Below are 230686 nucleotides of genomic sequence, written 5' to 3' on the forward strand. Positions count from 1 at the left end.
AAGTAAACCCAGACTATTGAGCACCGTAAACACCGTGATGTAGTGCTCGCCAAAACCCATCCAGAAACGAATGTTGGGCACATCCAGGTTCTTGGACAGTGAATGAATTTCATCATGTCCGGTGAGGTAGCTGGTATGTTCACCCACCACAGGCAGATTATCTGTGCGCTTATTCTCGAACATCTTGTTTTTGGTCCACCGGCGATTCTGCCAGGACCAAACTCGCCCGGTAAATTCACGGAAGTTGATTTCGGGATCAAAATTGGTGGCAAAATAACGGTCATGATTCCCGGCATTGATGTCGATAATGTCGATGGAATCAACCGTGTCAAAATATTCATCAACCGCCAGCCTGGCGAAGGCATTAACGACACCCGGGTCAAAGCCCACACCTAGAATGGCCGTGGTCTTGGCCTTTGCAAATTCGTCCTTGCGCGTCCACTCATAGTTACCGTACCAGGGTGGCTCTTCGCAAATCTTATCCGGCTCTTCATGAATGGCGGTGTCCAGATAAGCGACACCGGTATTGATGCAGGCGGTCATCACCGACATATTGATAAAAGCCGAGCCAACATTGATGACAATCTGGGCTTCCGTTTTATAGATCAATTCTTCAGTGGCAGGAATATCCAGGGCATCCAGTGCAAAGGTTTGAATTTTGCCCGGCACCTTCATGCTGCCCTTTTCTTCCACGGTTTTAACAATGGCATCACACTTGGATTGGGTACGTGAAGCCAAAGTGATTTGGCCCAGAACGTCATTATTCTGAGCGCATTTATGGGCGACCACCTGAGCAACGCCCCCACCTCCGATAATCAAGACATTTTTTTTCATTTCCAGACATAACTCCAATTATAAACCGTGGTTGATTTGCTAAAAGCAAGACGTTGTCAGGTCATGCCGCCTACGGCAAGCCTTACGACAATGCCTGCACAAAATCGTCATAGTCGAATGACTTGACGAGTTCAATACGTCCATCCAGTTGTCTAACCGCAATAGACGGCATCCTTACGCCGTTAAACCAACTTTTTTTGACCATCGTATAGCCCGCCGCATCCTGAAAAGAGAGGCGGTCACCGATCTGCAAAGGCTTTTCAAACTGAAATTCGCCAAAAATATCACCAGCTAAGCAAGACGTTCCACAAACCTGGTACGCGTAATTCCCTCGGTTGGGCTTGAGTTTTGCGCTTTCCCGGTAGATCAATAGATCCGGCATATGGGCTTCAATAGACGAATCGACAATCGCCAGATTTTTATTGTTGTTGAGCAGATCAAGAACGGTCACTTCCAGGCTGGTAGAATGGGTGATGGCAGCCTCGCCGGGCTCCAGATAAACCTGCACTGCATAACACTCAGCAAAGGCCTTCAGTCTTTGGCAGAAGCGCTCCAGAGGGTAGTCTTCTCCGGTAAAGTGAATGCCACCACCCAGACTGACCCAGCTGACTTTTTCCAGCAGGTGCCCAAAACGTGTTTCGATTACCTGCAGAAGTTCATCAAAGCGCTCGAAGGAGGCATTTTCACAGTTGTTGTGAAACATGAAGCCTGAGACCTGATCCAGAACGTCCGCGATTTTTTCCGGGTCGTGCTCACCCAAACGGCTGTGCGGGCGGGCCGGATCGGCAAGGGTGAAATTCGAGGAGCTGACACCGGGGTTAACTCTGAGCCCCCGGGTTTGGTGTGCAGATACCTCAGAGAAGCGCTGTAACTGGCTGATGGAGTTAAAGATGATTTTATCGCTGTGAGCCAGAACTTCTTCAATCTCATCATCCGCGTAGGCGACACTGTAGGCGTGTGTTTCCCCTGAAAATTTCTGCTTACCCAGTTTGACTTCATTGAGAGAAGAAGACGTCGTGCCATCCATGTAGGCTTGCATCAAGTCAAAGACACCCCAGGTGGCAAAGCACTTGAGCGCCAGCAAGGATTTGGCACCAGACTCTTCCCGCACCCTGGCAATGATCTCCAGGTTACGCAGAAGTTTGCTTTTATCGATCAGATAATAGGGCGTTTTGAGCATTGTCTTTCCTCAAAAATACGCAACTATATACGATAAACACTCTTGGACATTACTTTTGACATCTGTCTCAACCAACACCCTGTATTCAAGGACTTTTATTTTGGAAACACTACTGATCATACTAGCGGTGCTGTTTGTGGCGCTGATTGTTATTCTGCCGCTGGTTGAGAAATATGCGCCGAAAGGTGAATCTCGTGATTACGGCAACATCACGCGGTTCATTTTTCCGCTGATGGCCGTGTTGATTTTGGCGCAAATGATTCGGCATTTCTTTTTCTGAGCCGGAGGGGGTGGAAGATCATTAGCGTTTTGAATAGGGATAGGTACTGCGTAGTTTGAAGTAGACATACGCACGGCGTTGTTTCACGGCTAGGGTGCTTGTACGGCAGGATGCGATTGATTTAGCCTTCCATATTCGCTTTATATTCCCCGGTGCTAGCAGCGCCGTTGAGCCTGGCCCGTTTGAACATGGCGGTCTGGGCAGCGGGTGTGTTGCCCGGTTCTCCGGCCCAAGCTTTCTGTGCCGGCTCTTGCAGGGCGCGTCCATAAGAAAAGCTCAGGCTCCAGGGTTGCTGGCCAAGGCTGTTCATCGCGTTCAGGTTGATAGTAGCTTCTTCGGGAGTCTGTCCGCCGGAGAGGAAGTTGATACCCGGAACGGCCGCCGGAACAACTTTGCGTAATACCCGCAAAGTAGCTTCTGCTACTGCTGCCGGAGATGCCTTCGCACACGCTTTGCCTGGCGTTACCATGCTGGGCTTTAGAATTATGGTTTCCAGTTGCACGCGGTGGCGGCGCAGGGCGTTGAAAACCTCCGCAATCACGGCTTCGTTCACTTCTGCAGACCGTTCAATGGTGTGGTTGCCATCAATCAGAACCTCTGGCTCTACAATGGGCACCATACCTTTGGACTGGCATAGTGCGGCATACCGGGCCAGCATTTCAGCATTGGCTTCCACCGCCTGGCGTGAGGGCAGTGTGTCGGAGACGTTGTACACCGCCCGCCACTTGGCAAAACGGGCGCCCTGGTTCTTGTAGATTTCCAGCCGGTCATCCAGGCCGTCGAGGCCGTAGGTTATTTCATCGCCCGGAGCGTTGATCAGGGGCTTTTTCCCCGTATCTACCTTGATGCCCGGCACAATTCCTTGGCTTTCCAGCAGCTTGGCGATTGGTACATTATCCAGGCTGTTCTGACTCAGGGTCTCCTCAAAAAGAATCACACCGCTGACAAATTCTCCAAGCCCGGGTGTGGAAAAGATCAGGCTGCGGTACTCCCGGCGTTTATCTTCTGTGGATTCAACACCCACCGCATCGAAGCGTTTCGCGATAGTCGGGAGGCTTTCGTCTGCAGCAAGAACCCCCTTGCCTGGCTGAACAAGAGCCTGAATCGTCGAAAGTAATTCGGCGTAAATATTCATGTCAGCACCTATGCCGTATTGAATGTTGTCATCTTTTTCGGCTCTTTCTGCTCTGCAGTATAGTCTACTCATTAGCCATGGGCGCTGAAGTGCCGTTCACATCCAAGGTAGGGGACAGATTTCAAATCTGTCCCCGGTTCCCAGCATTATGCTCAAGATGTGCCTGTCCATCACTCCCTCCCGTATTTACTCCTGCTTTTTCTTTTGACAGTCTCTGCATTGTCATATCTCCCGCTGACACTGTGTTCCAGACACCATCTTTTTTTTCGATGATTAAGAGCAACAAGGAGAGGCATAACATGGCGAAGCACAACGTTGATTCCAAGTATCTGGACCCCGATTATGAGCCGGTTGTAAATCATTCGGGTAACAAAGTATTCGATGATGTGCTTAATGCGCGCGTGCAGCGCCGTACCTTGATGAAAGGCGGCGTGGGTGCGGCGTTGGCCAGCATCATGGGTTTCGGCCTTGCGGGCTGCGGCAGCGATAGTAGTAGCGTCATTGCTAGTGCTAGTGCAGGTTCAGACCCTGATGGCGATAACGTTAGTAAAACGGCCCTTGGCTTTGACGCGGTCGCCGTATCCACCGCCAATAATGTTGTTGTGCCTGCGGGCTACTCGGCAAAAGCTTTCCTGCCATGGGGAACCCCAATTACCGGGTCTTATCCGGAGTTCAGGGCTGACGCGTCTAACTCTGGCGCCGAGCAGGAACAGCAAGTGGGCATGCACCACGATGGCATGCACTTTTTCCCGATTGATTTCAAAGCGGGCGGTAACCGCTCTGATGAGGGGCTGCTGGTAATGAACCATGAATACATCAACCAGAAAGCCCTGCACCCTGAAGGTCCCACCTATAACCAAAGTGGCATGCGCCCGGCCGATGAAGTGCGTAAGGAAATAGCCGCGCACGGCGTGTCGGTGGTGCATATAAAGCAAGACAGCGCGGGCACTTGGGACATCGTGTTTGAAAGCCCTTTCAATCGTCGGGTGACGGGCAATACAGAAATGGATATCCGCGGGCCGGTTCGTGGTTACCAGAAGCTGTCAACCCGCTTCAGTCCGAATGGCACCCAGACACGGGGCACGCTGAACAACTGCTCGATGGGCCCTACGCCCTGGGGAACCTACCTTGCGGCAGAGGAAAACTGGCACGGCTACTTTGCCAACGGCTCGCAAACGCAGCCACGGGAACAGACCCGTCACGGTGTTGGTAACGCTACCCGCTACGACTGGGAACAGGCAGACAGTGGCGAGGATCAGTACATTCGGTTCAACATCACCCCCGCGGCCGAAAGCGCTAAAGACGACTATCGGAACGAAGCAAACACCTTCGGTTATATGGTCGAAATTGATCCGTTTACGCCGGAAAGCAAACCTCAGAAACGCACAGCTTTGGGTCGATTCGGGCACGAGGGCGTCATTTTTGCGCCGGTTGAAGAAGGTAAACCCGTTGTCTGTTACTCCGGCGACGACTCCCGCTTTGAGTATATTTACAAGTTTGTTTCCTCGCGGCCTTATTATGCGGCAACTGCCAGCGGCTATCTGCTGGATGAAGGCACCTTGTATGTCGCACGTTTTAATGAAGATGGCTCGGGCGACTGGCTCGCGCTGTCGCTTGATAACCTGGATTTTGTGGCCCGCGTGCAGGCTGCACAAGGTTCATCGGTGGGCGCTGTTCTTTTCGAGGGTTTTGAAAACCAGGCGGATGTTCTTTTGAATACGCGTTTGGCCGCCGATATTGCCGGAGCTACGCCGATGGATCGCCCGGAATGGGGCGCGGTTGACCCGAACACGGGCGAAGTTTATTTCACCCTGACTAACAACTCACAACGCACGGAAGAACAGGTGAATGCGGCCAACCCCAATGCAGAAAATCGCACGGGCCACATTATTCGCTGGAGCGAAGCCAATAAAGACTTTGCTGCAGCTGAATTCCAATGGGATATCTTTTTGTTTGCCGGGGAGCAGGGCACAGAGACGATCGTAGATGGAAAAGTTGTTGTGTCGCTGACGGATGACAATATCTTCAACAGCCCGGACGGCCTGTGGTTCGACTACAATGGCCGCCTCTGGATTCAGACCGATGGCTCTGACGCTGCACCCTACCAGAACAACATGATGCTAGCGGCCAGCCCCGCAACCCGGGACATCAGGCGCTTTTTTGTGGGACCTCAGGGTTGTGAGGTAACCGGCGTTGTGACCACGCCGGACGTTAAATCCATGTTTGTGAACATTCAGCATCCGGCTCGCGATTGGCCCTTTGGCACCGAGGGCGATCATCCGCGGGATGCAACCGTCATCATTACCCGCGACGACAACGGCGTGATCGGCGCCTGAGCGCGCGGCCCGACATGGAGAAGCATAAGACAGCGTAAACAAGATAGGCGACAGATTTCAAATCTGTCGCCGGTGTTATGCCCAGAGTGTGCTTGCCCTTACTCCGTTGGTGTTTCATGGCCACCGTTATACGATTATGTAACCTCGCCGTTAGCGCTTTGTTGGTGTGTTAACTTCCGAGGATGGATTTCGGTCGGATGGACCGGGCGATGGTCCTGAAACGCAATTCCACCTGAAGGAGGCATAGCGATGTCAGATTCAAACCAGACAATCAATCCGGCAACGGAAGAAGTGATCGAAACCTATTCTTTGATATCCCGGGAAGAAGCAGAAGGCATTGTCGATCAGTGCCACGAGGCTTTTTCGGGCTGGCGGCAAACACGGTTTTTGGATCGCGCGAATGTGCTGCGAAAAACCGCTGAACTGATTCGCGAGCGCAAGAATGAGTACGCCGCGCTGATGACCCGTGAAATGGGTAAAACCCTGGCGCAGGGCAAGCAGGAATGCGATTTGTGTGCGGCCATTTGCGAGTACACCGCAGATCAGGGCGCGCAGGTATTGGCTGACGAACCCCGCAACATTGACGGTGGCCGCGGCTTGGTGACCTATCAGCCCCAGGGCGTCATTTACGGCATTCAGCCGTGGAATTTCCCGCTGTATCAGGTTATCCGTTACAGCGCCGCCAACCTGATGGCTGGTAATACCGTACTGTTGAAGCACGCAGCCAACGTGTGGGGTATGGCCGTTGAGGTTGAGCAGCTGTATCGCGATGCCGGCTTGCCCCAAAACGCCTTTCGTACGCTGCTGATCAGCCATGACGTTTCAGATGCGGTGATCGAACACAAGCGTGTTCGCGGCGTTACGCTAACGGGCAGCCCGGGTGCGGGCCGCATTGTTGCCGAAAAAGCGGGCAAAGCATTGAAGAAATCAGTGATGGAGTTGGGCAGTAACGATGCCTATTTGGTGCTGGCCGACGCCGACATTGAAAAGGCTGTGAAGTTTTCTGTGCAGGGCCGGGTGTACAACGCCGGTCAAACCTGTGTTGCCGCCAAACGTTTTATTATTGACGATGCGGTTTACGACCAGTTCCGTGATGCCTACGTTGCCGCGATGAAAAACGTGACATTTGGTGACCCGACTGACCCGCAAACCGATATCGGCCCCATGGCCCGAAAGGATCTGCGGGATGGACTGCACGATCAGGTGCGCAAGTCGATTGACGCCGGCGCCACCTGCTTGCTGGGCGGCGAGATTCCAGAGGGTAAGGGTTGCTATTACCCGCCGACGGTTCTGGAAAATGTCACCCCAGGCCAGCCCGCTTACGACGCCGAGCTGTTCGGCCCCGTGGCCGCGCTGATTCGGGTAAAAGATAAAGCCGAAGCGATCGCGGTTGCCAATGATTCTGTGTATGGCTTAGGTGGTGGTATTTTTTCTGCAGATGAAGCAGAAGCGATCCGCATTGCCCGTGACGAACTGGACACCGGTATGGTGAACATTAATGGCTACAACCTGGCGCTGCCAAACATGCCCTTTGGCGGGGTGAAAGAAAGCGGCTATGGCCGTGAGCATGGTGGTTTTGGCATGCTCGAGTTCGTGAATGTGAAAGGCGTTATGATCAGCGATGGTTGATGGAATTGAATCGCTGTGAGCCTTAGCAAAAAAAGGGGGGGTAGATTTTAAATCTGTCCCCCTTTTTTGCTCTCTCTGCATCTGAAGCCTCCCACTGTGTGACCTTGGTCACAGCAGGGCATGGCTCAATTAGCGTTGTTAGCACTTAAGTTGTACGTTGCGCTGAGCTACAGTTAAAGTGTAAAAGATTTCGACTTTTTAATATTTCAAAGTTTGGCTTAGCAGAAAAGTCGCCTGCGGATGGCTGCATGTTGCCAGCAGCGCAAAAGGCATAATTATGCTGGAAGTGGGAGGACAACAAGCTGTTGGGCTTGATTTCCCCTAAAGTTTTTCAGAAATTCTACGATAAGCGTATAGGTTTTCAATAAATTCAATTGCTAGGCGATCTGCGTCTATTTAGTCTGGGGAAAATCATGGAAAACATGAGATTGCGCACCAAATTATTCTTGGTAAACGGGCTAATCTTATTGTTTTTAATTGTTATATCGACAATCGCTTATGTGGGCATTAAGTCTTTGCTCTATAACTTTAACTCGGTAGACCACACTTATAAGGTGTTGGCCAAAGCTTCCTCGATTGAATCAGCGGCTGTTGATATGCAAACGGGTATGCGAGGGTTTTTGTTGACGGGACAAGAACCGTTTCTCGATCCTTACAAATTAGGTGAAAAACAGATAAATGCACTAATTGATGAGCTGTCAGTGACGGTTGAAAAAGACCCTCAGCAAGTACTGTTGTTGTCTGAAATCAGAGAGGCCGTTGCAACATGGAAGCGAGAAATTGGTGAACCGAACATTGCTCTGCGTCGGCAGGTGGGCGTTATAAGAACTCTCTATGACATTGCGAACGTCGTAGGGCAGGCGAAAGGCAAGGAGCATTTTGATAAATTTCGAAAACAAGTTGCTACATTTAAAGAAAGAGAAGAGTCGCTCATGGTGACACGAATGAACTCTTTGAATTCCGATTCGGCTTTTGTGATTAATATAACGGTGTTTGGCACACTGATTGCGATTATTTTCGGTTTTGCTTTGGCTGCATTTTTTTGCGAAAAGTATCATGCGCCAACTAGGCGGGGAGCCGGCATATATCGAAAAAATCGCAACGAATGTTGCGGGAGGTGATCTGCAAGCCAACGCTGAGGCAATGTCGCGAAAGAATTCAATTGGGATTTTTGCGACCTTACAGAATATGGCTGAAAACCTACAGGAAAAAGCCGAAGTACTAGAGCGCATTGCGCAAGGCGATTTAACCGTTGAGGTTTCCTTAGCGTCAGAGCGTGATGTGTTAGGCCGTTCGATGCAGAAAATGGTGGCTAACCTAAATGAGTTTTTTGGGAAGGTTCAGGAAGCGGGCAATGCGATTTCTGCGGGCAGTGGTCAGTTATCGGGGGCCAGTAAAAAAGTTGCTGAGGGTGCAAATAAACAAGCGACGAATTTAGAGAGTATTTCATCGTCGTTATTTGAACTAACGTCTCAAACCAATGAAAATGCCGATAGCGCTTTGCAAGCTCAGAAGTTAACAGCCGATGCTCAGCAAGCAGCGCAAGCAGGCAGTAAAGAAATGTCGCGTATGATGGTTGCGATGGAAGAAATTAACAGTTCAAGCAAAAATGTTGAGTCTTTCATTAAAACAATTGACGAAATTGCATCCCAAACAAATTTGTTGGCTTTAAACGCCGCGATTGAAGCGGCCCGGGCAGGAGAGCAAGGGCGTGGTTTTGCGGTGGTTGCTGACGAAGTAAGAAATTTGGCTAGACGAAGTGCGAATACGGCCCAAGAGACATCCGCATTGATTGAGAAATCGACTGAAAAAGCTAAAAACGGTATCGATATTGCGAGCAAAACAACGGAGTCATTAAAAAATATATTCGCTAACGTGAATGAAGCATCCAACCTTGTGGCCCAAATAGCGCACGCCTGCAGCGAACAAGCGAAAGCTGCCGAATACATTACCGAGAGCGTTACGGGGATCGAGACGATTACTCAAGCGAGTAACCATACCGCAAAAGAAACGGCCAATACGGCGTTAAAACTGAACGAGCAGGCGGAGTTGCTGGACACGATTCTGAAAAAGTTTCAAATTAAAGGGTGAACGGCGTTGTGTGGGCTGCCGGCCTTAAAAAGCGCCCGACTTGGGCCGTTCTAGGTTGAGCCTCAAAGGTGGGACGCTTTATGATTTCGAATCGGGAGTAGGTAGTCAAATTTTAATCGATTATTTCAATCGCCGCTGATCTGGCGAAATCGAAAGTGTCGTATATACTCTTATAGACAACAATAACAACGACAACAACAGGTGGTGCTCATGCTTCTTTCACACGCTTTTGGATTATTCACGAAACCGGACGCAGAATGGGCTGCCATTCGCAACGAGCACGAAACACCCCGCCGGCTGTATGTTGCCTACGTCTTGATTCTGGCGGCGATAGCCCCGATTTGTGCTTACATTTCAACAGCTATTTTTGGTTGGAAAGTGGGCAGCGAAAGGATTGTTAAGCTGACCGAAATCAGTGCGGCCCAACTCAGCGTGCTAACGTACATTGCTATGCTGGTGGGCGTTTTTGCGCTGGGTTATGCCGTGAACTGGATGGCTAAAACCTACGGGGCTAAAGAAGAGATAACGCCGTCTAACGGCATTGCACTGGCGGCTTATTCCTGCACACCGATGTTTCTGGCAGGCTTCGCTCTGCTGTACCCGGTGCCCTGGTTCAATGCGATGGTATTTTTGGCGGCTGCCTGTTACGGCGCCTGGCTGATGTATGACGGGCTTCCCATCGTGATGGGCATTGATCAAGACAGAGCCGTATTTTACGGCGGCGCACTGTTAACTGTGGCGCTTGTTATTCTGGTCGCCACCCGTGTGGGTTCGGTTATTGTCTGGAATTTTGTGGCGTCCCCTGTTTTCGTCGGGTAACACGATTCGCCAGTAAGGGTTTTTACGATGATCGCAGTGAGCCTCGAAGCTGGAAGTTTCGGGGCTCAGTGCGTTAAAGTTAAAAGAGGTTTTAAACATCACTAAAGGAGCTTTGTGATGCCCTCTTCTACGTCCGATTTCCGCCTTCTGCCCGCGCTGATTGCAATCGCCATCGGATTCTCTATCTGGTTTATTCCCACGCCGGAAGGCGTTTCTGCTCAAGGCTGGCTGATGTTGGCTATTTTTGTGGCCACTATTGCCGCGATTATTAGCAAGGCTATGCCCATCGGTGCCATTTCAATTGTCGCGATTACCGTAGTTGCCGTAAGCGGCGTTACCAGCGATAACCCTGGCACCGCCATTCGTGATGCACTGGGCAGTTTTGATAACTCGTTGATTTGGCTGATAGCCGTGGCCATTATGATTTCTCGCGGGCTTATAAAAACTGGACTGGGTGAGCGGATTGGCTATTATTTCATTTCCATTTTCGGCAAACGCACGATTGGCATCGGCTACGGCCTGGCAATTTCCGAGCTGGTGATTGCACCGGTTACGCCCAGCAATACCGCACGCGGCGGTGCGATTATTCACCCGATTATGTTGTCTATCGCCAAGAGTTTTGAGTGCACGCCAGACAACGGCAATACCAACAAAATTGGTAAGTACCTGGCCCTTGTGAACTATCATGCCAACCCCATTACCTCGGCGATGTTCATTACCGCGACGGCGCCCAACCCGCTGACGGTCAAGCTGATTGCCGACGCTACCGGGTCGGCCATTACTTTAAGCTGGACAACCTGGGCCCTGGCAATGTTGCTGCCGGGCCTGGTCGCCATCGCGCTGATGCCGCTGGTGATTTATCTGATGTATCCACCAGAGATCAAAGCCACTCCCCACGCGGTTGATTTTGCCCGTGAACGCCTGAAAAAACTGGGCAAATTGAGCCGCGATGAGGGCATTATGCTGGGCGTATTTGTCGTACTGTTGCTGTTGTGGGCCGATGTGCCGGCGTGGATTTTTGGGGACACGTTCAAACTGAACTCGACCACCACCGCTTTTGTCGGCTTGTCGATTCTTTTGGTCACCGGTGTACTGAACTGGAAAGACGTACTCGGCGAGAAAAGCGCCTGGGATACGCTGGTTTGGTTTGGCGCGCTGGTGATGATGGCGACCCAGCTTAACGAGTTGGGGGTGATTGAATGGTTTTCTGGCGCGATTCAGGATGGCATTGTTAGTACTGGCCTTTCTTGGCCGGCCTCCACCGCGATATTGGTGCTGGTGTTTCTGTATTCCCACTATTTCTTTGCCAGCACCACAGCGCACATTACGGCGATGATGGGTGCCTTTTTGGTGGTTGGTCTTAGCTTGGGCGCGCCACCCATGGCGTTTGTGCTGATGATGGCGGCGACGTCGTCCATCATGATGACGTTGACTCACTATGCCACCGGTACTTCCCCGGTTATCTTCGGTTCCGGTTATGTAGAGTTGGGTGAATGGTGGAAGGCCGGGTTTGTGATGAGCGTGGTTAACCTGGCCGTTTGGGTTGTGGTTGGCGGTGTGTGGTGGAAAATTTTGGGGTATTGGTAAAGAAAAAGCGCATCACGTTGAACCTTGGCAGCCGCTTGGCGATACAACATGGCTGATTGGCAACAATGGTGGCGCTGGGTAGTGTGTAGGCTGCTGACTTGGAATTTATCAAAAAGAAGGGAGATACCCGCAGTTATGACTTCGTTATGGACGACCGTTATTTTAGCAACGCTGGCTGGAGCCGCCATTCCAATCGGCGCAGTTCTGGCAAAGTTTGAGCATATTGGGCCAAGCTGGCTGGAAAGCGAATTCCGCCACGCGGTGATTGCCTTTGGTGGCGGTGCATTGCTGTCTGCGGTAGCGCTGGTGCTGGTGCCAGAAAGTGTTGACCTGCTAAGTGGCTGGTGGGTCGCGTTGGCCATGATTGTAGGCGGGCTGGGATTTGGTTTGCTGGATGTGGTGCTGGCGAAGGCTCAGGGCTCGGTGTCGCAGTTGATCGCGATGCTGGCGGATTTCATACCTGAAGCGCTGGCGCTGGGAGCTATGTTTGCGGTGGGCGGCCAGGGTGGCATGCTGCTGGCGCTGTTGATTGCGGTGCAAAATTTCCCAGAAGGTTTTAATGCCTACCGTGAAATGACCGCGGCGGATGATCCAGCCACCATTCACCGTGGCCGCAAAGCTCAAGATATGAAAGGTAAAAAAGTGCTGTTGATATTCTGCTGTCTGGTGCCTTTGGGGCCGGCGGCAGCTGTTGTCGGGCACGTCTGGCTGGCGCAATACGATGAGGTTCTGGACTTTATTATGCTGTTTGCATCTGGCGGTATTTTGTATCTGGTGTTTCAGGACATTGCTCCGCAGGCAAAGCTAGAAAAACACTGGTTGCCGCCTATGGGCGCAGTTCTAGGGTTTTTGTTCGGGGTGTTGGGCCAATTGGCGGTAGGTTGAAAAAAGCCCGGTCAGCAAACAAACTGACCAGGCTTTTTTAATCAGGTTTTAACCACTTGGCAGGCGCGATATCTTCATAGCTTACAGGTTGGCTTCCGCAAATTCCGCCAATGCCGAACGGGGCACGCCTTGTAGGTGTATGTGGCCACCGTGGCGAAACGTTTTGAAGCGTTCGGTCATGTAGGTCAGGCCGGAGCTCAGAGCGCTCAGGTAAGGGGTGTCAATCTGCGCCAGATTACCCAGGCAGATCACCTTGGAGCCGTTACCGGCGCGGGTGATGATGGTTTTAATCTGGTGCGGGGTCAGGTTCTGGGATTCGTCAATAATGATTAGGCTGTGCTGAAAGCTGCGGCCCCGAATGTAGTTCAAGGATTTAAAGTGCAGGGGGACTTTGCTGAGAATGTAATCCACGCTGGCGGTCATGTTTTCGTCGTCTTCGTGCAGCGCCTCCAGATTGTCCACAATGGCGCCGAGCCAGGGTTCCATTTTTTCCGCTTCGGTGCCGGGCAAAAAGCCGATGTCTTCGTCTAACCCCTGGGTACTGCGGGTAGCAATAATACGTTTGTAGAGTTTGCTGGCCACGGTCAGCTCAATGCAGGCCGCCAGCGCAAGAATGGTTTTTCCAGAGCCTGCGGCGCCGGTCAGGTTCACCAAGTGAATGTCTGGGTCTAGCAGCAGGTTCAGGGCAATGGCTTGATAGATATCGCGGGGAAGCAAACCCCAGACTTCTTCGTTCATCAGGTCGTGCTGGTGCAGGTCGCGAATGACCAGATAGTCGTCGCCCAGTTCGCACACTTTGCCCACAAAACCCTGTTGGTCCAGCACAAATTCGTTGATGTTCAGCCGCGCCAGTTCGCCTTCGCGCTTGAATCTGTGCTCGGTGACGCCATCCCGCTGCTTGGTTTCGACTTTGCTTATGGTGTCCCAGAACGAACCGGGGAACTCGGTATAGCCCCGGGGCAGCAGGCCGATGTCGTCTACTAGCTGGTCGTTGTGGTAAGCCTGGGCTTCTACGCCAAAGCCGCGGGCTTTCAACCGCATGTTGATGTCGTTGCTAACCAGAATGATGTCGTGGTCGGTGTGGTGTTTCTGCAGGGCGGCCAGGCTGTTGATAATTTTGTTATCGTTCAAGTGCTCGGGCAAGGCGTGGCCGCTTACCGATTCCGAACTCATCAGGATCGACAGAGTTCCCATGGGCTCAGCTTTTTCGCCCCGTGCTATAGGTACACCGCTTTCAATCTGCTTCGGGCTGGCGTCGCCTAACAGCCGGTCGATGGTGCGAATGGCTTGGCGACAATCGGCCGCTACCGTCTGCTTGCCGGATTTCAGGCTGTCGAGCTCTTCCAGCACGGTCATCGGAATGATGACCTGGTGCTCGTCAAAATTTAGCAGGGCGTTGGGGTCGTGAATCAGAACATTGGTGTCTAGTACGTACATCTTGAGGCGGTCTTGCGATGCTGCGGGCATAAGGGGCAGTACCTCTAAAACGGGCGAATCGGAGGGCGGATACGGGCTGGCCGGTTCAGTCTTGCTTCGCGCAGCGCTGGGTCATATCGCGGTCGGCAATGATCTTGAGTAGATCATACGTGGTTATGATTCCGGTGATTTTTCCATCAAGGGTGACAAATATACGGTGCACATGCTCGGCCATCATGGTTTTGGCAATTTTGCGCACCGGTGTGTCTTCGTCAACAGATAGCAGAATAGGGGTCATTATGTCTCTGACCTCCACCGGCAGTTTGCCCATACCCTCGTAAATGACCATGCGCAAGCGACGGGCCTCGCGGGCTTCGTCTTCCGTCAACTGGGCCTCGGTTTCCGGGCGGCTGGCGTTCCAGCGGAATTCGATAATATCTTTCAGGGTAACAATGCCGATGATGTCGCCGCTATCGTCGGTGACCGGGCTACCAGCGATTTCGTTATCGGTCAGAAAGCGTGCCAGCCTGTCCATAGTCCAGGACTGGGGCACCGCTTTGATACTCGGGGTCATTATCTCGCGTGCAAGCAACGGCATGATTCAGGCAGCCTATGTTTAAAAGAAGGTAAAAGCTTAGCCCGAACCCTTGCCGGCGTCACTTCTCGGGCAGCGTTACGTTCAGTTCAAGCACCGAACAAGTGTCGGTGCGGTCTATCTCTACTTGTACCATGTCATCGCTGATGTCCACATACTTGCGGATAACCGCCAGCAGTTCTTGCTGCAGCGCTGGCAGGTAATCCGGTTGTTTGCGGTGGCCCCGCTCGTGGGCCACAATGATTTGCAGTCGCTCCTTGGCAACACTGGCGGTATTGTTTTTTTTGCTCCTGAAATAGTCCAGAAAACTCATTTGCTAGTCTCCCTTGAACATCCGTGAAAAGAAGCCCTTCTTCTGGGCTGTCATAAAACGGTGTTCCCGTTCTTCTCCTAGCAGGCGCGCCACGGCATCATCATAAGCCTGGCCAGCGTCGCTTTCGGTCTCTAAAATAACCGGAAGGCCTTGGTTAGAGGAATTCAGCACTATTTGGCTTTCGGGAATAACACCCATCAGCGGTATCGCCAGAATTTCTTCTATGTCGGCCACCGACAGCATCTCGCCACGCTCTACCCGTACTGGGTTGTAACGGGTCACCAGCAGGTGTTCTTTTACCGGATCCTGGCCCTTTTCGGCGCGGCGCGACTTGCTTTGTAGAATGCCCAGAATGCGGTCAGAGTCGCGCACGGAAGACACTTCCGGGTTGGTGACTACAATAGCTTCATCAGCAAAGTAAAGAGCCATCTGGGCACCGTGCTCAATACCGGCTGGCGAGTCACAAATGATGTAATCAAAGGTTTGTGCCAGCTCGTTGATGACCCTTTCTACGCCTTCTTTGGTCAGCGCTTCTTTTTCCCGGGTTTGCGAGGCCGGCAGGATGAACAGGGTGTTTACCCGCTTGTCGCGGATCAGTGCCTGGCTCAGTGAAGCTTCGCCCTGAATAACGTTAACGAAGTCGTACACCACCCGACGCTCGCAGTTCATGATCAGGTCCAGATTACGCAGGCCAACGTCAAAATCTATGACCACGGTTTTGTGGCCACGTTTGGCTATGCCGGTGCTGATTGAAGCGCTGGTGGTGGTTTTGCCAACGCCGCCTTTTCCTGAGGTTACTACAATAATTCTAGCCAAAATTTAGTTCTCGCATTGCGATGTCGTGGTTGTCGAGGCCTAGTAAACCGGTTACTGCTGGCAAATTTAAGCTTGATCAGGCCTTTTCCAGTGGCGTTACCACCATCAGATCGTCCTTGAGCTGAAGTTGCACGGCGCTTTTCCAGCCGCTGCCCTGCAAGTCTTCAGATATCTTATAATGTCCGGCGATAGACACAAGCTCTGCTTCTAATAATTGACAAAAAATACGCGCATTTTTGTCGCCGTTTACACCCGCTAGTGCGCGACCGCGCAGCGGGCCATAGACATGAATACTGCCCGCTGCCATCACTTCAGCACCGGGCTGCACCGGCGCCAGAATCACTAGGTCACCCTCTGCCGCACAAACCTGCTGACCTGAACGTACTGGCTGGCTGATGATTCTGGCGGGCACCGCCACCGCTGGCGCAGGTATTGGTTTCGCAATGGGTTCGGGGGTAGGCGCCCCGGTGGCGGACTCGCTGGCGTGATCTTTATCGCGCGCGTTGGTGCCGGGTATTAATGCTAGCGACGCACCGCGGGCCATGCGGCGGTGGTCTTCACTTCCACCACGCACGCCCACGACATGAATATTGTGGCGCCGGCAGGTGCCAATAATGCTGAAAAAATCCAGATCACTGTCCATGCCTTCGTACTTTTCAAGACTTATAATCAGCGGAACGTCTTTGAAAAAGCCGGGTGCTTGGCTGATTTTTTCCCGCAGCGCGGCTTCAAACTCTTTGCTCTCGAAATAATAAAGTTCCAGAGCGGTCATCGACACACTGGCGCTTTTCAGCTGAAAGCCCTGTTTAGCGCCGGTGGTTGGGGTGTCGGTCATTAATGGTGATCCTGCTTTGGGCCGCTTTGGTAGCGTTGTTTCCACTCATCGTAAGGCATGCCGTAAATTGCTTCGCGCGCTTGGGGGTTGGTCATTTCTACACCCTGCTCCTGTGCTGCGGCAAGATACCATTTTGACAGACAGTTGCGACAAAAATCGGCCAGGTTCATCAGATCTATATTTTGCACCTCGGTATGTTCACGCAAGTGACTAATAAGGCGACGAAAAGCAGCCGCCTCCAATTCGGTGCGCTGGGCGTCTGAAATGGGTTGGATCATGATATAGATGGCCTTTTGCGATGTTAAAAAGATGGATAGAAATTCATGCAATACGGCTTTATAAGTGGCTTGCCGTGGACAGTCCTGACATTCTGAGCAACTGGAGGTAAGATACAAGGCTGTATGCATATACAGCACGTGTGGTTAAGTGGGGTTTTATGTCTCAACGCAAGATAATTCACGTAGATTGCGATTGTTTCTATGCCGCTGTAGAAATGCGTGATGACCCTTCCTTGAGGAATGTACCTCTGGCGGTGGGCGGACAGGGTGGACGCGGCGTAGTAACCACTTGCAACTACCAGGCCCGTGCTTACGGCGTGCGTTCGGCCATGCCGGGCGGCGAGGCTAGACGCCTGTGTCCGGACCTGGTGACCGTGCCGGTGGATATGCCGCGTTATCGGGCGGTGTCGCAGCAGGTGATGGCCATATTGCGCGAGGTGACCGATTTGGTAGAGCCGCTGTCGCTGGATGAAGCTTTTTTGGATGTGTCTGACGTTACTGAACACCAGGGCAGCGCCACGCTGATTGCCCGCCACTTGCGCGCGCGGGTAAGGCAGCAAACCGGCATTGTTATTTCTGCTGGGGTGGCGCCCAACAAATTTTTGGCCAAAATTGCCAGCGATTGGGAAAAACCCGACGGCTTGTTCGTGATTCGGCCGCAAGACATTGCCGGGTTTGTGGCCAAACTGCCGGTGCAAAAGTTGTTTGGTGTGGGCCAGGTAACAGCGGGCAAGCTCCACTCCATGGGAGCCCAAACCTGTGGCGACCTTCAGCAGTTAGGCGCGGAAATTCTGATAGAGCGTTTTGGCAAACAGGGTTACCGCCTGCACGAAATGGCCCACGGTCGCGACGAACGCCCGGTGGTGGTGTCGCGCACCGCTAAGTCCCTGAGCGTTGAGCGGACTTTTGCGCAGGATCTGCCAGACAAAGCCGCTTGTGACGCAGTGTTGGTGAATCTTCTAGATGACTTACACGCGCGCCTTGCCCGCAAGGCGGAACAAAAGCCCTTACACAAACTGTTTGTAAAAATCCGTTACAGCGATTTTTCTACGCACACTTTGGAACGGGTGCGTGAATCTGCGGCGCTGCCCGTTATAGCAGACTACCAACTATTGTTGAATGAACTGATGACCGACACTCGGCGGCCGGTGCGGTTGCTAGGAATGGGCGTAAGGTTTCGGAATGATGAGGCACCGATCACACAACTGCGGTTGTTTGACTGACCGGGTAATAAACGATGCGATAATGTGCGTTGAAACACAGCGCTGAGGCTGAAGTGTATTAGACTTAGTTTTATTCAGTTTGTATAATTTTTCGTTAGCTAACAATTGTTGCCCATTATGATTCTTCGACTATTTTTCACATTGCTCATTATCAATATTGTCATCTTTGCGGCCGGTGCAGATGCGTCTGAGCAAACAGACAGCAGTGATCGTGGCACGGTGAAAGAAGCTGTCACTATGGCCGATGTAAAACAGCTGCAAGATGTCATGGCGGGGCGGAGTTACGCCACTATTGACCAAACGGAAGGCAGTACCGATATTCTGGCCGAAGTGGGCTCACGTCTGCTGACCCTGTCGTTGGCAAGCCGCGACACTCCCCGCCGCTATGCCTACGAAACGATGAGGGCAGACCACGGCTTTTCCCTGATTGACGAAGGCGCCTGCCTGAATCTGAAGTGGACCTTTTGAAACCGCTGAATTAGCCTGGTGGGACACCCGATTACTGATCTGACGCATTGTTTGGCCGTGCTGCCCATGTGATGATTCTGCTAACAGAATTCATTATGGGCTAACGGGAAACGGAAAATGGCTGAAGATTGCACGATGCGAATGGACGACGCAGACGCCTGTGTCGAAGACGTAATCCGCCGTGTTGGCAACACTATTATTCTTGGTTTGCCTCTGGGTTTGGGCAAGCCCCTGCGCTTTGTAAATGCCCTCTATCAGCGCGCCAAGCGCGACCCCCAAATCGAACTGCACATTTTCACGGCCTTGTCGCTGGTGAAACCCAGTGGCCGTTCGGCCTTGGAAAAGCGCTTCCTCGAACCTTTTTCAGAGCGTTTATACGGCGCGATCCCAGACCTGGAATACGCTCTGGATGTGCGGGCCAACAAATTGCCGCCGAATGTGAAAGTGTCGGAGTTCTTTTTCAAGGCCGGCAGTTTTATGCACAATTCGTCGCAGCAGCGCCACTATATCAGCCTGAACTACACTCATGCGGTGCGCGATTTAATGGCGATGGGTATCAACGTGGTGGCTCAAATGGTGGCGCCAGGTGATCAAAACGGTGAGCCGGGTCAGGTGAGCCTGAGCTGCAATCCGGACCTGACTCTGGACATCATCCCGCTTTTGCGCGCGCGCCAGCGCGAAGAGGGTGTGCCCACCGTATTAGTGGGTGAACTGAACCGGCATTTGCCGTGGTTAGGCCGTGATGCCCAGATGGCCGAAGCCGATATAGACTTGGTGTTGGTGCAACCGCAAAGCGATTACCCGATGTTTCCGGCGCCACAAATGGCCATCAGCCCGCCGGACCATTTGATTGGTTTCTATGCCAGCACATTGGTAAAAGACGGTGGTACGTTGCAGGTGGGTATCGGTTCCCTAGGGGCTGCACTTATCAACAGCACTATTTTACGCCACCGCCATAACGACGCTTGGAAGCACTTATATCAGCACCTGAATATCGCCACCCGTTATCCTGCTGTCGATGGTATTGGTGGCACCGGCACGTTTGATCAGGGCCTTTACGGTTGCAGCGAAATGATTATTGACGGCTTTATGCACCTGTTGGAAGCCGGGGTGTTAAAGCGTGAAGTGTTTGCTCACCAAGGGCTGCAAGAGTTGCTGAACCGCGGTGACATTAGCCCGCAGATCAACCTGGATACACTGGATGTGTTGTTGCGTGAACACATTATTGCCTCGCCGCTGAGGCTGCAGGATCTGGAATTCCTGCAGCGATTCGGTATTGTGCATTCTGAACTGTGTTTGCAGGATGGTCAGCTTAGCCTGCAGAAACGCACTGTTCCTGCCGACATTAGCCACCCCGACACCCGCCGACTGCTGCAAGACGGCGGCTTGGGCGATAAGCTGAGCGAAGGCGTAGTGGTGCACGGCGGCTTCTACATCGGCCCCGAATCCTTCTATCAGGCACTGCGTGACCTGTCGCCGCAGCAGCGCCAACGCATCTGCATGACCAGCGTGAACTTCATCAATGACCTTTACGACCACCGCTTTGGTAATCAGGCGTTGAAAACCGCCCAGCGCCAGCACGGTCGCTTTGTAAACTCCACCATGATGTACACCTTGGCGGGCGCGGCGGTGTCTGACGGCCTGGAAGACGGCCGCGTGGTCAGCGGCGTAGGTGGTCAGTACAACTTTGTGGCCATGGGTATGGAGTTAGCGGGCGCTCGATCCATTTTGTGTTTACGCAGCACTCGCAAAGCGGCTGGCAAAGTATTGTCGAATATTGTGTTCAGCTACGGCCATTGCACCATACCTCGCCACCTGCGGGACATTGTGATCACCGAATATGGCATTGCCGATTTGCGGGGCCAGTCTGACGAGCAGGTATACCTGCGGCTGATCGCGATTGCCGACGCCCGCTTCCAGGCCGGCCTTTTGCAGCAGGCGAAAAAAGCAGGCAAGGTGGCGAAGAGTTTCAAACCGCCAAAAGCTTGGGCCGATAATACGCCGGCACATGTCCACAAAGCCTTAGCAGCCGTGCCGGGCAACAACCGTTTTCCAGCGTTTCCATTTGGCTGTGACTTTACCGCTGAAGAGTTAGTGATTGCTAAAGCGCTGAAACGGATACAGGCTGAAACGGCCACAGGTCGTGGTAAACTTCTGGCCTTGGTGCGGGCCGCCCGTACCCGTGACGATCGAAGCCGCTTCCAATCGCTGCTAGAACGTATGCAACTGGCCGCGCCGAAAGGGGTGCGCCAGAAGCTGGACCGGCGGTTATTGATTTATGGCCTGCAACTGACCAATACACCCCAATAAGAGTAATGACGCAACCTATGCAAGATTCTTCTTCTACAATTGACGTGTTCACCGTTCACTATGTACTTAAAAACGCCGTTGGTGAGCTGGTAGATACCTCTGAGGGCAGCGAGCCGTTGCATTTTGTGTACGGCAGCCCTGATATTGTTGAGGGCATTCAGCGTGCCGTGAAAGACCGCCGCGTGGGTGACTGCCTTGAGGTCACCGTGCCGCCAGCGATGGCCTACGGTGAACATCGGGCCGACCTGGTGCGTAAAGTACCGCGTTCGATGTTCGAAGGCGTAGAGAACTTACAAGCGGGCATGAAGTTTCAGACCAACACGGGCACCGAGGCGCAGATTGTCCAGGTGATGGGTTTTGACGGAAATTTGGTGCGTATTGATGCCAATCACCCGCTGGCTGGTCTAACCTTGTATTTTGATTTGGAAATTGTTGGTCGCCGCAGCGCTAGTGCAGAGGAAATTGCCCAAGGCCGGCCCTTGTCATAGCCTGAAGTTAGGAAAGACTGTTATGGAACTGACGACTGACAACTGGCGAATCCTGATTGTAGAAGACGACGAACGGTTGGCCAGTCTGACCCACGATTACCTGCAGAATAACGGGTTTTCGGTGTCTATTGAATCCCACGGTGGGGCCGCTGTAGAGCGTATTCTGAACGAACAGCCAGACCTTGTGGTGCTTGATTTGATGCTGCCCGGCGAAGACGGCCTGTCTATCTGCCGCCGGGTGCGGCCGCGATACAGCGGTCCGATACTGATGCTAACCGCCAGAACCGACGACATGGACCAGATACTGGGCCTGGAAATGGGCGCTGATGACTATATTAGCAAACCGGTTCAACCGCGGGTGTTACTCGCGCGTATTCGTGCGTTGATGCGCCGCGCTGCTGAAAAAAACCAGCCTTTGGTCAGCAGCGATGCCGTGAGCGAAGGCCCGGTGCGGGTGCAGTTCAACGAGTTGGTGATAGACAGCTCGATGCGCGAAGCCTGGCTGTCTGGCGTTACAGTGGATTTAACCAGCGCCGAGTTTGACTTGTTGTGGTTGCTGGCCAGCAACGCGGGCAGGGTGCTCAGCCGTGAAGAAATCTTTGCCGCTTTGCGTGGCATAGAATACGACGGTCAAGACCGCTCGATTGACGTGCGGGTGTCCCGTATACGGCCAAAAATTGGTGACGACCCCATTCATCCACGGCGCATAAAAACGGTGCGTAGCAAAGGCTATCTGTTTGTAAAAGAAGCCTGAGTAGTCGTAGAAACCTGAATAGCTGCTTAAGCCCGAGTTTTGTTTGAGCCAGAGTGCGCACCATGCCCCGGATTTACTTTCTAAAACTTTATGCCCGCTTAGCGGGTTTTGTACTGTTAGTCGCAGTGCTCTGTATGTTGCTGTTCCAAGGTTTGAACAGCATTCGCCAGCAAATGTGGCTGGAACATCACGGCACAGCGCTAATGCAATGGCTCGCGAAGTCTGCAAATCCTGTTGGTCATTACGCTTGGCTGGTGCCGGCTTATAATCTCGAAGTAGGCCCGGCCACGCAGTTGGCAGATACCGCGGTTATTCGCGAACGCCTGGGTTACGGCCAGGTGGTGGTGTTGCCGTCCAGCTTGGGCCGGCGCCTGTTAGTCGCCCGTGAAGACGGCCAGATCCTCGGCCTGAACCTGGCCACGCCTTATCGCGACATTGTGCGAGCCAGCGCGTTGGTTTTCCGCTGGCATCTAGACCGCTCAACGGTTGAACGTCGCCCCGAAACCCTGCGTTATTTGAGCGCATCACTAGGCCTTGGCGCTTATTTCATTGACACCGGCGAGCGCCTGCCACCCGCCGATGTTTTGCAGCAATTAGCCCGTGACGGCTTGGTTCTGTATACCGCGCCCTCCGGAGAGGCCCCCCGCGTGGCATTGCAGCTGGCTGACGGCGAGATGGTGCTGCTGGTGCCACCACCGCCATTCAAACCTTGGAGTTTGGTGATCATTTTGCCACTGTGCCTGCTGCTTGCAGCGGCTCTGGCATTGCTACTCGGCTTTGTGGCACGCGCTTGGGATGGGCGTTTGCTGAAGGTTGAATCCGCAGCGCTGCGGATTGCTCGAGGCGATTTGTCGGCGCGGGTAGAACTCGGTTCCAGCGTGCTGCAGCAGCGCTTGGCGAAAGCTTTCAATAGCATGGCCGAGCATATTCACCGCCTTGTGCAGGTGCAGCACGATATGATCCATGCGGTGTCGCACGAGCTACGCACCCCGGTGGCGCGCATTCGTTTTGGCGTGCAGATGTTGGCCGACAGCGAGAAGTCGCAGCGCAGCGAGGAGCAGTTGCAGGGCATAGACGACGACATTCAGGAACTGGACGACTTGATAGATGAAATATTGACCTACGCGCGGTTGGAGCAGAGCGAGGCTAAGTTCCTCCTGCAGCAGACATCTGTGCCTGATCTTCTGCGCCAAGTCATCGCCCAGCAGCAGCTCTTGCACCCAACCGTTGTTATGGAGCTGGATGTGGATGGCGCCAGTGAGGCATTACCCATGGCTGAGGTAGAACCGCGTTATTTACACCGTGCTATCCAGAATCTGGTTGGTAACGCCGCACGCTACGCCAGCCGCCAGATGCGCGTGCGCTGTCGGCTAGACAGCAACAATTGCCGCATTGATGTGGAAGACGACGGCCCAGGTATACCGCGCTCTGAATGGGACCGGGTATTTATTGCATTTTCACGGCTGGATGACAGCCGTACCCGCACATCGGGCGGGTACGGGCTAGGACTGTCGATTGTGCGGCGCATTATGTACTGGCACGGTGGCCAGGCCTTCGTTGGCATAAGCGCCACCCTCGGTGGCGCTTGCTTTAGCCTTGTCTGGCCTCGTGTTCAAACGCAATCAGGTGGTCTGCATCGACCCGCACAGGAACAAAATCACCCACATTGAAATCCAGGTGGCTGCGGAACAGAGCCTCGAACTCGGTGGACTCGGAGCAGCGAAAACGGTAGAGAGTGGACGTACCGGCAAAGGTTTTTTCAATCACCTCGGGCCGTAAAGGCGAATGTTCATCGTAAACAATGTCATCGGGCCGAATCAGCACATCTACCGGTGTGCCCGCTTCCCATCTGTAAGCCCGGTTACCGTGAATAACGCCGAGTTCTGACTGTATGGCGTCTGGCCCCAGCGTGTTGCCAAGTATAAAACTACCTTGGCCCACAAAACTGGCAACAAAACGATTGGTCGGCTCGTGATACAGGTTAAACGGCACGTCCCATTGCTGAATTCGGCCTTTTTGCAGCACCGCCACCTGGTCGCACATTGCAAAGGCTTCTTGCTGGTCGTGGGTAACCAAAATGGCGCTGATGCCCAAGGTTTTTAGGATGTCACGCACATCCAGACTTAGCCGCCGGCGCAAATCTGCGTCTAGATTTGAAAACGGTTCGTCTAGCAAAATCAGCGTAGGTTCTGGCGCCAGCGCACGAGCCAGCGCAACTCGCTGTTGCTGCCCACCCGACAATTCGTGAGGGTAGCAGTCGGCAAGATCCTGTAGTTGCACCAGTTCTAGTAGTTCAGTGACCTTGCGTTGGCGCTCGGCTTTGCTCAGGCGATTCAAACCGAAACCAACGTTGTCGGCAATGCTCAGGTGCGGAAAGAGCGCGTAATCTTGAAACACCATGCCAATACGGCGTTTTTCCGGCGGCAGAGCGCGACCGGGCAGGCTGATGGCTTGGCCCTGAAGGCTGATTTTGCCATCGCTAAGTGGCAAAAAACCGGCCAGCGCACGCAGCATAGTGCTTTTGCCACAGCCGCTTGGGCCCAGCAGACAGCCAATGTCGCCTTGGCGTAGGGCAAAACTGACGTTCTTCACAACAGCTTCGCCGCCATAGCCACAGCACAGGTTGTTGACTTCGAGCAACCAGTCAGATGCGATTGCGGGCTTGTTCATAATCAATCCAGACGTTTAAGAATCAGGAATTCCAGCAGGGCTTTTTGAGCATGTAAGCGGTTTTCCGCTTCCTGCCATACTACCGAGCCCGAATGCTCCATCATGTCTTGTGAGATCTCTTCGCCGCGATGTGCCGGCAGGCAGTGCATAAACAGAGCGCCTTTAGCGGCCAGTGACATCAGCTGCGGATTAATCTGGTAGCTCGAAAACGCCAGTTCACGAGCTTTCTGCTCGCTTTCTTGGCCCATAGAAGCCCACACATCGGTGACCAGCAGGTTGGCGTCGCGGGCAGCGTCTGCGGGCTCGCGCATTACCGTGACATGTTCTTTGTGTGCTTCAAATACGGCGGCGTCAGGTTCATAACCTTTCGGGCAGGCCACGTTCAAATGAAAGCCGAACATGACGGCAGCGTTGATGTAGGAATGGCACATGTTGTTGCCATCGCCGATCCAGGCCACCGTGGCGCCGCGAATACTGCCGCGGTTTTCGCGATAGGTTTGCATATCGGCCAACAGCTGGCAGGGGTGGAAGTCATCAGTCAGTGCGTTGATCACGGGTGCTGAGGAGGCCGCTGCAAAGCGCTCCACGGTATTGTGGGCGAAGGTCCGAATCATCACTGCGTCGACCATGCTGGAGATAACAATGGCCGAATCTTCAATCGGTTCGCCGCGGCCCAACTGGGTGTCGCGGGGCGACAAAAACAACGCCGAGCCGCCAAGCTGCATCATGCCTGCTTCGAAAGACACCCGGGTGCGAGTAGATGACTTTTCAAAAATCATCGCCAGAACACGATTTTTCAAGGTGTCGCGGGTCTTGCCCTGGTGCCATTCACGACGCAGGCGTGAGCCGTGGTCCAGCAGTGCTTCCAGTTCATCGGGAGTCAGGTCGTTCAGTGTTAAAAAATGTCGTACTGCCATGCAATGGCCCTTACCTCGCTGGAGGCCCGGGTTGCCGGGGCTTCTAGCCTGATGATTGTGGATGTAAAGTGAAAAAATAGGGGCAGCCAGTCTAGCCGCTCTGCGTTGGCATGACAACGATCAGGACCAGCCGGTGCCGCGTCTTTAGCGATAGAGGACAGATTTGAAATCTGCCCCCGGCGTACGGAAATCTGCCCCCGCATGTTCTGGGTCAAAGAGCGGGCGGTCGGCGACGGTTGGTAGGTCTGCCGGGGCCGTGTACAATGAGGAAAATTGATTGCCCCAAGGCAAGCTTTCCTTTTTCATTTTAGCTTCCAGCACAGAGGTAGATAACATGGATATGAACGACACCATTAAAAGCCAACTCGAAGAAAACTCGGTTATTCTGTACATGAAGGGTTCTCCTCAGGCACCGCAGTGCGGTTTCTCGTCAAAAACAGTTCAGGCCTTAATGGCGTGCGGCGAGAAATTTGCTTTCGTGAACATTCTGGATAACCCGGAACTGCGTGAAGCGTTGAAGGTGCACTCTAGTTGGCCTACTTACCCGCAGCTGTATATTAGTGGCGAATTAGTTGGCGGCTGCGACATCATTATGGAGATGTCGGAAAATGGCGAACTGGCCACAGCTGTAAAAGCTGCGTGTAAGCAGACAGAAGCCTGAAGGGCAATTTTTAGTGCCGAGAAAAATTGCGCGGTGCGAATGACGCCTACGCAGTAAGACTACAATTCACGCCATTTAAAAGATGTGCAGTGACAATAGAAAATGCCGGCTACATGCCGGCATTTTTCGTTCAAGGTGCTGGAGCCCTAACCTGCTTTGCTTCGAAGAGATCCCACCACAGCGTTCAGTGCGCGGTCAATCAGCGCTCCTTGTTCCAGCAGCGTTAGCCGGCCCCGGCACATTTCTTGGGCAAGCTCGGTACGTGTTTTTTCAATCACTTTCAGGCCCATGCGGTTAACGAATACAAAGCAGTCGGCTTCTTCAATAATAGCCGATAGTTTGCAACGGAAGCTGGCGCCGTTTACCAGGCTGAACTCTACCCAGCTACCGGTTTCAATCTGGTCAATCTGATCCATATATTCAGAAATGGCGTTGTCTTGCAGTTCTTCGCCGATGTCCGCTTTTTCAGAATCTGGCGCCACTACTAAAGGTTCTGTGCGAGTTTCTAGAGCGGCGTTGGTGCGGAAAGCGTCGGCCAGTTCATGTTTAAGCTGCGCCATCATTTCGTCGAGTTTGGACGAATTGAACGATACTTCCTCAAGCCCGGCGCGCAGGGTTTTCAGCAATCCCGGCACCACACGAACCCATTGGTCGCGCTCGGCATCTTCGTGATGGGGATGCAGGCACCAAATAAGGTCGTCCAGCACTTTTACCGACTCGTTCCAGCGGTGCTCCATCTCGTCCCTGAGGTAGGTGAGGAACATAACCCGGCTCCAACCATTAACAACGATGGTGTGAATGGTTTGCGGCAGCTTGTAACGGGCCAGCTTCTCTTTTAATATCGCGTCCACGGTTTGCTGCGCTTTCTGGGATTTTATGCGGCCACGCTCAGATTCGCGGGTGCGCTGTTCCACCAGAGTTGAACGTTTGTTTTCGCGCTCCAGAAAAGCGTCGAATTCGTCATTCAAGGCAACAAATAAAGACACGTCGCCGTCAAACTCTTCAAGAATGCGCTGTACGATGGCGTGAATCTGGTTATACAGTTTGTCTCGCGACTTTTCGTCGCTGTTGCTCCAGCCAATGCCGGCGCGGGCAAGGTTGTTGAGCAGGCGACGGGCGGGATGTCCACCATGACTGAAGAAGGTTTTATCGCGCATCACCACTTTTAGTATAGGTATTTGCAAGCGGCTGACCAGCACCTGAATGGGTGCTGACAAGTTATCGTCGTCGAGAATAAAATCGAACAGCATCGACACCAAATTAATGAGGTCTTCATCGGCCTCGGATATAGCGGCTTTGAGTCCGTCTTTGTGCTTTGTTTGCGCTAGAAGTTGGTGCATCAAATTTAGTAAATCTATGGTTAACGGCTCGCCTTGGCTCAGGTCTTCATCGAAGCCTGTGTAGCTAGCGGTGTCAAATGCGTTCTGTGTTGGTAAAGCGTTAAGAAGTTCGCCAAGCTCACCAGCAGACAGCGGGTGTACCGGGCGGCTACCGGAATGCCGCTGCGGCATATCGGCGTTGCTACGTTGGTGCGAAAGCATACTGCGTATTTGTTCGAATACTGCGCTTTCGCTTGCGGCATCCACCTGCGAAGTGCCCATTGAATCCGAGCTGTCGGTCGGTTTGCCGCCGCTGTCCTGATTTTTTGAGCTATCTTTAACTTGATGGCGGAAGTGAGGTACAACCCCGGCTTTCACCAAAATGCGGTTGGCTTCGTCTAATAACATACCAAGATTCGACATAACGAAGCGGTCAAACTGCTTTAGCAGAATCAGGCGCTCACGAATCTGGATTTCCATGGGCTGTATGGCGTGTATAAACGCCTTGCCTAAATGCTCTGGTGCCAAAGGATTAACGGTAACGCCGTCTGCTGCTTTGTACACATGGCTGAATCGCGCGTCCAGCTGAATTAACTGACCTTGAAAGTGCGCTTTGGCTTTTGCAGCCATGGCATTCAATGCAACCTGTTCTTCCAGGTCATCATTACTTACAAGCGCGAGGCTGTCTGGGTCTATCGCCTGGGGCCCGTTATCAGGACCGCTTTGGCTGGGGGGCAACACAAAAAATGAACTAATAGTCTCGTTAAACTGGCGCTCAACACCTTTGCGCTTGATGCGAATTTCCCGCATGGCTTCAAAGTAGCGGTTTTGTTCGTTATTGTTGCGGCAATTGTTGGCGAGTTCAAACAGCGAATCATCGACCGCGTCCAGTGCGCCCTGTAACAGGTCTCCCAAGCCGGCAACAACGGTTTCCAGAACGCATACCACTTCGGGTGGAACAGGCGCGGCTTCTCCGTTAGCGACCTTCTGGCGCTGGTGGATATGATGAATGCCGGGCTGTTCGTTCATGGCAGGCTCCTGTCTGTCTCGCGCCACCTAAGCCTTTGTATAGGGTGCTATAACAATTAGAATTATAATTATGTGTTAAAAATAACCCATGTTGAACTCTTTTTATACGTTTGCTTTTTAGTTTTCACGACGAACTCACAAAATTAGGCACTATACGGTCACAAATGCTGGCGTGATATTCAGCGGCCAAGCCCGCGTTTCTTGCGTTTTTTTGGATGCACAATGGCCGCTTTTACAACGTTATCTTTAATCTGTAGTACTTCAACTCGATGCCCGCCAACTCTCAGGCACACGTTGCTGTCGGGAATGTTCTCCAGAGTTTCGGTAATTAACCCGTTTAGAGTTTTAGGGCCATCTATTGGCAATTTCCAAGACAAACTTTTGTTAATTACCCGCAGCGAAGCTGTGCCGTCAATAATATAGGTGCCATTATCTTGGGGAATAATATCTGGGCTGGTGGATGCATAATCGGTGGTGAATTCGCCCACAATTTCTTCAAGAATGTCTTCCAGCGTGGCCAAGCCCAGCACTTCTCCGTATTCGTCTACGACAATGCCAAAGCGGCGACGGCCTTTCTGAAAATTAATCAGCTGGGTGTTCAATGGTGTGCTTTCCGGAACAAAGTAAGGCTCGGTACACAGCTGTGCAATCATATCTTTGTTCAAGTCGTCTTTTTGCAGCAATTTGGTGGTATTACGCAAATGCAGAATGCCTTGAATGTCATTTATATCGCCTTTGTAAACCGGTAAGCGGGTGTGCTGGCTGTTGCGTAACAAGCGCAGGATGCTGTCCAGGTCGTCATCCAGGTCAATCCCGACGACTTCGTTGCGGGGCACCATAATGTCCGTCACGGTCACTTTTTCCAGGTCCAGTATGCTCACCAGCATATCTTTGTGCTTGGCTGGAATCAGCGCGCCGGCTTCGTTCACCAGAGTGCGCAGCTCCTCGCGGCTGAGGTGGTCGTTGGCAATGTCTTCCGGCGATACCCGCAGCAGCTTCAAAATGCCGCCGGTAAACAGGTTCACTGCCCATACCACCGGGTAGAGTATTTTTAGCAGCGGAGCTAGAACATAACTGGCAGGAAAGGCGATTTTTTCCGGAAACAGTGCGGCCAACGTTTTAGGCGTCACCTCCGCAAAAATCAGGATGACAATGGTGAGTAGCACGGTGGCTATGGCAATACCGGCGTCGCCCCAGATGCGTATGGCGATGACGGTGGCAATGGCCGAGGCAAAGATGTTGACGAAGTTGTTGCCAATCAAGATAACGCCGATCAGTTGATCGGTTCGCTGCAGAAGCCTGTGGGCGCGCTTGGCACCTTTGTGACCGGTTTGCGCCATGTGCTTCAGGCGATACCGGTTCAGCGACATCATTCCGGTTTCGGAGCTGGAAAAGAAGGCCGATAGTAAAATCAGTCCGGCTAGCGTAATAAACAGCGCGGTCAGCGATGTTTCGTTCAAGCGAGGAGTCCTTGTATTTGTCGAGAGCGTGGAAAGCGCAGAAAGTAAAGCGGCATAGCCAGCTTTGGCGGTGAGCGCATTATCGTACCAGTTACCCTATCTAAGGCCGTGATGGAAAATCAGTTCCAGCACCAGCTTGCTGCCATAGAACGCTACCATTAATAGCGCGCAGCCTGCCAGTGTCCAGCGGCTAGCGGTTACTCCGCGCCAGCCTTTGGTGTGGCGGCCAATCAGCAAAGCCACAAACACCAGAAGCGAGAGTACCGAAAACAGAGTTTTGTGGGCAATGTCCTGGGCGAACAGGTCTTCCACAAAAAGAGCGCCGGTAACAATGGCTAGAATCAGTAGCACAACACCGGCCCACACCAGTTCGAACAGCACCGACTCCATGGTTTGCAGGGGGGGCAGGTTGCGCAACAGGCGGCTGTTGTAGTTGCTTTTAAGTTGGCGGTTCTGGACGGACAACAGCACAGCTTGAATGGCTGCCAGGCTGAACAGACTGTAAGCGGTTACTGACAGAGCGATGTGGGTAAGCATGCCGTAGCTGTGGTCTGGCACCAGCCGCGCCGGAGTGGGCGCTGTCAGCGCAACAATAATCGTCAAGCCGGCTAAAGGGTATACGCCCAATAGAAGGTTTTGCAGGGGTTTGGTAAGATTCAGGCCCAATAACAAAAATGTGATCAGCCAGGAGATAATCAGCGAGCTGCGCACAATACTGAAATCGAAGCCGCCATCATGATGCACAATCTGAGTGATTAGCAGTGCGTGGCCCACCAAAGCGAGCATGCCCACCAAAGTGGTCATTGCCAAGCTGCTTTGTACCCGGCCGCGGAAATGAAGAGCCTGCAGGGCCGTGCCAATGCTGTATAACAGAAGTGAGATAACCGCGAGAATCAGCGTTCCCATAAAGTGTTAATCCTGAGCTGCCCTATATGCCACTGTTCAGGCTGAGGTTTACGGCGCATTAAAGGTGATTTCACTGAGCTGGTCGTTTCGGGAAGATAGTTTGGTTATAATGTGCCAATTATGCAACCGGAATCAACAGGCCCCGGGGCCTGATTATTCCTGAATACTCTTATCCGGGTACGGAAGAACCGCATGTTTGAAAATCTACAGGACCGACTCTCCGGCAGTTTGCGCAAAATCACGGGTCAGGCGCGGCTTACCGAAGACAATATCAAAGATACGCTGCGTGAAGTTCGAATGGCGCTGCTTGAAGCCGACGTTGCTTTACCAGTGGTTAAGGACTTCGTAGAGAGTGTCCGCCAGCGTGCCGTTGGCCAGGAGGTTCAGCGTAGCCTGACACCCGGCCAAGTATTTACAAAAGTGGTGCAGCAGGAGCTGGAGCGAGTGATGGGCGAGGCCAACACCGGCCTGAACCTGTCGGTGACCCCGCCTGCAGTCATCATGATGGCGGGCCTGCAGGGTGCTGGTAAAACCACCACCGTTGCCAAGCTTGCGCGATTCCTGAAAGAGCGCCAGAAGAAAAGCGTGATGGTGGTCAGTGCCGACATCTATCGCCCGGCCGCGATCAAACAGCTGGAAACCCTGGCGAACGAGGTAGGCGTAGAGTTCTTCCCCAGCTCCGCCGATCAAGATCCGGTAGCCATTGCTGAAGGCGCCATCAGCGCAGCGCGTAAAAAACACATTGATGTGGTGATACTGGATACCGCCGGTCGTCTTGCCATTGATGAAATGATGATGGGCGAAATCAGCCGCCTGCACGCCGCGGTAAAACCGATAGAAACCCTGTTCGTGGTCGACGCCATGACCGGGCAAGACGCCGCCAACACCGCCAAGGCTTTTAATGAAGCCCTGCCGCTGACCGGCGTGGTTCTCACCAAAACCGACGGCGATGCCCGCGGTGGTGCGGCCCTGTCGGTACGCCACATTACCGGCAAACCAATCAAGTTCCTGGGTGTGGGTGAAAAATCTGACGCTTTAGAGCCGTTCCATCCAGATCGCGTGGCGTCACGCATTCTGGGTATGGGCGATGTGCTCTCCCTCATAGAGGAAGCCGAGCGTAAGCTGGATCAGAGCAAAGCCGAGAAACTCACCAAAAAGATCAAGAAAGGCAAAAGTTTTGATCTTGAAGACTTCCGCGACCAGCTCCAGCAAATGAAAAGCATGGGCGGCATTGGAGGCTTGATGGACAAGCTGCCGGGCATGGGCCAGCTGGCCAAAGTAGCCCAAGAGCAGGTGAACGATAAGTCTATGGGGCAAATGGAAGCGATCATCTGTTCCATGACGCCCAAAGAGCGTCGTTACCCGGACACCGTTAATAACTCCCGCAAGCGCCGTATTGCCAACGGTTCCGGTTCGCAGATTCAAGATGTGAACCGGCTGCTGAAGCAGCACAAGCAAATGCAGAAGATGATGAAAAAATTCAGTAAGAAAGGCGGAATGGCCAACATGATGCGCGGTTTGGGTGGTATGATGCCGCCCGGCGGTGGAGGCGGTCAGCCTCCGTTTGGTCGTATGTAAAATGCCTTACGCCGAAAACAGTGAAACAACCGGTTTCGCTGTTTTCTTTGGCGCTCTTTTAGCATAGAATAGCGCCCCTTTCGAGTATGGGTCTTCATATCAGCCGCTCCTGGCTGCATTGAATCGTACAAAGTTCGTACAACAGAACAGGATATTGGTTAAATGGTAAAAATCCGTTTGGCTCGCGGCGGCTCTAAAAAGCGCCCGTTCTACCATCTGACAGTGACCGACAGCCGCAAAGCACGCGACAGTCGTTTTATTGAACGCGTCGGCTTCTTCAACCCGATTGCCCGTGGACAAGAAGAGCGTCTGCGCGTAGATCGTGAGCGCGTTGCGCACTGGATCGGCCAAGGCGCACAGCCTAGCGATCGTGTTGCCCAACTGCTGAAAACCGCGGATTAATCTATCAGAGAAATCTGAAGGTTAGCCTGACACACACCGGGGTGACACACATGGCAGAATCCTCGCAGGAAACTGTTATCGGCCGTATTACCGCGGTGTTTGGGATCAAGGGTTGGCTTAAAGTCTACTCTTTCACCGATCCCAGAGACGGAGTACTGAACTACCGCAACTGGACACTGGTTCAGGACGGCAAGCGTATTCCTGCCAAGCTTGAAGAGGGTCGCCGCCAAGGGCAGGGGATCGTCATCAGGCTGAAAGGTGTTGATGATCGTGATGTTGCCCAGCGTTACTGCGGGGCTGACATTCTTGTGCCAACCGAACAGTTAGCAGAGTTGCCTAAGGGCGATTATTACTGGTATCAGTTGGAAGGCCTCGAAGTATTCACGGTTGAAGATGAATGCCTGGGAATAATGCACCATATGCTGGAAACCGGCGCCAACGACGTATTGGTAGTGCAGGCAAGCCCTGCTTCTATTGATCAGCGCGAACGGCTAATTCCTTACTTGCCTGACGAAATCGTTATGCAGGTTGATTTAGTCAACAAGCGCATGGTGGTTGACTGGGATCCGGATTTTTAGGGTGTGGATTGGCGCTGTCAGTCTGTTCCCGGAAATGTTTGCAGCGGTCACAGATTATGGGATCACCAGCAGGGCCGTACGTGACGGGTTAATAACCTTTCACAGCTGGAACCCGCGGGATTTTACCCATGATCGTCATCGCACGGTAGACGACCGCCCCTACGGTGGCGGCCCCGGTATGCTGATGAAAATTCAGCCGCTACGGGATGCTATTCACGCTGCACGGCAAGCGGCTCCGGGCCCGGCCTGTGTGGTATATTTATCGCCTCAGGGTGAAACCCTGAATCAGTCGGTTGTGGAATCTCTGGCAGCAGAGCAGCGACTAATACTGGTGGCGGGCCGTTATGAAGGCGTGGATGAACGCCTGATTACGGCAGAAGTAGATCGTGAAGTGTCGCTGGGAGACTTTGTGCTTTCTGGTGGCGAACTGGCAGCCATGGCTGTGATTGATGCGGTTACGCGCCTCATCCCCGGAGCGCTGGGTCATGCGCAGTCGGCAGAGCAGGATTCGTTCGCCGACGGTTTACTGGATTGTCCGCACTATACCCGGCCCGAAGTGTATGAAGGTCAGGCGGTGCCGGACGTTTTGTTGGGCGGTCACCATGATCAGATCCGGCGTTGGCGGCTTAAACAGTCGTTGAGGCGAACCAGCGAGCGACGCCCCGACCTGCTTGAAAAGCGGGAGTTTTCGGAAGAAGAGCGCAAGCTGCTGGCAGAGATTTTAAACGAACCGTGTGCCTCTGAATCTTCAGGGCATTAAAAGATTGGGAATCAGGAGCATAACGATGAGCGGTAAGAACAACATCATCAATCAAATTGAAATAGAACAGATGACTAAGGACATTCCGCCGTTCGCGCCGGGTGATACCGTGGTCGTTCAGGTTCGCGTAACTGAAGGCACCCGTGAGCGTTTGCAGGCGTTTGAAGGCGTTGTAATCGGCAAGCGTAACCGTGGCATGAACTCTTCTTTCATTGTACGTAAGATTTCTTACGGCGTGGGCGTAGAACGTACATTCCAGAGTTTCTCCAAGCTGATTGAAAGCGTAACAGTGAAGCGTCGTGGCGTTGTGCGTCAGGCCAAACTGTACTACCTGCGCGACCTGTCTGGTAAGGCGGCACGTATCAAGGAAAAGCTGGGCTGATTGGCCTCTCGCCATGCTTAGTGTTAAAAAAGGCAGCCACGGCTGCCTTTTTTGCGTTTCGGCAGAAGACGACGCAATCATCGCACGCTTCTGCGACGCCATCTGGCTGGAAGATGGCCTTAGCGAAAAAACCCGCGAAGCCTATCGTAGCGACCTGGGCGGCCTGGCGCAGTGGCTTCAGGGCCAGCCCGGCACACCGTTTCTGATAGCCGCCCAGCGTGTTGATTTGTTGGCTTGGCTATCCAGCGGATTGGCAGACGGCGTGAAAGCCTCTACGGCAGCACGACGGTTGTCTGGCATTCGCCGCTTTTACCGCTATTTGCTCCGCGAAGGTTTGATACAAGAAGACCCAACCCTACGCATAGACAGTCCTAAGCTAACGCGGCCGCTTCCAGACACCCTCACCGAAGAGGAAGTTGACGCGCTGCTGACCGAGCCAAACCCCGAAGTACTTATAGAGCTGCGCGACAAAGCCATGCTGGAAATTCTGTACGGCTGCGGCTTACGGGTGACCGAATTAACGTCATTGCGGTTGGACCAGGTGAACTTGCGCCAAGGCGTGGTGCGCATTACCGGTAAAGGCGATAAAGATCGCCTGGTGCCCTTAGGCGAAGAGGCTATAGACTGGCTTCTGCGCTATATAAAAGAGGCGCGGCCGGAATTGCTAAAAGGTCACGCCTGTGACGACCTGTTCCCTGGTAACCGACCAAAAGCCATGACGCGCCAAACGTTCTGGCATCGCATCAAGCATTACGCTGCGCGCATCGGTATTCAAAAGCACCTGTCGCCGCACACCTTACGTCACGCCTTCGCAACCCACTTGCTCAATCACGGTGCGGATTTACGGGTGGTGCAAATGCTGCTGGGCCACGCGGATTTATCCACTACCCAGATATACACCCACGTGGCGCGTCAGCGCCTGCAGGAACTGCATCGGCAACATCACCCTCGAGGGTGAGAGTGTAGGTGAGAGTTCGGGTGAGACAGAAAGCAAGGATGAGGATGCTTGTTTTGCTGCTCTTTTACGTCAATTTTTTGCTACCCTAAGTTTGTGTTGAATTAACTCGGTCTGTTTTTTATCCACGTTGCGGACACCCATATGTTTTTTTCTATGCCTGTTATTTCCCGCTTTATTGCCGTTGCTCTGTTCAGTGGCTTACTGTTGCCAGCATTTGTTGCTGCAGCGGATATTGAAGAACGTATTACCCAGCGCCTGCAAACCGCCGTACCGGGCCTGCAGATAGAAAGCATGGCGCCGGCAAATGCGCCGGGCATATACGAGGTGCGCACCAACAGCGGTCAGATTGTGTACGCCACCGAAGATGCGGAATATCTGTTTATTGGCGACCTGGTCAAACTTGAAAGCGCCGGCTACGTTAACCTCACCGAACAGGCACGTACCAGCCAGCGCCGGCAAACTATTAACGAGCAAGCCAAAAATGGTGGCTTGATCCAGTTCGCCGCCAAAGGTGAACAAAAAGCAGTGATTGACGTGTTTACCGACATCGATTGCGGTTATTGCCGCAAATTACACGGCGAAATGGATGAACTTAACAAACTGGGCATTACCGTGAATTACTTCGGTTTTCCCCGTTCCGGTCCGGGTACTGAATCCTTCCGCAAGTACGTGTCCGTGTGGTGCGCAAAAGATCCGCAAGCGGCTATGAACAAGGCCAAAAGCGGCGGCGCCGTCCCGTCCGCTAACTGCGCCAACCCGGTGGCTGAGCAATACAACCTGGGCCGACTGGTCGGCGTAACCGGTACCCCCGCTATCGTATTGGAAGATGGAACATTAATGCCGGGCTACGTGCCTGCCAAAACTCTGGCGCGCAGTTTGGGTATTCTTTAACTAATGTGCATTCTTTAGGGAATCAGCTGCCGCCAGGTCTTATTCCCCAAGCTGTGAGTGGGTATACTGTTTGGCCTTAATCATAAGCAGTCATCGTCATCAGAGGTAAAAGAGTGAAACAGGTCAGTGTCGGAATTTGCGGACTAGGAACCGTGGGCAGCGGAACCTTCAAGGTACTCACTCGCAACGCGGCGATCATTGCCGGCAGGTCAGGGTGCAACATCCAGATTACCCGCATCGCCAGCCGAACCCCCCGCACAGACATCGACCTGGGCGGGGTTCCCTTCAGCACTGATGTCTATGACGTGGTGAACGATCCTGCCATTGATATCGTGGTGGAAGTGATTGGCGGCTACGATGCCGCCAAAGAACTGGTGCTGACCGCGATCAAAAACGGCAAGCACGTAGTTACCGCCAACAAAGCATTGATAGCTGAGCACGGTACCGAAATTTTCGCTGCAGCTGAAAAAGCCGGCGTAATCGTGGCCTATGAGGCCGGCGTGGCCGGTGGTATTCCGGTTATCAAAGCCATTCGTGAAGGCCTGGCGGGCAACCGCATTGACTGGATTGCCGGCATTATGAATGGCACCGGTAACTTCATTCTGACCGAAATGCGCGCGGGTCGTGAATTCGCCGGCGTGTTGGAAGAGGCCAAGGCTTTGGGTTACGCCGAAGCCGACCCCACCTTTGACGTGGAAGGCATAGATGCGGCCCACAAGCTCACCATTCTGGCTTCGGCCGGTTTTGGTGTGCCGCTGCAGTTCAACAAAGCCTACACCGAAGGTATCTCCAAAATTACCCCTTACGACATCGCCCACGCCGAACAGCTGGGTTATCGCATCAAGCATCTGGGCATTGCCCGCCGCCGCGAAGAAGGCATAGAGCTGCGGGTTCACCCCACGCTGGTGCCCCAAGACCACTTGATTGCGCGGGTAGACGGCGTGCTCAACGCCATTTTGGTAGACGGCGATGCCGTAGGCCAAACCATGTACTACGGCCCTGGTGCCGGCGACGAAGCCACCGGTTCCGCCGTGGTTGCTGACATTATCGACGTTGCCCGCATCGTTGCGAGTGGCAGCAGCTTGCGCGTACCCTTCCTGGGCTTCGCACCGGAAGCGATGGAAAATCTGCCGGTACTGGAAATGGAAGACGTACAGTCGGCGTATTACCTGCGTATCTCCGCATTTGATCGCCCAGGTGTGCTGGCCGAAATCGCCACTATTTTGAGCGACAGCGGCATCAACATCGAATCCATCATGCAAAAAGAATTCGAAGTGAAAGACGGCCGCATCCCGGTCATTATCCTGACTCACACAGTGCAGGAACGGCAGATGAACGGTGCCATTGCAGAATTGGAAAACCTGCCAGACATAGACGGCAAGGTTGTTCGTATTCGCGCTGAAAACTTTAACTAATAGGGTGTCCACGTGAGATACATCAGCACGCGGGGTGACTCGCCCGCACTGGATTTTGAAGATGTTCTGCTGACCGGCCTGGCGCCAGACGGCGGTTTGTACGTGCCTGAAAGCCTGCCCCAGTTCAATCTGGAAGAAATCCGCAGCTGGCGTGGCCTAAGCTACAGCGAACTGGCGTTTAAGGTGATGTACCCGTTTGTCGAAGGCGCCATTCCCGCCGACGATTTCCGCACCATGCTGGATGACACCTACGGCGCGTTCGCTCACAAGGCCATTGCCCCGCTGGTTCAGATCGACAGCAACGAATGGGTGTTGGAGCTGTTTCACGGGCCGACCCTGGCGTTTAAAGACTTTGCACTGCAACTGCTGGGCCGCCTGCTGGATTACGTGCTGGAACGGCGTAAGCAGCACGTGGTGATTATGGGCGCTACCTCTGGTGATACCGGTTCGGCCGCCATCGAAGGCTGCCGCCGCTGCGAACACGTGGATATCTTTATTCTGCACCCCTACCAGCGCGTGTCCGAAGTACAGCGTCGGCAGATGACGACGGTGCAAGGTGATAATATTTACAACATTGCCGTGCGTGGTAATTTTGATGACTGCCAACGTATGGTGAAAGCCAGCTTTGGCGACCAGTCGTTTCTGGGTGGAAAAACCCAGCTGGCGGCGGTGAATTCCATCAACTGGGCCCGCATCATGGCCCAGATTGTGTATTATTTTCATGCTTCTCTGGCCCTCGGTGGGCCAGATCGCAGCATGGCGTTCTCGGTGCCCACCGGCAACTTTGGCGATATCTTTGCCGGTTACCTGGCGCGGAAAATGGGCCTACCCATTTCCCAGCTGGTGATTGCTACCAACCGTAACGACATACTGCATCGCTTTATGAGCGGCAACAAATACGAGCAGCAACATTTGGAGGCTACCCTTTCGCCAAGCATGGATATTATGGTGTCCAGCAACTTCGAGCGCCTGCTGTTTGATCTGCACGGCCGCGACGGTCACGCCGTGAAAACACTGCTGGAAGACGCCGCCAAAGGCCCGGTCAGCATCGACGACTTCCGTTGGAAGCAGGCCCGCAGTCTTTTTGACAGCAGTGCGATAGACGACAAAGACACCTGCGACACCATCCGCGACGTGTTCCAGCAGAACGCATATCTGTTAGACCCGCACACCGCCATTGGCGTGCGTGCCGCCCGCAACTGCCGCCGCGATGCCAGCATTCCGATGATTACCCTGGGCACCGCCCACCCGGCTAAATTTCCCGATGCGATAGCCGCATCTGGCGTGAGCGCTAAGCCCGAACTGCCGGCGCACATGGTCGATCTGTTCGAGCGCGAAGAGAAATACACCGTGCTGGACAACAACATCGCCGACGTTCAGGGCTTTATTGCCAAACATTGGAAAAACACCTGAGCGGCATGACTCCCAAAAAGATCCTGCGTCGGCCCCAGCCAGCCAATGTGCCCGGCTGGGGGCACGATTTGCCGCCCATATTACGCCGCCTGTACGCTGCCCGCGGTGTTACCTCCGACGACCAACTCAGCTACACGCTGCGCCACCTGGCTTCGCCGCTGAAAATGCGCGGTATGGATCGTGCCGTGGAATTGCTCGCCGACGCCATTGAAAAACAGCAGCGGGTGCTGATACTTGGGGATTTTGACGCCGACGGCGCCACCAGCACCGCCGTCGCTCTATTGGGCCTGGGCATGCTGGGCTTAAAGCACGTTGATTTTAAAGTGCCTAGCCGGTTTTCGGACGGCTACGGGTTAACCCCCGGCATTATTTATCGCTTGCAAGAAGACGGCCCGCTGCCAGATTTGATTGTAACGGTGGATAACGGCATAGCCGCCGTGGAAGGCGTTCGCGCCGCCCGCGAACTCGGCATGCTGGTGGTGGTCACCGATCACCACCTGGCGGGCGACGAACTGCCCCAGGCCGACGCCATTGTGAATCCCAACCAGCCTGGTTGTGAGTTCATCAGCAAAAACGCCGCCGGCGTAGGCGTGATGTTCTACGTGCTAACTGCCCTGCGCAAACACTTGCGCGAACAGGGCCGGTTGCCAGATCCCGAACCCAATCTGGGTACATTGCTGGACTTGGTAGCCTTGGGAACCGTGGCCGACGTCGTGCCGCTGGACCACAACAACCGCATATTTGTAGAACAGGGCCTGCGCCGCATACGCCAGGGCGAAACCCGCCCCGGTATACTGGCGTTGCTGGAAGTAGCAGGCCGTGACCATACCGCTATCAGCAGCAGCGATTTAGGCTTCGTAGTGGGCCCGCGCCTGAACGCCGCCGGCCGCCTGGACGACATGAGTGTGGGTATCGCCTGCCTGCTGTCGTCAAGCCCAGACGAAGCCCGCCGTTTGGCACAAGAGTTGGATACCTTTAACCGCGAACGCCGCACCATCGAAAAAGACATGAAAATCCAGGCCCAGGATTTGCTGGCGTCTATGTCGCTGGATTTGGAAGGCTTGCCCTGGGGCCTGGCGCTGTTCGACCCGGACTGGCACCAAGGCGTCATCGGCATACTGGCCGCCCGCATCCGTGAACAAACCAATCGCCCCACTGTTGCGTTCGCCTCAGATGAAAACGGCGAAGATATAAAAGGCTCCGCCCGCTCCATACCCGGCCTGCACATTCGCGATGCCTTGGCCGTAGTGGACGCCCGTCACCCAGGCCTGCTGAAGAAATACGGCGGCCACGCCATGGCCGCGGGCATGACTCTGGCCGCGGGCGATCTGGAAGCTTTTTCCAGCGCCTTCGACAAAGCCGTTCGCGACAAACTAACAGCAGGCGACCTGGAAGCCGCCATTACCACCGACGGCTCCCTAAGCGCCAGCGAACTAAACCTGGATACCGCCGCCCTGCTAAAACGCGCCGGCCCCTGGGGGCAGCACTTCCCCGAACCGCTATTTGATGGCGAATTCAGCGTCGTCAGCCAGCGCATCGTGGGTCAGAACCATCTAAAGCTGGTTCTGCAGCCTACCGAAGGTGGCAACATCATCGACGGCATAGCCTTCAACACTGGTTCCGAAGTGCCAGACTATACCCGCACGGGTGTGAGGGTAGTGTACAAACCAGACGCCAATACCTTCCGCGGCAGAACCAACTTGCAGCTGATGATCGATTATCTTGAGCCGTGCTGACCCGAAGGAAGGGGATAAAAAAAGGGGACAGATTTGAAATCTGTCCCCGCTCTGATCGCTCAATTCTGCGTACCCCCCCACGGGACAGATTTCAAATCTGTCCCGGCTTTACCTTTCCGTCTGCTTTGGGCGTTTAACCCTGCAGCAACTGAAGAACCTGCTGCGGCCGCGCATTAGCCTGGGCCAGAACCGACAGACCTGCTGACTGAAGTACCTGGGTGCGGGCCAGTTCCGCTGTTTCTGCTGCAAAATCCGCGTCGCGGATCCGGCTGTTAGCGGCTGACAGGTTCTCGGAGGTGGTACTCAGGTTGGCAATAGTGGACTCGAAGCGGTTCTGAAGGGCGCCCAGTTCGGCCCGGAAGCCGTTGATCTTGTCGAAGGCGTAATCGATAGCAACCAGGGTCTCTTCGGCGCCAGCTGCGGTGTCGATTGCCAGATCGTTCACGGAGACGGTGTTGTTTGCGGGTGTCGCATTCAGGACCTCGTTGATACGGGGTGTTATGCCATCCACGTCGAGAAGATTGGGGCTTGTAATCGAGACATCGTAGCTTTCACCAAACTGGGCGGAAAAAATAATACTTTCATTGGCAGCGTTCAGGTTGGCGCGAATGCCGGTCTCTACGGTCAGTGAGTTGATTTTCGCGACGATATCATTGAGTGACCGTGCCTCAATCTGAAACGCTGTTCCATCAACATCGACGTCAAACGTGACGCTGTTGCCGTTTTCAAAGCTTTCGGCGAGTGTCAGCTCTTCAGCGGCTGCCAGAGTGGTCACTGAACTGCCGACCGAGGCATCGGCTGTGCCGCCATCGCTGGCCGTGATACTGGCAAGATCGTAAGTAATGCTGGAATCGCTTTCGATCTGAATGAGAGTACCGTTATCTGCGGCGCCCAGATCCGTGCCCGCAGTGAAACCAGCGGCAGTTAATCCGGTCTGCACTGCAGCAGTAAGATCAGCTACCGTATTTCCCGCACCTGCGGCCAATGAGAAGCTTACGGTAGTTGTGGTGGCCGAATCATCAGTAACATCGAAGGACCCGGTTACTCCGGAGGCCAGGTCCAGAGCGCTTGGATCAAAGAGTGTGGCTGTAGACGTTGAACCTGAACCGTCAGCGGTGCTGACGTCCGATCCTGCAGCCGTGACTTGCGTCCCTGATGCATCCGAAATATCAATCGTTGCAGCAACTCCAGAGATGCCTGCATTCTTGAAAACAACAGAGTTGCCATCGTCAGAGACTTCGGCCGTCACGTCTGGCAAGTTGCCGTTCGAGGCAATTTCGCCGTTGATGGCTATCGCCAGCGCGCCGGCATCAGCGTAGGTCGCTGCAGCGACGTCAATGGTTTCGCCGCCAATAGTGGAGCTGACAGTGATGTTGCCAGAGAAATCAAGACCAGATACATCCAGCGATGTTTCGCCTGCATCCCCTGCACCCAGCGAAGACGAGGATAACCCAGCGGTCTGGGAGACAGTGGCCCCGATCTGGCTACCGCGGGCATCCAGCCCACTCACTCCAATGGTCTCGCCAGCATTGGCGCCAACCTGAAATGTTTGTGCGCCAAAGGTGCCATCGAGTATTTTGAGCCCGTTAAACGAGGTTTGGCCAGCAATGCGGTTAATCTCCGCAATTCGCTGTTGCACTTCCTGGTTCAGGGCCTGACGGTCTGACGTACTGTTAGTTGCGTTCGATGACTGGACTGACAACTCACGGATACGCTGCAGGTTGTTGGTTACTTCGTCCAGAGCACCTTCGGCCGTTTGCGCCAGGGAAATACCATCGTTGGCATTGCGCTGAGCCATGTTCAGGCCGGTAATCTGAGCCTGAAAACGGGTAGATATGGCGAGGCCCGCCGCGTCATCTTTGGCTGAGTTGATGCGTAGGCCGGAAGACAGCCGCTCCAGGGCAACGTTGCTGTCGCTCTGGGAGGTGTTCAAATTCCGCTGTGCGTTCAACGATGCGATGTTGGTATTAATGACTTGAGGCATTGTATGTCTCCCTGCTCTTGTGAAAGGCCGGAACAGGGTGAAACAAAAAAAAGAACCCCTGGCCAGCAAAATTCAGATAATTGCCGTTTGGTCTTAACTAATGCGAAAGCCATGCCAGAACGTGATTGCGGTTACCAGAGAGCTGTTTTTTAAGGGAAAGTGACAGAGGCGAGAGTTGTTACCCCGATTGTTGTGGCGAAATTTTGGCAAGAAGGCAGGCAGTGCCTTGCCGCTTTTTTGAGCAAGTTACATTCTTTTACAAAGTTTTTAGAAATCTGCCTAAAGGAACCGAGGGATGCGCCGTTAAGTGAAATAACAGGGCGGCGCTCCAAACCAAAAAAAGAACGCTAGTCCTCTTTCACGCAATAACGACTACACAGTCGTAGGAGATTCACCATGGCTCTCGGAATCAACACCAACGTCGCATCACTCAACGCCCAGAATCAGCTGAGCAAATCCCAAGGCATGAACGACCAGGCTCTGCAGCGTCTTTCTTCCGGCCTGCGCATTAACTCCGCTAAAGATGACGCGGCTGGTCTGGCGATCTCCACTCGTTTTCAATCCCAGATTTCTGGTTTGAACGTAGCAACCCGAAACGCGAACGACGGTATTTCTCTGGCGCAAACCGCTGAAGGCGCTCTGGACGAAATCACCAACAACCTGCAGCGTATTCGTGAGCTGTCGGTTCAGTCGGCCAACGCAACCAACAGTGATTCAGACCGCGATGCGCTGAACAACGAAGTGGATCAGCGTATTCAGGAAGTTAACCGCATTGCCAGCCAAACGTCTTTTAACGGCCTAAAAGTCCTTGATGGTACTTTCGGCACGCAGGCTTTTCAGGTGGGCGCTAACGCCGGTGAAACCATTTCAATTGATGGCCTGAACTCCAAGGGCAGTGAGTTGGGAGCCACAATTTCTCAGACCGCCGGGCTGTCCACATCTTCGCTGGGTGCAGGGGATGCAGGCGAAACATCGCTGGATGTATCTGGTCTTGATTTCTCTGGCAACATCACTGTCAGCTCCACTATTGGCGGCGAAACCATTGACGTCGCTGCAGCGACCTACGCTGATGCCGGCGCGCTGGCGATAGCCATCAACGGCGAAATTGCCTCGAACGGCAACTTGCCAGACGTGACGGCCGAAGTCTCTGACGATGGCAACTCTGTTGTTTTCAAGAATGCAGGCATCTCTGGAGTTGCTGCAACGATTGATATTTCGGATGCATCAGGGACGCAAGTCACGGCTGCAGGATCGGACGTCAGCACCGCTGACGGTTCAGGTTCAACGTCTACAGCCACACTCTTTGATCCAAGCGCTCTGGACCTGGCCTCCGGAGTAACCGGGTCCTTCGATGTTACTGATGATTCGGCCACCACAACTACCGTAAGCTTCTCATTGGCCGCAGGTGCGGGAAATACGGTAGCTGATCTTACTGCTGCAGTGCAGACCGGATTAACTGCCGCTGGTTTCACTGCGGGCACGGATCTGGGCGCCGCAGATAACGGTACTCTCATTCAGATCGAAAGCGATTCCAGCATTACTTACGATCTTGCCAGTATCACGGCCAGCGATGGCGGCACAGCCGATGCCTCGGTCGGCAGTTCAGTGACCACTCTGGCACCGGCTTTGGACCAAACCGTTGCCTCAAAATTTGAAGCAGGCGAGACCATTTCGTTCAGCCTCGATGTTGCGGGCACAGCTATCGAAGTAACTGACGCAAGTAATCTGCAGGATGTCGTTGCGCAGATTAACGGTGAAACGAAGAATACCGGTGTTTCAGGCTTTCTGAGCGCTGCCGGTGATGAGATTGTCTTTGCATCAGCAAAGGGTGAGAACTTTACGGCTTCTATTACTACTGATATAGACAATGATGCGACAACTGTTGAGGTTAACCAAAGCATCGATTCCTCCACCGACGTCAATGCGAACGTGTCGTTAAACAGCCTCGATATCAGTACTCGTGAAGGTTCTGACCAAGCGCTGGTGGCGATTGATTTTGCAATTGACCAAGTCAACCAGTTCCGTTCTGACCTGGGTGCGGTGCAAAACCGCTTTGAGTCCACCATCGCCAATTTGAGCACTTCAGTGGAAAACCTGTCAGCGGCCAACAGCCGTATTGTAGACGCTGATTTCGCCTCTGAAACTGCAGCTCTTGCCAAGTCTCAGGTACTGCAGCAGGCCGGTATCTCGGTTCTTGCTCAGGCTAACGCCCGTCCCCAGCAGGTTCTGTCGCTGCTTCAGTAAGCGACTAACGGATAAAGGCCGGAGCCCTACGGCTCCGGTTTGACGCCGTTTCAGTACAGTGAGGTAGGCTATGAATGACGTTACCCTGAACAGTACGGATCTGAAACTGGCTCGCTCCGGCGAGGCTGTTCCGGCTCGGGCACTGTCGTCATCTTCTGCTGACGGTATGCGTGCCGCGGGCTCTGTTGCTAGTGACTTCGCTGCAAGCCAGAATGTGTCCGCGAGCGTGAAGAGCCCTTCTGCGACGGGCAATGTTGTGCAGCAACAAGCTTTGACTCCAGCTGACCAAGCTGCGCAGGCCCGAGAGTCGGAGGAATCGCAGAAAGAGAAATTGACCAGTGCCGTATCGAAGCTGAACGACTATGTTCAGAGTGTGCAGCGGGACTTGCAGTTTGAGGTAGACAGCGAATTGGGCCAAGTCATCGTGAAAGTGGTGGATCAGAAAACCCAGCAGGTAATTCGTCAGATGCCTGACGAGTTGGCGCTAAGGTTGGCAGAGAAATTGCAGCAGGATGAACCGCTGACGTTTTTTAACATCAAGGTATAAAAGTTGCCGCTTTTGATTTGATGTTGGCAATGATTGTTCAGCACCGCCGCACTCTATAAGGAGTCGGCGGTGTTCTGGTTTTAGGTAGGGGCGGACTTAAGTCCGTCCCCGGTCTCGCGGCCTGCCGGTAAGGTAGGGCGGTGAGGTAAGGCGGTGAGGTAAGGCGGGGACAGACTTGAAGTCTGTCCCCTAGTTCCAGGTCCCGGGCCTCAGAAATATATTTGCCGAGAGGGGCAAAGTTTTGCCGCTTGCGGCCGTTAACCGAAGTACGAAGTGATTGGCGCCTTCGAGGAGGCATTGGTATGGCAAATATTTCATCACTGGGGATTGGCTCTGGCGTATTGACGTCAGACTTGGTTGACCAGTTAGTCAAGGCAGAGCGCGCACCGGCTGATAACCGGTTTACTCGGAAAACTGAGCAGTCTGAGGCGATGCTGTCTGCCTATGGCAAGCTGCGCAGTGCCATTACCGAGCTGCGCTTGCCCATGCGCCAGCTAAGCTCTGCTGACAACCTGAAGGCCTTCTCCGCGACCTCATCCAATGAAGACATCGGTGTATCGGTGAACAGCGCTAAAGCCAGTCGCGGCAGCTATAGCCTGGATGTCACCAGCCTGGCCACCGCTCAGGCATTGGCATCGCAAGACGTGTTTGCCGATCGCGACACCATCTCAGTGGGCGAAGGCAAGCTGACCATCGCTGTGGGCGATAAAACTGCCAACATCACTATCGACAGCAGCAACAATTCTTTGCAAGGCCTTGCCAACGCTATCAACGATGCTGGAGTAGGTGTGTCAGCGGGCGTGATTGATACCGGCAATGGCTTTCAGCTAGTGCTGTCTGCGGACGAAACCGGCACCGCCAATGCGATGAGCATCACGGCCGCCGACAGCGATAACGCCGATGGCGCCGACCTGTCCAGATTTGCCTTTGACGCCAGTATGGAAGCGGGAGCAGGAACGGGTTTTAGAGAAAGTATTGTCGCTACCGATGCGGTTATGAGCATCAACGGTATTGACGTTACCCGTTCCACCAACAGTTTCGAAAATGTGATTGATGGACTGTCGTTCGACATCAAGGACATCGGTACATCTACTGTTAAGGTCAGCCAGGACGTCGGCGCGGTTACCGACCGTGTGCAAAGCTTTGTCGACAAATTCAACGCGCTGCAATCTACCATTGACGGCCTGGCGGGTTTTAACTCCGAAGCCGGCGTAGGAAGTGTGTTGACAGGCGACAGTACCGTGCGTGCTTTGCAGAACGAGTTGCGTCAAGTGCTGACCAACGTGGTTCCCGGGCTTGAAAGCGCCAGTGTTCGCAGTTTAGCCGACGTAGGTATAAGTACTGACCCAGACACAGGTAAGCTAGAATTTGATCGCAGTGAGTTTGAAACCCAGCTCAAGAATAATCCAGATGACGTAACGGCGCTCTTCGCCGAGCAGGGCAGAACCACCGATGGCCAAGTAGAGTTTGTGCGCAGTGGCTTAAACACCGAGCCGGGCAGGTACAATATTAATGTTACCGTGGCGGCCACCCAAGGCCAGTTGATTGCCGGCGCTGCACTGGCATCGCCGGTAGACGTCACCGACACTAACGATGAGCTCTCGTTAAAGGTAAATGGCGAAACCACGGTAAATCTGAAGCTTACTCAGGGCACTGGGGTTTCGGCTCAGGCGCTGGTAGAGGATATTCAGGCTCAGTTAAACAGTAACGCAGCCCTGAAGGCCTCTGGCGAAACGGTGCAGGTGTCATTGGATAGCGACAACAAGCTAGTGTTTACATCTGGTAAATATGGCTCGGAATCTAATATTAGTGTTGATTCTGTCGAAGGCGCCGGTAGTTTTGGCTTGTCAGTAGCGACTGGCAGCGCGGGTAAAGATATAGCCGGCACCATCGGCGGTCAGGTTGCCCGGGGCGACGGCCAAGTTTTGTTTTTGAGTAGCGACAAGGGCCCTCCATCTGGGTTGCAAGTGCGTATTTTAGGCGATCAGACCGGTTCCCGCGGTTCTATCAATTTTGTCCAGGGCTTGGGTAAAAAAACCGTTGATCTGGTCAATAGCTTTGTAGGTGCAGAGGGTAGGCTGGAATCCCGCAGCAGCAGCTTGAATCGCGAGCTGGAACAAATTAAGGCAAATCAGGTAAAGCTGGAAGTGCGCATTGAATCCTACCGTGAGCGTCTGGTGAAGCAATTCAGCACCGCCGATTCGCTGATTTCCCAGCTCAACAGCACCCGCGATTTCGTAACCCAGCAGCTTGAAGCGCTGGCACCCCAGAATTTCAATAAATAGTCATTCCGGTTAACGCTTTGATAAGTCCGGCGTAGCCGGCGAGGAACGAGGTTACCAATGAAAGGTTTAAAGGCATACCAGCAGGTAAATACCCAAACCAGCATCACCGATGCCGACCCGCACCGGCTGATTCAGCTGCTGTATAACGGCGCGCTGGAGCGTATCAATATGGCCAAGGCCCGCATGCAAGCCAAAGATTTTGAGGGCAAAGGCAAGCTGATCAGTAAGGCCATCGAGATTATTGGCGGGCTGCGCAGCTTTCTGGACTTTGAAAAAGGCGGAGACCTGGCTCCGCGTCTGGAAGGGTTATACGACTACATGGAACGCACCTTGCTTGAAGCCAACGCCAAAAATGACGTCGCCAAGCTGGACGAAGTGGCCAAACTGCTACATGCGGTGAAAGAAGGCTGGGACGGCATTCGTGGAGAATCGGTGGCCCAAGCCCAAGCTGTATAAGGCCTAATAGCCAAGGCCACCTTGCTGCCGTACACTGTGTCGCTAAATTTCGATACATCCATAGTACCGTGTGTGGAGCAAGGGCATGTCTGATATTAATAAAGTAGTACTGGCTTATTCCGGTGGCCTGGATACCTCGGTCATCGTGCGGTGGCTGCAAGACACCTACGGCTGTGAAGTAGTTACTTTCACTGCCGACATCGGCCAGGGCGAAGAAGTAGAACCGGCGCGAGCAAAAGCCAAAGCGCTGGGCGTTAAGGAAATTTACGTCGAAGATCTGCGCGAAGAGTTCGTGCGCGATTATGTTTTCCCTATGTTCCGCGCTAACACCGTTTACGAAGGCGAGTATCTGCTGGGTACGTCTATCGCCCGCCCTTTGATTGCCAAGCGCCTGATTGAAATCGCCAATTCCACCGGCGCCGACGCCATTTCCCACGGCGCAACCGGTAAGGGTAATGACCAGGTTCGTTTCGAGCTGGGCGCTTATGCTCTTAAGCCCGGCGTGAAAGTGATTGCGCCCTGGCGTGAGTGGGATCTGAACTCCCGCGAAAAACTGCTGGCCTATTGCGCCGAACACAACATTCCGGTCGACATGAAAAAAGGCAAGTCGCCTTATTCCATGGACGCCAACCTGCTGCACATCTCTTACGAAGGCATGAACCTGGAAGACCCCTGGTGCGAAGCCGAGGACGACATGTGGCGTTGGAGCGTATCGCCGGAAGAAGCCCCGAATACCGCGACCTACATTGAAGTGACCTACGCCAAAGGCGACATTGTTGCTGTAGACGGCCAGGCCATGAAAGCCCACGAAGTGCTGGCGCACCTGAACAAGGTTGGCGGCGACAACGGCATTGGCCGCCTGGACATCGTAGAAAACCGGTATGTGGGCATGAAATCCCGCGGCTGCTACGAAACCCCGGGTGGCACGATTATGCTGCGCGCTCACCGCGCCATTGAGTCCCTGACTCTGGACCGCGAAGTAGCCCACCTGAAAGACAGCCTGATGCCGCGCTACGCCGAGGTAATCTACAATGGCTACTGGTGGTCGCCAGAGCGGGAAGCTCTGCAGGCGCTGATTGACCAGACCCAAACCTACGTGAACGGCACCGTGCGCCTGAAGCTGTATAAAGGTAACGTAGACGTGGTTGGCCGTAAGTCAGACGATTCGCTGTTTGACGAAAAAATTGCCACCTTTGAAGAAGACGAAGGCGCTTACAATCAGAAAGACGCTGAAGGCTTCATTAAGCTGAACGCTCTGCGCCTGCGCATTGCGGCCAGCAAGGGCCGCAAGCTTTAAGTCTGCGCTCTTTAACAGAGTGGCGCTGGTGCGCCGCCCTGTTTAGTCTTTAGACCACGCCCGCCATTATGTTTGCGGGCGTTTCATTTCCCGTAACAACACCAGAACAGGTTCCCCATGCCTTCTTTTGATATTGTTTCTGAAATCGACATGCACGAAGTGACCAACGCGGTTGACCAAACCAAGCGCGATCTTGGTAATCGTTGGGACTTCAAAAACGTAGACGCTGATGTAGAGCTGGACGACAAGGGCATTACCATCAGCGCCCCGCAAGAATTCCAACTGGAGCAGCTGTTGGATATGCTGCGTATGGCATTTGCCAAGCGCAACATTGACGGCCGCGCGCTGTCTGAAAACGGTGACAGCAAAGCCGGCAAGTTGGTGAAGCAGCACCTGGAGCTGAAGCAGGGCCTTGAAACCGATATGGCCAAAAAGATCGTAAAACTGATCAAAGACCAAAAGATGAAGGTTCAGTCCAGCATTCAGGGCGACAAGGTGCGGGTAACCGGCAAGAAGCGCGATGACCTGCAAGAAGCCATGGCCATGCTGCGTGAAGCCGAGCTGGACGTGCCCCTGCAATTTAACAATTTCCGCGATTAAGGCGGCTTATCATTTTTGCTGAACCCCGGCGGGCCGCCTGGCGGGAAACCCTGCGACTGTATTCCCGCTGGCAGGTGGTTGCCCTGTTGTTTCTGGGGTTTTCGGCTGGCCTGCCATTTCTGCTGGTTTTTTCCACGCTGAATGCTCGACTGGCAGATGTGGGCGTTGAAACCGCCACCATCGGTTTTTTTAGCTGGCTGGGCATTACCTATTCCATAAAAGTGATCTGGGCGCCGGTGGTCGACCGCCTGAAATTGCCCATTCTGGACAGGCTGCTGGGTAAGCGCCGCAGCTGGATGTTGCTGGCCCAGGTAGGCATAGCCGTTGGCTTGTATCTGATGGCCCACACCGATGCCACGAGCGCGCCTGAAATGATGGCCTTGTGTGGCCTGCTGGTAGCTTTCTCGTCGGCCACTCAAGACGTGGCCATAGACGCCTACCGTATTGAAATCGCCGAACAACGTTTGCAAGCCGCGCTGGCTGCCACCTATATATTTGGCTACCGGCTGGCGTTATTGGTAGCCGGCGCCGGTGCTTTGTATCTGGCGGAATTCTGGTCCTGGCAGGTGTCTTACGAGGTGATGGCGGCACTGGTGGGCGTGGGTATGGCGACGGTTCTGATCGTGCGTGAGCCGAGCGTCAATCACTTTAAAGCCGCGCAGGATATTGCCGAAAAAATGCAGCTGCAGGCCGCACATCATTCCCATCTTTCGCCACGCCTGGCCCGGTTCGCAAGCTGGTTTTACGTGGCGATTGCCGGGCCGTTTGTGGATTTTTTCCAACGTTATCGCGAACTGGCGGTGTCCATACTTCTGCTGGTGGCGGTATACCGCATTTCCGACATCGCCATGGGCGTGATGGCCAATCCGTTTTATTTGACCTTTATGGGCTTTAGCAAAACCGAGGTCGCCGACGTTACAAAGATCTTTGGGTTTTTCATGACCATAGGCGGTTCGCTGCTGGGTGGCCTGCTGGTAATACGTTACGGCGTGCGGCGTATATTGCTACTGGGCGCGGTTATGACGGCGCTGACCAACCTGCTGTTTGTGGTTCTGGCACAATATCCACCGAATCTTGCAACGCTTGCTGTTGTGGTCAGCGCCGATAACTTAAGCGGCGGCATCGCCAACGTGGCGCTGATCGCCTGGTTGTCCAGCATGACCAGCGCTTCCTTCACGGCGACCCAGTATGCACTCTTCAGTTCGCTGATGACCTTGCCGGGCAAATTCTTGGGTGGCTTCTCCGGCATGGTGGTGGCCAGCTACGGCTACGCGGAGTTTTTTCTGGTGGCAGGGCTGTTAGGCGTACCGGCCATTGTGCTGACCATCATAATGATGCGCCACGGCGAACGCCTGGATGCGCTGGCGCCAGACAACTCGGGCCGCGAGGATGCGCCTGCGAGCGAGACGGCAAGGGAGTAGGGCTATGAAAGATAGTTCTGTGGAAAGTAAAACAATAAAGCCTGACGGCGTTGTAGAGCCCAACAAGGATCAAAAAATCTGGTTGGTGGTGCTGGCAATACCGCGAGGCAAGGTGGCAAGTTACGGCCAGGTTGCTGCCATGGCAGGCTTGGGACGCCAGGCCCGTTACATCGGCCGAGCCCTGGGCAAGCTTCCACAAGGCCACAGCGTGCCCTGGTATCGCGTCATCTGCAGTAACGGCCAGATTGCCTTTGCGCCAGGTTCAGAGAGGTATCAAGAGCAGGTCAGCCACTTACAGGAAGAAGGCGTCGACGTGGTTAACGGCCGGGTTTCTATGTCTCGATTTGGCTTGAGCTAGAGATCCCGATCTGGCTAAATTACTTTATATTTCAGTGAAAAATCCATTTTCTGTTAAGTATTTTAGTCAGTCGGGCGTCGTATTCAGGCCAATTGACTACAGACGCATGGCGCCGTCGACTTCAATGACGCGGCCACTGACGTAATCGTTCTCGAAAATGAACGCTACGGTCTGGGCAATTTCGTAAGGCTGGCCCATACGCTTGGCCGGGATGCCTGCGCACAATTTTTCCAGAGCTTCCTGCTTCATAGACGCGGTCATATCGGTTTCAATAAAGCCCGGTGCAATGGCCATGCTGCGGATGTTGTAACGGGCCAATTCCTTCGCCCATACGGTGGCCAGTGCGGCTACGCCCGCTTTTGCAGCTGAGTAGTTGCTCTGGCCCATGTTGCCTGCGCGGGCAATGGATGAAATGTTGATGATCGCACCGCGGCTGTTGGTCTTGATCATTTGGGTGGCGGCTTCACGGCCACACAGGAACACGCCGGTCAGGTTGACGTCGATAACGGCTTGCCAGCTTGCGAGCTCCATGCGCTTGACGATTTCGCCGTCTTTTGCTTTAACCATCAGGCCATCGCGCAGAATGCCGGCGTTATTCACCAGTCCGTTAAGCTGACCAAAATCTTCAGCGATTTGCGCGAAGGTTTTCTCAACGTCTTCCTCTTTCGTTACGTTGCAAACGTAGGCTTTGGCTTCAACCCCGGCGACCTTGCAGGCGGCAACGGCTTCTTCCAGCTTTTCCGGCATCAGGTCAATCAGCGCCAGACGGGCGCCTTTGGACGCCAGAAATTCAGCCATGGCGCGCCCCAAACCCTGGCCACCGCCGGTAATTGCAATTACGGAATCTTGAAGTATCATAATTTGCCCTAAAATAGTGAGTGAACAGTACGGTTGCGGATACTGTGTGCCCGCTGAGCAGTTGTAGGTATTTTGCAGAGCAGTATAACAGATCGTTATATGTACGTTGCTACCGAAATTACGCGTGAAGGAGAGTCCGGTGCCATTTTTCTTGTTGCTATTTGTTGTTGTGCCCGCTGCAGAACTGGTTGTCCTTATAAAGGTAGGCGCTATGATAGGTGCTTTGCAGACGGTGGCATTGGTATTCCTGACGGCGATTCTGGGCGCCTGGCTGCTTAAGCAGCAGGGTCTGGCCACATTGCTAAGAGCCCGCCAGCGGATGAATTCAGGCGAACTGCCCGCCCAGGAAGTGGCTGAGGGGCTGATTCTGGCGGCCGGTGGCGCGATGCTGCTAACGCCGGGGTTCATTACGGATTTCTTCGGTTTTATGTGTTTGTTGCCGTTCACTCGCCAGTGGCTGGTGGGGCAAGCCATAAAGCGACTGACGGTTGTTGGCTCTGCCAGTAGCTTCTCGTTTAAAGGCCAGCCCGGTCAGTTTGGTGGTGGGCAGGGTCCGTTCGGAGGCCAAAATCCGTTTGACCGCGACGGCAACGGCGACATCATCGAAGGCGAATACCGTGACGAAACTGAAACCCACCACGATTGCATTGATAAAAAGTAAAATTTTTTTCTGGCGGGCGTTGAAAACCCCTACGCATTACCCCAAATACCCTTCACAAGTTCACCGCAGGCAGGCAGCCGCTGATACGTTAGCAGGCGAGCAGGTCGGGTAATCCCGGCAGGGCAGTGCACAAGCGGGTTCGCCCTCTTTTCTAGCAACTGTTTTTGCCACATTTAATCTGACTATTGGAGCATTCGAGCAATGAAAATTCGTCCGCTACACGACCGTGTTGTCGTGCGCCGTAAAGAAGAAGAAGAAAAAACCGCTGGCGGCATCGTGCTACCCGGTAATGCTAAAGAAAAGCCGTCCCAAGGCGAAGTCATTGCTGTGGGCAATGGCCGCGTTCAAGACAACGGCGAAGTTCGTGTTCTGGCCGTTAAGGTTGGTGACACCGTGGTATTTGGTCAGTATGCCGGTAACACCGTGAAAATCGACGGCGAAGACCTGCTTATCATGAGCGAAAGCGACATCTACGGCGTGCTTGAGTGATCTGAAAGCTCTGGCATATTGCGCACATTCTCATTAACCCGGTGATTTCATCATTTCGGTTTAACGGATAGGAACAGAAGACATGGCAGCTAAAGAAATTAAGTTTGGTGACAGCGCACGCAAGCGCATGGTTAAAGGCGTTAACGTTTTGGCCGACGCAGTACGAGTCACCTTGGGGCCCAAAGGCCGTAACGTGGTACTGGAAAAGTCATACGGCGCACCTGTAGTCACTAAAGATGGCGTATCTGTAGCCAAAGAAATCGAACTGAAAGACAAGTTCGAAAACATGGGCGCGCAGATGGTGAAGGAAGTTGCTTCACAGGCCAACGAAACAGCCGGTGACGGCACCACCACCGCTACCGTTCTGGCCCAAGCCATCGTTAACGAAGGTCTGAAAGCCGTTACTTCCGGCATGAACCCGATGGACCTGAAGCGCGGCATCGACAAAGCTACTATCGCTGCGGTTAAAGCGATTGGTGATATGTCCAAGCCCTGCGACGACAGCCGCAGCATTGCCCAGGTAGCGACCATTTCTGCCAACGGCGACGAAACCATTGGCCAGCTGATTGCTGACGCCATGCAACGCGTGGGTAAAGAAGGCGTTATCACCGTTGAAGAAGGCCGTGGCCTGGAAGACGAGCTGGACGTCGTTGAAGGTATGCAGTTCGATCGCGGCTATTTGTCGCCGTACTTCATCAACAACCAAGACAACATGAGCGTCGAGCTGGATGACCCGTACATCCTGCTGGTAGACAAGAAAATCTCTAACATCCGCGAATTGCTGCCGGTGCTGGAAGCTGTTGCCAAATCAGGCAAGCCGCTGATGATCATCGCTGAAGACATTGAGGGCGAAGCGCTGGCTACTCTGGTCGTCAACAACATGCGCGGCATTGTGAAAGTAGCCGCTGTGAAGGCGCCTGGTTTCGGCGATCGTCGTAAGGAAATGCTGCAGGACATCGCCATCTTGTCTGGCGGTACTGTGATTTCCGAAGAAGTGGGCCTGAGCCTGGAGAACGCTACTCTGGACGACCTGGGTACCGCCAAGCGTGTGAACCTGACCAAAGAAAACACCACCATTATCGACGGTGCCGGCGCACAGGCTGATATTCAGTCCCGCGTTGAGCAAATCCGTAAGCAGATCGAAGACAGCACCTCAGACTACGACAAAGAGAAGCTGCAGGAACGTGTAGCCAAGCTGGCTGGCGGCGTTGCCGTTATCAAGATTGGTGCCGGTTCTGAAGTAGAAATGAAAGAAAAGAAAGCCCGCGTTGAAGACGCACTGCACTCCACCCGCGCAGCGGTTGAAGAAGGCATTGTGCCTGGCGGCGGCGTAACCCTGATTCGCGCTTTGGCGGCTCTGGATAACGTAGACGTTGCCAACGACGAGCAAAGAGCCGGTGTGAACATTCTGCGCCGCGCAATGGAAGCCCCTCTGCGCCAGATCGTATACAACGCCGGCGGCGAAGCCTCTGTTGTTGTTGCGAAAGTACGTGAAGGCACCGGTGCTTACGGTTACAACGCAGCCACCGAAGAGTACGGCGACATGCTGGAGATGGGTATTCTTGACCCAGCCAAAGTCACCCGCTCTGCGCTGCAGGCAGCGGCTTCCGTAGCCAGCTTGATCATCACTACCGAAGCGATGATTGCCGACGAGCCAGAAGACGAGAAGTCTGGAGGCGGCGCACCCGATATGGGCGGCATGGGTGGAATGGGCGGCATGGGCGGCATGATGTAATGCCCCCGGCCGCTGCTTAATAGCGGCCAGCCTGCTTCAAAACCCCCCGAACGGTGCGTCGCATAAACTGCGGCCACCCTCGGGGGTTTTTTTATGGCGCCTGAAAACCTTTTTTCGCTCTGGTAACGTCTTTTAGTGCTAGTGCTGGTGCTGGTGCTATAGTTGCCTAGACTTATACTAACCAGGCCTAACAAACGGGATATATCTGCCAGATGCCTATTCACACGACCAACCTGATGCGGGCGCTTGCCCTGTTTGTGTTACTGCCGCTGATGTCTTCGGCACTGGCCCAGGAAGGTACTTGGCGGTTGAACATGAAAGACGCCGATATTCGCGCTTTTGTGGCTCAGGTAGCCGACATTACCGGTTACAGCTTTGTGATTGACCCACGAGTACAAGGCAAAGTGACGGTGCTGTCCAGCGCCCCGATGAACAAGGACCAGATTTACGATCTGTTTCTGGCGGTGCTGGGCGTCCACGGTTTTACCGCCATTCCCGGTGAAGAAGTCATCAAAGTGGTGCAGCAGGTAGACGCCAAACAGTCTGCGGAGTCCCTCGACCGTTTTTCCATAACGCCTTCGGAACAGTTGATTACCCGGGTGATTCAGGTTGATAACGCCAACGCACGGGAGCTGGAGCAAATATTGCGTCCGCTGGTCGCCAAGTACGGCCATCTAGCCGCGGTACCGACGGCCAACGCGCTCATAGTGAGTGACCACTACGCCAATATCCAACGCATTGAACAGATTGTGAAAGAGCTCGACAGCCCGGCCAAATACGAGGTGGAAGTGATTCAGCTGGACGAAGCCTGGGTCGGCGACATGGTGACCTTGTTGCAGGAACTGGCGCCGGATGAGCTGGCCCGTAATGGCACTGAAAACGCGGTTCGCAAATACAGTGTAACCGCCGACGAGCGCAGTAACCGGTTGATTCTACGGGGTGATCAAAACTTTCGCGCCAAAATGCGTGGCCTTATTAGCCAGCTGGACCAGCCCTCGGCCAGCGGCGGCACTACCAAAGTGCTGCGGTTGAAAAACGCCGACGCCAAATCCTTGGCGGACTTGCTTAAAGGCGTGATGGGTGAGCTGGTGCGAGAAACCGCAGGCGGCAATCGCCCCAGTGGTCAGTTCGCGGTGTTTGCCGATGAAGGCCTGAATGCTCTGGTCATTCGCGGAGAGCCATCATTAATGCAAGAAGCCGAGCAAATTGTTATGGCGCTGGATATACGCCGCGCCCAGGTCATGATTGAAGCGGCAATCGTGGAAATTAGCGAAGACATGGGCGAGCAACTGGGTGTTCAGTTAGCCGCCGGTGATGAGAGTTCTGGCGGCTTTCCGGTGTTAGGAACCAACCTGGCCAGTGGCGGTATGTTGGGCTTGAATCAGGTGATCAGTGCGGTATTGGGCGATGGCACGGTGCCGGCTCTGGCCGGTGGTTTAACCGCAGGCGCCGGTGACCGCAACCGCAATGGAGTAACCTGGGGGCTACTGATTCAGGCGCTTTCAACATCGTCGGCGGCGAATCTGTTGTCTACGCCCAGTATTATAACCCTCGACAATCAAGAGTCTGAAATCATTGTCGGCCAGAACGTACCGTTCCGTACCGGCCAGGCGGCGGTGAGCGGTGAAGGGCTCACCAATCCTTTTACCACCATCGAACGTCGCGACGTAGGCCTGACCCTAAAAGTAACGCCGACTATCAGTGCTGATGGTTTGGTGCGCCTGGTGGTGGAGCAAACCACCGAGAATGTGTCGCCCACCACCGTTGCCGGGGCTTCTGATCTGATCACCAACAAGCGTGAAATAAAAACCACCGTACTGGCAGACGACGGCGAAACCATCGTGTTGGGTGGTTTGATGAAAGATGACTACGAAGTGCAGAAGAGCAAAGTGCCGTTGCTGGGCGACATTCCTTATTTGGGCCGGCTGTTCTCGTCAGAATCAGAAAGCCGGGTTAAGCGAAACCTGCTGGTATTTCTGCGCCCGACCATCATGCTGGGCAAAGTCGACGCCGCGGCAGTCACCGACAGCAAATACCAGTCTTTGAAAGAAGTTGACCTGCACATCCGTGAAAAGCTGGGCCTTCCGGATAACGGCGAGGACCGCTCGATTGACAGCCTGTTCAGCCCAAGATAGGGGACAAATTTAAAATCTGTCCCTGGGCCGGTCGCAATGCCTAGTCAATAAGCGGTGGCATAGGGCAGTCCAGCTGGTCAGCGACCAGCCGCATCATCTCGTATTCCCGCACACTGATGTGGCCATTCTGGCTCACGCACTCTGCGCTAGCGTCTATAATCGCCGGTTTCAACAGCGGCGACAGTTTATTAAGCTCCGCCAGGGCCTGACTCAGCTCACGCAGGCTTACGCTCGTCAGCATTTTTGGTACGGCATCACCGCTCACACCAAAGCCGGCCATGGCCTGGCTGAACGACGCTTGAGCCTGTTGCGGGTTGTCTGCACTGGCTCTGGCCAGAAGGCTGAACAGCTGCCTTAATGCCGGCAACACCGGCTGAAATCTGCGGTACTTCACCGCCACAGCCCGTCCCGACCGGGGTGACAAATGACGGCTGAAAAAGCTGGTGAGGGCGAGTTCGAACAGTGAAATGTTCTGGTCGGCCACAGCCAGGGCTTTCACATTGTGAATTAACTGTTGCTGTTCGCTTGGGTCCAGCTTACGCAAAGCCGGCATCGCCAGCTCCAGCAGCGGGAAGCGGGCGGCTGCGCCCAGCGCTGTGACTGTAGGCAGCAATTTTTGTAGAATCGGTTCTTGGTGGCCCACCACCGAATGGGCAGGCAGCAGCGCCAGGTAACGTTGTTGCTGCTCTGCGGGCAAGTCGGCAATCAGCAGGCTGTAGCTGAGCTGCACCGCACCGGCGCGGGTATAGATCAACCCGCGGCAGGTGGCAGGTAGCTGGCCCAGTAGGTCCTTGGCATAGTTTTCACTACCCGGATAGACCTGCCCAACGCGCACCGACATAGGCGTATTTGCGGCTATTCGGTAGCGATTGTTGCCTGCCAGTGGCGAGCCGGAACCTTTGTTGGCAAGGGTGTTGAACGGAGCCGGGTCGGCAAAACCCAGGGCGCTGGCCGGTGTGCTGGTTTGAGTGCTTTCTGGTGCGTTGCCGGGCGCATGGCCTGAAGCGTTAGCTTGGCGTTGTGCGCTGTTTTCGGCTTGTGTGTTGCGCAGGGCCTCGCTACTGCGGGTATCCCGCAGGCGACTGCGCAAACGGGTGATCAGCCCTGGCTGCAAGGCGTTGATGCGGTCTTCAATGGGCGGGTGCGACGCCAGCAGCCCCATAAACTTCATGCGGGTGCTTTCGCCGAAACACATGTGGTTCATGTCGCTGGCGTGGCGGGTGGTGCCCAGATGGCTGCCTTGCAAGCCTATTTTGAGCAGCGCGCCGCCGATACCATCCGGGTTGCGAGTGAACTGCACCGATGAAGCATCGGCCAAGCGTTCGCGCTGGCGGGACACGGCGGCCTGAATTAGCCGGCCGCAAAACACGCCGGCGTAGCCAATCACGATAAGCACGAGGCCCAAGGTACCCAGGGCGAACTGGCCGCGGCTGTCGCGGCGTGTGCGCACGGCGCCGCTGTAGGAACCTGCGCGAGCCAGGAATAGCCCAATCTGGCCAATCATCAGAATGCCCGCCAATAAGGCAATCAGGCGCACGTTCAGGCGCATGTCGCCATTCAGGATGTGGCTGAATTCGTGGCCTACCACGCCCTGGAGCTCATCGCGGGTAAGCTGGGTGAGTGCTCCATGGGTCACCACCATCACCGCTTCAGCGGGGCTGTAACCGGCCACAAAGGCGTTAATGCCGGTTTCCTGATCCATCACGTAAAGTTCAGGCACTGCCACGCCGCTAGCGATGGCCATTTCCTCAACAATATTGCGCAGGCGCCGTTCCAGCGGGTCGTTGGTGTCTGGGTTTATCGGCTGGGCACCCACCATTTCGGCTACCCGCCGGCCGCCATCGGCCAGATCAATCCAGCGTATTAGCGAGCCCACGCCCATCAGCGCGATGCTGGCGCCGGCGGTAATTAAGCCGTGGCTGGTGAGCAGCCAGTGGTGAAACGGCAAGGCGCTGGTGGTGCTGCGAGTAACCATGTAGCCCACCACGCACACCGACAACGTAATCAGCATAACCGCGGTTGAAAACAGCGCCACCAACAGTAAGGTGTTACGCCGGGCTTTGGCCTGGCGCTGAAAGAAAGGCGAATGGGCCATGGGTGTCGGCACCGCTTAAAATGAGACTTTGGGTACGTAGCGAGCTTCCGGGGTTTCCAGCTGCAGCTGTGAGGTTTCTTGAAAAGCGAACAACCCGGCAATCACATTGTTGGGAAACTGCTCGCGGTAGGTGTTGTAGGTCATCACTGTGTCGTTATAGGCCTGGCGTGCAAATGACACGCGGTTTTCGGTGCTGGACAACTCTTCCATCAATTGCTGAATGGTTTCGTTGGCTTTCAGATCCGGGTAGTTTTCGGCCACGGCGTAAAAGTTGGCGAGGGCCTTGGTCAGCATGTTTTCGGCGCCGCCCAGGCGTTGAATACGCTTGCCGTCATCGGGATTTTTAGCCGCCTCCTGCTGTGCATCAACGGCGTTGTTACGGGCGTTCATCACTTGGGTGAGGGTGTTCTTTTCATGGCTTAGATAGGCTTTGGCGGATTCTACCAAATTAGGGATCAGGTCGTGGCGGCGCTGCAGTTGCACATCAATCTGGGCAAATCCGTTGCGGAATTGGTTGCGCAAAGCCACCAGTCGGTTGTAGATGATGACCAGGAATAGGGCAATGGCGGCAATTATAATCAGGCCGATCGTAGTTGTCATAGCGTGTCCATTCGGTGTTTTTAGAGCAGGGACAAAAACAGGGACAGATTTCAAATCTGTCCCCAGTAAACTTTATCGGGGACGAGTTTGAAACCGTCCCCGATAAAGTTTAGCGGCTTGATGGCTTAAAAACACTGACCTGTATGGCAACTCCACTCGGAAAAACAGGTGTTCGCTGTTTTTCGCTCACAAAAATACCCGCACTAGGCGGGCACTTTTGTGAGCAAAACTGGGAACGGTTACCGGGAACGGATTTGAAATCCGTACCTATTTTGGCTCGTCCCCGGTTTGACCTACTTAAGCCAAATTTTTGTTCACAAAGTCCCAGTTCACCAGCTTCCAGAAAGCAGCTAGGTAATCAGGACGTGAATTACGGTAATCCACGTAATAGGCATGTTCCCAAACGTCGACCGTCATTACTGGCTTGTCTGCGCCAGTCAGCGGCGTCTCTGCGTTACTGGTGTTTGCAATCGCAACGCTGCCGTCTGATTTTTTCACAAGCCAAGTCCAGCCAGAGCCGAAGTTGTTGGCGGCTTTGTCGTTGAATTCTTTTTTGAAGTCATCAAAAGAACCGAAGGCTTTTTCGATGGCGTCTTTCGCTGCGCCGGTTGGCTCGTTGCCACCGTTGGGGCTCAGGCAATGCCAGTAGAAGGTGTGGTTCCACACCTGGGCTGCGTTGTTGAACAGTGGGCCGCTGGCGCTTTTAATGATGTCTTCCAGCGACTTGTTAGCGTCGTCAGTACCCTCAACCAGGCCATTCAGCTTGGTGACATAGGTGTTGTGATGCTTGCCGTAGTGAAAATCCAGAGTTTCCGCGGAAATGTGCGGTTCCAGAGCATTTTTTGCGTACGGCAGTGCAGGTAGTTCAAAGGCCATGAGGTCGTTCTCCGTTTTCTCTCGATTTTATATAGATTGCTTCGCTATCAGAACTTCGCTATCAGTGCTTCGTTATCAAAACTTCGCTACAACTACTAATAATAGGGTCGCTTTGGGCCAGATCAACCCTTTGACATTAAGGTGCTGTTAAACTCCGGACAACCCGGCAAAAATTGAGCGCAATTCAGGACTCTCCATACCAGTTCTTGGTAATTGTCAGCCAGAATATTCACGTGGCCCAATTTACGACCAGGTCGTTCCTGCTTGTTGTACAGGTGAACATGGGCGTAGGGCAGTTGTAAAATCCGCTCGATTTCGCCGTGCTCGCCAATGATGTTAATCATGCAGCTGACTCCCCGCGGCTCTACATTCCCCAGAGGGTGTCCGCTGACAGCACGTACATGATTTTCGAACTGGCTGGTCATGGCACCTTCAATGGTCCAATGGCCGGAATTGTGCACTCGCGGAGCCATTTCATTCGCTATTAAGCCATTTGGTGTCTCAAATAACTCAAGGGTCAATACGCCCACATAGTCCAATTCGGTCAGTAAGCCGCGAATATAGTATTCTGCTTCGGTTCGCAGGTGGGCTTGTAGTTTTGGCGCCGGGGCAACGGAATAACGCAGAATACCCTGATGATGGTCATTGTCCGCCATAGGGTAAAACGCCACATCGCCGCATTCGGCGCGCACGGCAATAATCGACAGTTCGCGGCTGAAATCGACGAACTTTTCGACCATCAGGCGTGGGTGGCCAATGCTCTGCCAGGCAGCAGCGGCATCATCCGGGCTTCTCAATACGGCCTGGCCTTTGCCGTCGTAACCTTCGGTGTTGGTCTTGGCGACGACCGGGCAGCCGAGTTCTTCAGCGGCGGCCCGCAGCGTTTCAGCGCTGTCTGCGATTTTCCATTGCGGTGTAGGAATGCCTAGCTGGCCGAACAGTGTTTTTTCGGCTTCGCGGTTCTGGCATATCTGCAATGCGCGGGGGCAGGGGTGCACAATGGTTTTTGCTGCAATCTTTTCAGCGACTTCTACTGGTAGGTGCTCAAATTCGTAAGTGACGCGGTCAACCTTGTTCAGAAACTCGTCCAGCCTTTGGCCTTCAGGGTCGCTGATGGTTTCGCCTATGCCGGCACTGGGGCTGCCTGACATGTCGTAGAACACAAAGTCTTTGGCCAGTGGGTAACCTGCCAGGGCGAGCATTCTTCCCAGTTGGCCGGCGCCTAGTACGCCAATTCTCATGTGTTTTCTCCTGTCCATTTGTGGCATTGAGTTTTCGCACAGCTCGCTAGCGTTGGTGATGTCATCATTGATTCACGGAACTGACGGGTCCGGGCTGTCCAGAATTGTTTGGGTCTGCGTGCTGCGAAACTCGTCAACAGCTTGGCGCGTGGTTTGGTCAAACGTACCGATGATTTGGGCCGCCAGTAAACCTGCGTTGGTGGCGCCTGCCTTGCCGATGGCCAGGGTACCTACGGCGATGCCACCGGGCATTTGTACGATCGACAGCAGCGAGTCAAGACCGTTCAGGGCCTTCGACTGTATCGGCACGCCAAGCACCGGCAAAGACGTTTGCGAGGCTATCATGCCGGGTAGGTGGGCTGCACCGCCGGCGCCGGCTATGATAACTTTCAGGCCGCGGTCGGCCGCCGTTTTGGCGTATTCAAACAGCAGGTCGGGGGTGCGGTGAGCGGAAACGACTTTGGTTTCATAGGCCACGCCAAGCTTGTCGAGCATGTTGGCGGCGTTTTCCATGGTCGGCCAGTCGGATTTGGAACCCATGATGAGTCCTACCAGCGGTTGCATAAGCAACAATCCTTCGATGATTGGAAAGCCCACTATTGTATGATGTGGCCCAAAGCCATGCAATCGGCGCGGCGTAAGCACCGAACAGCGACTCAGTTAAGGACCCGATATGGAACCTATTCGACCAGATAAAGATGAATTAAGAGCCGAGCGGCCGGATAGCCCAATCGTCTCTGCCAAATCTGCGAGCAGCGCCAAACCCGCATCAACCAGTCGGAGCAAGCCGGCAAAGGCTCCTGAAACCCCGAAAGCCGCGGCCGGCAGCGGGTCGCAAGGTAATGGTAGTGGTGGCGCCGGAATTTTGTGGCTGCTGGTTATTGTGTTGGCGTGCGTGGCCGTTGGCGGCTGGTACATTCAGGGTCAGCGTATTCAGGCACTGGAAAGCCAGGTGGAAGAAGCCGACAGCTGGGTGCGCCAAAGCAAGCTGGCGCTGGCGCGATTTGAAGGCACCTTGTCTGAAACGGGCGAAAACCTCGAACAAGCCGGTGTGTCGTTGGATGAACAACTGGCGTCACAGAAGACGCGGCTGGATAACGCCGACAGTGAAATTCGCAAACTGTGGGTTATTGCCAATGAGCGCAACAAGCAGTTGCTAGAGCAGCAGGCGGCTGCGATTAGCGAACTTGAAACGGCACTTGGCAAAAACCGTAATGATTTGGCGAGCGTTCAGACCGCGGTGGCAAGCGCAGAAACGGCGTTGAGCGACGCCACCACACGGCAACAGGGCGAGCGCGCCGAGCTGGCAGCCAGAGTAAGTGCTGTTCAAACCAGTGCATTGTCGCTAAAAGCCGAACTGGCTGCGGCAAATCAGAAAACCAATACCTTAGCCAAGAGCACTGACGAGCGTATCACCACGTCTATTCGCCGTTTTGAGCAAGAACAGAAACTCACCACCAGCAGTATTGAAAGCCGTATTGCTGCGCTGGAAAAAGTGGTTATAAGCACAACCAATGTCAACGGGGCGGGCGCCATGCAGAGTGAAATCGCCGAGCTGAAAAAAACCGTTGAGGTGATTGATTCGTCGCGTTCGCAAATGACATCGCGCCTGGTGCGATTGTCGCAGGAAGTGAATGACCTGCAGGCGAAGCTCGCCGGCCAGTAGACGGATCGGTAAATAGGTTAGTGAATGAACAAATCTCCGGTGTGACGGCATTTTAAGGGGATTTTAAGGGGATTTTAGGCAAAACATTTGACATGGAGGCAGAAATGCTTAGAATGCGCCGCTCACTTGTTTGAGACACGTTTGCCAAGTGGCAGATGCAAACAGTGAATCTTTGAAAGGCCAAAGCGGGCGGTTAGCTCAGCTGGGAGAGCATCGCCCTTACAAGGCGAGGGTCACTGGTTCGATCCCAGTACCGCCCACCACTTAGTCTTCAAGGATCCGTCAGGCACAACACCTGACATTGCATTCGGGGAAATCCGGATGGCTGCGGAGCGGTAGTTCAGTTGGTTAGAATACCGGCCTGTCACGCCGGGGGGCGCGGGTTCGAGTCCCGTCCGCTCCGCCAACTATCCGGGTGGTTAGCTCAGCTGGGAGAGCATCGCCCTTACAAGGCGAGGGTCACTGGTTCGATCCCAGTACCACCCACCATATTTGAAAAACGGGCAGTCTCATTGAGGCTGCCCGTTTTTTTATGCGTGACGAAAACTGCCTGCATCAACCGCCCAGCACAAATTGCCCGCAAACCCGTACTCGTTTGTCGTGCAAGTCACCTTGAGCACGGCCAAACGTTCCACCGTAAACGCAGCTCCCTATACTTCGACTAGGTGTCAGAAAAATTTACACCTCCAAGAGCGCATTTTAGGCATATAAAAGCTACAAGCATGATATTCATACAGTTACAGTTTTAAGATACGTCGGTATTATTTACACATTTATCTTTTATGGCCTGCTGCGGCGAGAGAAATAACTTTTAAGTCAATGTATTATATGGATAGTTTTTATTCTGGTATTTATTTTTCAGATGTTATATAGCGATTATTTGGACAGGTAATGAGTTAAATCGATAAAACGTTCAGCCTGCTCAATTTAAATTTTTACCAGAAATGGAGTATTTTTATGCGGAAGATTATTGCCAGTGCATTGATCAGTGTATGTGCAACAACGTTTGCAGCCGGTGCCGCTCACGCGAGCTTGATAACAAATGGTGGCTTTGAGCTTCCGGGTGCGGGTCCGAATGCGACCACGCCCTCGTATCCTTCCGCAAGTGTTGATGGCTGGACTAGTAACACAAAAATCGAGATATGGGCCAATTGGGGTATCGCGAGTTATGAAGGCAAACAGCATGTGGAATTGAACGCACAAAATGACGGCGGTCCAACTTGGTCGATCTGGCAAGACTTTGACACCACCGCTGGTGATTTTTACACGCTGACCTTCGCCGCTGCTGAGCGAAAGGGTAATCCTGGCAACCAATCCTTTAATGTGAGTGCGGGGAGCTTAGATGAAGATGTGTTACTGACAACCACCGCCTGGACAAAATATAGTTTTGTTTTTCAAGCAATTGAAGAAACTACGCGTCTAATGTTCGAAACGATTTCGCCGGAGGGCACCGCGGGTAATTTTATAGATGATGTTCGGGTCGTTCCTGAGCCGTCATCGCTGGCCCTCATGGGTCTGGGCCTATTGGGTCTGGCTGGTGCCAGAAGGTTTAAAAAGTAATCGGTACACGCGCTATAGATGTTTTGAAAAGCGTTTGCGAGGGCATCGTAGTTGCGCCTTCACCAAAAAAGCCTACGTGTGTAGGCTTTTTTTGTGGGCTTAAAATGTGGCTGCTAGGCGCCCAATAACGACTGCCCGCAAACCCTTACCACATTGCCGTTCAAGCCACCCGACCCCGGGCTACACAGCCAGCTGACGGTTTCGGCCACATCCACCGGTTGCCCACCTTGGAGCAAGCTGTTTATCCGCCGCCCCGCTTCGCGAACGGCGATGGGCATGGCGTCTGTCATGTTAGTTTCAATAAATCCGGGCGCAACCGCATTTATAGTGGTGCCGTTTTTGAGCTGCCGCGCCTCCGCCTGCACATAGCCAATAAGCCCGCTTTTTGCCGCAGCGTAATTGCTTTGCCCGCGATTGCCGGCAATACCGCTAACCGATGACAGGCACACAATGCGCCCGTTAGCGTGCAATAACTCATGCCGTTGAATTCTTTCGGTAATGGCCATGGCCGCTGTCAAATTCACACTGATGGCCGCGTTCCAAGACTGCTCAGGCATATTGCCCAGGGTTTTGTCGAGGGTAAGGCCGGCATTGTGAATTAGCAGGTCCAAGCCACCGAGTTGCTCAATAAACGTGGCAATCACCTGGGGCGTATCAGCTTCGGTAATGTCCAGCGCGAGGGCATGGCCCTTCAGGCTTTGCATCTGTTGATGTAATTCCTGCCGTGCGGCGGGCAAGTCCACTCCGATCACGGTAGCGCCGTCGCGGCTCAGGGTTTGTGCGATGGCCAAGCCAATACCGCGGGCTGCGCCGGTCACCAGGGCCAGCTTGCCGGTGAGAGGTGCCACCGGGTTGGTCAAGGCTGCCTCGGTACTTTTATCGATCTGGGCAATCTGTCCGGACACATACGCTGATTTCGCAGATAGGAAAAAACGCAGGCTGGAGTTCAGGTTGTTTTGGGCGCCAGTGGCTACCCTTAACAGGTTCGCAGTGGCACCTTTGTTGCCAATTTCTTTCGCCACGCTGCGTATAAATCCTTCTAACGCCTGTTGTGCCGCCGCATGGGCCGGCTTACGGCAATTTTTTACGGGCTCGCCCAGCACCAGCACCCGCCCGTGCTGAGCCAAGCCTTTTAAACTGCTGTGAAAAAACTGATACATTGCGCTCAGCTCTTCGGGCGTTTTGATGCCGCTGGCGTCAAATACGAGTGCTGAAAAATGGCCAGGCTTGCTCAGCGGCAGAACCTTGGGTTTCGACCGGTTTTCAGCCCTGGCTGAATCCACCAGCCGTTTATCGCCGCTGGCGTGATAGAGCTTGGCAGCACTTGCGCCCAGCACCCGGCCCACCTCGGAAATCAACTTGCCGCCGACTGCAGCACCCAGCAGAACATCGCCTTCAATGAACGGCTGGTCTACCCGTTTCAGTCGTTGCAAAGGCACCGGCGCAGGCAAGCCCAAGGTATTGGCTGCGGTTTGCCCGAGTGAGGTGTTCATCAGCTTGAAATACAGATCCGACATGGCGTTTGTCCTTTGGCGATGAGCATGGCAAAAATTATAAGCAGGCACTGCAACACATCCTACCCCATAGTTTTAACAACAAAGAGGGTCATCAGGCCTGATTGTCGGCAGAAAAACGGTAACGGCACCGTGAATTGCTCATTGCCAATATTAGTCTTTGACACCAGCGCGTGCAGTCCGTAATATGCGTCTCACGTTGATTGAGGGGAGAAGGAGAAAGCCCTTAATTAACAAACAGTTTGATGCGGGGTGGAGCAGTCTGGTAGCTCGTCGGGCTCATAACCCGAAGGTCGTTGGTTCGAATCCAGCCCCCGCTACCATATAAAAGAAAGCCAGATCAGTGATTCACTGATCTGGCTTTTTTGTGTGTAAAAAGAAAAAACCTCGCTTTACCATTTGCCATAAAATTAGGGTGCAACCCTAACTACTTTTAGTAAGCGCAGCGTGTTTGCGACTAACTCGGAATCCCTTAAAGTCATAATAGATGAACGCATTGTAAGTCTGTTACAAAAAAGATTGCTGCAGGATTAGCCATGATATTTCCTTCCGGTTTTTTGGTCTGGCGGGGAAGAAACGGCTGCAACCGTCATCAAATCTGACGTTGGTCACTTTTCTCCGCTCTTTGAATTCTTATTGTGTGGTGGTTAATTCAGCCCTGAGCTCTGGGGAATTCTGAACGCTTGCTATCGATTTGTATCTTTTTGTAACACGACGCGATATAAACCATATTCATAACTTAACAATAAGTTAAGCAATTGGGGTCCAGAATGCCTGAACTTTTGTTCTATCAACGGCCTACGGTTCTAAACAAAGATGCCCACAAGAGCATCCGCTTTTCGCCGGTGAAAGACTTCGGGTTCACCCGCGATGTGAATTCGGTACCTCTTCTGGCCATCGAGTTCTTTGAGGCCAGTCGCGATCTTCCTGTGCTGTTCAGCCAGGATAAGGATGGGTCGTACTTCCCCATTGCCTTGCTCTCCTTGAAGAATCAGGGCCACGACCAAGTCGACGACAGTGGTCGATGGCAGGGCAACTACACGCCGGCCTTTATTCGCCGTTATCCGTTTGTGTTGAGCAACGACAAAAATGTCTGTTTTGATGCGGACTATGTTGGCCTGGCGGAAGCAGATTTGGAGGCGGCCGCTGAAGGTGAGGCCGAGGGCAATCTTCTGTTTGCCGATGACGGTGCCTATACCGACACCCTGAACAAGATCATCGAGTTTGTAACAAACTTTGATGCAGAGCACCTGCGCACCCGTGAGTTCTGTGAGGCGGCGTCCGAAGCGGATCTATTCAAACCTTTCGTCTTGCAGGTGGTAACGGCCGACCAGAAACCGTTGCGCCTGGACGGTTTGTTCGTAATAGACGAGAACAAACTCATGACGCTGGAAGACGACGTTGTTACACAGTGGTTCCGTAAAGGGTATCTCGCCTGGGCGTATGCCCACCTACATTCCCTCGGCGCTATCGCGCGCTTGAGCGACAAGCTCAATACCCGCTCCTGATCATCTGGTAAATGTTTTGTGGTAATTGGATGACGATCAGCTTTACCCGCCTCGGCTCTGCCGAATAACGCTGTACCATGACCATTACAGATTGGGCCACAAAATGAAGTTTCCTCACCATCCACTCGTATTGGCTATGGGTCGTTGCCGGCCATTTGCACGAACGCTGACGGCGCGAACCGCGGCGTGGGGAACTTTGCTTTCGGCCGTGTCGCTGGCGGCGCCGGCGCACAACATTGTGGTAGATGCCAATACGGCCAGTATCACCACCAATGGCTCGGTTCAGAACATCCAGAACGCCAATACCGTCAACGGGGTGCCGGTCAACGTGTTTCAACACTTCGTCGTGGGCGGAGTCAACACCGTTAACCTGACCGTGCCGGACAATGCCTCCAGGCTGGTTAACATCGTCAAGAACAGTACACCGGAAATTCACGGCGTTCTGAACAGCTATCAGAATGGCACTCTCGGCGGCAACGTTGTATTTGCCAGTTCCCACGGCTTTCTGGTCGGCCCGTCAGGCGTGGTCAACGTTGGCCAGCTGACTGTACGCACACCCACCAGCGGTGATATTGATGATCTCATCGCGGGCAACAAGAATCTCGATGACTCACTGACCACCTCACTCACAGGCCTGATAACCATCGAAGGCAAGATCAACGCCAAAGACGGTATTGATCTTCAGGGCGCCCAAGTCAATGTCACCAACAGTGGCAAGCTGATCGCCGGTCGTGCCTTTGGTGCCAGTTATGTGACAACGGCGGTGGTGAATACCGGTGACTACAAAGCGCCCACGGCGCTGGTTAAAGACGGCGGTACCATTCACATTGTAGCGGACGGCGCCCTGGGCACCGGGGATGCGATGATTGCCGGCGACCTGCTGGCCGATGGCGGTATCACCATCGAAGCCAGCAGCATTGAAATCACGAGCACCGGTGTGCTGGATGCCCGCGACAAGGTCACCACCAACACCAGTGGCAATGTCACGCTCACCGCCAGCAACACCCAGGAGATCGGTTTTGGCGTGGCGCTTGCCGAGTCGTCCGTTACGCTCGCCGGTAAAGTGCATGCCAATGATGTGACCGCTACAGCGCAAAGCAAGGCGATTGCGTCATTCTATGAAGACCCCGCTGCGGGTCTGACCATCATGGCGTTGGGCCCCTTCACCGGCGCAGGTTTTTACCTGATGGCGGCTGATGCGGAAGCGACGGTCAACGTGGAAGGCACGGCGGATGTGCAGGCCAGTGGTAATGTAAAGTTGGGCTCTGAATCCCATGCACTGAGCCAGGCCAGCCAGATCAACACCTCCGGCGGCAAGGGATCCCTCTCGGCCATCTATAACACCAGTGATGCGACCAGTACAACCAGAATCAAAAGCGGTGCAATTGTGCAGTCAGGCGGCGATCTGACGGTAACTGCCCACAACGAAGCCTTCATAGCGGCCAGCGCGCTGGATGTGATTGCAGCGGACGCCAACAAGGTGGTTGTAGCCATTGCCGTTGGTGAGTCAGATGTGGATGCAACCGCCGTGATTGAGAGCGGTGCTGTGCTCGGCGCAAGCAGCCTGGTGTTGGCAGCAGAGAATCAGAACTATTACTCGGTCTCGGCCAGCGCCATGGGTTTGAAGGATACCGAGTACGGCATTGCCGTTGCGGTTGGCGATTTCAATACCAATGCCACCGCAGAAATGGGCGCATCACTGGGCTCCGACACCGAGAAGACCGGTAATGTAAGCATCACTGCCCTGGATCGCACTGTGCACCAGCAAGTGAAGTCAGCTGTCACTGTGGGTAGTAATACGCTTTTCCGTACCGTCGGTGCCAAGCCGATTGCGGGCCTCGCGGCCATGCAAAATGGCGTGAACAACCTCATCGATACGAAAAAGCCGGCGGGTACAGAGGTACCCAAAGACGGTGATGGCAAGATCTCCTTCAAGGGCGGGCTGGCCTTCACCATGAACCTGTCCGATCACGAAGCCTATGCTTTTCTGGGTAACAACCTTGCTGGACAGGCCGCAGCGCCGAAGATCAAATCCACCGGCAATCTGTTGCTGGCCAGTGCCATTGATCTCGGTACGGATAACGCATCAATTGCCGGCGGCAACGACAATGCAGCCCATGGTGATGACGAGGGTGCATGGCGCACGTCGGCTGAGGCCGCAGTGGCTTCGCCGAGTAGCCGCACCGAGGGTAGTAATAAGACAGGCTCGTCGGAAAAGAGCCTGGCAGTCGCCTTGAATTTCGCTATCAACAGTGGCGATGCCGTGGCCGAAATCGGCGACTACGTGGAAATTTCAGCGGCCAATGTTGGTGTTCTAGCCCAGCAAAAAGTGCCGATCAGCAGCAGCTATGACACGTGGGACTCTTTCTCTGATGTGCTGAACAAGTTCAACGGCATCGGTGGAATGCAGAATAATATTCTTTCTTCCTTTGCCAATGCGGGCACGTCAGCAGATAACTCTGCTACGGGTGGTTCGCTTAATGTGGTCGTGAACGATCTGGATACCAAAGCCTGGATTGGCAATAACGTCAAACTCACGACCACGGGTACGACTGGCTGGTCTGCAGGCCGGGTGGTTGCCGGTAATCTCGAAGCCCCCGCTATTTTTGATACCACGATCCCTTTCAAAACCATTGATTACAGCTTCGACTTCATCAGTTCCGTAGATGTGCAAGCCTACAACCTCAATGAAAGCGTCCACCTTGCTGGTAACCTGGGCACCCTTGGGCTCTTGCCGAACGGTAATGGCACCAATGAAAAGGGTAAATCCGTCGGTGGTAGCGTCAGTTTTGTCCAGCAGACAGCGACCGCCGTTGCCGGGATCGGCGCTTCGGCGCTGGTAACACAGGGTGATGTGCGTATCGCGGCGCACACGGACGAGCGTCACTTTCTGATCACGCCGTCTTCCGGTTCGGGCAAAGGTCTAGGCTTCAACGGCGTGCTGGCGATTCTCAACAGCGAATCGCTCACCCATGCTTCCCTAAGCAATCAGGCAAGCGTCAATACCAGAGGTCTGGAAGTACTGGCCGATCATGACTTTGGCAACTGGGCCGCGTCGGGCGCATTTAACAAGTCTGATGAATCGGCCATGGGTCTGTCCGTGGCGATCAATATAGCCCAGGGCGATACCAAAGCGTTCATCGGCGACAACAGCGGCGAGCAGGCCAAAGTCAGTTTCAAAAATGGTTCGCAGCCTGCCCCCGGCGCGCCGACAACGCCTGCGCCGCTTGTGCCGCAGCCCGGTATTCAGGCCAACGAAGTTCGCGTACGGGCGCGCAGTGCAGGCACCAACGGCTCACTGGCCGTGGCAGGTGCCGTTAACACTGAGCCCAATAATAACCCAGGATTGGCGGAGAGATTTGAGAACTGGTATGGCGCGTTAGGCGCTAAGTCAGCGGCAGGCGCCATCGAGGCAGTCGATGGTGCAGGTCCTGCCTCCATTGGCAGTGCGGCTGGTGATGGCTCGAACGATCAGGCTAATCCTCCAGCAGGTGGTGGTGCGCCAGTCGATCCCAACAAGACAGGCCTTGCGGCTGCCGGTAGCTTGACAGTGTCGGTCAATAACCTGGATGCCAAGGCGTTTATCGATGGCGCCAAGATCACCGGTCGATCGCAAACGGGATTAGTAAATGTAACGGTACAGGCCTTGCAAAAAGTGATTTCAGCCTCGGCATCGGGTGGCGCAGCCATTGCCAAGCTGGGAGCTAATTCACCGTCCAATCAGAACACCATCGCCGGTGCAATTGCGTATCAGATCAGCTTCAATGACGCGCTGGCGCGTATCCAGAACAGCACTATTAGCAATGCCGGCGATGTAAAGGTGCAGGCACTGCATGGCGGCGAGCTCACGTCGGTGGCTTTGGCGCTGGCCGTCACCAGCTCGGCGCAGAATACCCAGAACAGCAACAACGGCGCACTGTCGATCTCCGGGGCGCAAATCTACGACGGTACCTCGGCGCGTATCGATGACAGTTCGATCATCAGCAAAACCGTCGGTGGTAGAAACCTTGAGGTATCTGCCTACAACAATGCCCAGATCGGCGTGGGTGGTGGCTCACTTTATTTGGGCGGTAAGAATGGTGGCGGGCTGGCGATTACCTTTGCTGAAATCAATGACCCCAGCGCCATGCTGCCGGGGATCAATCCCGACTCAAACAATGTCCTGAGCACGGCCTACAACGAAGATGTCTACAGCGGCTCTGCGGTTGAGGCGGTCATCAGCGGTGACGGAGCACGCAGCACGCTGACCGGCCTTGACACTATTATCGTTTCTGCCAGTGCGGTGAACCGGATTGGTATTGGCGCTGCGGGCGGTGGCTACAATGGCGGCGTGGAAAACTCCCAGGGTTTCACCGGCAGTTTTGCCGTGGGTTCGATTGGTGCCGACACCAAGGCCTTGATCAGCAAGACCGACGTCAATGGCGTGAGGACTCTTAAAGTCAATGCCAGTGGTGAAGACGATGCTGCGCTGGACACGCAGCTCAGTAACCTGGGTAGCAGCACCATCAATGATGATTACGATTTCAGTGGTGCGGACGTCATTGATAATACCCACATATTCACGGCCGAGGATGGCAGCGAGTCAAGCTACAACTACAGCTCGGCCGGCAAGCGCATCATTGCTGTGGCCGGTGTGGTGCAGGCAGGCAAGAGCAATGCGGGCCTTTCCTATGCCCATGCCGATGTGAAGAGTGATACCTCGGCACGCATGGCGGACGTCAACATCAATCAGGGCGTAGCCAGCACGGCCGATGTGGCCGTCAACGCGCGCGACAACTCCCTGTTATATACCGTGGCCATTGGCGTCGGCGTCAGTACCGGCAAATATGCAGGGGTGGGTTCGGTTGCGGTCAACCGCCTGAACAACCGCATCGTTGCAGAAATCGGCGACTGGGATGGCGCAGACAGCGGCAGCATCAATGCCGAGACGGTTACCGTCACCGCGACCAATGACATGGATATGATCAACGTCGCCGGTGCAGTGGCAGTGGGTACACCGGATTCTACTGGGCCAGCAGGCGGCCTGGCGGTCGCACTCAATTTGGTGGGCACCGACGAGCACTCAACCAAAGCCTATATTGCAAATACGGCGTTGCAGGCTTCGGGCAATGTACGGGTCAAGGCTACCAGTGGAGCCTCTGACGATCACAACCTGCTGGTTGGCAATGCTATTGCTATCGGCGCTACCGGTGGTTCCGGATTGGCCTTTGCCGGCGCATTCGGCGTTAACAATGTGGATCAGCTGGTCGAAGCGGGCATCAAGGATGTAGGGACCAATCGTAGTACCGATGCCAATTCCGACAGAGGCGGCAAGGTCACTGTGCAGGCGTATGATTTTACCGACAGCGTATCGACTGCCTGGATGGGTGCAGGTTCTGGCAGCGGTTCTGCCGGCGGTATCGCCGTGGCAACCAATCGGGTCGATTCGGATGTCAAAGCGGCCGTACTCGGCGACAACGTCTCGGTCGGTAGCACTTCGTTGAAGGTGCAGGATCTGATTGTCGATGCCGCACGTGACAACTGGCTGCTGAGCATCAGCGCCGGGGTCGCGGCCTCACCCGAGCAGAGCGCACTCGCCGGGTCAGTGAGTACCGGCATTGTTGATGGTGATGTCAGCGCACGCATCGCAGAAGGTGCCAGCGTTAAGGCCTGGAACAGTGTCTTGGTCAATGCCGACGCGTACAGCGAAAACCTGGTTGGCAGTGGCGCATTGGGTATTGGTCTGGGTAACGGGGCCGGGGCAGTGGCGATAGCGACTGCGCTGGAGTACGGCAACACCTCTGCGTCGATAGACAATGCCAACGTCATTGCCGAAGGCAAAGGTGCGAGCATGACCGTAGACAGCGGAGCGCTGGCCAATTACGGCACGCTGCCGGATCTATCGACCTCGGGTCAGGCCGAGGACGACGGTGACGATACCAATGCCAGTCCGGTCGACCGCGACGCACTCACGACCGGTTTTTCCTTGCTCAATCTGGACAAATCCACGCAAAGCGTCGACGGACTGGCGGTCAACGCCACCAGCCGCACCAAGCAGCAAGCTATTACCGTGGGTGGCGCGGGTGCCGAGTCGCTGGCAATCAGCGTCAATGTGGCTACCAATAGCTCATCCAACGAAACCACCGCAAGCATCAACAACAGTGTGATCAATACCGGTGTGAGCAACCAGGGCGGTGCTGATGTGCTGGTCCGTGCCAACGCCCACGAAGCGGGTCTCGCTGTTTCGGCGGGCATCGCCATCTCGGGCAAGAATTCAGGCGTCGGCGGCTTCGCCACCAACAGTCAGAAAAAGTCGGCCAAAGCCACTATCGCTAACAGCACAGTGATCGCTGATGCGGCCACAATCAGTGGCAATAGCTCGAAAGTAGCTCAGGCGGTTTCCGCCGGAGTGGGTGCCGGTGGCAGCGGTCTGGGCGGCGCGGCCTCGGTAGTGATTACCGAACAACTGGGCACCACACGAGCATGGTTACGTGGCGGAACCCTTACCGCCAACACTTTGAATGTCAGCTCGGACCGTCGCCAGGAAGCCAATGTGGCCGCCGGTGCCGTGGGCATCGGTGGCAAGGTTGGAGTTGGCTTTGGCCTTGCCGTGAATATTATCGGCGGCGACAGTAAGGCGCTGATCGGTAACGACCTTGATGACGCAGCGGATACGCGCACCACTCTGGTCAACGTCGGCAGCCTGACAGTAGATGCCCAGCGCTTGGAGAACGTCAACAGCCATGCTTTTGGCGCAGGCATCAGTGCAGGTTTTGGCGCAGCGGCAATGATCGATGTCACCGAATTTCGTGGTGAGACGCGAGCCGGCATTTTTGGCAAGCCTGTTGTCGGCGGTTACAGCACCCGAATTCGCGGCAAGGACGGCGTCGCTGATGCGACCAGTGTGGTCCTCAGTGCGCAGGAAATTCTCGATGCCAGACAGTTCGCCCTAGGGGTAGGTGTGGGTGCCAAGGTAGGTATTGGCGCCGTCGCTAACGTGGTGCTGGGACGCACTCAGGTGGTTAGTGAAGTGGTGGGCGCGGATATCAAGGCGGGTCTGCTGGATATCGATGCCACCTCGCAGCGTCAGACCGATCTGACCAGTATCGCCGGTGCAGCGGGCAAATTCAGCGCGGCGATCAGCATTGGTGTTGCGCTCTTTGGTCAAGGTGATACCACCGCAGATGATGGCACCAATGCCGAAGACGAATTTGACGTATCACGGGACGTGGCAAACTCTGTTTTGCAGGCGGACACTGCGAGCTTCAATACGCATTTGTCCAGCGATGATGTCGCCGCCATCGAGTCAGAGTCCGGCGCAACCCTCGAGCGCACTTCAGCACCGCCTACTACCACGGCCACCGATGCCGGCAAGTCACTGAAGTTGTCGGGTGAAAGTGTCACCGCCGCGCGGATCTCCGGTGGCGTGATCGACGTCGATACCCTGAATGTGAACAGCCGTGCCTTGCTGCATAACAATCAATTGTTGGGCGCGGCGCAAATCTCGGCGGCAGGTATTGCTGGCGTGATCGGCATTACACGTATGTATGACATGAGTATTGCCACCGTCGACAGCTCTCTGTCGGCTGACAATGTGGTGGTGGGTGCCACGATCGAGAACGTGTCCGATGAAGATGCTGCCGGGGAATCCAAGTCGGTCGTCATTGGCCTGGGCGGCATCAGTGTGGTGGTCAACTATGTTGATATCCGTGCGGCCAACCGGGTCGTCGCTGGCGTCTCCGCTGCGAGCGGTTCAGATACGGGTGATTTGATCGTTACGGCGATGGATACCACAGAGCTGCGCCTCGGTGATGTCGATCCTGGCCGGCCAGACTCGGCGACTGACGGTTCGCTGAACGTGAATCTGGGCACTGCTGCGATTGGCGTGAGCTACGGTTACGTAAAGAAGGCCAGCGAAGTGGATGCCTGGCTGGGCGAGACCGGCAAGCTGGTCGATGGATATGACAATATGACCGTCAGCGCCAACAGCTCTGGTCTGGTCAAGAGCACAGCGTTTTCCCTGGCCGGGGGTATTTCTGCGGGCATTCAGGGCGTGGTGACTGATGCCCACGACAACTCACATGCCAATGCCACGCTGTTCGGCACCATTGGCACCGGCAGCGGGCTGCTCAGCCTGTCTGCGCAGGTGGTGCCTGAGCTTTACTCCAGCGCCTACGGTGTGACGGTCTCCGGCGGCTACTCCATGGGCGGCTCCTTTGCCTACGCCATGACCGACGCCGAAGCACGGGCGACCGTGGCCGATGGTGTGACCTTCACCGGCAGCGGTGATGTAGTGGTTCGCAGTGAAGTCGGCGATGGATCCGATGCCGATTATGAGGCGGCGCATGCTGCTGCATTCGCGGCATCCGGTGGCTTGATGTTGGGTGTGGCCGGCGCCGAAGCTCGCGCGAGCAATAATGCGCAGTCAGTGGCCAGGGTTGGCAATTATGTTTCCATCCCGGATGCCGACTTCGAAGTGTACGCCCGGCATACCGGCGTACAGATCGCTGATGCCGATGGTTACTTTATTGGTGCCTTTGCCGGCGGCTATCAGGTTGGCCTGGCGGAATCTTTCAGCTCGACCCGAGTTGAGTTCGGCAAGGATCCGAATGCCACTCTTGAGCGCACCGGTAATCTGATTCTGAATGCCAGCAGCCAGAATGAAAACCAGTCGTTCACGACCGCCGGTGGTGGCGGTTTTGTTTCCGGGAGTGCGGCGGAAGCCGTGGTCGAGGCGGGCGATCACGCCAGTGGCAACTATGCGGCAGCGGTGCTGGTAGATGACTGGTTCAGCGGCTACCGCACAGTACCGATCGACGCCGGGAACGTGATCATCCGTGCCAGTAATGAAGTCAACTTTTTTGCCGGCACTGACTCGACCACGGTTTCTGTGGTGGGCGGCTCAGGCGCTGTTTCGGATGTAGAGGTCGATACCAACGTCAAGGTGGTGCTGGGTAAGAACGTCAGCCTGAATGCGCTGGATATAGATATTGATGCACTGAATCAGGCCCGGCAGATTCAAACGCCCTGGGACACCAGTTACACCACCAGCGTGTATGGCGCGGGTGGCGGCGGTGCTAATGGTACGGCCGCCCTGTCCAGCCAGAACATCAAGCATTTGCTGGCGGCGGTAGAGGTTGGCGAGAGTGCGGTACTGAAAATATCCGATCTGGCCTGGATGTACGATGGCTATCGTAACGGCATCACGCTGGATGCCGGCACCGAGTTCTTCGTATATGACAAAGCAGTGATCGAAGTGGGTGGTGCCTTGCAGGGCGCCGGTGCAGAGTCGGATGTCGATGTGGTGGCGCGTAACCAGGTTACCCTGGGTGACGGTGTGCAGTTGCGCAATGCCTGGGGCAAGATAGGCTTGGGTACCTATTCACGGGGCAGTGCGGCGGCCGAGGCCGATGTCAGCGTGTGGGCAGTGGCTGGCGTGGCTGGCGGTGTCAGCGATGTGCACCTGGATGTCGACAACACCCTGACGCTGGGCAACAACATCGTGATTGATGCCTATGACCAGATCAGCCTGTTTGCTGGCCGTGGCTCTGATGGGCTCAATCAGAATCAACTGGTGGCAGATGCGCGCAGCAATATTTACAACTGGACGGCGGTCCCGATTCCGGCCGGCAACAAGTCCGAGGGCGATATCGTTCTCGACAACACTGTGGTGTTCGGCAACAACTTCGTTATAGGCAGTGACGGCCATGTGGCTATTGGCGCCATCGAAGGGGCGCTAAGCGCCAAAGGCACCGGTGTCGAAAAGAACCCATACCTGGAGCTGTTCAGCACCGAGAATACCTTTGGCTCCAGCAACAAGGCCGCAACCAATGTTCTGACCTTCAATGGCGATGGCCGCGTGACTGCGGGGCAATATGCCTATCAGTCGGTGAGTATCAACCAGGCTGGAGGCATCACCCGTCAGTTGTATCGATTTGGCAGCGCGGAGCAGCAGGCTGACAAGTACTCATCGCGGGCTGAACTACAGATTTATATCAATGATCTGAATGCACAGATCGTGGCATTGCAAGCCTGGGACAACACACAGACGGTAACCGAAGGAACCACCCTTGGCGACGGTGATGGCACAAGCACAGGTGCCGGAAGCAGCAGTGGTACCGACAGCACAGACGTCATCAGTGTTGGCACCAACCCCTACGCCAACGAGATCAACGATCTGCAGACCCAGGTGGTGCTGCTGTCGGCCATCGTTAATGACTTGTCGCCGGTGGAAAACTTCGCCATCAAGGTTGCTGATGTTCGGGCTTCGGCCGGCAATGTCAGCCTTACCGCAGGCTCGATCAACATGGCCTCTGGCAGCACGCCCAGCTTTACGGCTAAGGGTAATGCCAACATTACCATCGACAACCTTTCCGACCGCCACCTGATGCTGGCGAATCTGGAGATAGCCAACCAGACAGGTGGCAATGTGTTCATCAACGGCGGCGCCAATCTTGGCAGTGTCTTTATCGATGAGCAGGCAGGCAACCAGTCCGGCGTTTACGTCAATCACGCACCCACTGGGGCGAACTTCAAGAGCGCCGACGTCATCGTCAATGGCGACATCACCAACCTGCTGTCGAGCGTGAATATCGCGGTAGCCGAAGGGGACCTGATTCAGCAATCGCTGATTCAGGCGAATGCGGTCAACCTCAATGTAGAGAACGGCAGCCTGCTGCTGAATAGCCCGAACATTGAGCAAGCCTATGGACGAGACCCCGGTGCGCTGGTCAATTACACTCGTCAGTGGAAGCCTACAGACGCCACGGACTTCGTGCAGTTTTATCTGAACGACAAGTATTCAACGGCGATAAGCGCCACGGGCGCTTCTGCATTCAACGACTGGTTTACCGGTCGCGCCCTGAGCATCGGTGGTGTTCAGAATCCCTACTACCAGTCGTCGTCCTACGGTTACGACGAGATGAACATCTATTTCAACTGGGGCTTCAGCGATGCTGCGGAATATAACGGGGCGAATCCTGTGGTGTTCCTCATGGCCACGAACGACAGCTCGCGCGGTGGGCAATACTGGAAGTTCCAGCCGGTGCTTGATTACCAGAATAGGCTAACGAAAACCGCAAGCTACGCTCAGGTGAAAAGTCAGCTCGGTTCGACCGGCACCTCGATCATCTCCAACAAGGTCATCATCAATGCCAAGCGGCTGGACATCAACGGCGCTATCGTGGTGGGTACGGACAACAGTTGGTCGGTCAACGTGGGCGCTGGCTTCGACGCTAAGATTCAGCAGTTTGTCAAAGATACAGGTCTGTCGGCAGGCGACACCATTAGCCTGACGCCCGGAGAAACCAAAACCCTGCGGGTGATCAATCCAGCTTATCAGCCCTATCCCTGGCTGGTGAACTTCAACCCGTATTTCTATGTGAACAAGACCTATACGTTCGATATTGCCAAAACCGCAGGTACTTCGGATATCAAACTCAAGTACGACGTTGGCTCAGGGACGCTGGGAATTGACGATGTGCCGGTCAGCGGTGGCGGTTATGTAGCCATTCGTGCGGCTATTTCCTCGACCGGGGCGGACGGCAAGATCATCGTCAAGGATGGACTGGGCCAGATCGCCATCAACAACGACTCCAATACTCAGCTGAATATTGGCAGGCTGAGCGCTGGGGATGATGCCACGGGTGTGATCCGCATTACCGATCTGAACAAGTCGAGCACGGTGTCGCAATGGTATATCCACAACCCGGGCAATCAGATCAGTCAGTATCAGACCGATGCCTGGGCGGTATCACATCTCGATCCGAAGTCGTCGATATTCAAGGGCAATTATGGCGGGACTGGCACCACCTCGAGCATGACCTACAACCCGCTGGCCGGGCAGCTGTTCTACATCCGCGAAGGTGCCACCGTCGGTCGATCCTATACCCGTCCGGCAGATGGCTATCTGTCGAAGTATCCGACCACGGTCGGCGACTGGGTTTACTCCACGGACTGGAATACCGAGACCAGCTACTTTACCAGCTGTGCCCTCAAGCCCGAGGCCTGCTCCGGCGGCGTCGCTGCGCAATATCTGAAGCAGACCTATGACTATGGCAGCCAGTCCGTCACCGGTTTCGGCTGGAATATCAGCTACAGCACCTATTATGGTACCGGGCTGACCAATGCTGACCCCACTGTACGCATCCCAACCCGAATGGATATGGATGCCCATACCTACGTCAAGGCGGATCACTCGATCCTCTTTCAATTCAACGGTGTGGCAGAGGGTAATATCAGCGTCGACTCCCGTGCTCCGATCCAACTGACCGGCAATATCTACAATCCAAGCGGTACCAGCAGCATCGTTACCGATGCCGGTTTCACCGCATCCAGTGCCTCATCGATCACCTCTGGTATCACCCGTATTCAGGCCAATAGCGATATCGGCAGCAGCGCAAATTCGTTGGCGATCACCACCAACGAGCTTTCCTTGCAGTCGGATAATGGCTCAGTGAATTTCAACGCTACGGCCATGGGCTCGGCTTTGGTCATCGATAAGCTCTCGGCCAGATACGGCATCGTAGGCACCGCAGACAGAAGCATTGTCGCCAAGAATAGCAACACGCTGATTTCGGCCAACACCATCGATCTCACCAGTCTGTCGGGCAGTATCGGTAGTCTGGGTGCCTTGGGTGACCCGGCAACCTACAACTTCGTCAATATCGCCTCTACTGGAGCGGTCTCTCTGCACGCAGCTAACGATATTGTGGTTTCCCAGGCTACGGGTGATCTGCAGGTTGAGCGCATCGAGGCCAATGACAATGTTGTTCTTCGATTGGGTAATGGCAGCCTGACCAATGCGCTTGGTCAGCAACAGAAGTCGGAGCAAGAATTGGCCTATGAGGCCTCGGTATGGGATTCCCTGAACCTGCTCAATGGCACTGCCGGCGAACGTGCCGTGACGGCCTATGAAAATCAATTCAACAGCAAGTACCACACGTACTGGATGCTCAAGCAGCGTCTGAGTGATGCCAGCAATAGCGGTTTTGCGATTGATGCGGTTTACCTGGATGCGATGAAAATCCGTTACAACACATCGGATTTTGCCGAGGTGACAGCGCGGGTGAAAGCTGAGTACCAGGCACTGGACGCCTGGTTCGTTGATCAGGTTGCCACGCCGGATACTTACACCAATGTGGCCGATGCAGTTGGTCAGGAGCAAAAAGGCACCTTGGTTGGCTACGACTATGGCGTTCTGTTGACCAGCGCCTACGATGACAGCTTCCGGCTGGAGATCGATGCGGCCAGCAGCTGGTATGCCAAGATGGTCGAAGGCTCGACCTGGAAGCAGAGCCAGCTTGATATCAGTATTTCCGCTGCGGCCTTGAGTGCCGATGCGGCGGGGCAGTTGACCGATCGTGAGGCCAACATCGTTTCCTCGAATATTCATCTGCTGGCCAACAGCGGGAGCGTTGGCAGGAACCTGGCAGATGTGGTTTTCAGTGTGCCGCGTGACAATACGGCAACCATTACCAATCAACAAAAGTCTGCGCTGCTGTCGGCTGGACCGGGTGATATTTCCACTGTCGTTACCGACAGCGAGGTCACTCTGAGGGTCAAACAGGTTGATCCGATCAAGGTTGATACCTCTGGCGCGCTCAATGTGGCCGCCCGTGATTCCATCTTTATCGAGTCGGCCTCCTCATTGACGGTCGGTGAAATAGCCTCTGCCAATGATGATGTCCGTCTGATCGTTGATGGCGCAATAGCGGCGCAAGCCGGGGTCAACAATATCAAGGCGCATGATCTGTACCTGGCCAATACCCAGGGTGATATAGGTTCGGCTACCCAGGCCATGGGTGTGCAGCTTTCGGGGGCCTTGCGTCAGGCCGGTGCGGCCAATGATCTGTACCTCAGCCACAGTGGCGCCGACTTGCGGGTTGGCTCCGTGGCGGCCGGCGGCATTCTGTCATTGTTCAATGATCAGAACATACTCGGCTACGACGCCAACCACTTCTTGCAGGGTTCAGACATCGCACTGGACGCGGGCTTGAGTGATCTCGGAAGTTCGGCCAACGGGTTGAATCTGACGCTGAACGGGTCTGGCGAGCTTACCGTAAACGCCGCCAATGCCTGGCTGGATGTGCGCAATACCACAGACTTCAGTCTGGGGGATGTGACCATAGCTCAGCGCTTCGATCTGACGTCCGTGGGCGACGTGGATCTGAGGGGCGATCTGAGTGCTACCAGTCTAAGCCTTGATCTGGCGGGTGCGCTTGGTGCCAACGGAGCACCGCAGGTCACGGTGTCAGACGATCTGGCGATTTCAGCCTCTGCCATTCAATTGGCGGCAGCGGCCATCCGTGCGGGCAGCGCAACGCTGGACGCGACGGCCGGTGCGCTCAGCGTCGGCGATCTGTCGACAACTACCGGTAATCTGGCCTTGCTGGCCACGGGTGCACTGACCACTTCAGGCGCCGTGGATGCCGAGGGTGAACTGACTGCCGATGCCCAGAGCATCAGCATGGACATCGGCTCGACTTGGCAGGGGCGTGGCAATGCCACGCTGACGGCAGTCGACGACCTGACCCTGCAGGCATTGAGCTTCGATGGTGACCTGGATATTGACTCGACTCAGGGCAGCATCAGCCTTGATGGCCCGGTCAATGCGGGCGCATCGGCGGCAATCAATGCGAAAACTCTGGCAATGGGCTCTGGCTCACGTCTTGACGCGGCGGGTCAGGTGAGTATTAACACTGCGGGTGACATGCAGTTAGCGGCACTGGAAACGTCGTGGAATGGCGATGATGCGGTCCGCCTGAACAGCGGCGGCACCATTACCGGGCGTAAGGACACGCCGGTGCACCTGCGTGCCACCGGACCCCGGGCCAAGGGCAGTATCAGCGCCGTCACCGGCATGGGTGACCCGCTGGTGGTGGATATGCCCTGGTTGTCGGCGGAAACCCAGAATGGCGATATCAATATTGTCGCAGAGCGAGGCCTTTATTCGCCATTTTTGCGGGCGCCCAATGGCAATGTGATATTGAGAGTGGCTGGCAGCCTGAGCTTTGGCGAACTGATTGGAAATCCTTATTTGTGGATAGACGGCGCTATCGACGGCGACTCGATCATCATGAAGCAAGGCAAGCTGGCCTCCAGCCAGGGCTTGAGGATTGGTCAGATTGAGTTAAATGGTGGTGGACCTCTGGCACTGGAAGCGCCCACGATTGATGTCGGCGTAGACAGTAAAGGGGCGGTCAGCACCTATATGTCGCTGCAAGGATTCGAGGGCGTTAGCGCAGATGAAATTAATGTGCAGGTGGTTAATACCCGTAAACTTTATATTGACAGGTTCAAATCGAAAGAAGGCTCGTTAAGCGTGGATGGTGATTTGAATCTGGACAAAGCCGTGGTGCTGGACAGTCTGGAAATGCAAACCGCTGACCTGACTCTGAGCCTGAACAATGATGACTTGCGTCCACGGGATGTGAGTGGGCAGCTGGTCGCTCCGGGCACAGAGTTCTGGCTTGACACCCGGGGCTTTGAGCTGCGTACCAATGCCCGCGTAAGCCGCTATAGTGACCCACTGGTGATGTTTTTCTACCGGCTGGAAGTGCCGCAGGCGCTGGAAGAGCTTTCAGCGCAGCGACTCAGCGCGGAGTACATCATGCAAACCCGGATGCGCGAGCCCCCGCTGTTAGAAACGAGCTTCAGTATTCCGGAGAGCTCGAGCTACTCGGAGCGCACAGTGAACTTTGGTTCACAGACCGTAAACACCGCAGAGCAAAACTTGAACGGGGAGGCTGACGTACCGCCGGCAGACGAGATTTTACTGGAAATTTCTTCCAGGTAGCCAATCGATCATGGACCCTCGTCTATCAATCAGGAATATTGAATGAATTATTGGCGTCTCGCTCCGCAGATTATCATCTTCAGCATGCTCGCCCCGATTGCGTATGCGGTAACTCTTCCACCGGCTGCCGACCCCGCCAGTCGTGAAAGGGAACTGCTGCAACGTGAACAGGACCTGCAACAACGTCGGGAGATTCAGGAGCGTGAACAGCCGTTGGTTGCTCCTGATGTAATAGAAACAACCGATGAGGGGCCCTCTTTTGAACTCAAAAGTGTGCGTTTTACCAAATCAGAGCTGTTTACTCCGGAGGAGCTGAAAACAATCGTGTTGCCTTACCTTGGCAAGGAATCGCGGTTATCCGACCTGAATCGGATGGTGGCACAGATCAACGCGGCCTATCAGGCAAAAGGCATCTATACGGCCACTGCGTTACTCCCCAAGCAGGCAATTGAAGGCGGTGTTGTGATCATCCGTCTGGTGAAGGAAAATTGGGCGAGATGCTTATTGAAGGCAACAGCTATCTGCCAGGCCCTTATGTGCGCGAATGGGCGCCCTTGCCTGAAGATACAATACTGCTCGATATGAAAGCGCTGGAAAGCGATATTCTCAAGTTCAATCGGGTCAACGACGCCCGGCTGCAGGCCGAGCTGCGAGCAGGCAAGGATTTTGGTCTCACCGATATCGTTGTGGTGGTGGATGAGCCGCTGCAGGATAACGTTGAGCTGTTTGTCGATAACTATGGCTACGCGAGCTCCGGTGAAGTTGAACTAGGCGCAATCTATCGCCGCCAGGACATATTTACCGGGAGTGACAGGGGCTTGCTCTATGCCCTGGTGTCGGATGGTAACCAGGCGTTCTCGTCCATCTATAGCGCACCGGTCAAAGCCAGTGGCTGGCGGCTTGGTGGAAGCCTCGCGGTGAACCAGTCAGAGGTGACTGAGGGGGATTTTAAGGACCTGTCGGTTGAGGGGGATTCGGTCAGCCTGACGCTGGATGCATCCTGGCTTGCTATTTCGACCAGTAATTTCTGGCTCAACGCGCTGGGCTCTGCGATGCACTCGGTTTCGAAAACGTCGGTGCTTGGCCAAGATATCAGTGACTATGACATTAACAAACTCAATACCGGCGCGCAGTTCACCTGGTTTGGCCCGAACTGGCAATTATCAGGCCGACAACTGGTTGGCTGGGTGAGCACCCACAACAAGTCAGCCAGCGGAACCGATCAGAGCTTTGCCGTGCTGACCGGAGACGCCAGCGGCTATTACCGGCCAGGTCAGTCCAACTGGTACGGTCTGGTGCAGATGGATTATCAGTACACCAATGAGAAAGCGATTCCCGGTGCTGTGGCCTACTCCATCGGCGGGCCGACATCGATTCGCGGGTATGTGCCAGGCCTGATCAGCGGCGACTATGGCATTCAGACCAGTCTTGAAGCCCATTACAGTGGGCTGAGCGTGCTGGGCGGAGCCCTTGACCCCTTTGTGTTCTATGACATAGGCACCGTGCTTTCCAGAAATCCCACGCAGACTCCCGAGGCTGCGGGCGTGGGCCTTGGTTGGAGCGGTGTTAAGGGCGTCTCGGTGAATATGACCTATGCAAATGCCCTGGCCGACATTGTGCCGGAACAGGATGACTGGGTGTTTTACACGCGTGTGAGCTGGGAGTGGGGGCGTTAGCCGGACACAACAGCTTGCACCATCGGCGTCACCTTTTCTTGCTGGCGCTCCTCAAGCATTTCGAATCGCCGGAATTCTGTAGCGGCAGCCAAACGTTGAAATCAGCGATACGCTAGAAAGGAGCTGGGAGTTTGTCAGGTCAGGCGCTGTTTTACGCAACGCGCCAGCACCCTTTGGCCCGGTATACCGAGGTGTTAACTGCAGAAGTATTGCGGGCCTACTCAGCCATCGTGGTGAAAGGTACGTCATTACACATCTCACCCCAGGACACCTAGTCGCTGTTGGGCCAGAAGGTCATTTACGCTCCGAAATTGGCTACGGCGATCAATATGTTTGAGGCCGGCGTGGGGATCGGTTATGTGCCCCATCACCGTATTCGCCAAGGGCTGGATGACGGTCGGGTATTGAAAAAGGCCATCGTTGAACACAAACAGCCCACACAACTTTTTTATGCCTGGCATGCCAATCAAAAAGATTGCTGCAGGATTAGCCGTGATATTTCCTTCCGGTTTTTTGGTCTGGCGGGGAAAAAACGGCTACAACCGTCATCAAATCTGACGTTGGTCACTTTTCTCCGCTCTTTGAATTCTTATTGTGTGGTGGTTAATTCAGCCCTGAGCTCTGGGGAATTCTGAACGCTTGCTATCGATTTGTATCTTTTTGTAACACGACGCGATATAAACTATATGCATAAATTAACAATAAGTTAATCAATTGGGGTCCAGAATGCCTGAACTTTTGTTCTATCAACGGCCTACGGTTCTAAACAAAGATGCCCACAAGAGCATCCGCTTTTCGCCGGTGAAAGACTTCGGGTTCACCCGCGATGTGAATTCGGTACCTCTTCTGGCCATCGAGTTCTTTGAGGCCAGTCGCGATCTTCCTGTGCTGTTCAGCCAGGATAAGGACGGGTCGTACTTTCCCATTGCCTTGCTCTCCTTGAAGAATCAGGGCCACGACCAAGTCGACGACAGTGGTCGATGGCAGGGCAACTACACGCCGGCCTTTATTCGCCGTTATCCGTTTGTGTTGAGCAACGACAAAAATGTCTGTTTTGATGCGGACTATGTTGGCCTGGCGGAAGCAGATTTGGAGGCGGCCGCTGAAGGTCAAGGCGAAGGCGATCTTTTGTTTGCGGATGACGGTGCCTATACCGACACCTTGAACAAGATCATCGAGTTTGTAACCAACTTTGATGCAGAGCACCTGCGTACCCGTGAGTTCTGTGAGGCGGCATCCGAAGCAGATGTATTCAAACCTTTCGTCTTGCAGGTGGTAACGGCCGACCAGAAACCGTTGCGCCTGGACGGTTTGTTCGTAATAGACGAGAACAAACTCATGACGCTGGAAGACGACGTTGTTACACAGTGGTTCCGTAAAGGGTATCTCGCCTGGGCGTATGCCCACCTACACTCCCTCGGCGCTATTGCGCGCTTGAGCGACAAGCTCAATACCCGCTCCTGATCATCTGGTAACTGTTTTGTGGTAATTGGATGACGATCAGCTTTACCCGCCTCGGCTCTGCCGAATGACGCTGTACCATGACCATCACAGGTTGGGCCACAAAATGAAGTTTCCTCACCATCCACTCGTATTGGCTATGGGTCGTTGCCGGCCATTTGCACGAACATTGGCGGCGCGAACCGCGGCGTGGGGAACTTTGCTTTCGGCCGTGTCGCTGCAGGCGCTGGCGGCGCCGGCGCACAACATTGTGGTAGACGCCAATACGGCCATTGTCAGTTCGCCTGGCCCAGTTCAGAGCATCCAGAACAACAACAATGTCGTTAATGGCGTGCCTGTCAACGTGTTCAAGCATTTTGTCGTGGGCGATGGCAACACCATCAACCTGATCGTGCCGGACAATGCCGCCAGGCTGGTAAACATCGTTAAAGACAGTATCCCGGAAATTCACGGCATTCTGAATAGCTATAAGGGTGTCGATGGGGGTGGTGCCCCCGCCCTTGGCGGTAACGTCGTTTTCGCCAGTTCCCACGGCTTTCTGGTCGGCCCGTCAGGTGTGGTCAATGTGGGCCAATTGACTGTACGCACACCCACCAGCGGTGATATCGCTGAGCTGATCTCGGGCGACAAGAGCTTCGACGATACGTTAGCAGTCTCGCCTACCGGGCTGATTACCATTGCCGGCAAGATCAACGCCAAAGACGGTATTGATCTTCAGGGCGCCCTGGTCAATGTCACCAACAGTGGCAAGCTGATCGCCGGTCGTGCCTTTAATGCCAGTTATGTGGGAACGGCGGCGGTAAATAAAGGTGACTACACAGCGCCCACAGCGCTATACGAGGATGGCGGTACCATTCACATCGGCACCGGTTATGCACAGATTGCCGGCGACCTGCTGGCCGATGGCGGTATCACCATAGAGGCCAATGGCATTGAGATCACCAGCACCGGTGTGCTGGATGCCCGCGACAAGATCACTACCGACCCCAGCGGTAATGTCACGCTCACCGCCAGAAGCACCCAAAAGCTCGGGTTTGGCGTTGCACTCGCCGATTCATCCGTTACCCTTGCCGGTAAGGTTTATGCCAACGATGTTACCGTTACGGCGCAGAGCCAGGCCATCGCATCTTTCTATGAAGACCCCGTTGTGGGCCTCACATCCATGGCCATTGGCAACTCCATCGGCGCTGGCTTCTACCTGATAGCGGCGGATGCGGAAGCGTCGGTCATTGTCCAAGGCACGGCCAATGTGCAGGCTACGGGCAATGTCACCATGGCCTCCGAGTCCCATGCAGTCAGTCAGGCCAGCCAGATTACGGTCGTTGGCGGCAAAGCCTCACTGGCGTCGATTTACGGCACCGCCGACGCTATGAGCAACACCTCGATCCAGAACGGTGCCACCGTGCACTCAGGTGGCGACCTGACAGTAACGGCGCACAACGAATCCTACGTGTCGGCCAGCGCGCTGGACATTATTGTCGCTGAAAGCAATAAGGTCGTGCTGGCCATCGCAGTAGGCGAGTCGGATGTGGATGCCACCGCGGTGATTGAAAGCGGTGCGATTCTTGTCGCTAACAACCTGGTGCTGGCGGCGGAAAACCAGAATTACTACTCGGTGTCGGCCACGGCCATGGGCCTGAAGGATACCGAATACGGGATTGCCGTCGCCGTAGGCGATTTCAATACCAATGCCACGGCCGAAATGGGTGCATCGCTCGGTACTGACGCCAATAAGACCGGCAATGTCAGCATCACGGCGCTTGATCGCACGGTGCAGCAGCAGGTCAAATCGAGCGTTACCGTGGGCAGCGGTGTCGGCTTTCGTATCCTGGGATCCCAGACTGCTGCAGGAATTGGTGCCATCAAGGGTGGCGTCGACAATCTGGCTAATACCCATAAGCCGCCCGAGGCGAACGTGCCGAAAGACCCCGATGGCAAAATCGCCTTCAAAGGTGGGCTGGCCTTTACCCTGAACCTGTCCGATCACGAGGCCTATGCCTATTTGGGCAACAACATTGCCGGGCAAGCCGAAGCGCCGAAGATCAACTCCACCGGCAATTTGTTGCTGGCCAGTGCCATCGATCTGGGTACGGATAACGAATCGATTTTAGGTGGCAATGACAATGCGGCCCACGGTGATGACCAGGGTGCCTGGCGCAGTTCGGCTGAGGCCGCCGTCGCCTCACCAAGCAGCCGCACCAACGGCAGCAACCAGACCGGCTCTTCGGAAAAAAGCCTCGCGGCTGCCCTGAACTTCGCCATCAACACCGGCGATGCGGTGGCCGAAATCGGCGACTACGTGGAAATTTCTGCAGTCAATGTTGGCGTGCTGGCCCGGCAAAAAGTGCCGATTGCTACCACCTATGATAAGTGGGATTCGTTCTCCGATGTGCTGAGTAAGTTGAATGGCGTCGGCGGCTTGCAGAATAATGTGCTGACCAGCTTTGCCAATGCCGGCGCCGCAGCAGACGCCTCGGCCACCGGCGGTTCGCTGAATGTGGTCGTGAACGATCTGGATACCAAGGCCTGGATTGGCGATAACGTCAAACTCACGACCACCGGCACCGGCAGCTGGAAGGCCGGCCGGATAGTGGCGGGCAACACCGAAACACAGGTTGTGCTTGATACCACCAAACCGTTTAAAACCATTGATTACAGCTTTGACTTTGACAGTTCCGTGGATGTGCAGGCCTACAACCTGAATGAAAGTGTGCATCTGGCCGGCAACATTGGCACCTTTGTGCTGATCCCCAATAGCATTGGCACCAGTGAAAACGGCAAGTCGATCGGGGCCAGTATCAGTTTTGTCCAGCAAACCGCTACCGCGGTTGCCGGCATTGGCGCCTCCACCTTGGCGGTGGATGGCAACGTCGGTATCAAGGCGCACACTGACGAACGGCACTTCCTGGTCACTCCTTCGTCAGGCATGGGCAAGGGTATGGGCTTCAACGGCGTGCTGGCGATTCTCAACAGCGAATCGCTCACCCATGCTTCGCTAAGCAATCAGGCAAGCGTCAGTACCTCTGGTCTGGACGTGTTGGCCGATCATGACTTTGGCAACTGGGCCGCGTCGGTCGCAATCAACGTGTCTGATGAGACGGCCCTGGGCTTTTCCGTCGCGATCAACATTGCCCAAGGCGATACCAAGGCCTTTATTGGCGACAACAGCGCCGAGTCAGCCAAGGTGGCGTTCAATAATGACAGCCAGCCAGCTCCGACCGCGCCCACCACGCCCGTGCCGAACCCGCACGCCATCATTGCCAACGAAGTCAAGGTGCGCGCGCGCAGCGTCGGCACCAACGGTTCGCTGGCAGTAGCTGGCGCAGTCACTAAAGAACCGAACAATAATCCCGGCCTTGGCGAGCGCTTCGAGAACTATTGGAGTAGGCCCAGTTCGAAAGCTGCAAGCAGTTACACCGCCGCATCATCCGGTTCGGGTGATGCCTCGATCGGCAAAGCCGCCGGTGATGGAGCCAGCAGTTCGTCCGCTCCGGCCGGCGACAGCACCCCAGCGGTGAGTAATGACAAAACCGGAATAACCGGTGCCGGCAGCTTCGCCGTTTCAGTCAACAATATTGATGTCAAGGCATTTATTGATGGCGCCACCATCAGCAGCAAGGGTACCGGGGATGTCGATGTCACGGTACAGGCACTGGAAAAAGTGATTTCAGCTGCCGCTTCCGGTGGTGGTGCCATTGCCAAGCTTGGAGCTAACTCACCGTCCAAGCAGAACACCATCGCCGGGGCGATTGCGTACCAGATCAGCTTTAACGATGCGCTGGCGCGTATCCGCAACAGTACGATTACGAATGCCGGAGATGTAAAAGTGCAGGCGCTGCATGGCGGTGAGCTCTACTCGGTGGCGCTGGCGCTGGCGATTACCAGCTCGGCGCAAAATACGCAGAACAGTAACAACGGTGCGTTGTCAGTCTCCGGTGCGCAGATCTATGACGGCACCTCTGCGCGTATCGATGACAGTTCGATCACTAGCAAAAACATCGCTGCCCCCAGCCTTGAGGTGTCTGCCTACAACAACGTTGATGTCGGTGTCGGCGGTGGCTCGCTTTATCTGGGTGGCAAGCAGGGCGGCGGTCTGGCGATTACCTTTGCCGAGATCAATGACCCGAGCGCCATGCTGCCGGGGATCAATCCCGACTCAAACAATGTCCTGAGCACGGCCTACAACGAAGATGTCTACAGCGGCTCTGCGGTTGAGGCGCTCATCAGCGGTGACGGAGCACGCAGCACGCTGACCGGCTTCGACACTATTATTGTTTCGGCCAGTGCGGTGAACCGGATTGGTATTGGCGCTGCGGGTGGTGGCTACAATGGCGGCGTGGAAAACTCTCAGGGTTTCGCCGGCAGCTTTGCCGTGGGTTCGATTGGTTCCGATACCAAGGCGCTGATCAGCAAAACCGACATCAGTGGTGTGCAGACTCTTAAAGTCAATGCCAGTGGTGACGACGTTGCTTTGCTGGAGAAGGTGCTCAGTGACCTGGGTAGCAGTACTAGCAACGAGGATTATGATTTCAGTGGTGCGGGCGTCATTGATAATACCTACATATTCACGGCCGAGGATGGCAAGAAGTCAAAGTACGACTTCACGGCCGAGGATGGCAGCGACTACAGCTCGGCCGGCAAGCGCATCATTGCCGTGGCCGGTGTGGTGCAGGCAGGCAAGAGCAATGTGGGTATTTCCTATGCCCATGCCGATGTGAAGAGCGATACCTCGGCGCGCATGGCGGATGTGAATATCAATGCGGGCGAGGCCAGCACGGCCGATGTGGCCGTCAACGCCCGCGACAACTCGCTGCTGTACACCGTGGCCATCGGTGTCGGCGTCAGTACCGGTAAATACTCGGGTGTGGGTTCTGTGGCGGTCAACCGGCTGAACAACCGCGTCGAGGCTGAGATTGGCGATTGGGACGGCGTCGACAGCGGCAGCATCAATGCCCAGACGGTTGCCGTTACTGCCACCAATGACATGGATATAATCAACGTTGCCGGTGCAGTCGCAGTCGGTACTTCGGGTTCTACCGGGCAGGCAGGTGGCCTGGCGGTCGCACTCAACCTGGTGGGCACCGACGAGCACTCGACCAAGGCGCATATTGCCAATACCGCGTTGCAGGCCTCCGGCGATGTGCTGGTCAAGGCCACCAGTGGCGCGTCCGACGATCACAATCTGCTGGTTGGCAATGCTATTGCCATCGGCGCAACCTTTGGCTCAGGATTGGCTTTTGCCGGGGCGATCGGCGTCAACAATGTGGATCAGCTAGTTGAAGCAGCAATTAAGGATGTAGGGACCAATCGCAGTGCCGATGCGAGTGCCACCCAGGGCGGTACAGTTACGGTACAAGCTTATGATTTTACCGACAGCGTATCGACTGCCTGGATGGGTGCAGGTTCTGGCGGCGGCTCTGCCGGTGGCATCGCTGTGGCGACCAACCGGGTCGATTCGGATGTCAACGCGGCCGTACTCGGCGACAACGTCTCGGACGGTAGCACTACCCTAAATGTGCAGGATTTGATTGTCGATGCCGCACGTGACAACTGGCTGCTGAGCATCAGCGCCGGGGTCGCGGCCTCACCCGAGCAGAGCGCAATCGCTGGGTCAGTGAGTACCGGCATCGTTGATGGTGATGTCAGCGCTCGCATCGCAGAAGGCGCAACCGTGAAGGCCTGGAATAATGTAGCGGTCAATGCCGACGCCCTTAGCGTTAATCTGGTTGGCAGCGGCGCGCTGGGTATTGGTCTGGGTGACAAGGCCGGGGCAGTGGCGATAGCGACTGCGCTGGAATACGGCAACACCTCCGCGTCTATCACCAGTGCGAACGTCATTGCCGAAGGCAAAGGCAATAGCATAACCGTGGACAGCGGTGCACTGGCCAATTACGGCACTCTGCCGGATCTGTCGACTTCGGGTCAGGCCGAGGACGACGGTGACGACAGCAATGCCGCGCCGGTCGACCGCGACACCTTGACCACCGGTTTTGCCTTGATCAATCTGGACAAGTCCACGGAGAGTGTCGATGGCCTGGCTGTCAACGCCACCAGCCGCACCAAACAGCGCGCGATCACCGTGGGTGGCGCGGGCAGCAAATCTCTGGCGATCAACGTCAACGTGGCGACCAACAGTTCGTCCAATGCAACCACTGCCGAAATCAAGAGCAGCACGATCAATGCCGGTGTCAGCAACCAGAGCGGCGCCGATGTACTGGTTCGGGCTAACGCCCATGAAGCCGGACTTGCGGTATCGGCGGGCGTTGCCATTTCGGGTGGCAACTCGGGCGTTGGTGGCTTCTCCACCAACAGCCAGAAGAAGGCGGCCAAAGCCACTGTCGACAACAGCACGGTGAATGCCGATAACGTCAGCATCGATGTCAATAGCTCGAAAGTCGCTCAAGCGGTTTCTGCGGGTGTGGCAGCGGGTGTGGGCGGCAGCGGTGGTCTGGGTGGCGCAGCTTCGATAGTGATTACCGAACAGCTGGGAGACACCCGGGCATGGTTGCGGGGCGGTGCGTTGACAGCCAACGGTCTGACGGTGTCCTCTGATCGTCGTCAGGAAGCCAACGTGGCTGCCGGTGCCGTGGGTATAGGCGCGAAAGCGGGCGTCGGCTTCGGCATGGCGGTGAACATCATCGGCGGTGACAGCAAGGCGCTGATCGGCAACGACTTGAGTGATGCATCCGATACCCGCACCACGCAAGTGAACGTCACCGAACTTACGGTAGACGCGCAGCGCTTGGAAAATGTAAACAGCCATGCCTTCGGTGCCGGTATTTCTGCCGGTTGGGGCGCGGCGGCAATGATTGATGTTACTGAGTTCAGGGGCGAGACCCGTGCGGGTGTTTTTGGCAAGGCAAATGGTGCTGGCGGTTTGCGCACCACTATTCGTGGCAAAGATGGCATCGCGGCGGCCAATAACGTGACCCTCAGTGCCCAGGAAATTCTTGATGCCCGGCAATTCGCCTTGGGTATTGGGGTCGGCGCCAAGGTCGGCGTTGGCGTGGTCGCCAACGTTGTGCTTGGTCGCAGCCAGGTGGTTAGTGAAGTGGTGGGTGCGGATATCAAGGCCGGCCTGCTGGATATCGATGCCACCTCCCAGCGTCAGAGTGATCTGACCAGTATCGCCGGCGCAGCGGGCAAGTTCAGTGCGGCGGTGAGCATTGGTGTCGCCCTGTTTGGCCAGGGTGATACCACGGCCGATGACGGCACCAATGCCGAAGACGAGTTCGATCCTTCGCGCACAGCCGCAAACACAGTGCTGCAGACCGACACAGCCAGTTACAACAGCCATTTGTCTGACGATGACATTAGCGCTATCGAGGCGCAGTCCGGCGCAAGTATCGACCGTACGGCAGCACCGACCACCACCACGACCACCGAAGCCGGCACATCACTCAAAATATCGGGTGAAAGTGTTACCGCAGCGCGGATTTCCGGTGGCGTGATCGACGTTGACACGTTGAATGTGAATAGCCGCGCGCTGCTGCACAACAATCAATTGCTTGGCGCTGCGCAAGTCTCGGCCGCCGGGATTGCCGGCGTGATCGGCATTACCCGCATGTATGACATGAGCATTGCCACTGTCGACAGCAATCTGTCAGCGGACAACGTGGTTGTTGGCGCGACCATCGAGAATGTTTCTGATGAAGATGCTGCCGGTGAATCCAAATCGGTTGTTATTGGTTTGGGCGGCGTTAGCGTAGTGGTCAACTATGTGGACATTCGTGCGGCGAATCGCGTGGTGGCAGGTGTAACATCGGCCAGCGGTTCAGATACCGGCAACCTGATCGTCACAGCAGCAGATACCACGGAACTGCGCCTGGGTGATGTCGACCCCGGCCGGCCAGACTCGGCGACTGACGGTTCGCTGAACGTGAATCTGGGCACTGCTGCGATTGGCGTGAGCTACGGTTACGTAAAGAAGGCCAGCGAAGTGGATGCCTGGCTGGGCGAGACCGGCAAGCTGGTTGATGGTTACGACAACATGACCGTCAGTGCAAACAGTTCAGGCCTGGTCAAGAGCACGGCATTTTCCCTGGCCGGGGGTATTTCTGCGGGTATTCAGGGCGTGGTGACTGATGCCCATGACAACTCCCATGCCAATGCCACTCTGTTCGGCACCATAGGCACCGGCAGCGGCTTGCTTAGCCTGTCTGCGCAGGTGGTGCCTGAGCTTTACTCCAGCGCCTACGGTGTGACGGTCTCCGGCGGCTACTCCATGGGCGGCTCCTTTGCCTACGCCATGACCGACGCCGAAGCACGGGCGACCGTGGCCGATGGTGTGACCTTCACCGGCAGCGGTGACGTGATTGTGCGCAGTGAAGTCGGTGATGGCGCGGATGCCGACTATGAAGCCGCCCATGCCGCTGCATTCGCCGCTTCTGGCGGCTTGATGCTGGGTGTGGCCGGTGCTGAAGCCCGGGCCAGCAACAATGCTCAGTCAGTGGCCAGCGTGGGTGACTACGTCACCATTCCGGATGCCGACTTCGAAGTTTACGCCCGGCACACCGGCGTGCAGATCGCCGATGCCGACGGTTACTTTATCGGTGCCTTTGCCGGCGGCTACCAGGTGGGTCTGGCGGAGTCCTTCAGCTCGACCCGGGTAGAATTTGGAAAAGACCCGATGGCAGCCCTGGAGCGCACGGGTGATTTGATCCTTGACGCCAGCAGCCAGAATGACAACCAGTCGTTCACCACCGCTGGTGGTGGTGGTTTTCTCTCCGGCAGTGCGGCGGAAGCGGTGGTCGAGGCGGGCGATCATGCCGACGACAATTATGCGGCTGCGGTACTGGTAGATGACTGGTCCAGCGGTTACCGCACAGTACCTATCGACGCTGGCAATGTGGTCATGCGTGCGACCAATGAGGTCAACTTCTTTGCCGGCACCGACTCGACCACGGTTTCCGTGGTGGGCGGTTCAGGCGCTGTTTCGGATGTCGAAATCAATACCAATGCCAAAGTGGTGCTGGGTGAAAATGTCAGTCTGAGTGCGCTGGATATTGATATCGACGCACTGAACCAGGCCAGTCAGATACAAACGCCGTGGGATGCCAGTTACACCACCAGCGTGTATGGCGCCGGGGGCGGTGGTTTCAACGGCACGGCGGCACTGTCCAACCAGAATATCAAACACCTGTTAGCGGCGGTGGAGGTTGGCAAAGATGCCGTGCTGAAGATTTCCGATCAGGCCGGGGATTACGAGGACTACCGCAACGGCATCAGTCTGGATGCCGCTACCGGGTTTTTCGTCAATGACAAGGTGGTGATCGAAGTCGGTGGCAACTTGCAGGGTGCCGGCGCGGAGTCGGATGTTGATGTGCGGGCGCGCAATCAGGTCACCCTGGCAGAGGGTGTGCAATTGCTCAATGCCTGGGGCGGGGTCGGGTTGGGTACCTATTCGTCCGGCAGTGCCGCGGCGGGGGCGAATGTCAGCGTATGGGCTGTGGCCGGCGTGGCCGGTGGTATCTCCGATGTCCGTGTCGATGTCGAGAATACCCTGAAACTGGGTAAAAACCTCGTGGTTGATGCCTACGGCCAGATCAGCCTGTATGCCGGTCGCGGCTCCGGTGGCGCGCGTCAGAACCAGCTGGTTGCCGACGCCCGCAGCAATATCTATAACTGGACTGCGATTCCGATCCCGGCCGGCAACAAGGCTGAAAGCGATATCGTGCTCGACAACAAGGTGCTGTTCGGCGACAACTTCACCATTGGCAGTGACGGTCATGTCGGTATTGGTGCGATCGAGGGATCCACCTACGCCCGCGCTGCCGGTGTCGAAAAGAACCCTTACCTGGAGCTGTTCAGCACCGAGACCACCTTCGGTGCCAGCGACAAGGATGTGACCAATGTCCTGACCTTCAATGGCAGCGGCTCTGTGACCGCCGGGCAATACGCCTATCAGTCGGTGACAGTTAACGAAGCAGGCACAATTACCCGCCAGCTCTATCGGGATGGCACGGCCGAGCAACAGGCCGACATGTATTCATCGCGTGCCGAACTGCAGGCCTTCATCAACGATTTGAATGCACAGATCGCGGAGCTGGAGAACTGGACCGGCGCTACGGTCACCGAAGGCGCCGAACTGGGCGCCGGTGACGAGGCTGGCGATGGGGCCGGCAGCAGCACCGGCACGAGCATCAGTAGCACGACCGGCACTAACCCTAACGTGGGTGAAATCGAAGACTTGCAGAGCCAGGTGAGGCTGTTGTCTGTGATCGTCAACGACCTCTCCCCACAGGAGAATGTCGTCATCAAGGTTGCCGATGTTCGGGCCTCGGCCGGCAATGTCAGTCTGACCGCTGACACGATCAATCTGGCTGCGGGCAGTACGTCCAACTTTACCGCTAAAGGCGATGCGAACATTATTATCGACAACCGGTCCGACCGTCATCTGATGCTGGCGGATCTGGCGATTGCCAACCAGACCGGCGGCAATGTGTTTGTCACCGGCGGCGCCAACCTGAGCGCGAGCTTTATTGATGAGCAGACCGGTGAAGCGCAGACCACCTTCGGTTCCGGTATTTACGTCACTCATTCGCCGAATCCGAACGGGGCGAATGTCAAGAACTCCGACGTGATTATCGATGGCGACATCACCAACCTGCTGTCCAGCGTCAATATTACGGTTGATGAAGGCGACTTGATTCAACAGGGGCAGATCCGGGCCAACGCGGTTAACCTGACTGTGGTAAACGGTAACCAGCTGGTTAACACCCCGAACGAAGTCAATTACCCCGGTCGCAACCCCACCGCACTTGTCAACTTCACCGATGGGTGGAGGCCGGCGAGCGCAACGGAGTTCGTGCAGTATTATCTGAATGACAAGTATTCGACGGAGATTAGCGACACGGGCTTTGATGCGTTCAATAGTTGGTTTACCGGTGAAGCCTTGGACTTCCCCAATAGCAGTTTTCCGCTCAATAATCCCTACTACTCGTCGTCGCCCTACGGCTACGACCAGCTGAACATCTATTTCAACTGGGGCTTCAGCGAGGCCAGAGATACCAGTGCATTCACTGGCATTAATCCTGTGGTGTTTGATTTGGTAAAAAACGACTCCTCACGAGGTGGTGGCACCTGGAAATTCCGGCGGATTGCCGATTACCAGGACGACCGGGGGCTGTTGCGGACGGCCAGCTACCAGGATGTTAACGACGAGCTGGGAGGCGCCAGCGCCTCGATTGTTGCGGGCAAAGTCATCATCAACGCCAGGCGCGTGGACATTAACGGCCTCATAGAATCGGGCACCGACAATAGTTCGTCGGTCAACATAGGGGCTGGTTTTGACGCCAAGATTAAGCAGTATGTAAAGGATGCAGGTCTGGCTCCAGGGGATATCATCAATCTGACGCCGGGCGAAGCCAAATTCCTGAGGGTTGTCAACCCGGACTATCAACCGTTTTATTTCTTGCCGGACTACGATCGGGATTATTATAAGACCACGGCCTACACCTTCGATATCGCTAGTGCAGCGGGGACGTCGGGGATCAAGCTGAAATACGATGTGGCCTCGGCAGCTCTGCGCATTGATGATATCCCGGCCAATAGCGGTGGTTATGTGGACATCGTCGCGCGCATCTCCTCGACCGGCCCTGACGGCAAGATCGTCGTTAAAGATGGTCTGGGTCAGATCGCCATTAACAACGATTCCAACAGCCGGCTGGAGGTTGGTACGCTCAGCGCGGGCGACGATGCCACGGGTATTATTCGCATCACGGACCTTGAAAAAAACAGCCGTGTGTCGCAATGGTACGTCCATAGCCCGGGCGGCCAGATCAGCCAGTATCAGACCAGTTACCTGGCGGGGTCGCATCTTGATCCGAAGACGTCAGTCCGAATCGGCAGCTTTGGTGGCACCGGCACCACCTCATTTACGACCTACCAGCCGCTTGCCGGGCAGCTGTTCTACCTCCGCGAAGATGCGACGGTCACGCGAGACTATACGCAGCCGGCGAACGGCTACCTGAGCAATTACCCGAACACGGTTACTGACTGGAACTATGGCCCCGATAACATCAATGACTGGAATACCACATCCAGCAGATATACTACCTGTGGCTCCAAACCCGAGGCCTGCTCCGGCGGCGTCGCCGCGCAATACCTCAAGCAGACATACGCTGCCGCCGGGAACCCGGTCACCAGCGCCTTTAAGTGGAACCTCAGTTACAGCGATTACTACGGTAACGGCCTGACCAATGCTGACCCTACCGTGCGCATTGCCACCCAGCTGAGTATGGTTGCCAACACCTACGTCAAGGCGGATCACTCGATCCGTTTGGAGTTCACCGGTTTGGCGCAAGGCAATATCACTCTGGACTCGCAGTCACCGATTCAGTTGACCGGCAACATCTACAACCCGAGGGGCACGACCAATATCCTCACCGACGCCGACTTGACGGCCTCCAGTGCCTCGTCGATCAACTCAGGTATCACTCGTATCCGGGCCAATGGCGATATCGGCAGTGTCGGTAACGCGCTGGGGATCACTACCAACGAACTGTCCTTGCAGTCTGATAACGGCTCGCTGAGCTTCAATGCCACCGCCATGGGCTCGGCACTGGCCATTGATAAGCTGTCGGCGAAGTACGGCATTCTGGGTTCGGCAGACAAGAGCATTGTTGCCAAAGATGCTAACTCGCTGATTTCGGCCAACACCATTAATCTCACCAGCCTGTCGGGCAGTATCGGTAGTCTCGGCACGCTGAGTGACCCGGCAAGCTACAACTACATCAATATCGCATCAACCGGCGCTGTGTCCCTGCATGCCGCCAACGACATTGTGGTTTCGCAAGCTAGCGGTGATCTGGCAATTAATCGTATTGAGGCCAACGACAATGTGGTTATCCGCCTGGGTAATGGCAGTTTAACCAATGCTCTTGGGCAGCAACAGAAGTCCGTGAAGGAACTGGCCTATGACGCTTCGGTATGGGATTCGCTGAGCCTGCTCGACGGTACCGCCGGTGAGCGAGCGGTGACGGCCTACCAGAACCAGTTCAACAGCAAATATCACAACTACTGGATGCTCAAGCAGCGCCTGAGTGATGATAGTGACAGCGGCTTCGCCATTGATGCTGTGTATCTGGATGCCATGAAAATCCGTTACGACACTGCGGATGTCGCGCAGCTGACCGCACGGGTGAAGGCAGAGTATCGGGCACTGGATGACTGGTTTGTTGATCAGGTGGCAACGCCTGATGTCTACGCCAATGCCGCCGATGCTATTGGCCAGGAACAGAAAGGCACGCTGGTCGGCTACGACTACGGCGCGCTGTTCACCAGCGCTTATAACGACAGCTTCCGGCTGGATATTGATGCTGCCAGCAGCTGGTATGCCAATATGGTTGAAGGCTCGACCTGGGCCCAGAGCCAGCTCGACATCAGTATCTCCGCCGCGGCTTTGAGTGCAGACGCAGCGGGCCAGTTGACGGATCGTGAGGCCAATATCGTTGCGCCGAATATCCATCTGATGGCTGGCAACGGCGGCGTCGGCAAGAATCTGGCTGACCTGGTGTTCAGCGTGCCCCGTGACAATACCGCAACCATCACCAATGAACAGAAATCGGCGTTGCTGTCGGCCGGGCCGGGAGACATCTCAACGAACCTGACCAGCAGCGCGGTAACCTTGACCGTCAAACAGGTTGATCCGATCAAGGTCGACACCACTGGGGCGCTCAATGTGGCCGCCCGTGATTCCATCTTTATCGAGTCGGCCTCCTCATTGACGGTCGGTGAAATAGCCTCTGCCAATGATGATGTCCGTCTGATCGTTGATGGCGCAATAGCGGCGCAAGCCGGGGTCAACAATATCAAGGCGCATGATCTGTACCTGGCCAATACCCAGGGTGATATAGGTTCGGCTACCCAGGCCATGGGTGTGCAGCTTTCGGGGGCCTTGCGTCAGGCCGGTGCGGCCAATGATCTGTACCTCAGCCACAGTGGCGCCGACTTGCGGGTTGGCTCCGTGGCGGCCGGCGGCATTCTGTCATTGTTCAATGATCAGAACATACTCGGCTACGACGCCAACCACTTCTTGCAGGGTTCAGACATCGCACTGGACGCGGGCTTGAGTGATCTCGGAAGTTCGGCCAACGGGTTGAATCTGACGCTGAACGGGTCTGGCGAGCTTACCGTAAACGCCGCCAATGCCTGGCTGGATGTGCGCAATACCACAGACTTCAGTCTGGGGGATGTGACCATAGCTCAGCGCTTCGATCTGACGTCCGTGGGCGACGTGGATCTGAGGGGCGATCTGAGTGCTACCAGTCTAAGCCTTGATCTGGCGGGTGCGCTTGGTGCCAACGGAGCACCGCAGGTCACGGTGTCAGACGATCTGGCGATTTCAGCCTCTGCCATTCAATTGGCGGCAGCGGCCATCCGTGCGGGCAGCGCAACGCTGGACGCGACGGCCGGTGCGCTCAGCGTCGGCGATCTGTCGACAACTACCGGTAATCTGGCCTTGCTGGCCACGGGTGCACTGACCACTTCAGGCGCCGTGGATGCCGAGGGTGAACTGACTGCCGATGCCCAGAGCATCAGCATGGACATCGGCTCGACTTGGCAGGGGCGTGGCAATGCCACGCTGACGGCAGTCGACGACCTGACCCTGCAGGCATTGAGCTTCGATGGTGACCTGGATATTGACTCGACTCAGGGCAGCATCAGCCTTGATGGCCCGGTCAATGCGGGCGCATCGGCGGCAATCAATGCGAAAACTCTGGCAATGGGCTCTGGCTCACGTCTTGACGCGGCGGGTCAGGTGAGTATTAACACTGCGGGTGACATGCAGTTAGCGGCACTGGAAACGTCGTGGAATGGCGATGATGCGGTCCGCCTGAACAGCGGCGGCACCATTACCGGGCGTAAGGACACGCCGGTGCACCTGCGTGCCACCGGACCCCGGGCCAAGGGCAGTATCAGCGCCGTCACCGGCATGGGTGACCCGCTGGTGGTGGATATGCCCTGGTTGTCGGCGGAAACCCAGAATGGCGATATCAATATTGTCGCAGAGCGAGGCCTTTATTCGCCATTTTTGCGGGCGCCCAATGGCAATGTGATATTGAGAGTGGCTGGCAGCCTGAGCTTTGGCGAACTGATTGGAAATCCTTATTTGTGGATAGACGGCGCTATCGACGGCGACTCGATCATCATGAAGCAAGGCAAGCTGGCCTCCAGCCAGGGCTTGAGGATTGGTCAGATTGAGTTAAATGGTGGTGGACCTCTGGCACTGGAAGCGCCCACGATTGATGTCGGCGTAGACAGTAAAGGGGCGGTCAGCACCTATATGTCGCTGCAAGGATTCGAGGGCGTTAGCGCAGATGAAATTAATGTGCAGGTGGTTAATACCCGTAAACTTTATATTGACAGGTTCAAATCGAAAGAAGGCTCGTTAAGCGTGGATGGTGATTTGAATCTGGACAAAGCCGTGGTGCTGGACAGTCTGGAAATGCAAACCGCTGACCTGACTCTGAGCCTGAACAATGATGACTTGCGTCCACGGGATGTGAGTGGGCAGCTGGTCGCTCCGGGCACAGAGTTCTGGCTTGACACCCGGGGCTTTGAGCTGCGTACCAATGCCCGCGTAAGCCGCTATAGTGACCCACTGGTGATGTTTTTCTACCGGCTGGAAGTGCCGCAGGCGCTGGAAGAGCTTTCAGCGCAGCGACTCAGCGCGGAGTACATCATGCAAACCCGGATGCGCGAGCCCCCGCTGTTAGAAACGAGCTTCAGTATTCCGGAGAGCTCGAGCTACTCGGAGCGCACAGTGAACTTTGGTTCACAGACCGTAAACACCGCAGAGCAAAACTTGAACGGGGAGGCTGACGTACCGCCGGCAGACGAGATTTTACTGGAAATTTCTTCCAGGTAGCCAATCGATCATGGACCCTCGTCTATCAATCAGGAATATTGAATGAATTATTGGCGTCTCGCTCCGCAGATTATCATCTTCAGCATGCTCGCCCCGATTGCGTATGCGGTAACTCTTCCACCGGCTGCCGACCCCGCCAGTCGTGAAAGGGAACTGCTGCAACGTGAACAGGACCTGCAACAACGTCGGGAGATTCAGGAGCGTGAACAGCCGTTGGTTGCTCCTGATGTAATAGAAACAACCGATGAGGGGCCCTCTTTTGAACTCAAAAGTGTGCGTTTTACCAAATCAGAGCTGTTTACTCCGGAGGAGCTGAAAACAATCGTGTTGCCTTACCTTGGCAAGGAATCGCGGTTATCCGACCTGAATCGGATGGTGGCACAGATCAACGCGGCCTATCAGGCAAAAGGCATCTATACGGCCACTGCGTTACTCCCCAAGCAGGCAATTGAAGGCGGTGTTGTGATCATCCGTCTGGTGAAGGAAAATTGGGCGAGATGCTTATTGAAGGCAACAGCTATCTGCCAGGCCCTTATGTGCGCGAATGGGCGCCCTTGCCTGAAGATACAATACTGCTCGATATGAAAGCGCTGGAAAGCGATATTCTCAAGTTCAATCGGGTCAACGACGCCCGGCTGCAGGCCGAGCTGCGAGCAGGCAAGGATTTTGGTCTCACCGATATCGTTGTGGTGGTGGATGAGCCGCTGCAGGATAACGTTGAGCTGTTTGTCGATAACTATGGCTACGCGAGCTCCGGTGAAGTTGAACTAGGCGCAATCTATCGCCGCCAGGACATATTTACCGGGAGTGACAGGGGCTTGCTCTATGCCCTGGTGTCGGATGGTAACCAGGCGTTCTCGTCCATCTATAGCGCACCGGTCAAAGCCAGTGGCTGGCGGCTTGGTGGAAGCCTCGCGGTGAACCAGTCAGAGGTGACTGAGGGGGATTTTAAGGACCTGTCGGTTGAGGGGGATTCGGTCAGCCTGACGCTGGATGCATCCTGGCTTGCTATTTCGACCAGTAATTTCTGGCTCAACGCGCTGGGCTCTGCGATGCACTCGGTTTCGAAAACGTCGGTGCTTGGCCAAGATATCAGTGACTATGACATTAACAAACTCAATACCGGCGCGCAGTTCACCTGGTTTGGCCCGAACTGGCAATTATCAGGCCGACAACTGGTTGGCTGGGTGAGCACCCACAACAAGTCAGCCAGCGGAACCGATCAGAGCTTTGCCGTGCTGACCGGAGACGCCAGCGGCTATTACCGGCCAGGTCAGTCCAACTGGTACGGTCTGGTGCAGATGGATTATCAGTACACCAATGAGAAAGCGATTCCCGGTGCTGTGGCCTACTCCATCGGCGGGCCGACATCGATTCGCGGGTATGTGCCAGGCCTGATCAGCGGCGACTATGGCATTCAGACCAGTCTTGAAGCCCATTACAGTGGGCTGAGCGTGCTGGGCGGAGCCCTTGACCCCTTTGTGTTCTATGACATAGGCACCGTGCTTTCCAGAAATCCCACGCAGACTCCCGAGGCTGCGGGCGTGGGCCTTGGTTGGAGCGGTGTTAAGGGCGTCTCGGTGAATATGACCTATGCAAATGCCCTGGCCGACATTGTGCCGGAACAGGATGACTGGGTGTTTTACACGCGTGTGAGCTGGGAGTGGGGGCGTTAGCCGGACACAACAGCTTGCACCATCGGCGTCACCTTTTCTTGCTGGAGCGCCTCAAGCATTTCGAATCGCCGGAATTCTGCAGTAGCGGCCGACCTCTCTACAAAGTGCCGAAACAACGCTCGTTGTATCTTTGCCTGCAACGTGAACCAGCATGGTCAATCTAGACTGTCGCTCTACAAGCGTTGCAAATAGGCCCCGTGAGATGCTCGCCAGTGTTGAGCACCCTGGCGGATCTGGAACGCCCAGGTGGAGCAATACCACCATGCATCGCAAGCATTCCAGTGATCGACCCTGCATGCTTTCCCAGGGCCCGCCCAATCTCACTGAGCGACTGACCTTTTTTCCACCTTTCCCATAGCTCCTGTTTCTGCTGCGGCGTTAGTCCTCTGATTTTTGAGACGTGCGGTTGCATCATGAAAACTCCGGAGAACACCAAAGTGCATTATGTTGCACTGACCGGTTGAATCTACCACCGCTCTCTTGATGTCGAACGAGTGGTTCTGCGAGCTGATGTAAACCGGATATTTCGCAAGAGTCGAAGCTCGGCAGGAAACCGGATGATCACCACCATGCTCAACAACGAAGACGTTTTGATTAGACGCTTCAAGGTTCGTCGACTGATGAGTGAACTGGGGCTGATCTGCAAACAGCCAGGGCCGCATGCATACAAACAGGCAACAGTAGAGATACCAGACATTCCCAATAGACTGAATCGTGAGTTCGGCGTCAGTCGCCCAGACCAGGCCTGGTGTGGCGATATCACATACATCTGGGCTGGCCAGAAATGGAGCTATCTGATGGACTACTTCAACCGACAGCGCCCCCACACGTTTAATGACGGTATGTCACCTGTGGTCGCCGAAGAAAAACTTAAAAGACTGTCTGGAATTAGTTGACCATTACTATCAGCCGCATGATGTCTACGTGCTGCTGACGAATAGGCGTAAGGTTAAGCTGACTCAAGATGTTGCTCCTTTATCCAACGGTATAGCTCTTTTGAAGCGGATGTCGATAGGCTCGGTTCTATTTTTTTAAGCATCTCTCTTAGCTTCTGCTGGTCCTCGTTCACCGGAAACCAATCATCCACTCGGTAAGAGTCCAACCCCTTGCCGTCATGCAGTCTCGCATAGACGAGATCGGTCATAGCTCGATAATGGCTAGCTGCAAAAACAGGATAGGACTGTTCCAAACCACAGCGCACCAGATCTGCTGAGCGATCCTCTACCTCTTCTAAACCTAAGATGGATGTTGTATCGGGCATATCAATACCTGCCACCTGGAACGGACCTGCTGTTCGGCCATGTGTGCCTTGAAACACCTCAATGAAATGCCAGTCACCGGTTCCCTCCTTTGAAGGGATATTCAATGCCGTTGCGCCAGTTAGATACCGATTTTTAGTGGTTTGAGGAATCCCCACTCCTGCACCATTGGGCTCGCCTGCTGACCTTAATTGACTCGCAAAATGCTTGACTGCTGCTCTACCCAAGCTAGAAAGCCGAATCTCCTTATGCTTTGCGTTCAAGGAACTCTTGCGTAGAGAGATCAAAGAACAGCGCTCAGACAGCTTGGAGATTGATCGACTAAAGGTTGATAACGATACCGGTACTTCATTTCTAATGCTTTCAAGCGCCACCCAGTAGCCAGGTTTAAAACGCGCAAGCAGGAGCAGCATCTTCAGCTCAGTGACCTTCAGATCATCCATTACAGGCTTGGCGCTTAACCCACGAACGCCTGCCTCAAAGAACGCTGCTTGCTTTGAAAGTGATTCCTGATGGACTGTTTGACCTTGCGTTTCCACGACCATGCCTCATTGATTCCGATATCGAGATTATATAGCATTTTCGCCCATTGAGCATTCCCCTCCCTTGATCCGCTTACCGAGCTGCTGAGATCTGGCGCCCGGCAACTGATCGCACAGGCGGTGGAGGCTGAGTTACAAAGGCTGCTAGATCAGCATGCTGACAGGCGCCTTATCGATGGCTGTCAGGCCGTCGTTCGTAACGGTCATTTTTCGAAGCGAACCGTGCAAGCCGGTATTGGTGACCTACGTGGATCGGAGGTCGGCTTCAACAGCGCTCTGCTGCCGCCTTACCCCAAACGGGCACGCCACGTGGAAGCGCGGCACAGAGTCCCGTGTCGCCGGCTGAAATTTATCTCGGGCGCCGCCGAACGACATATAAAGGCGCTGACCTCTATGATCGAGGATCGCGGATCAGAGGTGTTGGCCGCGAGCGCCGCGTTCGATATTTTAGAAGCGATCGTAGACCTTGAGTTGGAACTCATTTCATTTTCTTGTCTGTTAACTGCGGTAGTTTCGTCAGAGCGGGTATCCACTGCCTAATTGACTCCCTCGCTGTTAGTGGATGCCTGCTTTCTGGCATCTATTATCCATTGTTCTAGTTGGTCTAGTGTTCGGCGTTAACTATCTTGGCCGATCACCCTAATTGTCGCCGAACAGGAACAGGATGACTGGGTGTTTTACGCGCGTGTGAGCTGGGAGTGGGGACGATAGCCGGACACAACAGCTTGCACCATCGGCGTCACCTTTTTTTATGCTCAATCCTTAGCCCTTATCGCGGTCTATGATCCACTGCTCCAGTGTGCTGGCCTCCATGGGTTTTCCGAAATAGTAACCTTGGATAGTGTCGATGCCTTGTTCCACTAGGAACAGAAACTGTTCTTCGGTTTCCACCCCTTCGGCCAGCACCCTGAAACCAAGGCTGTGGCCCAAAGCCGAAACGGTTCGGATAATGGCCACGTCATAGGCGTCGTCTGGCAAGTCGTCTATAAACACCTTGTCAATTTTAAGGCAGGTTACCGGCAGGTGCTTGATGTGGGCGAGGGATGAATAGCCGGTGCCAAAATCGTCGATGGCCAACAGCACGCCCATGTCCCGCAATGCCTGTAACAACCCGATGATGCGGTCATCCCGCTCCAGAGCGCCTTCGGTAATCTCAAGTTCCAGCATACTTGCCGGTAATTGATGTTTGGCTAGCAGGTCGCGGACATGATCGGCGAAACCCGGCACCAGTTGCTGTGGCGCAATGTTCACTGCCACCTGCGGAACAGGGTGGCCCTGGTCGCGCCAGCGAGCCATTTGCACCATGGCTTTATCGAGTACCCAGTCGCCCAGCAAGCCGATTAGCCCCAGCTCTTCGGCCAGCGGAATAAACGTGACGGGCGACATCAAGCCGTTCACTGGATGCTGCCAACGCACCAGCGCTTCAACTCCGAGCAGTTCCGCAGTCTTGCAATCTATCTGGGGCTGATAATTCAGCGTCAGTTCGTCGTTCCGAATCGCCCGGCGAAGCTCACTGGCAACCTCGAATTTGCGTTGCAGGCGCTCGGCCAGCAAGGGTGTAAACAGCTCTATGCTGGATGGCCCGCGTTCCTTGGCAAGATACAACGCGGTTTCCGCGGCTTGCATCAGCCCTTGGGCGTCGGCGGCATCTTCGGGGTAGAAACTTATGCCCACGCAAGCGGAGGGGATCAGTTCATGGCCCGCCAGCTTCAACGGTTTGGCGAGCGCATTGAATAACGTCTGCACAATAACCGCAATGCCATCACGGTTTGTGACCTGCTCCAGCACCAGCACAAACTCATCGGCGCCCCAGCGGCACAGCAGTCCATTTTTTGGGCAAGCTTCGGCCAGGCGCTGGGCGACCGCTTGCAGAAAACGGTCACCGGTGTGATGGCCCTGGGCATCGTTGAGCAGTTTGAATCGGTCAATGTCGAGAAACACAACGGCAACTCCAGGCACAGCCTGAGCTTTTTCCGCAATCACATGGCGGACTTTGTCGAGGCAGTACTGACGGTTGGGCAAGCCGGTAAGTAGGTCGTGGTTCTGAGCAAAAAACAGATTGTTTTCGGCCTCTTTGGCTTTGGATACATCGGAAAAAACCGCCACATAGTTGCGGATACTGCCGTCGTTGTTACGAATGATGGAAATGCTGCCCAGCTGAGGATAAACCTCGCCATTTTTGCGGCTGTTCCATATTTCACCTTTCCAACGGCCTTTTTCGCTCAGGGAACGCCACAACGACTCATAAAAATGAGCCGTGTGAATTCCCGACTGTAAAATCGAAGGGTTACGGCCTATCGCTTCCTGCGAGGTGTAACCGGTAATTTCACAGAACGAGCGGTTAACGGACTGGATCCGTCCATCGGCACCGGCAATAACCACGGCTTCAGACGTCTGGTCTAGAAATGTTTGGCTGGTAACCGGTTGCTGATCATTGCCGTCTTGGTCTTGCTGTTGCAGGCTATTGTGTTGGTTTAGCTCCTCGATAAGCCGCTGATATTTCTGGCGTTGGCTCACATCGTGAGCGCTCAGAACCACGCCTTGGCCAGGGCCGGCGCTGCTTTCAGGCTGCCACATCGTGGCTTCTACCCACACTGAATGGCGGTCTGTATGCCGAAATTTGAGAGCGATTTTTTGCGTTACTCCGGCTTGCTCCAACGCTTGCTGGCCTCGTTCGAAGGCGTCGACGCCTTCATCGTTCAGCAAAAGGGTGAAGGGAGTTCCCTGCAGGCTTTCTACGGTGTGGCCCAGCAGGGATTTTACAATTGACGAAACATAACTAATCGTACCGTCGCCCTGTAAACGCACGGTCATGTCATTGGACAGCTCCGCCAGTCTGCGGAAGTCCTGTTCTGATTGCAGCAGTGGCTGCTCATTGCGCTGCAAATCTGGCAATTTGATGGAAATGGTTCGGCCGATAAATTCGTACAGCTTCCGTTCCCGCAGGGTTACATTTTTCGGGGTGTTGTGATGACACATCAGCAAGCCCCAGAGCCTGCCATTCTGGGTCAGCGAAATAGTCAGAGCAGCTGCTACACCCAGGCTGCCCAGATGTTCCAAGTCAACCAGTGGCAGCGAACGGTACGCCGAATAGGTCATATCCAGAGGCTGGTCGGTATCAATGTCCGGGGCGCCGTGCACAGGCACCGTGGCGCACTTTCTGTTCGCGGTCACCCAAGTCAGGTTTTGACTACGAAGCGCCTGGGTCTGGGCCAGAATATCCGACGCCGGAAAACGGTTTCCCAGACAGCTGTTCATTTGCGTTGAACGGCTTTCTGCGATCACTTCGCCATCGCTGTTGTGATCGAATTGATACATCATCACCCGATCGTAACCGGTTACTTGGCGCACCAGTTCTGCCACTTTGTGGGTGTAGCTGTGTAAATCCTGCTCGCGGTTAAGCTGCCATAGCAGAGCCCGTGTGGGTATGAACAGCTGGCCGAAAAGCGCATTCTGATCCTCATTCTGGGCCTGCAGTTCCAGTTCTACCAGCCAGCGGTGGTTGTCATAAGAGACCGCTGCGTTACAGTTCAACCAGTTGTCGCCCTGGCGGATTCGCAGGTTCAGCAATCCGAAAGAGCGCCAGTCACCCAGGCCTTTCAGGCTGTGTATCTGTTCGATGTCGGCGGTGTTGGTAAACTCATCAACATTGCGCCCGAGCACTGCGGTGTAAGGCAGTTGCAGCAATTCATCAACGTTTTCGCTGCAGTACTGGATGAAGAGCTGGCTATCCAGTACCAGTAACACACCCTGGGGTTGAATGGATTCGGTTTTCTGTAACCGCTTTTTTTCTGAGTCGGCGTGTTTCTGCGGTGACATGTCCATCCAGAAATTGTGAAATTAGAGAAACAGGGTGCAAGCGTAAATGCTAACCTACTGTTGATTAAACTTATTTACTATAACAGGGGCCTGCAGATTTGTTTCACAGAATTACTGAGTAGTGACACTAATGTTGGTCCAAAAGAACAGCAAGCGGGGCATTGCTGCCGCAACCTGGGCTTTGGTCCGCGTTATCACGGCAGGTTTTCGCGCCAGCGCTTGACCTTCACCTGCGTTTTTACGGCTTCCAGAATCTCCTGAATCATCTCGATCAGCGCCTGGTTAGCCTGCTGCTCCTTGTGCGCTGATTGGCTGTTTGGCAACACAGCGGCCACCAAGTCGTCAATAAATGCGTGATTGGCGCTTGAAGCCAGGTCTTCCAGAATTTGATGAACAATGTTGGCGACAATATCCCCCACCGAATCTTCCAGGGTGCGGGCGATAGTTCCACCAACTACAGGTAAAAGCTTCAAGCGCGATAGTTCGATGTTTTGCTGCAGAGCGTGGTCAACCCGAGCTTCCAGATAGTTGCGCAGGGCGCCACGGTTCGGCACGTAGCTTTCTGCGGCGGCCTTCGCAACTCGGGCAGACAGCCAGTTACTGATCATTTGCCGCCGCGGATAAAGCACCTGCTGCTGAATTTGGCTCACCAGCGGTGAACCCCGGCCAGCTTCGCTTTGAATGCCACTGATGACTTTTAAAACGATCCGGTCTGAAATCTCTTCCATGAACGCTTCGTAATAGAAGTTAACGAACTGATAAGCCCGATACTGGGTAATATCGATGATGCCGTAACGGTGTAACCGGTGCACAATCGAGATAACTCGCAGCAAGCGTAAAATACGGAAGCCACCGATCGGTATACAGCCCACCAAGTCGTACCAGTGAATGAATGGGTAGAAGTACCAGCGGCCGTATTCGCGGGTTTTCGCGGCGTGGCCCCAGCGGACAAAAAATTCTGCCAAAAAGACGGCTACAAACACTAAGTCGTAAAAAATAAAGTTTTCGTGAATTGGCTGATAAGCCGCTTGTAGTGCCGGTAAGATCTCTTTCAAGGTATTCTGAATGGCGACAAAGCTGTAAATAGAATCCCAGATGATAAAGGCCATATTCACCATCAACAGGCCCAGCATCAGAAAATCCAGTAGAAACCAGATAAACTCACGGCTGGATCTGAGTTTTTGACGGTTTATATTTGACATGATGAAAGAGGTCCGGCTGGTAACGTGTGAGCGTTTTAAAGAAGCTTGCTCGCCAAGGTTAGCGCATTTTAGGTAGCTGAACGACTCGTCAGCAGTGGGTAAGCTAACTGCGACATCTTATAAAAAATTTCAGGCGCGCCAGATTGCATAGACTGCTGGCGGTTTAGGAACAGAATTCACTCCATGGCATCACAAACAATTCTGGCCAGCCTGCGGCGCACCGTGCTTGTAATGCTCGCACTGGTTGGCGCGTCAATGCCAGCTCTGAGCCAGCAGGTGAAAGTACAGGTACAGGGCAATTATCCGCAATTACAGGATAACGCCGAAGCGTTTATTGGCGATGTAGAAGGGCGCAGCGCCAGTAATTTGCGACGTTATGCCTCTACCGCGGTAAGTCAGATCAGCGAAGCGCTGCAGGCACTGGGCTATTACAACCCGGATATCAGCTGGACGCTGGAGCCGGGCGATGCCGACGCTGACAATCAGCCGCGCCTGCTTTTAAGCGTAGTGCCCGGTGAACCTGTGAGGGTAAAAACACGGCAAGTCGATATTAGCGGGCTGGGGGCAGATGACCCCAAATTTAGTGGCAACTTGCCGGCCAAGCCGGCGTTGGGCGACATACTCAATCATGGCGATTACGACGCCCTGCGCGATACTTTGCCTACCCGCGCTCGCCGCCGCGGTTATTTTGATGGCAAACTGACCTCCCGTGCACTGACCGTAAACCCGCAAACCCTCGAAGCTGACATTACTCTGGCGTATGACAGCGGTGAGCGCTATCGCCTGGGCGAGGTTACCTTTGCCGAAGGCCATTGGTTTGAGTTAGAACTTCTGGACAAGTTTGTTAGCTTTCAGCCGGGCATCCCCTATCACGCCGATCAAATTGCCAAGCTAAGCAGCGACCTGTCTGCAAGCGGATATTTTGCCGGGGTTAATATTGACGCCGTTCCAGAAAGTGCGGAAGACGGCGTCATTCCGGTGCAGGTTGAGCTCACCCGTCGCGAACGCCGCTCCTTGTCTGCTGGCGTAGGATTTTCCACCGACGTAGGGCCGCGTTTTCGCGTTAACTGGCGTGAGCATTGGGTAAACCCGCAGGGCCACAGCCGCAGTGCCGACACCGAGCTCGCGCAGCTTCGGCAGAGCATCAGTGCCGGGTATGAAATCCCGCTGGACCCGCCAATGACCGACAGCTTGCGCTTCGGTGGCGGTTTGCAGCGTGAGGACATCGAAGACGTTGAATCGGAGCTGGCCACATTGGGTGTGCAGTGGCAACACCGATTTGAAACCGACTGGCTCCAAATTTTGTCGCTGCGCTGGGAAGGCGAGAGATACACGATCGGTGACGACGACGAAACCGGCACCAGTAGCCTGCTGTTGCCCGGTGCTAGTTATTCCAGGTTGGTGCAAGACTCGGCGCTGGACCCATCAAAGGGTTATAACTTGCGCATCGACGTCAGCGGTGCTCATCGGGCCTTGCTTTCTGCGGCCGACATTCTACATATCAAGGCCTCGGCTAAGGGCCTGGCCACCCTGGCGTACAAACACCGTTTTCTGGCGCGTTTCCAAATCGGCGGGCTAGGAACCAACAGCTTCACAGATGTGCCTCCGTCGTTACGGTTTTTTGCCGGTGGTGACCAGAGTGTGCGCGGCTACGGCTATGAAACCCTGTCACCACTAAATGATAGTGGTGCCACCGAAGGTGGGCGCTATCTGATTGCTGGCAGTGTTGAGTACCAATACGAGTTTGTTAATAATTGGCGTTCTGCGCTGTTTGTGGACCACGGCAATGCGATTAATCAGTTGCTTGATCCACTGGCCACCGGAGTCGGCGTTGGTGTGCGCTGGATAAGTCCGGTAGGGCCGCTGCGGCTGGATCTTGCCAAGGGCCTGAACCCGGAATTCGGCGGCGATTGGCGCATACACTTTTCCATGGGGCCGGAATTGTGAGCACAGAACAGACTCAAAAACAGCAACCGCAGCCGCCAGCCAAGTCCGCAGCCACGGGCAAACCGCGGCGCCGGCGCTGGTGGTTTTGGGTGCTGATGTTGACGGCCATCGTACTGCTGTTGCCGCTTTTGCTTTTGACATTTGTGCTGCTGGCGCTGCGCTCGGAAGCCGGCACGGCCTGGCTTATTGAGCAGGCCCCGGGGCTGGAAGTGCAAGCCGGGCAGGGCTCGTTGTTGGGCCGCTGGCAGGCGACATCTTTAAGCTGGCGTGGTTACGGCGTTGATTTGCAATTGCAGGCGCCGGATTTGCAGTGGTCGCCGCAGTGCTTACTGCAAAAGCGGCTGTGTGTGGACCATCTTCGGGCGCACTCCATAGAGCTGAATCTGCAGCCCTCTGCCGACGAAGACGATAGCCCCAGATCGGACATCCTGCTGCCCGACATCGGTCTTCCTTTAGCTATTCGTGCCGACCAGATTCGTTTGGGCGAGTTTTTTGTTAACGGCAACAAAGTCTGGGATACGGTGGAGCTGGATGCCGGCGGCGCCGGTGAAAGCTGGTTGATAGACCGGGCGTTTTATCAGCGTGACGACATTCGTGTAACCGCATCCGGGCGGGTTCAAACCCGCGGCGACTGGCCGGTTGCGCTGAACCTCAGTGCCGAATTGCCACCGCCCTCGGGGGATCACTGGAAAATAGATCTGGCTTTGGCGGGCAGCGTGCGCGACCTGCGCGTTAACGGCAGCAGTCAGGGTTACCTCGACGCAATTCTGGAAGGCACTGTCGAGCCACTGCAGGCAGATCTACCTGCGAGCCTGACTATTCGCTCTGATACTTTTTTGGCAGTCCCGTCTTTACCGCCAACGCTCACGCTGAACAGTCTGAAGCTGGCGTTGCAGGGTTCTCTAGCCGACGGTTTCGAAACCAGCGCCCAGGCTACTTTGCCAGGTACCACTGGCCCGGTTGAACTTAACCTGGCGGCAAAAGTGACCACCCAGGGTGCCGACAATATTGAGCTGACATTGGCTGCAGACAACGCCGGACGCGATGGAATCTTGGCGTTGACCGGCAGCGCAGCCTGGCTGCCCGAACTGACCGCCGATGCCAATCTGACCATGAACGCCTTTCCCTGGTACACGTTGCTGCCGGATATGAAGGAACCCCCGGTCAACATCGATACCTTGAAGCTGCGGGCAAACTGGCAAGACCAACGTTATACCGCCACGTTGGCGGTTACCGCCAGCGGCCCTGCCGGAGACACCAGCCTGGAGTCGGAACTTGAGGGTGATCTTCAGCTACTGACTATTTCCCGCTTACAGGTGCAAACCGGCGCTGGCTCATTAACGGGCAATGCCAACGTTGGTCTGGCACAGCCGCTATCGTGGCAGGCTGCGCTGGAGTTGCAGAAATTCAACCCAGGTTATTGGGTGCCGCAATTGCAGGCCAGTCTAAATGGCAGCATCCGTTCGAGTGGCCAGTGGCTAGAATCGGCGAGCATGCCAGAGATGTCCGCAGACGTAGATCTTGCCGGCCTGTGGCGTGGGCAAACCACCCGCATAAAGGTGAAAGCCAGTGCCGCAAACGGGCTTTGGCAGGTGCCTCAACTAGATGTGGCTATTGGCGACAATACTTTGGCCGGCAAAGGGCAGTGGGGCCAGCAGTTACAAGCCCAGCTGGACCTGGATTTGCCTGAGCCAGGAGCGATTCTGGAAAGTCTGCGCGGGCAGGCCAGCGCCCGTTTAACGGTAACAGGCACAGTGCAGCAGCCCCAGGCGGATATTCGTATTTCTGCAACGGCTTTGGCCTGGCAAAACCAGCTGCAACTCGCGGGCGTGGAACTCAGCGCTAACCTGGATGCGGCGGGCGCAATCCGCAGCCGGCTTCAAGCCCGAGGCATTGAGGCCAGTGGTCAGACCGTTGAGCAGCTGGACGTAACGCTGGATGGCACGCGCCAAAAACATGAGCTGGTTCTGGACATGATTCACCGCGAGGTTGAAGTTCGCCTGAAACTGGCGGGTGCGGCGGGTGAGCAGTGGCAACAATGGCAAGGCGAGCTCAGGCGCGGTGAGGTGCTGGTAACCGGGCAGGACCAACGCTGGCAGCTGCGCCAGCCAGCAGCCCTGTTTTTCAAGGCCGGGACAGGACGCACCGAGCCGCAACTGACCTTTGCCGAACATTGCTGGCAGTGGCAGCAAAGCGCTTTGTGTGCCGGCGACCAGACCCTGCTGCCGGCAGCAAATGTTGCATACCGCATCATTAATTTGCCGTCGAAGGCGTTGGCGCCATTATTGCCGGAAAATCTGCGCTGGCAGGCTAATATCAATGGCAGCATTGATTTTTCCATGGGCGCAGAGGGATCGAGCGGCGCGATAGAGCTGGATGCCGGCGCGGGTGACTTCGAAATTCTGCTCGATGGCGACTGGGAAACCTTGCGCCACAGCGCACTGTCTACCCGTTTGACGTTGCAGACGTCTGAGGCGCAATTAGTGTTGGTGCTGGCCGGGCCAAAACTGGGATCGCTAAAGGCAGGCCTGAGTATTGACCCGGCTGCGTCCGAACGCACTCTTAGCGGCGACTTTCAGCTCAGTGGCATGGACATTGCGCTGTTGGGCATTTTTACCGGACTGGAAGAGGTAGCCGGCCAGATTAACGGCCGGGGTGAGCTGTCTGGCCCGCTCATGCGGCCCGCGGTCAATGGCGAATTAACCCTGTCTGACGGCCGAGTGATTGACCCACGCCTGCCGCTGGCTATGGAGCAAATCAACGTCACCGTTGAAATGCTGGGCTACAACGCCAATATTAACGGTTTAATTCGAGCCAATGAACGCAGTGAGCTGGTGCTTCAGGGCGAGCTTGACTGGCAAAGCGACTTGCCCAGCGGCAGCGTGTCTTTGCGCGGCGAACGCCTGCCCATCAACATTGAGCCTTACGCCGAGCTGGAAGTCGCGCCGGACTTGACCATCGCCTTTTCCGGTGGGGAATTGTTGGTTAACGGCCGTATTGATGTGCCCCGTGGCGCTATAGAAATCCGCGGGCTGCCGCCGCGGGCGGTATCTGTGTCTGATGACGAAGTGATTGTGGGGGTTAAAAAACCCGAGCCGGTGATTCGCTCGTTAACGATGGACGTGGTGGTGAACGTAGGAAGCCCCGATGACAAGGTCACGTTTGCGGCGTTTGGCGCTACCGGCGACCTTAGCGGAACCCTGCGGATTGGCAACAATATGGATACCCGCGGCACTTTGCGACTCAACAAGGGCCGCTTCGAGGCCTATGGTCAGGATTTGACTCTGCGTAAAGCCCGGCTGCTGTTTGTAGGCAACCTGACCCAGCCTTATCTGGCGTTGGAAGCGGTGCGCACGGTCGGGTCGGTTGTCGCAGGGCTGCGCCTGACGGGCCCGGTGCAGTCGCCAGCGACCGAGGTGTTTTCCATCCCGGAGATGCCGCAAACGGATGCGCTGTCGTACCTGATTCTGGGCCGTGCCCCGCAAAGCCAGCAAGACGATGGTCAAATGAGTCGCGCAGCGCTGTCATTGGGTCTGAACCAAGCCAACAAGATAACAGGCGTGTTGGGCGCAGAGTTTGGCATTCGTGATTTGACCCTTGAAGCCGAGGGCAGCGGCGACCAGACCGCGGTAGTGGCCAGCGGTTATCTGACCGATGAACTCAGCATCCGTTACGGCGTGGGTATTTTTGAGCCGGTGACCACGGTGGCGTTGCGGTTCGATTTAGGGCGCTATTTCTATCTCGAGGCCGCCAGTGGTCTGGCGGCCTCGCTGGACATTTTTTATACCCGGGATTTTTAAAACTCGGTTAAAAAACCGTTAACACACGGCTAAGGCGCGGCGCTCAGTCTGGCCATTTTCAGGCGACGGGCCTGGTCTACAAAATGGCGGAATATACGGCGGTGGCCGCTGTGGTAAAGCAGATACTCTGGGTGCCATTGCACTCCCATTAGCCATTGGCCACGGGTATTTTCGATGGCCTGCACGAACAGATCGTTATCCACCGCCACGACCCGCAGGTCTTGCCCCAGTTTTTTTATGGTTTGGCTGTGAATACGATTTGCACCGATAACCGGCAACCGCATGATCTGGCTCAGGCGGGTGTTGTCCACCACCTTCACGGTTTGCAGGGGCAACAGCAGCGGGCGATGGCGGGTGTTCTGCCGCAGTGGGGTCACGTTCTGGCACAGCGAACCGCCGCGATACACATTAATCAACTGTGCGCCGCGGCATATTCCCAGCACCGGCAGGTTCAGGGTTTCCGCTTCTACCAGCAGGCGCTGATCGGTTTCATCACGGCGCTTATCGTAATCTGCCGTTACCATGGGGTACTGGCTATATAGCGACGGTTGCACGTGACTGCCGCCGGAAAGCACTAGGCCGTCCAGTAGGCTCACGTTCACCCTGCCTCCGGGGCGTATGTAATGGGTGCGCGCACCGTGCATGCGCAGCGCCAGGGCAATCAGCCGCTGGGCCGGTCCGCGTCGGCGCGGGCCACTGATGCCAATGGTCAGCCCGGGCGGAGATTCTTCTTTCATTCGTTCAGATATCGATTCAGACATAGCCTTTGTGTTCGATCCAGTGGTGAATAGTCTCCGCTTTGCTGTGGGTCAGATTGTGCAAGCTGATAGTGCCGAAATCGCGAAAATGAGCCCGAAGCTGCGCGAGGTCTTCGCTGTTGTTGGCAATGTCGTCCAGTATTACCCAATCATTCCATACCGAAGAGAAATTCCATTGCGGGTTGTCGACGTCGCAATCCGGTAGCCGGTAATGCAGGGTGGGCCGTTTTTTGATGCGTGAGTCTTCTACGTACCGGGCCAGCAACGGTGCATCCAGATGGGCAAACAGCGGCAGCAGGTCCAGTGCCCGGTTTCGGGTAGGGTTATGTTGCAGGTAGTTTTCCATTAGCTGTTCCAAAGATGGCGCGTAGTCATCTTTCATGAGCAGTTCTGTGTAGTGAGGCGCCCAGGGCTCTATATAGGGTGTAAAACGCCGGCTGATATCCAGTTGGTGGCGCTTTTTCAGCCACTCGTACAAGCCTGCAAACGCCTGTAAATATCGGGTAATGGTGGGCGCCTGTAAATCTGGCAGTTCCGGGTTCAGTTGCAGTCCGAAGGCATAATAAATGGAATCGCGGCTGCCCAGTGCGCCAAGTTGCCGCAGTTCTTTGACCAGCCGCTCAACCTCTTCCACCTGAGAAAAACCGATGGGCGGCCCGACAATTTCCAGCGGCACGATACGCTCGGCCGCGGCGTCGATTACGTCCATAGCCTGCCCACCAAGCTCGTGCAGGCTTTCCGGCACGCCGGCCCCGGTCAGGTCCAGATCTTTAATGGGATCAGAGTCCAGTTCGATCACGAACTCGCCCAGTGCCGTGTCTATTGCGGTTACGTAGCGCGACCGAATTTGCGGCGCGCCGTTCAGCAGATTGGCGACTTCGTGCACCAGCGCTTCATAGCTTAAACCCGAAAGCTCGATTTCTACACCAACCCGGCGTTCTGCTCCGCTGGCAGTGTGGGTTACTGAGGGCGCTTTGCAGACGTTCTTTTGCGTCATTATTACATCCTTAAATCAGTTTCCAGCGCTGCAAGCGCGGCCTGTAACGACGGAATCACCATAGCATATCAGGTGCCTGAGTCTGGTAATCGAGCAAGTGGGGAAAATGCCATAAACGGGGTTTACACTGGATAAAACACTGTATATAGTCAAATCACTGTATAAACAAACAGGGTATTTTATGACGCAGCGGACCCCGAATATGAAACTCACTGCCAGGCAGTCCCAAGTGCTGGATATTGTCCGCCGTTACCTGGATGAAACCGGGTATCCGCCCACCCGCGCCGAAATTGCAGCTGAGCTGGGTTTTCGCTCCGCCAATGCGGCAGAAGAGCATTTGCGGGCCTTGGCACGCAAAGGCGCTATTGAAATGGTGCCCGGCGCCAGCCGCGGTATTCGCCTGCCAGAAAGCGAGCAGGATCTGGGTTTGCCGGTGATTGGCCAAGTGGCAGCTGGTAGTCCGATTTTGGCTCAGGAACACGTGGAAGACCACTGCACGTTAAAGCCCGGTTTTTTTTCGCCGGCGGCGAATTACCTGCTGCGAGTGCGTGGTATGAGCATGAAAAATATCGGCATTCTAGACGGTGACTTGCTGGCAGTGCACAGCACTCAGGACGTTCACAACGGCCAGATTGTGGTGGCCAGGGTAGGTGATGAAGTGACTGTGAAGCGCTTTCGTAAAGAAGGTAACAAAGTGTATCTGGTGGCGGAAAACGAAGACTTCGCACCGATTGAAGTGGATCTGACCGAGCAGGATCTGTTCATTGAAGGGTTGGGCGTTGGTGTTATCCGCCGCTCAGACCTGCACTGATCCGTAGCGATAGTAAACCGACACAAAGAAGGGCGGGGAATCATGGAACAACTGAGCTTTAACGGCAATCTTGCATATCAGCAACAGATCGCAGCGCGAGTGGCAGAGCAGGCGCAGCCTGTGCGAGTTCAACCCCTGCCAGCCCCGGTGTTGGTTGGTAACGTCACTGAAATTATCTTGCCCCAAGGCCAGGTGGAAAATTTTCAACTGTTACTGCCAATGCTGACCCAGCTGAACCAAGAAAAGCGCTGGTTGGCATGGATTGACCCACCTCAAGAGCTGGTCAGCAAATGGCAAAAAATGCACGGCATTATTGCGGGTGAGCTGCTGGTTTTGCGTTCCAGCGCCGAGCATCCGGCGCTCAAGTTGGCGGAGCGAGCCCTCAGCGTGGGCACATGTCATGCGGTGGTGTTGTGGACCGAAAAACTGAACAAAGCGTGTTTCGAGGCACTCCAGGCGGCATCCGCCGCGGGCAATAGCCACGGCGTCGTTTTGCGTCAGCGTTAGTAAAAAGTAGTGCGCCAGCGCTACCAGAGTTCTACGTTAGCGTTAGTGCAGCGTTAGTGCAGCGTTAGTGCAGCGTTGGGCTGTGGGGCGCATCAAACCACTCAGCGTCGCTGCCGCTGTCGGTGATATCCTCGTCCAAGTCCTGGGCGCTATCGCCCGCTGCGTCAATGCCTGCGGCAATCATGGCTTTGGCCACTTGCATCTGGCGGTCGTCCATCATGTCTTTGGCTTCTTCGGAAAAACTGATACGCACCAATGGCGCGCCGTCGTCGTCAACGCGGCGCAAAGCGTAGTCGCCATTGCTGAGTTGAATAATTTCAAAAAACGATGGTGACATGATCCAAACCTTTATGTTCGCCAACGGAAAAGTGTACGCGGGGATGTCTCACCACTCGCTGTGTCTTGCTTCCACATCGGCTGAAAATTGCTTTATTGCGTTTAGGCTGGCTTGAACTGATGAGAGCGAACGGTCTGCGCCAACGGCCGCAGTGACGGCAATAATATTGTCGTTGCTGATGGTTTTTTTTGCCGCAGGTGGTCGGTTCTGCGCGTCTCCAAGTTGCTCCAGATGGTTCCACCAACTGTCAGCGTTAGCTTGCAGTGCCAGAAGTTGCTGAACTTCCGGCGCATCGGCTCCGATCAGTTTGCCCAGTTGGTCAATGTTCTGGGGTTGCCCTTTACGTTGCTGATAGCACTCTGCGAGGGTATATAGCAGGAGCCTTCGCGATCGCAGCATGAGCTCAATGACACCTTGCTTGCAGGCTTCCTGCTGTAAGGGTTGATTGCTGTTAACAGCAAGTCGTAACAATGTCTGCGCCAGTGCCAGTTTACCGGCAAGATGGGAATGCCACGCTGCTGCCATATACCCTCGAGACTGCTGTTGTTGCGATTAATATGAGCGTAATGGACGCTGTGAAATTCACGCGCACCAGAATCCGCTGAAACGAGACTTAATCAGCGTACCATAACAGTTTCAAAGCTGTGGTGCCCGCTGTCTACTGCAGTTTTGAGAAGTTTGCCTGAACAATCGAATGCCGCCGAAAAAATCGTAGCTGTGCGTTGAAATGTCCGTCCAAATCAAACAACAAATACCTGAGATGTTTGCCGGGGTTAGGCCGTGGTGACTCACCGCGGTTGCCTTAGGTTGTGCTGTTGTGCGTCGCTAAGGTGTAACATGATCAATTGTTAGCACACTGGGTTTCGCACCCGTTTGTAGATCATTGAACAGGAGCAATGAACAATGGCCGCAGACCATCCTGCAATGGTACATCTAGACCAGCTGCTTGAGCACATGCAGCAGGCTTTGAAAGATCAGAACTGGGAGCTAATCAGTCGCCTGAGCCCAGAGATAAAGCCCGCTATCGAGCCCCTGCTTGAAGCGTTGGAACAAGGGCAATTGCCAGCTGAAATCGTGCGCAGCCAATTACAGAAGGTGCAGCAGTTTGTCGACGCTGCTGACGGCTCTGCCCACCGGGCCAAGGCTGCCGCACAGCTCGAATTGAAAGAAGTTAACCGTAATAGCAGCGCAGCCAAAGCCTACGGTAAAGTGTCTTCGTCTCCGCCCTGAGCCAGATAGGGCAGTAGCTATTCAGCCAGATTGCGGGCAGCGCCAGATCGCTGGCGCGTATCAGCAAGATTTTTAGGGTTTGGCGTCATTAAATTGACTCCGAGGCAGTTAAGGTCTTAAATGTTGCTCAAAACCGACAAGAGATCGCCTGGAATGTTGAAATCCAACACAGTGCTGGTGTTCAGTGATGCTGCCGATCGCTGCCGCGATATTACGACCATTCTCGAGTTTCTCGGCGAAGAAAGCTGGTTGACGGGCAGTAAGGCACGCGAAGTGTTGTTAGGCGCCGCGGACAAAGACGCAGAGGCGGTCTCTGTGGTTATTGTGCAAGGCGACGATGCCAACGCCGAAGCCACGATCAGAGCCGTATGCCAATGGTCTCCCTGTATCCCCGTGCTGTGTATTGGTGGCTCTGATTTTTCCGGTCTGAATGAAGAGCAGCTTGGGCGAATTATTGCGCGCCTGGCGTGGCCATTTGGTTACACCAAATTTATTGATTCGCTATACCGTGCCCAGGTTTTCCACGACCACCATAGCCGGGCCCGCAAGCGCGGCCAGATACGCGGTGTTCAGTTGTTCCGCTCACTGGTCGGCACCAGCCGCAAAGTGCAGCAGGTACGCCAGTTGATGGAACAGGTAGCAGACAAAGAAGTCAGCGTGTTGGTGACGGGCGAATCCGGTACCGGCAAAGAAGTGGTCGCACGTAATTTGCATTACCATTCCAGCCGACGTGATAAACCCTTTGTGCCGGTAAACTGCGGCGCCATTCCAGCGGAACTGCTGGAGAGCGAGTTGTTTGGCCATGAAAAAGGCGCGTTCACTGGCGCGATTGCCGCTCGTGTGGGTCGTTTTGAATTGGCCGAAGGCGGCACCCTGTTTCTGGACGAAATAGGCGATATGCCGTTGAATATGCAAGTAAAGATTCTGCGGGTTTTGCAAGAGCGTACGTTTGAGCGGGTCGGGAGTAACCACACTAAGTTTGCTAATGTTCGTATCATCGCCGCCACCCACAAACACTTGGAAGACATGATTCAAGTTGGGAGCTTCCGCGAAGATTTGTATTACCGGCTGAATGTGTTTCCCATTGAGATGCCGGCTTTGCGTGATCGGGTTGAGGATATTCCACTGCTGATCAACGAACTGGTGGCGCGCATGGAAAAAGAAAACCGCGGATCGTTGCGCCTGAACTCCGCTGCCATTCTCAATTTGTGCCGTCACGACTGGCCCGGTAACGTGCGTGAGCTGGCCAATTTGGTAGAGCGGCTGGCCATCATGAACCCGTTTGGGGTGATTGGTGTGCAGGAACTGCCAAAAAAGTTCCGCTACGTTGACGACCATGACGAAGACCACGTCGATTTTGATGAGCCTGACCTTTCATCTTTTCCGTCTGGCTTGGTTGGGTTAGATTCACCGACGTTATTGCCGGCTAATGGGCTCGATTTGAAAGACTATTTGGGTAACCTGGAGCGCGAATTGATCCAGCAGGCGCTTGACGAAGCCGGCGGAGTTGTGGCCCGGGCTGCGGAAAAATTACGTATCCGCCGCACCACCTTGGTGGAAAAAGTCCGCAAGTACGGTCTTCGTGAAGAGGTTGGCGAAGTCTGAGGGCACGATGCCCTTGAGGTTTAATCAGGCAGCTAAAAACATCGGTGAAGCACTCTCGAAATGGCGTCAACGGTTTGTAACCGCTGGCGCTTTTGTCGTTTTAAAGTGACGGAAACCCGTCATCTGCCTTTTTGTGAAAATCCTTTACCATTGAAAAGATTAAGAAATATTGAGTTGGCATGAAGCTAGCTTGGTGAATCTTAACGAATCACCAGTGAGCGGTCTGCGCAGCAGCAATATCGATCACTTTGGGTAAGGGAAAGGGTTATGAATCATGCACAATTTGCAATCGGGCAGACCAATGCACCGGCTAACGCCGCCGCCGATGTGAATGGCAAGGTAACGGCGCTATTCCCACAGCAAAGTGATGAAGCGGTAGACTCCGCTTTGGACATGTTCAATCGCATGTCGCGCCAGATTACCGATTCTTACCGCACTCTGGAATCCCGGGTTAATCAGCTTTCCGGCGAATTATCGGAAGAGAGCCTGCAGCGTCAGCAAGAGCTGGAGAAAAAAGAACAGTTGGCAGACCAACTCACCACTCTGTTGAAGGCATTGCCAGCCGGTGTGGTGGTGCTGGACAGCCAGGGTGTGGTTACCCAAACCAACCCTGCGGCCACCAGCCTTTTGGGTGAGCCGCTGAATGGCGAGCACTGGATTGGCGTGATTCAGCGCTGCTTTGCGCCACGCCAGGACGACGGGCACGAAATTTCACTGAAAGACGGTCGCCGCGTCAGCATTGAAATTCGCACCATGGAAAATCAGCCCGGCCAGTTAATATTGCTGACAGATATGACCGAAACCCGACAGCTGCAGTCTCAGTTGGCTCATGCTCAGCGCTTATCTGCGATGGGCAAGATGGTCGCGTCATTGGCCCATCAGATTCGCACACCCCTGTCGGCGGCGATTCTGTACGGTGGTCACTTGACTGAAGCCGATTTGGATGAAGAAATGCGCCAGCGCTGCGCCAATCGACTGATGTCGCGCCTGTCGCATTTGGAACAGCAGGTGCGCGACATGCTGATTTTTGCCCGCGGTGAAACCCGTTTGGCAGAAGAACTGTCGGTAACCACTCTGGCGGTTGCACTGAAGTCTGCGGTAGACGCTATTGCTGAACGTAGTGGCACCCAGCTAATTCTGGACATCCGGGAGGCTGAGGGCCACCTGTTGTGTAACCGTGACGCCCTGGTAGGTGCCTGTACAAATTTGGTCAACAACAGCATTGAAGCCGGGGCAGCCAGCGTGCGCCTGAACCTTCGCGGCTGTGATCATGAGCTGGCCATCGAGGTAAGCGATAACGGTTCGGGGTTTGACCCGGTTATGGCTCCGCGCTTGCAAGAAGCGTTCTACACCACAAAATCCCACGGCACCGGCCTTGGTCTGGCGGTTGTACAAGCGGTAGTGAACGCACATCAAGGCCGCTTTGCGATGACATCAAACGGCCAAGGCGGAGCTCAGGCCACGATTCACCTGCCATTGTTGAATCGCACGAATTAATAACAGCACTTGATCAAATCTGGCGAGCCGCACCGGCACGCACTATCGAATACGCAGTGGAGAACAGCACCATGACCAAGCCCCGGATTCTGATTGTTGAGGACGACCGTGACCTGCGCGAAGCCTTGGTGATAACCCTGGAACTGGCCAAATTTCGCGTTCATGAGGCGGCAGACGGCCACGAAGCTCTGCGGCAGCTGTCCCAGGTGCCAGTCGATATGGTGGTTAGCGACGTTAATATGCCGGGGCTGTCTGGCCACGAATTGTTGGCTGAAGTACAGCGCCTGTACCCGGGACTGCCGATGATGCTGATGACGGCCTACGGCCAGATTAGCCATGCAGTATCGGCGATGCAGGCAGGTGCCATTGATTACTTGGTAAAGCCTTTTGAAGGCCATACCCTAGTCGATGCGGTTAGCAAAATTACCGGCGGCAAGCGCCAGGCTGATAGCGATCAACCGGTGGCAGAAGACCCTATCAGCAAGCGCATGTTCCAGCTGGCAGCCAAGGTAGCCAAAAGCGATTCAACGGTCATGATTTCAGGTGAAAGCGGCACCGGCAAGGAGGTGCTTGCGCGCTATATTCACCAGCATTCCCTCCGCGCCAACAAGCCTTTTATTGCCATAAACTGCGCGGCTATTCCTGAGAATATGCTCGAAGCTATGCTCTTTGGCCATGAAAAAGGTGCCTTCACCGGTGCCATCGCGTCATCACCCGGTAAATTTGAGCAAGCCAACGGCGGAACGATTTTGCTGGATGAAGTGTCGGAAATGGATCCGGGTTTGCAATCTAAATTGCTGCGAGTGCTGCAGGAGCGGGAAGTGGAGCGGGTAGGTGGGCGAAAAACCATTGCCCTGGACGTGCGGGTGATTGCCACCACAAACCGGGATCTGGCCGAACACGTGCGTGACAGCCGTTTTCGTGAAGACCTGTACTACCGACTGACGGTGTTTCCAATGCATTGGCAACCGCTGCGTGAGCGGCCGCTGGACATCATTCCTTTGGCCAATGCGGTGTTGAAAAATCACAGCCGCAAATTGAAGCTCAATGGCGTCAGGTTTGCGGCTGACGCCCGCGAGGCGATGCTGGCCCACCCTTGGCCGGGCAATGTACGTGAATTGGATAACGCTATACAAAGAGCGCTGGTGTTGCACCAGAGCAATGTGATTCACGTTGACGACCTGTGCCTGGACTTAGGTATCAGCGTGCGCTTGGCGGTACCCGCTGCCCCAACAGTGCCCATGGTATCAGCGGCCACAAAAGTAGAGGTAGAATCGGCTACCGCTGATGCGCACGCCGCGGATCTGGTTTCGCAGCCGGTCGTGCCCGACGCCATTGGCAGCGCGGGAGCCATGGCATACCAGCAAGGTTCTCTAGGGACACTTGAGGGCGATCTGCGCCAGCAGGAATTCCGACTGATTATTCAGACTCTGCGCCAGGAGCGTGGTCGCCGTAACCGCGCCGCCGAGCAGTTGGGCATTAGCCCCCGCACCTTGCGCTACAAGCTGGCGCAAATTCGTGACGCCGGTATTGATCTTGAGGCGGAAATGGCTTTGGCCTGATTTAGGGGTCGCCGGTTTGTCTAACCGCTTTCTTACGCAGTACTTCTTTTTATTCAGCACCATTTTTTATGTAGCACTCCTTCCTGGCACCCTTTTGGGTGCCTTTTTGGTTCAGCCGCAGGCTCCTCGATTCCTGTCAAAACTTCGACGCTTATCCATTCCCACCTTATAAAGTTGAGGTTTCGGTGCGTTAAGGAAAAGGTATATTACTGATTAAAAACACTTTAAAAAAGTTGGTCTGGGCTTTGCTAATTCTTCGGTAACGAGACAGATAACCCAATGTCATCTGGGTAGCCCGGGAGAAAGTTATGGTTCAGCGCGCCGATATCAACAGTGTTCTTGCCGACATCCGCAACCTGCGTTCGCAAATGACGCAGAACCAGCAGGTAGAGCAGACTCAATCTGTGCGCGGCCGTATGGATGGCCCGCGCGAAGTAGGCGAAACCAATGGAACGGCAAGTTTTAGCTCTATGCTGGGGGAGGCTGTTGGCAATGTGGCGGATGCGCAGAAAACCGCGGGTGATCTGCGTACAGCCTACGACATGGGCGAGCCCAACGTGGACATTACCCGGGTAATGATTGCCGCGCAGAAATCATCGGTGTCGTTTGAGGCGCTGACCCAGGTCCGTAACCGGGTCGTCAAAGCTTACGAAGACATCATGAACATGCCGGTATAACTGGCGCGTCTCATTTCAGCGCGTTTCAGGATTTTGTTAGTCCATCGGATCAAGGTTTAACCGGAGAGCAGCATCATGGCCAGCGTGCCTGCACAGACCACACAATCGAATTCGCCGGCGGCCCCCGCAGCAAACAGCCGCGCCTTCATGGGCTTCAACAGACTGGACCTGCTGCGTCAGGTTGGCCTGATGGTAGGGCTGGCAGCCAGCGTTGCTCTGGGCGTGGCGGTGGTGCTGTGGGCCCAGGAACCCAATTACCAGCCGGTCCTGGGTGACTTGTCATCGTACAACCCGCAGGACGTGACCAGCATTTTGGACAGCAGCGGAATCGACTATAAAATGGACCCGCGCAGCGGTGCACTGCTGGTGGTGGCCGATCAAGTGTATAACGCACGCTTGCGGCTTGCAGCTGAAGGCGTCACCGACCAAAAAACTCTGGGCTTTGAATTGTTGGACCAAGACCGTGGCCTGGGTACCTCCCAATATATGGAAACCATCAGCTATCGCCGTGGCCTGGAAGGCGAGCTGGCGCGCACCATTGCCAGCATGCGCGGCGTGCGCAGCGCCCGAGTGCACCTTGCCATTCCGGAGCGTTCGGTGTTTATCCGCGATGCCCACGAGCCGTCAGCCTCGGTGTTTCTGGAAGTGTTTGCAGGGCGCCACCCGGAGCAGGAGTACATTGCTGCCATTGTTAATCTGGTGGCTGGCAGCGTGCCGATGATGACCAAGTCCGGCGTGACCGTGGTTGATCAGAACGGCAATTTGCTGACCGGCGCCGACGCTGACACCGACACTGATCGTATGTCTGACCAGTACGACTACACCGATAGGGTGGAAGAACGCCTGAGCCGCCGGGTGTCTTCGCTGATTTCGCCGATTGTAGGGGACGGCCGCTACCGCACCGAGGTGTCCGCAGATCTTGACTTCTCTTCGGTGGAACGAGCTGAAGAATTGTTCAACCCGGAACAGCAGGCGGTGCGCAGCGAACGTCAGCTAACCGAAAGGCGCAGCGCTGGTGGCGGCCCGATTGGCATTCCCGGAGCGCTATCGAACCAGCCCCCCGCGAACGCCAGTGTGCCGCAACAGGCCAATGCCGGCGCTAATGCTGACGGTGCCGAACCTGCACCGGCGCCAGTCGATGTGCGCAGCGAATCCACCCGCAATTACGAAATGGATCGCACCGTTAGCTACGTCCGCCAAGAACTGGGCCGGATCAAACGCCTGACCGTCGCCTTGGCGGTGGATGACCTGAGAGTGGTAGATGCAGACACCGGTGTGGTTACCTTCGAGCCCTGGCCAGAGCAGGAGTTGCAGCGCCTGAGCATGCTGGTACGTGATGCAGTGGGCTATTCGGCGGCTCGCGGTGACAGCGTTACAGTGATGAATACCGCGTTTGCCCCGGAACAGGTGCTGGAATATGAGGCCCCCAGTTTTTGGCAGCAACCCTGGTTTTGGGACCTGATGAAACAGGTTCTGGCCGGCCTGGTGGTTCTGGTGCTGGTACTGGGCCTGCTGCGGCCCACCCTGAAAAATCTGGCGAGCGGCAATAAAGGCTTGGCCGGTGGCGGTAATGGAGGTTACGGCGATCTGGACGGCATCGAAGGCGGCGATTCTCTGCGCCAAGCTATGGCCAATCAAGACGACCTGCTTTTACCCGGCAGCACAGGGGGTTATGATAGACAGTTGAACGCCCTGAAAGGGCTGATTGCCGAAGATCCGGCACGGGTTGCACAGGTAATGCGCCAATGGGTGAATGTTGATGACTGATCAGGCAAATCAAGGCGTCGCCAGCGCGCCGCCGAAGGCCGCACGCAAAATTTCGCGGGTAGAGCAGGCGGCCATTCTGTTGATGTCGCTGGGCGAAGCCGACGCCGCGGAAGTGCTAAAGCACATGGGCCCGAAGGAAGTGCAGAGGGTTGGCGTGGCAATGGCACAAATGCGGGATATCAGCAAAGACGATGTCAGTGGCGTGCTCAACAATTTTATCGACGCCGTGGGCGGCCAAACCGGCCTGGGCGTGGGCAACGACGATTACATTCGTGCCATGCTGACCCAGGCTCTGGGTAACGACAAAGCCGCCAGCCTGATTGACCGTATTCTGATTGGTGGTAATACCACCGGTCTAGACACTCTGAAGTGGATGGAGCCCCGCGCGGTAGGCGATATCATCCGATACGAACACCCGCAAATTCAGGCCATCGTTATCTCCTATCTTGACCCGGACCAGTCCGCCGAAATCCTGGGTGCTCTGGACCCCAAAGTGCGATTAGATGTGATGATGCGCGTCGCGTCATTGGAAACCATACAGCCTCAGGCGTTGCAGGAACTGAACGACATTCTGGAAAAACAGTTCTCTGGCAGCTCCTCGACGCAAACCAGCCGGATTGGCGGCGTAAAGCGCGCCGCTGACATCATGAACTTTATGGATCGCAGCATTGAATCGAGTTTGTTGGAGTCGATCAAGGAAACCGATCCGGATTTGGCAACCACCATTGAAGACCTGATGTTTGTATTCGACAATCTGAAGGACGTGGACGACCGTGGCATTCAGGCTTTGCTGCGTGAAGTGTCGTCTGAAGTGCTGGTGATTGCACTCAAGGGCGCCGACGACGATGTCAAAGACAAAATTTTCAAGAACATGTCCAAGCGTGCCGCTGAACTCTTACAGGACGATCTGGAAACCAAGGGCCCGGTTAAAGTGAGTGAAGTAGAAGGCGCACAAAAAGACATTATAAGCATCGCCCGCCGCATGGCCGAAGCCGGTGAAATCGTCCTCGGTGGCGGCGGCGAAGAAATGATGTAATGGCCGACTCCCGCAACGACCGCAGCCGCATCCCGAAAGAACAGCTCACCGCTTACGAGCGTTGGGAGTTGCCCCTGCTTGACGCCCGTGGCAACGAAGTTCCCCGCGAAGAAGAACGTGATATCAAACCGCTGACCGCCGCGGAGCTTCAAGATATTCACCAACAGGCGGAAGCGGAAGGCCACGGGGCCGGGCTTGAAAAAGGCCATCGGGAAGGTTTTGCTAAAGGTCGCGAAGAAGGTTTTGCTCAAGGTGTGAAAGCCGGCACTGTCGAAGGTCGCGAGAAAGGCGAGCGCGCGGGACGCGAACACAGCAAACAGCAGATGCAGGCGTTGGAAAAGCGCATCGACTTAGTGATGGAATCACTGGTGTTACCCATTCGCCAGCAGCAAAATGAGCTGGAAGAGGCGTTGGTCCAGCTTGCGACTGCAGTGGCCAAAGCGGTTGTCCAGCGCGAGCTATCCCAAGACTCCAGCCATATTATGCAGGTGGTGCGTCAAGCGATGGCGGCGCTGCCATCCACCACTGAAACCGTGCGTATCAGCGCCAATCCTCAAGATATTGAACCGCTGCAAGCGTCTTTGGCGCGGCTTGATGCGTCCACGAAACTGGTGGAAGACGCCGCTATTAGTCCCGGCGGTTGCCGCGTGGAAACCCGCTATTCGCTGGTGGATTTCACTGTTGAAAAACGTTTTCAACAGGTGGTTTGCGCCTTGGTAAATGATGCCAGCAAAAACGAACCCCAGGAGCCCGGCGATGACAGCTCCGCTCTCTGACGCCTCGTCTGACAACTTGCCTGGTCATTCGTCTGGCGGTCTTGCCGAGCGCCTGAACCGCCGTAGCCGCAACGTACAGACACAACAAACACCGGAACTGGCTGGCCGCCTGACCCGTATGGTTGGGCTTACGCTGGAGTGCGTGGGCGTGCCTATGATGGTGGGCGACCGCTGCGTGATCCAGAGCCAGGGCCGTGGCGTGGTTGAAGCCGAAGTGGTCGGCTTTGAAGATGAAAAAGTGTATTTGATGCCGTTGACCGCCATTGAAGGCCTTCGCCCTGGCGCTTTGGTGGTGCCCTTGTCTTCGACCAGCCGGGTGCCGGTGGGCAATCAGTTGCTGGGGCGAGTCGTTGACGGCAGTGGCGAACCGCTGGATGGAAAAGGCCCGCTGCACGCCGAAGCCCGCGTGTCGCTCAGCGGCGACATCATCAACCCGCTGAACCGGGCGCCGGTGCGCCAACCTATGGACGTGGGCATTCGTGCCATTAATGCGCTGCTTACCGTGGGGCAGGGCCAGCGCCTTGGCCTGTTCGCCGGCAGCGGCGTGGGCAAAAGTGTGCTGTTAGGCATGATGACCCGATTTACCAACGCCGACGTCACCGTGGTCGGGTTGATTGGCGAGCGCGGCCGCGAAGTAAAAGAATTCATTGAAGACATTCTGGGTGAAGAAGGCCTGGCCCGTTCCGTGGTGGTGGCCTCGCCTGCCGACGACTCACCGCTGATGCGCCTGCGCGCGGCTATGTTGACCACACGCATTGCCGAATTCTACCGCGATCAGGGCAAGCGTGTGCTGCTGCTGATGGATTCGTTGACACGCTACGCCCAGGCCCAGCGTGAAATTGCCTTGGCGGTGGGTGAGCCCCCGGCGACCAAGGGTTACCCTCCATCGGTATTTGCCAAGTTGCCACAGTTGGTGGAACGCACTGGCAACGGTCGCCCTGGCGGCGGCTCCATTACAGCTTTTTACACGGTACTGACCGAAGGCGACGATCAGCAAGACCCGATTGCTGATGCCGCTCGGGCCATTCTGGACGGCCATATTGTGTTGTCGCGGCGGCTGGCGGAAGAAGGTCACTACCCGGCGATTGATGTTGAAGCGTCCATCAGCCGGGTTATGCCCCAGGTGACCGATCCCGAGCACTTCGCACGGGCGCAGCGCTTTAAACAGGTGTACTCACGCTACCAGCAAGCGCGGGATTTGATCAGCGTGGGCGCTTATGTCAAAGGCAGCGACCCGGAAACCGACTTTGCCGTTGCGCACATTGCCAATATGCGGCAATTCCTGAAACAGGGGCTCAGTGAAAAAACCTCGCTGAACGAAAGCGTTGAGCAACTGCTTGCGGTGGTGCCTGAGCGGCGTTCGCCCGACCGCATGCAGGTGGCTACGCCAAATCCAACCGCCGCCGGGAGTAATTCATAATGCAGCGTTCGCAACGCCTTGGGGTGGTGCTGGCGGTGGAACAGCGCAAGGAGAAAAAGGCGCTGGAACGCATGGGCGAGGCTCGCACCCTGATGGCGCAACGAGAGCAGCAAATTCAGGAACTTCAGAGCTATCATCAGGAATATCGCCAGCAAATCCGTGACGGCCAGCAGGGCGTGGTTGCGGTTAGCCGATTGCAAGCCTGGCAGGCTTTTATGGGCCAGCTTGACCAGTTAATCGGGCAGCAGCAGGTTCAGCTTGAACAGGCAAATCAGGTGTTCGAAGTTCGTCGCAACGAGTGGTTGAAAGCTTGGGAAAAACGCCGTGGTATGGAAAATTTCATCACTACCTGTCGCCAGCAAGAGCAACGTGAGCAAGATTCTCGCGAACAGAAACAAGCCGACGAAGCTGCAGGTCGGGCGTTTCTGCGCCGACCCCGCTGACGCGCTCTGGCACCGATCTTGCTACATCTATTTTAGTGTTGTTACTTACGCGGAATAACGGCCATTGAACGCCGTTTTCCGGTTTTCAGGTTACTTTCAAACTACTTTCAAACTACTTTCAAGCTACTACGCGGCCACACGCGGCAAGAGGTTGCCATGTCCCAAATGCTTCTCCCCCAAGGCTCTGCCAGCGCAATCAGCGAACAGGCAGCCAGTCGCCCGGCAAAAAGTCGTGACGGCGGTTACGCCGACAGTGGCAACGGCGGCAACAGCCGTTACCAAGACGTTTCCCGTGAACACACGCAAAGCCTGGCACGTCAGGATCAGGTTAAAAACCGCTCTGCCGCTCAGCAAGCGGCTGCCAAAGACTCAAAAGCCGACGCTCAGAAGGCCAATGCAGCGGACAAAAACGCGGCTAAGCCCCAGGCAGCGGATAGCGCCAAAAAACCGGCCGATGCGGACCGTAATAGTCAGGCCGAAGCGGACGACGTTGGTAAGGTCGATGAAGCCCGAAGCGAGAACAATGTGCCTGAGGCCATAACAGACCCGCAGAAAAACGTGGCCGAAAATACCGACACCGCAGACCTGCCCGATACAGAACCGGTGGCACTCACCTTTATGGAATTGCAGGCCATGCTGGCGCCAGCGGCGCCGGCCCCCGGTGCCGCTGGCGGCGCGGTGGTTGTTAATAGTGCCGCTGGCGTTGCCTCGGCCAGCGCCGGCGCCATGCCGGCTGCAGGTATTCCAGGACAGTCACTGAATCCGCTGGCGGCGCCTGGCGTTACAAAAGCCGGCACAGAGGGCGTCGCAACAGGCTTGAGCACCAGCCAAGCCGCGGGCCTGGCACTCACCGACACCTTACGTAAAGCGGAAAGCCTGCGCCCGGCAGACGGCGCCAATTTAGTGGCCGACAGCCGTCTCCAAAGCAGCGCCGACAGTCTGTTGCAGCAACCCAACAGCACCGCCCGGGTGCAGACCGATCCGGCATTGGCTCTGCGCGGTTACACAACCTCTGTAGACGTGCCGGTGGGCCAGGCCGATTGGGGCGACAAAGTGATGGGTAAGCTGAGCTGGCTTACCGCGCGCAACATGTCGGTGGCTGAAATTCATCTGTCCCCGGCAGACCTGGGCCCGATGGAAGTAAAGGTGCGTATGCACAACGATCAGGCCAGCATAACGGTGCACGCGGCCAACCCAATGGTGCGTGATCAGTTAGAACAGAATTCCCACCGTTTACGTGAGATGCTGAGTGAGCAGGGCGTTTCGCTGGAGCGTTTTGATGTGTCTGACCAGCCCCGCCAGCAATCCGGTGATCAAGGTAATGCGGAGACCGGCAGTAACGATGGCCAAGACCGCCATGGAGGTGATGGCCGGGCGTCTGCCATGGGTGGGCAGGACGTCATTTTGGCAGGCGGGCAGCTGGATTTGAGCTGGCGTGGTGAGGTTGACCTGTTTGCCTAGGCAAACTGTTTTGCCCAAGGCTGGGCTGAACGGTAAACTGCGCGCAACGGCTTATTTGAGTTTTACAGGATCGATGACTTATGGCAGAGAACACGAGCGCTGATGAACCCGTAGCGAAAAAAAGCAAACTCAAGCTCTTTGTATTGCTGGGTTTTCTGATTTTACTGGCCGTTGGTTTGGCGGTGGCCGGTGCGCTTTGGTTTATGAATGGCAGCTTGCTCGGCATGGGTGGCGCCGAAACCGCTGATGAACAGGCCAAAGAACCGGAATTTCTACCCAGCGTTTATCTGGACTTGGAAGAACCCTTGCTGACCACCGTGCAAGCTGAAGGCCGTCAGCGCTACGCCCAGATACATATGTCACTGGAAGCAGAGAGCCAGGCGGTGCTGGATGCCGCCGAAGTGCATTTGCCATTGCTGCGCAGCCAATTGATTCAGCTACTGGGCAGTCGCAGCTTTGACAGCTTGCGCGCCCCGGGAGGCCGCGAGGAACTGGCGCAAGCGATGACTGACAAGGTCAATGAGCTATTGGCCAACGAGAACGCAGCCGCTATTCGCCAGGTATTGTTCAGCAACTTTGTTGTTCAGTAATTTTGTTGTTCAGTAAGGTGAACGTTTGATATAGCCGTCATGCGGCTGGAATCTACACAGCGGAATCGACTATGCAGGACTTGCTGTCTCAGGACGAAATCGATGCGCTCCTTCACGGAGTGGACGACGGTGACATCGACACCGACGACGACACCGACGACGACGGCGTAAAAAACTACGATTTGGCCAGCCAGGACCGCATCGTCCGCGGGCGCATGCCAACACTGGAAATGATTAACGAGCGTTTTGCCCGGTATACCCGCATCAGTCTGTTCAACATGCTGCGGCGCACCGCCGATGTGTCAACCAGCGGCGTTCAGATCATGAAGTTCGGCGAGTACGTGCACACCCTTTATGTACCAACCAGTTTAAACTTGTGCAAAATCCGTCCGCTGCGCGGCACATCGCTGTTTGTGCTGGATGCAAAGTTGGTCTTCAAACTGGTGGACAACTTCTTCGGTGGCCAGGGCCGCCACGCCAAAATTGAAGGCCGTGAGTTTACGCCTACCGAAAACCGCATTGTGCAGATGATGTTGAATCAGGTATTTCACGACATGCAGGAAGCCTGGCAGACGGTGTTAAAAGTGAATTTCGAGTATCTGAGCTCGGAAGTGAACCCGTCCATGGCCAATATTGTCAGCCCTAGCGAAGTGGTCGTGGTGAGCACTTTTCATATAGAACTGGATGGCGGTGGCGGCGAACTGCACTTTGCGCTGCCATACTCGATGATTGAGCCGATTCGGGATGTGTTAGACGCTGGCGTGCAAAGCGACATCGACGATACCGACGAACGTTGGGTAAGCGCGCTTCAGGAAGACATTAAGGCAGTCAGTGTTGCGGTGAACTCTACAATCTGCCGGCGCCACATTTCACTGCGTGAAGTGGCCAAGTTCAAAGCCGGTGACATCATTCCCATTGAAATGGCGGAGCATTTAACCGTCACCGCTAACGGTATTCCGATATATACCGCAACGTTGGGCACCCGCGATGACAAATTGGCATTGAGAATTCACGGGCGGGCGACGTTGCCCAAGGCTAAGAAACAACTGAAGATAGGACGTACCTAATGGCTGACGACAATAAAACAGACGACCAGAATATGAGTGAAGATGAAAAGCTGGCGGCGGAATGGGAGGCCGCGATGGGTGAGTCTGGCGCGGAAGCTGACAGCACCGAAGACAACTGGGACGAGGCGATGGCCGAGGCGGCTGGCGCTGAGAATCGTGGTAAAGAAAGTGACAAAAAAAACAATGTGCGCGCAGCGCCGATGGAAGAGTTTGGCTCAGACAGCGTGAGTACCTCAAAAGACTCGCCGGATCTCGACGTGATCATGGACATACCGGTGACCATCTCGATGGAAGTCGGCAATACCATGATTCCTATCCGCAATTTGTTACAGCTGAATCAGGGGTCGGTGATCGAGCTTGACCGTCTGGCCGGTGAACCGCTGGACGTGCTGGTGAATGGCACCTTGATTGCCCACGGTGAGGTGGTGATGGTTAACGATAAATTTGGCATTCGCCTGACGGACGTCATGAGCCCGGGCGAGCGCATTAAGCGCTTGCAGAAATAGTATGACTGCAAAGGTCTGGCCGGCAGTTCCTGTATTCTGGATGATGGCGGCGTTTCCGGCCATGGCAGAGCCCGTTGCGCCGCAATCGCAAGCGCAACTGATTGGGGCGACGCGCACTCCGGATACCCTGTCTACTCTGGTGAGCCTGGGTTTGGGCTTGCTGGCGGTGATTGCGATTATCTATGGCTGTGCCTGGCTGATCCGCCGCATGACCGGCATGACCGGCATGAACAACAGCGCCATTAAAGTGGTGTCGGTGATGGCCCTAGGCGCTCGCGAGCGCATTGCGGTGGTGGATGTGGCGGGCCAGCAGTTGCTGCTGGGTATTACGCCCAGCACCATAAGCACTCTGCACGTGTTCGATAAGCCAGTCGTGAGTGTAGGCGGCAGCGCGCCCAGCGGTGAATTTGCCCGCAAACTCCAGTCCCTGATGAATAAAACCCAGGCTCCGAATGTCGCGGCCGACAGTTCTGGTAGATCGACCAATGACCGCAAGATTTGAACCTGCGCGCCTGCTAGAGGCGCTATTTCCGTTACTGATTGTCATCGCTGCCATGGTTTGGGCGCCGCTGGCCCAGGCGGACTTGCCCGGCATACCCGCGTTCACCGTAGAGCCCGGCGCCGGCGAGGGCCAGCAGGAATATTCGGTGACCCTGCAGATTCTGGCGCTGATGACTGCGCTGACGTTTTTGCCGGCGATGCTGATGATGATGACGTCGTTCACCCGCATCATTATCGTATTTTCGATACTGCGCCAGGCCCTGGGCCTGCAATCAGCGCCGTCTAACCAAATTCTGTTGGGGCTGGCGTTGTTTCTGACCATATTCATTATGAAACCGGTGTTGGAAGAAGCCAACCGAGTAGGGTTGCAACCCTATCTGCAGGAAGAAATGACCTCGCTGGAAGCCGTCGAAGCCGCGTCGGAGCCGTTCAAAAAGTTCATGCTGGCCCAAACCCGCGAAAGCGATCTCGGACTGTTCATGCGCATGGCTGACGAGCAGTTTGTCAGCCCTGAAGACGTCACGTTCTGGGTGCTGCTACCGGCGTTTGTTACCAGCGAGCTGAAAACTGCGTTCCAGATTGGTTTTATACTGTTCATACCTTTTCTGATTATCGACATGGTGGTGGCCAGCGTGCTGATGGCCATGGGTATGATGATGCTGTCGCCGATTATTATTTCGCTACCGTTTAAAATCATGCTGTTTGTGCTGGTGGACGGTTGGGCGTTGATAATGGGCACCCTGGCGGCCAGCTATGGCCTTTAGTGTGCGCGGCGCCGAATGCTATGAAGCGCTTAATGGAGGCTACCTATGACCCCTGAAACCGTCATCGATATTTTGCGCGAAGCGCTGTGGATGATTGTGCTGCTGGCGTCGGTGATTATTACCCCGGGCCTGATTATTGGCTTGGTGGTTAGTACCTTTCAAGCGGCCACTCAAATCAACGAACAAACCCTGAGCTTTCTGCCGCGCCTGCTGATCACACTGATCGTGATCATTGTGTGGGGGCCGTGGATGCTGACAAAACTGCTGGACCACGCTAACGCGCTCTTCTCCAGCATTCCCTTTTTGATCGGCTGACCCATGCTGCCTACCGAACTCGGTGCCGATCTGATAGGCCAGTGGGTTGGTCAACATTTATGGCCGCTGTTCCGCATTGCCAGCTTTTTGATGGTGATTCCCATTTTTGGTACCCAATTGGTGCCTGCCCGGGTGCGCCTGGGCCTGGCTCTGTTGATGACCATTATCGTGGTGCCGATGATTCCTCCGGTGCCCCAGATAGACGCCTTAAGCGCCGATGCGGTGGTGATTACCCTGCAGCAGATATTGATTGGCGTAGGGTTAGGTTTCGCGCTAACGGCGCTGTGGCAGCTGTTTGTGATTGCTGGCCAGATGATTGCCATGCAAATGGGCTTGGGCTTTGCGTCTATGGTGGATCCCGCGAACGGCGTGAACGTTGCGGTGCTGGCGCAAATCTACACCATCACCATTACTCTGTTGTTTTTGGCGATGAATGGCCACCTGGTGGCGTTTGAAGTGTTTATCGAGAGTTTTCGCACCTTGCCTATCGGCCTTGAAGGTTTAGGGCAGGCCGGTGTGTGGCAGTTGGCGCACCGTATTAGCTGGATGTTTGTATCAGCTATGCTGATGGCGCTGCCTGCGGTAACGGCGGTGTTGATTGTCAGTATTTCTTTTGGGGTGATGACCCGCGCCGCGCCGCAGATGAATATTTTCGCCCTTGGCTTCCCCATTGGCCTGATTTTTGGATTGTTTGCTATCTGGGTGTTGCACGCCAATTTTTTGCCGCATTTCGAGGTTTACGCCCGGCAGACGTTCGATTTCATGCGCGAGTTGCAACGGTAGTCATAACAGCATCAGGGTATAGCGATAATGGCCGACGACGATGGCAGTCAGGAGAAAACCGAAGAGGCCACCCCCCGAAGGCTGGAAAAGGCCAAGGAGGATGGCGAGACTGCGCGTTCTAAAGAGCTGGCGACGACCGCTGTGTTGATGGCAGGTGCTGGCGGTCTACTGATTTTTGGTACCCATCTTGGCGCGGCCCTGGAAGCCATCATGCGCGATGCCTTCACCCTCGAGCGCAGCGCCATTTTTGATATGCGCCATATGAGCGTGCAGCTGATTGCCTCCGCCAAAGCCGCAGCCTGGGCGTTGTCGCCCATTCTGGCCATGCTGCTGGTGGCCGCTATAGCCGGCTCCATCGGTATTGGTGGCTTGCTGTTCAGCGGCAAATCCATTGCACCCAAGCTTAGTCGTATGAACCCTATAAAGGGCATTGGTCGCATGTTTTCTTCACGCTCGCTGATTGAGCTGTTTAAAGCCATCGCCAAAGTGGGTCTGGTACTCACCATTGCTATTCTCATTTTGCAAGTGCGAACGGTGGACTTGCTGAGCATCTCCGCCGAACCGACGGTTCCGGCTATGGAGCATGTACTCTGGACCTTGGGTTGGAGCTTTTTTCTGTTGTCCTGTGCCACCATCATTATTGCTGTGATCGATGTGCCTTTCCAGATTTACGACCACCAGAAAAAGCTCAAAATGACCATGCAGGAAGTAAAAGACGAACACAAAGACAGCGAAGGTAAACCCGAGGTAAAAGGCCGTATTCGCCAGTTGCAGCGGGAGATGTCGCAGAGACGGATGATGCAGGACGTTCCAACCGCTGACGTGGTTATCACCAACCCGACCCATTACGCGGTGGCACTGAAGTACGACCCGAGCCGCATGGCCGCGCCTATGGTGGTGGCAAAGGGTGGTGACGAACTGGCCTTCAAGATTATGGAAATTGCCCGCGAAAACAAGGTAGAAATTCTGCGCACACCACCGCTGGCGCGGGCGGTGTATCACAACAGTGATATTGGTCAGGAAATACCAGACGGCCTTTACATGGCCATCGCCCAAGTGCTGGCCTACGTATTCCAGCTGCGTCAGTTCCGCAAAGGCCACGTCGACAAGCCCACCATGCCAAATTTCCCCATACCGTCGGACTTGCGACGTGACACTTGATGAGATAAAGGAAATTTATTGTGTTATTTGAAACCCTGATTTACACCTTCAAAGACGGCTATGCCGAGATTCGCTTCAATCGTCCCCATCGTTTAAACGCCGTTATTGAGCCATTTTACAAAGATTTATTGGCGGCGTTGAGCCAGGCAGAAGCCGACCCTGAGGTCAGAGCCGTTTTATTAACCGGTGAAGGGCGCGCCTTTTGTGTGGGCGCCGATATGAAAGAGCACGGTTCGGGCGATCGCAGCCAGTATCAGCGTCGGCAGTATCTGCAATTGGGTAATGACGTTTGCGAGGCGATGTTTCGACTGAGTAAGCCGGTGGTTGCGGCCATTAACGGTTATGCATTAGGTGCGGGGGCCGAAATGGCCTGCTCCTGTGACTTCATATTTATGGGCGAGACGGCAAAAATCGGCTTTCCCGAAGTCAGCATTGGTACCTGTGTCGGCGGCGGTGTGACCAGTTTTCTGCCGCGTTTGGTAGGGCTGGCGAAAGCTCGTGAGCTGATCTTCACCGGCGTTAAAATTGACGGCCCCGAGGCTGAGCGTATTGGCTTGGCGACTCGTTCGGTAGCTGACGACGCACTGCTTGATGAGGCAGAGGCGTTTATCAAACAGCTGGCCACCAAAGCGCCAATCTCCATGTCATTGGTCAAGAAGCTATTGAACAACGCCTCTCACGCGGATCTGGATGCGCAGCTTCAGCATGAGTTGGACGGCGTGTTTATGTGCACCACAACCCAGGACTGGCAGGAAGGTGTTGATGCCTTTGCTCAAAAACGCCCACCCGTCTTCAAGGGCTGTTAATTATGAAAAGTTCATTGCACGAATTTCTGGCACCCGATTCAATCGCGATTCTGGGAGCCTCATCCGACCCCACCAAGCGCGGTTACAAGGCGATGGTCGGACTTATTAACGACGGCTATGAAGGGGCGATTTATCCGATCAATCCTAAAGTCGATACGATTCTGGGTTACAAAGCCTACCCGTCGATGGAATCACTGCCGGGACCGGCGGCTTTGGTGCTGATATGTACGCCAGCGAAGACCATTCCCGACCTGCTGGGCCAATGTGGCCGCAATGGAACGAAAGGGGCGATTATCCTGGCAAGCGGTTTTGGCGAAGTGGACGAAGCCGGTGCAAAGCTGGGGCAGGAAGTATTAGAGGCCGCTCAAAAAGCCAACGTGCGTATTGTTGGCCCCAACACATCCGGGGTTTTCAATCTTCATAAAAAAGTGAATTTGCTGGCTCTCGACAACGTGAAGCCTGGCGATATCGGCATTATATCTCAGTCAGGGAATATGCTGTTGGCTCTGGCGCTTGAAGCGGAAAGTAACGGACATGTGGGTTTTAGCACCTATGTGGGGCCAGGAAATCAAATTGATTTAGGCTTTGCAGACTACCTTCAATATTTGGGAGAAGACGATAACACGCGTGTAGCAACACTTTATGTAGAGGGTTTCAAAGACGGCCGCGTGTTTTTGAATGTTGCCAAAGAAATCGCGAAAACCAAGCCTGTGGTGGTTTATAAGTCGGGCTCAACCGAGGCAGGCCAGAAAGCCGCCAAATCGCACACTGGAGCTTTAGCCGGCAGCTATGTGATGACCGTAGACCTGCTTCGTCAGGTGGGCGTAACCGTGGTCAGCCAGTCTGACGAGATTCTGCCGGTTGCCGAAGGCTTGAGTCTTTTGCAGCAGGCGAATGGAAACCGGGTTGCGATTTTGGCTGACGGTGGTGGTCAGGCAACAATCGCTTCTGATCGCTTGTGTGAAGCAGGGTTGGAACTGGCCGAGCTGTCTGATGCGACCCAATCAGCGCTGCGGGGCATCCTCTTTCCACAGGCGTCGTTGGTAAACCCTGTTGATGTGGCTGGCAGTACCGACGCGAACCCGGGCCTGCTTGTAGACTGCATGACTGTCCTGGTTGAGGATGCGAACGTTGACATGGTGCTCCTGGTGGGCATGTTTGGTGGCTACGGCATTCGCTTTGCAGAGGAACTCAAGGCGGAAGAACTGCGGACGGCAGATGCGATTGCGAAACTGTCTGGCCAGACCGATAAACCGTTAGTGGTTTACAGCCTTTACAGTCATGTTCGGCCGGAACCATTGGTTAGACTGCGCGAATCAGGAGTGCCTGTTTACAATTCGATTGAGCACGCGGTTCAGGTCTTGAAAGCGCTGAACGAACGAGGTGCCTATATCGCCAGTAACCAGCGGGCGGAGCTGGCGCAGCCACTGAGCCCCGATGCTGGCGTTGTTGCAACCTTTGAACAGGCTCAAAGAAGCGGTCGGGATTTGTTTGAGTTCGAGGCTAAGTCATTGTTGCGCACTTACGGTGTGGACGTGCCGAAAGAGCTGATGGTCCGAAATGAGGCCGAGTTTTTAGAGGCGGTTGCTGAGTTTGGTCACACGTCGTTGGCTATGAAAGTTGTTTCCAAGGATATTTTACACAAATCGGACGCCGGCGGAGTCAAACTCAATCTCAGTGGCGAAGCGGATTTGCGCCGTGGCCATGCTGAAATTCTCGCCGCGTGTAAGCTGTACAAAGCCGATGCCGAAATAGAGGGCATTTTGTTAGCGCCCATGGCTCGAAAGGGCACCGAGGTTATAATCGGGGTCAGTCGTGACCCGGTGTTCGGACCGGTGTTGATGTTCGGCTTGGGCGGTATTTTTGTGGAAGTCTTGGAGGACGTAGCTTTTCGCGCCATTCCACTGAGCCGCGATGACGCCCACGCTATGGTCAACCAGATCAAAGCCCGTAAGATATTGGATGGAGTCCGTGGCGAACCAGCGGTGAGTAAAGACGCGTTGGTCGAGCTGCTGTTGAAAGTGTCCAGTATTGTTGATGCTCACGCCGAGATCCTTGAACTGGATCTTAATCCCGTGATTGCCTATCACGACGGTTACGCGGTGGTTGATGCCCGGGTGATCGTTTGCCAGGAGACACCGCTATGAGTCAATCAAACACGAGTCTGTCAAATATGAGCAACTTGCCACAGTTAGTCGATGCACTGATTACTCTTGAGAACCGCGTTGCGACGCTAACTCTAAACCGCCACGACTTACGCAACGCCCTTACTGGGTCCCATTTAATCGACGATATTGTTACCACCGCCGAATGGGTCAATGGCTGTGATGATGTCTCGGTACTGGTTATTACCGGTGCCGGTTCAGCCTTCAGTGCGGGTGGAAACGTTCGCGACATGGCCGAGCGCGGCGGCGATTTTGCTGGTGATGCAGCGGAATGCGCCGAACGCTATCGCAAGGGCATTCAGCGTATTCCGTTGGTCATGCAGGCTGTCGAGGTGCCGATTATTGCCGCTGTGAATGGGCCTGCCATCGGTGCGGGCTTCGATCTGGCCAATATGGCCGATGTCCGTATAGCGTCAGAGAAAGCCAAGTTCGGCGAAACTTTCCTTAATCTTGGAATCATTCCGGGGGACGGTGGCGCCTGGTTGATGCAACGCCTGATCGGCTACCAACGGGCTTTCGAGCTAACCTTGTCTGGCAGGATTGTTGATGCGCACGAAGCAAAAGAATTGGGCATTGTTTTGGACGTGGTGCCGGCAGATGAGCTGATGCCTACGGTTATGACGTTAGCCGGACGGATGGCCAGTCAGCCGCCTAAAGCGACTCGGATGACCAAGCGCTTGATGAAGATGGCGCAGCGGATGGAACTGAAGGACTTTCTGGATCTTTGCGCCTGCTTTCAAGGCATGTGCCATAACGAGCCAGAGCACTTGGATGCGGTGAACCGAATGCTGGAATCCATGGCACGCCGCTAAGTCGCTCAGGAAGGTGAATGGGCCGGACAGGGCGGGGTTTACTTGCGCTTTTGAACCAATGACAATGAGATGAGTATTAAAACAAGCTTGTCACTTGTTCTTTCATATCATTAACCGGGGTGCCAACGTAGAAAAATCCCCGTACTCGACTCTGCGTATCGATAATAAATATTTTGGCACTATGGGAATAGAGACATCCTTTTTCTTCTTGTTGTTCATCATCCACAGAAAGTTTTTTAAATTCCGTGGTTACTTTCTCATTGGCAAGTTTGCTATATTCCGCATGATAGAGCTTTGCCACGTGGTCAATTTTTTCTCTTTCGTCCACCAGTCCAATGAAGCTAGGGTCAAAGTACTCTAAATACTTATTCAGATGTTCCGGGGTATCATAGTCAGTATCTATGCTGATGAATAAAACTTGTACTCTTTTTCGTTGCTCTGGGGTGAGTGTCTTAATCATCTGGCTAATATGAGCAATGGTTGTGGGACAAATGTCAGGGCAATTGGTATAGCCAAAAAAGAGCATGACGACCTTGTCTTGGTAGTCTGACAGGCTGACTTCATAACCTTTACTACTCTGCAACGTAAAATCACCCCCCATACCTTTAAGAATAGGCATTTTTGCCATTGCGGTATTACTTAAAAGGATCATCGTCAGGCAGAGTAAACTCGCTGATATCAGTGTTCTGTTTTTCATAATAGTTAAATCCTTACAATGTCTCTCGGGGGAGTGCCTGGTAACTTAGCAGCGAACTTCTGCACCGAGATCGGTTTTTGGCGCAAGATATTGCTCAGTGTAAACTTGGATTAATACCTTGCCGTCTATGACGCTCAAGCCTATAGAAACGCCAATATTGGCTACCTCATTTTCACCTTGGGCGTTGAGCGCGCTCCATTGATACTCAAAATCCACTTGGTATCGCTGTTTGTCTAGTGGGCTTATTCTAAGATTTTTTATAACTCGCCGAATTTGAGTTAACCCTAGCGCCTTGATTTGGGCTTTATAGTTACTTAGGCCGATTATCTGATCTTCCGCCAATGTCACCTGCGCGTCACTCGCAAGCCAATGCGATAACGATGCTGAGCTGGGCTCGTCGAGCCCTTGGGTCCAACTATAAAGAAATGCGCGTATTAAATTTGTGCTGGCGCTAGCAATGTAGCGAGATTCGAAATCATCTTTTTCGTTAAGTTCGGTTTCTACCTTGAGCACCTGTTGTAAGTTACGGTCAAAGGTGACTAATTGCTGCACATACTGACCTATTACGTGATCGGCTCCCGCTGTAGCGGGGTAAAACTCTAAGGTCACGCGCACTCGATGGCTTGCAGGTGGCGTATCTGAGGCTGTGATATCAGCTAATGGGGCTATATCTAAAATCCGATGCGCTCCTTTTTCCCAGTTATTCTGGGGGTACTCTTTTAAGTCGAGTACGACTTGAGGATGGTCTTTACGCCAATTTTCATTGCTGTCTAATTCGCCATACCATTGATAGACACTGGCGTAGATTGAATAATCCTTTGTGTTTTTATCGACTTGTTGGGCTGTGGCAGTTTGGCAGGCTATAATCAGAAAAAATATAGACATTACTTTTAGCATGGCACTTTCCTTCGTTACCTCGCGCTAGTGGCCCAGAAATAGTTATTCTGAGCCACATTTTAGTACGATATCTTTAAGTTATTATCTGACCGAATAGCTTAGGACTCTTGTTTAGGATTTGATGGGGGAAGGCTTGCTGACCTGAGTCATCAAATCATCATTCCACTCGCCGTCAACCTTGATGTGGCCTGCAGCACCTTTCATAATGGCTTCAATTAAATTATGATTCACATAGACATACAGCCCTGGTTGCTTGAAGGTATATAAAGCTGCGCCAGCACTGCCACCGGCAATGTGCCAGGTCTCCAAGTTTTGAGATGGCCTGTCACTGAATGAACCTGTGTTCCAAACATAATCCCCGTGACCACCAATAATATGTGGGCGAGTATCACGGTTCGCTTGAGAGTGAACAAACAGTACAGTTTCACCAAGCTTGGCTGTCATGGAATTCTGACCTGTTAAAGCCCCAACTGCGCCGTTAAAGACAACATGGGATGGGGTGAGAGTTTTCATCACTTCCAATGTTTCATTCATGCTGCCTAAAACTGTGTCATAAGCCTTATATTGCCCTTGCTCATTCTGGGGTATATAGAAATCTTGTTCGCCAATGTAATAGGCCTTGTCGTAGGTTAGGTTGTTACCATCGCCATCGCTCAAGCCTTCACGTGGTAATACCATGATGGCGCCATTCATGCCCATCACTACATGCCAAGGGATCATGACGCCACCTGGCGCGCAGTGATATACAAAAGTGCCTACTTTAATGGCTTTAAATCTGAAGGTGACTTCTTCACCTGGAGAAACAAGCGTTAACTCTCCGCCTCCCAAGGCACCCGTTGCCGCGTGAAGATCTATGTTATGGGCTAGCGTGTTGGTTTTAGGATTAACCAAGGTTAATTCAACATAGTCGTGTTGGTGGCAAACAATTAACGGCCCGGGCACGCTGCCATTAAATGCGCATACCCATGCCTTAGTGCCATTTTCCAGCTCTATTTGCTTCTCTTCGACATGGAGGCGTACTTCAACGACTTTAGGCTTGCCTTTGGCGACCTGGTCATGCGCAGGTACCATAGGCGGGACGACGAGTACTTGTTTGACTCGCTCTAGTTGGTCGGCGGTATAGCTAGCCATACGGTCCACTGGTTTACCGCTTTCAGCGTGAGCCAATGCAGGCACTAACCCTGCTGCAATGCCTGCGCCCAAGAAGCCGGCACTGATTGAGCCACTGATAAAGTTACGACGCTGTTCATTGACTGCTGGTGTTTCTAAAGTCTTGTTTTCCATACCTAGCTCCATGATTCAGTAGCGTTTTTCTGCGTGTTGACAGCACAAAATCATTAAGTGAGTCATCTGAAACTGAGCATAGATAAGATGCCAAAATGACAATTGACTGAAATCAAATCGATATAATTAGCGTTATCCTAATTGACTGAGATCAGATAAATAATCATTTTGTCAGAATTTATAGTAGGGAATAGCGGGCTGAGTGCGTTCCAGAATAGTGTTAGCGGGCGTTGTTGAGCCGGTGAATGGATGCGGCGGCGCTTGAGGTAGCCGACCCCCGGGGCGGGGGCCGGGTGCTGATCAGTCTTTCTTTTCGTAAATGGTTTTGCCCCAGGCTTCGCGTGAGCCCGGCAGAATCAGGTTCAGGGCGACGGCTACGATCGCACATAGTGCAATGCCTGCCAGATGCCCCAGCACCATGCCGCCAATCCCGAATACCAAGGTAATACCGACAATCACCAGATTGCGTGGCAAGCCCAGATCCACTTGGTGGCGTATCAGCGTGCTCATTCCCACCACCGCAATAGAGCCAAACAGCAGGCATAGAATGCCGCCCATGACCGGTACCGGAATGGTCTGCAGAACCGCGCCGAATTTACCCACAAAGGCCAGTACAATGGCGATAATTGCGGCCCACCACATGATTTTCGGATTGAAGTTGCGGGTCAGCATGACTGCGCCGGTCACTTCCGAGTAAGTGGTGTTGGGCGGGCCGCCCAGTAGCGAGGCGACGCTGGTGGCCAGGCCGTCGCCCAGCAGGGTGCGGTGCAGGCCGGGTTTGTCCAGGTAGTTTTTACGGGTTACGTTGCCGATGGCCAGTACGTCGCCGATGTGCTCTATTGCTGGGGCAATGGCTACCGGGATCATGAACAGAATGGCTCCCCAGCTGAATTGTGGCGCGGTAAAGTTGGGAATGGCCAGCCAAGGTGCCTGTTGCACCGGCGTCGTGTCTACCAAGCCCAATATGGCCGACAAACCATAGCCCACCAGTACGCCAAACAAAATTGGAATCAGACGAAAAATACCTTTTGCCCAGACTGAAGCCCCCACGGTACACACCAACGAAATCATCGCAATCCACAGCGCGGTGTTTTCGGTAATAAGCTGAACGCTGCCGTCACCGGTGCGGCCAGACGCCATGTGCACCGCTACAGGTGCCAGCCCCAAGCCAATCACCATAATGACCGGGCCAATCACCACCGGTGGCAGCAAGCGGGTAATAAAACCGGTACCGCGAACTTTTACCAGGGCGCTCAGAATGATGTACAAAATACCCGCCGCCATCAAACCGCCCATGGTTTCTTCCATACCGAATTTGCCTTTGGAGGCAATCACCGGGGCAATAAAGGCGAATGACGACGCCAGAAAAATCGGAATCTGACCACCGGTCACAATGTGAAAAATGATGGTGCCAAGGCCCGCAGTGAAGAGCGCGACATTTGGGTCCATGCCGGTAATCAGTGGCATCAGCACCAGTGCGCCAAAGGCCACCAGCAACATCTGGGAGCCGGCTAACGCTTGCTTCCACACCGGCTCATGAAAAGATTCGTCGACAGGCTCTTGGTTAGCATCGTTGACAGACTCGTTAGGGTGTTGGGACATAAATCAAACGTCCTTCTGCTTGGTGCCGAAAATCTTGTCGCCGGCGTCGCCCAAGCCAGGCAGGATATAGCCTTTTTCATTCAGGCCGTCGTCGATAGAGGCGGTGTAGATAGACACATCCGGATGCGCAGCCAGAACTCGTTTCACGCCTTCAGGGGCGGCCACCAGAATCAGCGCGCGAATGTCGGTGCTGCCGGCTTTTTTCAGTAAATTAATGGTCGAGATAATCGAGCCACCGGTGGCCAGCATGGGGTCGATAATCAGCGCCATGCGTTGGTCCAGTTCACCCACCAGCTTTTCCATGTAGGTGGTGGCTTCCAGGGTTTCTTCGTTGCGGATCTGACCTACTACGCTCACCCGAGCTGCGGGCAAGAGCGCCAGTACGCCGTCCAGCATGCCAATGCCAGCGCGTAGAATCGGTACGATGGTGACTTTTTTACCCTGAATCTGTTCCACAGTGACCGGCCCGGCCCAGCCGTCAATCTCCTGTTTTTTAAGGGTCATGTCTTTGGTGGCCTCGTAAGTCAGCAGCGTACCCAGTTCCTGCGCCAGTTCACGAAAATTCTTGGTGCTGATATCGGCACGGCGCATCAGGCCAATTTTGTGCTGTATCAAAGGGTGTTTTACTTCGTGGATGGGCATGGCTGTTACCTGTTTGTCGTGATAATTGAGGGCGCTGGGTTGTGCATAGAGGCAGTGACACAAAATAGCGAAATGATACCGTATCTGGTGGTTTGCGTCAGGCTGCCGGCAACAGAAAGTTGTAGGGGATTTCCTAAAGATTGGTATGGTTTTTGCGATGTACCTGATCAAACGCGTCAATGCGCCAGAAATCAGGTCAGATCCGATCAATCCAGATTAAATCAGGCCCAATTAGGCAATCATTAGAGAGAAATCCGGCATGGACTTAGCTTTAGTCTTCAGGAACGTCAAATCCTTGGCGCAGGGGAACCTCGGGGTTCCACTGATGCTGATGGGATTGCTGGGCATGATGATCTTGCCTGTGCCGGCGTTTTTGCTGGACGTGTTTTTTACCTTCAATATAACCCTGTCCATCGTGATCCTGTTGGTGTGCGTGTACGCCCTGAGGCCGATGGATTTTGCTGCGTTCCCCACCGTTTTGCTGCTGGCGACGTTGCTGCGCCTGGCGCTGAACGTCGCGTCTACCCGTATTGTGCTGCTGGAAGGCCATAATGGCGGGGATGCGGCGGGTAAAGTGATCGAGTCTTTCGGTGCGGTGTTGATTGGCGGTAACTACGCTGTTGGCCTGGTGGTATTTGCCATCCTTATGATCATCAACTTTTTGGTGGTTACTAAAGGTGCTGGTCGAGTGTCGGAGGTGAGCGCCCGATTTACCTTGGACGCTATGCCCGGCAAGCAAATGGCCATCGACGCCGACTTGAACGCTGGATTGATTAATCAGGAAGATGCCAAATTTCGCCGTAGGGAAGTTGCCGAAGAAGCCGATTTCTACGGTTCCATGGACGGTGCTTCGAAATTTGTAAAAGGCGACGCGGTTGCGGGCCTGCTCATTCTGGCGATCAACATCATTGGCGGGATTGCTATTGGTATGGCCCAGCACGGGCTGAATTTTAGCTTGGCGGTGGAGCGCTACGCGCTGTTGACCATTGGTGACGGCCTTGTGGCCCAAATCCCGTCGCTGTTGTTGTCTACGGCGGCGGCGATTATGGTCACTCGAACCACCTCCAGCCAAGATATGGGCAGCCAGATTCTGCAGCAAATGTTCGATGTGCCCAAAGCTCTTGCTATTGCTGCCGGTATTCTGATTTTGCTAGGCCTGATTCCTGGTATGCCCCACGTAGCCTTTCTAGGCTTGGGTTCGCTGGCAGCGGCAGCGGCTTGGCTTACCTGGAAGAAAAATCAACAAATGGTTGAAGAAGGTGACAAATTCCCGGTACGTGGCGGTGCAGGAACGGCTGGCCGTACCAGCGGTGGTGAACTGGTCAGTGGCGACAGTGGTAGCCAGGCTTTACCGGCACCGGCAGAGAATCGCGAGCTGGGCTGGGACGACGTTGCCACCGTGGACATTGTGGGCCTGGAAGTCGGCTACCGTCTTATTCCGTTGGTGGATAAAAGCCAGGGCGGGCAGTTGCTTAGCCGTATTAAAGGTGTGCGTAAAAAGTTGTCCCAGGATTTGGGCTTTTTGATGCCCTCGGTGCATATCCGCGACAACCTGGATTTAATGCCCAACGTTTATCGCATCACCCTGATGGGCGTCACCATTGCCGAAGCGGATATTCACCCGGAGCGTGAGCTGGCCATCGACCCCGGCCAGGTGTTTGGCAAAGTGGAGGGTATAGAAGGCAAAGATCCGGCTTTTGGCCTTGATGCTATCTGGATAGAGCCAGAGAAAAAAGACCAGGCCCAAAGTCTGGGCTACACCGTGGTAGACGCCAGCACCGTAGTGGCTACTCACCTGAATCAGATTCTGCAGACCCACGCCTATGAGTTGCTGGGCCATGAAGAAGTGCAGAAGTGGCTGGACCAGTTGGAAAAGGTATCGCCGAAACTGGCGGAAGAGCTGGTGCCTTCAGCGGTGAACATCAGCGTGTTGCTGCGAGTGCTGCAGAATTTGCTAAAAGAAGAAGTGCCTATTCGTGATATGCGCTCTATTGCCGAATCCATAGTGAATATGCACCCGCGCAGTCAGGACCCGAAAGTCTTGACCACGGCAACCCGTCAAGCCCTGCGGCGGATGATTGTGCAAAGCATCGTTGGTAACGAATCCGAAATACCGGTGATTACCCTGGATCCAGATCTGGAACAGTTATTGCTTAAGTCTGTACAGCAGAGTCAACAATCCGGCGCGCAGGACGATATCGGGCTAGTGCTAGAGCCGAACATGGTGGAAAAACTCCAGCGCTCACTGCAAGACAGCGTGCAGCGCCAGGAAGTGCTCGGTAAACCAGCGATTCTGCTGGTGTCTGGCCCGCTGCGGCCGGTGCTTGCAAAGTTCGCCAGTTACGGCATAGAACGCCTGCACGTTCTGTCTTATCAGGAAGTGCCGGATAACAAACAGATTACCATCGTAGCGTCGGTAGGCCAGTAACGGCGCAGACGACACTCGGATAACGTCAGCCGCGTTCCCGGCAAAGGATGAGAAAGCATGAAAGTAAAACGTTTTTTTGCACCTACAATGGCCGCAGCCCTGAAGCAGGTCAGCGAACACATGGGGCCGGATGCGATGATACTTTCCAACCGCCGGGTAGATGGCGGCGTTGAAATTGTGACGGCCCTCGATTACGACGAAAACATGGCGCGCCAACGCCTGGGTGACAAAGCGGTGGCAGCCACCAGCGGCACTCACCTGGCAGAGCTGCAGGCAGACCAGCAGCGCCACCTGGAAGACGAGCTTGGCCGCTCCCGTGAGCGCATCCGTGGTGTGCGCGATCAGCGCGCCGACAGCCAGGCCGGTTACGGTTCCATTGCTGAAACTGTCAATGGCTTTGCTGACATGACCAGTGCAGATCCGTTTGCAGAGGGCGGCATAACTTTGCCGTCCGGCGCTGACGAGCGTAACCAAGATGCGGCAGCGCAAAGCGGTCAGCCTGCGGGTTATGCCGGGGAGCTTGCGGCCATGCGTTCTGAAATGAGCAGTCTGCGCGAGCTGGTGAGCGGTCAGACCGCGCCTGCCTCGTTAAAAGACACCAGTGCTGGCGCCAATGTTACGGCGCTTCAGCAGCGCTTGGCAGAACGTTTGGGTGAGTTCGGCCTTAGCCGCGAGCTGTCTGACGATCTCGCTCGCCGTCACCAAGCCGTGCGCCTGGAGGATGGCTGGAAGCAGTCTCTCAAAATGCTGGTTAACGGTGTGCGTACCCCACGCCAGGAATGGCTGGATGAAGGCGGCGTATTTGCTCTGGTTGGACCTACTGGAGCGGGTAAAACCACCACCATCGGCAAACTGGCGGCACGCTACGTGCTGCGCCACGGAGCCGACTCGCTGGCGTTGATTACCACCGATCGTTATCGGGTTGCGGCGCACGAGCAATTGTTTGTGTTTGGCCGTATTCTTAACGTGCCGGTTCGGGTGGTTGATGAAAGCCACCCGCTGGATGAAATTCTGGATGAGTTGTCTGATCGTCGCCTGGTATTGATTGATACCGCCGGGCTGACCAGCACCGATCGGGGCTATCAGGAACAATTGGCCGAGCTGGTCCGCAGTCATCACAAAATCCGTACACATTTGGTGGTGTCTGCCACCAGCCAGCCGCGGATTATGAAATCCGTATGGCATTGCTATAAGATGGCAAACCTTGCCGGTTGTGTGATTACCAAGATCGACGAGGCTCTGACTCTGGGCGAAGCGCTGGGATTTGTTATGGAAACCAGTCTGCCGGTGGCTTGGTACACCGACGGCCAGAAAATACCCCAAGACTTGCACCCGGCGAAAGCGCTTGCGCTGGTGCAACTCGGTGTAGAACGTCTGAAGGGTTTGCGGCAGGAGCAGGCAGTTGCCAGCGGGTCTTGAAAATGCCGGTTGTAAAAGCATCACAGCAAGCGGGCAGTGTAGAACAGTGGGGTAACGGCTACATCCGTTCCCGGTTAAACATGGCAAGAGGCCATCATCAGTATGAGTAAAGCACATCCGGTTCAGGTAATTGCGGTCACTGGCGGTAAAGGTGGCGTTGGCAAAAGTAATGTGTCGGTCAACCTGAGCATTGCTCTGGCGCAAAAGGGCCGTCGGGTGGTGCTGTTAGACGCCGACCTGGGGCTTGCCAATATCGATGTGCTGTTAGGCTTGAAAACCAAGCGCAATCTGCAAGACGTACTCAATGGCGACTGTGACTTGCGTGACGTGCTGGTAGACGGCCCCGGCGGCATCAAGATTGTGCCGGCCTCATCAGGTACCCAGCGCATGACCCAGCTCAGTGCTATGGAGCATGCCGGGCTGATTCACGCCTTCAGTGACATCGCCGACCAGATCGACATACTGATTGTGGATACGGCCGCTGGCATCTCCGAATCGGTGGTCAGCTTTTTGCGGGCATCCCAGGAACTGCTGCTGGTGGTGTGCGACGAGCCTACTTCGATTACCGATGCCTACGCCTTAATCAAGTTGATGAATCGCGATTACCACACCAACCGCTTCCGGATTCTGGCCAATCAGGTGAACACCGAACAAGAAGGCCGTCTTTTGTATGAAAAACTGACCCGGGTTACAGAACGTTTTCTGGATGTAGCGTTACAATATGTAGGTATAGTGCCTTTTGACGAGGCCGTTAAAAAAGCGGTGCGGCGTCAGCAAGCGGTGTTGGAAGCTTATCCGCAAGCAAAAGCCTCGCTGGCCATAAGGGCTCTCGCTGAAAAAGTGGACAGTTGGCCGCTGCCATCATCGCCGCGGGGCCATCTCGAATTCTTTATAGAGCGGCTCGTCCAAGTTTAAAACACATCCCGTACAAAAAGCGGATTTATGACACTGGTGAAAGATCTCGGAGTCTATCAACGGTCGGGTGCTTCAGACGCTTGCTGGCTGATTGAAGAGCATGCGCCTCTGGTCAAGAAAATTGCCCTCCATCTGCTGGCACGATTGCCCGCCAGTGTCCAGCTGGAAGATCTTATGCAGGCTGGCATGATTGGTTTGCTTGAGGCGTCGCAGCGCTACGCCACGGGTAAAGGTGCGACCTTTGAAACCTACGCCGGTATTCGAATCCGTGGCGCCATGGTGGATGAAATCCGCAAAGGCGACTGGGTTCCGCGTTCGGTGCACCGAAACTCCCGGCGCATTTCCAACGCTATCAAAGCTGTAGAGGGCCGCGAAGGCCGCGAAGCCCACGATGTCGAAGTGGCTGCTGAGCTGGATATGACGCTGTCGGAATACCACAGTTGCCTGGCCGACTCCAACAGCGGTCGGCTTTTCAGTTTGGACGAGCTCAATGATTCCGGCGAACTGCCGATAGAACAATCAAAGACGGATGATAATCCGCTGCACGGGGTGTCAGAGTCCGCCTTCCGTAACAGTTTGGCGGCGGCCATTGAAACCCTGCCAGAACGTGAAAAACTGGTGCTGAGCCTCTATTATCAGGAAGAGTTGAACCTGAGGGAAATCGGTGCTGTGCTGGACGTCAGCGAAAGCCGGGTCAGCCAGATTCACAGCCAGGCTGCCTTGCGCTTACGAAGCCGGTTAGCCGACTGGAAAACAGACCATACATAATTCTAGCGCCTGCAGCCCGCGAGTTGCGGGCAGAGATGCAACGAGATCCGACTAGATTTCAACGATTGGAGGTCCTCATTGGACAAAAATATGAAGATCCTTATTGTGGACGATTTTTCCACAATGCGGCGCATTATCAAAAACCTGCTGCGTGACTTGGGCTTTACCAACACCGACGAAGCTGACGATGGCAATACAGCATTGCCGATGCTGAAAACCGGTAAGTACGATTTTCTGGTGACTGATTGGAATATGCCCGGCATGTCTGGTTTTGACCTGCTCAAGCATGTTCGCGCCGATGATCAGCTCAAAGCCCTGCCGATCCTGATGGTGACGGCTGAAGCCAAGCGCGACCAGATTGTCGCTGCGGCGCAGGCCGGTGTGAACGGCTACATTATAAAGCCGTTCACTGCCGCTGTTCTCAAAGAAAAAATCGAAAAAATCTTTGAGCGAATTCAGTAACCGGGGAGTGGATACAAGCCATGAACAAGTCAAAAGGTGAGCGCCATGCCCTGGAACCAGAGCTGACGGAAAAATTAAAGCAACAGTCCGAACAGCTGGTTGACAGCGTGCACGCGGGCGACTATCCCCGCGCTATGGCGATGATCAGCGAGCTTGCAGAAGTGCGAAATCAAGGTCTGTATCACGAAGTAGGGCGGCTAACCCGCAGCCTGCACGAAGCCATGCGTAATTTTCAGATTGATCCGCGCAACCCCGAACAGCGAGAAGCTCTGTCAAAAATGACCGATGCCTCCGATCGCCTGGAATACGTAGTGAAAATGACTGGCCAAGCGGCGAATCGGACCATGGATCTGGTTGAAGAAAGCATGCCAGTTACCCGTCATTTGCAAAGCGAAGCCCAAGATCTGCATCAGCAGTGGCAGCGCCTGCGGCGGCGGGAGATGGCACCGACCGAATTCCGCGAGTTGCACGCCCGCATGGATCAGTTTTTGGCGGCGTTGAGTACTGACGCCGGCAAACTGTACGGTAATCTCTCAGAAATTTTGCTGGCTCAGGATTATCAAGATCTGACAGGTCAGGTGATTCAAAATGTAATCACCCTTGTGCGTGAAGTGGAAGAAAACCTGGTAAGCCTGGTGGTGATGGCCGGCCACGTAGACCAGTTGACCGGTACCGTGCACCAGATGGAGGACAATCAGCCTTCGGCTGAGCAGGGTGTGGGTCCGCAAATGATGCCAGAACAACGCAAAGATGTGTTGTCTGGTCAGGTTGACGTGGATGACCTTTTGTCCAGTCTTGGTTTCTGAGCAATGAGGAACAAACATGTCGTTTGATGGCGATGAAGAAATCCTGCAGGACTTTCTGGTTGAAGCCGGCGAGATTCTTGAGCTGCTGTCTGAGCAGCTCGTGGACCTGGAACAGAATCCTGACGACAGCAATTTACTGAATGCGATCTTTCGTGGTTTTCACACGGTCAAAGGCGGAGCAGGCTTCTTGCAGTTAGATGCCTTGGTAAACTGCTGTCACTCGGCGGAAAACGTATTCGACACCCTGCGCAACCATAAGCGCAAAGTAACCTCTGAGCTGATGGACGTCGTGCTGGAAACTCTGGACAACGTGAATGCCATGTTTGAAGAGGTGCGTCAGCGTGAAGCGCCCACGCCGGCGCCGCAGGAACTGATTGAGCGGCTGGATCAGCTGGCATTGCCTGAAGGCGAAGCTGCGATTCATTCAGCTGCGCCCGTCAGCGCTGACCAGGGAGACATTACCGATGACGAATTCGAACAGCTGCTCGACGCCCTGAACGGCGACGAAACAGCGTCTGCGCCTGCTAGCGAAACCGGTGTAGTTAGCCCGGTTGCGAGCGGCAATGACGACATCAACGACGACGAATTCGAAGCTCTTCTCGATCAACTTCACGGCAAGGGCCAGTTTGCCGGCGTCCCGGCCGCGCTGGCAGCCAACAAAGAAACCGTGGCCGAGACGAGCAGTGCCCAGCCAACCGATATCTCTGACGACGAATTCGAAGCACTGCTGGACCAGCTTCACGGCAAGGGCGGTAGCCCGACAGGAGCCGTTGCGGCCGAGTCTACCGCGCCAGCGTCCGCGAAAAAGCCGGAACCAGCCAAGGTTCCAATAGCGGCCAAAGCTCCAGCTGAACCGGCACAAGTCAAAGCCAAAGCGCCGACCCGCGAGGCTGCCCATGCCGCTGCGGAAACCAGCGTGCGGGTAGACACTAAACGCCTGGACGACATCATGAATATGGTGGGCGAGCTGGTGCTGGTGCGAAACCGCCTGCAACGCCTGGGTGATCAAAGCGCAGACGAGCAGATGCATAAAGCAGTAGCCAATCTGGATCTGGTTACCACCGACCTACAGGCCGCTGTCATGCAAACCCGCATGCAGCCCATCAAGAAAGTGTTTGGTCGTTTCCCGCGGGTGGTACGTGACCTCGCTCGCAGCCTGAAAAAAGAAATCAATCTGGTGATGCACGGTGAAGACACCGATCTTGACAAGAATCTAGTGGAAGCATTGTCGGATCCGTTAGTGCACCTGGTACGCAACTCGGTGGACCACGGCATTGAAATCCCGGCAGAGCGGGAACGGGCCGGTAAGCCTAGAGTGGGCACCATTACTTTATCGGCGGAACAAGAGGGTGATCACATCCTGCTGTTGATCACCGACGATGGCGCTGGCATGAACGCCGACGTGTTGCGCCGGAAAGCCGTCGAGAAGGGCATGTACGACCAAGACGGCGCCGACCGGCTGACCGATCAAGAATGCTACAACCTGATTTTTGCTGCCGGTTTTTCCACCAAAGATCAGATTTCCGACGTGTCTGGCCGTGGTGTGGGTATGGATGTGGTGAAAACAAAGATCAGCCAACTCAATGGCCAGCTTAGTGTGGTGTCAAAGTTGGGTGAAGGCTCAAGCATTGTGATCAAAGTGCCACTGACTCTGGCCATCATGCCGACGCTGATGATTATGCTTGCTGACCAGTCGTTCGCATTGCCGTTGGTTAACGTAGTGGAAATATTCCACCTTAATTTGAGCAAGACCAACGTGGTAGATGGTCGCGAGTGTGTAGTGGTGCGCGACAAGGTATTCCCGCTGTTTCACATCAAGCGTTGGCTCATTCGTGGCGGTGCTGGAAGCGTTGAGCCGGAAAATAGTCATGTGGTGATTGTGTCTATGGGGACCCGCCAGGTCGGATTCGTAGTTGACCAGCTTGTAGGCCAGGAAGAAGTGGTTATTAAGCCTCTTGGGCGCGGGCTGCTGGGTACGCCGGGTATGGCGGGTGCTACTATTACCGGCGATGGCCGGATTGCGCTGATTATCGATGTGCCCAGTTTGCTACAACATTACAGTTAACGCCGACACATCGCCGATCTATTGTTGATACATCGTCGATTAATTGTCGAACGGCCGCTGGTTTGGCGGGAGACAGGCATTGCCCGGAGAAGTGAATGACGGTTTCTGTGCTGATTGTTGATGATTCCAGTTTCTTTCGTAAACGCCTGAGTGAAATCCTCGGTGCGTCTAGCCAGATTACTGTGGTTGGCACCGCCAGCAATGGCCGCGAAGCCGTAGAGCAAGCAGAGAAACTACGCCCTGACGTGATTACCATGGATTACGAAATGCCGGTCATGGACGGTATTACGGCTGTGCGGGAAATACTGCGCAGACACCCGATTCCGGTACTGATGTTTTCTTCGCTTACTTACGATGGCGCGCGGGTCACCCTGGATGCGCTGGAAGCAGGCGCCGTGGATTTCCTACCCAAGAATTTTGAGGAAATTGCCGGTAACAGCAGTCAGTTACAAAAAATATTGGTAGAACGCGTTGTTAGTATCGCCCGTAGCCGCCCCAGCAGTGGTGGGAGCACTCGCACCCCTGAGCCATCAGGGGCATCGGCTGCGGCTGACCGCGCTGCGACGCCAGCGGTACAGCGGCGCCCTGTAGTTGAGCGCCCCGCGGCTGCAGCAGCGGTTGCCAGTCCGGAGCGCCATCACCGGCGCACACCTTCCAGGCACTATACAGTCGTGGCGATCGGCACCTCTACCGGTGGCCCGGTGGCCCTGCAGAACGTGCTCATCGGCCTGCCCGCCAGCTTTCCCGCACCCCTGATTCTGGTACAGCACATGCCCGCCAGTTTTACCCCGGCTTTTGCCGAGCGGCTGAACCGGTCATGCCAAATACAGGTGCGCCAGGCCGAAGACGGTGACTTGCTGCGCCCCGGCCTGGCTTTGTTGGCACCGGGCGGCAAACAGATGATGGTGGAAAACCGCGGCGGCCAGGGCCGGATACGTATATTGCCCGGCGATGATCGGCTCAATTACAAACCTTCGGTAGATGTCACCTTTGGTTCGCTGGCGCGCAGCTTTCCCGGTAAAACCTTGGGTATTGTACTAACGGGCATGGGCGCAGATGGCCGCGAAGGCTGCCGCATGATGAAACAGAGCGGCTCGATTGTGTGGTCGCAGGATGAAAAAAGCTCGGTGATTTACGGCATGCCTATGGCCGTGGCTAAGGCCGGCCTGAGTGACGAAGTTCTGGCGCTGAACGACGTTTGCCAGCGGCTTAAAGATGGAGTCTGCTGATGGATGTGCTTAGTCTTCTTGGCGTTATCCTGGCGTTTGTAGCCATTTTGGGGGGTAATTTACTGGAGGGCGGTGCGCTTGCGTCGTTGTTCAACGCGCCGGCGGCGCTGATTGTTATTGGCGGTACCCTGGCAGCCACCATACTTCAGACCTCCTGGCCGGTGCTGAAGCATGCGTTCAGCCAATCCCGCTGGGTATTTGTACGGCCGTTTGTTAGCCTGGAAGACGGCCTCGACAAAGTGGTGAACTGGAGTGTTATTGCCCGCAAAAACGGCCTTCTGGGTCTGGAGGGGCTAGCAGAAAGCGAGCCGGAGCGGTTTGTCCAGAAAGGCTTGTTGTTGTTGGTTGACGGTGCCGAAAGCAGCACCATTCGCAGCATCATGGAAGTAGATCTGGACACCCGAGAACAGCGGGATCTGGATTCAGCGCGAGTGTTTGAAGCCATGGGTGGCTATTCGCCTACCATCGGCATTATTGGCGCGGTGATGGGGCTGATTCAGGTAATGACCAATCTGGAAGACCCGGAGTCACTGGGCAGCGGCATAGCCACTGCTTTTGTGGCCACTATCTATGGGGTGGCGTTGGCTAACCTGCTCTTTTTCCCGGTGGCCAATAAACTGCGCGGGCTGGTGCGCGAGCGCACCCGCTACGAAGACATGATGATCGAAGGCCTTATTGCCATCGCTGAAGGTGAAAACCCGAAATCCATCGAAATCCGTTTGCGTGGATTTCTTCCCTGGTAGCGAGTGTTAATTGTTTATGCGACGCCGCAAACCCCCCCAAGATGAGTTTCATAATAAAGAGCGTTGGCTAATTTCATACGCCGACTTCATTACGCTGTTGTTCGCGTTTTTTGTGGTGATGTATTCGGTGTCTTCGGTTAACGAGGGCAAATATAAGGTGCTGTCGAATACCTTGACCGGTGTTTTCAACGCTCCGGAACGCTCGGTCGTGCCCATTACCATTGGCGATCAGCCGGTTGCTGGTGGGCGCAGTGACACCGATTCCGTCATTGCGCCGGTGGTTACCGAAACACCTCTCAGTTTGCCAGCACCAGACAACGCCAGCCGGTCGCTTGCGCTTGAGGCGCTGGCTGGCCAGCTCGGGCAGGAGTTTAGTGCATTGATTAAAGAGGGCGTGATATCCCTGAGCGCAGATGATGAGTGGTTGCAGCTGAATTTGCCCAACAGCCTGTTGTTTGGCAATGCCGACGCTGAACCCCATTACGATTCCTTCGCAGTGATGGAAAAAATTGCGGACGTGCTGCGCGACACCGACAACGCCATTCGTATTGAAGGTTTTACCGATAATCAGACCATTCGCAGTGGTCGCTTTCCATCAAATTGGGAGCTTTCGGCGACCCGCGCGTCGGTTTTGGTGCGCATGCTGGTGATGGATGGCATAGACCCGGCGCGGCTGGCTGCGGTGGGGTACGGCGAACATCAGCCAGTGGCACGCAACGATACCGACGAAGGTCGTCGCCGTAATCGTCGTGTGGTGCTGCTGATTTCCCGCGATGCCAGCATTCGCGGTGCCATACGCTGAACCTGGCACGATTTCTGTAGTCTTTCTTTTAAAAAAGAGTGAACGGCGCTTTTTCAATAGCGAACTACAACGTAACGGCAATACATTGCCGTGTGAAATGCCGAGGGCAGGCAGGAGAGTCAAACGTGCGAATTTGGGCAGTGGCCAATCAAAAAGGCGGGGTGGGTAAAACCACCACCGTGGTTGCCTTGGGCGATCTGTTGGCCAGCCGTGGCAAGCGTGTGCTGATGTTGGATATGGATCCGCATGGTTCGCTTACCAGCTGGTTTGGCTATGATCCGGACAGCCTCAAACACAGCCTGTTTGACTTGTTTCAACATCAGGGAAAAGTGCCCGAAGGACTGCCCGCACAACTGATTACTGACACCGGCGTGGCCAACCTTTCGTTACTGCCGGCCAGCACTGCCATGGCAACTCTGGAAAGGCGGATGACCGGTGTGGAAGGTATGGGTCTGTTGATTTCCCGCGCGCTGGCGCAGTTATGGGATGATTTTGATTATGTGCTGCTGGATAACACTCCAACATTGGGCGTGCTGATGGTTAACAGCCTGGCGGCGGCAAGCCATTTGATTATTCCAGTGCAAACCGAGTTTTTGGCCATTAAGGGTCTTGAGCGCATGTTGCATACCTTGCACATGATTAGCCGTTCGCAGAAAAATCCCTTGAGCTATACCATTGTGCCAACTCTATTTGACCGCCGAACTCAAGCCTCGAATAAAAGTCTGAATCTGCTGCGTGATACCTATCCGCATCAGCTTTGGCGTTTTGCCATACCGGTAGACACAAAGTTCCGTGATGCCAGCGAGTCCGGATTAGTGCCCTCAGCGGTAGACGCCAAAACCCACGGCGTGCGCGCTTATCACCGCCTGCTCGACGACTTATTGGCGCAAACCGGCACTTGGCTGGAGCCGTCTGGTGGCTGACAAAAAAATGACACAGCTGGCGGACCCGCAAGCCGCCATCGCCAGTTATCTGGACGACCTGTTGCACACGGCTACCGAACAGGCGAATCAGCAGGACACCCAGGCTGTTGCCAAACCGGTGGTGGCAATAGCGTCGCAGCCGCTGCCGGCCAAGCCAGAGCCGGCAATTGCTGCGCCATTATTGCAAGCCGTGACCGCTCCGCAACGGTCGCCAATAGCTGGGCTGCAGGCAAGGCCTGAGTGGGCCGAAAAGCCATTTGAATGTCTGATTTTTACCGTGGCAGGTTTGCAGCTGGCGGTGCCCTTGGTGCTGCTAGGGGGCGTTCACCGCATTGACGACAATGTAAGGTCGATGCCGGGAAGTCCGTCCTGGTATATGGGTATTCGCTCGGGCCGGGACAAAAACCTGCGAGTGGTCGACAGTGCCGAGTGGATTATGGCGGGTCGGGCGCCGGCAAACGCACGTGCCAGTTATCGGTTTGTGATACACCTTAACAACAGCGATTGGGGGCTGGCTTGTGATAATGTAGCCCAATCCTTTACTTTGAACCCTCAGCAGGTGCGCTGGCGCACGTCACGGAGCCAGCGGCCATGGCTGGCTGGCACTGTGATTGAACAGATGTGCGCCCTGCTCGACGTTCAGAGCATGGCAAATCTGCTGGCTCGCGCCGAGCGCGAACAGCATCTGGATTTAAGTTGAGAAAGCCCTGGCGAGTGGTTACTGCTAACAAAGGGTAGTGCTGGCACGATTTATGCCCCATAAATTTGTATAGGGGCGCTAATGATGATTTTTTGACGGTCAGGCTGCCCGCAGGGCAGCCGCATATGGAGATCTAACACAATGGCAGCCCCAAGCGGACAGCAAAAGCAGACCAAAGATGACGAGGTACTGCAGTACGTGACCTTTCGTCTGGACGATGAAACTTACGGCATCAACGTAATGCAGATTCAGGAAGTACTGCGTTACAGCGAGATTGCGCCGGTACCGGGTTCACCAGATTACGTTCTGGGCATCATCAACCTGCGCGGCAACGTGGTAACGGTGATTGATACCCGCCGGCGTTTTGGCTTGAACGATGCCGACATCACTGACTCCAGCCGGATTGTGGTGATGGAGTCTGCCGATCAGGTAATGGGTATTCTGGTAGATTCGGTGGCCGAGGTGGTTTACCTCAAGTCCAGTGAAATTGAAGCCGCGCCCAATGTGGGCAGCGAAGAAAGTGCCCGCTTTATTCAGGGCGTGTGTAACAGAAATGGCGAGCTGATCATTCTGGTCGAGTTCGACAAGATGCTGACAGATCACGAATGGGCGGACATCTCAACGCTGTAAGGTCTTAGGCCGGCAGTGAACGCAGATCGACGCCCTGACGCATACCAAGGAGACGTTGCTATGTTTGCTGATATATTTGCCGAGATTCCCCAATGGGTGCCCTGGATTCTGGTCGCTGCAGCACTATCTTTGCTGGTGGCGCAAATCGTTTTGCAAGGGCGGCAGCTGCGGGGGCTGCAGGCGGCGCTAAAAAGCCGCTGTGACATTCTTGGACGCGAACTGCATGCCACTGCCAGCACCGGCATGGGTGTAGGCCAGCGCTTGGTAACCTGCGAGCGCCAACTGTACGAACTGCGAACCACTATCGAGGAAATGCGCCAGAACGATCCGTTGCGGGTGTCTTATGACGAAGCCGCAAGGCTGGTTGATCTTGGCGCCGATATCGACGACCTGATGAACACCTGTGGAATTTCCCGGCCCGAGGCAGAGCTGGTGTCGGCCCTGAAGAAACGCCAGGCAGCCTGAACCTCGGTCCTTGGCGTTATTGAGTGGCGTCTTCCGGTGTCAGACCCTGTATATGAAAAGCGAAGGCCAGAATTTCTGCCACCAGCTGGTACAGCTGTTCGGGGATTTCGTCATTCAGCGACAGTCGTGCCAGGGTGCTGGCCAACTCAGCGTTTTCGTACAATGGCACCCCGTGTTCGCGGGCAATGCGAATAATTTCGTCCGCAAGTTCGTGATTGCCAACAGCGCTGATGGTGGGCGCCCGCACACCGTCGTATTTTAACGCGACTGCCGCTGACGCCTGTTGCGACTCGGTATTTTTGCTCATGCTTTGGTATCCACCAGTCGATGTTGCAGCTTTGTCGCTACCGGGCCCGGATTGCCCTGGCGACACTCCAGATCCGCCACTTCGAGCCCCAGATCCGTCAGGCTGCTGCGCAGTAGCGGCAGTTGTTGGTGCACCTTGCGCAAGGTGGCCAGTTTCTCTGCCCACACCAGAGCGCTCACAGCCTGTTGGCGTAGGCTCACTTCGAATTGCAACGGGCCGGCTTGGTCCAGATCCATCGCCAGTACCAGGCGCCACTCGCCAACGCTTGCCCGTGATGGCCCGCTGCCGCTGCCGTCTTTGCCCGGATGCTGTTCAATCCGCAGTTGTGCCAGCTTGGGTTGCTGTTGCGGGTTCATCCAGGGCAGTTCCAGTAACAGCGTGTTAATGGGCGCGCCGGCATCTGTGCTACCGCGAGCGTTCAACACCTGAGTGTGCAGCTGGTTTACGGTAATGCGGTTGAGCATACCGGCCAGAATTCGCAGCAATTGCCCCACGTTGGGCGGTTCTTCTCTAGCGCTGCTAACGGCGCTGGCCTGAGCCATCGCGAATGCGCCGGGAAACTGTAACGGGGCCTGAATCAGTGCTGGGCTAGCCAGCGGTGTCAGCCGGTTGAACTGCTCTGGCCCGTGTCCCTGCTGTACCAGAAGCGCGGTGATTACCCGGCCAATGGCCAGTTTCAGATCGGGTAGGGTTGCCGACGGTGTTGCTGCCAGTCGCGCTTCTGCAAACAACCCGCTTTCGCTCAGCCATTGCTGTACCTGCTGCACCGCCGCGGTCTGCTGGCCGGCTCCTGGCGCAAGCTGATTGCTGGCGGGTAAACGCGCAAATAATTGTTCGAGAGCTTGGCGCGCTGCTTGCGGCAGAGGCAGCGCGGCGGCTCCCGAGACAGCCTGCGAGGGCAGTTGGCCGAGTGGTGTGTCGGCTTTCACACCTTGCTGCAAGCCTGCCATCAGTCGTGCCAGTCCGCTGTCCAGGCTTTGCTGCCAGGGCAGGCGTTGCACCAGAGCCTGTGCCAGGCTGACTTCCGGGGCAGCTGCCAGTTTGCCCATCAGCTGCAATTCGTTGCCTGCACGCAGCACTTTTATCCAGTCGCCGGCCTGAAGTTTGGTTTCGCCAATACTGGCCTGAACTTGAAGCGGTTTGCCGCGTAAATCCAACAGCAGCTCGGCGCCACCATCCCGGCGTTGAATAACCTCGGTAACCCGTGCCAGCAGGCTTTCGTTACGACCCACCTGCAATTGATCCAGTACCCGCTGGGCGCTTAGCGCGGGCGATGTAGGCGGGGCTGGGGCAGGCGCGTTGGCGCTGCCTTGCGCTGGCCGGCTGTCCGCGCTGGCGGGTGGATTGGGTTGGGGCGGATTGGCGGGAAGTTTCATCGCTACCAAATTGATCTGAAGATGGGTAATCACTGGCTGGGTTCGCTATAATGCACCGCGCCAATATTGAATACACCCGATGCCAGCCTACGCTGCATCGACACGGATACGGGGCCCGGATGTCTGAACCGCTGCTACAGGCGATCAATTTACAGTGTGAACGCGACAAGCGGGAACTGTTCCGTGATTTATCGTTTTCTATACTGCCCGCAACTGTGACTCGTGTCGAGGGTGCTAACGGCTCTGGCAAAACCACTTTGTTGCGTATCTTGGCCGGTCTTAGCGATGCCTGGGCTGGCCATTTGTTGTGGTGCGGCGAGCCGCGTTCCCGCGTGCGCGAGTCATTTTTGCGCAATGTGCTGTATTTGGGTCACCGGCCGGGCATAAAGCCCTTGCTGTCGCCGTTGGAAAACCTGCGGGCGCTGATGGCTGGTCGCCGCCCGATGGGCGACAAAGTCCTTACGCAGGCGCTTGCAAGAACCGGTCTGGAGGGCTACGAACAGGTGCCGTGCCGGCATCTTTCAGCCGGTCAGCAACGGCGGGTGGCGCTGGCGCGCCTGTTGGTTGCCGACGAGCCCCTTTGGTTGCTGGATGAGGTCTTCACCGCCATCGATGCGAGCGGCGTGGCGGCTATCGAAAACCTGCTGCAAGAGCGTGCGGCCGAGGGCGGTGCCGTGGTGTTTACCACCCACCACAACGTACAGATCGCAGGTACGAAGCGATTGGTACTCACACCGGGGGCTGTTGGATATGATGATTAAACCCCTGGATCAGGCCGTCGGTTCGATTGATGCAATGAAAGCAGTGTTCGCTCGCGACATGAAAGTGGCTTTTCGCCAGCGTCAGGATTTGCTCAACCCTTTGCTGTTTTTCATGATGGTGGTGACTCTGTTTCCGCTCGGCGTGAGCCCGGAAATCTCATTTTTGCAGGAAGCCGGGGCCGGCATTTTGTGGGTGGCGGCACTGTTGTCGGTGCTGCTGTCACTGGACCATCTGTTTCGTCACGATTTTGACGACGGCACATTGGAGCAGTTGGTGCTGCAGCCACAGCCTCTGTTTTTGCTGGTGTTGGCCAAAACCATGGCGCACTGGGTGCTAACCGGACTGCCGCTGGTGTTATTAACGCCGGTTTTGGGTGTAATGGTGCATTTGGACGGGAACTCTATCGCTATTTTATGTCTAACGCTGCTAATTGGTACACCTGTTCTTAGTTTGATCGGTGCGATTGGTGCGGCGTTAACTCTGGGTTTGCGATCAGCGGGTGTACTCTTGTCCCTACTGATTATTCCGTTGTACATACCGGTGCTGATTTTTGGTACCGGCACGGTTGCCGCCGCCGCCGAAGGGGCCCCGGTTGGCGCTTATCTGGCGTTGCTAGGTGCGTTTCTGGTGTTAGCTTTGACTCTGGCGCCTTTCGCCAGCGCAGCGGCTCTGAAGGTCAGCCTGTCAAACAGCTAATAGACCAATTCAAACAGAGGCAAGGTATTTAACTGATGTGGCAATTTTTTCACAAGCTGGGATCACCAAAATGGTTTTATGGGATTGCCGCCCGGCTAATGCCCTGGTTGCTGGTGTTTGGATTGCTGTGTCTCGGCGCTGGTTTGGTGTGGGGCTTGGCGTTTGCGCCTAAGGATTACTTACAGGGCAACAGTTACCGCATCATTTTTATTCATGTGCCGTCGGCGTTTTTGGCCCAGTCAGCTTACATGATGATGGCCTCGGCCGCGGTGGTTACACTGGTATGGCGCATGAAGCTGGCCGATGTGTTTGTCAAAGCCGCAGCGCCGGTGGGTTTGATGCTCACTTTTATATCGCTGTTCACGGGCGCGGTTTGGGGCAAACCCACTTGGGGCACTTGGTGGATCTGGGACGCACGGCTTACATCGATGCTGATCCTGTTGTTTTTGTACGGTGGGGTAATCGCTCTTGACCGTGCCATTAATGATGAAAAATCAGCGGCCCGCGCCGTAGCCATATTGGTGCTGGTAGGCGTGGTGAACATTCCGATTATCAAATACTCTGTGGATTGGTGGAATACTCTGCATCAGCCGGCCACCTTCAAGCTGACAGAGAAACCCAGCATGCCGGCAGAAATGTGGGTGCCCCTGCTGCTGTCGGTTATTGGCTTGTATCTATTGTTTGGCTGGCTGGCGTGTCTGCGTATGCAGACGGAAATTTTGATACGCGAACAGCGCACCCGCTGGGTACAGGATCTGTTTCATGTGAATGGAGGTGCCAGATAATGGCGTTTGATTCCTTCGGTGCGTTTTTGGCAATGGAAGGCCATGGCCCCTATGTATGGGCCAGCTACGGTGTATTTTTTGTATTGATGGCGGTGCTGATGGTGGGTTCTTATCGGCGCCGCAATGCGGTGCTGCAAAGTTGCCGTCAGCTCGCCGGTGCCCGTTCGTCGCGGGCGCCAAAACCAGATTCGGACACGGCGCCAGCGGCTGCGGCCAGCTTCACCCGTGTTGATGTTTCCCAAGACTGAGTGGCTGAAAAACCATGCACCCGATCCGTAAAAAACGTTTGACCATTGTGCTGTTCCTGCTGGCTGGCCTTGCTGTGGCGGTAGGCTTGACCACCTACGCCCTGCGCCAAAATATCAATCTGTTTTATGACCCTACCCAGATCGCTGCAGGAGAAGCTCCGGCAGATGTGCGCATTCGCGCCGGTGGTATGGTAGAAGAAGGTTCTGTGCTGCGCGATACGGAAAGCCTGAAAGTAGCATTCAGGGTGACTGACTTTACTGAATCCGTCACCGTTGAGTACGTGGGTATCCTGCCCGACCTGTTTGCTGAAGGGCAGGGTATTGTGGCCATGGGTAGATTAGACAGCGAAGGCGTGTTTGTAGCCGACCAAGTGCTGGCCAAACACGATGAAAACTACATGCCACCGGAAGTGGCCTACGCTCTGGAAAAAGCCTCCGAAAGCCGCGACGTTGTCGCTGAAGCTACCGAAACCCTGACCAACTGATGTCCGTTAAGCGCCCGATACGCAGGGGTGTGTGGCAAATGTGTGGTGTATGGCAAATATGTGGAGTATGGAAAGTATGATGTACCCGGAACTCGGACAGTTTGCACTCATTCTGGCGCTGCTGCTGGCGGTGTTGCTGTCGGTGGTGCCCTTGGTGGGGTCGGTCACTGGCCGCGATAGCTTGCAGGCGTTTGCCCGGCCGCTGACGGCAGGCATGTTTGTATTTGTCGCCTTGGCCTTTGGTATTCTGGCCTACGCTTTTATGACAGATGACTTCTCGGTGGCTTATGTCGCCAACAACAGTAACAGTCTATTGCCCTGGTACTACAAATTCAGTGCGGTGTGGGGCGGCCACGAAGGCTCGCTACTGCTTTGGATCCTGATGCTGGCGGGTTGGACCCTGGCGGTAGCGGTTTTTTCCCAGCGCCTGCCTACGGTGATGGTATCCCAAGTGCTGTCGGTGCTGGGCATCGTGTGCGTTGGTTTTTTGTTGTTCATTGTTATGACCTCGAATCCGTTTGAGCGAATACTGCCAAACATTCCCGCAGACGGCGCAGACCTGAATCCGTTGTTGCAGGATTTTGGCCTGATTATTCACCCGCCTATGCTGTACATGGGCTATGTGGGCTTTTCAGTAGCTTTTGCCTTTGCCATTGCGGCACTCATTAACGGTCGCCTGGACGCCGCCTGGGCGCGTTGGTCGCGGCCCTGGACCACTGTTGCCTGGGCCTTTTTGACCATCGGCATTGCCTTGGGCAGCTGGTGGGCCTATTACGAGCTTGGCTGGGGCGGCTGGTGGTTCTGGGATCCGGTTGAGAACGCGTCGCTGCTACCCTGGTTGTCAGGTACGGCACTGATTCACTCGCTGGCGGTGACGGAAAAACGCGGCGTGTTCAAAAGCTGGACTGTTTTGTTGGCCATTGTGACCTTTGCCTTGAGCCTGCTCGGTACCTTCCTGGTGCGCTCTGGCGTACTGACCTCGGTGCATGCTTTCGCCTCGGACCCCGAGCGCGGCACCTTCCTGTTGGTTTTGTTGGCCATCACGGTGATTGGAAGCCTGATTCTGTACGCGGTTCGTGCACCTACTGTGCACGTGCGCGCCCGTTACGGTTCCATGTCGCGGGAAATTTTCCTGCTGCTGAATAACGTCATGCTGGTATCGGCTACTCTTCTGGTGGCGGTGGGCACGCTTTATCCGCTGGTGCTGGACTCACTGGATATGGGCAAACTGTCTATTGGCGAGCCGTTTTTCAATTTGACCTTTGCTCCGCTGGCCATCGCCGCCGGGCTGTTAATGGGTGTGGGTGTTTTTTCACGCTGGAAGAAAACCGACGCTGGCTGGTTGGCGCGTAAACTGCTGTGGCCGCTGGCCCTCAGCATTCTGATCAGCGCTGCGGCTATTGTCGGTTACGGCGAGTTCAAAACGATGGCTTTTCTTGGCATTTTCACAGCGGTGTGGGTGGCTGTGGCCACGTGCTGGGACCTGTGGGACAAGTCGAACTCACGTAAGGGCCGGATGCATGGGCTCAAGCGCCAGTCGCGCAGCTATTACGGCATGGTGCTGGGGCATCTGGGCCTGGCGATGATCATCGCAGGCGCAACAGTGGTATCTAATTACGGCATTGAGCGCGACGTTCGTATGGAGCTGGGCGATGTTGCCACCGTGGGCGACTATCAGTTTGTGTTCACTGACATTGGCCAGCGCCGGGGTGCAAACTTTACCGCCGAGTACGGTGGTTTTGACGTGTTGTTGGACGGCCGTAAAGTGGCTGAGTTGCACCCGGAAAAACGCCAGTATTCGGTGGGCATGAGCGTGATGACCGAAGCAGACATAGATGCGGGTTTTACTCGCGACATTTTTGTCGCTATTGGTGAGCGCATCTCAGACAACGCCTGGGCCATTCGCCTGCAGTACAAACCTCTGATTCGCTGGTTGTGGTTGGGTGCTTTCATAACGGCGCTTGGTGGCTTCCTGGCGGTGAGTGACAAACGCTACCGTATCCGCGAACGGGCAACCGAGCCAAAAGCAAAACTTGCCGACAGCGGCTCTCTTGTCGCGAACCCGGTGATGACTTCTGTTACAACACCGGTGACAACGTCGGAGGCTCGGTCTTGATGAAGCGGGTCTTGTTGTTTTTGCCGTTGTTAGTGGCTCTTGTTTTAGGCGTATTGCTGTTTTCGGGCATCGGTAAAGATCCGACAAAGCTGGATTCAGCCCTGGTCGGTAAAGCCATGCCGGAGTTCGCTCTTGAGGACCTGCACCAGCCAGAGGTGCAAGTCAGTCAGCAGGTGTTTCAGGGCGAGCCCAGCTTATTGAATGTGTGGGGCACCTGGTGCCCGTCGTGTCGCGACGAGCATGCTGACTTGATGTGGCTGGCCAAAAACGAAGGCGTGCCCATTGTGGGGCTGAACTACAAAGACCAGCGTGCCGAGGCCAAAGCATGGTTAGAACGCCTGGGCGACCCCTACAGCGCCAGTGTTTATGATCCCAAAGGCAGCTTGGGCTTCGATCTGGGTGTGTATGGCGCTCCGGAAACGTTTGTAATTGGTGCTGACGGCACGGTGCTGCATCGCCACGTGGGCGTGGTGAATAAGCAGGTGTGGGAAGAGACATTACGGCCTATTTTGAACCAGGCGGGAGGTCAGTACTGATGACCATTTTCAAGCTTTTTAGCCGCTTTGCACCGGCGTGGGTGTCGGCCCTGCTGATTGTTCTGGCACTGCCGGTTCATGCGGTAGTGCGCGACGTTTATAATTTTGATACTGAGGAAAAACAGCAGCGGTACCAGGTCATGATCACCGAGCTGCGCTGCCCCAAGTGCCAGAACCAGAACATTGCCGACTCTAACTCGCCGATTTCCGAAGACATGCGTGACGAGGTCTATCGGATGATGACAGGCGGCGCCAGCGACGTAGAAATTATGGATTCGCTGGTGGGCCGGTTTGGCGAGTTTATCCGCTACAAGCCCTTAGTAGAAAAACGTACCCTGCTGTTATGGGCAACACCGGCCATTTCAGTGTTAGGCGGTCTTTTAATTGTGGGTGGTATTGTTTTACGTTCGCGCCGCACCAACGAGATTGACAGTGAGCTGAGCGCCGAGGAACGGGCGCGGGTGGAGAAAATTATGGATGGGCACAACGGCAAATCAGATTCACAGGCGTAACGCCCAGAACAAACCGCAATCACATTTAACGATTTTCTCTCATCGGTAACGGGATTTTCATGAGCAATATGTTTTGGATTGCCGCATCTTTATTAATCATGTTGGCATTGGCCTTTGTGCTGTATCCAGTTTTTTTCCACCGCTCTGGCCGGAGCCAACAGCTAGACCAGCGCAATCAGAATCTGCTGGCTTACCGCTCACGCATGCAGGAATTAGACGCCGAATACGAAGCCGGCGTGCTTGACAAAGAAAACTATGAGCAGCTAAAAACCGAGCTTGGTGGTTCCATGCTCGATGACATTCCTGAAAATGAAGCGCCTGTAGCCTCAACCCCCGGCCGTAAAACCGGCATGGCGGTGGCGCTATTGTCCATTCTGGCGATTCCCGCTTTGACCCTCGTGTTGTATGAGCGTTGGGGTGCTATGGATGAGGTAGAGCAGTTCATCACCATGGAGCAGCTGGGGGGCGGTGATGACGCCGGCCGCGAGCAACAGATGGCATCGCTTGCCGCGCAGTTGCAGGCTAAGCTGGAAGCCAGCCCGGACAACCCTGATGGCTGGGCCATGCTGGGGCAAACTTACATGCGCATGGAGAAATATCTGCAGGCGGCACAGGCGTTTCAGCAGTTGGAGCAAAGCGTAGGGCGTGCCGGCGGTGACGACCCATCTCGTGCTCTGGCTTTAGGCCTGGCTGGCCAGGCGATGTTTTTCCAATACCAGGGTGCTATGAACGCAGAGGTGCAGCAGGTCATTACCAGCGCGTTGGAGCTTGACCCAAACGAGGTTAATGCCCTTGGTCTGCTGGGCATCAGCGCTTTTGGCCAGGAAAACTACCGCGAGGCGATTGGCTTCTGGCAGCGTATTGTGCAGGTGGCACCCGATCATCCGCAGCGTGACTCCATCGAAGGCGGTATTCTTGAAGCCTACAACCGCTTGGGCGAAACGCCGCCTGAGAGTCTCCAGGCATCGATTCAGGCTTCCAGCCAGCCACCTGCTCAGGCCATGAAGAGTGATGGCCCCGCTGTCACCGTAAGCGTTAGCCTGGACGAGACTTTCTGGAACGACGTACCTGCCGATACCACACTGTTCGTGTTTGCCCGCCAGGCCAACGTCAACAGCGGCGCACCGCTGGCGGTTGCGCGCTTCACAGCCGCTGACATGCCGCTGGAGATCCGCCTGGATGACTCCATGGCAATGTCTCCGCAGAATACGATTTCCTCGGTTGAAACGGTGATGGTTACGGCGCGTTTAAGCCCCAGTAGCAGTGTTATGGCCAGCGCCGGCGACTGGCAGGGCAGCTTGGCGGCGCCGGCTACAGTAGCCGCTGGTGAGCAAACACCTCTGACGCTGGTGATTGATAGCTTATTGATCGAATGAGCATGGCCTTGCCGCGGTAGCGACGAACACGTTGGCGCTGCCGCGGTGGCTTGTAATGACCTGTACCTGAGTGGCGCTAACGCTGCGATGCGTCAATGGCAGGCGGGTACAGTGGCGATAGACCGTTATTTGCCGCCTGACTGGCAGGCCTGCGCGCTAACTCACGAATCGCCTGTTGCAGCTGTGCCGAGATATTCGACGCATTGTCCTCCAACGGTTGCTCGGTGCCATAACGGTGCCGTTCAAGCGTGGTCAGAGCGTCAGTGAGCGGCGGTAAATGACAGAACTCCGCCACTTGGCGCCAACTTTGAAATCTTTTGGCCGGATACTGCAGATTCATCCAGCGCAGCAGCAGTCGCGGGGTGTCCGGATTGTTGTTGCCGGCAGCGGCCAGCAGTTCCTTGTAGAGCTCTGAACCGTCTGCGCCGGTGTTACTCTTGGTTGCCTTGTTGGCTCGATAACGGGAGCGCTTTGCGCGCCAGACAGAACCTGCTGTAATACTCCAGCCAACGGCCATAAACAGCGCCAGCCAAGGCCAGAAAGCACCGCTGCCAGTATTGATTTGGTCGTTTACATCCAATTCTGGATCTGTGTCGTCACCGTATTCATTCAGCTTTCTATCGACAGCGGCGACCGCCGGAGCTTGGGCCTGAACCTGAGCCTGAGCATTGAAGTCTGAACCGGGTGCAACCACCAGCACGCGCTCGGGGATAATCGCGACTTTTTCTGAATCGCTTGCGGTATCCCACCAGGGAACGCGTACCTCGGGCAGGCGTAGTTCACCGGCTTGCACCGGCACCAGGGCGCTGGCCTGTTGCAATATAGACGTCAGGCCCTCGGCGCTGATGTCGGTGGCACGCTTGGCTGGTTCTGGATAGCTGCGCAGCCCGGGCGTTGTCTGAGCCGGAAAGGGCGCCAGTGTGGCATCTGGCAAACCTTTGGCGCGCAGGGTTAGTTGGCGGGTCAGATTTGCACCGCTGGTGACGCGATTATCGTTGGGCAGCCCGCTTTCTTCCAGCGTTAACCCTGTGGCGGGTAGCCAGACGCTGCCGCTGAATTGCGGCGGTATGTCTTTCACAGGCAGGTCAAACAGTTGTTCGCTGCTGCGGAGGATCTTCAGGCGGCCGCTGGCGCCGCGAAAGCTGCCTTCAAATTCGAGGGGCGCCAGGCTGAGTTGGCCCGGTATCTGCGGGTAAACCGCGTAGCGGCGCTCAATCATACGGTAGCGTTGATCACCCCGAACCCGGGCGTATTCCTGCTGTGGGCCCAAAGATTCAATCACCGCGTTATTGCTGACAGGTTCCGACAGTTCGCCGCTGACGAGCTCATTGCTGAAGTACAGTTGTACCGTTAGCAGTAGCTGCTCCTGCACATAAAGTTCGGCTTTGTCAGTGGAGAGCTCTATAAAAACTTTTCGCGCGTCGACAGACGAACGTTGCGCCCATGCCGGCAACGCCAGCAGGCACAACGCGATGATCAGGAACCGACGAAAGCCACGGCAATCGCTGTAACCGTTATGATCATAACGCCGCAACGGCGCTGAAAATGTGCTGTTTCGTTCTACCATGGCGTATCGCCTCTGTCTTCTGGTGTCTGCCGTTGCCGGTATTGCTGAAGGAATTTCTGCTGCAACAGACCGCCCGGGTCATCGGGCACCCGCCTTAAAAACTGCTCTTGGCTTTGGTTCAGCGGGGCCTCACGGGTATCTGCCAGGGCCTGTTCCGGGCCAGGCTTTTTAGCAGGTTCATTCTCGGGCTCATTTCCTGATTTTTCACCAAGTTCGGCATCGAGCTCTGCGCTATCGCCGTTGTTGTCAGATTGCTGATCGCGCCCGTTTTCATTTTTTTCCGGGTTTTTGGAGCTCTCGGAATTTTCAGAGTTCTCTGAATTCTCGGAACCTTCGCTGTTCTGCGGCTGCCCGTTCTGGCTGTCCGAGCCGGGTTCCTGCTTGGATGATGGATCTTGCTCTTGCTGTTGGAGCAAGCTGGAAACCAACGCACGGTTGGCAAGCGCATCCGCGTGCTGAGGCTGCAGGGAGAGTGCTTGGTCGTAGGCGGAAATAGCGGATTCCAGTTTGCCCGCTTGAGCCAGGGCGTTGCCCCGGTTGTAGGCACCGTCAGCTCCGGGCACCTCGGCGAAGCGCTCACCGGCGGCCTCGAACTCGCCGCCGCGATAAAGTGCTGTACCTTGCCATTCGGGCGTTTGTAGCTGCTTTGCGGCCTGCTTTGGGTCCTGCTCTATCAGAGCTGGCGCGCGCTGGTCTTCACGTTGCCACAGTTCGCCCCAGCTAAGGGCTTGCGCAGGTTGTGGCAGGGTAGGTAGCAAGGCCAGGGCGAACAGCGCTAAAGCGCCGCGGCGCCAGATCAGCAGTAACAAGGGAAGGGCCAGCCACAGTAGCCAGTAGCCGTCTTCTTGCCACTGTGAACGTTGGCGTGTCTTTGCAGGATCAAACCGTGCCGCGTCAGTTTCGGCAAAAGCTGCGTTTAGGCCGCTGACCGCCAGCGTGCTGAGGTCACGGCCATCCAGCGTCAGGGTCGCGCTTCTGCCGCCATTGGTCGCCGCCAGTTGCGCTAATGCCTCGGGCGCTGCCTGGCTGATTACAATGCGGTCGCCGTCGCGTATAAACCCGCGGTCGGCCAGGGGGATTGGGCCGCCGGCGCGGGTGCCAACGGTGAGTGTGTCCAGTTGAAAACGGCTGCCGGTCAACAGCCCGGTAATGGCCTGACGGTAACGGGGTTGCACGTCGTCTGTGATTAACAAAATACGACCGTTGCCGGGTGCTCCGCGTTCGAGCAGCTCCATGGCCTTGCGCACTGCTAGATCGGCGCGGTTGCCTGCAGCTGGCATCATCAGCGGGTCCAGAACCGCGAGCATGGATTCGGTCGTGGCGCTGTCGTCACTGAGGGGCGTTACGCTGTGGGCGTCTGCGGCGAACACCACCAGAGCTGTAAGGCTGCCTTGGCGCGCGGCAAGAATGTCGCGAACCTTGCGTTTGGCCAATGTCAGGCGGTTGGGCTGCACGTCGGTGGCCAGCATCGACAGCGACAAGTCCAGCACTATCACCAGGCTGTTGGCGGGCGGTGCCGCGGGGCTTGGCGCCTGGCGCCACACCGGGCCTGCCAAGGCCAGACTGATCAGCGAAAACGCCAGCACAGCTGCTAGCGGGCTGGCGATCCGTGGCATTTTTGTGAGCACTTTTCGCTGGTCGGCAGCGCTGTGTTGCGGCTCCGGCAGCAGCGGTGTCAGAAGATGCCGGGGTATCAGTGCTGACCAGCCGCTGTCGCCGTCACCGCGATGGCGGGTAAGCCAGTACACCAGCGGTGCGGCCAGCAGCAGCAAAAGCCACCAGGGCCGCAGCCATTGTAACTGCGAAATCATCAGCTCAGACATGGGGCTGTTTCTCTGTTTTAGGGCCGTGGTGAAACGGCTGCCGGCGTCGCTTTTGGTGGCGGCGGAACAAGAGCGCAAACAGCCATAGCGTTACGGCCAGCGCTGCCGGCCAGACATAATATTCTCGCACCGGTCGGTAAAACTGACCTTCTTGGAGGGCCGGTTCGAGCTGGTTAATGCTGGCGTAAATACCGCCAAGCTCGGCCAGATTACGGGCGCGAAAATATTGGCCGCCGGTTTGCTGTGCCATGCGTGTTAGCAGGGCTTCGTCTAGATCCCGCGACGGATTGCGCTGCCGTAGTCCGGTTATGGCGCTGTCCGCGCCGGCGCCAATACCGATGGTGTAAAGCCTCACGGCACTGGCCTGTGCCAGCTCACTGGCTTTGTCAGGCGTTATTTCGCCGGCGGTGTTGGCACCGTCGGTCAGCACAATGGCAACTCGTTGCTCCAGGGGCCGCTCGCGCAGGCGCTTCACCGCTAGCCCGACGGCGTCGCCAATGGCGGTTGCGCTCCCGGCCATGCCGAGGCCGGCCTCTTGCAGCAGAATGTTTACCGTTGTTCGGTCAAAGGTCAGGGGTGCTTGTACATAGGCACGGCTGCCAAACAGAATAAGGCCCAGTCGATCGCCCTGGCGCTGATCAATAAACTCGGCCAGCACCTGTTTTACCGCCTGTAACCGGTTAATTCTTCGGCCCTGACGCACCATATCCGGTTCGTCCATGCTGGGTGAAATGTCTACTACCAGCATCAGGTCGCGTCCTGTTGTCGGCAGTTGTCGAGCCTCGCCTACCACTTGCGGTCGCGCCAGCGCCAGCACCAACAGCAACCAGCCCGACAGTGTGAGCAACCGCAGCCATGCAGGGTTCCTGATGCCATGGCTGAAAACCCCGGGCGTGTCCGTTAACCAATGCCCCAAGGGCATTACTGGTGCCTGCACGGGTTGAGCTGCGCGGCGCCGCCAAAGCAGCGCCAGCGGTAGCAATGCAAGCAACAGCACCCAAGGATAAGCCAGTGTCATGGCGCACCCCGCAGTTGTTTTTTATGGTCTTGCAGCCAGCGCCCGGCGAACGCTAGCGCGTGCTGCGGGTCGCAGCTGCTGTGGGGTTGCCAACAGGCATTCACCATTGTGGCAACCAGGTCTTCTGCTTCAACGGCGTTAGCGCTACTGTGCTGCAAAAACGCGACCCAATCGTCGCCGCTCAGGGCGACTACCGGCTGCAGTGGATAGATGTCACGGGCCACACGCTTCAGCAATGCGTTAAGCCGGCTGAACCAGGCGGAGCTATTTTGCAATGGCGTTTTTGATTGCGCCTGCAACGCCGCCAGTTCCCGTTGGGCAGTTTGCCAGCGCCGGTTGCGCTGCTGCCAGCGCTGCCATGCGCGCACGGCCAGCACCAGGCAAAGTAAGCCTGCAGTGGCGAGTAACCACCAACCGGGAGCTGGCGGCCACCAGCCTGTGCTTCCGGGTAAGCGGATATCGCGCAGTTGTTGCAGCGCGTTGGCGGCGTTGTTGGCGGTGCTAGGGTTGTTCATCCGAGGCGGCCCCCGCCGGCCATCAGTGCGCGCAGCGCCAAGCGCGGATGTTCGCCAGTAGAAACACCAATGCTGGTTACCGCCGCCACGCGCAGACAATGTTGCAACCGCTCGTGGTGTTGGTTCATGCGCTGCTGCCAGGCTTGGCGAAACGTGTTGTCTGCGGCGTCAAACCACAGCGGCCCAGTGGCGCTGGCCACCGCAAACTGGCCGTGCCGGGGCAATGCCTGCTCCAACGGATCACTGATATGAACGGCGCTGACACTGTTGTGCTGAGCCAGCCGGCCCATTAAGCCAGCGCTGTGTTTGCTAAGCTGCATAAAGTCACTGATGATGAAAATTCGGCTGCCGGTGCGCGCAACACGACAAGCTTCTGCCAGTGCGTTGTCCAGCGAACCTGGCTCTGCTAGAGGTGCGTTCGGGGTGGGATGAAACTGGCCGGGCTGATGTTGCAGGCGGGCAAGGTTGTCTAGCAGCCGCAGTACTGAGGTCTTGCGCCGTGCAGCGCGCTGCAACGTTAACAGTTGGCCATTGAACACCAAACCGCCAACCCGGTCGCCGCCAAAAAGCGCAACCCAGGCCAACATGGCAGTCGCCTGGACAGCGCGCACTTGCTTGTAGGCGCCAGTACTGGCAAAGAACAGTGACGGGCTTACATCACATAACAGCAAAACCGGGCGCTCTCGCTCTTCCTCGTAAACTTTTGTATGGGCCTGCTGTCGCCTTGCCGTTACTCGCCAGTCAATGGCGCGAATGTCATCGCCCGGCTGATATTGCCGAACTTCGGCAAACGCCATACCGCGGCCTCTTTGTGGCGAGGTATAAGCTCCAGCCTGGCGGCTGCGGGTGGCCTTGGCCGACGGCAGCCGCAGCGTATGGGCTTCTGCCTGTAGCTTTACCAGCGCAGCCAATGGCAGCGCGATGTCGTGCGCTGCATTGGCCTGCGCGGCAGAGGTCGACACATCGAATTCGTTACCGTGAGTCATGGGCGGATTACGCCGTTACCGGCAAACATTCTAACAGTCGCCGCAAAAAATCGTCGGTGCTGATGCCTTCAGCTTGGGCGTCAAAATTTAGTAGCACCCGGTGGCGCAACACGTCAAAGGCCACATTGCGGATGTCGTCCGGGGTCACGTAGTTGCGCCCGTCAAGCCAAGCCAGGGCGCGGCTGCAACGGTCCAGTGCGATAGTGCCCCGCGGGCTGGCACCAAAACTGGCCCAGCGCGCCAGTTCCGGGCTCAGTTCTGCAGGCTTGCGAGTGGCCAGCACCAGCGCCAGTAAATAATCTTCAACAGCTTCTGCCATGTGTACGTCGGCCACTTGTTGGCGCGCTGCAAACACCTCGCTGGCGCTAACACGGCAGGTAGCGGCGGCCGCAGGTTGGCGAAAGTCACGGCGCGCCAGATGCAGAATTTGGCGCTCGGCGCTGGCATCGGGGTAATCAATCAACACGTGCATCAGAAAGCGGTCGAGCTGGGCTTCCGGCAGTGGGTAAGTGCCTTCCTGTTCTATTGGATTCTGCGTTGCCATCACCAGAAACAGCGGTTCCAGCGGGAAGGTGTTCATGCCCACGCTGACCTGGCGTTCGCCCATGGCTTCCAACAGCGCCGATTGCACCTTGGCCGGGGCGCGGTTTATTTCATCGGCCAGTACCAGGTTGTGAAACACCGGGCCGCGCTGGAATTCGAAAAGACCGGTTTCCGCGCGATAGATTTCACTGCCGGTTACATCGGAAGGCAGCAAGTCAGGGGTGAATTGGATGCGGTGAAAGTCACCTTCAATATATTCAGCCAAGGTTTTGACGGCGGTGGTTTTCGCCAACCCCGGGGCGCCTTCCACCAGCAGGTGGCCATCCGCCAGCAGAGCCATCAACAGGCGATTAACCAGGATTTTCTGGCCAATAATACGGCTTTCGAGCTGATTCTGAAGATTTAGAAAAGTCTGCTGCAATGATAACGGCGATGACATAGGCAAGGTACTCGTGACCGGTAACAGTAAAAGATAGCTATGCTACAACAATTGACCTGACAAAATTGGACTGATAAGTAGTTGCCGCAATTTTGCGGAGATGCCGGCAAAAATCAAGCGCTTGGCATATCCTTGTGCAACAACAACGCTACAAACATCAGCTCAACCGTTTACACGAACTAGAGGTACGCTATGAATGCGCTGACAGTGGCCAGTAAGGAACACTTTTTTTCTCAGTTAGAAGAGGCGTTTGGCGAAAAAATTGCTAAAACGGAAGCCACTCGAATCAGCGAATTTGCCCGCCAGCATTACTCGCAGATACCTCTGGAAGAACTGGTCAAGCGGCGATTTTCAGATATTTATGGCGGCGTAATGGCAGCATGGCAGTTTCTGCGCCATCGCGGACAAGACGAGACCCCGGTTTCAGTATTCAATCCCGATCTGGAAAGCGACGGATGGACCTCTACACATACGATGATTTTTATCATTCATCCCAATATGCCGTTTCTGATTGACTCACTGCGCATTGCCATTAACCAGCGCGAAATTGGTACCCATTCTATTCAGCACGCGGTACTTCAGATCAGCCGTGATAAAAATGGCAAGTTGGCCAGTCTGCACAGTAAAAATACCAGCGGGGCGGTACCGGCCGGGTTTGCTCAAGAGGCGTTTATTGCCATTGAAATTGATCGCCATAGCGCGCCGGAAGAGATGGCCGAGTTGGAACAGGTACTGCAGAGCGTATTGCACGAAGTACGCATTGCTGTGGGTGACTTTCCCCGGGTCAACGCGAAAGTGATTGAAAGTCGCGAGGAGCTGGAGCATTCCGCTGGAGACATCAGCAAGCAGCAGAAAAAAGAAGCACAGGCTTTTTTGACCTGGCTGCAAGAAGACCATTTCACCTTTTTGGGTTACGACGAGTACGACTTTGTAAACGATAAAAACGGCGTGGAAGTGCGCCGGGTAAAAGACTCCGAACTTGGCATATTACGGGTGACCAACGAACGCCCCGTGTGTGTGCGTTTAAGCGAGCTGCCTAACCGCACTGGTCAGGAAATGACCCGCACTGACGATGTGCTTATTTTTGCTAAATCCGCCCAGCGCTCGCGCGTACATCGTCCGGCCTACCCGGACTACATTGCCATAAAACGCTTCAATCAGAAGGGTGAGGTCGTCGGTGAACGGCGCTTTCTGGGCCTTTATACCGCTCGGGTGTACAACGAGCGGCCGGACCAGATTCCATTGATTCGCCGCAAGTTTGAAAGCGTGATGACGCAATCCGGCTTCCCCCGTGACGACTATACCGGCAAAGAACTTGACCAGATTCTGACGGTGTTGCCTCGTGACGAGCTGTTTCAGCTCAATACCGAAGAGCTGCTGCGACTGGCCACCGGCATACTGTACATCCAGGAACGCCGACGCATTGAACTGTTCATGCGCGAGGACGTGTACGGCCAGTTTGTGTCGTGTCTGGCCTATTTCCCGCGGGACATCTACAACACCGAACTGCGTCTGAAAGTTGAGCAGGTTTTAATAGAAACCCTGGGCGCTGAAGACATTGAATTTGTCACTTATTTTTCTGAATCGGTTCTGGCGCGGGTGCAGTTCACCATTCGCGTGCCGCCTATGGAAAACCGCCAGCTGCAACTGGCCGAGATTCGCCAAAAGGTATTCGGGCTTGCACAGTCCTGGAGTGACGGGCTGTTAGAGGCGCTTACCGAGGCCTGGGGCGAAGAAAAAGGCAGCGAGATGAAGCGTAACTGGAGTACTGGCTTCCCTGCCAGTTACCTGGAAATGTTTTCGCCGCGTCGCGCCGCCATTGATCTGGAATACGCTGCCAGTGCCGCCAAAACCGGCGACATGGCGATGAGTTTTTACCGGGCGTTGGAAGAAGACGACAGCACCATCCACTTTAAATTGTTCTATCCCAACCATCCGGTACCTTTGTCAGACGTTATGCCGGTGTTCGACAACTTCGGCTTCCGCGTGCTCAGCGAACACCCTTTTGAAATGACCAGCCGCAGTGGCGAAGTGGTCTGGCTGCACGACTTCACTCTGCGCACGGCTTCCGGCGCCACGGTCGACCTTCAGCGTTTGCGCCCGCTGTTTGAAGAACTTTTCCGTCGTGTGTGGCGCGGCGATGCCGAGAACGACGCCTTTAACCGTCTGATGAAATCGTCTTATAAGAGCTGGCGCCAGATTGCGCTGCTGCGCACCTATGCCCGTTACATGCGCCAGATCCGCTTTTCCAACAGCCAGACCTTTATTGCCAGAACCCTGTTCAACCACAAGAACCTGACCGAAGTTCTGCTGGCCTACTTTGAGGCCCGCTTTAATCCGGATAACGGTTACAGCCCGGCCAAGCGCGAGGCTACGCAGCAGAAACTGCTGGTGGAATTCAACACCGGGCTGGAGGAAGTAGAAAACCTGAGCGAAGACCGGGTGTTCAAGTTTTATATGGAGCTGATTCACTCCACCCTGCGCACTAATTATTACCAGCCCGACGAGTCTGGCCAGCCCAAGTCTTACATCAGCGTAAAGTTGGATCCGACCGGCATTCCGGACATGCCACTGCCGGTGCCGATGTTTGAAATATTTGTCTATTCGCCGCGCGTAGAAGGTGTGCATCTGCGAGGTGGTAAAGTGGCGCGCGGAGGCCTGCGCTGGTCGGATCGTTTTGAAGATTACCGTACCGAAGTGCTAGGCCTGGTAAAGGCGCAACAGGTAAAAAATGCGGTGATTGTGCCGGTGGGAGCGAAGGGCGGTTTTGTTGCCAAGCAACTGCCGAAAGCCTCTAACCGCGAGGCCTTCCAAACCGAAGGCAAAGAAGCGTATAAGACCTTTATTCGCGGGTTGCTGGATATTACCGACAACTTGGTGGACGGTAATATTGTGCCGCCGCTCAGCGTGGTGCGCCAAGACGCAGACGATCACTACCTGGTAGTAGCTGCCGACAAAGGCACTGCCACATTTTCTGACATCGCCAATGGCCTGTCTGCCGATTACGATTTCTGGATGGGAGACGCCTTTGCCTCTGGCGGTAGTAATGGTTATGACCATAAAAAAATGGCTATAACCGCCCGCGGCGCCTGGGTATCGGTAGAGCGACACTTCCGGGAAATGGGTATTAACCCGGCGGACGACGAGTTTACCGTGGTGGGCATTGGTGACATGGCCGGTGACGTGTTTGGCAACGGCCTGCTGAGCTCAGAAAAAACCCGCTTGGTAGCGGCGTTCAACCATATCCATATTTTTATCGATCCGTCTCCGGACGCAGCCAAGAGTTATAAAGAACGCCTGCGCCTTTTCAAAATGCCGCGTTCGGCCTGGACTGATTACAACAGCGAGTTGCTATCCGCCGGTGGTGGCGTTTTTAGCCGCAGTACGAAATCCATTCCGCTGAGCCCCGAAATCAAAGCCCTGCTAGGAATTAACGCAGATCGGGTGCCGCCCAACATGCTGATTGCCCACATTCTCAAAGCGCAGGTAGACCTGCTATGGGTTGGCGGCATTGGCACCTATGTTAAAGGCGGTGGTGAAAGCCACAGCGATGTCGGCGATAAAGCCAATGACGGCGTTCGTATCAACGGCGCTGACCTGCGCTGCAAGGTGGTTGCCGAAGGCGGTAACCTGGGCCTTACACAGCGTGGTCGTATTGAATATGCGCTCAAAGACGGGCGCCTGAACACCGACTTCATTGACAATTCCGGTGGTGTGGACTGTTCAGACCACGAAGTGAATATAAAGATTCTGCTCAATCGTTCCATTGTGATGGGCGATTTGACTGCTAAACAGCGCAACCTGCTGCTGGAAGACATGACCGAAGACGTGTCTGCGCTGGTGCTGAAGAACAATTACCGCCAGACCCAGGCTCTGAGCATCGCCAGCGAAGATGCCCCCAAGCGCATTGAAGAATGTCGTAGGCTGATGAACACCTTAGAGGCAGAAGGCAAACTTAACCGCGAGCTGGAGTTTTTGCCTGACGACGAGGCCTTAAACCAGCGCAAGCAGGCCGGTAAAGGCCTGACACGGCCGGAACTTGCGGTGTTGATTGCGTATGTAAAGGCAGACTTAAAGCAGACTCTGGTCGCCAGCAACCTGCCTGATGACCCGCTGTTGGCGGGGGAAATGTACAAGGTGTTTCCGCGGGAGCTTAATCGCAAATTTGCCGAAGAGCTGGGCGAACACCAGCTAAGGCGGGAAATCATTGGTACCCAGATTGCCAATGATATGGTCAACCACATGGGCATTATTTTTGTCGACAGCATCAAACAAGCGACCGGCGCCGATTCGGCGCAGATAGCCTTGGCCTGGATTATTGCCCGCGATCTGTTCCGTGTTGACACCTGGTGGGACCGTATTGAAGACCTGGATTTCCATGTAAGCGCTCAGCTACAGATAGAACTGATGCAAGAAGTTATGCGACTGATGCGGCGCACTGTGAAATGGCTTTTGCGTAATCGCCGCGCCGAACTGTCGATTGCCCATCACATTGAGCGCTTTGCCGACAGCGTTTGGGCTATTACTGCGGGCCTGCCAGACTACCTTAACGGACAAACCCGTAAACTCTGGGAAAAGCGCTATCAGGCTCTGATGGATTCCGGAGTGCCGGAAGATCTGGCGCCGGTGCTGGCCGGCACCAACTATTTGTATTCGTCGCTGGGTATTATCGAAGCCCAAGAAGCGACAGACGTGCCATTGAAAACTGTGGCCAGCTTGTACTACGAAATTAGCGAACGTCTGCAGTTGAACTGGTTTGCCGGCGCCATCTCGGCGCTGGTGCCAGCCAGCCACTGGCAGTCGCTGGCGCGGGAAAGTTTCCGTGAAGACCTGAACTGGCAGCAGCGGGCGCTTACCACCGGCGTGCTGCAGCAAGCAGGCGAGCCGCATGATGTGGCCCAGTGCGTGGATCAATGGATGGCTCATCACCAGCCCAAGATTGACCGCTGGCAGGAGATGTTGGTCGAGTTGAAACGCAGCACTGAGCCGGAATACGCGATGTTTTCTGTGGCCCTGCGGGAACTACTGGACCTGGCGCAGACAACGCTTCACCAGGCACCCGCTGAACCGGTAGAAACGGCTTCTGATGTGAACTAGGTATTGATTAACGGGAGCAATTCCCGTTCAATCTTTCGCCTTAACTCAAAATCGGAGCGCGTAGATGGGGCAACTGGATTATTTACTGGAAAAAAACCGGGCCTGGGCAGAGGGTATTAAAGCACAGGACCCACAGTTTTTTGATCGGTTATCAAATCAGCAGGCCCCGGAATATTTGTGGATTGGTTGTGCAGACAGCCGGGTGCCAGCTAATCAGATTGTGGACCTGATGCCTGGCGAGTTATTTGTTCACCGTAACGTGGCCAACGTGGTGGTGCACACAGACTTTAACTGCCTGTCGGTGCTGCAGTTTGCGATTGACGTGTTGAAAGTGAAACACGTTCTTTTGGTGGGCCACTACGGCTGCGGCGGCGTTAAAGCCGCCCTGTTAAACGAGAGTTTTGGTCTGATTGCCAACTGGCTGCGCCACGTGCAAGACGTGCGTGATCGTTACCGGCACATTCTGACACCCATCACCAGTGTGCAAGATCGCGCTGACCGCTTGTGCGAACTGAACGTGATTGAACAGGTGGACCACGTGTGCCAGAACAGCATTGTTCAGGACGCCTGGAAACGGGGCCAAGACTTAACCGTGCATGGCTTCGTATACGACCTGCGTGACGGCATAATGCGGGATATGGGCATACCCATATCCAGCGCGGCCGTTAGCGAGCATGCCCGCCAACAATCGGTGGATGAAATGGTACTTCGCCCGGTGCGCTCCGGCCGCCTGATTAAAGCCTGAACTACGGAACGTCCATGTCTGCATTACCTAATTCTCACGAAGCGCTGCTTCGTAATCGTTCTTATCTGACCGGCAAGGTCGCCCTGTTGGGCGCTACTGTACCGGGTTTACTAACTGAGCTGGCAACGTTGGGCAGCACTGGCCTGGCTATGACCGAACACGCCGGGTACGCCCAGGCCCTGGAACAGGCCGGCAGTTGGCCGGTGGCCTTTGGCTACGACGCCCCGGCCCTGACTGCCGCAGCTTTTGATTCTGTTGTGGTGTTTTTGCCCAAGGCCCGCGCTGAGCTGGATGTGCGACTGTCGCTGGCGCGTTGGCTGGTGTGCCCCGGTGGCCGCCTGCTGGTGTTGGGGGAGAAAAAAGAGGGCATTGCCGGCGCGGTAAAACAGCTGCGCGAGGCCTTGCCTCAGGTGCAAAAAATTGACAGTGCGCGGCATTGTCAGGTTTGGTGCGCAGACGACGTAACACCGCTTGCGCACTTTGCCATCGCAGATTGGCTGGATTGGAGCCAGGTCAGCGTTGCTGGCCGGGGGCTCGAGGTAGCAGGCTTACCCGGTGTGTTCAGCCGTGGCGAACTGGATTCGGGCACAAGCCTTTTGCTGGAAACCTTGGCCAGCACCCCCTTAACCACCCTGTCGGTGCGGGCGGCGCCCGGTATACCGCCGACGCGAGCTGGCAAGGCCTTGCGTGTTCTCGACTTTGCCTGCGGTGCGGGTGTTATTGGCGCCTGGTTGCAGATTGATGAAAACACGGACCTAAGCGTTGACGCCGTAGACGTGCAGTCGCAAGCGCTGCTGAGCGCGCGCGCGACTTACAACCGAGTGGGTGCGCGGGGCGAGATTATTGCGGCTGACGGCATTGCCGGGCTAGACGGTCGTTGGCAGGCGGTAGTGTCTAACCCGCCGTTCCACAGCGGTGTGCGCACCGACATGACCATGACCGAGCGCTTTGTGCGCGACTTGGCCAGCCACTTGGAACACGGCGGTGAGCTGCGCCTGGTGGCCAACAACTTCCTACCTTATGAGGCCTTGATTCGTCGCTGTATTGGCCCGGTTGAACGGCTTGCAACAAACAACAAGTTTACGGTGTACCGAGCCTTTCGTCAGTGACGTGGCCGTTGAATCTGGAGCGCGCGGTGCCTGCGCCAACGCTTGATAAGGCAGCGAAGCCAAATGCCAAGGCTGCCAGCCTTCAAGCCTGGGATTCAGCGGATGAACTGCTATTGCAGCAGGCCACGCATTGGATGAAGGACGGGTGGCTGGCGGATAAACAGCCGGCGGGTAAACAACACCCGCGGGTGCTAGTGGTGGATGATAACTTTGGCGCCCTTACGCTGGGGCTATGGGAATCGCAGCCGATTACCCTGGCCGACAGCGCGGCCCTTGAGGGTTTGCTGGCATACAATCTTGCTTTGAATCCACCGCTGCAGAGCAATCTGAGCGATCAGCCAGTGCCTCTAAGCTGGTGCGACGACCCGGTGTTGGCGCAGGAAACGGCAACAAACAGCTCGCACAGCGACAGTAGACTGGAAGGGCTGTTTGATCTGGTGGTCATGCGCATTCCCCGCTATGGCGACTACCTAGCCTGGCTGCTTCGACGGGTGAATGCCTTGCTGGCAAACAACGGCGTGCTACTCGCTGGCGGTATGATAAAGCACTTGCCAAATCGCAGTGTGGACGTATTTGCCCAGGCAGTTGTTACCGAAAAAGTGTGCCCGGCGCGCAAAAAAGCGCGGGTGGTGATATGTCGCAAGGGGAGCGCAGAGTTAACAAACTGGACCCCGGCGTGGCAGGGCTACTCGCTTGCTGCGGGCGCTGAAAAAGCAAAAGCACTGAACGTTGCAGCTCTGCCGGCGGTCTTCGCCCGCGACAAGCTGGATATTGGCACCCGGGCATTGCTGCCCCACGTTACGGAGGCAGCCGCAGCGTTGGCTCCAGGCGCGCGTGTATTAGACCTCGCCTGCGGTAATGGCGTACTTGGATTGGCAGCACTGGCGGCGAACAGCCACCTTGAGCTGACCTTCAGCGATGTTTCCAGCCAAGCGGTCATTAGCGCCGCTACCAACGCCGCCCGTGAATTCCCCCACAGTGCATTTGCTTTCCGCCATGCCGACAGCATTGCGGCAGACGGCGGCGAGTTCGATCTGATACTGCTTAACCCGCCGTTTCACGAGGGTGGGGTTGTGGGTGATCATATCGCTCTAGCGCTGTTTGCCGCTTCCCGCCGCCACCTTCGCCCTGGTGGACGCCTGTTGCTGGTGGGTAACAGGCATCTGGGTTACCACCGCAGCCTTGGCCGCTTTTTCCCCCAGGTGCGCCAGCTAGACGCCAACCCTAAATTTGTGGTGTTAGCAGCCAGCCGTTAAAAGCCAAACGCTGGTGTCCGTTTACGACCGCTTTTGATCACAACTTTTGATTGCAGCTTTGGATCACGCCCCTTAACCACACCTCTCGATCAGGCAACGGAATTAGATGGCAGGGCGGTCGTAACCCAAGCGGGCCAAGGTGTCGACAATGGTTTGGGTCTGGCTGTCGATTTCAATGTTTACGTTCTGGCCCACACTGGTTTCGCCAAAAACCGTGGCGCGCAAGGTTTCTGGAATCAGATGGACATTGAAGCGGTTGTCATGCACTTCGCCAATGGTAAGGCTGGCGCCGTTAATAGCAATGTAGCCCTTGGCAAACACATAGTGGGCCCAGGCTGCCGGTACTTCAAACCAAAGGCTAACGTTATTTTCGCTGCGCACAATATCAACAACCTGCGCGCGAGTGTGAATGTGTCCCGAGAGTAAATGCCCACCAATTTCATCGCCAATGCGCGCTGCGCGTTCGTAATTCACCTGGCTGCCGGCCTCCAGAGCGCCCAACGTCGTCGCCCGCAGGGTTTCCTGCATGGCGTCAAAGTAGAGAACGTCGCCTTGCTGGCGGGTGACGGTCATGCAGGTTCCGTTTATGGCAACCGAGGCGCCGATGGTCACGCCTTCGGCTCTGCCAGCGGGCAAGGCGATGGCAAACGTACTGAGCCCTGGCGCAGTGATAACGTCTTCAATGGTCGCAATGCCCTGAACAATGCCTGTAAACATGGGGAAAGCCTCTTGCGGTTGAAATGATGACGTAGCATACGGTGGGCCAGAATAACCAGATGACGCCAGAGGAACAACGCGGGCCTCAAGATTCTGCCGCCGGTGCCGTTAAAGTTGATAAGTTCTTACATTTTCAGATGGAATTGCCCATGGCCCAGAACACAGGCACCCAGGCGCGACAGGCACCTGCAACGGCGTCGTCAGCCGCAGCGCCCGCGGTATTGCGCCAAGGCCGGGCGGCAGACCGGGCGCCGGCCGCGGCGGATAAGGCTGTCGCGGTTGCAGGCCAAGTCACTCAAAATAACACTCAACCGTCAAGTGGCTCAAATGAAAGCGCCAAGCAGCCGTCTGACGCAATGGCTGCCGACGCGGCGGGCAGTCGCGATGCTTCCTCTGGTACCAATCGTGACAAAGCCGCCAACCACCAGCGACAGCTGCGATTGATGATGCGCCAATGTGACCGGGTGCTGCTGGCCGATTACGACTTGCTGGCGATGGAGAAATGGCCGGATAACGCCCGGATTTCTGCTGCGCGAAGGCGCCGGGATCTGTGGTTGCTGGCGGTGACCGTTGCTGCTGTTTTCTTTGTCAGCGGCGTGCTTGGTTTATTGCCGGCGTGGCTGGGCGGTGCAGGTTTTGGTGTGTTTGTTACGACGGTCCTGCTGGCAGTACCGCCGGTACGCCGGGTATTCAATCCACGTCCATCAAACCGGGAGCTGGTGCAACAGCGAGGGCAAATGCTGCGGGACGCCAGGCGGCATGTGGCGCATCTAGAGGGAGTCGATGGGCTGGCGTGGCAGTGCGAACGTATGGCGGCGTTCAACCCTGCGCTGGCAAGTCATAGCTTTTCGCGATTACGGGAAGCATCGAAGACGCATACACTGGTGCAACAATTGACTGAGCGCAAATACGTGCGCCTGTATCTGTTTTATCTTGTAGAGGCTGACAAAGCGTACCAGAGGTTGCAACAGGTGTTTCTGGACAGTCGCCAAGAGGGACTGGATCAGGGTTTGGCGGAAGGCGGCCCGGTAGACGACGGAAAGGACAGTGCTAACTTGACAAATTGATCCTTCAAACGTATGTTTAAAACGTATGTTTAAAACACACGGTTATCAATAGAATCAGGATTTACAATGGCGCAATCAGATACTGTAGATCGCATTTTGGATGCAGCGGAAGAGTTGTTCGCCGATCGTGGGTTTGCTGAAACGTCGCTGCGGATGATCACCAGCCGGGCAAAAGTGAACCTTGCCGCTGTAAACTACCACTTTGGCTCCAAAAAATCCCTGATACAAGCAGTTTTTGCCCGCTTTTTAACACCTTTTTCGGCCACCGCCGAAGCGGCGTTTGACGATCTGGAAAAAAGTTGTAATGGCAAAGCGCCAACGTTAAATCAGACCCTGCGGGCCCTGACCGAAAGCGCAGTGCGAACGCCCCAGCGCAGCGAGCGAGGCATTGCGATCTTCATGCGGCTTCTTGGCCTGGCCTATACCCAGTCGCAGGGGCACTTGCGAAAATTTCTGGAGCAGGAATACAGCGAACCCTTCAGCCGCTTCATGGGTTTGTTGAAAGAAGCCACGCCAGAGCTTTCTGTGGTCGATCGTTACTGGCGCATTCAGTTCATGCTTGGCGCCACCGCTTTTACCATGTCCAGTAATGAAGCTTTACGTGATATTCTGGTTAACAAGATGGGCGTGGAAACCAGCGTGCAAGAAATTGCTGCGCGTCTGGTGCCATTTTTGGCGGCTGGCATGCAGGCGAAAGACCCGATGCTGGCTCCTATGCCCTGCAATCAGGAATCACTGGCTGTGTTGTAATCAGTCAGTGCCGCCACTAAGCCCGAATGGAGCCTATTGTGGTTATCGGCGATTCTGCTGTCAGTCATCTGCTTATTGATATTGCCCTTCAGCGTCTGCAACTGTTTGACGACACCTTCATTTGCGTGGGCGATTATTCGGTGTCTACAGCGCGTAACGGTGCTGGCGAACGTGATGGCAGTGGTTGCACGCCCCGGGGCCAACATTATATTCGCGTCATGATTGGCGCTGGGCAACCACTGAACAGCGTATTTCGTGGCCGCCGCCCAACCGGCGAAATCTACAACCCCGAACTGGCCATTGATCACCCCGAGCGTGACTGGATATTGTCGCGCATTGTGTGGCTGTGTGGCCGGCAGTGGGGCGTGAATCGCGGCCCCGGGGTCGATACTTTTCGCCGCTTCATATACATTCACGGCACTCCTGACACCGAACCGATGGGCACTCCGTTGTCACACGGTTGCGTGCGTATGCGTAACGCAGACCTGGTGGCGCTGTTTGCCCGATTACGGCCAGGGATGCCGGTGCTTATTTTTTAGTACGTCGATTTTAACCTGTTAGTACAGAGCACCGGCAGAGCTGCCAGGCGCACTCTTCGTTTTGCATAAGAGGGATTCCATGATTGAGGAAGGCATAGTGGCCTTTAGTGGCTGGATGACGAACTTCGAGCTGCTATCTTCGGGCTGGCGCGCGGGTCTAATTGTGTTTGGTCTGGTATTTGGTACCGCAACGGTGGCCTTCATGGTCAGCCGCGTGATTGCCGCCATGGAACGCAAGTTTATTGAAACCCGCAATATCTGGGATGACGCCATACTGCACGCCATACGTTTGCCTCTGGTGTTTTTTATCTGGTTGCAGGGCGTTTATTGGGCGGCGGAAGTGGCCTACTACTATTCCGAGGCGGATGTGTTTACCGCCAACGATGCCTTGCTTGAAATTGGCTTCATTTGGGTGGTGAGCTGGGCTGTTTTGGGCCTGATCAAGCAGATTGAGCAGGTGTTAGTGTCGCCGGTTAAAATGAAAAAACCGATGGATTACACCACGGTTAACGCAATCAGCAAATTGTCGCGAATGGTTGTCATCATTACCGTCATACTGATTGCGTTGCAAACCCTGGGTTACAGCATTTCCGGGGTACTGGCGTTCGGCGGTGTGGGCGGTATCGCCATTGGTTTTGCCGCCAAAGACCTGTTGGCCAACTTTTTCGGCGGTTTTATTATCCACCTCGACCGCCCGTTCAAGGTAGGCGATTGGATACGCTCGCCAGATCGCAATATTGAGGGCACGGTAGAGCAGATCGGCTGGCGTATGTGCACTATCCGTACGTTTGACAAACGCCCGCTTTATGTACCCAACGCTACGTTTACCACCATTGCAGTAGAAAACCCGTCACGTATGTCTCACCGTAGAATTAGTGAAACGATTGGCGTGCGTTATGAAGATATTGACCGCGTCTCAGGCATTGTGAGCGACATACGCTCAATGCTGCAAAATCACGACGAGATCGAAGCCCGGCAAACTCTGATTGTGAATTTTCTGGCGTTCAATCACTCCACGCTGGACATCATGGTGTATACCTTCACAAAAACCAGCGAGTGGGTGAAGTATCACGAAGTGAAGCAGGACGTGTTGCTGAAAATCAGCGACATCATTATTGGCCATGGCGCCGAGTTGGCGTTCCCCACCCAAACGCTGCACGTGGCTGATAGCGTTAAGCTGAAGCATTTGGAACACGATTTTGGTCGAGATCAGGGTCGCGGTGATACCGCTAACGAAGCCGGTGAGCGCTCTCTGCGCGACAACCACGAAGAAGCCGTCAGCCAACAGAAGTCGGTAGAGAAGCATTATGCAAAACCTCGTTGAGCAACCCGTTGGCATCATCGGTGGCACCGGCCTGATGGCTCTTGAAGGTTTACAAATAACCGGCGAGCGGAGCACGGCCAATGCCTGGGGTATACCTTCGTCCGTGCTTACCAGTGGGTTGTTGGGCCAGCAGAATGTGCTGTTTCTGGCCCGCCACGGTAACCCACACCGTATACCGCCTCACCAGATTAACTACCGCGCCAATGTTCAGGCGCTTTTTGACGCCGGCGTGCGCACGTTGGTGGGCGTTAACGCTGTTGGCGGCATACACCCGGATATGGGGCCGGCCCACATTGTCATACCGGACCAGCTGATTGATTACACATGGGGCCGCAGTGGTACGTTTTTTGAGGGCGAACTGGATAACGTCACCCACATTGACTTCACCTGGCCTTACAACGAGTCGGCGCGGGCGATTTTGATTGAGCAAGCGGAACGTCTGGGACTGAGCTTTTCCAGCCACGGGGTTTATGGTGCCACCCAGGGGCCACGCTTGGAAACCGCTGCGGAAGTTCGCCGTATGGAGCGTGATGGCTGTGATCTGGCGGGTATGACCGGCATGCCGGAAGCGGCCTTGGCCGCAGAGTTGGGAATGCGTTATGTCAGCTTGTGCCTTGTAGTCAACTATGCTGCAGGTAAAACCGACACGGCGATCACCATGGCGGACATTCAGCGTGCGATTGATGACGGTATGGTTGCCGTGAAAACGCTGCTAAAGGACTCTGTTGCCGGGCTTGGAGCCCTGCAGACGAAAGCCTGAGCCGTGTTTCGGCGCTGGCAGCTCAATCCTCGATTTTTGCGAAATAAATCAACACGCCGATGGTGGGCGAATCCAGAAAATGGATCTTGCTGCTGCGCATGCGGCGGGTTTCACGGATCCAGGTCAGTAGCTGCGGTTCAGCCTGAGCGCTGGGCTGCGCCGCTGAGGCAGCATCTTGCCAATGATTCAGGTGAGTTTCGACGTGCAAAAAACGCTTGCGATCGATTTTTATATAACCTTCCACGTCACGCTGTCTTGCCTGGGGCAACCAGTCGCCAACGGCCACCGCCAGGCGTTCGCCAACGTAGTTCTGCGGAAAATCTTCGAGCCATCCGGCTTTGGCCAGAATGCGGAAACGGCCGCTGTTGGTCAGCCGTGCGGCGGCACTGTCTAGATACAGGCCGCTGACCTGATCCAATGAGCTGCGCGGTCCACCGTCCTCAGGTGTAAACCAAAGCGCCTTGTTAATAATCGGCGTGGGGGTGACCGTTTGCCCGCTCATATTCTCGACCAGATTTTCAGGCGCGATAATGCGCTCCAGAATCACGAATTCCGCGCGATACCGGTCGCTGGCTTGAGCCAGAGGCGTACCCACTACCAGTGTCAAAAGAACCAGCACGGCCATCGTAAAAGGTGAGTTCGGGTGTTTACGCAAGTCAGTTTCTCCAACAGTCATCGGGGCCGGCCTGAGGATTTGGCCGGTGCCAGTTCATCGAACATAGCGGCAATGCCATCAAGCTTACCACCGGTTGAGGTGTCGTTCAGCCGGAAACGGAAACTGTTGGCGCCTTCCAAGCGATACTCACCGGGGTCAGATTGCACTTTCTTAATCAGTGCCAGCGGGTCTACGCTGGTGCTGTTGCCAAATTCCAGTCGCGCCCATTCCTTGCCAGCGTCTACCTTGATGACGCCCAGAGCCTCGGCGCGCATCCGCAGCGCTGCCTGGCGCATCAGATTTTTGGCCGGTTGCGGCAGCAATCCAAAACGGTCGATCATTTCTACCTGAAGTTCTTTTAATTGTTCATCATTGGCAACGCTGGAAATGCGTTTGTACAGCATTAGCCGGTTATGAACGTCTGGCAGGTAATCGTCCGGAATCAGCGCCGGGATGCGCAAATTCATTTCGGTGCCGTGACTCAGTGGCAGCTCTGCGTTGGGCGTACGGCCTTCGCGGATGGCCTTTACCGCTTCGTCCAGCAGTTGCATGTACAGGGTAAAGCCAATGCTTTCAATTTGCCCGCTCTGCTCCTCGCCCAGCAGTTCGCCAGCGCCGCGGATTTCGAGGTCTTGGGTGGCCAGCATAAAGCCGGCGCCCAAATCCTGAGCTTCAGAAATAGCCTCCAGGCGCTTTTTTGCATCTGAGCTGATGGCTTTCGGTGGCGGTGTGAGCAGGTAAGCATAGGCTTGGTGGTGGGATCGGCCCACCCGGCCTCGCAACTGGTGCAGCTGGGCCAGACCGAATTTATCCGCGCGCTCGATAATAATGGTGTTGGCGGTGGGCACGTCTATGCCGGTTTCAATGATGGTGGTACACACCAGTACGTTAAAGCGCTTGTGATAAAAGTCTTTCATGATCTGTTCCAGATCGCGTTCGCGCATCTGGCCGTGGGCAACGCCAACGCGGGCTTCGGGAATCAGTTGGCGCAGGTCTGCCGCAGTTTTTTCGATGCTGGTCACGTTATTGTGCAGAAAGTACACCTGACCGCCACGCAGGATTTCCCGCAAAATCGCTTCTTTCACCATGGGTTCGTCGCGCTGGCGGACAAAGGTTTTTACCGACAAACGCCGCGCCGGTGGTGTCGCAATGATGGACAGGTCACGCAGGTGGCCCATGGCCATATTCAAGGTGCGGGGAATGGGCGTGGCGGTCAGGTTGAGCATGTCGACTTCGGCCCGCAGCGCCTTTAACTTTTCTTTCTGTTGCACCCCGAAGCGGTGCTCTTCATCAATAATCACCAAGCCCAGATTTTTGAACCGAATGTCGCCTTGCAGCAGTTTGTGGGTGCCAATAACAATATCGGCTTTGCCATTTTCCATGGCCTCCAACGCTTTATTGGTTTGGCTGCCGCTGCGGAAGCGGCTGAGCAACTCTACATTAACGGCGGTATCCGAAAAGCGGTCGCGGAAAGATTCGTAATGTTGCTGCGCCAGCAGAGTCGTAGGCACCAATACCGCCACCTGTTTGCCAGACCAGGTCGCTACAAACGCGGCGCGCATGGCCACTTCGGTTTTGCCAAAGCCTACGTCGCCGCAAATCAAACGATCCATCGGGCGCTCGCTGGTCATGTCTTCCAGCACCGCCATAATCGCCACTTCTTGATCCGGTGTTTCCTCGAACGGGAAGCCAGCCGCAAAGGTGCGGTAGGCTTCCTGCGGGTTCTCGAAGCTGAAGCCTTTGCGGGCTTCGCGGCGGGCGTACACGTCTAAAAGCTCAGCAGCAGTGTCGCGTATTTTCTCCAGAGCTTTTTTCTTGGCGTTGTTCCAGCGATCGGTGCCCAGCTTGTGCAGCGGCGCGTGTTCGGTGTCGCTGCCGGCGTAACGTGAAATCAGATGCAGGCTGGACACAGGAACATACAGCTTGGAGCTGCCAGCGTATCCCAGCATCAGAAATTCGCTGGCTTCTCCTTCCACGGTGATGGTTTCCAAACCCTGATAGCGGCCCACACCGTGGTCAATGTGCACCACCGGCGAGCCGATACGCAGTTCCGAAAGGTCGCGGTAGCCGTCGTCATTTAGTTCAGTGGGCTTTTCCCGACGCCTGCGTTGCAGCACTCGATCACCGAAGAGAGCCGTTTCGGTGATCAGCGCCAGTTGCCGGTCTGGCAGCACCAAGCCCTGCTCCATAGGCGCGATGGTAATGCCCAGACTGCATTTTGGGCTATCCAGAAAACTCTGCCAGCTGTCTAGCGCCTGAAGTTGCAGGGATTGTTGGGCGAGGTTGTCGATCAGCGCTTCGCGCCGGCCAGACGATTCGGCACAAATCAGAATGCGACCGTCGAATTCGCTGATGAACCGTTTTAAGCGCCCGGCAGGGTCCGCTGCGCGTCCGTCCATGGCGATGTCTGGTAGTTCGCGGGCGGCACAGTTCACGCTGCCGCTGCCGTCGTCGGTGGCTGTGCGGGTGGTTACCCGAGGAAACTGCTTGAGCAGCCCAAACAGCTCGTCCTGCTGTAAAAACAGCTGGGTTGGCGGCATGATTGGCCGCACGCGGTCGTGGCGGCGTTCTTCATGACGGTTACGGGTTTCGCTGTCGAACTGCTGCACTGATTCGTTCAGGCCGTCTGCAGTGAACACCCGAGTACTGGCCGGCAGATAATCAAAAAGCGTGGCAGTGGCATCAAAAAATAGCGGCAAATAATATTCAATGCCTGGCGATGTGATGCCCTGACTGACGTCCTGATACACAGGCGCGCTTTTGTCTGCGTTGGGGAATTGCTCGAACCAGCGCCCGCGAAACGCCGAACGGGCTTGTTTATCCCAAGGGAACTCAAACGCCGGCAGCAGTTCCACCTGCTGAATGCGATCGACTGAGCGCTGGGTGTCCGGGTCAAAGGTGCGCAGGGTTTCAATTTCGTTGTCGAACAAATCAATGCGGTAGGGCTGGCTGGCGCCCATGGGGAAAATGTCCAGAATGGCGCCGCGCACAGCGTATTCGCCGTGCTCATAAACATTGTCGGCATAGCGGTAGCCGGCCGCTTCGAGCTGCAAACGCCAGCTGTTGATGTCAAGCGATTGGCCAACTTTTAACAGCAGGGTGTTGCCTTGCAAGTAATTTACCGGCGGTAAGCGGTGCATCAGGGTGCGCGCAGGTACAACAAGCACGCCGTGTGCGGTAGAGGGCAGGCGATGCAAGGTGCGAATGCGGCGGGAAATAATATCCTGATGGGGCGAAAACTGGTCGTAAGGCAGGGTTTCCCAGTCTGGCAGCGACAGCAACTCCAGACCATCAGCGCTTACGGCCGGGCCGTCTTCTTCTGCTGGCAGGCCCAGAAAAAACCGCATTGCCTGTTCCAGGCGGATGGCATCGGCGGTGCTGCGGGTGATCACCAGGGTTAACCCCTGATGGTTGCGCGCGCTTTCACAAACTGCCAGAGCGTCACTGCTGCCATGAAGCTGACCCCAGACACGATGATCGGCAGGCTTTTTTGGGAACTCCGGGGCAAGCAGGGTAGTGCTGGTCATGTTGGAAAATGTGCCTTTTTCGAATTCGAGAGCCGTTAAATAAGCTGGCCATTCTACCGCTGCAGAGCAGGAGGGGTCGAGTGGATGTAAAAACGGGCGCTGGATTTGCCGTAGGCGGTGTTAAATTGGATAATACGCCACCGGATTTTTTTCATGTTTACTTTGCATTCCCAAAACGTTTCTATCCAGAGGTCTTAAACCGTGAGCCACGAACAGATCCACCAGCACCTGTCGAACTGGACAGAGCGCGAATCTACCGCCGAAGCCATGATCCCGCTAATTGGACGCCTGTACCGCCGTAACAACGTTGTCACGTCGGTTTACGGCCGCTCGGTGATCAATCAGTCCGTGATTGATATCATTCGCGCTCACCGCTATGTGCGTCAGGTAGAAGACAGCGAGCTGTCGGTACATGACACCCTGCCAATTCTTCAGGCGATGGACGCCATGGAGCTGGGGCGCGGCCACGTAGACATCGGCAAGCTGGCGGTCAAATTCAGTGCCGTTGGTGGTGATCTGAACGAGTTTCTTACGCAGGAAATCGGAACCATCGCGGGTTTGTACGCTTCCCAGTCGGAAGAAGACGCCCAAAACGACACCAAAGACATCGTGCTTTACGGTTTCGGCCGTATCGGCCGCTTGTTGGCCCGTATTCTGATTGAAAAAGCCGGTGGCGGTAACAACCTGCGTTTGCGTGCCATCGTTGTGCGCCATGGCGGTGCCGACAATGATCTCGAAAAGCGTGCCAGCCTGCTTCGCCGCGACTCCGTTCACGGCCCCTTTAATGGCACTATTCGTGTTGACGCGGAAAACTCCGCGCTGATCGCGAACGGCAACTTTATCAGAGTGATTTACTCCGCCGGGCCAGACCAGGTGGACTACACCCAGTACGGCATCAAGAATGCCATTGTGATCGACAACACCGGCATGTGGCGCGATGAAGAAGGCTTGGGTCTGCACTTGAAATCCAAAGGCGTCAGCCGCGTGATGCTGACCGCGCCGGGCAAAGGTGATATTAAGAATATTGTTTACGGCATTAATAACGACTGGATTACTGACGACGATAAAATTCTGTCGGCCGCCTCGTGCACCACCAATGCCATTACCCCGGTGCTGAAGGCTATCTATGACGAATACGGCATTGAAGATGGCCACGTAGAAACGGTGCACTCTTACACCAACGACCAAAACCTGATCGACAACTACCACAAAGGCAGTCGTCGTGGCCGCAGTGCGCCGCTGAACATGGTCATTACCGAGACCGGCGCTGCCAAAGCGGTGTCAAAGGCCCTGCCAGAACTGAAAGGCAAGCTCACGGGTAACGCCATTCGTGTGCCCACGCCTAACGTTTCCATGGCGATTCTGAACCTGAATCTCAAAACAGACGTGGATGTAGAGAGCGTTAACGAATACTTGCGTGACATAGCGCTGCACTCAGAACTGCAAAAGCAGATTGACTATGTAAACTCCACAGAAGTGGTGTCGACGGATTTTGTTGGCTCGCGCCACGCCGGTATTGTGGATGCCCAAGCAACGATTGCTGCCGGAAAACGCCTGATTCTGTACGTTTGGTATGACAACGAATTCGGCTACAGCGCACAGGTTATAAGGGTTGTTAGCCAGATGGCTGGCATCAACTATCCTGTTTTCCCCAAGCGCGTCCGCGGCTGAGTTGGTCGCGCTGGCTCTGAGATAATTGCCTGGCGAGTGAATAAAAGCCCCTTCAGTTCGTACTGATGGGGCTTTTTTCTAGCGCGGTATAAACACACCCTCTTTACTTGGAGCAAGAAACTGGTGGGCCTTTGCGGTAGAAATGCCGGCCCCGACTCTCTATAATAAGCGCGATTTTGGTTATGTCTGACGCCCGCTTCTTATCCTTCCTTTGCCACCGGTATGTGCTTGCGTAATGCCAACCGCCTTACGGCAAGCCACTTAACACCAAACCGGTGAGGTATGTGCGGGAAGTTCGAGGTAATGCGTCTGGCGTGGTAAATACATCGAATAGTTTATGATGATTGGATGAGGCTAATGATAAAGATCACAAAAGGCCTAGATCTTCCCATCAGCGGCGTCCCCGAACAGACCATCACCGACGGCAAACCGATTCGCCACGTGGCACTTGTCGGCTTTGACTACAACGGCATGAAGCCGACGATGGATGTTAAGGAAGGGGACCGCGTTAAGCGCGGCACGCTGCTGTTTACGGATAAGAAGACCGAAGGCGTTCGTTACACTTCACCGGCAGCGGGCGTGGTGAAAGAAATTAACCGTGGTGACCGTCGGGTTTTCCAGTCGATTGTCATCGAAATTGATGGCAACGAGGCGGAAACCTTCGCGTCTTACAGCGATGCCGATATTGCGGGCCTAGAGCGCAAGCAAGTTGTTGATAACCTAGTGGAATCGGGGTTGTGGGCGACGCTGGTAACGCGCCCGTTCAGCAAGGTGCCGGCGATTGACTCCGTGCCTCATTCAATCTTTGTGTCGGTGATGGATACCAACCCGTTGGCCGCAGACCCTACCATTATTATTGCCGAGAACAGCAAGGCCTTTGAAAACGGCCTGAGCATTATTGCCAAGCTGACAGCTGGCAAGGTGTTCGTAACAGGCAAGCCTGGCTCAAACGTGGCAGTGCCCAAGTCTGATGTCATTGAAGTCAATCAGTGTGACGGCGTTCACCCGGCAGGTAACGTAGGCACCCATATTCATCACCTGGACCCGGTATCGCTCAGCAAAACTGTGTGGTCTGTAAATTATCAAGACGTTATTGATATCGGCAAGCTGTTCGTTACCGGTGAACTTCCCATTGAGCGCGTTGTCGCAATTGGTGGGCCTAAAGCTCTGAAACCTCGCCTGGTTCGTACGCGTTTAGGAGCAAGTCTGGTTGAGTTGTTGGATGGCGAAACCGAAACTGACTGTGAATTGCGCCCGATATCGGGTTCGGTGTTTGGCGGCCGACGGGCCGAAGGGACCTGCGCTTATTTAGGGCGTTTCGCCAATCAGGTGTCGGTGCTGGCTGAAGGCAATAGCCGGCACTTCATGGCCTACCTGTCGCCGGGCGTGAACAAATTTTCGACATTGAACATTTACCTGTCAAAACTGACGGGTGGTAAGCGTTTCAACTTCAATACCAGCACCAACGGCAGCGAACGAGCGATGGTTCCGGTGGGCGCTTACGAGCGCGTTATGCCGTTAGACATATTGCCAACCCAGCTGTTGCGGGCGTTAATCGTCGGTGACACAGAAATGGCCCAGAAACTGGGTGCGCTGGAACTGGATGAAGAAGATCTGGCTCTGTGCACCTTTGTGTGTCCGGGTAAATATGAATACGGGCCAATTCTCCGAGAGAATCTGACCCGCATCGAGATCGAGGGCTAAATTATGGCTATCCGACAGTTTCTCGACGGAATCGAGCATCATTTTGAGAAAGGTGGTCGTCACGAGCGTTGGTACGCGCTCTACGAAGCGGTAGACACCATTTTCTACTCGCCCAGTTCGGTCACCAAATCCACCTCTCATGTGCGTGATGGCATTGACCTGAAGCGCATCATGATTACGGTGTGGCTGTGCACCTTTCCGGCCATGTTCTTCGGTATGTGGAACATCGGCTTTCAGGCCAACAGCTATCTAGCCACCAATCCGGAGGCTTTGATCGGAGACGGCGGCTTACGCACGGCGTTTATAAACGCTATGGCGGTCACCGGTGCAGGTGCTGGCCTGCTGGATAATTTCATCTACGGCATGGCTTACTTTATTCCCATCTACGTGGTGACCTTTGTTGTCGGCGGGTTCTGGGAAGTGATGTTTGCCACCGTGCGTCGCCACGAAATCAACGAAGGCTTTTTTGTAACCTCGATTTTGTTTGCGCTGATTTGCCCGCCCACCGTGCCTTTGTGGCAAGTGGCTTTGGGCATTACCTTCGGCATCGTGATCGGTAAAGAAGTGTTTGGCGGAACCGGCAAGAACTTCCTCAACCCGGCATTGACCGGCCGTGCTTTCCTGTACTTCGCCTATCCGGCGCAGATCTCCGGTGACACGGTATGGACAGCGGTTGACGGTTTTAGCGGTGCGACATCTCTGAGCTGGGCTGCCAGCGGCGGTGTTGAAGCTCTGGAAAGTCAGATTGGTTGGTCAAACGCATTCATGGGCACCATTCAGGGCTCTATGGGTGAAACCTCGACCCTGGCTGTGCTGGCAGGTGGCGCTGTGCTGCTGGTCATGAAAATAGCCTCTTACCGTATTGTTGGGGGCGTATTGCTAGGCATGATTGCCACCTCGCTGCTAATGAATGTGGTGGGGTCAGAAACGAATCCCATGTTTGCCGTGCCGGCGTACTGGCATCTAGTGATTGGTGGTTTTGCCTTCGGCATGATGTTTATGGCGACGGACCCGGTGTCGTCTGCCATGACCCACACCGGCCGCTGGTGCTTCGGTATTCTGGTGGGCGTGATGACCATTCTGATACGTGTCGTAAACCCGGCCTTTCCCGAAGGCATCATGCTGGCGATCTTGTTCGCTAACCTGTTTGCCCCGCTGATGGACCACTACGTTGTTCAGGCTAATGTTAAACGGAGGCTCGCTCGTGGCTAAGGTTAAAGAAACAGTCTCCAGAACGTTAATGGTCGCTTTGGTACTGAGTATTGTGTTTTCAGTTATCGTATCGACCGCCGCAGTATTGCTGCGCCCGGCACAGATTAAAAATCAGAACCTGGACATCAAAACCAATATCCTGGCGGCTTCGGGTATGTTGCCGGAGGCCGCCAGTGCCGAGCAGATCGAAGATATTTTTACTCGCTTTGATGTTCGCCTGGTAGATTTGGATTCTGGCGCCTTTGTTGAACCTGAAGCAGTCAATGTGCAAGACGCGATGAAATACGATATGTACAAAGCCGCGTCTGACCCGGACATGTCCACCAAGATTCCTGCCAAGGAAGACCTGGCGGGCATAAAGCGTCGCCCTAACGTAGCCAAGGTCTATCTGCTGCGCGAAGGCGACGAGGTGAAGCGCGTTGTACTGCCGGTTCACGGTTATGGTTTGTGGTCCACTCTGTATGGTTTTGTATCCCTTGAGGGCGACTTGAACACCATCGAAGGCTTGGGCTTTTACGCCCACGCGGAAACGCCGGGCTTGGGTGGCGAGGTGGATAACCCGCGCTGGAAGTCCCAGTGGGTGGGTAAGCAGCTTTACGACGAAAACAAAACCGAGCCGCAGATCCGCCTGGTAAAAGGCGGTGTTGATGCCAATACTGCGAACAAGCAACACAAAGTGGACGCGCTTTCCGGTGCCACTTTGACCAGTCGCGGTGTAGAGCATCTGGTGAATTATTGGATGGGTGATCGTGGCTACGCGGCGTTCCTCAAGAAACTTCGTCAAGGGGAGGTCTGATCATGTCCGAAATGACCGCTAAAAAAGTTCTTTTTGAACCAATTTTCAGTAACAACCCGATTGGATTGCAGATTCTGGGTATTTGTTCAGCGCTGGCGGTAACCACCAGCATGAACGTCACCATTGTTATGTGTCTTTCCGTTACTGCGGTAACCGCTTGTTCCAACCTGGCGGTATCGCTGGTGCGGGCAAAAATTCCGAACAGTATCCGCATCATCGCCCAGATGACCATTATTGCTTCTCTGGTTATTGTGGTGGATCAGTTGCTGAAGGCGTATGCCTATGAAGTGTCCAAGCAGCTGTCGGTGTTCGTTGGTCTGATCATCACCAACTGTATCGTTATGGGCCGTGCAGAAGGTTTTGCCATGAAGAACGGGCCTTGGCTGAGCTTCCTTGATGGCATAGGCAACGGTCTGGGCTACTCGGTGATGCTGCTCTTTGTCGCCTTCTTCCGTGAGTTGCTGGGCGCCGGTTCACTGTTTGGCGTTACCCTGATGCTGCCTGTCAGTCAAGGCGGTTGGTACGTCCCCAACGGGCTGTTGCTGTTGCCGCCCAGCGCGTTCTTTATCATTGGCATGGCAATTTGGGCCCTGCGCGCATGGAGACCCGAGCAAGTGGAAGAGGCAGACTTCAAAATGTCCCGCCACACCCATAAGGAGGCTTTCTGATGGAGCATTACATCAGTCTGCTGGTTAAGGCTATTTTTGTTGAAAACATGGCTTTGGCCTTTTTTCTGGGTATGTGTACCTTCCTGGCGATCTCTAAAAAGATCGAAGCCGCAACTGGCCTGGGTATTGCCGTGGTGGTGGTGCTGACCCTCACCGTGCCGGTGAACAACCTGATCTACAACAATATTCTGCGTGAAGGTGCGTTGTCTTGGGCCGGATTGCCTAACACAGACCTGAGCTTTTTGGGATTGATTACGTACATTGGCGTAATCGCTGCGATTGTGCAGATCATGGAAATGGTTCTGGATAAGTACATGCCGGCGCTGTACGCCGCACTTGGGGTGTTTCTGCCGCTTATTACAGTGAACTGCGCCATTTTGGGTGCGGCCCTGTTCATGGTCGAGCGCGACTACACCTTCGGTGAGAGTGTGGTGTACGGTTTCGGTGCCGGCGTAGGTTGGGCACTGGCGATTGTGGCTTTGGCCGGCATTCGGGAAAAACTTAAGTACAGCGACGTACCGGAAGGCCTGCGGGGCTTGGGCATAACCTTTATTACCGTAGGTTTGATGTCGTTGGGCTTTATGTCTTTCTCCGGCATTTCCCTGTAATTCACACCCGGTGATTCGGATAAACGAAAAGGCGAGACCATGAATACAGAAATTATTCTCGGCGTAGTCATGTTCACTGTGATTGTTCTGGCGCTGGTCGCGATTATCCTCGCGGCCCGTTCAAAACTGGTCAGTACCGGTGATGTGACGATTGAAATCAATGATGACCCCGAGCACACGGTGCAAACCGAAGCCGGTGGGAAACTGCTGAACACATTGTCCGGCAGTGGTATCTTTTTGTCGTCTGCCTGTGGCGGAGGCGGAACTTGCGCCCAGTGCAAGTGCAAGGTTTTTGAAGGTGGCGGCGCTATGTTGGCCACGGAAAGAACCCACTTCACTAACCGGGAAGAAAAAGAAGGCTGGCGTCTGTCGTGCCAGGTTCCGGTAAAGCAGAACATGAAAATTGAAGTGCCGGAAGAGTTTTTCGGTGTGAAGAAGTGGGAATGTGAAGTGGTAAGTAACCACAATCAGGCCACCTTTATTAAAGAGCTGATTCTGAAGTTGCCTGAGGGCGAAGAAGTCGACTTCCGTGCGGGCGGTTACGTTCAGCTGGAATGCCCGGAGTACGAAATCGACTTCAAGAAATTTGCGATCGAAGAAAAGTTCCGAGAAGATTGGGATAAGCACGATATCTGGCGCTATAAGGCCATCAACAAAGAAGACACGATCCGCGCTTACTCCATGGCCAACTATCCGGAAGAGAAAGGCGTGTTGAAGTTTAACATCCGTATCGCAACGCCCCCTCCGGGCACCGACCACAACCCGGGAATCATGTCGAGCTTCGTTTTTGATTTGGAGCCAGGGGACAAGATGACCGTGATGGGTCCGTTTGGTGAGTTCTTTGCTAAAAAGACCGATGCAGAAATGGTGTTTGTGGGTGGCGGTGCCGGTATGGCGCCCATGCGTTCCCTCATCTTTGACCAACTCAAACGTCTGAACTCCAAGCGCAAGATCAGCTTCTGGTATGGCGCACGTAGCGTACGGGAAATGTTCTACGTCGAAGACTTTGACGGTTTGGCCAAAGAAAATGATAACTTTGTGTGGCATGTGGCTTTGTCTGACCCCCAGCCAAACGACGACTGGAGTGGTGACACCGGATTTATCCACAATGTGCTGTTTGAAAATTACTTGAAAGATCACCCGGCACCCGAAGACTGCGAGTTTTACATGTGCGGGCCGCCCATCATGAACGCATCGGTTATCAAGATGCTGAAAGATCTGGGTGTAGAAGATGAAAATATTATGCTGGATGACTTCGGAGGCTAGTAAAATCCCGATGCTATTCAATGTAGTTAAACCCGCCCGGGCGGTCATGACCAGTGTGTTTTTTGCACTGGTTGTGGCGGCCTTGGCGGGTTGTTCGTTTAAGCCGGATCAACAGATCTGGGAAATCTCCGGGCCGATCTTTGGTACTCGATACCACATCAGTGTGGTCATGGAAGACGACCAGGTTCGGCTTCAGCAGCTTGCTGGAGGCATTGAGCAGGTTCTGGATGGCGTAGATGCTGCTATGTCTACCTGGCGCGAAGATTCCGAGCTTTCACGCTTCAACTCGCTGCCAGACCAGTCCGATTGGACCGCATTATCAGCATCCTTATACACCGTGCTGCTGGAAGCAGAAACGGTGTCAGAGCTCACTGACGGCGCCTTTGATGTCACCATAGGCCCTGTGGTCAATTTATGGGGTTTTGGCCCGGATGCGCGGCCAGACAAAGTGCCAGATAAAGTCACGTTGGCCAGAATATTGGGCCGCACCGGTCATGACAAAATCGAACTGCGAGATCAGCCCCCGGGCATACGTACCAGTGAAACGCAGTATCTGGATTTGAGTGCCATTGCCAAAGGCTTTGGCGTTGACGAAGTTGGCCGTTATTTGGTTGCCGAAGGTATTAGCAATTATCTGGTTGAAATTGGCGGTGAAGTCAGTGTAGGAGGGCGCAAGCCCGATGGTTCGGCCTGGCGCCTGGCCATCGAAACACCCGGAGATGCCGCCGAGCAGGTGAATCGTATCGTTGCGTTGGGCGGAGCCTCAGCCGTGGATGGTGCCCGGAATTATCGTGCCCTCGCCACGTCCGGTGACTATCGTAACTATTACGAATTTGATGGACAGCGCTATTCCCATACACTGGACCCGCAAACCGGTAAACCGATTACCCATAACTTGGCGTCGGTCACCGTAATTGAGGAAAACTGTATGCGCGCTGACGCTCTGGCCACCGGCTTTACTGTGATGGGGTTCGAGGATGCTATGGCGCTGGCGGTTCGCCACAACATACCGGCTTATTTTATAGTGCGCGGTGAGGCGGGGTTTGAAAGCCACTACACACCGGCATTTTCATCATTTATTACCCAGTAGCGGGAGAACAGCATGGGTACCTTTTTTTTGGTGTTTTTTATTGTGATTCTGCTGATAGCGGGCATGTCGGTGGGCGTTATTTTTGGCCGCAAACCGATCAGCGGTACCTGTGGCGGCATTGGTGCGCTGGGGATCAGTTCCTCTTGCGAGTTATGCGGCGGTAACACCCAGAAATGTGAAGAAAATAGTGAGCGTGTTAGTGGCGAAGCGAATAACAGTCTGGGCTACGATGCCACTCGCCCTAAAAACTGAGCTAAAACAGACAATAACGTACAATTTGAGACCCAGATAAGGAGTTACTGCGGGTATGCCAGAGCATCAATACGACGTAGTGGTTATCGGCGCCGGACCGTCCGGCGAAGGTGCCGCGATGAACGCAACGAAAAACGGCAAGCGCGTAGCCATTGTTGAAGACAAAAACACCGTAGGCGGCAACTGTACCCACTGGGGTACCATTCCTTCGAAAGCCCTGCGTCACTCGGTCAAGCAGATCATCACCTTTAACACCAATCAAATGTTCCGTGATATCGGCGAGCCGCGTTGGTTCTCGTTTCCGCGTGTTTTGCAGAATGCTCAAAAGGTGATTGGTACACAGGTTAAACAGCGCACCCAATTCTATTCCCGCAACCGCATTGATCTGGTCAACGGTAGCGCCTCGTTTGTGGGTAAAAACGAGCTGGAAGTACGCGGTAGCAAAGGCGTGGAAACCCTACACTTCAAGCAGGCGATTATTGCTTCGGGCTCGCGCCCCTATTTGCCGCCAGATTTGAACTTTCGTCATCACCGCATTTACAATTCAGACACGGTTCTGAGCCTGTCCCACACGCCGCGCACCTTAATTATTTATGGCGCAGGGGTGATTGGTTCGGAGTACGCCTCTATCTTCGCCGGGCTTGGCGTAAAAGTGGATTTAATCAATCCGGGTAGCCGCTTGCTGACTTTCCTGGACGACGATATTTCTGACGCCCTGAGTTATCACCTGCGCAACAACGGCGTTCTGGTGCGGCACAATGAAGAATACGAATCCGTAGACGGCGACGACCACGGCGTGGTGCTGTCTCTTAAATCTGGTAAGAAAATTCGGGCGGACGCGTTCCTGTGGTGTAACGGTCGCACCGGTAACACTGACAAACTGGCGTTGGAAAACATTGGTTTGCAGGCCAATGGCCGCGGCCAACTGTCGGTAGACGACCATTACCGCACCGAGGTAGAGAACATTTATGCCGTCGGAGATGTTATTGGCTGGCCCAGCCTGGCCAGTGCCGCCTATGACCAGGGCCGGTCTGCCTCCTCTGACATTGTCCAAGACGATTACTTCCGCTTTGTGTCGGACGTGCCAACCGGCATTTATACCATTCCAGAAATCAGTTCGGTGGGTAAAACCGAGCGCGAACTGACCGAGGCAAAAGTGCCCTACGAGCTGGGCCAAGCGTTCTTTAAGGATTTGGCTCGGGCGCAGATTACCGGGGAGCCGGTGGGCATGCTGAAAATTCTGTTCCACCGTGAAACCCGTGAAATTTTGGGTATTCACTGTTTTGGTGACCAAGCTGCAGAGATTGTCCACATCGGCCAGGCCATCATGAATCAGAAAGGTGACGCAAACTCGCTCAACTACTTCATCAATACCACGTTCAACTACCCGACCATGGCAGAAGCCTATCGGGTAGCCGCGCTGAACGGACTGAACCGGATTTTCTAGCGGTTTTAGTGAGTGCCCGTCGCCTGCTGATTGCCCGGCGCAGCGACCCCACTGTTGTCGGGCAGAGCCCGCTGGTGACGGGTGCGATTGTCAAAGTAGGTTATGGTGCTGGTCGGGTAGTCGGTAATAATGCTGTCTACCCCCATTTTTTCCAGTTCCAGCATGTCGAAAATACGGTTTACCGTCCACGCCGACACGTGCATACCCTTGCGGTGGGCGTCGTCTACCAGCTCTTTGCTGAGCAACTTCCAGTTAATGCACAGGTATTCCACTTCCAGGCGGCTGGCAATGCTCATGGGCCGAGGAAATTTGCGTTCTGCCACCAGCCCCAACCGAATATTGCGGTTACGCCGGCGAATTTCCTTTAAAAAGTGAATATCGGACGAGGTTACGGCCACTTTGTCATAAAGCCGCCGTGCCTGAATGATTTCCGTTAGCCGGTTGCTGAGCACATTCATGCGCGGGGATTTATCGCTTTTGACTTCCAGCTGCAAGTGTTCAAGGTCGTCAAACTGGTCCAGCAACTGATCCAGGCTGGGAATCCCCACCGGGCTCGGCCAGGAACTGACGTTGCGGCGCGCGTCCATTCGGGTCAGCTCTGCCAGAGTGTATTTGCTAACGTGCCCTTTAAACGTCGTTGTACGATTTACCGTTAAATCGTGTACCAGCACTGGAATGCCGTCTTTAGACAGCACCAAGTCCAGCTCAAAGTGGCGTATGCCCTGGCGGTGGGCATGGACAAAGCCCTCCAGGGTGTTTTCTGGAGCTTCGCCTTTGGCACCGCGGTGTCCGTATACAATCATTTGGCCATTGAATCCTGAACAGTCTGATAAATCGCCTGGCGTTTTTTCCAGGTGTCGTGGCACAGACGGATGTCTTCCAGGTACGCCGGCAATTCGTTCATCAGCAGCGCCTGAGGACCGTCTACCAGAGCTTTCTCTGGCTTTGGGTGGAAATCTACCAATACCATGTTGGCGCCAGCTACAACGCCCTGTGCGGTGGCGTGCATCACTTCCAGAATGCCATCTGGCGCGCGGTCACGGCTGCCCACAGAGTGAGACGGGTCAATACACACCGGCATGCGGGTCAGGCGTTTTACCGTGGGCACGTGGGCGAAATCCACCATGTTGCGGTGGGGCTGGCCCGCTTCGGTTTTCATACCACGTAGACAGAAAATGACGTTGGCATTGCCTTCCGACGCCAAGTATTCCGCCGCGTTCAAAGACTCGTTAAGAGTAATGCCGAAGCCACGCTTGAGCAGCGCCGGGTAAGTGCTCTGGCGACCAATGGCCTTCAGAAGCTCAAAGTTCTGGGTATTGCGAGTACCAATTTGCAGCATGACGCCGGTAGGGCGCCCCAGCTTTTCCAGGCAGGTATCGATTTCTTCAATGTGGCTTTCATGGGTAATCTCCATGGCCACCACCTTGATGCCGTGCTTGCCGGCTTTTTCAAACACCCAGGGCAAGCAGCCTTTGCCGTGGCCTTGAAACGAATAGGGGTTGGTGCGTGGCTTGTACGCACCCATGCGGGTACACACTTCGCCGTGCTGTTCCAGCGCCTGCATCATTTGCTCGACGTGTTCGGGCACATCCACCGCACACAGGCCGGCAAAAATGTTCAGGTTGGACTGGTTGAATTCAACGCCGTTATAGGTAAAGCCGTTTTGACGATTGTCGTCTTTATGGCGTCCCAGAATTCGGTAATCTTCGGAAATGCGGATAGCCCGTTCGACCGCCGGCAGCGCTTCAATGTCTTCCTTATTCAGGCCTTTGGTGTTGCCCAGTAAATATACTTCGGTTAACCGCTGTTTGGCACCCTGGATTTCGTGAACGCGTACTGAAACACCTGGTAAATTTTCTAGGAAATTCAACGTAGTGCGATAAGCGTCGCTGTCCATCGGTGTGTCAGGGTAAAGAATGGCTAGCATGGGTGTGTCCTCAAGGTTTGTTGCGCAACTTCCGCGCGGTGCCGAGCCTGTATGTATTCCCGGTGATTAAGTTGAAGCAGTTCTGCAATTCGGCTAAGTAAGGTGTTCTTCGTATTCGTCGGCATGCCCATCGGCAAAAGCCACCCACCAGTTATTCGACAGCACCGCGTGCTTGTTGTCTTGGCTTAGATGGCTATCAAGGGCCGGTTCGAATTCAACAGCTCAGCCGATGGCTTCGGCCCGTTGGCGTATCCGCGCTTCCAGTTTCAGCTGGTCGGCCGCAAAGAGCCGAATGCCGTCTGCCAGCTTTTCGGTCGCCATGGCATCGTTGTTTGAATCCCAGCGGAACTGCTTTTCATCCATGTGGATGCGCTTGTCTTTCGAACGAGCATCTTCCGGGCTGAGCTTGCATTCAAGAACACCCGTTTCGTTCTGGAGCGCCTGCATCAGTACTGGGCTTATGGTGAGACGGTCACAGCCGGCCAACATTTCAATTTGCCCGATGTTGCGGAAACTGGCGCCCATCACTGCGGTGTTGAAATCGTTGGTTTTGTAGTAATTGTAGATACGCGCTACCGACAGCACGCCCGGGTCTTCACTGGCTGAAAAACTGTCGCGACCGCTGTCTGCCAGATGCCAGTCCATAATACGGCCAACGAACGGTGAAATCAGCGTGACCCCGGCCTGTGCACAGGCAACGGCCTGGGCGAAGGAGAACAGCAGAGTAAGGTTGCAGCGAATGCCTTCTTTTTCAAGCTGCTCGGCGGCTTTGATGCCTTCCCAAGTGGCGGCAATCTTGATCAGCACTCGCTGGGTATCAATACCCTGTTGGTCATAAAGCGCGACCATCCGCCGTGCGCGCGACAGTGTGCCGATGGTGTCAAACGACAGGCGGGCGTCTACCTCGGTAGACACCACGCCAGGAATCAGTCGCAGAATTTCGCCACCAGCCAATACCGCCAGAATATCGGTAGCCAAACCAAGCCGGCCCGAACTTGCGCCAGCCTGACGTTTTGCCGCGGCAATGGCCTTGTCGACCATCGGCTGGTAAGCGGCAGATTCAACGGCTTTGAGCAGAAGTGACGGATTGGTGGTGGCATCTTGCGGGCGCCAGGCGGCAATGGCATCGAGATCGCCGGTGTCAGCCACGACAGTGGTCATGGTTTTCAGTTGCTCAAGCTTGTTGCTCATTCGCGCTGATGTCCTGCTACGTCGGTTACATTGGTAATAAAAGAGTACGAAACACTACAATAACGGGCCACAGCAGGTCGAACAAGATGACCAAAGGCTATTCAGCTATTAAATGGCATTATGCTTCGGTAAATGCTGTGGCGGCGTCGATTTGTGGAACTTTGGCCAGAGCCTGGCGCAAAACATCGAGTCCAGCGCCTGGTTTGTGGGCGTTTTCGCTGATGTAACGGCGGAATTGGCGCCCACCCGGAATACCGTGGAACAATCCCAGCATGTGTCTGGAAATATGGCCCAGATACACACCGCGCGCCAGCTCTTGTTCAATAAACGGGTACATAGCTTCCAGAGCTTCATGGCGGCTGACAGTCTTTTCCGGCTCTCCAAAAAACTCGCTGTCTACCTGGGTCAGAATCCACGGGTTATGGTACGCCTCGCGGCCCAGCATAACGCCGTCGGAATGGACCAGATGCTGGTGGCATTCATTCACGGTTTTTATGCCACCGTTGATGATGATTTCCAGCTGCGGATACTTTGCCTTCAAGCGATACACCCAATCGTATTTCAGCGGCGGCACATCGCGGTTTTCTTTTGGACTCAACCCTTCCAGTACCGCGATACGGGCGTGAACGATAAAGGTTTTACAGCCCGCAGCTGCCACCGTCTCAATAAATCCGCACAGCTCGTCCCAGGATTCGCGGCCATTAATACCAATACGGTGTTTCACCGTGACCGGAATATCCGTAGCCGCCTGCATCGCCTTAAAGCCTTCAGCCACAATATCCGGATGGCCCATCAGGCAGGCGCCAATCATATTGTTCTGCACCTTGTCACTGGGACAGCCCACATTCAGATTCACCTCGCTAAACCCGAACTGCTGCGCCAGGTCCGCACAGTGCGCCAACTCGCCGGCATTGCTTCCACCTAACTGCAACGCCAGCGGATATTCTGCCGCGTTGTGGTGTAAAAACCGCTCGGTATCGCCGTGAATCAACGCGCCGGTGGTGACCATCTCGGTGTACAGCAGTGCGCGCTTACTGAGCTGGCGCGCCATGTAACGATAATGCGGCGTCGTCCAATCCATCATTGGCGCAACGCAGAAGCGCCGAGAAGGCTCTACGCCTGTGGTTACGTGGCCTGAAGCCCTATTCTGTGGTGCTTTCATGTCGCTAATATTAACCATTTATTGCCTGTTTTATGCCATTTTCGTAGTCTGGGTGCTCCAAAATTGCTCCAGAAACTGGCTTGGAGCACCGCACGAATGGAGCATTGAGCACCGTGGCCACCATTACTGCAAGAACCCGAGCCGATGGAACAAAATCGTATTGCGCTGCCATCCGCATAAAATGGAATGGCCGCATAGTATATAGCGAAAGTCTAACATTTGACCGTAAGGCTTTGGCGAAGGATTGGGCAAACCGCAGAGAATTGCCGCTTCAGGAGCCCTGTACGAAGCCGCCGAAACCTGCCACTGCGAATGGTTGGTAGCCAAGCCAGATCAGCGCAGCCGGCGACCCACGCGGGGGGAGCTGGTAAAGTTTGATATTGAGGAGTATCTGGCGGCCATAGCTGATATCTCTCAGGGTACTGAAGTGAGTCAGCCCGCGGGATGATGTCCAAGGCAATCAGTCCCCGCCTTATGCCTTTTTCGGTGTGGTCACTCGATTGGACTGCTGACGCTCTCGATTTCTCTTTTCACGCGCATAGGGTCGTCAATATTTTTAAAATCAAGGCGACTTATGCCACGGCCTGTAACCTTAACGGTTCCAAACCCGAAAATGCGGCCAAGAACTCCTTGGTCAATTTCGACGGTTTCAATTGATCTCAGTTTAATCTCATCGGTGCGTCTACTGACGATACCTCTCTTGAGGATCACGCGTTTGTTTGTCAGGCCTTGCTCAAGATACTTGAGTGACAGCCCCTGATAAATTGCGATGAGCCAAGTGAGCCCGAACGTTAACAGGCCTAGTACCACCCAAATAATCACAGGCATCCACGCGAACCAGTGTAGGGTGAAAATTTCTTGCACGGACTCATCTCGGGATAGTGAAGATTCAATATAGCTGGCCATTCAGAGCTCCTTGTACAAGAAGTTTTGGTATTTTGATTCCAACGCTAGCCTATCGCCAAATCACCATAAAGCAAGCCATAAAGCGCTTGAAAATTGTAGTAAAGCGTCGCCCGGTATGAGTGCCAAGCTTTAAATAGATCTGCAGGTCAGGCACGGCAAAACAAACAGGTCCAGCTAAATGGTTTGCACACCAGCTTGTCTGACGCTGGCGTTAGCACCAGCAATTTTTCTGTCGAACAACTGCGCATCAAGCGCGAAATTTTCGCCGTAGACGAAGGAATCAGCAGCTTAGCCACCCGACGGGCCAGGCAAACTTTGAGGCTCAAAGGCGGACAGGCTTGAACGAATTTTGCGATGTTTTCTAAAGGCATTGTAATACTTACTTCCTGTTTGACGTTGCCTGCTTTTAAGCTGCTAATTCTGTAAGGAAAGTGGTTTAGTTGGCTTCTTTGAGGATGAATTACTTCAAAAATAGTCGCCAAACAAGCACCTTTTTCAGGCATAAAGAAGAAGTTCAGATTTACGCCGCTCGCTGGCTCTGGTATTACAATAGCTAACGATCCAATATGGATTCCGAAAGAATTACTCCTGAACAAGGAACTGGCCACGGTGGCCTGATGTCTTTTTTGTTAATCTTACCCGCTAATAAAGGGGGATAGCCGCTACGCACCAGAAGAGGAGACTTTATCATGGCCAGTCTTAACCAATTGCGTCGTGATCACGCCAACATGGCTCGTTTGCTTCACGTACTCTTGCGCAGGCACAAGCACTTGGAGCAGGGCGAACGTCCAGACTTCCATCTGATACGTGAGGTTGTGGACTATATTCTAGAATACATGGACGGCTTCATTATGCCTTTGGAGCGTCTGTACAGCGAACACCTGCTCGCTAAAGAGCCCGAGGCCGAGGCGTTAAGCCATCGAATGGCTGATGATTACCAGGCCTTGCGTAAGCGCCTGAACCTGCTTTCCGAGACGCTCGACATGATCCTGATGGATCACGTGGTGCCTATGGAGCGCTTTACCGAGGACCTCAAAACCTATCTTGATGCTCATCACGCTTACTTAAAGGTCGAGCGTGAACAGCTGTTTCCATTCCTTCGCAAACATCTGACCAAGGCGGAGCAGAGTAACTTACTCAAAATGTTGCCAGGCGGCACACAAGCCAATTTGTCGCGGCTTCGGGAGTATTATCCGGAGCTTTATGCGGAGTTCAAGGAAGCGCCTTCGCCATTCGCCTGAACACAGAAAAAGCCCGCGCCTGTTGGCGCTGGCGCTGATTGCATCACCAAGGCTCGATGGCAGTGAAAATGCCGGTTTTTGTCATATCCCGCCGCAACTCGAAGGCTGCCAAGGCGGCAACCGAATCCACAGCTTCCAGATTACCAAAGTGAATACGGGTCCAGGCGTTGCGGCGTACTTTCACACTGAAGATATACCTGTCTTCGGTTTGGCCAGTGTCGGCCCTGAAAACCTGCGTAAACGCTGACAGAATCACTTCCTCAACAGACGGCGCGCAGGCAATACACTCGCCCACCAACCGAGTGCCCATGCCATGCACGTGAGCCATGTAGAGTTTTCGGGAAGCCGTGTCAGACAGCTTTTTGACCGAAACGCCAATACCTCGCTCGTATACACGTAACTCAGTGGTGGGAAAGTCTTCAATTTCCGGTAAATCCACATCCAGCATCAGCGTCTTGCCATCGGCATCCAGAATGGCAATATCGCCAGTTTTTTATTCAGCTGTATTTGTGCAACCTCTTCCGCCATGGCCGGGACTGCAAGCGATCGCGCTGCTGAGCGGGTACTTCGGCCTTCGTCACCGTTTTTATTCAGCTTAAGAAGCCTTTTGCGATAAGACATCCCGGAACCGGGAACTCCCCATTGCCATAAAGCCCATTTGAAACCTTATTCTGACGGAGTGATTGGGTGAATATTCGCCACCCCAAACGGAATATGAACCATCGGAATATCCCCCGCATCGGATTGCAGGTGCGATCGCTGGTCATCAAAGAACATGTGGGGCTTTAGCACCTTCAGAATCCGGTCTTTCTTCATTCCACCCAAGAAGAAAACCTCGTTGGCGTCCACGCCCCAGTGTTCCAACGTCGTAATCACACGTTCATGGGAAGGCGCACTGCGGGCGGTCACGATGGCGATCCTCAATATCCGTCGGTAGTCGGGATCGTCCATCACCGCTTGGTCTTCCAGCTTTTGTAAGTGGGATAGCTTACGAAACAGATCCGCAAGCGGGCCGGGGCTGTGCGGAATTTGGGAGCGGGATGTCTCATGCTCCTGAAAATCCTCTAGCGAGCCGGCTTTGAATACCCGTTCTGAAGCGTCATCTGCAATTACGCCATCAAAATCAAACGCTATGCGCAGTTCCGGGTCAGCTTCATCATCCACTACCTTGCTGGGCAAAACCGTGCCAGCGGGGTGGCCATAGTCTATCGCCTGCGACACATCGCTGGCATTGGCTGACAGGAACAGCGAGGCATTGAACGCTGGAATGTATGCGTAGGGCGACTTGCCCTCCAGAAAGGCTGCGCGGCTAATGTCCAGGCCGTGGTGGTGAATAGAATGAAACACCCGCTTGCCGGTAATGACCGAGTTTCGTGAAAGCAAGACCACTTCCACCGGGCATTGCTTTGGGAATTTCTGGTTCACACTCAAGAAACGTTTTACAAACGGAAAGGCAACGCCTTTTCGCAATGGCTTAGTCAGATGAGTCTCCTGATACTCCCGGTAGGCTTTTTCACCTTGTTCGCGAAACACACGGTCGGAATTAGACAAGTCAAACAGGGCGCTGGACGCTACAGCAATAACGAGCTTTTGTTCGATGGGGTAGGACATCGGCAGGGCGTTCCTTTTTTTGGTAGATGTCAGGCTTTTTGGGGCAGGCACCATGCTTCAAATCATTGGGGTCCAAATTAGAAATGCTTTGTGCGACACAACTCGTCGTAATCGGATCGCATAATTACCCTATTAAACAGCAGGTATCTTCGAATCAATAACGTCAAAACTGACCGAAAAATGTCGGCCGAATAAACGCCTTGCTCTAAAGCACAGAAGAAGTTTGACGCGACGCTGGCCGATGGTTCTGGTGTCATAATAACGAACAACCCAATATGAGGCTCGGAGAAACTACCCTTTAGCAGGAACTGGCCACGATGGTCTGAAGTCAGCGCAACCTGCATAAAAAATTCACAGGGTTCATTTGGCAGTGGTCGCTAATGTTGCCTTGTAGGGAGAATAATTTCGGTGATTTTCGAAATTCGAACAGCCGGTAGAGCTGAAATTGATCCTGGAAATCCGCTGAAAATGAAACTTCGTTTCGGGAAGCATAAAATGGAGTTTCTTTTGCGAATGCGGTTGTTTTGACCTCAATGAAGCGTTCCCGCCCAGATGTTTCAAATGATAAGACATCGTAACCAAGACCATCGCCTTTCGATTTTGCAACGTGTTCAATGCGATTAGCTAACACATTTTCACCTGCAGATCTGAGTCGATATTCCTCATACTCCAGAATTAATAGCTCTCCAGCGTTTCCGAGTGCAGAATTTCGGGCCTCTTGGGCAAGATAATCTCTTTTGGAAGCAGTGCGATTGGGCAAATACATAGAGTGTGGTTCTTGTATTTTCGTTGAGGGCTCCGGTGCCTGAACTAAAAGGCTAGAAAACTCTACCCCGCTAGGAACAAATGCTGGTTGTTTGACTGCAGACTGAGATGCGCGGTCAAAATCCGGATGTGAGTCAATCCAGTTCTCGACGTAAACCGCTAAAGCTTCTTGGTAGTTGCTACGAGGCTTGTAGCCTGGAATCCAGAAGCAGTTCAGGTTAAGCAAAACCGCACTGATATTCTGGTGTTTCAGCTCAACGGCGCCGTTACTGCGTCCGTTTAGTTTCTGCAGAAGCTCCCGACGGTGAGCACTTTTATTATAGCGTTGACCTGCAAGTTCAAGGGTCAGCATCTTTATGTAGTCTGCAACGGTCAGCGCTATTTCTTTATCGCTCCAATGATCCGCCCCGGGCATGGTAATTTCTCCATTGCTACAACTATTTGAAGACGCGGATATATTGTCTTAGTGCTAAGGATATGACAAATACAGTATTTGCTAACTTCTTTCTATGTTCAGTCGGTTTAAGCGTCTTTTTATAAATTAATTAGGTTCCAGAGCGTCTAATAATGAGCGTAGCCCCCTATAGCGCAAAACGCCCAACGCTACTTCAACCAATACCAGTCCCTAACCTTCGATCAAGTTAACGGCGACTGGTTGCCCCAGATGGACGGCAAGACCGGTCTTGCCCTCGACGTCGGCGCCGGCAGCGGCCGAGATGCTGCGGCTCTGGTAAATCGTGGTTGGGATGTGGTCGCGGTGGAGCCTGAGGCTAGTTTACGGGAGCTTGGCCAGAACGCCACCAAAGACAAAAGCATTCAATGGATTGACGATCAGTTACCAGACCTTAATCAGGTTCGAAAGCTGAGTTATCGCTTTAACCTGATTCTGGTTTCTGCGGTTTGGATGCATATCCCGCCGACCGCTCGTGAACGAGCGTTTCGAATTCTGGCTGAGTTGTTAGCGCCGGGCGGGATGCTGGTGGTTACGCTTCGGCATGGCCCTAGCGATGGTGAGCGTGTTTTTTACGATGTTAGCCGGGAAGAGCTGGAGGCATTTGCCAGGCATCGGGCGTTGATTCCAATTGCTTTGCCAGCCGGGCGCAATGATGACGAACTGAAACGCCCCGAGGTTTCCTGGGAAACACTGGCGTTTCGGTTAAGGTGTAGTGGCTACGACCTCCGAGCGATAGCAAACTGCATGACGAGCTGACTGCTAACGGCTCGTATGGGCAAATTAAACAGGAAACAAAATGCCTTACCAATTTGAAGATCTAAAAAACAGCTGCCATGCCGAATGGCACGCCTACATCCAGCACAGCTTTGTGCAGCAGCTAGCCGATGCATCACTTGCACCAGAGGCTTTTCAGCATTATTTGAAGCAGGATTATCTTTTTCTGATTCAGTTCGCCCGTGCTTATGGCCTGGCGGTTTACAAAAGCCCGACGTTGTCTGACCTTAAACAGGCCAAAGAAGGGTTGAAAGCGATTGTGGATATCGAGCTGGATTTGCACATTCGTTATTGCGAGGAGTGGGGCATTTCAGAGCAGGAGCTTGCCAACCTTCCGGAAGCCCGAGCGACTCTGGCCTACACACGTTATGTGCTTGATACCGGCAACCGCGGTGACTTGTTGGACCTGCACGTGGCGCTTTCGCCCTGCATGGTGGGTTACGGTGAAATAGCCACCTGGTTGAACAGCCGGGCGGAAACGCTTCGGGGCGGCAGCAATCCGTACGATGCCTGGATCGCCATGTACGAAAGCGCCGAGTTCCAGGACGCCATGCAATCCGAGATCCGTTGGTTGAACGAGAGGTTGGCCGATGTCTCCTCCGCCAGGTTTGATCAACTTAGCCGAATATTCAGTGACGCTACCCGCCTTGAGATTGATTTTTGGCAGATGGGGCTGACGCAGAGCGATTGATTCAAGGGTTCATAAACCCGTCGTTTTTCAACCACCGTTCAATTGCCCTGCGGCTCGCTGCCGATGAATCGGCATAGAATAGTGAGTCAAGGCGACAGAGTCAGTCGCCAGGGTAATGGTTGGTGATTCTTCTGCTGCTTTACAGGTTGGGCAGTTGGTTGCCTTCTGGCACGCGCACTTCAAATCCGGATTGCACGCTGACTGTTTCACCTGCCGGTACAGTGCGGTTCCACGCCAATACGCCTTTTTTGTCGTCCACGTTGCGTTCCACCGGTTCGCTTATTTGCAGCGGTTTTACGGTGAGGATGTCGATTTGCGACACCGGCATGCGGTCAAAAATCCGCAGGTTTACGGCCTCATTGTGATGGTTGGTGATTTCAAAGCGGTTTTGTCGGCGTTGTACCTGTTCGCTTTTCCAGATGCCTTCTTCGCCGGTGCGTTCCGTTTCGTTGACGACGGCAACCCGTATGGCTTCATCCACGCCGAAGCCCAGGCGCAGTTCTTCGCCGTTGGTCATTTCAGACAGGTAGGTACTGCCTACACTCTGGCCATCGCGGAACAGCTGCACGGGGCCGGCGGGTATGGGGGCCTCGGCGGTGAATATCCCCGTGGCGTGCACATAGCCTGTTGGGTCATACGCCGGTGCTGTCCATACTGCCATTTCCACCGCTACTGTGTGCTCGGCTACGATGAGGCGCTGGCCGTTGCCGCCGCTTGGAACGCTGACAGGCTGCGCCAGGCGGTAGCTCTGGCTAAAGGTGCTTTGCCGCTCGACGCTGGCGCCGAAGTCTGCCTCAACCTCGGCTGTGGCGCTGCTGTCGAGCATGGGGGCGGCGGATTTCATCTGGCGCACCAGAAAATCAGGCTGTGCCGGGCTAACCACCCAGGAATCCAAGGTTGGCATGTTGGTCCCACGCCGGGCATTGGCGGTTGAGAGTTGCAACTCGACGTTGCGCCAGTCATCACCGGTGGTCTGCTGCACAACGGCCAGGTGCTGCAACGTTAATTCACCGCTTTGTGGGTCGCTGGCTTTCTGGCCCGCTACCCGGGAGCTTAGTTGGGCATTGTATTCGCTGCGCCAGCGCGCTTCGTTGCTTTGGAATTCCAGTGTGATGGTCAGATTGCCACCGGCAGGGGCGCGGTAGTGAATCTGTGCTTTTTTGCTGGCCCGGGCGTTTTGTTGTGCTTGTGACAGTTCCCGTTCCAGGCGGTCTTTCAGGGCTATGTCGTCACGCATTTGGGTGCGTATGCCGCGAATTTCTGCCAGTGCTGCCATTGTTGTCTGCTTCAAGGCGGCAGCCATGTCACTCAATTCGGTGGCCGACAGTTCGTGTGGGTTCTCGGCAGCTTTGGTCATCAGTGTGACTTGCTGGTTCCAGGCTTGAATCGCGTCTTCTTGCGCCTGAAGTTTTTCTAGCACTTGGGTTAGCTCGTTACGCAGCCGCTGGGTTTGTTCGGATACGTACCCGGTTTGCTCAACGCGGCCAATCTCAATCTGCTGGATTTGCGCACCGGCAACTCCGCCCAGTGACACCCGTACACTTTGGTCCTGCAGGCTGACGGGCAAGCGGTTAATGGTGATAACGCCATCTCCCTGTTTCACCGTTTGGGTTTCTTGCCAGGTCAGGTCGCCATGGGAGGGGTAGAGGGTAGCTTGGGTGATGTCAGCAGCGACTGAAAGTGGCACTGCTGCTAGAGCCAGAACAAGCAGTTTCTTTTTGATCATTTGGGTGCCTCGAATGAATGGCTGGATGAGTTGGGTGCGCGCCACGCTCAAAATGAAGCTACTGATACTAGAGTCTTTTGAGGGCCAATACCGTTATTATAGCTCATACCCATTATGTGTCTTAAACACGCCTGCCTGGCCGGTCACTGGTTCCAGCGGAAATCTCCGTGGTTCCGGTGATTAGCGGGCTCTGTACCATTGGAGAACCCGGATGACCTTGAAAGTCGGCATTCTTGCCGCCGGTATTACGCCGGACAATCTGCTAGCCGAATTCGGCTCTTACGCTGACATGTTCAAAGATCTATTCAAGCGGGCTGGCTATGAATTTGACTATGCAACGTTTGACGTACGTGACGATGACTTTCCCGGCTCAGCCAGTGACTGTGATGCTTGGATCATAACTGGCTCGAAGGCTAATGTTTATCAGGATCTGCCTTGGATGCGACGCCTCAAGTTGCTGATTTTGGACATTTACAAAGTCGATCGACCCATGCTGGGGATCTGTTTTGGCCACCAGATTATCGCTGAGGCTTTTGGTGGCTCTGTGGACAAGTACTCTGAAGGTTGGGGCGCGGGCCTACACCATTACGAGTTGCTTCCCGGGGTAAGCGCCGTGAAGCCGAATAGCAATGAGTTCACCCTCAGTGCGATGCATCAGGATCAGGTGGTAGTGAAGCCCGATCGAGCCAATGTTTTGGCGTTTTCTGCTTTTTGTCCCTTCGCGGCTTTGCAATATGACAACCGCATTTTAACCTTTCAGGCACACCCCGAATTCGATGTAACGTTTGAAACACGGCTTGTTCGTCATCTTCGAGGCCAGTCTTTGCCTGAAAGTAACGCTGACCAGGCGTTGGAGGAGTTGGGCGCGCCGGCTGCAACGACAGACTCCCTGGCGATAGCAGGCTGGATGGCCCGCTTCGTATTGCGAAACCAGGAAAATTTCTAGAGGCATCTGGCTGGCACAGCATCCAGAGATTGATTCCATTTTTGCCTGCGTTTGCGATTTAAACGGCACGATGCGTGGCAAGCGTGTGCCAGTTGATCAGTTGTCCAAGGTAATAGACGGCGGGCTACGGATGCCGTTGTCGATTGTCGTCATGGATATCTGGGGCGAGGATGTCGAAAACAGTGAGCTGTTTTTCGAGACGAGCGATTCTGATGGCTTGTGCGATTTTACCGGCCGCCCTTTGATGCCGGTCACCTGGACCAGTCGCCCGACGGCGCGATGTCGCTGGACGAACTGCAACACTTCGATGAATTTCTGAACGACGTTTACGATGCCTGCGAATTTCAGGGCATTCCTGCCGATGCTACGATCTCGGAAAACGGGGCGGGCCAGTTCGAGATCTACATGCGCCACGTTGCGGACCCTCTGCGCGCCGCCTGCTGCCCGGCGCTCACGCGCCGACAAGCGTCTCTTGGGGCTATGAGAACCGAACCGCGGCCATCCGTATTCCCGGCGGTGACCATCACCGGGAACGCGTATTCGATGAACCTCGACAATTTGCCGCTGGACTGGGCAACCGCCATCGACGCCTTTCGCAAGGGTGCCGATGTGCCGACCATCTTCTCCAAACGGCTGCAAACCATGTTGGTCGAATGCAAGATGCAGGAATTGCGTAAATTTGCCCGCTACGTGACCAAGTTTGAATATGACAGCTACCTGGAGATCGTGTGATGAACCCTCGGAATGACTCCTAATGCCGGCAACGACAGCCTCGCCGTTACCGGGTCGCACACCTTCGGGCGCATCCCCCCGCGTTTTGTCTTCGGTAATTGATCAAAAAACTGAAGGTTTTTACAGTTTAACGAAGTGACCTCTGCAATACGCGGCGGCACATATCGGGTGTTACGTCACCGTTTTCACCCAGTTTGTTCATGCCATTTTTCTTCAGGCCGTCGATGAGCTCGTCAATGTGTTCTTCGCCCAGCTGGTAATCAGCCAAGTGGGTTTTTACGCCCATGGATTCGAAGAACGCCTGGGTTTTGTCGATAGCGGCATCGGCTTTTTGTTCGGCGCTGCCCTCAGTCATGTTCCAGACCCGTTCGGCGTATTGCACCAGTTTGGCCTGCTTCGCAGCTTTACGTTCGCGCAGCATAGATGGCAACACGATGGCCAGGGTTTGAGCATGGTCCAGGTTATGCAGGGCGGTGAGTTCATGGCCCAGCATGTGGGTGGCCCAGTCTTGCGGCACACCGCTGCCAATCAATCCATTCAGGGCCATGGTGGCGGTCCACATCAGGCTGGCGCGCACCTGGTAGTTTTCGGGTTCGGCCAGGCACTGGGGACCAATTTCGATCAGCGTTTGCAGCAAGCCTTCGGAAAAACGATCCTGCACCGGTGCCTGTGCGGGATAGGTCAAATATTGCTCCATCACGTGTACAAAGGCATCAACCACGCCGTTGGCGACCTGCCGCGGCGGCAGGGTGAAGGTTTTTGTCGGGTCTAGAATCGAGAACTTCGGGAACACGTGCTGGCTGCGAAATGGCAGCTTTGTTTTTAGGGACTTGCGGGTAACCACCGCGCCCTGGTTCATTTCGGAGCCGGTGGCGGGCAGGGTCAGCACCGCGCCAAACGGTAAAGCTTTATCTATGTTGCCGCCGCCCTGCAGCAAGATGTCCCACTCATCGCCTTCAAACAACGCGGCCGCTGCGACAAATTTTGTGCCATCGATAACCGACCCGCCACCTACCGCCAGCAGAAAATCAATCTTTTCATCGCGCACTCGGGTAACTGCACGCATCAGTGTTTCAAAGCTGGGGTTGGGTTCAATGTCTGAAAATTCGTGAATGTCGCGCTTGCCAAGGGCTGCGGTGACTTCGCCCAGGGTTCCGGTGCTGCGTGCGCTTTCGCCGCCAAAAAGAACCATCACGCGGGCGTTGCTTGGGACCAGTGCGTCTAGCTGGGCAATTTTGCCCTCACCGAAAACAATGCGAGTGGGGTTGTGAAAATCAAAATTGTTCATGGATAATCTCCTATGTGGGCGCCAGTATACGACCGGTCTACTGGCGGATGCCAACACTTTTGCTGTTTTTCGCGATGTTTTGTGAGGCTTCAACGGACGATTTGCGGTTTTCACGCATCCGCGTAGAGACATAAAGACGGTGCTGGCCACGCCGGACCTTGCAAAGTATTTCAGCTTTTGTAACCTGCTCACGGGTTTAATGTTCACTAGGGCCCTATACTGTTGTTTGATTTAAAAACCACGGAAGAATCAACGACTACATTTTTCCGAATGGAGTGGTGGATGCAAAAGGTTATGCCGGCTGTTTTGGTGATTACGCCCAATCGACCGTTTCACGATGCATCACCGGGCCGGTAGTACGGCCCTGAGGAACTGGCTTTGAACGATTATCAATTGAGCAGTACGGTTGTGGTTGTGAGCCTCGACAAACTGGTTGCCAAGTTAGACGATGCTATTCGGGCGCTGGAACAAAGCGAATCTCTGGCGAAGTTTGGCAAATTGCCTAGGGTATTTGGTACCGCCCGTCGGGTGCTGCTTCAGCCGGGTGGCTGTGAAGCCGTCGAGGCGCGTATTCAGCGCATTGAACAGGCAGGCGTTTTTGAGGGTACGGATTGGGCCGAACCGGGTCTCTTGGTGCCGGCTTTGACCACCTACTCTCTGCAAAGTACAAATGCCGATACGGTTGTGATTGAGGCGTTCAGCGAATTACGGTTGCTGGCGGTGGTGCGCGAATCCTATCTGCACCCGGCGGTGTCTGCCGATCAGGCCAGGCATTATCTGATTCAGGTGTTGTCGATTAACCTGGGTCTTCTGTTTGGGATGACCGGCGAAGCCGAACGCGAGCAGGGTGAACTGTCGTTAATCAGCGAAGCCGTGGTGCAATATGTGGCCCAGAATATCGGCTACGAGCATGTGATTGAAAATCTGATTGAGGAAATCTGGCGCATCTTGCAGCAGCGGCCGATTCGTGTATCGGGTGTTCGTAAGATGATCACCCAGATTGCCATTTGTCGCGCAGACCCGAACGTGGATTTGGGCGCAGCCGGCGGTGGCGCTGAACGTTTGATTAGTAGCCTGTATGGCCCCACGCGGGCGTGCAGTGAAGATCCGGGAACGGTGGTTTACGAACAGCGCCTGCAGGCGATGGACGCGCAAAATCTGCAAAATGAAGCCACCGGCTTTGCCCGCTCGATGCACGATACAGGCCTTGTGTCGCCGTATCACGCCAGCTTTGTGCGCTTTATTATGGATGAAGGTCAGGATGCGCTGCTGAGCGCGGCTTTGGGGCTTTCCAGTACTGGCCGAGATTGTTTGTTGTGTTACCGGGAATTGGTGCACACGCTGATTACCGAAGGTATTTTTGCTGAGACCGCCCAAGGCCTTTACGGCTTGGCGTTGCTACTGGAGCGTGGAATTCTTTACCAGCCGCCGGTTGCGCCCGCGCTCTGGCGACAAGCCAAGCTGTCGCTAAGCCCCCAGGCCCGCGAACGCCTGCAGTTGGCCTATGGCTATCAGCCCCAAGCCAATGCCTGGTTGATTCAGGGTGTGTTGAACATGCTGGGCCAGCCTCTGGGCGTGGGCCAGGGTAACAACCCGACTTGCCAGTCGGCGCGGGCATTGTCTATGTGGGCCTATAACGACCCTGACTATCTATTGCAGATGGTGACCTGGGCTGCGCGGGATAACGAAATTGTTATGCACTTTGAAGGTGTTCCGGTGTCGTCGGCGCGCAGTGCCGCCGGGCTTGCCGCCGAGGTGACGTTTGATCTGGATCCGGTGTCGCTGGTGGTTGTGCCTCATCTGGACCGTATTTATGTGGAGATGGGGCGCTTGTGCATTGGCCGCGAGGGTGACCCTCATCGCTGGGTGAATCCTGAGTTCCACGGTTGGTCTGCCGGCCGTGGCTTTGCCATTAACGTAGATGTAGCCACTGGAAATCTGGACAACCTGGACGGGTTTTTACGGCATTTTTACGCCAGTTATCACCCCTATTACAACGGCAATCAGCCGTTGATTCACCCTCAGCCAGCAGGCATAGCGGTAACCGACAGAGCCGGGCGTTTTATTGGCTGGCACGCGATAACGATTCTGCGGGTAGCGCTAGACCCGGAAGGGCAAATGCGGGCGTACTTCTTCAACCCGAATAACGACAGCGGGCAAGATTGGGGCGACGGTGTACTAGTGAGTACATCCGGCTGTGGTGAGCGTTTTGGAGAGGGTTCATTACTGTTCGAAGCGTTTGCATCACGGCTGTATATTTTTCACTTCGATCCCCTGGAGCGGGGCGAGCTGGCAGATGTAGACCAGGAAGAACTTCAGCGGGTCGTCGAGCGGATTTACCGTAGTTGGGGAGCGAGCCGTTTACCGGCAGCATTGCAGGCCGAACCTCCGGTTTAATATCAGCCCCGCGCTATCAGGCGCGGGGCTTCAGAAACCCGCCTATGGCACCACAGCGTATGCCACGATTTCCACCAGCATTTCTGCGCGGGCAAATCCGGATACAATAATGGCCGCGCGGTTGGGGAAAGGCTCGGCGACAAACGTAGCGTATTCGCGATTTACCGCGGCCAGGTCATCCCGGTCGGTTACATAAATAAGTACTTGGGTCAGGTTGGCAACGCTGGTGCCTGCACTTTTCAGTGTGTGCTTCAGGTTAGCCAGGGTCTGCTTGATTTGCGGCTCTATACCGCCATCCACCACGTTGCCTTCGGCATCAATGGGGATTTGCGCGGTGAACAGAATGCCATTGCCCACGGTGGCCCATGCCAAGGGTGATTTGGAGGCTGGCAGGTTAGTGTTCACGGGATAGGGGTTCATTCAGGGATCCTGGGTAGTGGATAATAGAGCGTTAATGGATTTAGTCGTTATCGCTGGTGCCGGCTCCGGCGCCTTGGCGTGAGTCGTCTGATGATTCCACCAGAATTCTTATGGCCAGTTCTTTTAGCCGGTCCCACATTTCAGGTTCTACTTCGATGCCTTCGGCCAGGGCGTGTTCTTGCCAGTTGTTCATGCTGTGTTTGTCTTGATGTAGCAGGTTGTTCAGGGTTTGATCGGCCTTGAAATCGGGCATCAGGTTGACGTGGTTCACCATCACCAAGGTAATGCCGTCATTGGGTTCTGTGTCGTCTGGTATGTCGTCCAAGCTGTACATACAGATTTCCGGCGCTTCTTCGCCAGCTTTGAAGCTGACCAATATTTCCGTCAAAGGCTGGTGGGAGTCGCGCCAGAACGCGGTAACGCTCATGTTGCGTCGCGCCACCCGCGACAGGTAGCCCACAATCAGCATGCGGTTGTGGCAGTGACGTATTTTTGTCACCGACAACCCGCGCGCGCGGCATTTTACGTAACCAAGTTCGATGGCCAGGCTGGCGTTGTTCAAAGCCGTGCGGTTGTGGGCGTCTACCACGCACAGGTCGGCATCCTGGTAGATGATTTCTGGCGAATGTGACTGATCTTCTTCCAGAATGAACGCCAAGCTGCGCTTCAGGGATTGAATGCCGTTCAGGCCGTGGGCTTCCATCCACACCACCATGTCGGCGGCGTCGCTGGCATCGCCGTCGTCAAAACCGACGCCACTAAACGCCTTGCGCGACAAGCCCTGCAATTCGTTAAACGATACTTTCATGGGGCTTCTGCCTGCTTTCCGTGCTGCCTTTCTGGCTGTATTGGGAAACTCCAGTCGTCAAGCTGGTCCAGCGACAGCGCAGGGTTCGTCAGTTCAACGCCGAGGGGCGCACCCTGGAACAAGGTGATGCGAACCCAACGGTCGGATTTTGGGTCAAACCGGCCTGCGCCAAAGAACGACAGTTTCGTGCGCAGCAGGTGCATGGGTTTCATATCGCGGTGCCATAAGTTAGCGCGAATTTCGCCGTAGGGCGTAGCTGCCATGGTCTGGATACGCCGCACAATTTCTTTCTGCTTCGGGTGTGCCATCAGAAACTCGACCACCATGGCGCCGGGGTTGTTCTGTACAAACTCCGTCAGCAGGGTATAGCAGCGGCTGATACGCGGGCCTATGGCCAGTGCGGTTTCTTTTTCGGCGCCAGATTCCTCAGCACGAACGCCCAACCGAGGCTCTTCCTTTTCCGCCGAGCGGTACCAGAACCAGTAGTTGTCTTCTGCGCTTTCTTCGCTGTAGCTCAGTGCCCAGGCAAAGCTCTGCTCGATCAGCTCTTTCAACTTCCGCACTTTCATATCAGGCTGCAAATCCATGGTTTCATGGCAGCCCAGTTCATCGTCCAGGCTGTCTACCAGTTCTGGATACATCTCTATCAGCAGGGTGTTGATCAGTTCCTGCGCTTCAACCGAGCTGTGCTCGCCGGCCCAGTCGGTCAGTTCGCGATACAGCGCCGGGTGGGCGGGGGTGCGCTCCAGCCAATCGATCACTTTCTGCACCGACTGCACGATGTTCCGGTTGCGCTGGGTTTGGGCCTGATCTTCAGTAACGGTTTGCTGCAAATAGCGGTGGGCGCGAAGCATCAGCGCAAGTAACTTGTTGCGGCATTTGTCGCTGGCAGGCTGCAGGCGCGCGCAAGCCAAGGCGCGTTCGCGGCCGTAGATCCATTGCTGAATCAGCTGCGGGTGATTGATCAAAAACGGCGCCATACCCAGGCCGGTGGAGTTGCCAATGCCCAGGTAACGTTGCAGTTCCGGGGCTAGCTCTGCGGCGGTGTCTGGTGCTTGCACCCTTGCCAGGTGGTTCAGCTGCTCAATGGAGAACAGGCGCAGCACATACACGGCCAGCATTTGCGCAGAAAATGGCCGGTTTAAATCCGTGTTGCGTTCCAGTCGGGCGAAATCGGCAATGCCAAATTTGCCGTTACCGTAGACCGCTGTGGTGCGGTAAAGATAACCGACCGCCGTCAGTGCGGCTGGGTCAGGCTGTTCGCCGACGGCCAGCGCGGCCACAAACTGGCTGAAGTTGCGCAGGCTCTTATTGGCCCGCGACAGAACCAGAACCCTTGAAGACAGGCGGCCGGCTTCCTGCAATGGTACGTTGTCGGCCATGTTCTGCAGCAACTCCGCTTCCACATCGCCTTCAACTATTGCAAAGGTCGCGTCCCAGGCCTCGGCAATGACCCTGTCTGAGCGCTGTTCTGCGCGCAGTTCGCGGCAGAAAATTACGCAGTGGTAAAGCCCCTGGGGCGTGGTGATGCGATAAATAGCAGTGCCGTGGCCTTGGTCGTTCAGGTCAAACACGGTGTTGCTGATCTGCCAGCGCTCCTTGATCATCTTGCGCACCAGCGAGCGAGCAAAGCTCAGGCGGCTGGCGAACATACTGCCCAGCCGGTCTAGCTGCATGACCTGATCGGCGGGACGCAGGTTATCGGTGGTTGAAAGGGTATCGGCCCAACTCATGATCTCACCTTTGAGTGTTCTTCCAGTGTTACCGAGCCTTTCGCTGAGGTTGCACCAGACAGTTGCGGAATCAGATTCTGTTCGCGGGCCATGGCGTAGGCGGCTTTTGGGCCCAGCCAAAGCGACGGCAGCAGAACCAGCGACACAGGAATAGCGGTTATCACAATAAACTGTTGCAGCACGCTGATTTGCCCGGCGCCCATGTACAACAACACGCCAGCCATACCAGCCATAGCCAGGCCCCAGAATGCGCGTACAAAGGTGTTGGGATCGTCATGACCGGAGCTGACTACGGCGATGGAGTAGCTCATGGAGTCGCCGGTGGTGGCCACGAATATGGTGGTCAGTACCAGAATGGCCAGGGCCATAAAGCTGCCGCCTGGCAGTGCCTGGGCGACGGTAAGCGTGGCTACGTCAAAGCGGAAGTTGTTGAGGGCGTCGGCCAGATCAATCACGCCGGTCATCTGGTAGTAGATGCCTGAACCGCCCAAAAGTGTGAACCAGATAGTGGTGGCAATAGGGGCCATAACCGCCACTGCCATGATCATTTCACGAATACTGCGGCCGCGGGATATGCGCGCCACGAAAATTGCCATCAATGGGGCGTAGCCGATAAACCAGGCAAAGAAAAATACCGTCCACCACTTCATCCACCAGGCCGGTGCGGTTTCTGAGGTCATGGTTGCCATCTCCATGAACGATGACACGTACTGGCCCATGCTCTGGAAGTAGGTGTTGGTCAGGAACAGGGTAGGGCCAAAAATAAAGATAATGGCGGCAACGGCCAGCGCCAGGAATACGTTCAGGCGGCTGAGAACCTGAATGCCGCGGTGAATGCCGGTGACAGCAGAGGTTACGTAGATAGCCGCCAGCACCGCCAAAATGGCCATTTGAGTGCCCAGGCCATCTGTAAGACCGAACAGTTCACTCAGGCCAAAGCTCATTTGGGTGGCCAGAAAGCCAATCGGGCCAACGGTGCCGGCAACCACTGCGATAACGCAGCAGGCATCGACGACGCTGCCCAGCCAGCCGCTCATGATCCTTTCGCCAAACACCGGGTAAAGCAATGTGCGCGGTTGCAGCGGCTTGTCATTTACATAGTGGGCATGGGCCAGAACAATGGCAGCCAGGGTACCCAACACGGCCCAGGCCAAAAAGCCCCAGTGCATAAAGGACTGTGCCATGGCGTTGGACACGGCGGCTGCCGTGCCTGGCTCGGAGGTAAACG

The 230686-nt window shown here is 55.0% G+C and carries 184 protein-coding genes, 4 tRNA genes and 3 pseudogenes (2 of these 191 running past the window's edge); 129 read left to right on the forward strand and 62 right to left on the reverse strand.

From position 1 onward, the window contains the following. Nucleotides 1-834 carry the 5' portion of a saccharopine dehydrogenase family protein gene (locus ABA45_RS04690; RefSeq protein ID WP_048384518.1) on the reverse strand. 408 nt of this gene lie to the left of the window's left edge, so the window shows 834 of its 1242 coding nt (coding positions 1-834); it begins with the start codon at nucleotides 832-834; its stop codon lies off the left edge, out of view. Between the two features lie 82 nt (nucleotides 835-916). Next, nucleotides 917-2014 carry a carboxynorspermidine decarboxylase gene (gene nspC / locus ABA45_RS04695; RefSeq protein ID WP_048384519.1) on the reverse strand — a complete coding sequence of 366 codons (1098 nt, stop codon included), beginning with the start codon at nucleotides 2012-2014 and terminating at the stop codon, nucleotides 917-919. 100 nt (nucleotides 2015-2114) lie between these two features. Here nspC and ABA45_RS04700 point away from each other — a divergent pair, with 100 nt between their 5' ends. Beyond that, on the forward strand, nucleotides 2115-2294 hold the full coding sequence (locus tag ABA45_RS04700) for a hypothetical protein (RefSeq protein ID WP_048384520.1): 180 nt from the start codon (nucleotides 2115-2117) through the stop codon (nucleotides 2292-2294). 121 nt (nucleotides 2295-2415) lie between these two features. On the opposite strand, the gene ABA45_RS04705 is transcribed toward ABA45_RS04700, so the two are convergent. Continuing rightward, nucleotides 2416-3429 (reverse strand): class I fructose-bisphosphate aldolase, encoded by a 1014-nt coding sequence (locus ABA45_RS04705; RefSeq protein ID WP_048384521.1) that lies wholly within the window; start codon nucleotides 3427-3429, stop codon nucleotides 2416-2418. A gap of 299 nt (nucleotides 3430-3728) precedes the next feature. Here ABA45_RS04705 and ABA45_RS04710 point away from each other — a divergent pair, with 299 nt between their 5' ends. The 7 genes from ABA45_RS04710 to ABA45_RS04735 all read left to right on the forward strand — a co-directional run bounded on the left by ABA45_RS04710 (nucleotide 3729) and on the right by ABA45_RS04735 (nucleotide 12776). Then, complete coding sequence (locus ABA45_RS04710) at nucleotides 3729-5765, forward strand: PhoX family protein (RefSeq protein ID WP_048384522.1); 2037 nt, start codon at nucleotides 3729-3731, stop codon at nucleotides 5763-5765. Nucleotides 5766-6014: 249 nt separating this feature from the next. After that, nucleotides 6015-7394: an NAD-dependent succinate-semialdehyde dehydrogenase gene (locus ABA45_RS04715; RefSeq protein WP_048384523.1), complete on the forward strand. Its 1380-nt coding sequence runs from the start codon at nucleotides 6015-6017 to the stop codon at nucleotides 7392-7394. 413 nt (nucleotides 7395-7807) lie between these two features. Next, the gene (locus tag ABA45_RS19235; RefSeq protein ID WP_227506129.1) at nucleotides 7808-8515 is read left to right on the forward strand and encodes a CHASE3 domain-containing protein; all 708 of its coding nucleotides are present in this window, start codon (nucleotides 7808-7810) and stop codon (nucleotides 8513-8515) included. Further along, on the forward strand, nucleotides 8451-9485 hold the full coding sequence (locus tag ABA45_RS19240; protein ID WP_227506130.1) for a methyl-accepting chemotaxis protein: 1035 nt from the start codon (nucleotides 8451-8453) through the stop codon (nucleotides 9483-9485). The genes ABA45_RS19235 and ABA45_RS19240 overlap by 65 nt, the downstream gene beginning before the upstream one ends. 210 nt (nucleotides 9486-9695) lie before the next feature. Beyond that, a complete protein-coding gene (locus ABA45_RS04725) occupies nucleotides 9696-10304 on the forward strand; it encodes a Yip1 family protein (RefSeq protein WP_048384524.1) in 609 nt (202 codons plus the stop codon). 117 nt (nucleotides 10305-10421) lie between these two features. Next, nucleotides 10422-11891 (forward strand): DASS family sodium-coupled anion symporter, encoded by a 1470-nt coding sequence (locus ABA45_RS04730; protein WP_048384525.1) that lies wholly within the window; start codon nucleotides 10422-10424, stop codon nucleotides 11889-11891. 135 nt (nucleotides 11892-12026) lie between these two features. After that, nucleotides 12027-12776: a ZIP family metal transporter gene (locus ABA45_RS04735; RefSeq protein WP_048384526.1), complete on the forward strand. Its 750-nt coding sequence runs from the start codon at nucleotides 12027-12029 to the stop codon at nucleotides 12774-12776. Between the two features lie 81 nt (nucleotides 12777-12857). On the opposite strand, the gene ABA45_RS04740 is transcribed toward ABA45_RS04735, so the two are convergent. The 6 genes from ABA45_RS04740 to ABA45_RS04765 form a co-directional block, all read right to left on the reverse strand. Continuing rightward, nucleotides 12858-14213, reverse strand: coding sequence for a PhoH family protein (locus ABA45_RS04740; protein ID WP_048388691.1), 1356 nt, complete (start codon nucleotides 14211-14213; stop codon nucleotides 12858-12860). Between the two features lie 85 nt (nucleotides 14214-14298). Next, nucleotides 14299-14790, reverse strand: a complete 492-nt coding sequence (locus ABA45_RS04745) for a CBS domain-containing protein (RefSeq protein ID WP_048384527.1) — start codon at nucleotides 14788-14790, stop codon at nucleotides 14299-14301. 58 nt (nucleotides 14791-14848) lie between these two features. Beyond that, the gene (minE, locus tag ABA45_RS04750) at nucleotides 14849-15100 is read right to left on the reverse strand and encodes a cell division topological specificity factor MinE (RefSeq protein ID WP_014870220.1); all 252 of its coding nucleotides are present in this window, start codon (nucleotides 15098-15100) and stop codon (nucleotides 14849-14851) included. Nucleotides 15101-15103: 3 nt separating this feature from the next. Continuing rightward, on the reverse strand, nucleotides 15104-15916 hold the full coding sequence (minD, locus tag ABA45_RS04755; protein WP_048384528.1) for a septum site-determining protein MinD: 813 nt from the start codon (nucleotides 15914-15916) through the stop codon (nucleotides 15104-15106). Nucleotides 15917-15992: 76 nt separating this feature from the next. Beyond that, complete coding sequence (gene minC, locus ABA45_RS04760) at nucleotides 15993-16751, reverse strand: septum site-determining protein MinC (RefSeq protein WP_048384529.1); 759 nt, start codon at nucleotides 16749-16751, stop codon at nucleotides 15993-15995. Then, nucleotides 16751-17029: a DUF1244 domain-containing protein gene (locus ABA45_RS04765; RefSeq protein WP_048384530.1), complete on the reverse strand. Its 279-nt coding sequence runs from the start codon at nucleotides 17027-17029 to the stop codon at nucleotides 16751-16753. The genes minC and ABA45_RS04765 overlap by 1 nt, the downstream gene beginning before the upstream one ends. Before the next feature lie 158 nt (nucleotides 17030-17187). On the opposite strand from ABA45_RS04765, the gene dinB reads away from it, so the two are divergent. From dinB to ABA45_RS04795, 6 genes are all read left to right on the forward strand, one after another. Further along, nucleotides 17188-18252, forward strand: a complete 1065-nt coding sequence (dinB, locus tag ABA45_RS04770) for a DNA polymerase IV (protein ID WP_048388695.1) — start codon at nucleotides 17188-17190, stop codon at nucleotides 18250-18252. A 117-nt stretch (nucleotides 18253-18369) separates the two neighbouring features. Beyond that, entirely contained in the window at nucleotides 18370-18720 is a 351-nt protein-coding gene (locus tag ABA45_RS04775) for a hypothetical protein (RefSeq protein ID WP_048384531.1), read from the forward strand. Between the two features lie 117 nt (nucleotides 18721-18837). Next, nucleotides 18838-21030, forward strand: a complete 2193-nt coding sequence (locus ABA45_RS04780) for an acetyl-CoA hydrolase/transferase C-terminal domain-containing protein (protein ID WP_048384532.1) — start codon at nucleotides 18838-18840, stop codon at nucleotides 21028-21030. Between the two features lie 17 nt (nucleotides 21031-21047). Further along, nucleotides 21048-21518 (forward strand): FKBP-type peptidyl-prolyl cis-trans isomerase, encoded by a 471-nt coding sequence (locus tag ABA45_RS04785; RefSeq protein WP_007348794.1) that lies wholly within the window; start codon nucleotides 21048-21050, stop codon nucleotides 21516-21518. 22 nt (nucleotides 21519-21540) lie between these two features. Further along, complete coding sequence (locus ABA45_RS04790; protein ID WP_048384533.1) at nucleotides 21541-22272, forward strand: response regulator; 732 nt, start codon at nucleotides 21541-21543, stop codon at nucleotides 22270-22272. A gap of 62 nt (nucleotides 22273-22334) precedes the next feature. Next, nucleotides 22335-23942 carry an ATP-binding protein gene (locus ABA45_RS04795; RefSeq protein WP_048384534.1) on the forward strand — a complete coding sequence of 536 codons (1608 nt, stop codon included), beginning with the start codon at nucleotides 22335-22337 and terminating at the stop codon, nucleotides 23940-23942. Here ABA45_RS04795 and ABA45_RS04800 read toward each other — a convergent pair. Together ABA45_RS04800 and argF are read right to left on the reverse strand one after the other, a co-directional pair. Beyond that, nucleotides 23863-24942, reverse strand: coding sequence for an ABC transporter ATP-binding protein (locus tag ABA45_RS04800; protein WP_048384535.1), 1080 nt, complete (start codon nucleotides 24940-24942; stop codon nucleotides 23863-23865). The genes ABA45_RS04795 and ABA45_RS04800 overlap by 80 nt on opposite strands. Before the next feature lie 2 nt (nucleotides 24943-24944). After that, nucleotides 24945-25859: an ornithine carbamoyltransferase gene (argF, locus tag ABA45_RS04805; protein WP_014870232.1), complete on the reverse strand. Its 915-nt coding sequence runs from the start codon at nucleotides 25857-25859 to the stop codon at nucleotides 24945-24947. 334 nt (nucleotides 25860-26193) lie between these two features. Between argF and grxD the strand changes: the two genes are divergently transcribed. Next, nucleotides 26194-26520, forward strand: a complete 327-nt coding sequence (gene grxD / locus ABA45_RS04810; protein ID WP_014870234.1) for a Grx4 family monothiol glutaredoxin — start codon at nucleotides 26194-26196, stop codon at nucleotides 26518-26520. Nucleotides 26521-26666: 146 nt separating this feature from the next. On the opposite strand, the gene ABA45_RS04815 is transcribed toward grxD, so the two are convergent. The 3 genes from ABA45_RS04815 to ABA45_RS04825 all read right to left on the reverse strand — a co-directional run bounded on the left by ABA45_RS04815 (nucleotide 26667) and on the right by ABA45_RS04825 (nucleotide 31234). Further along, entirely contained in the window at nucleotides 26667-28868 is a 2202-nt protein-coding gene (locus ABA45_RS04815) for a DUF1631 domain-containing protein (RefSeq protein ID WP_048384536.1), read from the reverse strand. A 179-nt stretch (nucleotides 28869-29047) separates the two neighbouring features. Beyond that, a complete protein-coding gene (locus ABA45_RS04820) occupies nucleotides 29048-30328 on the reverse strand; it encodes an HlyC/CorC family transporter (protein WP_014870236.1) in 1281 nt (426 codons plus the stop codon). A 96-nt stretch (nucleotides 30329-30424) separates the two neighbouring features. Next, nucleotides 30425-31234 carry a cytochrome C assembly family protein gene (locus ABA45_RS04825; RefSeq protein WP_048384537.1) on the reverse strand — a complete coding sequence of 270 codons (810 nt, stop codon included), beginning with the start codon at nucleotides 31232-31234 and terminating at the stop codon, nucleotides 30425-30427. Between the two features lie 192 nt (nucleotides 31235-31426). Between ABA45_RS04825 and ffh the strand changes: the two genes are divergently transcribed. The 10 genes from ffh to recJ all read left to right on the forward strand — a co-directional run bounded on the left by ffh (nucleotide 31427) and on the right by recJ (nucleotide 41347). Beyond that, nucleotides 31427-32812 (forward strand): signal recognition particle protein, encoded by a 1386-nt coding sequence (gene ffh, locus ABA45_RS04830; RefSeq protein WP_048384538.1) that lies wholly within the window; start codon nucleotides 31427-31429, stop codon nucleotides 32810-32812. Nucleotides 32813-32974: 162 nt separating this feature from the next. Further along, nucleotides 32975-33214: a 30S ribosomal protein S16 gene (gene rpsP, locus ABA45_RS04835; RefSeq protein WP_014870239.1), complete on the forward strand. Its 240-nt coding sequence runs from the start codon at nucleotides 32975-32977 to the stop codon at nucleotides 33212-33214. 50 nt (nucleotides 33215-33264) lie between these two features. Next, the gene (gene rimM, locus ABA45_RS04840; RefSeq protein ID WP_048384539.1) at nucleotides 33265-33792 is read left to right on the forward strand and encodes a ribosome maturation factor RimM; all 528 of its coding nucleotides are present in this window, start codon (nucleotides 33265-33267) and stop codon (nucleotides 33790-33792) included. A 1-nt stretch (nucleotide 33793) separates the two neighbouring features. Beyond that, entirely contained in the window at nucleotides 33794-34552 is a 759-nt protein-coding gene (gene trmD, locus ABA45_RS04845; RefSeq protein WP_048384540.1) for a tRNA (guanosine(37)-N1)-methyltransferase TrmD, read from the forward strand. A gap of 25 nt (nucleotides 34553-34577) precedes the next feature. Beyond that, on the forward strand, nucleotides 34578-34934 hold the full coding sequence (gene rplS / locus ABA45_RS04850) for a 50S ribosomal protein L19 (RefSeq protein ID WP_014870242.1): 357 nt from the start codon (nucleotides 34578-34580) through the stop codon (nucleotides 34932-34934). Between the two features lie 13 nt (nucleotides 34935-34947). Continuing rightward, on the forward strand, nucleotides 34948-35892 hold the full coding sequence (gene xerD / locus ABA45_RS04855; RefSeq protein ID WP_048384541.1) for a site-specific tyrosine recombinase XerD: 945 nt from the start codon (nucleotides 34948-34950) through the stop codon (nucleotides 35890-35892). 141 nt (nucleotides 35893-36033) lie between these two features. Continuing rightward, entirely contained in the window at nucleotides 36034-36783 is a 750-nt protein-coding gene (locus ABA45_RS04860; RefSeq protein WP_048384542.1) for a thioredoxin fold domain-containing protein, read from the forward strand. 113 nt (nucleotides 36784-36896) lie between these two features. Then, nucleotides 36897-38198, forward strand: coding sequence for a homoserine dehydrogenase (locus ABA45_RS04865; protein WP_048384543.1), 1302 nt, complete (start codon nucleotides 36897-36899; stop codon nucleotides 38196-38198). Nucleotides 38199-38210: 12 nt separating this feature from the next. Further along, on the forward strand, nucleotides 38211-39611 hold the full coding sequence (thrC, locus tag ABA45_RS04870) for a threonine synthase (RefSeq protein ID WP_048384544.1): 1401 nt from the start codon (nucleotides 38211-38213) through the stop codon (nucleotides 39609-39611). 5 nt (nucleotides 39612-39616) lie between these two features. Then, nucleotides 39617-41347: a single-stranded-DNA-specific exonuclease RecJ gene (gene recJ, locus ABA45_RS04875; RefSeq protein WP_048384545.1), complete on the forward strand. Its 1731-nt coding sequence runs from the start codon at nucleotides 39617-39619 to the stop codon at nucleotides 41345-41347. Nucleotides 41348-41480: 133 nt separating this feature from the next. On the opposite strand, the gene ABA45_RS19555 is transcribed toward recJ, so the two are convergent. After that, nucleotides 41481-43331: a flagellin N-terminal helical domain-containing protein gene (locus ABA45_RS19555; protein ID WP_048384546.1), complete on the reverse strand. Its 1851-nt coding sequence runs from the start codon at nucleotides 43329-43331 to the stop codon at nucleotides 41481-41483. Nucleotides 43332-43727: 396 nt separating this feature from the next. On the opposite strand from ABA45_RS19555, the gene ABA45_RS19665 reads away from it, so the two are divergent. The 8 genes from ABA45_RS19665 (at nucleotide 43728) to ABA45_RS04920 (ending at nucleotide 52539) form a co-directional block, all read left to right on the forward strand. Then, entirely contained in the window at nucleotides 43728-45575 is a 1848-nt protein-coding gene (locus tag ABA45_RS19665) for a flagellin N-terminal helical domain-containing protein (RefSeq protein WP_048384547.1), read from the forward strand. Nucleotides 45576-45645: 70 nt separating this feature from the next. After that, nucleotides 45646-46122, forward strand: coding sequence for a flagellar protein FlaG (locus ABA45_RS04890; protein WP_048384548.1), 477 nt, complete (start codon nucleotides 45646-45648; stop codon nucleotides 46120-46122). Between the two features lie 302 nt (nucleotides 46123-46424). Continuing rightward, on the forward strand, nucleotides 46425-48407 hold the full coding sequence (gene fliD, locus ABA45_RS04895; protein WP_048384549.1) for a flagellar filament capping protein FliD: 1983 nt from the start codon (nucleotides 46425-46427) through the stop codon (nucleotides 48405-48407). A 57-nt stretch (nucleotides 48408-48464) separates the two neighbouring features. Beyond that, the gene (gene fliS, locus ABA45_RS04900) at nucleotides 48465-48863 is read left to right on the forward strand and encodes a flagellar export chaperone FliS (RefSeq protein ID WP_048384550.1); all 399 of its coding nucleotides are present in this window, start codon (nucleotides 48465-48467) and stop codon (nucleotides 48861-48863) included. A gap of 85 nt (nucleotides 48864-48948) precedes the next feature. Continuing rightward, a complete protein-coding gene (locus tag ABA45_RS04905; RefSeq protein ID WP_048384551.1) occupies nucleotides 48949-50160 on the forward strand; it encodes an argininosuccinate synthase in 1212 nt (403 codons plus the stop codon). Between the two features lie 117 nt (nucleotides 50161-50277). Next, nucleotides 50278-50760 (forward strand): YajQ family cyclic di-GMP-binding protein, encoded by a 483-nt coding sequence (locus tag ABA45_RS04910; RefSeq protein ID WP_007348755.1) that lies wholly within the window; start codon nucleotides 50278-50280, stop codon nucleotides 50758-50760. Nucleotides 50761-50834: 74 nt separating this feature from the next. Continuing rightward, a complete protein-coding gene (locus tag ABA45_RS04915; RefSeq protein WP_198147058.1) occupies nucleotides 50835-52181 on the forward strand; it encodes an AmpG family muropeptide MFS transporter in 1347 nt (448 codons plus the stop codon). 4 nt (nucleotides 52182-52185) lie between these two features. Next, nucleotides 52186-52539 carry an MGMT family protein gene (locus tag ABA45_RS04920; RefSeq protein ID WP_048384552.1) on the forward strand — a complete coding sequence of 118 codons (354 nt, stop codon included), beginning with the start codon at nucleotides 52186-52188 and terminating at the stop codon, nucleotides 52537-52539. 96 nt (nucleotides 52540-52635) lie between these two features. Here ABA45_RS04920 and ABA45_RS04925 read toward each other — a convergent pair whose 3' ends face one another. Further along, entirely contained in the window at nucleotides 52636-53397 is a 762-nt protein-coding gene (locus tag ABA45_RS04925) for an SDR family oxidoreductase (protein ID WP_048384553.1), read from the reverse strand. A gap of 139 nt (nucleotides 53398-53536) precedes the next feature. Between ABA45_RS04925 and ABA45_RS04930 the strand changes: the two genes are divergently transcribed. The 4 genes from ABA45_RS04930 to gspD all read left to right on the forward strand — a co-directional run bounded on the left by ABA45_RS04930 (nucleotide 53537) and on the right by gspD (nucleotide 58417). Then, nucleotides 53537-54058, forward strand: coding sequence for an FxsA family protein (locus ABA45_RS04930; protein ID WP_048384554.1), 522 nt, complete (start codon nucleotides 53537-53539; stop codon nucleotides 54056-54058). Nucleotides 54059-54259: 201 nt separating this feature from the next. Then, nucleotides 54260-54547 carry a co-chaperone GroES gene (gene groES / locus ABA45_RS04935; protein ID WP_048384555.1) on the forward strand — a complete coding sequence of 96 codons (288 nt, stop codon included), beginning with the start codon at nucleotides 54260-54262 and terminating at the stop codon, nucleotides 54545-54547. Nucleotides 54548-54629: 82 nt separating this feature from the next. Next, complete coding sequence (groL, locus tag ABA45_RS04940; protein ID WP_048384556.1) at nucleotides 54630-56282, forward strand: chaperonin GroEL; 1653 nt, start codon at nucleotides 54630-54632, stop codon at nucleotides 56280-56282. Between the two features lie 212 nt (nucleotides 56283-56494). Continuing rightward, a complete protein-coding gene (gspD, locus tag ABA45_RS04945; RefSeq protein WP_048384557.1) occupies nucleotides 56495-58417 on the forward strand; it encodes a type II secretion system secretin GspD in 1923 nt (640 codons plus the stop codon). Between the two features lie 40 nt (nucleotides 58418-58457). Here the strand turns inward: gspD and ABA45_RS04950 are convergent, their stop codons facing one another. From ABA45_RS04950 to purE, 5 genes are all read right to left on the reverse strand, one after another. Then, nucleotides 58458-60512 (reverse strand): M48 family metallopeptidase, encoded by a 2055-nt coding sequence (locus ABA45_RS04950; RefSeq protein ID WP_048384558.1) that lies wholly within the window; start codon nucleotides 60510-60512, stop codon nucleotides 58458-58460. A 15-nt stretch (nucleotides 60513-60527) separates the two neighbouring features. After that, nucleotides 60528-61112, reverse strand: coding sequence for a LemA family protein (locus ABA45_RS04955; protein ID WP_014870266.1), 585 nt, complete (start codon nucleotides 61110-61112; stop codon nucleotides 60528-60530). Between the two features lie 297 nt (nucleotides 61113-61409). Continuing rightward, on the reverse strand, nucleotides 61410-61988 hold the full coding sequence (locus ABA45_RS04960) for a superoxide dismutase (RefSeq protein ID WP_014870267.1): 579 nt from the start codon (nucleotides 61986-61988) through the stop codon (nucleotides 61410-61412). 122 nt (nucleotides 61989-62110) lie between these two features. Next, nucleotides 62111-63229: a 5-(carboxyamino)imidazole ribonucleotide synthase gene (locus tag ABA45_RS04965; RefSeq protein ID WP_048384559.1), complete on the reverse strand. Its 1119-nt coding sequence runs from the start codon at nucleotides 63227-63229 to the stop codon at nucleotides 62111-62113. Between the two features lie 72 nt (nucleotides 63230-63301). Next, on the reverse strand, nucleotides 63302-63793 hold the full coding sequence (gene purE / locus ABA45_RS04970; RefSeq protein ID WP_048384560.1) for a 5-(carboxyamino)imidazole ribonucleotide mutase: 492 nt from the start codon (nucleotides 63791-63793) through the stop codon (nucleotides 63302-63304). A 109-nt stretch (nucleotides 63794-63902) separates the two neighbouring features. Between purE and ABA45_RS04975 the strand changes: the two genes are divergently transcribed. The 5 genes from ABA45_RS04975 (at nucleotide 63903) to ABA45_RS04995 (ending at nucleotide 66455) form a co-directional block, all read left to right on the forward strand. After that, nucleotides 63903-64895, forward strand: coding sequence for a hypothetical protein (locus ABA45_RS04975; RefSeq protein ID WP_048384561.1), 993 nt, complete (start codon nucleotides 63903-63905; stop codon nucleotides 64893-64895). 187 nt (nucleotides 64896-65082) lie between these two features. Continuing rightward, nucleotides 65083-65158: transfer RNA gene (locus ABA45_RS04980), tRNA-Val, on the forward strand. Nucleotides 65159-65224: 66 nt separating this feature from the next. Continuing rightward, nucleotides 65225-65301: transfer RNA gene (locus ABA45_RS04985), tRNA-Asp, on the forward strand. Nucleotides 65302-65308: 7 nt separating this feature from the next. After that, nucleotides 65309-65384, forward strand: a tRNA-Val gene (locus ABA45_RS04990). Nucleotides 65385-65852: 468 nt separating this feature from the next. Continuing rightward, the gene (locus tag ABA45_RS04995; RefSeq protein ID WP_048384562.1) at nucleotides 65853-66455 is read left to right on the forward strand and encodes a DUF642 domain-containing protein; all 603 of its coding nucleotides are present in this window, start codon (nucleotides 65853-65855) and stop codon (nucleotides 66453-66455) included. A gap of 113 nt (nucleotides 66456-66568) precedes the next feature. Here ABA45_RS04995 and ABA45_RS05000 read toward each other — a convergent pair whose 3' ends face one another. Next, nucleotides 66569-67972: a 3-oxoacyl-ACP reductase gene (locus ABA45_RS05000; protein ID WP_048384563.1), complete on the reverse strand. Its 1404-nt coding sequence runs from the start codon at nucleotides 67970-67972 to the stop codon at nucleotides 66569-66571. Nucleotides 67973-68215: 243 nt separating this feature from the next. Between ABA45_RS05000 and ABA45_RS05005 the strand changes: the two genes are divergently transcribed. The 10 genes from ABA45_RS05005 to ABA45_RS05050 all read left to right on the forward strand — a co-directional run bounded on the left by ABA45_RS05005 (nucleotide 68216) and on the right by ABA45_RS05050 (nucleotide 105936). Next, nucleotides 68216-68292 (forward strand) — tRNA-Met (locus ABA45_RS05005). Between the two features lie 447 nt (nucleotides 68293-68739). Then, nucleotides 68740-69477, forward strand: coding sequence for a SapC family protein (locus tag ABA45_RS05010; protein WP_048384564.1), 738 nt, complete (start codon nucleotides 68740-68742; stop codon nucleotides 69475-69477). 103 nt (nucleotides 69478-69580) lie between these two features. Next, a complete protein-coding gene (locus ABA45_RS05015) occupies nucleotides 69581-85252 on the forward strand; it encodes a leukotoxin LktA family filamentous adhesin (protein ID WP_084708274.1) in 15672 nt (5223 codons plus the stop codon). Nucleotides 85253-85294: 42 nt separating this feature from the next. Beyond that, nucleotides 85295-85837 carry a POTRA domain-containing protein gene (locus tag ABA45_RS05020; protein WP_048384566.1) on the forward strand — a complete coding sequence of 181 codons (543 nt, stop codon included), beginning with the start codon at nucleotides 85295-85297 and terminating at the stop codon, nucleotides 85835-85837. After that, a complete protein-coding gene (locus ABA45_RS05025; RefSeq protein WP_157035522.1) occupies nucleotides 85750-86928 on the forward strand; it encodes a ShlB/FhaC/HecB family hemolysin secretion/activation protein in 1179 nt (392 codons plus the stop codon). Before ABA45_RS05020 ends, ABA45_RS05025 begins: the two co-directional genes overlap by 88 nt. 281 nt (nucleotides 86929-87209) lie before the next feature. After that, complete coding sequence (locus tag ABA45_RS18245) at nucleotides 87210-87563, forward strand: type 2 periplasmic-binding domain-containing protein (protein ID WP_406564645.1); 354 nt, start codon at nucleotides 87210-87212, stop codon at nucleotides 87561-87563. Between the two features lie 91 nt (nucleotides 87564-87654). After that, nucleotides 87655-88392, forward strand: coding sequence for a SapC family protein (locus ABA45_RS05035; RefSeq protein ID WP_048384568.1), 738 nt, complete (start codon nucleotides 87655-87657; stop codon nucleotides 88390-88392). A 103-nt stretch (nucleotides 88393-88495) separates the two neighbouring features. Then, on the forward strand, nucleotides 88496-104260 hold the full coding sequence (locus tag ABA45_RS05040) for a leukotoxin LktA family filamentous adhesin (protein WP_198147060.1): 15765 nt from the start codon (nucleotides 88496-88498) through the stop codon (nucleotides 104258-104260). Nucleotides 104261-104302: 42 nt separating this feature from the next. Then, entirely contained in the window at nucleotides 104303-104845 is a 543-nt protein-coding gene (locus ABA45_RS05045; RefSeq protein ID WP_048384566.1) for a POTRA domain-containing protein, read from the forward strand. Then, the gene (locus ABA45_RS05050; RefSeq protein ID WP_157035522.1) at nucleotides 104758-105936 is read left to right on the forward strand and encodes a ShlB/FhaC/HecB family hemolysin secretion/activation protein; all 1179 of its coding nucleotides are present in this window, start codon (nucleotides 104758-104760) and stop codon (nucleotides 105934-105936) included. Before ABA45_RS05045 ends, ABA45_RS05050 begins: the two co-directional genes overlap by 88 nt. A gap of 182 nt (nucleotides 105937-106118) precedes the next feature. On the opposite strand, the pseudogene ABA45_RS19860 reads toward ABA45_RS05050, so the two are convergent. Continuing rightward, a pseudogene (locus ABA45_RS19860) lies at nucleotides 106119-106348 on the reverse strand (helix-turn-helix domain-containing protein); the annotation flags it as partial. A gap of 61 nt (nucleotides 106349-106409) precedes the next feature. Here ABA45_RS19860 and ABA45_RS05060 point away from each other — a divergent pair. After that, nucleotides 106410-106754: pseudogene (locus ABA45_RS05060) on the forward strand (IS3 family transposase); the annotation flags it as partial. A gap of 131 nt (nucleotides 106755-106885) precedes the next feature. On the opposite strand, the gene ABA45_RS18250 reads toward ABA45_RS05060, so the two are convergent. Then, the gene (locus ABA45_RS18250; RefSeq protein ID WP_157035523.1) at nucleotides 106886-107734 is read right to left on the reverse strand and encodes a hypothetical protein; all 849 of its coding nucleotides are present in this window, start codon (nucleotides 107732-107734) and stop codon (nucleotides 106886-106888) included. Nucleotides 107735-107800: 66 nt separating this feature from the next. Between ABA45_RS18250 and ABA45_RS18855 the strand changes: the two are divergent. Beyond that, nucleotides 107801-108052 (forward strand): annotated as a pseudogene (locus ABA45_RS18855) (IS256 family transposase); the annotation flags it as partial. A 447-nt stretch (nucleotides 108053-108499) separates the two neighbouring features. Here the strand turns inward: ABA45_RS18855 and ABA45_RS05075 are convergent. After that, entirely contained in the window at nucleotides 108500-111556 is a 3057-nt protein-coding gene (locus ABA45_RS05075; RefSeq protein ID WP_084708276.1) for an EAL domain-containing protein, read from the reverse strand. A gap of 194 nt (nucleotides 111557-111750) precedes the next feature. After that, the gene (locus tag ABA45_RS05080) at nucleotides 111751-112758 is read right to left on the reverse strand and encodes a hypothetical protein (protein WP_048384574.1); all 1008 of its coding nucleotides are present in this window, start codon (nucleotides 112756-112758) and stop codon (nucleotides 111751-111753) included. A gap of 183 nt (nucleotides 112759-112941) precedes the next feature. Here ABA45_RS05080 and ABA45_RS05085 point away from each other — a divergent pair, with 183 nt between their 5' ends. Both ABA45_RS05085 and ABA45_RS05090 read left to right on the forward strand, forming a co-directional pair. Continuing rightward, nucleotides 112942-114705, forward strand: a complete 1764-nt coding sequence (locus ABA45_RS05085) for an autotransporter assembly complex protein TamA (RefSeq protein WP_048384575.1) — start codon at nucleotides 112942-112944, stop codon at nucleotides 114703-114705. Beyond that, on the forward strand, nucleotides 114702-118505 hold the full coding sequence (locus ABA45_RS05090) for a translocation/assembly module TamB domain-containing protein (RefSeq protein ID WP_084708277.1): 3804 nt from the start codon (nucleotides 114702-114704) through the stop codon (nucleotides 118503-118505). Before ABA45_RS05085 ends, ABA45_RS05090 begins: the two co-directional genes overlap by 4 nt. 29 nt (nucleotides 118506-118534) lie before the next feature. Here ABA45_RS05090 and ABA45_RS05095 read toward each other — a convergent pair whose 3' ends face one another. Together ABA45_RS05095 and ABA45_RS05100 are read right to left on the reverse strand one after the other, a co-directional pair. Beyond that, on the reverse strand, nucleotides 118535-119266 hold the full coding sequence (locus ABA45_RS05095; protein WP_198147064.1) for a gamma-glutamyl-gamma-aminobutyrate hydrolase family protein: 732 nt from the start codon (nucleotides 119264-119266) through the stop codon (nucleotides 118535-118537). Then, nucleotides 119259-120260: an amidoligase family protein gene (locus ABA45_RS05100; protein ID WP_048384576.1), complete on the reverse strand. Its 1002-nt coding sequence runs from the start codon at nucleotides 120258-120260 to the stop codon at nucleotides 119259-119261. The genes ABA45_RS05095 and ABA45_RS05100 overlap by 8 nt, the downstream gene beginning before the upstream one ends. Nucleotides 120261-120462: 202 nt before the next feature. Between ABA45_RS05100 and lexA the strand changes: the two genes are divergently transcribed. Together lexA and ABA45_RS05110 are read left to right on the forward strand one after the other, a co-directional pair. Further along, complete coding sequence (gene lexA / locus ABA45_RS05105) at nucleotides 120463-121071, forward strand: transcriptional repressor LexA (RefSeq protein WP_048384577.1); 609 nt, start codon at nucleotides 120463-120465, stop codon at nucleotides 121069-121071. A gap of 42 nt (nucleotides 121072-121113) precedes the next feature. Then, entirely contained in the window at nucleotides 121114-121578 is a 465-nt protein-coding gene (locus tag ABA45_RS05110; protein WP_048384578.1) for a cell division inhibitor SulA, read from the forward strand. 64 nt (nucleotides 121579-121642) lie between these two features. Here the strand turns inward: ABA45_RS05110 and ABA45_RS05115 are convergent, their stop codons facing one another. Both ABA45_RS05115 and ABA45_RS05120 read right to left on the reverse strand, forming a co-directional pair. Next, nucleotides 121643-121915: a hypothetical protein gene (locus ABA45_RS05115; protein ID WP_048384579.1), complete on the reverse strand. Its 273-nt coding sequence runs from the start codon at nucleotides 121913-121915 to the stop codon at nucleotides 121643-121645. A gap of 48 nt (nucleotides 121916-121963) precedes the next feature. Continuing rightward, nucleotides 121964-122440 carry a DUF6586 family protein gene (locus ABA45_RS05120; RefSeq protein ID WP_048384580.1) on the reverse strand — a complete coding sequence of 159 codons (477 nt, stop codon included), beginning with the start codon at nucleotides 122438-122440 and terminating at the stop codon, nucleotides 121964-121966. 378 nt (nucleotides 122441-122818) lie between these two features. Between ABA45_RS05120 and ABA45_RS05125 the strand changes: the two genes are divergently transcribed. From ABA45_RS05125 to ABA45_RS05230, 22 genes are all read left to right on the forward strand, one after another. Continuing rightward, on the forward strand, nucleotides 122819-123145 hold the full coding sequence (locus ABA45_RS05125; protein ID WP_048384581.1) for a hypothetical protein: 327 nt from the start codon (nucleotides 122819-122821) through the stop codon (nucleotides 123143-123145). Between the two features lie 153 nt (nucleotides 123146-123298). Next, nucleotides 123299-124750 (forward strand): sigma-54 dependent transcriptional regulator, encoded by a 1452-nt coding sequence (locus tag ABA45_RS05130; protein WP_048384582.1) that lies wholly within the window; start codon nucleotides 123299-123301, stop codon nucleotides 124748-124750. A 267-nt stretch (nucleotides 124751-125017) separates the two neighbouring features. Continuing rightward, nucleotides 125018-126247: a sensor histidine kinase gene (locus tag ABA45_RS05135; protein WP_048384583.1), complete on the forward strand. Its 1230-nt coding sequence runs from the start codon at nucleotides 125018-125020 to the stop codon at nucleotides 126245-126247. Nucleotides 126248-126318: 71 nt separating this feature from the next. Further along, on the forward strand, nucleotides 126319-127809 hold the full coding sequence (locus tag ABA45_RS05140) for a sigma-54-dependent transcriptional regulator (protein ID WP_048384584.1): 1491 nt from the start codon (nucleotides 126319-126321) through the stop codon (nucleotides 127807-127809). 308 nt (nucleotides 127810-128117) lie between these two features. Beyond that, on the forward strand, nucleotides 128118-128486 hold the full coding sequence (fliE, locus tag ABA45_RS05145; RefSeq protein ID WP_048384585.1) for a flagellar hook-basal body complex protein FliE: 369 nt from the start codon (nucleotides 128118-128120) through the stop codon (nucleotides 128484-128486). Between the two features lie 75 nt (nucleotides 128487-128561). Continuing rightward, entirely contained in the window at nucleotides 128562-130253 is a 1692-nt protein-coding gene (gene fliF / locus ABA45_RS05150; RefSeq protein WP_048384586.1) for a flagellar basal-body MS-ring/collar protein FliF, read from the forward strand. Continuing rightward, a complete protein-coding gene (gene fliG, locus ABA45_RS05155) occupies nucleotides 130246-131289 on the forward strand; it encodes a flagellar motor switch protein FliG (RefSeq protein WP_048388705.1) in 1044 nt (347 codons plus the stop codon). The genes fliF and fliG overlap by 8 nt, the downstream gene beginning before the upstream one ends. Further along, on the forward strand, nucleotides 131289-132065 hold the full coding sequence (locus tag ABA45_RS05160; RefSeq protein WP_048384587.1) for a flagellar assembly protein FliH: 777 nt from the start codon (nucleotides 131289-131291) through the stop codon (nucleotides 132063-132065). The genes fliG and ABA45_RS05160 overlap by 1 nt, the downstream gene beginning before the upstream one ends. After that, nucleotides 132046-133485 carry a flagellar protein export ATPase FliI gene (gene fliI, locus ABA45_RS05165; RefSeq protein WP_048384588.1) on the forward strand — a complete coding sequence of 480 codons (1440 nt, stop codon included), beginning with the start codon at nucleotides 132046-132048 and terminating at the stop codon, nucleotides 133483-133485. The genes ABA45_RS05160 and fliI overlap by 20 nt, the downstream gene beginning before the upstream one ends. Beyond that, entirely contained in the window at nucleotides 133485-133928 is a 444-nt protein-coding gene (gene fliJ, locus ABA45_RS05170; RefSeq protein ID WP_048384589.1) for a flagellar export protein FliJ, read from the forward strand. The genes fliI and fliJ overlap by 1 nt, the downstream gene beginning before the upstream one ends. Nucleotides 133929-134084: 156 nt before the next feature. Then, nucleotides 134085-135389: a flagellar hook-length control protein FliK gene (locus ABA45_RS05175; protein WP_048384590.1), complete on the forward strand. Its 1305-nt coding sequence runs from the start codon at nucleotides 134085-134087 to the stop codon at nucleotides 135387-135389. A gap of 80 nt (nucleotides 135390-135469) precedes the next feature. Continuing rightward, nucleotides 135470-135979, forward strand: coding sequence for a flagellar basal body-associated FliL family protein (locus ABA45_RS05180; RefSeq protein ID WP_048384591.1), 510 nt, complete (start codon nucleotides 135470-135472; stop codon nucleotides 135977-135979). A gap of 71 nt (nucleotides 135980-136050) precedes the next feature. Beyond that, nucleotides 136051-137046 carry a flagellar motor switch protein FliM gene (gene fliM, locus ABA45_RS05185; protein ID WP_048384592.1) on the forward strand — a complete coding sequence of 332 codons (996 nt, stop codon included), beginning with the start codon at nucleotides 136051-136053 and terminating at the stop codon, nucleotides 137044-137046. Continuing rightward, nucleotides 137046-137552, forward strand: a complete 507-nt coding sequence (fliN, locus tag ABA45_RS05190; protein WP_048384593.1) for a flagellar motor switch protein FliN — start codon at nucleotides 137046-137048, stop codon at nucleotides 137550-137552. The genes fliM and fliN overlap by 1 nt, the downstream gene beginning before the upstream one ends. A 1-nt stretch (nucleotide 137553) precedes the next feature. After that, nucleotides 137554-138054 carry a flagellar biosynthetic protein FliO gene (fliO, locus tag ABA45_RS05195; RefSeq protein WP_157035524.1) on the forward strand — a complete coding sequence of 167 codons (501 nt, stop codon included), beginning with the start codon at nucleotides 137554-137556 and terminating at the stop codon, nucleotides 138052-138054. Beyond that, a complete protein-coding gene (fliP, locus tag ABA45_RS05200; RefSeq protein WP_048384594.1) occupies nucleotides 138038-138817 on the forward strand; it encodes a flagellar type III secretion system pore protein FliP in 780 nt (259 codons plus the stop codon). The genes fliO and fliP overlap by 17 nt, the downstream gene beginning before the upstream one ends. Before the next feature lie 45 nt (nucleotides 138818-138862). Then, nucleotides 138863-139132 (forward strand): flagellar biosynthesis protein FliQ, encoded by a 270-nt coding sequence (gene fliQ, locus ABA45_RS05205; protein WP_007348710.1) that lies wholly within the window; start codon nucleotides 138863-138865, stop codon nucleotides 139130-139132. A 3-nt stretch (nucleotides 139133-139135) separates the two neighbouring features. After that, nucleotides 139136-139915, forward strand: coding sequence for a flagellar biosynthetic protein FliR (gene fliR, locus ABA45_RS05210; protein ID WP_014870303.1), 780 nt, complete (start codon nucleotides 139136-139138; stop codon nucleotides 139913-139915). Nucleotides 139916-139942: 27 nt separating this feature from the next. Continuing rightward, entirely contained in the window at nucleotides 139943-141076 is a 1134-nt protein-coding gene (gene flhB, locus ABA45_RS05215; RefSeq protein ID WP_048384595.1) for a flagellar biosynthesis protein FlhB, read from the forward strand. Between the two features lie 20 nt (nucleotides 141077-141096). After that, on the forward strand, nucleotides 141097-141882 hold the full coding sequence (locus tag ABA45_RS05220; protein WP_048384596.1) for an enoyl-CoA hydratase/isomerase family protein: 786 nt from the start codon (nucleotides 141097-141099) through the stop codon (nucleotides 141880-141882). Nucleotides 141883-141884: 2 nt separating this feature from the next. Further along, entirely contained in the window at nucleotides 141885-144029 is a 2145-nt protein-coding gene (locus ABA45_RS05225; RefSeq protein WP_048384597.1) for an acetate--CoA ligase family protein, read from the forward strand. Beyond that, the gene (locus tag ABA45_RS05230) at nucleotides 144026-144859 is read left to right on the forward strand and encodes an enoyl-CoA hydratase-related protein (RefSeq protein WP_227506133.1); all 834 of its coding nucleotides are present in this window, start codon (nucleotides 144026-144028) and stop codon (nucleotides 144857-144859) included. The genes ABA45_RS05225 and ABA45_RS05230 overlap by 4 nt, the downstream gene beginning before the upstream one ends. Before the next feature lie 76 nt (nucleotides 144860-144935). On the opposite strand, the gene ABA45_RS05235 is transcribed toward ABA45_RS05230, so the two are convergent. The 5 genes from ABA45_RS05235 to upp form a co-directional block, all read right to left on the reverse strand. Next, nucleotides 144936-145556, reverse strand: coding sequence for an SCO family protein (locus ABA45_RS05235; RefSeq protein ID WP_048384598.1), 621 nt, complete (start codon nucleotides 145554-145556; stop codon nucleotides 144936-144938). 45 nt (nucleotides 145557-145601) lie between these two features. Then, a complete protein-coding gene (locus ABA45_RS05240) occupies nucleotides 145602-146453 on the reverse strand; it encodes a hypothetical protein (RefSeq protein WP_048384599.1) in 852 nt (283 codons plus the stop codon). Between the two features lie 111 nt (nucleotides 146454-146564). Then, nucleotides 146565-147737: a copper-containing nitrite reductase gene (gene nirK, locus ABA45_RS05245; protein ID WP_048384600.1), complete on the reverse strand. Its 1173-nt coding sequence runs from the start codon at nucleotides 147735-147737 to the stop codon at nucleotides 146565-146567. Between the two features lie 300 nt (nucleotides 147738-148037). Continuing rightward, on the reverse strand, nucleotides 148038-149339 hold the full coding sequence (locus ABA45_RS05250) for a uracil-xanthine permease family protein (RefSeq protein WP_048384601.1): 1302 nt from the start codon (nucleotides 149337-149339) through the stop codon (nucleotides 148038-148040). A 3-nt stretch (nucleotides 149340-149342) separates the two neighbouring features. Then, a complete protein-coding gene (gene upp / locus ABA45_RS05255) occupies nucleotides 149343-149981 on the reverse strand; it encodes a uracil phosphoribosyltransferase (protein WP_048384602.1) in 639 nt (212 codons plus the stop codon). A gap of 259 nt (nucleotides 149982-150240) precedes the next feature. On the opposite strand from upp, the gene flhA reads away from it, so the two are divergent. The 14 genes from flhA to ABA45_RS05325 all read left to right on the forward strand — a co-directional run bounded on the left by flhA (nucleotide 150241) and on the right by ABA45_RS05325 (nucleotide 164336). Next, nucleotides 150241-152409 carry a flagellar biosynthesis protein FlhA gene (gene flhA, locus ABA45_RS05260; RefSeq protein WP_048384603.1) on the forward strand — a complete coding sequence of 723 codons (2169 nt, stop codon included), beginning with the start codon at nucleotides 150241-150243 and terminating at the stop codon, nucleotides 152407-152409. 57 nt (nucleotides 152410-152466) lie between these two features. Continuing rightward, a complete protein-coding gene (gene flhF / locus ABA45_RS05265) occupies nucleotides 152467-153828 on the forward strand; it encodes a flagellar biosynthesis protein FlhF (protein ID WP_048384604.1) in 1362 nt (453 codons plus the stop codon). A gap of 102 nt (nucleotides 153829-153930) precedes the next feature. Beyond that, the gene (locus ABA45_RS05270) at nucleotides 153931-154743 is read left to right on the forward strand and encodes a MinD/ParA family protein (RefSeq protein ID WP_048384605.1); all 813 of its coding nucleotides are present in this window, start codon (nucleotides 153931-153933) and stop codon (nucleotides 154741-154743) included. A 27-nt stretch (nucleotides 154744-154770) separates the two neighbouring features. Continuing rightward, nucleotides 154771-155511: an RNA polymerase sigma factor FliA gene (locus ABA45_RS05275; protein WP_048384606.1), complete on the forward strand. Its 741-nt coding sequence runs from the start codon at nucleotides 154771-154773 to the stop codon at nucleotides 155509-155511. Nucleotides 155512-155589: 78 nt separating this feature from the next. Beyond that, a complete protein-coding gene (gene cheY / locus ABA45_RS05280; RefSeq protein ID WP_048384607.1) occupies nucleotides 155590-155973 on the forward strand; it encodes a chemotaxis response regulator CheY in 384 nt (127 codons plus the stop codon). Nucleotides 155974-155993: 20 nt separating this feature from the next. Beyond that, nucleotides 155994-156779, forward strand: coding sequence for a protein phosphatase CheZ (locus tag ABA45_RS05285; protein WP_048384608.1), 786 nt, complete (start codon nucleotides 155994-155996; stop codon nucleotides 156777-156779). Between the two features lie 16 nt (nucleotides 156780-156795). Further along, nucleotides 156796-158844, forward strand: coding sequence for a chemotaxis protein CheA (locus ABA45_RS05290; RefSeq protein ID WP_048384609.1), 2049 nt, complete (start codon nucleotides 156796-156798; stop codon nucleotides 158842-158844). A 95-nt stretch (nucleotides 158845-158939) separates the two neighbouring features. After that, nucleotides 158940-160073: a protein-glutamate methylesterase/protein-glutamine glutaminase gene (locus tag ABA45_RS05295; RefSeq protein WP_048384610.1), complete on the forward strand. Its 1134-nt coding sequence runs from the start codon at nucleotides 158940-158942 to the stop codon at nucleotides 160071-160073. Further along, nucleotides 160073-160816: a flagellar motor protein gene (locus ABA45_RS05300; protein ID WP_048384611.1), complete on the forward strand. Its 744-nt coding sequence runs from the start codon at nucleotides 160073-160075 to the stop codon at nucleotides 160814-160816. The genes ABA45_RS05295 and ABA45_RS05300 overlap by 1 nt, the downstream gene beginning before the upstream one ends. Nucleotides 160817-160832: 16 nt before the next feature. Then, nucleotides 160833-161618 (forward strand): flagellar motor protein MotD, encoded by a 786-nt coding sequence (motD, locus tag ABA45_RS05305; RefSeq protein ID WP_048384612.1) that lies wholly within the window; start codon nucleotides 160833-160835, stop codon nucleotides 161616-161618. A gap of 125 nt (nucleotides 161619-161743) precedes the next feature. Then, nucleotides 161744-162541 (forward strand): ParA family protein, encoded by a 798-nt coding sequence (locus ABA45_RS05310; protein WP_048384613.1) that lies wholly within the window; start codon nucleotides 161744-161746, stop codon nucleotides 162539-162541. Beyond that, a complete protein-coding gene (locus ABA45_RS05315; protein ID WP_048384614.1) occupies nucleotides 162534-163241 on the forward strand; it encodes a chemotaxis protein CheW in 708 nt (235 codons plus the stop codon). Before ABA45_RS05310 ends, ABA45_RS05315 begins: the two co-directional genes overlap by 8 nt. 141 nt (nucleotides 163242-163382) lie before the next feature. Then, the gene (locus ABA45_RS05320; protein ID WP_048384615.1) at nucleotides 163383-163871 is read left to right on the forward strand and encodes a chemotaxis protein CheW; all 489 of its coding nucleotides are present in this window, start codon (nucleotides 163383-163385) and stop codon (nucleotides 163869-163871) included. Between the two features lie 60 nt (nucleotides 163872-163931). Next, complete coding sequence (locus ABA45_RS05325; RefSeq protein ID WP_048384616.1) at nucleotides 163932-164336, forward strand: DUF2802 domain-containing protein; 405 nt, start codon at nucleotides 163932-163934, stop codon at nucleotides 164334-164336. A 16-nt stretch (nucleotides 164337-164352) separates the two neighbouring features. On the opposite strand, the gene ABA45_RS05330 is transcribed toward ABA45_RS05325, so the two are convergent. Together ABA45_RS05330 and fliK are read right to left on the reverse strand one after the other, a co-directional pair. After that, nucleotides 164353-164643, reverse strand: coding sequence for an EscU/YscU/HrcU family type III secretion system export apparatus switch protein (locus ABA45_RS05330; protein ID WP_048384617.1), 291 nt, complete (start codon nucleotides 164641-164643; stop codon nucleotides 164353-164355). Continuing rightward, complete coding sequence (fliK, locus tag ABA45_RS05335; RefSeq protein WP_227506134.1) at nucleotides 164640-166052, reverse strand: flagellar hook-length control protein FliK; 1413 nt, start codon at nucleotides 166050-166052, stop codon at nucleotides 164640-164642. The genes ABA45_RS05330 and fliK overlap by 4 nt, the downstream gene beginning before the upstream one ends. 86 nt (nucleotides 166053-166138) lie before the next feature. On the opposite strand from fliK, the gene ccmA reads away from it, so the two are divergent. The 9 genes from ccmA to ccmI all read left to right on the forward strand — a co-directional run bounded on the left by ccmA (nucleotide 166139) and on the right by ccmI (nucleotide 173535). Continuing rightward, nucleotides 166139-166780: a cytochrome c biogenesis heme-transporting ATPase CcmA gene (gene ccmA, locus ABA45_RS05340; RefSeq protein ID WP_048384618.1), complete on the forward strand. Its 642-nt coding sequence runs from the start codon at nucleotides 166139-166141 to the stop codon at nucleotides 166778-166780. Further along, nucleotides 166770-167477 (forward strand): heme exporter protein CcmB, encoded by a 708-nt coding sequence (gene ccmB / locus ABA45_RS05345; RefSeq protein WP_018402936.1) that lies wholly within the window; start codon nucleotides 166770-166772, stop codon nucleotides 167475-167477. Before ccmA ends, ccmB begins: the two co-directional genes overlap by 11 nt. Before the next feature lie 35 nt (nucleotides 167478-167512). Next, nucleotides 167513-168262, forward strand: a complete 750-nt coding sequence (locus tag ABA45_RS05350) for a heme ABC transporter permease (RefSeq protein ID WP_048384619.1) — start codon at nucleotides 167513-167515, stop codon at nucleotides 168260-168262. Continuing rightward, on the forward strand, nucleotides 168262-168510 hold the full coding sequence (gene ccmD / locus ABA45_RS05355) for a heme exporter protein CcmD (protein WP_048384620.1): 249 nt from the start codon (nucleotides 168262-168264) through the stop codon (nucleotides 168508-168510). Before ABA45_RS05350 ends, ccmD begins: the two co-directional genes overlap by 1 nt. 14 nt (nucleotides 168511-168524) lie before the next feature. Next, the gene (gene ccmE, locus ABA45_RS05360; protein WP_048384621.1) at nucleotides 168525-168995 is read left to right on the forward strand and encodes a cytochrome c maturation protein CcmE; all 471 of its coding nucleotides are present in this window, start codon (nucleotides 168525-168527) and stop codon (nucleotides 168993-168995) included. A 79-nt stretch (nucleotides 168996-169074) separates the two neighbouring features. Continuing rightward, a complete protein-coding gene (locus tag ABA45_RS05365) occupies nucleotides 169075-171111 on the forward strand; it encodes a heme lyase CcmF/NrfE family subunit (RefSeq protein ID WP_048384622.1) in 2037 nt (678 codons plus the stop codon). Then, nucleotides 171111-171647: a DsbE family thiol:disulfide interchange protein gene (locus ABA45_RS05370; RefSeq protein ID WP_048384623.1), complete on the forward strand. Its 537-nt coding sequence runs from the start codon at nucleotides 171111-171113 to the stop codon at nucleotides 171645-171647. The genes ABA45_RS05365 and ABA45_RS05370 overlap by 1 nt, the downstream gene beginning before the upstream one ends. Beyond that, nucleotides 171647-172159, forward strand: a complete 513-nt coding sequence (locus tag ABA45_RS05375; protein ID WP_048384624.1) for a cytochrome c-type biogenesis protein — start codon at nucleotides 171647-171649, stop codon at nucleotides 172157-172159. The genes ABA45_RS05370 and ABA45_RS05375 overlap by 1 nt, the downstream gene beginning before the upstream one ends. A gap of 59 nt (nucleotides 172160-172218) precedes the next feature. Then, on the forward strand, nucleotides 172219-173535 hold the full coding sequence (gene ccmI / locus ABA45_RS05380) for a c-type cytochrome biogenesis protein CcmI (protein WP_048384625.1): 1317 nt from the start codon (nucleotides 172219-172221) through the stop codon (nucleotides 173533-173535). A gap of 76 nt (nucleotides 173536-173611) precedes the next feature. Here ccmI and ABA45_RS05385 read toward each other — a convergent pair whose 3' ends face one another. The 6 genes from ABA45_RS05385 to ABA45_RS05410 are packed head-to-tail and all read right to left on the reverse strand — an operon-like array spanning nucleotide 173612 to nucleotide 180426. After that, nucleotides 173612-175102, reverse strand: coding sequence for a BatD family protein (locus tag ABA45_RS05385; protein WP_048384626.1), 1491 nt, complete (start codon nucleotides 175100-175102; stop codon nucleotides 173612-173614). Then, nucleotides 175096-176925 (reverse strand): VWA domain-containing protein, encoded by a 1830-nt coding sequence (locus tag ABA45_RS05390; RefSeq protein ID WP_084708278.1) that lies wholly within the window; start codon nucleotides 176923-176925, stop codon nucleotides 175096-175098. The genes ABA45_RS05385 and ABA45_RS05390 overlap by 7 nt, the downstream gene beginning before the upstream one ends. Continuing rightward, complete coding sequence (locus ABA45_RS05395; protein ID WP_048384627.1) at nucleotides 176918-177943, reverse strand: vWA domain-containing protein; 1026 nt, start codon at nucleotides 177941-177943, stop codon at nucleotides 176918-176920. The genes ABA45_RS05390 and ABA45_RS05395 overlap by 8 nt, the downstream gene beginning before the upstream one ends. Further along, nucleotides 177940-178458, reverse strand: a complete 519-nt coding sequence (locus tag ABA45_RS05400) for a DUF4381 domain-containing protein (protein ID WP_048384628.1) — start codon at nucleotides 178456-178458, stop codon at nucleotides 177940-177942. The genes ABA45_RS05395 and ABA45_RS05400 overlap by 4 nt, the downstream gene beginning before the upstream one ends. Then, nucleotides 178455-179444 carry a DUF58 domain-containing protein gene (locus tag ABA45_RS05405; protein WP_048384629.1) on the reverse strand — a complete coding sequence of 330 codons (990 nt, stop codon included), beginning with the start codon at nucleotides 179442-179444 and terminating at the stop codon, nucleotides 178455-178457. The genes ABA45_RS05400 and ABA45_RS05405 overlap by 4 nt, the downstream gene beginning before the upstream one ends. Before the next feature lie 7 nt (nucleotides 179445-179451). Further along, nucleotides 179452-180426: an AAA family ATPase gene (locus ABA45_RS05410; protein ID WP_048384630.1), complete on the reverse strand. Its 975-nt coding sequence runs from the start codon at nucleotides 180424-180426 to the stop codon at nucleotides 179452-179454. 192 nt (nucleotides 180427-180618) lie between these two features. Here ABA45_RS05410 and ABA45_RS05415 point away from each other — a divergent pair, with 192 nt between their 5' ends. From ABA45_RS05415 to ABA45_RS05430, 4 genes are all read left to right on the forward strand, one after another. Further along, nucleotides 180619-185523: an NAD-glutamate dehydrogenase gene (locus ABA45_RS05415; protein ID WP_048384631.1), complete on the forward strand. Its 4905-nt coding sequence runs from the start codon at nucleotides 180619-180621 to the stop codon at nucleotides 185521-185523. Between the two features lie 64 nt (nucleotides 185524-185587). Next, entirely contained in the window at nucleotides 185588-186268 is a 681-nt protein-coding gene (gene can / locus ABA45_RS05420; protein ID WP_048384632.1) for a carbonate dehydratase, read from the forward strand. 14 nt (nucleotides 186269-186282) lie between these two features. Further along, nucleotides 186283-187377, forward strand: a complete 1095-nt coding sequence (locus ABA45_RS05425; protein ID WP_048384633.1) for a class I SAM-dependent methyltransferase — start codon at nucleotides 186283-186285, stop codon at nucleotides 187375-187377. Beyond that, nucleotides 187374-188633 (forward strand): class I SAM-dependent methyltransferase, encoded by a 1260-nt coding sequence (locus tag ABA45_RS05430; RefSeq protein ID WP_053076125.1) that lies wholly within the window; start codon nucleotides 187374-187376, stop codon nucleotides 188631-188633. Before ABA45_RS05425 ends, ABA45_RS05430 begins: the two co-directional genes overlap by 4 nt. A gap of 102 nt (nucleotides 188634-188735) precedes the next feature. Here the strand turns inward: ABA45_RS05430 and ABA45_RS05435 are convergent, their stop codons facing one another. After that, nucleotides 188736-189350, reverse strand: coding sequence for a riboflavin synthase (locus tag ABA45_RS05435; RefSeq protein WP_048384634.1), 615 nt, complete (start codon nucleotides 189348-189350; stop codon nucleotides 188736-188738). Between the two features lie 149 nt (nucleotides 189351-189499). On the opposite strand from ABA45_RS05435, the gene ABA45_RS05440 reads away from it, so the two are divergent. The 5 genes from ABA45_RS05440 to ABA45_RS05460 all read left to right on the forward strand — a co-directional run bounded on the left by ABA45_RS05440 (nucleotide 189500) and on the right by ABA45_RS05460 (nucleotide 193790). Beyond that, nucleotides 189500-190417, forward strand: coding sequence for a hypothetical protein (locus ABA45_RS05440; RefSeq protein WP_048388718.1), 918 nt, complete (start codon nucleotides 189500-189502; stop codon nucleotides 190415-190417). A gap of 66 nt (nucleotides 190418-190483) precedes the next feature. Then, entirely contained in the window at nucleotides 190484-191167 is a 684-nt protein-coding gene (locus ABA45_RS05445) for a TetR/AcrR family transcriptional regulator (protein ID WP_048384635.1), read from the forward strand. Nucleotides 191168-191205: 38 nt separating this feature from the next. Beyond that, nucleotides 191206-191706 carry a L,D-transpeptidase gene (locus ABA45_RS05450; RefSeq protein WP_048384636.1) on the forward strand — a complete coding sequence of 167 codons (501 nt, stop codon included), beginning with the start codon at nucleotides 191206-191208 and terminating at the stop codon, nucleotides 191704-191706. 79 nt (nucleotides 191707-191785) lie between these two features. Next, the gene (locus ABA45_RS05455; protein ID WP_048384637.1) at nucleotides 191786-193030 is read left to right on the forward strand and encodes a mechanosensitive ion channel family protein; all 1245 of its coding nucleotides are present in this window, start codon (nucleotides 191786-191788) and stop codon (nucleotides 193028-193030) included. Continuing rightward, nucleotides 193014-193790, forward strand: coding sequence for an S-methyl-5'-thioinosine phosphorylase (locus ABA45_RS05460; protein WP_048384638.1), 777 nt, complete (start codon nucleotides 193014-193016; stop codon nucleotides 193788-193790). The genes ABA45_RS05455 and ABA45_RS05460 overlap by 17 nt, the downstream gene beginning before the upstream one ends. Before the next feature lie 22 nt (nucleotides 193791-193812). Here ABA45_RS05460 and ABA45_RS05465 read toward each other — a convergent pair whose 3' ends face one another. After that, the gene (locus tag ABA45_RS05465) at nucleotides 193813-194466 is read right to left on the reverse strand and encodes a CsiV family protein (RefSeq protein WP_048384639.1); all 654 of its coding nucleotides are present in this window, start codon (nucleotides 194464-194466) and stop codon (nucleotides 193813-193815) included. Next, a complete protein-coding gene (gene mfd, locus ABA45_RS05470) occupies nucleotides 194463-197972 on the reverse strand; it encodes a transcription-repair coupling factor (RefSeq protein ID WP_048384640.1) in 3510 nt (1169 codons plus the stop codon). Before mfd ends, ABA45_RS05465 begins: the two co-directional genes overlap by 4 nt. A 201-nt stretch (nucleotides 197973-198173) precedes the next feature. Between mfd and ABA45_RS05475 the strand changes: the two genes are divergently transcribed. The 10 genes from ABA45_RS05475 (at nucleotide 198174) to sthA (ending at nucleotide 208686) form a co-directional block, all read left to right on the forward strand. Next, complete coding sequence (locus tag ABA45_RS05475; RefSeq protein WP_014870357.1) at nucleotides 198174-199643, forward strand: glyceraldehyde-3-phosphate dehydrogenase; 1470 nt, start codon at nucleotides 198174-198176, stop codon at nucleotides 199641-199643. Nucleotides 199644-200000: 357 nt separating this feature from the next. Next, nucleotides 200001-201347, forward strand: a complete 1347-nt coding sequence (locus ABA45_RS05480) for a Na(+)-translocating NADH-quinone reductase subunit A (protein ID WP_048384641.1) — start codon at nucleotides 200001-200003, stop codon at nucleotides 201345-201347. 3 nt (nucleotides 201348-201350) lie between these two features. Then, the gene (locus ABA45_RS05485) at nucleotides 201351-202559 is read left to right on the forward strand and encodes an NADH:ubiquinone reductase (Na(+)-transporting) subunit B (protein ID WP_048384642.1); all 1209 of its coding nucleotides are present in this window, start codon (nucleotides 201351-201353) and stop codon (nucleotides 202557-202559) included. After that, a complete protein-coding gene (locus ABA45_RS05490; RefSeq protein WP_048384643.1) occupies nucleotides 202552-203355 on the forward strand; it encodes a Na(+)-translocating NADH-quinone reductase subunit C in 804 nt (267 codons plus the stop codon). The genes ABA45_RS05485 and ABA45_RS05490 overlap by 8 nt, the downstream gene beginning before the upstream one ends. A 2-nt stretch (nucleotides 203356-203357) precedes the next feature. After that, entirely contained in the window at nucleotides 203358-204023 is a 666-nt protein-coding gene (locus ABA45_RS05495) for an NADH:ubiquinone reductase (Na(+)-transporting) subunit D (RefSeq protein WP_048384644.1), read from the forward strand. Beyond that, on the forward strand, nucleotides 204023-204631 hold the full coding sequence (gene nqrE, locus ABA45_RS05500; protein ID WP_048384645.1) for an NADH:ubiquinone reductase (Na(+)-transporting) subunit E: 609 nt from the start codon (nucleotides 204023-204025) through the stop codon (nucleotides 204629-204631). Before ABA45_RS05495 ends, nqrE begins: the two co-directional genes overlap by 1 nt. Nucleotides 204632-204670: 39 nt before the next feature. Further along, nucleotides 204671-205897 carry an NADH:ubiquinone reductase (Na(+)-transporting) subunit F gene (gene nqrF / locus ABA45_RS05505; protein ID WP_048384646.1) on the forward strand — a complete coding sequence of 409 codons (1227 nt, stop codon included), beginning with the start codon at nucleotides 204671-204673 and terminating at the stop codon, nucleotides 205895-205897. 10 nt (nucleotides 205898-205907) lie between these two features. After that, the gene (locus tag ABA45_RS05510; protein ID WP_048384647.1) at nucleotides 205908-206987 is read left to right on the forward strand and encodes an FAD:protein FMN transferase; all 1080 of its coding nucleotides are present in this window, start codon (nucleotides 205908-205910) and stop codon (nucleotides 206985-206987) included. A gap of 12 nt (nucleotides 206988-206999) precedes the next feature. Next, a complete protein-coding gene (gene nqrM / locus ABA45_RS05515) occupies nucleotides 207000-207239 on the forward strand; it encodes a (Na+)-NQR maturation NqrM (protein WP_048384648.1) in 240 nt (79 codons plus the stop codon). Nucleotides 207240-207294: 55 nt separating this feature from the next. Further along, a complete protein-coding gene (gene sthA / locus ABA45_RS05520) occupies nucleotides 207295-208686 on the forward strand; it encodes a Si-specific NAD(P)(+) transhydrogenase (RefSeq protein WP_048384649.1) in 1392 nt (463 codons plus the stop codon). 5 nt (nucleotides 208687-208691) lie between these two features. On the opposite strand, the gene ABA45_RS05525 is transcribed toward sthA, so the two are convergent. From ABA45_RS05525 to dusA, 5 genes are all read right to left on the reverse strand, one after another. Beyond that, nucleotides 208692-209489, reverse strand: a complete 798-nt coding sequence (locus ABA45_RS05525) for a glycerophosphodiester phosphodiesterase (protein ID WP_048384650.1) — start codon at nucleotides 209487-209489, stop codon at nucleotides 208692-208694. Next, the gene (locus ABA45_RS05530; RefSeq protein WP_048384651.1) at nucleotides 209486-210613 is read right to left on the reverse strand and encodes a 3-deoxy-7-phosphoheptulonate synthase; all 1128 of its coding nucleotides are present in this window, start codon (nucleotides 210611-210613) and stop codon (nucleotides 209486-209488) included. The genes ABA45_RS05525 and ABA45_RS05530 overlap by 4 nt, the downstream gene beginning before the upstream one ends. A 93-nt stretch (nucleotides 210614-210706) precedes the next feature. Then, entirely contained in the window at nucleotides 210707-210778 is a 72-nt protein-coding gene (locus tag ABA45_RS19760) for a hypothetical protein (protein ID WP_406564661.1), read from the reverse strand. 57 nt (nucleotides 210779-210835) lie between these two features. Beyond that, nucleotides 210836-211804: a transaldolase gene (gene tal / locus ABA45_RS05535; RefSeq protein ID WP_048384652.1), complete on the reverse strand. Its 969-nt coding sequence runs from the start codon at nucleotides 211802-211804 to the stop codon at nucleotides 210836-210838. Nucleotides 211805-211922: 118 nt separating this feature from the next. Continuing rightward, the gene (gene dusA, locus ABA45_RS05540; protein WP_048388720.1) at nucleotides 211923-212966 is read right to left on the reverse strand and encodes a tRNA dihydrouridine(20/20a) synthase DusA; all 1044 of its coding nucleotides are present in this window, start codon (nucleotides 212964-212966) and stop codon (nucleotides 211923-211925) included. Between the two features lie 244 nt (nucleotides 212967-213210). Here dusA and ABA45_RS05545 point away from each other — a divergent pair, with 244 nt between their 5' ends. Beyond that, nucleotides 213211-213414, forward strand: a complete 204-nt coding sequence (locus tag ABA45_RS05545; protein ID WP_048384653.1) for a hypothetical protein — start codon at nucleotides 213211-213213, stop codon at nucleotides 213412-213414. Between the two features lie 44 nt (nucleotides 213415-213458). Here the strand turns inward: ABA45_RS05545 and ABA45_RS05550 are convergent, their stop codons facing one another. Both ABA45_RS05550 and ABA45_RS19050 read right to left on the reverse strand, forming a co-directional pair. Further along, nucleotides 213459-213872 carry a PH domain-containing protein gene (locus tag ABA45_RS05550; RefSeq protein WP_053076127.1) on the reverse strand — a complete coding sequence of 138 codons (414 nt, stop codon included), beginning with the start codon at nucleotides 213870-213872 and terminating at the stop codon, nucleotides 213459-213461. Nucleotides 213873-214018: 146 nt separating this feature from the next. Continuing rightward, complete coding sequence (locus ABA45_RS19050) at nucleotides 214019-214480, reverse strand: hypothetical protein (protein ID WP_198147066.1); 462 nt, start codon at nucleotides 214478-214480, stop codon at nucleotides 214019-214021. A gap of 81 nt (nucleotides 214481-214561) precedes the next feature. On the opposite strand from ABA45_RS19050, the gene ABA45_RS05560 reads away from it, so the two are divergent. Beyond that, nucleotides 214562-215113, forward strand: coding sequence for a hemerythrin domain-containing protein (locus ABA45_RS05560; protein ID WP_048384655.1), 552 nt, complete (start codon nucleotides 214562-214564; stop codon nucleotides 215111-215113). Between the two features lie 43 nt (nucleotides 215114-215156). On the opposite strand, the gene ABA45_RS05565 is transcribed toward ABA45_RS05560, so the two are convergent. The 3 genes from ABA45_RS05565 to ABA45_RS05575 all read right to left on the reverse strand — a co-directional run bounded on the left by ABA45_RS05565 (nucleotide 215157) and on the right by ABA45_RS05575 (nucleotide 217904). Continuing rightward, the gene (locus tag ABA45_RS05565; protein ID WP_053076128.1) at nucleotides 215157-215561 is read right to left on the reverse strand and encodes a hypothetical protein; all 405 of its coding nucleotides are present in this window, start codon (nucleotides 215559-215561) and stop codon (nucleotides 215157-215159) included. A 218-nt stretch (nucleotides 215562-215779) separates the two neighbouring features. Further along, complete coding sequence (locus ABA45_RS05570; protein WP_048384656.1) at nucleotides 215780-216724, reverse strand: 5'-nucleotidase; 945 nt, start codon at nucleotides 216722-216724, stop codon at nucleotides 215780-215782. A gap of 328 nt (nucleotides 216725-217052) precedes the next feature. Then, nucleotides 217053-217904: a DUF3883 domain-containing protein gene (locus ABA45_RS05575; RefSeq protein WP_048384657.1), complete on the reverse strand. Its 852-nt coding sequence runs from the start codon at nucleotides 217902-217904 to the stop codon at nucleotides 217053-217055. Nucleotides 217905-218153: 249 nt separating this feature from the next. Here ABA45_RS05575 and ABA45_RS05580 point away from each other — a divergent pair, with 249 nt between their 5' ends. Both ABA45_RS05580 and tenA read left to right on the forward strand, forming a co-directional pair. Further along, complete coding sequence (locus ABA45_RS05580; protein ID WP_227506136.1) at nucleotides 218154-218699, forward strand: class I SAM-dependent methyltransferase; 546 nt, start codon at nucleotides 218154-218156, stop codon at nucleotides 218697-218699. 40 nt (nucleotides 218700-218739) lie between these two features. Next, the gene (gene tenA / locus ABA45_RS05585) at nucleotides 218740-219408 is read left to right on the forward strand and encodes a thiaminase II (protein ID WP_048384659.1); all 669 of its coding nucleotides are present in this window, start codon (nucleotides 218740-218742) and stop codon (nucleotides 219406-219408) included. A 139-nt stretch (nucleotides 219409-219547) separates the two neighbouring features. On the opposite strand, the gene ABA45_RS05590 is transcribed toward tenA, so the two are convergent. Further along, nucleotides 219548-221134 carry a DUF4139 domain-containing protein gene (locus ABA45_RS05590; RefSeq protein WP_048384660.1) on the reverse strand — a complete coding sequence of 529 codons (1587 nt, stop codon included), beginning with the start codon at nucleotides 221132-221134 and terminating at the stop codon, nucleotides 219548-219550. A 211-nt stretch (nucleotides 221135-221345) separates the two neighbouring features. Here ABA45_RS05590 and ABA45_RS05595 point away from each other — a divergent pair, with 211 nt between their 5' ends. Continuing rightward, nucleotides 221346-222080, forward strand: a complete 735-nt coding sequence (locus ABA45_RS05595) for a glutamine amidotransferase-related protein (RefSeq protein WP_048384661.1) — start codon at nucleotides 221346-221348, stop codon at nucleotides 222078-222080. 279 nt (nucleotides 222081-222359) lie between these two features. Then, entirely contained in the window at nucleotides 222360-222812 is a 453-nt protein-coding gene (locus tag ABA45_RS19865) for a hypothetical protein (RefSeq protein ID WP_454544842.1), read from the forward strand. Nucleotides 222813-222939: 127 nt separating this feature from the next. On the opposite strand, the gene ABA45_RS05605 is transcribed toward ABA45_RS19865, so the two are convergent. Beyond that, nucleotides 222940-224100 (reverse strand): iron-containing alcohol dehydrogenase, encoded by a 1161-nt coding sequence (locus tag ABA45_RS05605; RefSeq protein WP_048384662.1) that lies wholly within the window; start codon nucleotides 224098-224100, stop codon nucleotides 222940-222942. Between the two features lie 378 nt (nucleotides 224101-224478). Between ABA45_RS05605 and ABA45_RS05610 the strand changes: the two genes are divergently transcribed. Beyond that, nucleotides 224479-226497, forward strand: coding sequence for a hypothetical protein (locus tag ABA45_RS05610; protein WP_048384663.1), 2019 nt, complete (start codon nucleotides 224479-224481; stop codon nucleotides 226495-226497). 42 nt (nucleotides 226498-226539) lie between these two features. Here the strand turns inward: ABA45_RS05610 and ABA45_RS05615 are convergent, their stop codons facing one another. The 4 genes in view from ABA45_RS05615 to ABA45_RS05630 are tightly spaced (at most 40 nt apart) and all read right to left on the reverse strand, a layout consistent with a single transcriptional unit that may run on beyond the window. Continuing rightward, nucleotides 226540-226917 carry a RidA family protein gene (locus ABA45_RS05615; protein WP_048384664.1) on the reverse strand — a complete coding sequence of 126 codons (378 nt, stop codon included), beginning with the start codon at nucleotides 226915-226917 and terminating at the stop codon, nucleotides 226540-226542. 40 nt (nucleotides 226918-226957) lie between these two features. Continuing rightward, nucleotides 226958-227725, reverse strand: coding sequence for an Ldh family oxidoreductase (locus ABA45_RS05620; RefSeq protein WP_048384665.1), 768 nt, complete (start codon nucleotides 227723-227725; stop codon nucleotides 226958-226960). Beyond that, nucleotides 227722-229458 carry a hypothetical protein gene (locus tag ABA45_RS05625; protein ID WP_048384666.1) on the reverse strand — a complete coding sequence of 579 codons (1737 nt, stop codon included), beginning with the start codon at nucleotides 229456-229458 and terminating at the stop codon, nucleotides 227722-227724. Before ABA45_RS05625 ends, ABA45_RS05620 begins: the two co-directional genes overlap by 4 nt. Beyond that, nucleotides 229455-230686: the 3' portion of a BCCT family transporter gene (locus tag ABA45_RS05630; protein WP_048384667.1), read on the reverse strand. Its footprint extends 391 nt past the window's final position; only the last 1232 of its 1623 coding nucleotides appear in the window; its start codon lies beyond the right edge, outside the window — the gene reads right to left on this strand; it ends in the stop codon at nucleotides 229455-229457. Before ABA45_RS05630 ends, ABA45_RS05625 begins: the two co-directional genes overlap by 4 nt.

It is taken from the genome of Marinobacter psychrophilus, from assembly GCF_001043175.1.
In the GTDB taxonomy this organism is placed as follows: Bacteria; Pseudomonadota; Gammaproteobacteria; order Pseudomonadales; family Oleiphilaceae; genus Marinobacter; species Marinobacter psychrophilus.

Coding starts and splice junctions, on each gene's coding strand:
- nspC (WP_048384519.1), bottom strand. CDS start 2,014: ATGCTCAAAACGCCCTATTATCTGATCGATAAAAGCAAACTTCTGCGT.
- ABA45_RS04705 (WP_048384521.1), bottom strand. CDS start 3,429: ATGAATATTTACGCCGAATTACTTTCGACGATTCAGGCTCTTGTTCAG.
- ABA45_RS04710 (WP_048384522.1), top strand. CDS start 3,729: ATGGCGAAGCACAACGTTGATTCCAAGTATCTGGACCCCGATTATGAG.
- ABA45_RS04715 (WP_048384523.1), top strand. CDS start 6,015: ATGTCAGATTCAAACCAGACAATCAATCCGGCAACGGAAGAAGTGATC.
- ABA45_RS19235 (WP_227506129.1), top strand. CDS start 7,808: ATGGAAAACATGAGATTGCGCACCAAATTATTCTTGGTAAACGGGCTA.
- ABA45_RS19240 (WP_227506130.1), top strand. CDS start 8,451: ATGCGCCAACTAGGCGGGGAGCCGGCATATATCGAAAAAATCGCAACG.
- ABA45_RS04725 (WP_048384524.1), top strand. CDS start 9,696: ATGCTTCTTTCACACGCTTTTGGATTATTCACGAAACCGGACGCAGAA.
- ABA45_RS04730 (WP_048384525.1), top strand. CDS start 10,422: ATGCCCTCTTCTACGTCCGATTTCCGCCTTCTGCCCGCGCTGATTGCA.
- ABA45_RS04735 (WP_048384526.1), top strand. CDS start 12,027: ATGACTTCGTTATGGACGACCGTTATTTTAGCAACGCTGGCTGGAGCC.
- ABA45_RS04740 (WP_048388691.1), bottom strand. CDS start 14,213: ATGTACGTACTAGACACCAATGTTCTGATTCACGACCCCAACGCCCTG.
- ABA45_RS04745 (WP_048384527.1), bottom strand. CDS start 14,790: ATGCCGTTGCTTGCACGCGAGATAATGACCCCGAGTATCAAAGCGGTG.
- minE (WP_014870220.1), bottom strand. CDS start 15,100: ATGAGTTTTCTGGACTATTTCAGGAGCAAAAAAAACAATACCGCCAGT.
- minC (WP_048384529.1), bottom strand. CDS start 16,751: ATGACCGACACCCCAACCACCGGCGCTAAACAGGGCTTTCAGCTGAAA.
- ABA45_RS04765 (WP_048384530.1), bottom strand. CDS start 17,029: ATGATCCAACCCATTTCAGACGCCCAGCGCACCGAATTGGAGGCGGCT.
- dinB (WP_048388695.1), top strand. CDS start 17,188: ATGTCTCAACGCAAGATAATTCACGTAGATTGCGATTGTTTCTATGCC.
- ABA45_RS04775 (WP_048384531.1), top strand. CDS start 18,370: ATGATTCTTCGACTATTTTTCACATTGCTCATTATCAATATTGTCATC.
- ABA45_RS04780 (WP_048384532.1), top strand. CDS start 18,838: ATGGCTGAAGATTGCACGATGCGAATGGACGACGCAGACGCCTGTGTC.
- ABA45_RS04785 (WP_007348794.1), top strand. CDS start 21,048: ATGCAAGATTCTTCTTCTACAATTGACGTGTTCACCGTTCACTATGTA.
- ABA45_RS04790 (WP_048384533.1), top strand. CDS start 21,541: ATGGAACTGACGACTGACAACTGGCGAATCCTGATTGTAGAAGACGAC.
- ABA45_RS04795 (WP_048384534.1), top strand. CDS start 22,335: ATGCCCCGGATTTACTTTCTAAAACTTTATGCCCGCTTAGCGGGTTTT.
- ABA45_RS04800 (WP_048384535.1), bottom strand. CDS start 24,942: ATGAACAAGCCCGCAATCGCATCTGACTGGTTGCTCGAAGTCAACAAC.
- argF (WP_014870232.1), bottom strand. CDS start 25,859: ATGGCAGTACGACATTTTTTAACACTGAACGACCTGACTCCCGATGAA.
- grxD (WP_014870234.1), top strand. CDS start 26,194: ATGGATATGAACGACACCATTAAAAGCCAACTCGAAGAAAACTCGGTT.
- ABA45_RS04815 (WP_048384536.1), bottom strand. CDS start 28,868: ATGAACGAACAGCCCGGCATTCATCATATCCACCAGCGCCAGAAGGTC.
- ABA45_RS04825 (WP_048384537.1), bottom strand. CDS start 31,234: ATGGGAACGCTGATTCTCGCGGTTATCTCACTTCTGTTATACAGCATT.
- ffh (WP_048384538.1), top strand. CDS start 31,427: ATGTTTGAAAATCTACAGGACCGACTCTCCGGCAGTTTGCGCAAAATC.
- rpsP (WP_014870239.1), top strand. CDS start 32,975: ATGGTAAAAATCCGTTTGGCTCGCGGCGGCTCTAAAAAGCGCCCGTTC.
- rimM (WP_048384539.1), top strand. CDS start 33,265: ATGGCAGAATCCTCGCAGGAAACTGTTATCGGCCGTATTACCGCGGTG.
- rplS (WP_014870242.1), top strand. CDS start 34,578: ATGAGCGGTAAGAACAACATCATCAATCAAATTGAAATAGAACAGATG.
- xerD (WP_048384541.1), top strand. CDS start 34,948: ATGCTTAGTGTTAAAAAAGGCAGCCACGGCTGCCTTTTTTGCGTTTCG.
- ABA45_RS04860 (WP_048384542.1), top strand. CDS start 36,034: ATGTTTTTTTCTATGCCTGTTATTTCCCGCTTTATTGCCGTTGCTCTG.
- recJ (WP_048384545.1), top strand. CDS start 39,617: ATGACTCCCAAAAAGATCCTGCGTCGGCCCCAGCCAGCCAATGTGCCC.
- ABA45_RS19555 (WP_048384546.1), bottom strand. CDS start 43,331: ATGCCTCAAGTCATTAATACCAACATCGCATCGTTGAACGCACAGCGG.
- ABA45_RS19665 (WP_048384547.1), top strand. CDS start 43,728: ATGGCTCTCGGAATCAACACCAACGTCGCATCACTCAACGCCCAGAAT.
- ABA45_RS04890 (WP_048384548.1), top strand. CDS start 45,646: ATGAATGACGTTACCCTGAACAGTACGGATCTGAAACTGGCTCGCTCC.
- fliD (WP_048384549.1), top strand. CDS start 46,425: ATGGCAAATATTTCATCACTGGGGATTGGCTCTGGCGTATTGACGTCA.
- fliS (WP_048384550.1), top strand. CDS start 48,465: ATGAAAGGTTTAAAGGCATACCAGCAGGTAAATACCCAAACCAGCATC.
- ABA45_RS04905 (WP_048384551.1), top strand. CDS start 48,949: ATGTCTGATATTAATAAAGTAGTACTGGCTTATTCCGGTGGCCTGGAT.
- ABA45_RS04910 (WP_007348755.1), top strand. CDS start 50,278: ATGCCTTCTTTTGATATTGTTTCTGAAATCGACATGCACGAAGTGACC.
- ABA45_RS04920 (WP_048384552.1), top strand. CDS start 52,186: ATGAAAGATAGTTCTGTGGAAAGTAAAACAATAAAGCCTGACGGCGTT.
- ABA45_RS04925 (WP_048384553.1), bottom strand. CDS start 53,397: ATGATACTTCAAGATTCCGTAATTGCAATTACCGGCGGTGGCCAGGGT.
- groES (WP_048384555.1), top strand. CDS start 54,260: ATGAAAATTCGTCCGCTACACGACCGTGTTGTCGTGCGCCGTAAAGAA.
- groL (WP_048384556.1), top strand. CDS start 54,630: ATGGCAGCTAAAGAAATTAAGTTTGGTGACAGCGCACGCAAGCGCATG.
- gspD (WP_048384557.1), top strand. CDS start 56,495: ATGCCTATTCACACGACCAACCTGATGCGGGCGCTTGCCCTGTTTGTG.
- ABA45_RS04950 (WP_048384558.1), bottom strand. CDS start 60,512: ATGGCCCATTCGCCTTTCTTTCAGCGCCAGGCCAAAGCCCGGCGTAAC.
- ABA45_RS04955 (WP_014870266.1), bottom strand. CDS start 61,112: ATGACAACTACGATCGGCCTGATTATAATTGCCGCCATTGCCCTATTC.
- ABA45_RS04960 (WP_014870267.1), bottom strand. CDS start 61,988: ATGGCCTTTGAACTACCTGCACTGCCGTACGCAAAAAATGCTCTGGAA.
- ABA45_RS04965 (WP_048384559.1), bottom strand. CDS start 63,229: ATGAGAATTGGCGTACTAGGCGCCGGCCAACTGGGAAGAATGCTCGCC.
- purE (WP_048384560.1), bottom strand. CDS start 63,793: ATGCAACCGCTGGTAGGACTCATCATGGGTTCCAAATCCGACTGGCCG.
- ABA45_RS04975 (WP_048384561.1), top strand. CDS start 63,903: ATGGAACCTATTCGACCAGATAAAGATGAATTAAGAGCCGAGCGGCCG.
- ABA45_RS04995 (WP_048384562.1), top strand. CDS start 65,853: ATGCGGAAGATTATTGCCAGTGCATTGATCAGTGTATGTGCAACAACG.
- ABA45_RS05000 (WP_048384563.1), bottom strand. CDS start 67,972: ATGTCGGATCTGTATTTCAAGCTGATGAACACCTCACTCGGGCAAACC.
- ABA45_RS05010 (WP_048384564.1), top strand. CDS start 68,740: ATGCCTGAACTTTTGTTCTATCAACGGCCTACGGTTCTAAACAAAGAT.
- ABA45_RS05015 (WP_084708274.1), top strand. CDS start 69,581: ATGAAGTTTCCTCACCATCCACTCGTATTGGCTATGGGTCGTTGCCGG.
- ABA45_RS05020 (WP_048384566.1), top strand. CDS start 85,295: ATGAATTATTGGCGTCTCGCTCCGCAGATTATCATCTTCAGCATGCTC.
- ABA45_RS05025 (WP_157035522.1), top strand. CDS start 85,750: ATGCTTATTGAAGGCAACAGCTATCTGCCAGGCCCTTATGTGCGCGAA.
- ABA45_RS05035 (WP_048384568.1), top strand. CDS start 87,655: ATGCCTGAACTTTTGTTCTATCAACGGCCTACGGTTCTAAACAAAGAT.
- ABA45_RS05040 (WP_198147060.1), top strand. CDS start 88,496: ATGAAGTTTCCTCACCATCCACTCGTATTGGCTATGGGTCGTTGCCGG.
- ABA45_RS05045 (WP_048384566.1), top strand. CDS start 104,303: ATGAATTATTGGCGTCTCGCTCCGCAGATTATCATCTTCAGCATGCTC.
- ABA45_RS05050 (WP_157035522.1), top strand. CDS start 104,758: ATGCTTATTGAAGGCAACAGCTATCTGCCAGGCCCTTATGTGCGCGAA.
- ABA45_RS05075 (WP_084708276.1), bottom strand. CDS start 111,556: ATGTCACCGCAGAAACACGCCGACTCAGAAAAAAAGCGGTTACAGAAA.
- ABA45_RS05080 (WP_048384574.1), bottom strand. CDS start 112,758: ATGTCAAATATAAACCGTCAAAAACTCAGATCCAGCCGTGAGTTTATC.
- ABA45_RS05085 (WP_048384575.1), top strand. CDS start 112,942: ATGGCATCACAAACAATTCTGGCCAGCCTGCGGCGCACCGTGCTTGTA.
- ABA45_RS05095 (WP_198147064.1), bottom strand. CDS start 119,266: ATGTCTGAATCGATATCTGAACGAATGAAAGAAGAATCTCCGCCCGGG.
- ABA45_RS05100 (WP_048384576.1), bottom strand. CDS start 120,260: ATGACGCAAAAGAACGTCTGCAAAGCGCCCTCAGTAACCCACACTGCC.
- lexA (WP_048384577.1), top strand. CDS start 120,463: ATGAAACTCACTGCCAGGCAGTCCCAAGTGCTGGATATTGTCCGCCGT.
- ABA45_RS05110 (WP_048384578.1), top strand. CDS start 121,114: ATGGAACAACTGAGCTTTAACGGCAATCTTGCATATCAGCAACAGATC.
- ABA45_RS05115 (WP_048384579.1), bottom strand. CDS start 121,915: ATGTCACCATCGTTTTTTGAAATTATTCAACTCAGCAATGGCGACTAC.
- ABA45_RS05120 (WP_048384580.1), bottom strand. CDS start 122,440: ATGGCAGCAGCGTGGCATTCCCATCTTGCCGGTAAACTGGCACTGGCG.
- ABA45_RS05125 (WP_048384581.1), top strand. CDS start 122,819: ATGGCCGCAGACCATCCTGCAATGGTACATCTAGACCAGCTGCTTGAG.
- ABA45_RS05130 (WP_048384582.1), top strand. CDS start 123,299: ATGTTGAAATCCAACACAGTGCTGGTGTTCAGTGATGCTGCCGATCGC.
- ABA45_RS05135 (WP_048384583.1), top strand. CDS start 125,018: ATGAATCATGCACAATTTGCAATCGGGCAGACCAATGCACCGGCTAAC.
- ABA45_RS05140 (WP_048384584.1), top strand. CDS start 126,319: ATGACCAAGCCCCGGATTCTGATTGTTGAGGACGACCGTGACCTGCGC.
- fliE (WP_048384585.1), top strand. CDS start 128,118: ATGGTTCAGCGCGCCGATATCAACAGTGTTCTTGCCGACATCCGCAAC.
- fliF (WP_048384586.1), top strand. CDS start 128,562: ATGGCCAGCGTGCCTGCACAGACCACACAATCGAATTCGCCGGCGGCC.
- fliG (WP_048388705.1), top strand. CDS start 130,246: ATGACTGATCAGGCAAATCAAGGCGTCGCCAGCGCGCCGCCGAAGGCC.
- ABA45_RS05160 (WP_048384587.1), top strand. CDS start 131,289: ATGGCCGACTCCCGCAACGACCGCAGCCGCATCCCGAAAGAACAGCTC.
- fliI (WP_048384588.1), top strand. CDS start 132,046: ATGACAGCTCCGCTCTCTGACGCCTCGTCTGACAACTTGCCTGGTCAT.
- fliJ (WP_048384589.1), top strand. CDS start 133,485: ATGCAGCGTTCGCAACGCCTTGGGGTGGTGCTGGCGGTGGAACAGCGC.
- ABA45_RS05175 (WP_048384590.1), top strand. CDS start 134,085: ATGTCCCAAATGCTTCTCCCCCAAGGCTCTGCCAGCGCAATCAGCGAA.
- ABA45_RS05180 (WP_048384591.1), top strand. CDS start 135,470: ATGGCAGAGAACACGAGCGCTGATGAACCCGTAGCGAAAAAAAGCAAA.
- fliM (WP_048384592.1), top strand. CDS start 136,051: ATGCAGGACTTGCTGTCTCAGGACGAAATCGATGCGCTCCTTCACGGA.
- fliN (WP_048384593.1), top strand. CDS start 137,046: ATGGCTGACGACAATAAAACAGACGACCAGAATATGAGTGAAGATGAA.
- fliO (WP_157035524.1), top strand. CDS start 137,554: ATGACTGCAAAGGTCTGGCCGGCAGTTCCTGTATTCTGGATGATGGCG.
- fliP (WP_048384594.1), top strand. CDS start 138,038: ATGACCGCAAGATTTGAACCTGCGCGCCTGCTAGAGGCGCTATTTCCG.
- fliQ (WP_007348710.1), top strand. CDS start 138,863: ATGACCCCTGAAACCGTCATCGATATTTTGCGCGAAGCGCTGTGGATG.
- fliR (WP_014870303.1), top strand. CDS start 139,136: ATGCTGCCTACCGAACTCGGTGCCGATCTGATAGGCCAGTGGGTTGGT.
- flhB (WP_048384595.1), top strand. CDS start 139,943: ATGGCCGACGACGATGGCAGTCAGGAGAAAACCGAAGAGGCCACCCCC.
- ABA45_RS05225 (WP_048384597.1), top strand. CDS start 141,885: ATGAAAAGTTCATTGCACGAATTTCTGGCACCCGATTCAATCGCGATT.
- ABA45_RS05230 (WP_227506133.1), top strand. CDS start 144,026: ATGAGTCAATCAAACACGAGTCTGTCAAATATGAGCAACTTGCCACAG.
- ABA45_RS05235 (WP_048384598.1), bottom strand. CDS start 145,556: ATGAAAAACAGAACACTGATATCAGCGAGTTTACTCTGCCTGACGATG.
- ABA45_RS05240 (WP_048384599.1), bottom strand. CDS start 146,453: ATGCTAAAAGTAATGTCTATATTTTTTCTGATTATAGCCTGCCAAACT.
- nirK (WP_048384600.1), bottom strand. CDS start 147,737: ATGGAAAACAAGACTTTAGAAACACCAGCAGTCAATGAACAGCGTCGT.
- ABA45_RS05250 (WP_048384601.1), bottom strand. CDS start 149,339: ATGTCCCAACACCCTAACGAGTCTGTCAACGATGCTAACCAAGAGCCT.
- upp (WP_048384602.1), bottom strand. CDS start 149,981: ATGCCCATCCACGAAGTAAAACACCCTTTGATACAGCACAAAATTGGC.
- flhA (WP_048384603.1), top strand. CDS start 150,241: ATGGACTTAGCTTTAGTCTTCAGGAACGTCAAATCCTTGGCGCAGGGG.
- flhF (WP_048384604.1), top strand. CDS start 152,467: ATGAAAGTAAAACGTTTTTTTGCACCTACAATGGCCGCAGCCCTGAAG.
- ABA45_RS05270 (WP_048384605.1), top strand. CDS start 153,931: ATGAGTAAAGCACATCCGGTTCAGGTAATTGCGGTCACTGGCGGTAAA.
- ABA45_RS05275 (WP_048384606.1), top strand. CDS start 154,771: ATGACACTGGTGAAAGATCTCGGAGTCTATCAACGGTCGGGTGCTTCA.
- ABA45_RS05285 (WP_048384608.1), top strand. CDS start 155,994: ATGAACAAGTCAAAAGGTGAGCGCCATGCCCTGGAACCAGAGCTGACG.
- ABA45_RS05290 (WP_048384609.1), top strand. CDS start 156,796: ATGTCGTTTGATGGCGATGAAGAAATCCTGCAGGACTTTCTGGTTGAA.
- ABA45_RS05295 (WP_048384610.1), top strand. CDS start 158,940: ATGACGGTTTCTGTGCTGATTGTTGATGATTCCAGTTTCTTTCGTAAA.
- ABA45_RS05300 (WP_048384611.1), top strand. CDS start 160,073: ATGGATGTGCTTAGTCTTCTTGGCGTTATCCTGGCGTTTGTAGCCATT.
- motD (WP_048384612.1), top strand. CDS start 160,833: ATGCGACGCCGCAAACCCCCCCAAGATGAGTTTCATAATAAAGAGCGT.
- ABA45_RS05320 (WP_048384615.1), top strand. CDS start 163,383: ATGGCAGCCCCAAGCGGACAGCAAAAGCAGACCAAAGATGACGAGGTA.
- ABA45_RS05325 (WP_048384616.1), top strand. CDS start 163,932: ATGTTTGCTGATATATTTGCCGAGATTCCCCAATGGGTGCCCTGGATT.
- ABA45_RS05330 (WP_048384617.1), bottom strand. CDS start 164,643: ATGAGCAAAAATACCGAGTCGCAACAGGCGTCAGCGGCAGTCGCGTTA.
- ccmA (WP_048384618.1), top strand. CDS start 166,139: ATGTCTGAACCGCTGCTACAGGCGATCAATTTACAGTGTGAACGCGAC.
- ccmB (WP_018402936.1), top strand. CDS start 166,770: ATGATGATTAAACCCCTGGATCAGGCCGTCGGTTCGATTGATGCAATG.
- ABA45_RS05350 (WP_048384619.1), top strand. CDS start 167,513: ATGTGGCAATTTTTTCACAAGCTGGGATCACCAAAATGGTTTTATGGG.
- ccmD (WP_048384620.1), top strand. CDS start 168,262: ATGGCGTTTGATTCCTTCGGTGCGTTTTTGGCAATGGAAGGCCATGGC.
- ccmE (WP_048384621.1), top strand. CDS start 168,525: ATGCACCCGATCCGTAAAAAACGTTTGACCATTGTGCTGTTCCTGCTG.
- ABA45_RS05365 (WP_048384622.1), top strand. CDS start 169,075: ATGTACCCGGAACTCGGACAGTTTGCACTCATTCTGGCGCTGCTGCTG.
- ABA45_RS05370 (WP_048384623.1), top strand. CDS start 171,111: ATGAAGCGGGTCTTGTTGTTTTTGCCGTTGTTAGTGGCTCTTGTTTTA.
- ABA45_RS05375 (WP_048384624.1), top strand. CDS start 171,647: ATGACCATTTTCAAGCTTTTTAGCCGCTTTGCACCGGCGTGGGTGTCG.
- ccmI (WP_048384625.1), top strand. CDS start 172,219: ATGAGCAATATGTTTTGGATTGCCGCATCTTTATTAATCATGTTGGCA.
- ABA45_RS05385 (WP_048384626.1), bottom strand. CDS start 175,102: ATGGTAGAACGAAACAGCACATTTTCAGCGCCGTTGCGGCGTTATGAT.
- ABA45_RS05390 (WP_084708278.1), bottom strand. CDS start 176,925: ATGTCTGAGCTGATGATTTCGCAGTTACAATGGCTGCGGCCCTGGTGG.
- ABA45_RS05395 (WP_048384627.1), bottom strand. CDS start 177,943: ATGACACTGGCTTATCCTTGGGTGCTGTTGCTTGCATTGCTACCGCTG.
- ABA45_RS05400 (WP_048384628.1), bottom strand. CDS start 178,458: ATGAACAACCCTAGCACCGCCAACAACGCCGCCAACGCGCTGCAACAA.
- ABA45_RS05405 (WP_048384629.1), bottom strand. CDS start 179,444: ATGACTCACGGTAACGAATTCGATGTGTCGACCTCTGCCGCGCAGGCC.
- ABA45_RS05410 (WP_048384630.1), bottom strand. CDS start 180,426: ATGTCATCGCCGTTATCATTGCAGCAGACTTTTCTAAATCTTCAGAAT.
- ABA45_RS05415 (WP_048384631.1), top strand. CDS start 180,619: ATGAATGCGCTGACAGTGGCCAGTAAGGAACACTTTTTTTCTCAGTTA.
- can (WP_048384632.1), top strand. CDS start 185,588: ATGGGGCAACTGGATTATTTACTGGAAAAAAACCGGGCCTGGGCAGAG.
- ABA45_RS05425 (WP_048384633.1), top strand. CDS start 186,283: ATGTCTGCATTACCTAATTCTCACGAAGCGCTGCTTCGTAATCGTTCT.
- ABA45_RS05435 (WP_048384634.1), bottom strand. CDS start 189,350: ATGTTTACAGGCATTGTTCAGGGCATTGCGACCATTGAAGACGTTATC.
- ABA45_RS05440 (WP_048388718.1), top strand. CDS start 189,500: ATGGCCCAGAACACAGGCACCCAGGCGCGACAGGCACCTGCAACGGCG.
- ABA45_RS05445 (WP_048384635.1), top strand. CDS start 190,484: ATGGCGCAATCAGATACTGTAGATCGCATTTTGGATGCAGCGGAAGAG.
- ABA45_RS05455 (WP_048384637.1), top strand. CDS start 191,786: ATGATTGAGGAAGGCATAGTGGCCTTTAGTGGCTGGATGACGAACTTC.
- ABA45_RS05460 (WP_048384638.1), top strand. CDS start 193,014: ATGCAAAACCTCGTTGAGCAACCCGTTGGCATCATCGGTGGCACCGGC.
- ABA45_RS05465 (WP_048384639.1), bottom strand. CDS start 194,466: ATGACTGTTGGAGAAACTGACTTGCGTAAACACCCGAACTCACCTTTT.
- mfd (WP_048384640.1), bottom strand. CDS start 197,972: ATGACCAGCACTACCCTGCTTGCCCCGGAGTTCCCAAAAAAGCCTGCC.
- ABA45_RS05480 (WP_048384641.1), top strand. CDS start 200,001: ATGATAAAGATCACAAAAGGCCTAGATCTTCCCATCAGCGGCGTCCCC.
- ABA45_RS05485 (WP_048384642.1), top strand. CDS start 201,351: ATGGCTATCCGACAGTTTCTCGACGGAATCGAGCATCATTTTGAGAAA.
- ABA45_RS05495 (WP_048384644.1), top strand. CDS start 203,358: ATGTCCGAAATGACCGCTAAAAAAGTTCTTTTTGAACCAATTTTCAGT.
- nqrE (WP_048384645.1), top strand. CDS start 204,023: ATGGAGCATTACATCAGTCTGCTGGTTAAGGCTATTTTTGTTGAAAAC.
- nqrF (WP_048384646.1), top strand. CDS start 204,671: ATGAATACAGAAATTATTCTCGGCGTAGTCATGTTCACTGTGATTGTT.
- ABA45_RS05510 (WP_048384647.1), top strand. CDS start 205,908: ATGCTATTCAATGTAGTTAAACCCGCCCGGGCGGTCATGACCAGTGTG.
- nqrM (WP_048384648.1), top strand. CDS start 207,000: ATGGGTACCTTTTTTTTGGTGTTTTTTATTGTGATTCTGCTGATAGCG.
- sthA (WP_048384649.1), top strand. CDS start 207,295: ATGCCAGAGCATCAATACGACGTAGTGGTTATCGGCGCCGGACCGTCC.
- ABA45_RS05525 (WP_048384650.1), bottom strand. CDS start 209,489: ATGATTGTATACGGACACCGCGGTGCCAAAGGCGAAGCTCCAGAAAAC.
- ABA45_RS05530 (WP_048384651.1), bottom strand. CDS start 210,613: ATGCTAGCCATTCTTTACCCTGACACACCGATGGACAGCGACGCTTAT.
- tal (WP_048384652.1), bottom strand. CDS start 211,804: ATGAGCAACAAGCTTGAGCAACTGAAAACCATGACCACTGTCGTGGCT.
- dusA (WP_048388720.1), bottom strand. CDS start 212,966: ATGAAAGCACCACAGAATAGGGCTTCAGGCCACGTAACCACAGGCGTA.
- ABA45_RS05550 (WP_053076127.1), bottom strand. CDS start 213,872: ATGGCCAGCTATATTGAATCTTCACTATCCCGAGATGAGTCCGTGCAA.
- ABA45_RS05560 (WP_048384655.1), top strand. CDS start 214,562: ATGGCCAGTCTTAACCAATTGCGTCGTGATCACGCCAACATGGCTCGT.
- ABA45_RS05565 (WP_053076128.1), bottom strand. CDS start 215,561: ATGCTGGATGTGGATTTACCGGAAATTGAAGACTTTCCCACCACTGAG.
- ABA45_RS05570 (WP_048384656.1), bottom strand. CDS start 216,724: ATGTCCTACCCCATCGAACAAAAGCTCGTTATTGCTGTAGCGTCCAGC.
- ABA45_RS05575 (WP_048384657.1), bottom strand. CDS start 217,904: ATGCCCGGGGCGGATCATTGGAGCGATAAAGAAATAGCGCTGACCGTT.
- ABA45_RS05580 (WP_227506136.1), top strand. CDS start 218,154: ATGGACGGCAAGACCGGTCTTGCCCTCGACGTCGGCGCCGGCAGCGGC.
- tenA (WP_048384659.1), top strand. CDS start 218,740: ATGCCTTACCAATTTGAAGATCTAAAAAACAGCTGCCATGCCGAATGG.
- ABA45_RS05590 (WP_048384660.1), bottom strand. CDS start 221,134: ATGATCAAAAAGAAACTGCTTGTTCTGGCTCTAGCAGCAGTGCCACTT.
- ABA45_RS05595 (WP_048384661.1), top strand. CDS start 221,346: ATGACCTTGAAAGTCGGCATTCTTGCCGCCGGTATTACGCCGGACAAT.
- ABA45_RS19865 (WP_454544842.1), top strand. CDS start 222,360: ATGTCGCTGGACGAACTGCAACACTTCGATGAATTTCTGAACGACGTT.
- ABA45_RS05605 (WP_048384662.1), bottom strand. CDS start 224,100: ATGAACAATTTTGATTTTCACAACCCCACTCGCATTGTTTTCGGTGAG.
- ABA45_RS05615 (WP_048384664.1), bottom strand. CDS start 226,917: ATGAACCCCTATCCCGTGAACACTAACCTGCCAGCCTCCAAATCACCC.
- ABA45_RS05620 (WP_048384665.1), bottom strand. CDS start 227,725: ATGAAAGTATCGTTTAACGAATTGCAGGGCTTGTCGCGCAAGGCGTTT.
- ABA45_RS05625 (WP_048384666.1), bottom strand. CDS start 229,458: ATGAGTTGGGCCGATACCCTTTCAACCACCGATAACCTGCGTCCCGCC.